The organism is Pseudoalteromonas sp. KAN5, assembly GCF_022846535.1.
Taxonomy (GTDB): Bacteria; Pseudomonadota; Gammaproteobacteria; order Enterobacterales; family Alteromonadaceae; genus Pseudoalteromonas; species Pseudoalteromonas haloplanktis.
Window position 1 is genome coordinate 1095761 of record NZ_AP025589.1, and the last position, 230686, is coordinate 1326446.

Here is a 230686-nt window from a genome sequence, read left to right on the forward strand (position 1 = left end):
AAGCACAAAATTTAACGGCTGCACAAATTAGCGAATTAGCTAATAATGGCGAATGCAGTATTTGTGATGCGACCTTAAACCAATTTTGTGATTGGATAGGAAGCGTAGCAGGGGACCTTGCTGTTGCCTTTGGTGCGCTAGGTGGTGTGTATATTGGGGGCGGTATTTTACCGCGCATGCAAGATCGTTTACTTGCAAGCCGCTTTGTTGAGCGTTTTAACGCAAAAGGGATCATGTCGCAATATGTGAGCCAAATACCCGTAACGCTTGTTATACAAGATAATATTCCACTTATTGGTGCTGCGGCTTGCTTGCACGTTAATGGGCAGTCATAAAACATCGCTGTAGGGGATGTTATTGGGAAGGTTGGATGAAGAAAGTTACTATAAATAGTGTTGCAAGCTATGCTGGGGTGTCTAAAAAAACCGTATCGCGTGTTTTAAATAATGAACCCAATGTAAGTGATGCAACTCGCGAAAAAGTGCTCAAAGTGTTTAAAGAGCTCGATTATACTCCTAACCCTATTGCTCGCGGTTTAGCACAAAATCGTAGTTTTATAATTGGCTGTATTTACGATAACCCGAGTAAAAGTTATATCACTCGGGTGCAAACAGGTGCACTGGCTGCGTGCCAAGAAAACAACTATAACTTGTTGATCCACCCATGTGATCTACGTGGTGATGCGTTGATCAGTAATATAGAACATTTACTGCAATCTTCTCGCCTTGATGGTTTGGTATTAACCCCGCCGTTTTCAGATTTTAAGGTGTTGGTTGATTTTCTAAAAAGCAAAAAAATTCCTTATGCCCGTGTAGCGTCTGCTGTACTTGAAGATGAGTCGATTTCAGTGCGTAGTAATGATGAGCAAGGGGCTTTTGAGATCACCGAGCACTTAATTAACTTAGGTCATAAGGCGATCGCGTTTATTAAAGGTCACCCTGATCACAGTGCTACAGAGCAGCGTTTTAAAGGTTATCGCCGTGCTTTAAGTACCCATGGCATTGAATTTAATGAACGTTTGGTTGAAGAAGGTAACTTTAGTTATCACTCAGGTGTAGACAGTGCACGCAGCATCTTAGATCTAACACCAAGACCTACGGCAGTATTTGCATCAAATGATTACATGGCCGCTGCCGTATTAAAATTGGCAACACAACGGCAGTTAAAAGTACCGGATGATATTTCGATAGCAGGTTTTGATAATGCCCCAATTGCACGCCATATTTGGCCTGGGCTGACAACTATTGCACAACCTGTAGAAGAAATGACTCAGCAAGCGGTTAATAAACTAATTGAGCACATTAGTGAACCGCAAGAGCAGCCCTATCAAGTGACGCTAGAAGCGCGTTTGATCACCCGTGAATCCACCGCACAAATAAAGCCTTAAATATGTAAATGAAGCAATTTTCACAGTTGCCCGAGTTTGAGTGACGCTTACTCGGGCATTTTTTTAGCTGTTTTTAATGTTAAGTTTGCCCCAGCAAAAATTTCTTGGTTAATTCATTATTGAGCCTAGTATGCTCTGCTTAGCGGCATAAATTTTTTGACTAAACAGATATACCAATCGACTTAAATATTTAACCATTCTAGCGAGCTAAATGGTCAGTAACTTAACACGAAGAGTATAACAATTTTATTCACTGCTACTTTGTACTAGAAGAAAGTAAAACCTTTTAATATTAACGAACTAGTTTAATACTAGGTGGGTTGTTAAAGCTTTTTTAAAAAAATAGCGAACAAAAATTGTGCACTGAGTTAAAAAATAGTGGTGGTCATTATTTGGTCATTTAAAATAATTAAACTAAATTTATAAGATAAGGTTGACACCGGTGTCACAGTCGTGCGTTAATACAGTGACACCGGTGTCAGGTTGATTGTGAGAGACAACTTGACAACGTATACCTTTGAACGGGTAAATCAAAGATGCTCAGTGCAAGTTCATTCGTGGAGTATGTGCTTGCTACTGAGCCTTTATCCTCTAACCATAGAGATGAGTCGAATTTTATGTTGCATCCTCGTATTCAAGAAGTCACCGAACGCGTTATCGAACGCAGTAAAGCTACTCGCCAAGCCTATTTAGAACGCATGAATCATGCAAAAAAACAAACAAGAGTTCGTTCTGGTTTAGGTTGCGGTAATATTGCTCACGTAATGGCTGCTTGTAGCAGTGATGATAAAGCACGTTTAAAGGCTGATGAACAGCCTAACCTAGCTATTATCAATTCATACAATGATATGCTTTCTGCGCATGTCCCTTACAAAGATTATCCAGATTTAATTAAAGACCTTGCCACTAAATATGATGCAACAGCACAAGTCGCTGGTGGTGTGCCAGCGATGTGTGATGGTGTTACTCAGGGCCGTGATGGCATGGAATTATCACTTTTTTCTCGTGATGTTATTGCTATGTCCACTGCAATTTCGTTATCACACGATGTATTTGATGGTGTTTTTTGCTTAGGTGTGTGTGACAAAATTGTCCCTGGCCTATTAATTGGCGCTTTATCATTTGGCCATCTACCGGTTGCGTTTTTACCAGCAGGTCCGATGCAATCAGGTATTCCTAACAAAGAAAAAGCCCGTATTCGTCAAAAGTTCGCACAAGGTTTAGTAAGCCGTGATGAATTGTTAGAAGCTGAAAGTGCGTCTTACCACAGTGCTGGTACATGTACTTTTTATGGAACTGCTAACTCAAACCAAATGTTAATGGAAATTATGGGCTTACACCTTCCAGGTAGCTCGTTTATCAATCCATATACAGAATTACGCGATGGTCTAACGGGTAATGCGGTAGAAACCATGCTTAAGCAACTTATTCAAACAAAAGATGCGAATTGTTTAGCTGACGTTGTAACTGAAAAAACCATAATTAATGGTTTGGTCGGTTTATTATCTACAGGCGGCTCTACAAACCATGCTATTCACTTGGTTGCTATCGCTAAAGCGGCGGGTATTGAGCTGACATGGAAAGATATGTCGGATTTATCAGAAGTTGTGCCACTACTGACGCGTATTTATCCAAATGGCTCAGCGGATGTGAATCATTTCCAAGCTGCCGGTGGTATGGGTTTCTTAATGAAGCAACTTGTTGGTGCTGGTTTCTTACACAATGACGTTAAAACTATTGTGGGTGAAGGCCTTGAAGCATACACCCAAGAGCCACGTTTAGACACGGATAATAATTTGATCATGACTGATTCAAATGGTCCAAGCAAAGTGAAATGGGTGCCATGTCCTGAAAAGTCATTAGATGAAGAAGTACTGCGTCCAGTAGATAACCCATTCAGTAAACAAGGTGGTTTACAGCTACTTACAGGTAACTTAGGTAAAGCTGTTATTAAAGTGTCAGCAGTTGCAATTGAGCACCAAGTAGTATCAGCACCGGCAAAAGTATTTAGTTCACAAAGTGCACTACAAGAAGCGTATACACGCGGTGAATTAAACCAAGACTTTATTGCTGTACTTAAAGAGCAAGGCCCGAAAGCGAAGGGCATGCCAGAGCTGCATAAATTAACGCCAGTTATGGCAACCTTGCAAGATCAGGGTTTTAAAGTTGCAATTGTGACTGATGGCCGTATGTCTGGCGCATCAGGTAAAGTACCTGCTGCAATTCACTTAGCGCCAGAGGCCGTTGAAGGTGGCATTATCGCAAAAATTCACGAAGGTGATTTAGTTACACTTGATGCACCAGCGGGAATTTTAAAACTACACGTAAGCGATGAAGAGCTTGCAAAACGTGAATTACAGCTGAGCGTCCCAAGTTTAACCTTTGGTACTGGACGTGAGTTGTTTACAGGATTTAGAAACATTGTTAGTAGCGCAGATTTAGGCGCAAGTGCGTTTGGAATAGAATAATAATTAGCCATTCACAGGGTAATGAGGACATACAATGAGCATAGAAAAAATCTTAGCATCGGCACCTGTGGTGCCAGTAGTGGTGATTGAAAAATTAGAAGATGCAGCACCACTTGCTAGAGCACTTTATAACGGGGGCTTAAAAGCGCTTGAGATCACATTACGTACACCCATTGCTGCAGAAGCGGTCAAGCTGATGAAAGCGGAAGTACCAGAAGCGTATGTGGGCACAGGTACAGTGGTTGATAAAGCAAGCTTTGAAGCATCGGTTGCCGCAGGCGCTGACTTTATGGTCAGCCCGGGCGTAAATGATGAGCTTTTAGCGCTAGCTAAAGACAGTGATATTCCATTTCTACCAGGTGCCGCAACGCCGAGCGAAGTGATGAAGTTAGCAAGCCATGGTTTTAAGTTTTTAAAGTTCTTTCCAGCAGAAGCTGCAGGCGGTACTGCAATGCTTAAATCAATTGGTGGCCCATTACCTCATGTTACGTTTTGCCCAACAGGTGGTATTAGTTTAGCAACTGCACCGAGCTACTTAGCGCTTAGCAATGTGATTTGTGTCGGTGGTACTTGGATGCTTGATAAACAACTTATTGAAAACAAAGACTGGCAAGCCATTGAAGCGCTTGCTCGCCAAGCAAGTGAAATTAAATAATTAAAGGGGAGTTTTTTAAATGATTAATGTAGCAATTAATGGCTATGGCCGTATCGGTCGCAACGTATTACGTGCACTTTATGAGTCAGCGCAAAACAATGAAATTAAAATCGTTGCGATTAATGACTTAGCGCCAGCGAATGTAAATGCACACCTTACTCAATTTGATTCTGTGCATGGTCAATTTTCGCAAAAAGTAACACTTGCTGATAACACTATGCTTATCGGTGATGACGTAATTACTCTTACGCAAGAGCGTGACCCTGCAAACTTGCCATGGAAAGAGTTAAACGTAGATATCGTATTAGAATGTACGGGCTTTTTCACAAAACGTGAAGATGCTGCAAAACACATTACTGCGGGTGCGAAAAAAGTGATTGTATCAGCACCTGGTACCGACTTAGATGCAACCGTAGTTCATGGTGTAAATGATGATGTACTTAATGCCGACAGCAACATTATTTCTAACGCATCATGTACTACAAACTGTTTAGCACCTATTGCAAAAGCAATTAATGATACAGTTGGTATTGAGCAAGGCAGCATGACAACCATTCATGCTTATACAAATGACCAAAACCTGTCAGATGTATACCACCCAGATCTATACCGTGCACGTAGTGCTACGCAGTCTATGATCCCAACTAAAACAGGCGCAGCCAAAGCGGTTGGCTTAGTATTACCTGAGCTTGCGGGTAAGCTTGACGGGATGTCAGTACGCGTTCCAACAATTAACGTATCGTTAGTTGATTTTACGTTTATTACTAAACGTGACACAACAGCCGCTGAAATAAATGAAGTAATGAAAGCCGCAGCTGAAGGTTCAATGAAAGAGATCTTAGAGTACAATGAGCTTCCGCTTGTTTCTATTGATTTTAATCATAACCCAGCGTCGTCAATCTTTGATGCTACGCAAACTAAAGCTGAAGGCAAATTAGTTAAAGTGATGGCTTGGTATGATAACGAATGGGGTTTCTCAAACCGCATGTTAGACCAAGTTAAAACACTCGGTCAGTATTTATAATTGACCCTATAAAAGTTTAGCTTTATCCAACAAAGCCGCGAATATCGCGGCTTTTTTGCGTTTTATAGCTTAACGTTCAAAGTTGCTAAGCGAGGGCGCTCTGACATTACTAAACTCATAGATTGCGCTGCAATTTGCTGTAGTTTATGCGTTTCTGGGGTAGATTCTTTGCATAGGGTAAGTAAATCAGCAATTAAACAACCTATAGCTCTTACTTCTATCAACTCCATTTGTGAACGCTGATAGTCAGTGAGTGCGTTCAAATTTGTTGCTGCGCCAAAGTCACCAAATAAAACAGTGTACTGGGCATCTATCATAGTGTTGTGAGCGTACACATCACCATGACTGACATTATTAGCATGTAAGTGGGCAAGGGTGCTGAGCATCTGCTTTGCAATATGTTTAATGGCCTCTGCGGTGAACTGTGTGTGTTCGGCAAAGGTATCGCGAGTGCAGGTTTCAAGTGACGGCGGTAAGCCAAGATTTTGGTAATCTTGGTTAATAAGCTCCATCACCAGCCCTAGTTGTTCTGGGTTATCGATATACGCAAGCACTTTGATAAGATTTGGGTGCTCACCAGCTTGCAAGCAACAGTTTACTTCATCTAATGGATAACCATCACTGGTAATCGCTCCTTTAAAAAGCTTAACGGCTACTTTATGTTGCTGCCAATCTGCTAAGTGTATTATTCCCGATGCGCCTTCACCAATTTGGCTTATGAGTTCAAACTCATTAAGCGTTGTTTGCTTTATTGCCCCATGTTGCAGTGATTGCGATTTATTAAAGTCGTTTCCGGCAAACGCCAGCCAAGTAAGCGCGGGGAGTTCGAACAGCCAGTCATCAATTTGGGTTAAGTTATTTGCTGATAAGCGAACGAGTTCTAGTTGCTGACACTGCTGCATGCTGTGGGGCAGAGTTGTTAACTGATTTCCTGCTAGAGCGAGTTTACGTAGTTGAGTAAGTTCACCAAAAGACTCAGGCAATTGTTGAAGCTTGTTGTCAGTTAAAATTAACCATTGAGTTGTAAGTGGTAAGCTATGCTCTGCAAATTCGCTGATCTGATTACCTTTAAACGCGATCATGATCAGGGCTGGGCATTTTGCTAGTACAGGGGGAATATGCTGAAACTGGTTGAATGATAAAAATACCCGTTTTAATTTGGTTAAACAGGCAAACTGATCGGGTAAATCAGTGAGTTTATTGTTTGATAAATCGAGTACTTCAAGAGTCTCTGCTAGGGTAAATATTTCGTCGGGGAAAGTCGTTAATTCTGCAACCAGTTGCAAACGTTTAGCGCCAACTAATTGACCACTGCGAAGCTGTTCAAGGGTATTCAAAATACAAATCCATTTATTTAGGTCGTTTAATATTCAGTAAATAAAAAAGGCCAATCTAATGGCCTTGATGATCACTTTATAGTATGGAATTAAAATTGTGCATTGTGGTAGACGTTTTGTACGTCGTCACAATCTTCAAGCATCGCTAAAAAGCGTTCCATTACTTCTACATCTTCACCTTCAAGTGGTGCTTCTACTTGGGGGACGAATGCGATTAAGTCTTCGTGGAATTCACTAATACCCATTTCTTCTAGCGCAGTACGAGCGTTGTTATATTCAGTATGTGGAGCAAAAACGGTCACTTTACCGTCTTCTACTTCTACATCAGTGACATCAACATCCGCCATCATCAGTGCTTCAAGCACGGTTTCGTCGTCATCACCGTCAAAAACAAAAATCGCAAGATGATCAAATAAGTGCGATACCGAATTTTGTGCGCCAATCTTAGCATTTGCTTTGGTAAAACATACACGCACATCAGCAAAGGTGCGTTTGTTGTTATCAGTTAAGCAATCTACGATGATCATGCAGTTACCCGGGCCGTAACCTTCGTAGCGAGTCGCTGAGTAATCTTCGCCACCGCCGCCTTTGGCTTTGTCGATAGCGCGCTCAATAACGTGAGCGGGAACTTGGTCTTTTTTAGCTCTTTCGATTAAACGACGTAGTGCGAGATTGCCATCTGGATCAACACCACCGTTTTTGGCACAAATATAAATTTCTTTACCGTACTTTGAGTAAACTTTAGTTTTAGCACCCGCAGTTTTAGCCATTGAATCTTTTTTGTTTTGGTAAGCTCTTCCCATCTGCGTTTCGCCTTAAATATATTTTAAAAGTGTAAATTTTGTAGGCTCGTATTCTAAAGGTAAATGCGGGGCAGGGCTAGTCTGATTTAAAGTGTGTAAGTAGTAGAGAAGGTTTTGCTGTGCTGGTTGTTTAAATAAAAACAATATAGCCCGCGTGCGCGGGCTAATTAAAGGTTAAGTTGTGCTTACCAAATACGCACACGCTCTTCTTCAGGCAAGTAAAGCTTATCACCTGGTTTTACATCAAATGCTTTATACCATGCATCATGGTTACGAGGGGCTTGTGCTCTAAAGCGACCTGGCGCATGTGTACCACCACGTAGTTGGTTTAACATACTTTGCTCTGTACGTTTTTCTTTCCATACTTGTGCCCACGCTAAAAAGAACCGCTGATCGCCTGTTAGGCCATCAATTACAGGTGCTTCTTTACCATTTAAGCTCAGTTTATAAGCGTGATATGCCATTGCTAGGCCGCCCACATCACCAATGTTTTCACCTAAGCTGTTACGGCCATTGACGAAGTTACCTGGGATTGGCTCGTACTGGCTATACTGGGCTGCGAGCTGATCGGCTTTGGCCTCAAATGCAGCACGATCTGAGTCAGTCCACCAGTTGCGTTGCACACCGTTTGCATCTGATTTAGAGCCCTGATCATCAAAACCATGGCCCATTTCATGACCAATAACAGCACCTATGCCACCATAATTAACAGCTGGATCGGCATTTGGATCGAAAAATGGTGGTTGCAGGATAGCAGCAGGGAACACAATTTCGTTAAATGAGCTATTGTAGTACGCATTCACGCGTTGTGGTGTCATACCCCAACGGTTACGATCCGTTTTTTCAAGCTCTTTGGCAACACTGTCTGCTTGGAAAAACTCACGGGTGTTTTTTATATTGCCCATTAAATCGTTGTCGCTAATTGTTAAGCCGTCAAATGATTGCCATACATCTGGATAGCCGATTTTTGGCACAAATGCGGCCAATTTAGCACGCGCATTTACTTTTGTTTCTGCGCCCATCCAGTCTAGGTTATCAATACGCTCACCGAGTGCTGTACGTAGGTTTTCAACCAATTCGGACATTTGCTGTTTTGATGATTCTGGGAAGTAACGTGCGACATACACTTTACCGATAGCAAAGCCTAACGAGTTGGTACCTGACATTTGGCTAATAGCACGTTTCCAGCGAGGACGTGGCTCTTGTTGTCCGTTAAGTTCTTTACCGTAAAACGCAAAATTAGTATTGAATACTTCTTCAGAAAGTAACTCTGCGTTACCACTGAGTGCGTGATAGGTTAAGTAGTCTTTCCATACTGCTAGGTCTTGTTGATTGATAAGTTCAATCATGGCTTTTATAGGCTCTGGTTGTGACACATTCAACTGCGGCACTTGATAACCTGTTTGCGCAAAGTACAGATCCCAATTAAAGTCTGGGTATGCTTCGCTCAGCTCACTGCGCTTAACTTGGTTTAATGTTAGGTCGCGGTTACGGCGTTTTTCACGTGGCCAATGACCTTCTGCAATTTTAGTTTCAAGGGCTAAGATCGCCTGTGCACGTTCGGTGGTATTATCGACACCGGCTAATTCAAGCATTTGTGCAATGTGTGCAACATATGCGCTACGGGTTTTTTCAAAACGCTCAGAATCTTCTAAGTAGTAAGAGCGATCTGGTAAGCCTAAACCGCCAGCGCCCAGTGACATTTCATATTTATTTGGATCAAGACGGTTAAACCACATGCCACCGCCAATAGGAGAGTTAACACCACTCAGCCACGCTTGACCAAACAGCTTAGTAAGATCATCCGTTGATGATACGTCATTGATTTCAGTCAACAATGGTTTAATAGGTGTGATACCTAATTTATTAAGTGTTTCGGTATCCATATAAGCGTTGTAAAAGTCAGCGATTAGCTGCTCTTCAGCATTTAAATCATCACGTGCCGCTATTTCTTCAATGATTTCTTTAACACGCTCTTCACTGCGCTCTGCTAACCCAGAAAAAGCACCATAGCGTGTTTTGTCCGCAGGCATTACGTAGTTGTCATACCATGTGCCACTGGCATACATAAAAAAATCATCGCCAGGTTTAATTGCTTCGTTACGCGCCGTTAAATCTACACCAAAGCTACCTAATTCTGGTTGTTCAGCGGCTGTAGTTGTTTCAACGGCTGTTTTTGGGGCTGAGGTTTCGGTTGTTTCAGGCTTAGAACAGCCTGCTAAAAATGTGGCAGCGAGTGTGGCTGCAATAAGTGTTTTTTTCATTGGATTACCCTGAATGTTATTTTTATCATAGACTTTTATAACCTAGCTTTTGATTGTTATAGATAACCGAAAGCGAGACAAACTTTTGAGGTGAATAACTTAATCACCCGATAAAGCCGTGTTAATAAATAAACTAACTGAGTCAGCCGTACTTAGCAATTGTTTGACTGCATTTGCTGTAATTGCCACATCCGCGCATATTCACCTTGCAAAGCAAGCAGTTGTTGATGGTTGCCTTGTTCAACGAGTTGACCTGCTTGCATAACCAAGATTTTGTCAGCATCGGTTATTGTTGATAAGCGGTGTGCAATCACTAAACTTGTATGATTTGCGGCTACTTCTCGCATGGCGTTTAATATTGCTTGTTCTGCATGAGAGTCCAGCGCAGAGGTTGCTTCGTCAAAAATTAAGATTGGTGACTTCTTCAAAATGGCACGCGCGATGGCGATACGTTGTTTCTCACCCCCAGAGACTTTTAAGCCACGTTCGCCAACAAGGGTTTGATCGCCTTTCTCAAGGCTATTTATAAATTTAGTTAAGTGAGCCATCTTAATCGCTTTATCGATTTCTTCATCACTGGCACCAGGGCGACCATAAGCGATATTTTCTCGTATGCTAGTATTAAAAAGTACGGTGTCTTGTGGGACGATGGCAATTGCTTGGCGTAAGCTGTGTAGCGTGATGTCGCGCACGTCTTGGCCATCAATACAAATACTGCCACTGTCAATATCATAAAAACGATATAACACGCGGGCAAGGGTACTTTTACCTGCGCCACTGGCACCGACCACCGCGACTTTGCTCCCGGCGTTAATGGTAAAACTCAGTTGCTTGAGAATAGCCCGCGAGCTGTGGTAGCTAAAATTAACGTTGTTAAACTCTATATTCCCTTGCTGTATAGCAAGCGGCTGGGCATTTTCTTTATCTGTGATCCGTGGCTTTGTGGTTAATAGCCCGAGCATGTTTTCAAGATCTGTTAGGGCACGGCGAATTTCTCGATATACAAAGCCTAAAAAATTGAGTGGTAAGAAAAGCTGGATCATGTAGGCATTGATCATAACCAACTCACCGATGCTTAACTCACCTGTTACGACATCTGCTGTGCCTAACCACATTAATGCGGTGATCGCTGCGGCAATGATCAAGGCCTGGCCTGAGTTAAGTGCTAATAAAGATAAGCGGTTTTTCAATCGTGCGTGTTCCCAAGTAGCTAAAAAAGCGTCATAACTGTTGGCTTCGTGGGTTTCATTATTAAAATATTTAACGGTTTCGTAGTTGAGCAAACTGTCGATTGCTCGACTATTGCTGTTGTTATCCGCTTGGTTTGCCTCACGAATGAATCGATTGCGCCATTGAGTAATAGTGACCGTGAAGGCAATATAAATAATCACCGCGATGAGGGTGACAAGCGCAAACCAAGGAGAAAAAAGCGTGGCGAATATAATCGCGACAATTAAGATCTCTAATAGCGTAGGGATAATATTAAACATTAAAAAGCGCATTAAAAAGCTTAGGCCTTGCGTTCCGCGTTCAATATCACGGCTAATCCCGCCAGTTTGTCTATTTAAATGAAAACTCAGCTCAAGTGCATGTAAATGCTTAAATACTTTAAGACCAATATGCCGCATGGCGTGCTCTGTGACACGGCCAAATAAGGCATCGCGTACTTCGCCAAAAAACACCCCAGCAAAGCGTAATCCGCCATAAAGCAGTAAAAGTGTTACGGGGACCATGAGAACGGTTTGTAGATTACCATCAACAGCATCAATGATTTCTTTTAGCGCCCATGGCATCAGCAAGGTTGCGCCTTTTGCAGCAATCAATGCAAGCACAGCTAACAAGACTCGCGCTTTGAACACCATTAAATATGGCCATAACGTTTTAACACTTTGTTTTAAGTTCATGGCATCATGATGTTTTATTGCTTCTTGTTTACCCATACCGCGCATATTTTCTCTAACTCTATTAAGTCTGTATTAAACTTTTTTTAGTAGCCTAGAGTATAAACTTTAACAGTGTGGATCTAGGACTATACTGTAACAGCACATAGTACAGTGTAGACAGCTTAAGACAATTAATTAAACTCAGTTTTTAACACAGAAGGGAAAGCAGATGAAAACTATCGGATACGCGGCACATGAAGCTAACACGCCATTAGCGCCATTTTATTTTGAAAGACGCGATTTACGCAGTGAAGACGTTGCGATTGAAATCTTGTATTGCGGGGTGTGTCATTCAGATCTCCATACTGTAAATAATGACTGGGGCGGTACTCGTTACCCCATTTTACCAGGCCATGAGATCGTAGGCCGTGTGACTGCTATTGGCAGTAAAGTGACTAAATACCAAGTTGGTGACAATGTTGCAGTTGGCTGTATGGTTGATAGCTGTCTTGAATGCGACCAATGCCATAAAGGCGAAGAGCAATTTTGTCGCGAAGGCATGGTTGGTACTTATTCAGGGAAAGATCGTATTACAGGTGAATCAACCAAAGGTGGCTACGCGAAACACATTGTTGTGCGCGAAGAGTTTGTTCTAAACGTACCAAAATCATTGGATCTTGCTAAATGTGCACCAATTTTATGTGCGGGTATTACCACATATTCACCGCTTCGCACCTGGAATGTTGGCCCTGGTAGTCGTGTTGCCGTGATTGGTTTAGGAGGCTTGGGCCATATGGCGATTAAAATTGCTGTGGCGATGGGAGCGCATGTGACGGCTATTAGTCGATCAGATGACAAAAAACAGCAAGCACTTGAATATGGCGCTGAAGGTTTACTTATCTCTAAAGATCAAAAAGCCATGGATGCCCATGCAAATAAATTTGATTTAATCATTAATACCATTCCCGTTAAGCATGACTTTACCCCTTATTTGCCTTTGCTCGATATTGATGGCACACAAGTGTTAGTTGGCCAAGTGGGTGATATGGCTGAATCCAGCTCAGTGCCACTATTATTGGGACGTCGCCGCGTGGCAGGCTCTTTAATTGGTGGTATTGCGCAAACGCAGGAAATTCTCGATTTCTGTGCACTACACAATATTCTTCCAGAAGTTGAAATGATTAAAATGGATGAGATCAATCAAGCATTTGAACGTCTAAAAGAAGGTGATCTATCTCACCGTTATGTGATTGACATGTCATCACTTGAAGTCGTTTAATAGCTCTATAGTGCCGCTTTATACCAATCGTGTTAAGTATTTAAGTCGATTGGTATTAAACGGCGGCATGATTTTTTAAATAGTAAAACGCTATTGAAATAATTAAAATGCACCCAATAATAGTATTAATATTCTAGCTAGATAATAAAATGATTCGTTTTCGCTTAGTCTTCGCTGTGTTACTGATGTTTGCTGCACTTTTTAGTGTGCAGGCAACTGCTGCGAGCAGCACTAAAGTTGAACTGAGTCAGCCTATTGTTACTTTTCAGCCGCTGATACAAGCAGATTTGAGTCAGTTAGCGGTAAAGATATTTGACAATTCAACGTCAGATACCACGCCTTTTACTAAAAAGAGTGCGGCGGATGAGCAACCCTCTGAAGGTGCAGGCTTTGAATCATTGCAACCACGTTTAACCGTTAGCAACTCGTCATTATTTTTATATCATACTCAAGTAGAGCCAAATTATGTGACTATCTTTGAGTTTTTTGTGCCAAGTCTTGCGCGGCAACTTTATTTACAGCCTCTTGAACCGGCAATAACGTTACCTTGGTTTGTGTGTTATGAAGGTAAGAAGTCTCGTTTGAGTGGTTGGAAAGACGCAAATTTACAATACCGAGCTGTTGTTACCTACCACAGTTAATTCTTCTCGTTAATTTTTCGCTGTTTTAGTGATTTCGCTAAAGCAAAAAATAACGACGCCAATTTTGGCGTGAAGCCTATGCTTTTATAGGCTTAAGGAAGAAGTATGTTAAAAAAATCATCAAAAAAACCGCTGTTTCAGCGTTTTAAAATAAGCTATCTAGCTATGCTTGTAGCACTGATATTGCTGGCTATTAGCGCCTTACCAAATTTATACCCTGCAAAGTCCTGGTTGCATGTGACAGCACAACAACAAGTTAACGCTGAGTTATTAGCAATTGACACGCAAAAAAGTGTGGTCGATTTTTTAAATCAACACGGTTTTACTGTTGAACAGTCTATGCAATCGTCTCAACAGCAATCGTCATTAAATGTGTTACTCCACGAGCCGACAAAAAGCGCCGCAGCTCAGCAAACGTTAAAAAGTGAATTTACGCAGTTGAATGTAAAAATAGTGACGCATCAAACAAGTCCAGATTGGTTACAAAGTTTAGGTTTAGCACCTATAAAGTTGGGGCTGGATCTCAATGGTGGGGTGTTGTTTGTATTAGATGTTGATTTAGTCAAAGCGCAACAAGAGCAGCTGGATAGCGCTTATGAGCAAACAAAAACGATAATTCGTGATGAAAAAGCCAGAGGGGTCCGTGTGCAACAAAATGCGCAAGGATTTGAATTACATGCATTACCAGCTGCAAAAGATCAATTGCTTACAGTGCAGACGCAAGTTTTAAAACGTTTTCAGCGTTTAGCTCCAACGGTGCATACGCAAGGTAAGTTAACAACAGTGGCATTTAGTTTTAGTGAGCAAGGCAGTGGTGAGTTTACTAAAGAAGTGATGAGTCAAACGTTGACGACGTTGCGTGGTCGTATTGAAGAGTTAGGCATTACGGAAGCGGTAACCCAGCGCCAAGGTAAACAGCGTATTCGTATTGAACTACCCGGTGTACAAGATCCCGCAGCTGCAAAACGGATCATTGGTGCTACGGCATCCCTTGATTTCCATCAACTTAAAGAATATGGCGGCAAGTCCTTTGCCCTACAAAATGGGGGCACCATCAGCTTAGATCCAATTGCTATCTTTTCAGGCCAACATATTAATAATGCGCATGCTGGGCGCGATGAGTGGGGTAAGCCTCTGGTACAACTGAGCCTTGATAGCCAAGGTGGCGAAGCGATGTCGGCGTTTTCCAAGCGTAATATCGGCAAGCCTATGGCGACAGTGTATTCTGAATATTACAAAAATGACCAAGGAAAAGTGGTTAAAAAAAGTGAAGTTATTAATGTAGCAAATATTGCTCAGCATTTAAGTAGTCAATTTAGTATTACAAATATGCAAAGCCCGCAAGCGGCACAAGATTTAGCATTATTACTGCGTGCTGGTTCACTAACCGCACCAGTAACCATAGTGCAAGAACAAACCATTGGCCCAAGCTTAGGCGCTGATAATATAAATAATGGGTTAGCTGCTTTAATGCTAGGAATGGGTATCACATTGGCATTTATGGCTTTGTGGTATCGGCGCTTAGGGTTAGTGGCGAATATAGCCTTATTATTAAATTTAACGGCTTTGGTTGGTTTAATGTCATTGCTGCCTGGTGTTGTGCTCACTTTACCTGGGATTGCAGGGCTGGTACTAACAATTGGCATGGCGGTTGATACTAATGTCATTATATTTGAGCGTATCAAAGAAGAGCGACGTAAAGGCCGTGCGCCCTATCAAGCTATAGAGCAGGGCTATAAACAAGCATTTAGCACCATTTTTGACGCTAACATTACCACGATGATCACTGCCGTCATTTTATATGGCATTGGCTATGGGCCAGTAAAAGGGTTTGCTATTACGCTTGCGCTTGGGCTTGTAACCAGTGTGTTTACCGGCGTGTATGTTTCAAAGGCATTGAGCCAAACCGTGTATTTAAAATTGGCAAACAAACGTGGAGTAAATGCATGAGTAAAGTAACTGAAAAAAAGAGCACAATAACGCGCTTACGTTTATCTGGTTTATTTTTATCTCTGTTTTTAATCATTTTCTCAGTAATAGGAATAACATCAAAAGGCTTGAATTTTGGCCTTGATTTTACCGGGGGTATTTAACTGAGTTTACGACCTCAGTGCCAATTAACCAAAGTGAACTTACTGAGAAATTGAGTATTTATCATGACGGTGATTTTATTCTCACCGCGCAATCAAGCCAACACTTTCAATTAAGAGAAGCTGAGCAAGTAAAAAACTCAGGCTGGATCACAAGTTTAACTGAAGATGAGTCGTTGGGTGTTGAAGTTGTGTCATCATCTTATTTAGGTTCACAAGTGGGAGATGAATTATTCGATCAAGGGTGTTTAGCATTATTTGCAGCAATGGTTGCTGTAATGATTTACTTAGCACTTAGGTTTGAATGGCGTTTGGCGCTGGGGGCGGTAATAGCTTTACTGCATGACGTGATCATAGTGGTAGGCTTATTTTCGTGGTTGCAGCTTGATTTTAATTTAACGGTATTGGCAAGTTTGCTGGCAATTATTGGTTACTCATTAAATGATTCTATTATTGTCGCAGACCGAGTGCGTGAATTGCTACGCTTGGATACTAATAAACAACTCGCAAGCGTTAACACTGTGATTGATGAATCAATTAAAAGTACTTTAACGCGTACTTTGATCACTTCAGGTACTACATTAGCGACAGTTGCGAGTGTCTGGTTACTCGCTGGTGCGCCATTACAGGGGTTTTCTATCGCTTTGTTTACGGGAATTGTGGTAGGGACCTTGTCATCCATCTGTATTGCGGCAACGCTACCACAGTTACTTGGTTTAAAGCATGAGAACTATCAAGTTAAAGTGGACGAACAAAGCCAAGCGTTAATGGATATGCCGTAACGATCCGCATGATACTAATAAAAATGCCGCAATGAATGCGGCATTTTGCTTAACAAGTAAATTTGTTAACTTAAATTAATAGTCACCACATCAGCAACGTCTTCATTGCTATTGATAGGTTGCTTTGGAATGTCAGGTTTATCCATGGCAATATCACCACCGTCAATCACTTCACCAGTTGTTAAGTTAGCAAAGTCGAATAATTGATTATCGGCTAAATGTGATGGCACTACATTTTGCATCGCGGTGAAAATGCTTTCAATACGACCTGGGTGTTCTTTATTCCACTGCGCAAGCATTGCCTTGGTATGTTTACGCTGTAAATTTTCCTGCGAGCCACATAAGTTACAGGGAATAATAGGGTAAGCTTGATGAATGGCATATTTTTCAATATCGGTTTCTTTACAGTACGCTAATGGGCGAATAACCATATGCTCACCATTATCACTCATTAGTTTAGCAGGCATACTTTTTAGTTTACCGCCATAAAACATGTTTAAAAATAGCGTTTCAATCATATCGTCACGATGATGACCCAATGCAATTTTTGTCGCTCCTAGCTCTTTAGCAGTACGGTATAAAATACCACGGCGTAAGCGAGAGCATAGCGAGCATGTTGTTTTTCCTTCGGGAATAATGTCTGTCACTATACTGTAGGTATCTTCTTCGACAATTTTGTATTCAATACCCAGGGTATCTAAATACTCAGGCAATACATGCTCAGGGAAGCCTGGTTGTTTTTGATCTAAATTAACAGCAAAGAGGGAAAACTTTATAGGTGCAACACGTTGCAAATGCTGCAGCATATCTAATAGAGTGTAACTGTCTTTGCCTCCTGACAAGCACACCATGATACGGTCGCCTTCTTCAATCATGTTGAAGTCCATAACGGCTTGACCAGTTAGACGACGTAAGCGCTTTTGTAACTTATTGAAGTTATATTGAGCTTTGGCTTGAACAGAATGCGACATTACGCCCCCTTGAAATACTATGCGTAAAATAAAGGGGCGTATTATATGCTGAAAGTGGCAATGCTCAAAACTTATTTATTGGCTAATTTATTTTGCCAATGGAGAAACATAACCATCGGGTTTGAGCGCCAATACATCGCAATCTAGGCTGTCAATTACATGCTCTGCGGTATTGCCAACTAAAGCCGCACTTAAGCCTGTGCGACCAACAGTGCCAATAACAACTAGCTCGCTGTTTAGCCGCTTAGCAACATCTGGGATCACATCTTCGGGTAAACCTTCTTCAATAACACAGTGTTGCTGACTAATTTGATGTTTAGCTGCTAATGCTTGGGTTGATTCTATATGGTGTTTCTTAACCGATTCATTGTAGACGCTGGGATTAAATTCTGGAATTTCAATAGCGATATTCACAGGTGTAGCAGGGTAGGCGTTGACGAGATTTAAACTGGCGTTAGCAAGCTCGCATAGAAATTGTGCATCTTTAATAATACGGTGATTTAAATCAAGGTGCTGTTGGTTTTCACTGACGGCATTTACTGCGGCTAAAATATTTCCTTGTGCAGGCCATGCTTGCTCTTTGACGAGTAATACTGGTGCTGGGCATTTACGAATTAAATGCCAGTCAGTTGGCGTAAAAATAACGGACTTTAAAGTGTCGTGCTGGTGGGTGCCTTTAACAACCAAATCAAATTGTTCATTGATAACAGTATCTATGATCGCTTCATATGCGCGGTTATGCCACACAACTCGGCTGCAGATTTTAACCTCTGGATACTGTGTTAAAATTTCATCTAACCATAATTGGCGATCTTTTACGACGGCGTTACGCATTGCTTCGCGTTCATCGGCCGAGAGCATGGTGGTCATTTCATATGAGAAATCATAAATACTCATAAAGGCGGTGATACTGGCACCTGATTTTTTAGCAAGTTCAATAGAACGAGATAAACCATGCTGCGAGTCAGCGGTTGGATCGATAATAGCGAGGATCTGTTTGATAGTGTTCATAAGCTGCTCCTTTAACTACATTCTATGTCTACATAATACTTACAGTGTAACGCATTTCATGAGTAGTTAAAGTAACAGCGAAGCATATGTTACGCTAGATCAATTTATTTGGGGTGAATTGCCGCTGCTGCAGATAAACCTTCACTATCTAAAATAGTTATAAATTTACCTTCTACTTTGATCAGCTCAGCTTTTTGAAAACGGCTTAATAAGCGGCTAATTGTTTCAACCGTTAAGCCAAGGTAATTGCCAATTTCACCACGGGTCATGGTAAAGCGAAATTCCTTACGCGAAAAGCCACGCTCACCAAACCGATTTGATAAATTATGAATGAAGCTTGCTAAACGCTCTTCAGCCGATTTTTTATTGAGTGCTAAAAACATTTCTTGATCATAGTTAATCTCACTGCTCATCAAACGCATTATTTGTTGGCGTAATTTCGGCAATTTACCAGACAGTTCATCTAAGGTATCAAATGGAATTTCACATACCATCGAGGTTTCAAGTGCTTGTGAAAAACTTTGATGAGTCATTTTATTTATTGCATCAAAGCCAATTAAGTCACCCGCTAGGTGAAAGCCGGTGATTTGTTCATCACCTTGCTCAGAGAGAGTATATGATTTAAATGAACCAGAACGAACTGCAAAAATAGCATTTAATGGGGCACCCGACTCAAATAGAAAGTCACCTTTATGAAGCGGTTTTTTACGCTCGATGATTTCATCCAGTTTATCCATTTCTTGACCATTAAGGGTAAAAGGCAAGCATAATTGGCTAATACTGCAGTCATTACAGCTGATAGTACAATTGTTTTTGGTTTTGTTATGAGATAAATCCATTAGTTCAGTCCGTAAAATGTTGTCACATCAATTTGTTAAGATTAATGCACCAGCTTGTCAGTTGCAATGATAAGTAAATAAATACCATACCAGATCAGTATGCTGCCAAGTGCTATTCGTGCCCAAGGGTGATTTAATAGTTTATGGAGCACTTGTGCTCCCATTCCCATACTTAACATGGCAGGAAAAGTGCCTAGAGCAAAAAATAGCATGACTAAAGCGCCATCATAAGCGTTGCTACTGGTCATTGCCCAAGTTAATGCTGAATACACTAAACCACAGGGTAACCACCCCCATAAAGCACCATACGCCATTGCTTTAGGTAATGAGTTAATCGGCATTATAAAGCGGTTAAGTTTAACTAAATGCTGCCATATTAGTGTTTTACCTAATGATTCAAGCCATTGTAAGCTTGCGCCTAAGCGCATGATATATAAGCCAACTAAGATCATAAATAGGCCGCTTAACAAGGCTAACGTTAACGCCAGCAAATGGTTTTGCGTGGCGAAATGGCTGCTGATCCCAGCAACGAGCGCACCTGCAAACATATAGCTGCCAGCGCGGCCAATATTATACGCAATCGAGTATTGTAATGGCCGGCTTTTATCGGTTGCTAATTGTAAAGAGCTGGCAATACCGCCGCACATCGCAATGCAGTGGCCACTGCCAATTAACCCCATAATGAATGCGCTGACGAATAACGGATCAATCATTACTTTTTTTGTGTTGCTCTTTGTCGTCTTCAAACAAAATACTATGACCTTGCTTGTTTAAATCAGAAAACTGTTCTCCACGAACAGCCCAAAAGAATACCCCGATTGCAATCAATACAAACAATATCGCGATGGGGATTAGAATATAAATGATACTCATAACTTTAATAACCTCAGTGAGTTACTGATCACAATAATGGAGCTTGCAGACATGCCGATAACGGCCATCCATGGGGCAACAAGTCCTAACGCTGCAAGCGGTAAGATAGAGCCATTATAGAACAACGACAACGCTAAGTTTTGCTTTATAATGCGGCGCGTTTTTTTCGATACCGTTATTAAATGGTCAATTGCGGCTAAATCACTGTTGAGTAATACCACATCGGCAGTATTTTTGGAAATATCAGCACCTGTCTCCATCGCAATAGATAAATGTGCACTGTTGAAAACCGGGCTATCGTTAACGCCATCACCAACCATGGCAACAATTTCACCTTCACGAGACCAGCGCTGTACTTCGCTTTGTTTATCCTCTGGTAAACAGCTTATTTTATAGCTATCAAGCGCAAGCTTTTTAGCAATTTGTTGCCCTGCGGTTGACGCATCGCCAGTTAACATATGGCAGCTTAAGCCTTGCTGCTGTAAAGAGCGGATCAACTGTGCGGCATTGCTTTTTACTTCATCAACAAAATAAAAGTTAGCAACCGGCTGTTGATCAATATAAAACGTGGCTTGAGCATTACTTTTCTTGCTGTTGAACCAGCCGCTTTTGCCCACCGCATAATGGTGGGTGTCATCACTACCAGTGATGCCAAGGCCCGGGTGGATGGTTATATTCGTTAAATGGCGTTGATTCGGTGTAAACTCAGTGAATGCGCTAGCTATCGGGTGCTCTGAGTAACTCTCCAGTTGCGCAGCTAAGGTTAAAATTTGTTTTTTTGACAAGGTGTCTGCTAATAAATCCACCGCATCAAGGGTAAAACGCCCCTGTGTCAAAGTGCCTGTTTTATCAAAGGCAACGCGGGTTAGTTGTGGCAAAGTCTCAAGTACATGAGATTGCTTAATGAGTATGCCTTTGCGGGTTAAGGTTGCCACCGCGCAGGTTAACGCCGTTGGGATAGCTAAGCTTAATGCGCAAGGGCAGGTTGCTACAAGTACTGCTATGGTGATCCAAAAAGCATGCTCAGGGTCAACTTGATACCAGCCAATTGCAGTAATAGATGCAAATACCAGCAAGCAGGCAACAAACCATTGCGCAACTTTGTCGGTAATCTCTACTAATTTAGGACGGGTAGCCAGTGCACCGTGCTGTAGTTTTATTATTTGATTTAAAAGTGTATTTTGGCCAATCTTGTTGATGCGAATTTCAATCACACCGTCATGGTTCACAGTACCTGCAAACACTTGATGTTCGATGTATTTGTTAACGGGTAAATGCTCGCCAGTCATCATTGATTCGTCTACCGTTGTATTGCCTGAACAGACAATGCCATCAGCTGGAATGGTTTCACCCGCTTTGATCAAGACTCGGTCATCGAGTTTTAACTTTTTAGCCGCAATAATATGCTCTTGGCCATTTTCATCCAGTTTACGTGCTGTAAGCGGTAATAATTTTTGTAAGTTTGCAGTAAATTCGCTGGCTTTAAGCCGTGCACGAAACTCTAAATATTTACCCAGTAGAAGTAAAAAGGTAAACATACAAATTGATTCAAAATAGACTTCGCCTACGGCCATTATTGTGGCATAGCTGCTGGCTGCATATGCCCCAAAGATAGCCAATGACACCGGTAAATCCATGTTGAGCTGTTTAGCTTTGAGTCCATTTATAGCATTTGTTAAGAAAGGCATTGCGCTGTATAAAATAACAGGGGAGGCGAGTATTAGGCTGATCCAGCGAAAATACTGCTCAAAGTTTTCTTCCATGCCAGAAAACATTCCAAAGTACATGGCAAAGGCGAACATCATTACTTGCATGGTCATTAAGCCTGCCACGCCGAGTCTACGTATGTAGGCTTTTGCAACGAGTTGTTTTTGGCTTGCTTCTAGGTCGGCTTGGAAAGGGTATGCTTTATAACCTATTTCTAGCAATGCTTTGATTATATCACTCAGCGGTAAAGCATTTTTATGCCACTGAATCATGGCGCGATTGGTCGAAGTGTTTACGTCTACTCGTTTTACAGCGGCCATATTCAGCAGCTGCTTTTCAATTAGCCACGCACACGCAGCACAGGTGATACCTTCGACGGTCAGTAATACTTCACTGATATCGCCATTTTGACTTATAAATTCATCTTGAATATCTTCATTATCATAACTTTTGATCAGTTCAAGTTGTTCCGGGACTAGTTGTTCAACTTTACCCGCAGTGACTGTTCTAAATTTATAATAATCGGTCATGCCTTGAGCGACAATTGTCTCGGCAACGGTTTGACAGCCAATGCAACACATAGGCTCTGCACTACCGTCTATAACAACCGTAGCGCTAAAACCTGCGGGTACACTTTCAAGGCAGTGAAAGCAGTTATTGGACATGATAGGGTGACTACTTATACTCAGGGCTTACGGCAATACTTTGCTCACTTGGCAAAGTGATGTTCTCTTTTAGTTTCCAGCTACCATCAGTTGGCTCAATAAAAACTGTATAAGTGCCGTTGATATAGGGCTCAACAATAGCGGTAAATTCACCATTGGCATTTGGCGTCAAATGCGTACTAAAGTCATGATCTTCAATTGTACGATGATAAAATGACAGCTTTAATGAGTGGATATTGCTAGTGTCGCCTTTATTAAACTTAAAGCTAATTTTATCCGCTTCTACTTTTAATTCACCGTGTAAATAAAGCGCTTTGGCTTTGTCGAATTTACTTAATTCTAAGTTAATCGCTTTGCCTTTTTTATAGTAATCATCCACGACCATATCAGGGCCATTACCGATTGCTGTAATGAATAGAGAAATACAACCAACGATGGCAACTAGCGGAAAAAAGATTAAAAACCAAGGCCAGAAATTTTTATACCACGGAGTAGGAGTCATAAATACGCTTAATTTGTTTTCGGTGCAGACATTTTATAGGATTTAAATTGAAAAGACTAAAAAAAAGCCTCCAGATGGAGGCTTTTTTGATCTTAATTAATCTATTGAATTAAAAGATTAAACTATAAACATTTAATTAACGTTTTGCTTATTTATCTTGAGATAAACTATACACATACGCTGTTAATAGGTGGACTTTTTCTTCACCTAAAATGTCTTTCCATGCAGGCATTACACCAGCACGGCCGTTTACAATAGTTTCTTCAACAGCACGTTGAGAACCACCATATAGCCAGATGTTATCCGTTAAATCTGGTGCGCCAAACGGTAGGTTATGTGCTACAGAACCTTTACCATCCGCACCATGACACGCTGCACACATTGCAAACTTAGCTGCACCGGCTGCGGCGTCTTTTTGGTTAACAGTACGCCCAGATAAGCTTAATACGTGAGCGGTCATTTCTTTCACACCTTGCTCACCTAATGCAGCACCCCAAGGTGGCATCGCAGCAATACGACCGTGTAATAACGTTTCTTTGATTTTGTCTGGTGTGCCGCCATATAACCAATCTTTATCAGTTAGGTTAGGGAAGCCTTGACCACCACGTGCATCTGAGCCATGGCACTGTGAACAGTTTTGCGCAAATAAACGCTGCCCAATTTCCAGTGCTTTTTCATCAGTTGCAAGTGTTTCGATATCTTGCTCAGCAAAAGCCGAAAAAATTGGACCAAAACGTTCGTCGGCAGCGCGATATTCAGCATCCAGTTTTACAAAGCGACCTTCTGCGTGTGCATCTTCAACAGCTTGTTTAGATTCTGCAAGAGATGTAATACCTTGGTTAGAACTGGTCCACTTACCAAGACCTTCCCAGTTACCTAAACCTGGGTATGCCGCTAAGTAGTAAACTGACCATGCGAATGTTGCAAAGAACATGTAGGTCCACCACTTTGGCAGTGGGTTGTTTAGTTCTTCAATACCATCAAATTCATGCCCACAGCTTTCACCTTCTTCAACGCCTGCGTAGTTTTTTAAGTTCCAAACTAGCAAACCAAACAAAATGATAAGACATGATAGGGTTAATACAATAACCCATATACTCCAAAAGCTAGTCATTTCTCAGACCCCTTTTCCTCGTTAGAGATTGTCTTGTTATGCTTCTCTTCATCTTCAAAGATGGCATTTGCAGCGTCTTTAAAACGTGTTTTACTACGCTTACTGTACGCCCACACAACAATGACAATAAATAGTACTAAAATTACCAGAGTTAAAATGCCTCTGTATGTTCCGTAATCCATAATTATTACTTCAAGTGTGTGCCAAGTTGTTGCAAGTAGGCGATAAGAGCTTGCATTTCTGTTGCTCCTTTACCATCGTTCATTGCGTCAACTTTGGCAACATCAGCGATTAGTTCTTCATCACTACCGTAACCTAATCCCGGATGTGCCGGGTTTTGCGGGTTGATGGCGAATGTATCACGGAAAATTTTAAGTTTTTTCAGAGTCAGGCTAGTATCAACGCGATTCTCTGCTAACCAAGGAAAGCCTGGCATATTTGACTCAGGAACCACTGCACGTGGGTCAACTAAGTGAGCATAATGCCAGTCGTCCGAGTAACGTTTACCAACACGAGCTAGGTCAGGACCAGTACGTTTAGAACCCCATTGGAATGGGTGATCCCATACTGACTCACCAGCGACTGAATAGTGGCCATAACGTTCAACTTCGTCACGGAATGGGCGGATCATCTGTGAGTGACAGTTATAACATCCTTCACGTACATAGATGTCGCGGCCTTCCATTTCAAGTGCATTAAGTGGACGTAAGCCATCTACAGGCTTTGTTGTATCGTCTTGGAACATTAGTGGAGTGATCTCTACTAGGGCACCAAAACTGATAGCAAAAACCGTCAAGATAGCCATTAGGCCGATATTCTTTTCGACTATTTCGTGTTTGTTTTGTGAATTTTTATTGCTCATCATCTCACTCCGTTATGCTAACTGTGCTTGCGCGTCTAACTTCAACGAATCATTTTTCGCAGAAATTGTACGGTACACGTTATAAGCCATAACGAGCATACCAGCGACAATGAATACACCACCTAAGAAGCGCATAACATAGAAAGGATGAGATGCTTGTAGCGACTGTACAAAGCTATACATTAATGTACCGTCAGCGTTCACTGCACGCCACATTAGGCCTTGCATAACACCTGAGATCCACATTGCAACAATATAAAGTACAACACCTACGGTATGTAACCAGAAGTGTGTATTAACAAGTTTCACGCTGTACATACGACCTTGCGAGAATAACGCAGGGATGAGGTGATAAATCGCGCCGATAGAAATCATCGCAACCCAACCTAGTGCACCAGAGTGAACGTGTCCCACTGTCCAATCAGTGTAGTGAGAGAGGGCATTTACAGATTTGATTGCCATCATCGGACCTTCGAAGGTAGACATACCATAGAAAGATAATGACACCACTAAGAAACGCAATACTGGATCAGTACGTAACTTGTGCCATGCGCCTGATAGCGTCATGATACCGTTGATCATACCGCCCCATGAAGGAACAAATAAGATAATAGACATAACCATGCCTAAACTTTGTGTCCAGTCAGGAAGTGCAGTGTAGTGTAAGTGGTGAGGACCGGCCCAAATATAAAGAGAAACCAATGCCCAAAAGTGAACCACTGATAAACGGTATGAATAAACCGGACGGCCTGCTTGTTTTGGTACAAAGTAATACATCATACCTAAGAAGCCTGCTGTTAATAAGAAACCTACAGCGTTATGTCCATACCACCACTGCACCATTGCATCTACCGCACCCGCGTAAATAGAATATGATTTAGTAAGTGAAACTGGAACAGCCATACTATTAACAATGTGTAGTACAGCTACTGTAATAATAAAGCCCGCATAGAACCAATTTGCTACATAAATATGTGATACTTTACGTTTTGCAATTGTACCCATGAATACGACTGCGTAGGTAACCCATACCACCGCAATTAATATATCGATTGGCCACTCAAGTTCTGCGTATTCTTTTGAGCTGGTAATACCTAAAGGCAGTGTGATAACCGCAAGTACGATAACTAATTGCCAGCCCCAAAATGTAAAGGCTGCTAATTTATCTGAGAGAAGGCGCGTTTGGCAGGTACGTTGTACGACGTAATACGACGTAGCAAAAAGTGCACTTGTACCAAATGCGAAAATAACTGCGTTCGTGTGTAACGGACGAAGTCGAGAGTAAGTTAACCATGGTGTATCAAAGTTAAGTGCTGGCCAAGCTAATTGGGCAGCAATCAGAACCCCAATACTCATGCCAACGATGCCCCAAATCACTGTCATAATAGCGAATTGGCGTACAACCTTATAGTTGTACTCAGTTTGTGATGCTACTGTTTGGCTCATTTTCTGGCTTCCGCTGCAATTTATGCGTTTAGAAATGAATTACCCACTTATATAAAAAGTGGGGCCTACTATTATTCACAAGTATGTTATCAAAAACCCTCAAAGCCTTGACTGCTTCAGAAAACAAACTCGAGAAACCCTTATATTTGCAGGGAAATGATAAATTTTTTGACCTAAAAAAGATAGGTCAATTGCATAAAATTATGACATCAATCAATTTTTCTCACGCAGTTGGCTATTTTTGACACACTTTCTTATACATTTGCGTATTAATTCTGCGCAATGGTTGTATTTTAACGGTACGCTGATTAGTATCCGCTGTTATTTTCCTCAAGGAATGCTATGCCAATTAAATTGTTAATTGTGTTTTTAAGTGTACTAAAGTTATTAATAGCATGTGATTCGCAAACAATAAGTATAGAAGAGCAAAGCCAAGCCGCAAGCTGTGAAAGTAACCAATTATGCCATTATAAGGATCAGGTAAAGGTTTGGTTACCAGAACCAAATATAACACCAGAAACACCTTTTGAAATTCACTTGTCAGTACCGAATGGTTTTACAGTGCACAGTGCGAAGCTCGAGGGCGTAACAATGTATATGGGCTTTATTCCCGTTTTATTTGAATCTCGTGAGGATATATTAGTAGCGAATACCATGGTTGGTATATGTGCTGAGCGAAACATGACGTGGAAATTAGTGCTAGTGCTTAAAGATCAACAAGAACACGCTGAGCCTATATTTTATTACTTTGATGTGACTTATTGACCTGAGCCTTAACTGCCATTTTATCGTAACAGGTTGATTATTCTGTAACGCGACCTGCGCCATATCACTGTTAACTAAGCATGCTTATAGACTTTAAGTGCAGAGAACTGTCTGGTGTGCTCCTTAAGCTCTATTCTTCACAGTATCTTACTCGTTTTTACTGTAATAAAAGTAACCTTTCTTTCCTTTATACTCATATCAATCCAAGCATCTTCAAGCCGCTCTCTTCTAGCGCATTAGACAACTTTATTTATATGTGAAGCTGTAATGAATAGCATTAAATCTACATATAAAGATATAAATGAGGCAAGCAATCGCTTAAATACGCAAAGTTTCTGCATAAGTATGGTTAGCATTTCTTACTCAGTTTTGCAGTTATACTAAAATGATGTGATTAAGTTGTGAAATTTTCTGATTTAGGTATTTATTCCCTTTAATTACATATGATTACAAACTCAATCAGTTTGGTTGCATACATGGTTTAAATGTTTTATATTTACTCTATCTTGTTGAATGTAAAAAGTATTAAGTCGTTAACAATGAAACATTCATTAACTTTTGTACCTTGTTAAGGTTTGTTTAAAATAGCTGTGGTATTTATTGTCCACGCATTCAGTTTTCGTTCAGTTAAATCCACCTAAGTTGCCCTCCGTTGACTCGTGATTCTAATAATAACGAGCACTACCTGAGCAAGGTATTTTTCCAACAAGTAGGGTTTCAAATGAAAAAATCTATTCTTAGTTTAGCTGTTTTTGCAGCCATTCCGATGTTCTCAACAAGTGTTATAGCTGCAGATGAAGCAGCACAATCAATCGAAAAAATCCAAGTAACGGGTTCTCGTATTAAACGCACAGACATGGAAACGTCAAGCCCAGTAACTTTGATAGGTGCAGATGATATTAAAGCAATGGGTGCAACCAGCATCGATAGCGTTTTACAAAAAATGACCGCTACTGGCGGCGCAATGACAAACCCAGGTATCAACAATGGTTCTGGTGGTAATGCAAGTGTTGACTTACGTGGTCTTGGTTCACAGCGTACATTAGTACTTGTAAACGGCCGCCGTATGATTGCATCAGGTACTGGTGCAGCATCTACTGTTGACTTAAATACCATTCCAGTATCAATGATCAAACAAGTTGAAGTATTAAAAGACGGCGCCTCAGCTGTATATGGTACTGATGCGGTTGCAGGTGTTGTAAACATTATCTTAAAAGATGATTTCGAAGGTTTAGATATGAACCTTAACTCTGCTATCACAGGTGAAGGTGATGCAGAAGAAACATCATTTGATTTAACTTTAGGTGGTTCTTTTGACCGTGGTAATGTTGTAATCGGTTTACAATATACTGACCGTGGTGAAGCATCTCAAGGTGATCGTGACTTTTCAAAGTGTGCAATCTATGAAACAGATGAAGGCGAAAAATACTGTGGTGGCTCTTCATACACGCCAAATGGCCATGTATGGTCAGGTGATTTAAGCCTTCAAGGTGAAGAAGGTGGTGGTTGGCATAACTACACTGATGAGCAAGATGCATATAACTTTGCTCCAGATAGCTTCTTATTTACACCAATGAAACGTTTAAACCTAACAGGTATTGGTCATTTTGATATAACTGATGAAACACGTTTATATTCAGAGTTTACATACTCTAAGCGTTGGTCAGAGCAGCAAATGGCATCACAACCAATCTGGTTTGATTTCACTTACACAGATAACATGAATAGCTCACTTGTTGATTCAGGTGTGAACTATGGTGATGAAGTTTCATACGGTCGTCGTATGACTGATACAGGTCCTCGTGAGTTCTCTCAAGTTGTTGATACTGTTCGCTCAGTTGTCGGTGTAAACGGTTTCTTAGATAATGGTTGGGAGTGGGATACCTCTGTACTATTTGGTCGTAATGACTCTGTTGACCGTCTTGCAAACCTACACAACATGGGTTCAATCCAAGACGCAATCACAGCAGGTACTTTTGATCCAATTTCACAAGACTCTTGGAAGCCTGATAGCCTTGGTCAATATATATATACTGAAAATAACTCAGGCGGTAGCCAGTTATTCATGATCTCAGCAGCACTAACTGGCGATGTAATGGAATTACCAGCAGGCTATATGGCTTTTGCTGCGGGTGTTGAGCGTCGTGAAGAAAAAGCATGGTACATTCCTGATTCACTAACATCACAAGGTCTTGCAAATGACCCACGTGTAGAGCCTACTGGTGGTCGTTTTGACGTTAATGAAGCGTATTTAGAGCTTGCAGTTCCTTTACTTGCTGATGCTTTCTTAGCAGAAAATGTTGATTTGAGTGTTGCTGTACGTGCGTTTGACTACAGTACATTTGGTTCAGATGAAACATGGAAACTAGGTTTAACTTGGCGTGTAAATGATGAACTAATGCTACGTGGTGTTCGTTCAACTGCATTCCGTGCGCCTTCAGTTTCTGAGTTATATCAAGGTGATTCTCCTTCATATGAGCAGGTTGAATTCCCAAATGCGCAAGACCAAGCTGAAGTAACCGTTGGCGGTAATAGCATGTTAACACCTGAAGAAGCTGATACAGTAACGTTAGGTTTTGTATATGCACCAGAGTGGTTTGATGGCTTCTCAATGACTGTTGATTACTACGACATTGAAATCGAAAATGCGATTGCGAGTGTTAATAATCAATACATAGTGCAAACCTGTCTAAATGAAGACACGGGTGGTTATCAAAACCAAGATTCACCACTTTGTCAGTCATCAAACATTAACTTTAACCAACAAACTGGCCGTATTAGCTTTAATAACCAGTTACAAAACATTGGTAAAGAAAACACTAAAGGTTATGACGTAAACTTTGCATATCGATTTGATGCTGCAGGCTTAGCATGGCGTACAGCTTTAGACGTTACATACTTAGATGAATATAGCGTTGAAGTACTTGATACGACAATTGATTATGCTGGTTTAGTTACTGGTGGTGAAGGTGGCTACTCAGATATCAAGTCAAACCTAACTGTAGGTGTTGCTGGCGATAATTGGGATGCACAGTACCAAATGCGCTATATTGCAGGAATGGACAGCTATGCATGTCTATCTGAGACAAGCGTATGTAGCACTCCATCTACACCAGATGTTGTATACAGCGACATTAGCGGTTCTTACATGATTAATGACACAGTCTCTGTAAACGCTGGCGTAAATAACTTATTTGATAAGCAACCGCCTTATTACACAGGTTATACTGATGCAAATACAGATGCATACTCGTACGATACATTAGGTCGTCGTTTCTTCGCTGGTGTGAATGTTAAATTCTAATCAGTAACTGACTTTGATTCTTTCTAAGGCCTAGTTTTTACTAGGCCTTTTTTATTGAACAAACACAGGTGTAACAGTAAACTAAACGTATCTAAATTTTTTTAGGAGAGTTGATTGTTAAAACAGGATGAAAACTTATCCTTTATTATCGAACCAGAACTGAGTCCGCGCTCTGAACAGCGTATTGACTTGTACTTTTCTATCCCTAATGAAATGGGGATCAACCCACAAACGCTCACTGAAGAAGCGTATTTTAATAATCACTTTAAATCGCATTTAGCCTATAACGCCAATAATATCCATTTACCTTTAGTGCGTAGTCGTTTTGTCAGTAAAAATAAAGGCGAACAGCAAGATTACCGGCAAAATCTTAACCTCTATTGCTATCAAGTGCGCTTAGCAATTGATACAGATATTAAAGATACATTAAAGATTAAAGAGCTTGATGAATTCTATCAGCGGGCCATTGAGTTGTGTGAGTTAAGCCAGGGCTTACTAAAAAAATTAAGACGTTATACCCCTGATGACGAGAAGCTGATTTCGTTTTACACCAATGCTGACAACTATTTAAGCTGGCATATTGAGCAGTCATTTTTAAAGTTACTTGATGAAGGGCCACGCAGTAGTGATTACGCCAAAGAGCGCACTGAGCTGATGAATTTTTGTAAAGCTGAGCAAAACTATCGCCATGAACAACAATATAACTCAGAATCGACGTTGCTTGATGCTAATCGACTTACTAATAAAATGCGCTTATTACAGCGTTTGATTGAGCATGGGGTGGTGTTGAACCGGAGTACTCGTCACCTTAACAGCTATTTAAAACGACTCGTTAAAGGCACTGTTACCGCAATCATAATGGCATTTGTGATGGTGGTTGTACTGAATGCCCGGATCTCGTTTACTGAAGTGACAGCTACCTTAGTGATTATTTTAGGTGCCATTTATGGTATGCGGGAAATTTTTAAAGAAGATATTACCCGAGTAATTTGGCGAGCAATAGTAAAAGGACGGCCCAAATGGCGATTTCAATTTCGTAATAGCGTTACTAAAGACAAAATAGCCACACAATATATATGGCTTGAATATACCCGTTTTAGGCATATTCCTGAGGATGTTAGAAAGATATTTTCAAAGCGGCGCCAGCAAAATAAACAAGCGGCGCAGTGGTTGCATTTTGCCAGTGAGATTCGGGTGAGCGCTAAAGAGTTTTTACCTGGCTATGATAGTTTGCAACAGAATTTACAGTTCAGTTTAGCTGCATTTACGCGTAACTTAAAAAAGGGTGAAGGTAAGCTATATCATATTGATAATAATAAGATATCTAAACAAAGTGTAGAGCGTAGATACCAATTGAATGTGGTGGTTTCTTATCAAAGTGCTCAGGAGATAAAATACCAACGTTATAAGATCACTTTAAACAGAAGTAAAATAGTTAACATTGAGCTTATTTATAGCGAAATGGAATAAATAATTTAGTCTATTTTCAATCGCTATCAGGTATTATCACCCTCTTTATTCTGCCTTAATGGGAGTACAATGCGTCTGCTTATCTCTAGAATGACAGCAACAAGCCAATGCCCGCCACGTAAACCGATGAGTAAAATTCTATGGTCATTACTTGGCTCTTTCTTGGGGATTTACTTAGTGGCTATGATTGGTAAAAGCTTACAGTTTGACCCACTAAGTAACTTATATTTAATTGGCTCTTTAGGGGCTACTGCAGTGCTTATTTATGGTGCGCCATTGGCTGAGTTTTCTCAACCACGCAATTTGATTGGTGGCCATTTTTTTAGTGCTTTGGTGGGAGTAACCGTTGCCAAATTTTTAGGCAGCGATTTAATGTTGGCCAGTGCGCTTGCAGTGTCAGTATCAATAGCAGTGATGCATTTAACCCGTACATTGCACCCACCAGGCGGGGCAACAGCATTGATTGCTGTGATCGGTGGTGAGTCGATACAGAAACTTGGGTATTTCTATGTAATAAGTCCTGTGTTATCAGGGGCTGCAATTATGTTATTGGTGGGGTTATTAGTTAATAATTTATCACGCAATCCTAAACGCCATTACCCAGTATACTGGTGGTAGATTTTATAAAACCAGATGGAGATATGTTCCATCTGGTATGATTTTTACTTCTCTAAACCGTTTTTGCTGTATAAAGATACTTTATCAGACACTAGCGTAATTTCGATGTTTTTACTCTCATTACCCCATGTGCAGTTTGTATGTAGGGTTTTTTCTACACAACTATGTGCACTCCCTAAGATGGCTTCAACTTCGGTTTTATCCATACCTATTTCGATCTTTTCGTAATTTTCTAAACTTACTTTTGAGCAGGCTGCAAGGCTCAATGCTGCCGCGATAATGAAAAACTTTTTCATTGATTATCTTCCTTTATTTAGTGTTTAAATTTTCTAATTTGCACGATCATCCCCATTTTAGGATGATCAAAATAATGTATCTCGCCACTTATTACCCGCTTAAATTGTGAAAATCGAGCATGCTGAATGTCACCATTAGGTAGGCTTTCATTAACATCAAAACTAGCGTTAATAAATAAGTAATGGCGCAGGTAAATATTAAAGATACCATCTAACTCCCATTGATCAGCGGCTTGTTCAATTTCGGGGACAATGGGTTGATTCGAGCTCACTAAACTAATGAAGTCATTATTTGAATATTGTGATGTAGAGGCAACGACTGGGGCGCGTAATAATTTACCAGCAAATAGTTTGATATGCTCAGAGCGAGACTGACTTGCTCCAGCGAAACGCCAACCAGTATGCAGTAAAGGCCTCAGACCTTTGCGTATCAATTCTTGTTGTTGTGACTTAAATTGTAGCTGCTCTGGGGCAAGTAAGTAGGTTTGCTCCATATCGTCTTTAGCTGGCGCTAATGGACTTATTGGTAAGCTTGAGTAACTGTGTAAATAATCAATACTGTCATCACATAAGTTAGAGTGACTGGCACCAATTACTGAGTCGGTTAATGATTGTGAATTAAAACGGCTGTCACCATTTATACAGTCTTGTTTTGCTTGCTCGCTATAAAGTGGTGTCAGTAAATCAAGGCTACGCTTGGCCCTGATTGGATCTTGCTCCAAACTAAAATCTTCTTGCAGATAAGGGGCAGGGCGTTGTTTGAAAATGAGTACTTCAACTTCAAACCAACGCTCAGCAAATGCTGCACTGCTGAATACGCAGCACAGTAGGATCAGAGATTTTTTAAGCAACATTAATGGCTAACCTTTTTTTCGAAATCTGCAATCATTGCAGTGACCATTTTTAAGCGTTCACGGGCATTTGCCTCATTGATCGCAAAGCGCAACTTATTTGCACCATCCATTTTGTACACCTTAGGCGCACTTTGTATCAAACCTATAATGAAGCTAGGGTTAACCTTAGTATGTTGGCTAAACTCGAAATAGCCACCCTTAGGGTTCGCTTCAATTTTCTTAATTCCTAATTCACTGGCTTTGAGTTTGAGCTGCTGCAAACTAAACAAGTTTTTCGTGGCATCGGGCAATAAACCAAAGCGATCGATCAGTTCAACTTGTAATTCATCCATATCATCAATATTAGCGCAGCTGGCAACTCGTTTGTAAATTCCTAATCGCGCATTAACATCATGAATATAGTCATCAGGTAATAAAGCTGCGAGTTTTAAATCGACTTCACTTTGTTGATGGAGTAAGTTTTCAAGGGTTGGCTCTTTACCTTCACGTAGGGCTTTCACCGCTTGCTCTAGCATTTCCATGTATAAACTAAAGCCGATGGTTTGCATTTGTCCGGATTGGTCATCGCCTAATAGTTCACCAGCACCACGAATTTCTAAATCATGGGTCGCAAGCGCAAAACCTGCGCCCAAATCTTCGAGAGACTCTATCGCTTCAAGGCGTTTTACAGCATCTTTGGACAGTGCTTTTGGATTACCCGTTAATAAATAGGCGTAGGCTTGATGGTGGCTACGGCCAACACGACCGCGCAGCTGATGTAATTGCGCTAAACCCAGTTTATCGGCTCTATCCATAATAATGGTATTAGCTGTTGGGATATCAATACCCGTTTCGATGATCGTAGTACACACTAATACATTATATTTTTGGTGATAAAATTCACTCATCAATTGCTCTAAATCTCGTTCGCGCATTTGTCCATGCGCAGAGGCAACGCTTGCTTCTGGCACCCACTCGCTAATTTCTTCAGCAACACGATCAATAGTTTCAACATTGTTATGTAAAAAGTACACTTGGCCGCCGCGTTTAATTTCACGCAGCACCGCTTCTCTTATTAAATCAGCATCGCGTTGGCGAACAAATGTTTTTACTGCCAAACGTTTCGCAGGTGGGGTGGCGATGATTGATAAGTCACGCATACCACTCATGGCCATGTTTAAAGTCCGTGGGATAGGTGTTGCCGTTAGCGTTAAAATATCAACATCGGCACGCAATGATTTGATTTTTTCTTTTTGACGAACCCCAAAACGGTGCTCTTCGTCGACTATTAATAAGCCTAAGTCTTTGAAAATAATATCTTGCTGAATAAGCTTATGGGTACCAATGACAATGTCTAGGGTACCTTTGGCCATTTTTTCTAAGGTGTCTTTTTGCTCTTTTGGCGAATTAAAGCGAGACAGTACACCTACTTCAATGGGTAAATCAGCAAAGCGGTCTTTAAAGTTTTCATAGTGTTGTTGTGCAAGTAATGTGGTTGGAACTAATACCGCAACTTGCTTGTTATCGTTCACTGCAACAAATGCGGCGCGCATGGCAACTTCTGTTTTACCAAAACCAACATCACCACAGACTAGTCGGTCCATAGCGTGTTTACTTTGCATATCGCCTAACACAGCCTCGATGGCATTGCGTTGATCGTCAGTTTCTTCAAACGGAAAACTATCACTAAATACCCGATAAGCTGCGCCATCAAGCTTAAAGGCATTACCTGGTTTTGCTTGTCGCTTAGCATAAATGTCGAGTAATTCAGCTGCCACATCACGGACTTTCTCAGCTGCGCGTTTTTTCGCTTTTTCCCATGCATCTGAGCCCAGTTTATGTAGTGGGGCACTGGCTTCTTCCCCTCCAGAATAACGACTTAACATATGCAGTGCTGATACCGGCACATACAGTTTTGCATCATTAGCATAGGTGATAGTAACAAATTCGGTGATCAAACCTGCTGCATCAATCGTCTGTAGCCCCTGATAGCGGCCTACGCCGTGATCAAGGTGAACAATAGGTTGGCCTACTTTAAGCTCTGCAAGATTACGAATTAACGCATCTTGGCTGGCTTCGTATTTATGTTTACGACGACGGCGCTGCGATACTTTAATTCCGAGTAACTCTTGCTCTGTAATAATTGATAATACAGGTTTAGTGCCTAGCACGACGCTTTGTTCTAATGGGCTGACAATCAGCCCTACATCGCTACTACTATTAACAAACTCGTCGAATGATAAAAACTCTTTAAATTTTAGACCACTGGGTTTAAGTATGGCGAGTAAAGATTCCCTGCGACCGTCTGATTCAACCGACAGTAAAATACGGCCTTTTTGTTTTTTTTGCGCGGCAACATAATTGATAAACGCTTGATACGGTTCATGCAGTTTATGATCAATGCGCACAGCCGGTAATTCACTGGTAGTGAGATTTTTATTTCCCGCCTTAGTAGGCAGCTTTGCTTGCGAAAGGCGAATGCGGGCAAAGTTGCCTAAATTGGCAAACAATTCATTGATCGGTTGATATAAGGCAACCGGTTCAAGTAAAGGTCTGAGGGGATCGACGCGGCGATTTTCATAACGTACATTCACATCATGCCAAAAGTGATCGGCTGCATTTTCTAAATCACCTAACTGCATCACGGTGGTGTGCGCTGGTAGGTAATCAAAGATAGTGGCAAGTTGCTCGAAAAACAGCGGCATGTAATATTCAATGCCCGCCGGCCAATTGCCTTTGGTTACTTGCATATACACGGAATCTTGGGATGAGCTGGCGCCAAACTTTTCGCGATAGTTGATCCTAAAGCGCTCAATGTCCGCTTCATTGGTCGGAAACTCATGGGCAGGCAATAACTCAATTTTTTCGACTTTTTCATCAGAGCGCTGACTTTCAACATCAAATAAGCGAATGGTGTCAAGTTCATCATCAAGAAAATCAAGTCTAAATGGATGCGGGCTGCCCATCGGGTATAAATCAACAATTGAACCGCGAATGGCGTACTCACCATGCTCCATCACTTGTTGTACATGTAAGTAACCGGCTTGCTCTAAGTTATTACGCAGCTGGTGCGTATCCAGAATATCGCCGACTTTAAAATTAATGGTGGAGCCATAAATAAACGAAGCAGGGGCTGTTCGCAACATCAAGGTTGAAACCGGTACAATTAATACACTTTGTTGTTCTTTTTTTAGCGTATTTAAGGTGGCTAAACGTGATGAAATAATATCTTGGTGCGGTGAAAAGTGATCATAGGGCAGTGTTTCCCAGTCGGGAAAAATCATGACCGGATGATCAGGAAGTAAGCATTCTAATTCGGTTTCTAAGCGCAGTGCACTAGGGGTATCAGGGGTGACAATCAGCACTAAGCCATCTTGTTGTTTGACACCTTGGGCAATGGCGATACTTAACCCACTGCCTGTCAGTTGCCCCCATTGAATTTTATCTTTTTGAGATTTTACCCAAGGCAAGGCTGCCCATTGCGCAAACGCCATTTACTACTCCTTTAATGCGCCTCAATTGAGGCGCTAATTTATTCTTAATCGCGATATATTTTGGTTAGATCTTGGTAATGATCAATACGACGGTCGCGTAGGTATGGCCAAATTCGTCTAACATTTTCAGAGCGTTTTTGATCAAGTTCAACCACTAACAGTTGCTCATCGGTGTTATTGGCTTCAGCTAACAGTTCACCTTGAGGACCGGCAATAAATGAATTCCCCCAAAATTGAATACCGTCACTTTGCCCACTTGGATCACTTTCATGACCAACACGGTTACAACTAATCACTGGCACACCATTGGCAACCGCGTGTGCACGTTGCGAAATGACCCAGGCATCTTTTTGACGCGTTTGCTCTGCGTTATCGTCACGGGGATCCCAGCCAATTGCTGTTGGGTAAATTAATAATTCAGCACCGGCCATTGCCATTAGGCGTGCAGCTTCGGGAAACCATTGATCCCAACATACTAGTACACCAAGCTTGCCAACAGAGGTTTGAATCGGCTGAAAGCCTAAATCACCCGGTGTGAAGTAAAATTTTTCATAAAAACCAGGATCGTCAGGAATATGCATTTTGCGGTATTTGCCTGCAATGGTACCGTCTTTTTCAAGCACAACCGCAGTATTGTGATAAAGACCGGTAGCACGTTTTTCAAATAGTGAGGCAACAATCACAATCCCCAGCTCTTTTGCTAACTCAGCGAGTGTATTACTGCTTGGACCTGGGATGGTTTCAGCTAAATCAAAGACATCTACGTCTTCGGTTTGACAAAAGTACAGGCTGCGATGTAATTCTTGTAACACCACCAGTTGTGCACCTTGGTTTGCCGCATCGCGAATACCGGCGATTGATTTAGCCATGTTTTGTTCGGCATTATCACTGTTACTTTGTTGCACTAGGGCAACGGTTAAATTTGCAGGGCTGCTCATATTGATGCTCCAGCTAAAAATCCACGGGGTAATTGCATAGTAATGCAGTGTAAACTACCAAATTGATGAATAATTGGTAAGCAGTTAACGCCTATTATTTGATGATCAGGGTAAGCTGCCTGAATTTGCGCAAGTGCTAAGTTATCATTCTCATCCGCATAGGTAGGAACTAAAACAGCACCGTTAATAATTAAATAATTAGCATAAGTGGCAGGCAATCTATCACCTTCATCGTTAAAAACGGCTTTTGGCCACGGTAAATCGATTAACGTATAAGGCGCACCAACAGTCGTTTTAAAGCCTTGTAGCTGTTTTTCCATTGCAGCAAGGGCTGTAAAATGCTCATCACTTTCATCATCACATTTTACATACACTAAGGTATCATTGGGTGCAAAGCGCACTAAAGTATCGATGTGGCTGTCAGTATCGTCACCGGCTAAATAACCGTGATCAACCCACAAAAAGTCGCTAGCGCCTAGTTGATCACGCAGGCACTGCTCAATGTCTTGCTGGGTTAGAGTCGGATTGCGATTTGGGTTAAGTAAACATTCACTGGTGGTTAACAATACCCCGTGTTGATCAATCTCAACGCCACCGCCTTCCAAAACTAGATCAAGCGCTTGGTATTGATTAGCCGCAGCAGCAAGCTGCTTTACTAGAGTCGCATTTATTTTGTTGTCTAAATCACTGGTAAATTTATTACCCCAGCCATTAAAGGTGCAATCAACAATTTTTAGCTGCTTGCTGTCTTCTAATGCAGCGCAGGTAAGCGGACCGTGATCCCGTGCCCAAGTATCATTACACGGTGTTACGACAAAATGTACACGACTTAAATCAACATTATTGTTGCTTAGCAACTGGCTAATATGTATTTTTAAGGCTTCATCATGCGCGATGATAACTAGCTGCTCAACACGACTGATGTGTTGGCATAGCTGCACGTATACTGGTTCTACAGCGGTTAAATTGTCGCACCAGTCAGTGGCTTGGTGTGGCCACGTGAGCATAACGGCGTCTTGCTCGGCCCATTCGGGTAAAAGTCTAAAGTTCATGAATTTAATAAACAAACAAAGGTGTGGCTAGTTTAGCATTTCAGTCGCATATGTCAGCTTTTTCGTCGCTATTGTTACTCAGTTGGTGGTTTATTATCAAAGTTATTTCTTTCTTGCTGTTGACGCTTTTTAAGTTGTCTGGTTTGTGCATGTAAACTGGCACGGACAACAAGCTCTTGATCGCTATCGCGAATAGCTTTAAACAGAAGTGTGTATTGGTAATGTTCATCGTCAATTTGATTAACAGCGACGACCTCAGTGTAGCAATAGATTGCTGAGGCTTCGTGTTGTAAAAACAGTTTCGTACGAAATGCTTGGCCAATAGAATACGCCTTGGTGTCGGTGAATTTAACGCCACCACCGCCATAACTATCGCAATACATAGCATTATCTTCAGGCTGCTCTGAAGCTAAAATATGACTCATTATTAAGTCAATTTTGCGTGATTGCGCCTGCAAAAATACGGCCAGTTCTTGTGCCACATCCCCTAAATTACGCAGTGGTCTAAGAGAGCTTTGTTCAAGTTCACTGACTTCATTGGCAAGTTTAAATAAGGGGGGAATATCTGCTTCTAGTTGCGCTAATGTAGCAGGAACTTTGTCATCATTAACAGCAAACAAGTTCACACGATTACTTTCATCTATTTGAAAGTACTGCTCAAACTCGGTTAATTTCTCACTGTTCATAATTAAGCTCCTCAACGTAATAACCTAATAGTAGCGCTGACGAGATTAAATTGCTAGTTATCAAATAGCCAAAAGAAAGGGCAAACTACTGTTTGCCCTTATATTTTTGTTAAACGTTACCTTCTTGAGTATCAACATGCTCTCGTTTATGGTGAGCTGCGATTTCATCCGCTAAATCAGTACGTGAGCGCTGCTCTGTTAATTTGCGCTCGGTTAACCAATAGAAGAACAGCGGCACAAAGAACACGGCTAGGAATGTTGCGGCCATCATGCCGCCCATAACCCCAGTACCGACACTGTGACGAGCACCAGCACCGGCGCCAGAACTGATAACCAAAGGAACTACGCCTAAAATAAACGCTAACGAGGTCATAATAATAGGTCTAAAACGTAGACGGGCAGCTTCAAGTGCAGCAGCGCTTGCGCTCCAACCTTGTTGATGTTTCATCAAGGCGTATTCAACAATCAGGATTGCGTTCTTACTGGCTAAGCCAAGTAGGGTAACCAAACCGATTTGGAAGTAGACATCATTGGTCATACCAACTAACCAAATTGAAACCAACGCACCAAAGGTACCAAATGGCAAAGCTAACATGACAGATAATGGTAATGACCAACGCTCATACAGTGCTGCAAGAATTAAAAACACCATGATCACTGCTAGGCCTAAGGCGATACCTGTGGTGCCTGAGCTGCGTTTTTCTTGGTACGCAGAGCCGGTCCAGTCGTAGGTCATATCCGGTGGTAAGACGGCTTTTGCAATACGTTCAACTTCTGCAATTGCTTGACCAGAGCTGTAACCCGGTGCTGCATTACCCAGTAATTTAACCGCGGGTAGATTGTTATAACGGTTTAGGCTTTCAGGGCCGCGGCTGTACTCTATATTAGTAAACGCTGACATGGGCACCATAGTCCCTTGGCTGTTTTTCACATAAATTCGGCCAATGTCATCTGGCTTCATTCTAAACTCTGCCTCTGCCGACATCAGTACTTGCCATGCACGACCAAATTTATTGAAATCATTAACATAATATGTGCCTAGAGTACCTGCTAAGGCGGTGAACGCATCGTCAATTTCAATACCCATAGCACGGGCTTGTTCGCGGTCAACATCAACTTTAAGCTGCGGCGCATTCGGTCGCCATAAGGTTTGTAAACCGCTTAAAACAGGGCTTTTTTGCGCTTCAGCCATCATCAATCCCATGGCTTGCTGTAGCTTTTCAGGGCCGCCAGCACCTTTGTTTTGAATATAAAATTCAAAACCGCCAGTATTGCCTAAACCAAAAATAGCTGGGGGGTTAAACGCTAACACCAACGCTTCATTGATATGCGCTGTTTTCATAAACAGTTCATTGACGAGGCTCTTAGTATCAACTTCGCGTTCATCCCAATGCTTTTGCGTTACGAATAAGGTTGCGGCACTATTTTTATACCCGCCACCGATAAAGTCAAAGCCAGTGAATGCCACGACATTTTCGTTGGCTGGATTTGACTGTACGGCACTAATGACTTCTGCGACTACTTTTTCTGTGCGCTCAAGGGACGAGCCATCAGGTAAGAAAATAGCTGAGATATAAAAACCTTGGTCTTCGTCGGGCACCAGTGAACCTGGGGTATTTTTCCAAAGTCCAATAGTGATTGACACCATACCAATCATCAGCAATAAGCCGAGTGCACCACGGCGAACCATAAATCCTACAGCACCGACATATTTACTGGTTATGCTGGTGAATACACGATTGAACCATAAAAAGAACTTAGCAGTTTGTTTGTGTTCTTGTTTTAAAATCAGTACACATAAAGCAGGGGTCATGGTCAGTGCGACTACGCCGGATAGACTAACGGCAATTGAGATAGTAATTGCAAACTGGCGGAATAATTCACCGGTTAATCCACCTAAAAAGGCTATTGGCACGAACACAGAGCACAGCACCAACACAATAGCCACCACTGGACCTGATACTTCTTTCATGGCTTTAATGGCGGCTTCATGGGCGCTAACATGCTCTTCATGCATGATACGTTCAACATTCTCAAGTACCACGATAGCGTCATCGACCACGATACCAATCGATAGCACCATACCAAATAAGGTTAGCGAGTTAATTGAGTAACCGAGCATATACATACCGGCGAATGTACCAAGTAATGATACTGGAACGGCAAGGGTTGGAATAAGCGTTGCGCGCCAATTTTGTAAAAACAAAAATACCACTAGAAATACCAGAACCATCGCTTCAAGTAGTGTTTTAACTACTTCGCGGATCGACACTTCTACAAAGCGGGTGGTGTCGTACGAATTTAAATGAGCAAGACCTGCAGGGAATTGCTGAGTTACTTCTGCTAGTACGCCATTAACTTCTGCGGCTACATCAAGGGCATTGGCACCAGGTTGTAAGAAAATACCTAATAATACCGCTTCCTTGCCGTTGATGGTGCCTCTAAAGTTGTAATCTTTTGCGCCGAGTTCAACACGGGCTATATCTTTTAAACGTAAACTGCTGCCATCTAGGTTTGAGCGAATAATGATCTCTTCAAACTGTTCAGGCTCTGATAAGCGCCCTTGCGCAGTGACACTGTAAACCAGCTCTTGTGCAGATTGTGATGTTGGGGTAGCACCAATCGAGCCTGCTGCATATTGCGAGTTTTGACTGCGAATAGCGCCGGCAACTTCTTCAACAGTCACACCGAGCTGACTCATTACATCCGGACGCAACCAAATGCGCATAGCGTAATCTTTAGCACCAAAAATCTGCACGCTGGTGGTACCAGGAATGCGTTTGATGCGATCTAAAATATTCAGGGTCACATAATTAGACGTCCACAAACTGTCGCGACTATCATCTGGCGAATAAAACGCATGAACCTGCAAAAAGCTCGATGAACCTTTTTGTACAACGACACCTTGGCGGCGGGTTTCTTCTGGTAAACGTGCTTCAACTTGCTTAACACGGTTATTAACATTGACCGCTGCTTGGTCAATATCGGTGCCGATTTCAAAAGTAATTTCGATAGTCGTTGCACCTGAACTGGTTGAAGTCGATGACATATACATCATGCCTTCTACACCTGTAATGGCATTTTCTATAGGTGCTGCAACGGTTTGCTCAAGTACTTCAGCGGACGCCCCAGGATAGGCGGCCGTTACTTGCACAACAGGCGGAGCAATTTCAGGGTATTGCGCAATGGGTAAACTGCGCATGGCGGCAAGGCCCGCCAAAACAATCACAATAGAGATAACAAACGCAAAAATAGGTCTGTCGATAAAATAACGAGAAAACATAAAACTCCCTGCGCTTAGTCTGCGCTTACGTTGTGTGTTGCATTGTTAACAGCCACTGGCATACCAGGAAAGAAAATCTTTGCCATACCATCAATGATCACTTCATCACCAGCGTTTAGCCCTGACTTAATCAACCAAAAGTTCTTATCACCTTGATTGTCAGGTTTTTGGATCCATTCGCCCACTTCAACTGGTGCGGGGCGGGCAATTGTGCCGCCTTGTTCATTTTTTGCGACTACATAAACAAATTTGCCTGTGCCATTATCAAGCACTGCGCGCTGTGGTATAACGAAAGCGTTTTTACGAACCGCGCCACTTAATCTAACACGCACAAACTGCCCAGGACGTAGTTTAAAATCAGGGTTAGGGATAATAGCCTGTAGTTCACTGGTGCCGGTATTAGGGTTGATACGCACGTCAGAGAAGTTCACTTTGCCTGTTTGCTGATACAAAGAGCCATCTTGTAGTTTAATGCTGGTATGCCATTGACCTTTTTCTGGCAAGGTTAATGAGCCATTTTCGACATCTTGACGCATGTGTAACTGCTCACGCTCAGAAATACCAAAGCGTAAGCGAATAGGATCAAGTTGAGTTATCTGCGTTAATAATAGATCTGGACCTGATACATAAGTGCCTTCAGAGACAAATTCACGACCCATCACTCCCGCAACAGGTGCTTTGACTTGTGCATATTCTAAATTGAGCTGTGCTTCCTTTAGTGCCACTTTAGCGGCTGCTAACGTGGTAGTTGCAATGTCTTTGGTGGAGCTGGCGTTATCGTAATCACGTTGTGAAACTGACTTGTCGGCGCGTAGCTTTGCTAAACGTTTAACTTCACGCTCAGATTGCACCAATGACGCTTTTGCGCCATCTAAGGCGGCTTGTGCACTCTCAACCGCGAGTTGATATGGCGCTAAATCGATAGTGAATAATGACTGTCCTTGGTTGACGGTTTGGCCTTCATCAAAATTACGTGATTCTAATATTCCAGTAACTCTGGCACGGACTTCAACCTCTTTAGACCCTGATAAGGTCGCAGGCAGTTCAATAGTAAAAGGGGCATCTTCATAGCTTGCAATAGTGGTTGCAACAGCCGCAGGGTGCATTGCTGCTTGCTCGGCTTTAGGTGCCTCACTACAACCTTGCAGTAATAATGCGGCTGAGGTCAATAATAATACAGGTAAAGATAATTGTGATGGTGCGAAAGGCAGACGCATGATTACTCCACAGTTCCAATTGTTAAGTATGAAAAATATTAAATGTTTTCTAGGTTAGCAGCATGACACTCTGGTTGATTTTATGATCAACATACATTGAGTAATGCAGAATCCATTTAGCTTAAGTAAACGCAAGTGTATACCTATTCAAGTTTAAGGTATACACTTACGTTTACTTTTTATCGGTTCGTTTATTCATGTATCATGCTTGGATAAATATTGGGGGCAGTATGGAACCAAATAATACAAAGCACAATGATGTATTGTGTGTTGCGATCGAGGAGTTTGCACATCGTGGTTTAGTCGGTACGACCATGGAGGCCATCGCCAGAAAAGCGAATGTTTCAAAGCGGACACTGTATAAGCATTATGCCAATAAACAAGCTTTATTTGATAACGTAGTGCAATTGCTATTATCACGTATTGAGCAGCTACAAAATTATCATTATCGCAGTGATGTGGCTGTGTATGATCAGTTAAAGGAGCTTGCGAGACTATCGCTTGCGTTGGGCAGTGATCAAGATTATTTAACGTTGTCGCGTATTGTGATTATTGAGTCAATGCGAGATCAACAACAAGCAGCGCGCTTAGAGGAAAAGTTTTTAGACTGTGGTAAAGGGTTACAAGGGTGGTTTGCTCAAGCACATGAGGCTGGAATTTTAAACGATATTCCCGCGGATATTGCAGCGGCATTTTTCTACGGTGGGTTAAAAAAAATGGCCTACTGGGAGCAAGTGATCCAATGGAAGCCAGCGCTTGATGAGGAAAAAATTGAACAGCTAATTGACCTAACGTCACGATTTTTTATTAGCGGTATTAAACTACAAAAATAAAAGCGACCACAACTCATCCATGAGTGGATCGCTTGGGTATTGATTTGGGTAAATCAACTTGGAACTACAACCTAGATCAGGCTTATTTGAGTAGAGCGGTTAACTCTGTTAAATCTTTCACGTTGTAGTCAGGTTTTTCTGCAAGTGGATACAGCGCTTTACCAGGGCGAGCAATAAAAGCGGCTTGTAAGCCTGCAGCTTTTGCCCCTGCAATATCCCAACCATGCGCGGCAACCATCAGTGCCTGTTCTGGTTTTACCCCTAATTTATCCAACGCCCACTGATAAGCACGTAAATCTGGTTTGTAAATTTTAATATCTTCGATGCTGTAACGTGCGTCAAAAAATGCGGTTAGGCCAGCATTTTCGAACTGTGTTTTTACACCATGGTTAGATGAATTTGTAAGGCTCACTAATTTATAACCACGATCTTTCAACGTTTGCAACGCAGCTTTTACGTCAGGGTGTGCGGGTAAACTTAATAACGGTGTAACAATGGCTGTTTTCGCTTGCTCAGCATCGAGTTTTATCTTGTTGTTTTGCGCCACCATGAGTAATGAAGCAACACCGATTTTACCAAAGTCTTGATAATCCCCAATCGCTGTACTGACGAGTGAATGATGCAGCATGGTTGAAAACCATAAAGGTAATAAATCTTCACGACCGCCCAATGCAGCACCAATCGATGTGCGCATAGACTCAAGATCAAGTAGTGTTTCGTTTACATCAAAAATAATTACTTTTGGTTTGTTTAGCTGCGATTGATCTGCCATAACGTTTGCTCCAAATAAACTGCAAGTGACTAAAATAGTAACAATCACGGTATGTATTTTTTTAATTAGCATCATTATTTATCCACCTTTAATGAGTTAAGCACATCACTTGGCTCTGCGCGTAATGTATAATCTTCATCAGCAAAAGCGTAGGTGATGATCCCGTGTTGATCTACAACATAAGTTGCAGGTAAAGGTAGTTGAAAACTATCATCGCCATTAGCTTGCGCAATATCTAAACCAAATTGCGCATAGATAGGTTTTAAGCGCTCATCGAGCGTAAACACTAAACCAAACTGTTCGGCGACTTGATTGCCCACATCTGAGAGTACATCATATTCAAGTGCATTTTTTTGTGCAGTGGTTAATGATGCATCAGGCAATTGTGGAGAAATCGCCACAAGTTTTGCTCCCAGTGCTTTAAAGTCAGGCAAGAGTGCATTGAGCGCTTTTAGCTCTAAATTACAATATGGGCACCAACCACCACGATAGAAACTGATGACGACAGGGCCTGAGGCAAGTAAGTCAGCGAATCTTGTTGTGCCACCATGTTGGTTAGTTAAACTGAAATCAGCGACAGCATCACCCACCTTTAAGGCGTTATCTTTAAGGTGGGTTGCTATTAATTGTTCTGTGGTTTGGTCCATCACAGCAAGAATATCACTGGGTACATTGGCTTTTTTTGCTGCTCGTAGGCGGTAATTTGAGCTGTTAAGTTCATGATTGTTTCCTCTTAGGCTTGAATGTTAACCAGTATACTGTTTGGCTTATTTAAATAAACATTGTAAAACTAAAAGCTGTGTTCGAAAATGTTGAACATATTAGGAGGCCTGCATGTACAGTATTAGTGATTTAGAAACATTTATAGCGATTGTTGAAAACAAAGGGGTGTTAGCGGCAGCCAGCGCACAAGGGCTATCACCCGCAACGGTGAGCCATAGGCTGACGAAGCTAGAGCGAGAGTTATCAACTGTACTGGTGTTCAGAGATAGCCGACGAATTCGCTTATCGCCTGCGGGTGAAGTATTTTATCAACGAGTTGGCTCTATTTTAGAAGCATTACATGATGCAGAGCATAATATTGGTGCGCGGGGATCATCGGTGAGTGGTTTACTTAGGGTCACCATGCCGCCTTGGGTGTTTTCAAAGTTTGTGATGCCTAAACTCATTGCATTTGAAGCGCAATACCCTGAGCTGACCTTAGATTTTTTGATTTCAGATAACTTTGTTAATGTTGTAGATGATGCACAAGATGTTGCTATTCGCGTGGGGAAACTTACTGACTCTGGATTGCTTTCTCGTAAAGTGGTGAATAATCATCGTATTTTATGTGTTGCCCCAAGTTATGTAGCAAAATATGGTATGCCAACTGATCTCGCTGAATTAGCACAACATTATTGGGTATGCCTACCTTGGCAGCGACAACTAAAGTTAAGAAGTGACAATCAAACAGTCGTTAATTTTAACGCCAAAACACGTTTTACTATTTCAAACTCAGATAATATGACTCAAGCGGCCATTGCAGGGCACGGAATCGCAATTAAGTCGAAATTAGCAATTTTTGAAGAGTTAGCCAGCGGGCAGTTAATTGAAGTACTTCCAGGTGTGTTAGCTGATAACGATGCACCGGTTTGGTTTTTGAAACCGCAAAACAGTTTAACCACCCGAAAAACAGAAGTGTTTTATGATTTTATGAAATCGTTATTCAGCACACCCTTAGTTTAAAATTAATAAATAGTGTAAGTGTTTTGTGAGGGAAGCGGCGTAAATAACCACAAAATTAACAATCGCGCTTGTAATTGTCGCCAAAACTCGTACTCTTAGCGTAACAATAATAACAAAGGTACAGTCAATAATGACGCGTAAGCTTGCATTATCCACTACATTTCTAGAGTTGTCTTCGCAGCTGCGTCGGTTTGTTTCGCGTATTGTGCAACCAGATGATGTAGAAGATATCGTACAAGAAACCTTTGTTAAAAGCTATCAGGCTGATTTAAAACAAGATATTAAGTATGCTCGTAGTTACATGTTAAAAACAGCCAAGCATTTAGCGCTTAATCATATTGCAAAATGGGATAATCAACAGTGTGATTCACTAGACACGACGGATGATTACCAGCAAGCATTAAAATCAATGCAACTTGAGGATGAAGTGACCTCAAAAGAGCGCTTCTTATTATTTTGTCGCGCTACTGAGCAGCTAAGCCAGCCAGTACGAAAATGTTTTATATTAAAGAAAGTATACGGCATGAGCCAAAAAGAAATCGCAGCGCATATGAAATTAAGCGAAAGTACCGTTGAAAAACATATCGCTAAAGGTTTGTTACAGTCGATGCATTATATGCAGCAGCATGAACAGTTGGGTGAGCAGCATAAACCTACAATTAAACCTGCCAGGAGGGTGGGAGAATGAGTAATATTCATCAGTTTTCGTCTAAAGACGCTATTCAAGCTAAAGCGAGTCGTTGGATCAGTGCCATGGATCGTGGTTTATCTGCGCAAGAACGTCAGCAATTCCAGCGCTGGGTTAAAGAAAATAAAGCCCATCAAGATGCGGTATTCGAATTAGCCCAATTGTGGGACGAATTAAGCGTGCTTAATGAGCTAAGTAGTTTATTCCCTAATAAGCATGGTATTAATAAACCTGCGCGTAAAACCACACATTTTTCGATTGCTGCCAGTATTTTTGCCGCTTTATTGATTGCTAGTTTTATGTTTATTGGTATTGAGCATTGGCCTAGTGCGCCTCATGAACAGGCAAAGTACAGCAAAATTTATCGTACTAAAGTGGGAGAGCAAGCCACGTTTGTATTACCTGACAGCACCATAGTACAACTAAATACCAATAGTTTATTGGAAGTGGCGTATACAAAGAGTCGTCGCCAGTTGATCTTAACTCGAGGCGAAGGACGTTTTAACGTTGCTAAAGATGCTGCCCGTCCTTTTACGGTGATGGCAGGGGATAAGTCATTTACAGCGTTAGGTACGGTGTTTAATGTGCAGCGTAATGCAGCATCAGATCTAGAGTTAGTGGTGACAGAAGGCAAAGTGATGATCACTGACCCTTCAGTCGCTGTTAATGCGGATGATTTCGTACAATTACAAAATGCCAGTAACGATACTGCAAAGGTTAAAAATATCAATGCAAGTATTGTCATCTCTGGTGAAAAAGCGGTCATAAAAGAAAGTATTACAAAGCCAATTACGCGTTTAACACAAGATGATGTACAGCGCGATTTAGCATGGCAACAAGGTATGTTAATTTTTAACGGTGAACCGCTTAGCGATGCATTACAAGAAGTGAGTAGGTATACCGCAACACGCTTTGAATTAGCAGATCCACGTTTAGCTTCACTAAAAGTAGCGGGTGTTTTTAAGGCTGGGGATATTGTCGGGTTGCTCGATAGTTTACGATTAAATTTAGCCATTGAACATGAACGTTTAGGTGAACACATTGTGAGCCTTAAACAGTCCGATCATGGTTAAGCTTTTTGATTAAAAGTGTCAGAAGTTATAATGGTTAAAGCAAAAAGTAATAAAATAATTAATAAAAAGATAAAATTATATAGCGGATTATTCATTCTCAACTGTTTATATAAGTTGCGCAGTAACCAAACGTATTTAATGTGTGGGTTTTTAGCGGCTGCACCGCTTGCATTAAGCTTTAATGTGAGCGCGGCGGCTGAATCACAGATGATACAATTTGACATAAAAGCGCAACGAGCAGACTTAGCACTGATTGAATTTGCTAAACAAACGGAACAAACGGTGGTTTTTTCGTTTGATTTAGCCAAACAATACCAAGCTCAATCAGTGTATGGTTATTACACTCAGTTAGAAGCGCTTAGCAATATGCTAAAACAGACTGAACTCGATGCGATTGTTGATCAAAATGGTTTACTGAGTATAAAACTCAAACAAATCAATAGGAATGATAACAACATGAGAAAGCTTTCAGGGGTCAGTGCCGCTGTTTTACCACTTTTAATGGCAACTAACAGTCAAGTGGCAAACGCACAAGAACAAGCAGCGCAAGAAAACATTGAAAAAATTGCTATTGTTGGTAGCCGTGTAGCAGGGCGTTCAGTTGAAGATTTACCCGTCCCCGTTGATATTTTAAGTGCCGAAGCACTGGAAAATACAGGGCAAACAGAAGTTGGTCGTATGCTGCAAGCAATTGCACCCTCTTTTAACTTTTCAAGTTCATCGATCAGTGATGGCACTGATGCACTTCGTCCTGCTACGTTACGTGGTTTAGGGCCTGATCAAACTTTAGTTCTTATCAATGGTAAGCGCCGTCATCAAGCCAGTATTATCCATATTAATACCTCGGTAGGGCGTGGCACTGCAGGCACTGATATGAATGCAATTCCAGCTGCTGCAATCAAGCGTATCGAAGTGTTACGTGATGGTGCTGCTGCGCAATACGGTTCTGATGCGATTGCAGGTGTTATTAACATTGTTTTAAAAGATGCTGATGAAGGTGGAAAAGCTGCCGTTAACTATGGTCAATATTCTGAAGGAGATGGTGAAACCGTAACCGTTGATTTTAATAAAGGCTTTGCTTTAGGTGATGAGGGTTATTTAAATACGACGATTAATTACCGTGACCGTGCGCCAACTAATCGCGCGGGTTTGCATGGCTCTTGCCAATTTTATGGTTGTACAGAACTTTCTGATGGCACCTTGTTAGCGGGTGATCCTCGTGAGTTAACAGCTCCTCGTGATACCTTTAGAATTGGTGATGCAGACTCTCAACAGTTTGCGTTAACAGTGAATACGGGTTATGAGCTTGCAGGTGGTGAGCTCTACGGTTTCATTACATACTCTACCCGTGATAATGAATCTGCCGCATTTTTCCGTGAAAATGCTAATGGTGCTGGTAACCCGGTATTGCAAGATGGTGATGCGGTGATCCCGATGGGTTTCTTACCAAAAATTAATACCACCATTGATGATGTGTCGTACAACTTTGGCTTTAAAAAAGACTTTGATAATAGCTCAAGTCTTGATTTGTCATACACTTATGGTGAAAACAGCATCGATTACACGACCAGTGATACCATCAATGGCTCATATGCAAATTTACTGCGATACGAGCAAGGTCTAAGTGCCGATGATATTCGTGCCACTATCCCTCGCCAAGCGTATGCGTATGGCATGGAGTTATCACTGCAAACGATTAACCTTGACTTTACGCAAGATTATGATGATTTCTCGCTCGCGATGGGGGCGGAATTACGCACTGATGAATACCGTATTCTCGAAGGTAGCGAATACGCATACCGTGATTACGATACCAATAATGGTGTAAATATTTACGACGGTCTGAGCGCAGGTATTGGCAGCGAAAATGCCGCTGGTGGTACGCAAGGGTTTGGTGGCTCAGCGCCTGCGTCATCAGTGGATGAATCTCGTGATGTTATTTCATTTTATCTTGATGCTGAAACCTACATTATTGATGATGTCATTATTTCAGGTGCGCTGCGCTATGATAACTACAAGGGGTTTGGCGACACGGTAAACTTTAAGTTAGCTGGTAACTGGTCTGTGACTGATGACGTATCGTTACGTGGTGCGGTGAGTACAGGCTTTAGAGCACCTTCTATGCAGCAGTTATATTTTAATAACATAAGCACGCAATTTGTGGTTGGTCCTAATGGTGCTTTAGTGGCTGAAGAAGTTGGTACGTTTAGAAACGACAGTACGCTTGCGCAAAGTATCGGTATTCCAAAGCTTAAAGAAGAGCAATCACAAAATCTAAGTATGGGTATTGTATATAACGTGACTGATAACATTAATGTGACGTTAGATTACTATTCAATTGATATTGATGACCGCATTGTGATCAGTAATCGTTTAGGCAAAGGCTTATCAGACACCTTAGATGCTGCATTAGTAAGTTCTGGGGCAGGGGCTGGACAGTTTTTCTTAAATGGTGCCGACACTGAGACACAAGGCATTGATTTTGTAGCAACCTGGAATACTGAAGGGTTAGGCGGCACGCTAGATTTTACCTTAGCAGCTAATTTTACTGAAACCGATGTCGTGGATTTATTTACTCCACAAGGCAGTGGTCTTGAGACTATTCCTGTTGAAGATGTATTTTCTTCGCAAGAAACCTCAATCATCGAAGAGTGGCAACCACAAGATAGAGTTAACTTAAGTGCTTTATACCGTGTAGAAGATTGGACAGTCAACTTGTCATTTAACCGCTTTGGTGAATATACAGTCGAAGACGGTGGTCGTCAAACCTACGGGGCTGAAATTCTAACAGATGTTAAAGTGAACTATTACGTTACTGATAACCTGTCATTAAATATTGGCGCCAACAACTTATTTGACGTATACCCAGATAAAAACACCATTGGTAACTCACGCGCAGGCACTATAGTGGATGCATCGGGGAATACGATAGTTAGTTCTACAGGGGTGTTTGAGTACTCACGTCGCTCTGCGCCATTTGGCTTTAACGGTGCTTACTACTATGTAGGTGCTGAATACCGATTCTAAATAACTTCTCCTACGTTATTTAACTTTTGAAGGGCCGTAAGGCCCTTTTTTTGTGCCTAATTGAATGTCATAAAAACTTCACTGTTACAACAAGTTAATATGGTGAATAATATCTGGACTAGACCAGATATTATTAGAGATAACTATGAATGATTATTTATTATTAACGCCAGGACCATTAACAACTTCAGCAACGGTGAAAAGTGCCATGCTTAAAGATTGGTGTACGTGGGATGATGACTATAATCGCGATATTGTAGAGTCAATCCGCAAACAATTGCTAAGTTTAGCCACCAAAAATGACCAGTACACTTGTGTGTTAATGCAGGGCAGCGGCACTGCAAGCGTGGAATCAGCACTGGGTAGTTTAGTAGCTAACAATGATAAGTTATTGATTATCAATAATGGTGCGTATGGGCAAAGAATGACAGAAATTGCCGATTATTTAAATATCAATTACCACAGCTTAAATTACCCTGAAACAGAACAGCCAGTATTACAACAGATCAACGATATCCTTGATAACGACCCAAGCATTACCCATGTTGCCATGGTTCACTGTGAGACAACTACAGGCATGTTAAACCCCGTGCAAGATGTTGGTGAGTTAGTAAAAAATCATAATAAAGTGTTTATTCTCGATGCGATGAGTAGCTTTGGCGGCATCGAGTTTGATTTAGCTCAGTTGCATGTTGATGTAATGATAAGCTCTTCTAATAAATGTATTCAAGGCGTGCCTGGTTTTGGTTTTGTGATCTGTAAACAGGCATTAATAGCCGCAGCTAAAGGCGTTGCACGTTCATTGTCATTGGACTTATATGCGCAGTGGCAGTGTATGCAAACTCAAGGGGGTAAATGGCGCTTTACTTCACCGACTCATGTTGTGCGGGCGTTTCATCAAGCTTTATTTGAATTAAACGAAGAGGGGGGGATTGCAGCGCGTGCAACTCGCTATCAAGAAAATCAACAGCTTTTAGTAAAAGGCATGCGAGAGCTGGGTTTTACCACTTTACTGGATGATGAATTACATTCACCCATCATCACTTCTTTCTATTCACCAGCGCATCCAGATTATCAATTTAAGAAATTTTATCATGCGCTTAAGCAGCAAGGTTTTGTGATTTATCCAGGTAAAGTGTCCGAGGCAGACTGCTTTAGAATTGGCAATATTGGTCATGTATTTGCAAAAGATATAGAAGGTTTATTATCAGCCATTGCAGCGTGTTGCTACTGGCAGAAATAAAGCATGTTAAGGCTCAGCTTTACCTGAGCCTTATTTATTGGCCTTCAACAATCATCTCTATTGCATTATGTAACCAATATTCAATGTTGTGATCAACCAGTGTATGGCATTCATCATAGCGCTTTCTTATAACTTTTAAACAAGGTGTGCCGCTGTTTTTTTCAAGCTTGATAGCAACATGATCGGGTAATACGGTGACACTAATAACACTACTTTCTTTGCACACTAGCGTATTGTATTGAGTTGCCATGATATCGGTAATAGAACCATTTAAGCTGTGAGACTCTAATTGTTTAAAACGCTGTGCATCACAATAGATATCTTCATACATTACCGCACGATTATCGAGACTTCGAACACGTTGTAAGTGATATAAATTTGGTGCGCTTAAACCGCTGTCGCTAAAATTTGCTTCAGTGGTTAAATTTATAACGAAGGTATCAGCTTTAAAACCTTGCTGTTTAGCTAATTCATAAAAGTTTACTTTTGTTGCTGGATGCCATTTTAATTTCGCGGGAGTAACAAACCAACCGCGGCGTTTTTGGCTGTAAATTAAGCCTTCGGCCTCTAGGCGCAGTAGCGCTTCTCGTACGGTGATTCTCGTTGAATTAAATTGCTCTTGTAAGGCACGCTCAGATGGTAGCTTATCACCTGCAGCTATGCTCTTATCTGCAAGCAGTTGATGAATATAATTTCGGATCTCTTGAAATAACAACATGGTGTCGCTCTTATAAAGGTAAGCAGTCAGCTTAGCTTATGTGAATGAAAAATATAAGGGAAGTCGTTTTACTCGGTGCTTAAATAGTCACGTAAATAATCAAGCCAATAAGCAAAACTACGGGTTTTTAAACCTTCAACTTTACCTTCATCATCAATGCGGCGTAGCAAAATTGTATTCTTAAAATCAGCATGAGCTGCAAATGTGATTTGCTGAGCTTGGGTGAGTGAACCACCTTGTTGAACAAGTGTCTTGGCACTTGCTGGCGACAGCTTTTGACGATAATGGGGATCTGTTGCCACTAAATAGCGTTTTGCTTGTACGTGATTTTCTATCATATTTGCAACGTGTTGGTTAAAGCCATGAGCACAAAGCCATTGTGCGCCTAACAAAGAGTGCTTGCAGTAACCTTGTTGATCCAATTCTGGTAACTGTTGCTGCGCTGCAATTAAATGACCTATATCATGTAATAATGCAGCAACAACGAGGTCTTTATGGTAACCACGTTGTTCAGCTAGTGCAGCACACTGTAATGCGTGTTCTCGTTGTGTGCGTGCTTCATCATAATGTTGATCTGCAAAATTATCGTATAAACATGTTATTTCATTGAGGGTTTTATTTACTTGCTTAATTGTTTGCATGGCGATTCTTTACTACTTTATATCGACTTTGGCTGCGCTGCCACTGAGTTTGGCTAACATAATATCTAGCTTAAATGGTTGCTGGTTGTTATCTTCAGCGCGCTCTTTACGGCGAATAGCATTACGAATGGTGTACGCTCCGATACTGCGAAATGGTTCACAGGGGAAACTAGCAATTGGCGTATTTACAAGGCCGCAGTTGCGCCATTGTGAATCGCTACCGAGCACTAAACTGGCGAGAATTTTACCGCCCAAATACGATTGCACAATACCATTGCCAGAATAGCCACTCCCATAAAAAACAGGGCTGCCATCATCAAACTGACCAAAAAATGGAAAGCCACTCACACTTCTATCAGACGGGCCTGTCCAAGTACGCTCTATAGGAATATCATCAGTTTTAAAAAAGTGCTTAAAAGAATTATGCAATAAATCGCTATATTGGCTTGGTTTATCAAACTTTGTTGAAACGTTATTGGCATAGCTAAAGTAATTACCCCCTTTACCCAGCATTAAGCGCTGGTCAGATGTAGTGCGATAGTAATTAACAAAAATACGCGAATCTATAATGGGAGCGCCATGGGTTAACTGCGCTTTTTTTAATAACGCGGGTATTGGTGGGGTAATTGCCATATCGCTTGATACAAGCACCACTTTTTTGGCAAATTGTTTTTGTAAACGAGGCAACCATGCATTGACGGCAAAAATCATTGACTGTGCATTTAGCTGACCTTGCGTTGTACTAATACTGATTGGTTTTTGCCCACTGTGTGTTTTATAAGCGCATTGCTCAATAATAGTAACGTGAAGCTTCTTGGCTACTTTTTTTAAGCCACGTACTAGTTTTGCTGGCTGTATGCTGCCCCCATGCGGGCTGTAATAACCACTAAGATTGGTCATAGAGCCCGTTTGCAGTAGCTGCTGTTGATCACATACTTGCCAATTATTAGCGTTATGTAACGTTAAGCTTTGCATACTTGGTTGGAGTAAGTTTTGTTGCGCTAAGTTTGATGCGGTATAAAAGCAGCCGTCAATACGGCAGTCGCAATCAATGGCATGTTTTTGGGTAAAGTGTTTGATACTATGAACAGCTTGCTCTGATTCTTTTACTAAAAATAGTGCATTTTCTAACCCCACCAGTTTAATTAAACTAGGCAGTTTTGTAGACCATGTAAGCATTGCACCTCCATTACGTCCTGATGCTCCTTGGCCGCAAAGATGCTGTTCAATAATGGTGACTTTCTTAGTTGGCTGTTGTTGCTTTATTTGGATTGCGGTCCATAAACCAGTAAAGCCACCACCGATAATACAAATATCCGTGTGATGGTTTTGTGGTAGTTTTGGAAGAAGCCCAGTGGCTTCCTCCTCTTTAAGGGCCTCATCAAACCAAAAGGGTTGGTAGGACATTAAGGACGCTCTCCTCGTGCAAGCCTAGCTTCAATTTGCATTAAAACAGGCTCTATATCGGCTAAAGAATTAATCACGTAATGCGCACCGGCCTGATGTAATTGCTGATATGCTTGACGAGTTAACTGTAACTGCTCATCACTTGAGCGTGCAGCCCACTCTTGTTCGGTTAAACCGACTGCATTACCACTGAGTGCAACCCCCACAGTCCACATCCCTGCATTTAACCCCTCTGCAATACCCGGAGCTGAATCATCCACTTTTACGCAGTGCGCAACGCGTTGAATACCTAGTGCATTAACGTTTTCTAGTGCCATCCATGGGCCTGGGCGTGAGCCTGCAGAGAGTTCATCACTGCCAACACTGTGATCAGGCTTATAGCCATATTCAGCGGCAGCAACCTCAAGTACGTCCATTACTTGGCGAGGGTAGCCTGAGCAACTACCAATTTTAATGCCTTGTTCTTGCAAACGTTTTATTACAGGTAACACGCCAGCGATTGGCATTGCGCGTTCAGCGACTTTGGCTTTTTGTAAGGGCATAAAGGTATTATAAATATGATCTATTTGCTCATCGTTCATTGGTGCCCCAAACTGTGCTTGCCAGCGGCTATCTATCTCGGGCAACTTGCCTAAAGTCGCAATATGGTCCCATTTACCCATTCCCATTGGGATACGCGCTTGAGCGAGTGTAATATCAAAATTAAATGCGCTTTTAAACGCTTCAACAAAAATAGTGGTGGGGGCTACAGAGCCATGGTCAACAACGGTTCCAGCCCAATCTAGAATGAGTGCTTCTAAGTGTTTCATATTTTTTCTCTTATTAAAGAAGGTGATACAGGTAATAACCTGCAAGATTGTTTAAAAGGGGATAAGCGCAGTACAAAGTAGCCAAGTGAGCACAGCACCAGCAATGCAGCAACACAGCCAACCCAATAGCAAGCATTAATAAAAAAGCTGAGCCAGCTGATTTCTGGTGTCACGAAGGTGCGGTAAAGTAAAATACTTACCGAGCCTAAATAGCCAGCAGAGTCTGCTAAATAAATCAAAAAACCTGCATTGGCAGTAGAGCCTACAGCAGAGATCATTCTGTCAAATAAAAAGCAATTGTAAGGGATGTAACTAATATAAAGGCCAGCCCCCAGAAGTACCATCCACGCTTTTGGGTTGAGTAATTGGTTTTCAAAAGCCAGTGTACTGCCAACGAATAAGCAGGCGCCAAATAAAATAAAACCATGATTAACGTAAAAAGCAGTTTTATTATTTTTAACTAATACCATGGCGCCAAGCGCAATTAATACAATTAACGCCATGCGAATACCTGCGTATGCAAAGATGGCTGGTTCTTGTCCGTAGCCCAGCGCTTGCCAGATTTCTGCTGCAAAATTGTCGCGAAAATCTCGAAAGCCAGTGAACAGTAAAAAGCTTAGGATCAAGCAGCTAATACCAAACCAATACTGTTTAAAGAATTGCCATCGAGCCTTACCATTCATAGGTAAACGTTGTTGGCGAGCTTGCTGATCTGCTGTGGTTGGCGCAGGTAGCATGGTTAAGCATTTAACACTGAGTAATAAAAGTGGTAAAAAGAGTGCACCGGTAGCGGCAGGCATCCAAAGCTCTGCAACATTAAGGTTATCTATTAGCCACTTACCAACACTTCGTACTAAACCAGATGCCAAAATAAAGGTCACACTGAGTATTGCACCGAGAATTTCAGATGTTCGTCTACCTTCTAAAAAGCTAAACACAATGCCCCAGATCATGCCAAGGGATAAGCCATTAAAAAACAGCCATACTACATTAAAGCCAACAGGAGTGATGGCAAATAAAATAAGTGATAATTCAGCCGCTACAATCATGCCAATGATGGCTAAACCACGTTGTTGATGGCGCATCTCAGCAATGACTTTAACGCCAATAAATTTGGCGCATAAATAGCCAAATACTTGCGCTAGAATGAGGGCAATTTTAAAACTAACTTGCCAACTAGGATCATCAAACTCTGTATAACTGTTAGCAGTAAACGGTTTACGAAATGCATACATGCAAAAATACGTCATGAACGCGGCACTTGCTGCAAATAAAACAAACCCTATGCCATGTGCGCGTTGTAGCCATTTATGTTGCGAAAACATAGTTTATCCTTTGCGAGGCTAAATGCCTCGCGTATTACTAAAGGGATTAAAATTGATAATTAATGCCAACCATGCCGCGGACGCCATAATATTCGACTTGTAGCGGACGACTTTCGTCGCCTAAGTAATATTTGAGTGGCTCGTTAGTGAGGTTGTTTAATTCAAGATAAACTAGCGCATTATCGTTAAGCTGATATGACGTAGTAAAATCAACACTGGTGTTATCACCATAGTAACTATCTGATTGCGGGTCGCTGCCATGCTCTTCGATGTATTCACCTTTGTAATTTATGGCAATTCGGGCCGTAAAAAAGGTGTCATCATAGTAAAGGGTAAAGTTGTATAGGTTGTCAGCTTGGCGCGGTATAGCAACTTTATCAGCACGATTAGGAATGCTCATTTGAGAATCCATAAATGTTGCATTTGCCATTACACCAAAGTTTTCAAGGGCTGTTGTGACAAAACCTAAATCTCGATTGAATGCCATTTCAATACCCGCCAGCCACGCGCTGTCACCATTCTCTGGGCGAATGATATTTACACCACTGTTACTGGCAAAATCACCAATTGCGCTACTTTGAAAAATAGGGTCGCTAATGTCTTTGTAAAACAACCCCGCCGACACAAGACCAACACGTTCAAAAAAGTGTTCAGCCATAAAATCAATATTGTTTGAATAGGTGGGTTCAAGTTCAGGGTTACCAGTTACCAATTCATTATCGGCTTCTAAATAGGTTGCCCCAGGCGTTAAGGAACCAAAGTCAGGGCGTGAAAACGAGCGAGTTAACGCAAGACGATAATTTGTTTGCTCAGTGCTGTGATACGTAACATGTAGAGCAGGGAGCACTGATAAGTAGTCATTTTTAGCACTACTTGGCACAACACGAACTTCATCAGCAAGGTAAATATAGCCATCTACGTTAGTGTCAGTTTGGGTAAGGCGTAAACCGCCCAGCATTTCCCATTGTGAATTTATAATATAAGTTGCCATACCATAAAGTGAGGTATGCTGCTCATTCACATCAAAGTTGCGACCCAATGCGCCACCATTTTCAATTAAGGCGGATTCACTTTTATCAAGGGTAAACTTGTTTTTATTTGCGTTCCAAAACTGCGCTAAATCATCAGTAGAGGCTACTTGCGAAAATTGGCTTTGATAATCGATCGCAAGCTCATTTAAATAGTCACTACGCCCTGGTTGGTCTGATAAAGCAAAATCATTTAAAGTTGGGGCAGGGCCATAATTAACTTCATCCCATGCATAAAACTCATCACTAAACCGTGCTACACGTTCTTTATCACGGTATTTGGCACCTATTTTTAAAGTAATGTCATTATCTAATAGCCATTCAAAATCAGTACTTGCGACTATTTTATCTTTTTCGTTTACATATACTTTGTATAGCTCTACCCATGAAAGCTGTGTTTTTGCAGGATCAAATGAAAAGTCACTAGGCAGATGGTTACTAATTGCATTCCAAGGATCGTTGCCGCCATCAATTGTATTGTAAGCGTAATTTTTACCGGTGTTTCTATCTTCTAACCCTTGGTAACCCACATTTTTTTGATCAAATCGTACAACAAAATAACTATTATCTTCACCATTGGGTGTATTACCATAGCGAAATTCATTCTCGTAGCTAGAAAGTTTCCAATTAAGAGTTTTGTCATAGCCAAAATAATGTTCCCCAGCAAACTCAAAGCCGGTCATTTCAGTGATTAATTCATTGCGAATGTGTTGTACTTCTGCGCGGTCTTTATCGAAGCGCATGCGGTGCTTATAGTGGGTTTCATCATCAATTAAAGTGCCATACATTGCGGTTGCACTAAGTGTGCCTTGATCAAGTTGATATTCAACAGCACCATTTAGACCGTATGTTTCGCGTGTTCCAGTATAATCGCGCAGTTCAAGGCGATAAATTCCAATACCATCATTACCACGACGAGGCTCAAAGTTATCCGTTGCCCAATCACGTTGCCACGCTGTGGCATTAATTAAAAAACCTAACTTGTCGTCAAGCAAGCGGTCGCCATAAAGCACATTTGCCGAATAGTTAGTACCGCCAGCAAGTTCATTTTGGCCAATAGCAAAATTTGTGTTAAATACAAAATCGTCAGGGGCTTTTTTAGTAATAAAGTTAACATTACCGCCAATGGCATCGCCTTCCATGTCTGGGGTTAATGCTTTAGATACTTCAACAAACTCAATAAGTTCACTAGGGAAAAAATCAAAGGCCGTGGCTCGGCTGGTGGTTTCTTCTTCTGCGGTAGGTAATCGGTCACCATTAATACTTGCTGAACTCCATTGAGCAGGCAAACCACGCACAGCAACAAACCGTCCTTCGCCTTGGTCACGCTCTATCGACACACCTGGAATGCGCTGTACTGCCTCTGCTGCATTTCTATCGGGTAGTTTGCCAATGCCATCTGCAGAGATAATGTTTTTTATACTCTTGGCATTTTTTTGGTTATTTGCCGCAGCCATTTCACCGCGTTGAATTTGCCCTATAGCAACCACTTCTTCAATCGTATTGTCATTTTTTGCAGCGAAGAGGGTAATTGTTTGTAGTTTTTTTATTTCACCCTCGCCAACAGTAAGGTCAATAAAGTAAGGTTGGTAACCTAAATAGGTCACTTTTAGTTGATAGTTTCCTGCATCAAGTTGCGGTAGCTCAAATTGCCCTTGATAATTGGTGACAGTGCTTTTATCTGTACCAACAATGGAAATTAGCGCTCCGGACAGTTGTGATTGGTTATCTTGAACCGTGCCAATAAAAGCGGCATTTTGAGCCACGGCATTTTGGGTAACAAATAACATACTGGAAGAGAGTAAGATGGCTGTTGCTATTGCATTTCGTTTCATCATTAGTTTCACCTTAGGGTTTATTTCTGGTCTAGACCAGATTGGATGAAGCTAATAATAGAGACTAATGTTTACAAATATGTGACGAAATGAATTTTTTGAATGTAAAAGGAAGGATTACTTTTGCATTATTTTGTTAAAAAGTGATTTTACTCCAGTTATAGATGTAAAAAAGCCCAACTTGTGGTTGGGCTTCAGATTGACGATAAACCCTGCTTTTTTTGCGGGGTTTATTATTTTTGAGCAGCCGAAGGCTGCGATCGCGATATTTTTCTGTTGTTATTATTATTCTTTGCGTTTTAGTGCTGATGTGAATTTTCTTGAATTTACCGCCGTATGACGGGGTCTTAGAGGGATTTTGAGATTTATTACGCTCATATTGAGCTAGGCCGCCTTCATTAACGCCATTTTCTTCATATTCTGACAGGCTGCTGCCAATAAGCATTGCGCACTGACATTCTTTATTCCTCTGTATCTACAATAACGGTGCCCGTGATGTTGTTTTGCATCCGCGAAACTTCTTTCGACTGTTTCACCTCGTCGTTTGTATCGTTTTTTACCCCATTCGCTCAGCCGTATTTCATTTGCTGCCTCTACACTTGCTTGCCACACATGCCGTGTAATTACTTTGATATGGTTTTTACTGTTTGTGCATCGCGACCGCACTGGACAGTCTTTACATGTCTGCGGGGTTGAGTGGTATTGCCGATATCCTAGTCGGTTTGTGGTGTTATAAATCAGTATTTCGCCTTGTGGGCATGTGTATGTATCGGTGTCTACGTCGTAGCTGTATTCTCGCTTTGCGAAATAGCCTTTCTTTTTGTTTGGCCGTCGATAACCCAAGACACCAATGAGTTGTCGTTCTTCTAAATTATGGCACACTGCGGCTGTAAAGTACCCTGCATCTAACCCAACCGCGATGGGGTTGAGTTCAAACGTATCAAGTACGCGGTCTAAGCGTTGTATGATGGGTTGACTGTCATGCACATTACCTGCTGTGGCATGTGTATCAACGATAATTCCGTGTTTGCCATCCACAACCCTATGGTCTAAATAGAAAAATCCTTTTGGCTTTTCATCACGCACCATAAACCCACTGTCTGGGTCAGTTCGGCTTACTTTGGTTGGTTTTGTACAAGGCTCCTTTTCCTCATACTTCAGGCGCTTTTTTCCTTCGGCTTTCCTGTCTTTTATCACGGCTTCATTAAGCTGCTCAACATACACTGAGGGGCTGACTTTTAAGTCTTCAATGTCATAACGGCGTTTATTGGCATTGGCTTTTAAATGGGTGCTGTCTGCAAATAAACTATGCCCACCAATGAGCCCTTGCTTCATCGCTTGACGAACTATATTGTCGAAAATCGATTGATAAATACCGCTGTCTTTAAAGCGTTTTACACGGTTTTGGCTCAGTGTCGAATGATGGATAACGTCATCGGTGAGCCCTAAACCTAAGAACCAGCGGTATGCAACATTCACTTGCACTTCTTTAATAAGGCGGCGCTCACTTTGAATACCAAACAAGTAACCTAAGAATAGGTATTTAAAAAAGCGGACAGGGTCTACGGCTGGTCGGCCATTATTTTTGCAATATAAGTGGGCGACTTCATCACGTATGAATTCAAAGTCGATAGCTAAGTCTACGAGTCGTACTAAGTGGTCTTGTGGAACAAGTTGGTCAATTGCGACCATTTCTAATTCATGTTGTTGCGGGGTTTTATCTCTAAGCATAATGAACTCTCCAAATTCACTCTGCTTATTAGATCAAAGGGCTCGATCTGTGTCTAGCCCTTTTTCAACAATCTGAAGCCCAACTTGTGGTTGGGCTTCCAGTTAAGTATTGCTATCACTGCTTTTGCATACGGCTCATTTCAGTATGGCAGCTTTGCATGGTTAATAATACTTTAGCCAGCGCAGCTTCACAGTCATGTGGTTGTGGTTTTTTCATCGCTGTTTTGATTTCTGAGAGTGTTTTATCTTCCACTTCTTCAAGCTCTTTAACATATGTTTCATCGTTATCTGAGCTAAATTTAGTGATCAGCGCAGTGTAGGCTCGGCGAGCTTCAACAGCAAATGATGAGCCATCTTCACGTTCACCTTGCTCATTGATTGCATAGGGCTGTAAGTTTTCAACACTGACTTTACGGGCATCTATCATGCGTTGAAATAATGCACCAATTGCCGGATCTTTTACTTTCTCTTGGGCTTTTTCATAAAAGTCGATGCCGCTGTTCATTACTTGGATAATGTCAGTGATATGATTAACGTCTTGTCCTTGATGGGTATTCATAATTGTGACCTCTTTAAGTTTAATGAAATTCACACTAACTAAAGCAAGCCATGTTCCAGTATGAGAAATAAATATAACATCTTGTTTATTAGTGAGAAAATATTGTTTCTTGAAAGACTTTGCTTACTAGACAAAGCTCAGTAAGCAAATTTTACACAAACTTTGTAAGATGGTTATTTTAATTCTTCGGCTACTTCGGCTACTTTTTGCCGTAACCAAATATGACTTGCATCACGGTGTAATAGTGGACTCCAGATCATATCAAGCTCAAAGGGCGGAATAGGAAAAGGGGGTTCAAGTATTTTTAAACCAGCATCGTCTAAATAAATATTGGCGGCTTTTGAAGGCAGTGTAGCAACGAGATTTTGTTCTTTTGCTAAGTGAATAGCAACATGATAATTACGGGTAAAGGTTGCAATATTGCGGTGTTTGCCAAAATGGGCGAGGGCTTCATCTACCCAGCCAAGTTTTTGCACATCTTTAGGATCCATACCCACGCCGACACCAAAGCCTGTTTTACTCACCCAAATATGGCGGGCTTTTAAATAACTATCTAGGCTAAAGTTCTCGATTATCGGGTTGTCGGCTTTGACTAAGCAACAAAAGCTGTCTTTCCAGATCCGTTTATGATGAAACGATTGTGGTAAGTTTTCAAAACGGTTAATCGCCATGTCAACTTTACCATTTTCTACATCATGGAAGGTAACGTCGCTCGGCGTTAGGATATCTAAGGTGGTATCTGGCGCTTCAGCATGAAGTTTACTTAATAGTTTTGGTGCCAACGTACTGGCAGCATAATCACTGGCCATGATCCGAAACACTCGTTTACTTTGACTAGCTTCAAACTCGCGGTTAGGCGCCAGGGTTTCTTCTAGGGTCATTAATATACCCCGGATCACCGGCTGTAATTCAATTGCCCGTTCGGTAGGCACCATACCATCACTGGTACGTACTAAAATCGGATCATTAAATAAATTACGTAAACGTTTTAAACCATTGCTCATAGCTGGTTGTGTAATGCTCAGTTGATGTGCGGCGCGAGTAACATTGCATTCGCGTAATAGGGTATCGAGATAAACGAGTAAGTTTAAATCTATTTTACTGATATTCATTGTGTGTCCTTTCGTTTACCACTGGTGGATAAATCGCTGTGCTGCCGGATATGGGTATATATGGCTAACAATGCCTTTTTTTACATTTTGTTGTGCTTGCTGCCAAAATATTACATCGAGTAATTCAGGGTGTGCCTGAGTAAAGATTGCTTTATAACGCGGGTTAGGCATTACAAAAGTACATAATTGTTCAGGAAATACGTCCTGTGGTGCTACTGAGTAGCTTTGTTCATTGGTTAAGTAGTCGTCATAACTTTTTGCTTTGGGTAGTGCTCTGAAGTTCATATCAGTTAAATACTGTACTTCATCATAATCGTAAAAAATGATCCGTTTATGCTTACTTACACCAAAATTTTTAAGCAACATATCGCCGGGAAATATATTAACTGCAATCATTTCTTTAAGCGCTTGACCGTACTCTGTAATTGCAACAGTAGCATCTTCCTCATTAGCGTTTTCTAAGTACAAATTAAGCGGTGTCATGCGGCGTTCAATATACATATGTTTGATGATCAGTAAATCACCTTCGATGATCATCGATGACCCAATAGTTGCTTCAAGCTGTGCAAGTAATGTAGCGTCAAAACGTGCTAATGGGAATACGACGTTTGAATACTCTATGGTATCGGCCATGCGGCCAACTCGATCGTGGCTTTTGACTAATTGATATCGTTTAAGGACCGTATCGCGGCCGAATGGTTTGCTCTCGCCAAACTTGTCTTTAATTATTTTAAATACATAGTCAAAAGAAGGCAGCGTAAATACCATCATCACCATGCCGGGTGTACCAGGTGCAATGACAAAGTCATCATTAGATCGTTGTAAATGGGTTAGAAACTCGCGATAGAATTCGGTTTTACCTTGCTTATGAAAGCCAATGGCGTTGTAAAGCTCTGCTAAAGTTTTGTTGGGCATGAGTTGATTCAAAAAGCGAACTAAGGCCGACGGTGCGTGAGTTTCAACCATAAAATAGGCGCGCGCAAAGCCAAAAATAACCCGCATTTGCGATGAGTTAGTCAGTAGCGCATCTAAATAAAGGCCTTCATCTTGGTGATGTAGCACGGCAATAATAAATGGTTGCACACCACTTTGCGACACGACTCGGCCAACTATATACGCGGCTTTATTACGATAAAAAGGGGTTTGCAGAATATCAAAGCGCATTTGCCACGCACGGTGATGGGTATCGGGTGCTTGCTTGTAAAATGCTTTTACGAGCAATCTTACATCACGTTCCAAATTCACAAAATCCGTTTTAAAATCAAATTGATTAATTATTTTTTTGATGGTGGGTTTTAAGCCGTCGACTACAGGAAAATAACTACGGTATTCAGCTTCAACTGGTAGTGCTGGTGCATCAGCTAAAGTCGCTTTTACAAAAATGAAATCGTTATTAAAATAACGTCGATGAAATAATCGACAAAACACCGAGTTGTAAAAAGTTTCTGCCAATTCCGCTTGGGGATGAAATGCTAAAAAATGCTGATACGTTTGTTTTGTTTGTAACCACAGTGATTCATCGAGTTGATTGGCATGTGGCTGCAGCTGTTGGGTGGTTTCGTTTACCCGATCATCATAATAGGTTATTCGTAAGCGGCTGATATCATGCATTTTCGCCCAGTCTCTGTGGGCAAAAGCCAAGGGAGCTTGCGAGGTGATCTGCTGAAATAACTTATAATGTTTTTTAAAGCCATTTAAAATTAGCTCGGCGATATTTTGTGGCAGCATGAATGAGTACTCCAAAATGACAGGTAGAGTATATGCTCTACAGTTGTTAAGAGTATGCTAAATAATGGTAAAACCCAATAGCTTAATCATAACGTTTTAGTTTTTTTTCTAATTCGGAGAGTTGTTTGTTAATTGCTTTAGTATTTTTGGCATAGGTTTTATTAAGTACTTTTATTTGTTTTTTGATATCTTTGCTAACATTTCTTTTCTCATCATCGCTCATTAAACGATTAAGCCGTTGTTGCTGCGAATATTCAGCGCGATCACGGTCACGGCTTAAAATGGCCAGTTTATGTTTAACGCTGCGAATTTCAGCGTTGAGATTACGAATAATTTGCTCGCGTTCAAGCGAGTTAAGAACTTTAACATGGTTGCTATTCGAAGGGGTAACATTAGGTGAGACAGTGAGTTTGTGCTCGGTAGCTTGCTCACTACATGGGAACTGGCTAAATGTAGTGCCTTTGTTTGTCACGCATTTATAATATTGATCAGCGGCGCTTGCCGGATCAGCAAATAATAACAAACTAATAAAAATAGCGAAAAATGTACACGGTTTCATTACGCAAGCCTTCCCTAGTTTGGTCACAATCAAATATAAAACTATAACCTAACTAGGGCAAATCGCCAGTGTCGTTATTGGGTAAATGTTTTTAGTTTTTTAATACTTTGCACTAAAAACGGAATATCCAAACCTTGTTCAATAGAAAAACCTTGCGCAGCAGAAATATTCTTATAATTACCATCAGAATCGATTAACGTGATGCGGTCCTTCTTATAAGCAATAAAGACTCCTTGCGAATAGTTAACCCCCATATCGTCTTTTTTGCCATATAAATTAACGCCTAACATACTTTGGTGTGCGATAGTTTTGCAGCCCAAGTATTGACCAACACTGGTCGCAATTAAATCGCTAGGTTGGATCAAACCTTCAATTCGGGTTACTTTTTTATCTGTACTGTATAAAGGCGAAGCAGTAACAATCCCTTGTTCATTACTCGCTAAACTAAATGCAAATATTTGCTTAACATCTGTGCGAAGTACTGTATTTTCATCTGCTTGAATAATGCGTATTGCAGCATTATTCACTGTTTCACTATTAATATAGCCGTAGTCAACAAAGCCATCGACACTTATACTGCGACGGTTGCTTTGCCAAACAGGGAGCGTTTGCTCTGCCATTAAGGCCGATTTGTAATACGCAGGTAAACCATAAATTAGGCTAAATACGGCATCTTGCGCTGCTGTTGGTTGCAAAAATCGTTCTGTTTTGTATAAATTAGTTTGTTGTTCAGCAAAATTAGTTAATGCTGCGGGGGTATTAAAAACTAAAATATCAATGGTTGTGGCGTTAAAATTATCGCAGCGAGCAAGTGGCGAAGGAGCAAGGTAATTAACGTTTTGCGTATTAAGCTTTACGTTATGCGCTTGCTTATAAATTTCAATATCCAATAAATCGTTCTTCGCCAACAAGCTTTTCGCCGTTGTTGGATAAGACAAAGGTAAAACATTGTCTTGCTTAGTGATATCAAACTTTAAATTAGCATCAGCCCATATATGAATACTGTGGCTCAGAGCAAAACACACTAATAAAAACGAACTGGCATAGCGGGCAAATTTATACTGTTTTAAACGCGCTAAATGATGCCAAGTATAGTTACTTGCAAGTAATTGAAACGCTAAAATTAGCATAACAATGCCACCGGCTAATAAAGTGGTTAAAGCTGGTGAGCTGGTTAAGCGATGCCATAAAAGCGACACAATTTCAGGTAACGCAGAGCTACTTAAATGATAACCTAAGTTAAAATATACATATGCATCTAGGGTTAGTAATGATGCGCCACAAGTGGCGAGTATAGCCGCCATACCGCGAATATGGCGTGGGTATGGAAATATCAAACTCAGCGGAAATACCGTCAGCACAAAAGCAATAAAGGTAATAAAGCTAGTGTGGCTAAGCCATGTCACTAGCATATAAAGAATACCCATAAAGCTGGTTGGTGGTGAATCGGCAAATAGGTAGCTTGAACTTATAAGCAACACTAAACCGATATTGGCAAATGTGAACCAATGGCCCCAACTTAATAATTGACTTGCTTTAGACGAAAATTGATTGTGCTGCGATAAATTCATAAAGTTTATTTAACCGATTGCGCAAGTGCTTTAGCAAAATTGTCAGCAACCGCTTGTCTTTTCCCTGTTGGTACATGCTCTTTTAAGATATGCGTGATAGAATTTCCTAAACACATAAGACTTAAATCAACCGGCGCATTGTGCTTAGTTAACACATCAATGAGCTGATCGACGATTTGTTCTACTTCATCATTAGAATATTTTGATAAGATTGGCATCAGTTGGTTCAATAAAAGAGTTATATTCTCGTATTTTAACACCAGAGGCGTGAAAAACAAAGATGGCAATAGATGTTAAAAAGTTAGTCGTTCATTATGTAGACAAAAAAGACGACGATACGCAAATTCATTTGCGCAATGACGAAATGGCAGTGAATGATAAAGTCGCTGTATTCATCGAGCAACTTCATCACGCATACAATGGCAAACCTGGCAAAGGGTTTTGTGCTTTCAGTGGTGAAAAAAACTCAGTGGTCGCATCAGCTATGCAAAGCTACCGTAACGATGAGCTTGGTTTTTGGCACATGACAGAGCAAGCGACAACGGTTTTAAAAGAAGAGTTAAATAAATATGCATTTAACGAAACCGGGTATTTAGTATTTTGCCACTACCAATATGTTGCCACTGACTACATGTTGATTGCGATGATCAACATTAAAGAGCATTATTCAATCACCTCGGAGCTTGATTTAGCTTCATCGCGGCATTTAGATATTTCGCGTATGCAACTAGCTGCGCGCATAGATTTAACTGGTTGGGATACCCAAGCTGAAGATAATCGTTATATCTCCTTTATCAAAGGTCGAGCAGGGCGCAAAGTTGCTGACTTCTTCTTAGACTTTTTAGGCTGTGAAGAAGGGATTGATCCAAAACAGCAGAGCCAAGTCATGCTTAATGCTGTTGAAGATTATTTATCAGAGCAACAGTTTGATAAATCAGAAAAAGATGAACTGCGTAAACAAGTGTTTGATTACTGTAACGACTGTGTCACTACAGGTGAAGATGCTAACGTTAGCGAGTTATCAGCCACGCTTACCAAAGGTGATGATAATCCGTTTGAAAGCTTTTGCAAAGAGCAAAGCTATGATTTAGAAGAGTCATTTCCAGTTGATAAAAAAACGGTCACCAGCATGGTCAAATTCTCAGGTCTTGGCGGCGGCGTGAGCATCAGCTTTGAGCGTAAACACTTAGGCGAGCGCGTTATGTACAACGAAGCCACGGATACATTAGTTATTAAAGGCATACCGCCGAATCTTAAAGACCAATTACAACGGTTTATGGAAAGTGAAGACTAAACCGCCAGCTTTATGCCATAAGTGGTAAGTTTTAAGCAGATTTGAGTTAGTTGAAAGCGTGGTGTTTACACCGCGCTTTTTTTTTGTATGTGGCAGCATAGTTACAGTCAAAATGATAAGCCTGACAGGGGGTCAGAAAGTTAAACCAATCGACTTAAATATTTAACCATTCTAGCGGGCTAAATAAAGCGCTAACTGCGTTATAAATTTTTCATGTACGACTGCATGGATGCAGGAGGTAGAGCAATGCAGGAGCAATTGCCGAGAACAACCACATGTCAAAATTTATGCCTTGTTATCACTCCATTTATCTGTCGCTATAAATGGTCAGTAACTTAACACGATTGGTATTATTGAATTGTAATCGAGAATTAAAAATTAAAATAACAACTCAGCTATTTATTTAACGAATAGCTTATTACTTTCTGATAGTCCTCTTTCTGAATATATTTGGTTGCCAGCCCCAGCGAAGGGCACCGAGTCGTAAAAATACGGTAATAAATAACGAGCCAAATATACACCATAAGTAAGGAACGCCTAATAAAAATAGTGCTGCGTAAGCAAGGCCACCGCAAAAACAAGCGGTGGAGTAGAGTTCATCACGCATCACCAGCGGGACTTCGCGGCAAATTACGTCGCGCATCAAACCGCCGAATATACCCGTGGTCATGCCCATGGTAATTGCAACTATCATGGTCGTGCCTTCGATTAATGCTTTTTCGATACCAACTACATTAAAAATTGCCATGCCAATGGCATCAACAAGTAACATATAATAGTTCGATACATCAGGCATATAGCGAATAAATATCACAGCAACGAAGATTGCAGCATACGTTGCGTATAAGTAATCGGGCTGGGCAATCCAAAACACTGGCTGATTTAATAATACATCACGTAGTGTGCCGCCGCCTAAGGCTGTAACCGTACCGACGACGACAACACCGAATCCTCCGATATCTTTATCATGGCCAAGCAACGTCCCTGAAATTGCGAAAAAGGCAACCCCAATAATGTTTAAAAAGTGAAAATAGTCAGCGGTCACTTTGATATTTATTCCATTAAAAATAACTGTGGATAAGTGTAACTGACTTTAAATTTATAGCACCTTAATATAACGCTATGTGATTAATTGTCATAATAGGTAGTGATCGCTTTAACGCTTTTAATCGTCATTGGTCCCATAAGTTATTGCTATTAGGGTTTCATGGCGTTATAAGGTTATGGTTGTTTCAGTAATTACTGAAACAAATGGAGGTTTCCGAGTGTTTTGCACTCACATTATCAGGACAAGTCTAAATGCGCGTGCTTTGCGCTTCTTTATTGGAGAAGTAAGTGAAAAATTATGTTATCGCTGCTGCCCTCAGTTCTTTTATGGGCCTTGCTCTATCAGCTTCGGCTGGCGTTCAAAATCCGGTTGATAAAGTATTTCCCGGAACAATTAAAATCAAAGTTGATGCTACCGATCTTGCTCATCGTATTTTTCAAATAAACGAAACCATCCCAGTAAACTCTGGTGATATGACATTACTTTATCCACAGTGGATACCAGGACACCATTCACCGGTTGGACCAATAAGTCAGTTGGCTGGATTGAAAATTTCAGCAAAAGGTAAAGCGATCGCATGGCAACGCGATCCTGCTAACGTATACGCTTTTAACTTTAAGGTTCCTAAGGGTGTACGTGAGTTGCATGTTGAATATCAATTTTTGTCACCACAAAGTTCAGAGCAAGGACGCGTTATGATGACGCCAGAAATGCTCAACTTACAATGGGATACAGTAGCGCTTTATCCCGCAGGGCATTACAGTCGTAAAATTAAATTTCAACCAAGTGTAACGTTGCCGAAAGGCTGGCAATTTGCTACTGCACTTGAAAAGTCTTCGCAAAAAGACAATACAGTTACCTTTGAGGGAATTGATTTTGAAAACCTAGTCGACTCGCCTATGTTTGCTGGTAGCCACTATAAACGTGTTGATTTAAACCCAAATGCTGATACTAAAGTGTTCTTAAATATCTTTGCAGATAAAGAAAAAGATCTTCAGATCAGTGACGAAGGGTTAACAGCACACCGTGAGCTTATTCAGCAAATGTATGCGCTTTATGGTGCACACCACTTTGATCATTATGACTTTTTACTTGCCCTTACAGATAAGTTAGGCGGTATTGGTATGGAGCATCATCGTTCAAGTGAAAATAGCGCGAAAGAAAATTACTTTACCGATTGGGATAAGTCATGGGTGGGTCGCGATTTATTAGCGCACGAATTTAACCATTCTTGGAATGGTAAATATCGTCGACCTGAAGCCTTATGGACACCGACCTATAATCAGGTAAAAGAAGCGAATGGCCTTTGGGTTTATGAAGGGCAAACCCAGTTTTGGGGGCAAGTTATTGCGGCTCGTTCAGGACTTTGGAGCCAAGAAAATACGATGGACATGCTAGCCCGTTTAGGCGCAACCTATGATCAAGGTCGCCCTGGTATGACATGGCGCAATATTTTAGATACTACTAACGATCCAACCATCGCTCAGCGCTCATCTTTGCCTTATCGCAGCTATCAAATGAGTGAAGATTATTACTCAGGGGGCGAGTTAATTTGGTTTGCTGTTGATGCGAAATTACGTGAATTGAGTAACAACGGTCATTCATTAGATGATTTTGCTCACGACTTTTTTAGTGTAAACCCCGGTGATTGGAATGTACTGACCTATAAATTTGACGATGTGATCAATACTCTCAATGGGATTGAAAAGTACCAATGGGATGAGTTTATTAATGCGCGTTTAAAAGGCCATGTAAATTTGTCTAACTCACTTGCAGATCAAGGTTGGCAATTGATTTATAACGATAAAGCCTCTGATGGCATTAAAGCAATTGAAACCCGCTATAAAGCGACGGATCTACTTTATTCTCTGGGCTTTTCAGTAAATAAAGAGGGAAAAATGCGCGATGTATTATGGGATAGCCCTGCATTTAATGCGGGTCTTGCGCCAAGTATGCAAATTATTGCGGTTAATAATACGCAGTTCAGTGGTGATGCACTTAAAGATGCCGTCACTGATGCTAAAGGCACAACAGCGCCAATTAAGCTACTGGTGAAAAACTTTGATCAGTACAGTGAAATTCAGATAGATTACCATGATGGCCTTAAATACCCTCATCTTGAGCGTATCGAAGGAAAACCAGATTACTTATCGCAGTTACTTACTGCGCGCTAAGCCTTAGCTCCATAAATGTTCATATACCCACATCATGTGGGTATATCAGATTGTTGAAAAAGGGCTAGACACAGATCGAGCCCTTTGATCTAATAAGCAGAGTGAATTTGGAGAGTTCATTATGCTTAGAGATAAAACCCCGCAACAACATGAATTAGAAATGGTCGCAATTGACCAACTTGTTCCACAAGACCACTTAGTACGACTCGTAGACTTAGCTATCGACTTTGAATTCATACGTGATGAAGTCGCCCACTTATATTGCAAAAATAATGGCCGACCAGCCGTAGACCCTGTCCGCTTTTTTAAATACCTATTCTTAGGTTACTTGTTTGGTATTCAAAGTGAGCGCCGCCTTATTAAAGAAGTGCAAGTGAATGTTGCATACCGCTGGTTCTTAGGTTTAGGGCTCACCGATGACGTTATCCATCATTCGACACTGAGCCAAAACCGTGTAAAACGCTTTAAAGACAGCGGTATTTATCAATCGATTTTCGACAATATAGTTCGTCAAGCGATGAAGCAAGGGCTCATTGGTGGGCATAGTTTATTTGCAGACAGCACCCATTTAAAAGCCAATGCCAATAAACGCCGTTATGACATTGAAGACTTAAAAGTCAGCCCCTCAGTGTATGTTGAGCAGCTTAATGAAGCCGTGATAAAAGACAGGAAAGCCGAAGGAAAAAAGCGCCTGAAGTATGAGGAAAAGGAGCCTTGTACAAAACCAACCAAAGTAAGCCGAACTGACCCAGACAGTGGGTTTATGGTGCGTGATGAAAAGCCAAAAGGATTTTTCTATTTAGACCATAGGGTTGTGGATGGCAAACACGGAATTATCGTTGATACACATGCCACAGCAGGTAATGTGCATGACAGTCAACCCATCATACAACGCTTAGACCGCGTACTTGATACGTTTGAACTCAACCCCATCGCGGTTGGGTTAGATGCAGGGTACTTTACAGCCGCAGTGTGCCATAATTTAGAAGAACGACAACTCATTGGTGTCTTGGGTTATCGACGGCCAAACAAAAAGAAAGGCTATTTCGCAAAGCGAGAATACAGCTACGACGTAGACACCGATACATACACATGCCCACAAGGCGAAATACTGATTTATAACACCACAAACCGACTAGGATATCGGCAATACCACTCAACCCCGCAGACATGTAAAGACTGTCCAGTGCGGTCGCGATGCACAAACAGTAAAAACCATATCAAAGTAATTACACGGCATGTGTGGCAAGCAAGTGTAGAGGCAGCAAATGAAATACGGCTGAGCGAATGGGGTAAAAAACGATACAAACGACGAGGTGAAACAGTCGAAAGAAGTTTCGCGGATGCAAAACAACATCACGGGCACCGTTATTGTAGATACAGAGGAATAAAGAATGTCAGTGCGCAATGCTTATTGGCAGCAGCCTGTCAGAATATGAAGAAAATGGCGTTAATGAAGGCGGCCTAGCTCAATATGAGCGTAATAAATCTCAAAATCCCTCTAAGACCCCGTCATACGGCGGTAAATTCAAGAAAATTCACATCAGCACTAAAACGCAAAGAATAATAATAACAACAGAAAAATATCGCGATCGCAGCCTTCGGCTGCTCAAAAATAATAAACCCCGCAAAAAAAGCAGGGTTTATCGTCAATCTGATATACCCACATCATGTGGGTATATTTTATTAAGAATTATTTTTCATTAGCAAAAAAATCCACAACCAATTGAGTCATTGAATCAACCCCCAGCTGCAATGCTTTCTCGTCGGCGAAAAACTGTGGCGAGTGATTACTTGCCGCCATTTTGGCATCTTGGCCTTGGGGTGTAACACCTAAGAAAAAAAACAAGCCCGGAGTTTCTAATGCGTAATAGCTGAAGTCTTCAGCACCGGTGATCAAATCAGTGGTAATGATATTCTCAGCCCCAGCCACTTTAGCGAGTGTTGGCGTCATTTTTTGGGTGAGTTTTACATCATTCACAGTAACCGGATAGCCATGATCGATATGTACATCGGCTTTAGCGCCGGCAGATTCTGCTACTAGTTCGGCGGTTTTCGCTAATCGTGTTTTAATATCTGCACGCATTGTTTGGTCAAAGGTGCGAATAGTGCCAATTAACTCAACACTATCAGGAATGATATTTGAGCGGACGCCGCCATTAATAGCCCCAAAGGAGATAACAGAGGGCGCTTTGGTAACATCAACTTGACGAGATGAAATGGTTTGTGTGGCCATAATAATTTGCGAAGCTGCGACGATTGGATCAACCCCATTCCAAGGTCGTGAACCATGGGTTTGGCGACCTTGAACATTAATAGTAAAAGAATCTTCACTGGCCATAAGTGGGCCTTCACGAAAGCCAATTTGGCCTGTATTTAATGAGCTGGTTACATGTAAACCAAATACCGCTACGGGTTTTTCTTTGAATAAACCTTCTTTGAGCATCAGTTCAGCACCGCCTTCCTCGCCGTCTGGTGCACCTTCTTCAGCTGGTTGGAATACGAACAGGACATCACCCGCTAAGTCATCTTGAACTTTAGCTAAAGACTCTGCCACAGCCATCAAAATAGCAACATGATTATCGTGACCACAGGCATGCATAACACCGACTTCATTGCCACGGTAGGTTGAGGTCTGGGTTGATGCAAATGGTAAGTCAACTTGCTCAGTAACTGGGAGGGCGTCCATATCGGCACGCAGCGCCACTAAAGGACCCTTTTTTACCGCCTTTGAGTTTAGCCACCACACCAGTATGAGCTACCCCAGTTTGAACTTCGAGGCCCATTGCTTTTAAATGTTTAGTAATGTATTTAGCAGTTTCAAATTCGCGATTACTCAGCTCAGGGTATTGGTGCAGATGACGTCGCCACGTGATCACTTTTTCACTGACACTGTGATTGGCTTTTTTTAGATTATTGTTGAGCTGCTGATCATAAGCTGCTGCAAAGCTAGGGGAAGATAACGTGCTTATCAATATGCCGTTTAGTAATAAACTGCTGTAAATAATTTTGTTTAACATAGCAATCCCTTTTATTATTAGAGTATTAAACTACTGTAGAGTAAAGCGATATGAATGAACAGGACCGTGCGATAATTAACCAAGGAAACTGGTTTAGTAGCCGCGCTGACGAATTTCAGCAGTCGTTATTGCAACATGCAAAAGTAATTAAACTCGACGCTGGTGAGGCGTTATTTTTGCGTGGTGATGAAAACTCAGGTTTATACGCTGTACTTAATGGGGTAATACGAGTCAGTGGTGCAAATAGCGAAGGAAAAGAGGCGGTTTTGACTTTTATTGACGCTTCGACTTGGTTTGGCGAAGTAGCATTATTCGATGGCGGCCTGCGCACTCATGATGTACATGCACAAATACCGAGCCGATTACTGTTTATCCCCTATTGTGCACTGATACAACTATTGGCCGCTAAGCCGATATATTGGCATGACTTTGGGGTATTATTATCACAAAAAATGCGCTTATTGTTCACTTCATTAGAAGATCACGCTTTATTAACTGCACAGCAAAAAGTGTGTAAGCGATTGTTGATAATGACAGCGACTTCACTTGCTCGAAATACTGCAACAATCATGTTATCACAACAACAACTTGCAGATATGACCTACTTAACTCGGCAAACAATTAATCAAATTCTGCAACTGCTGAGCGAAAAAAACATTGTATCTTTACATTATCAACGGGTAGAAATTATAGATAAAGAAAAGTTGGCGGCATTGGCACAGTAAATTTCTTATCCGTTTTTAGCTAACTGGCTTCATAATTGCTTAGCATGGGGAGTGACCCATCTTTTCAATGGAATTGAGGCAATGAGCATGCTTACCTTTAATAATCAGTATCGTACAGAGCCATATCGTGCGCCTGATCAAACACAAACAGTGATACCTCCTAAGGCGGCAACTGAATTGCCGGATCTGGCAAATACTAGCCAAGTTGATACAACAACTTCTCTTAAAAACCCACGCTATGAAAAAAACTTTCTTGAACAGGCAAAAGAAGCGCTTATTTATCAACGATTAGGTGTCGATAAAGAAAAGATAGCTGAACTTAAGGCGGCGATAGAAGAGCTGGCGAAAAAAATACAAGATCATGACGGTGATACAACAGCATTATCTGAACAAATGGCAAATATGCAAAAAATGCTTGAGCAAGAGTATCAAAAAGGGCGAGAACTGCAACCCAAAGCACCAGAACACGACAAAGGCAAGATTATCAGTGCATTAGTATAGTTTTATTCAAATGTCGGCTAGCAGACATTGTTACTTTATAGTTATTTGCTAAAGTAATTTTATTACATGATAAAACTAGGATATGCGATGAAAACGTTACAACAACAACTTGGTAAGTATGGCTTATATCACCGCTCAAAACGAAATGTTTTAACGCACTTTTTTGGTATACCTTTGATTGTATTTGCGGTCATTTGTTTACTTGCACGTATTCATATTCCACTTGGAGAGTTTGTGATAAATGGTGCACAGCTTGTGGTGTTCGCGTCTGTGGTTTATTACTTAATGCTCAGTGTGTCATTGGGGTTAATGATGGCCGTGTTATTAGTATTATTGTCGATTGCTGCAGCCCCCATAGCGCAGCTTGCTTTTAGTCATTGGTTGCTGATAAGTGTTGGACTTTTTGTACTTGGTTGGGTATTACAGTTTATCGGTCATTATTATGAAGGAAAAAAGCCAGCCTTTGTTGATGATATAGTGGGCCTTGTTATTGGTCCTTTGTTTGTCCTTGCCGAACTACTTTTTATGTTGGGTCTGTATAAAAAACTCGAACATGAAGTGACTGAAATTGCCGGACCAACTAAACCTTAAACACCCAATATCAATAAAGGTAAATAATGAATTTTAATAATAAAACAGTGTGGATCACCGGTGCATCTTCAGGCATTGGTAAAGAGTTGGCAATTCAATTTGCACAGCTGGGGGCGCGGGTTATTTTGTCAGCACGGAATGTTGCTAAGCTTGAACAGTTATGCAGTGAGTTAAACGGTAGCCAGCATCAAGTTATCCCTCTTGATTTAGCACAACCAGAGCAGGTACTTGAATACGTCACTCAGCACATCAACGACATTGGTAAGGTTGATATTCTGATCAATAACGGCGGTGTGTCGCAGCGTAGCTTATTTTTGGAAAATGATTTCTCAGTGTATCGCCAGTTAATGGAAGTGAACTACTTTGGTTTAGTGGCACTTACCAAAGCAGTGTTACCTTCAATGGTGGCACAAGGCGGGGGGCGGTTGTATCAATCAGCAGTGTAGCGGGGAAAGTAGGTTCTCAGTTTAGAACGGGTTATTCAGGCTCTAAATATGCGGTAGTGGGTTTTATGGATTGCCTGCGCGCAGAGGTGTCAAATAAAAACATTCATTGTTTAACAGTATGCCCTGGTTCAATTAAAACGGCTATCGCACATAATTCGTTAAATGAGCATGGTGTGGCGCAAAATAAAGCGGAACCCTCTATTGAAAATGGCATGGACGTTACGGTTGCCGTTAAACAGATGATACACGCCATTGCGAACAGAAAAGATGAAGTTGTAATAGGTGAGGGGATCAGTGGTTGGGCGCCTACTATAAAACGTTTTTTCCCGGGTTTATTTAACCGTTTAACGGCAAGAACCAGCTATCGGTAATATAAATTTGGTCAGTTGTGCATATTGGTTGAATAGCAAACAAACACGCGGGTAACCACACCGTTTTGTCTTTTATTACTTGCACCATCAATTATATGCCCTTAAAGTGTAAAAAATGTTGTAAAAGAGTAACTATTGTAATGGATAAAGAACAAGTGGAATCAAAGCAAGCCAAGCCGCTAACAGCTGAAGAGCAAGCATTGGCTCATCAGCAGAGTGTAATGTGGCAGCGAGAATGCTTTCAAAACGCGCAAAAACATTTAGCAGAAAAAGGCGTAATGCCAAAGAGCTTAATAGAAAAAGAAAGCCGGTTTATTGCCCCACTGTGTGCACTTTGGAAGTTTAAAGGCCAAGACGGAAAAAGCTACTGGGTTATAACAGGTCGTCTGCCAACAGATCATGCGCTAGCGTCAGTGGCAGAAAACGCCCGTGAAGCATTGCGTTATTTTTCTTTGCAATGGCAGTTAAAAGCGGATCAAATCATTCACAGCGGCGGCGCGCGTGATAAAACTCAAGTTGATTTTGCTAATCTTTTAATTAATCGTGCACACGGTCTTTATGAGATGTACGAAAAAGAAGAGTTGTGGCTAAACGAACCTAAATAACATTAGCTCAGCTATACTAGCTCAACTTAAGTTAATAAGTACAAAAGCGAACGTATTATCTGGCTCTTCAAGCTTAATAAGTTCGCTTTTTTATATTTATTTAATGAACCAGCGTGAACGGTTTTGTATTAAATCTATTTATCGGGCATTGCATACGCAGCCGCGGAATTCCTGCTTCCATAAACACATGACCTTGTTGCTCAAAACCATTGCGTTTAAATCGCTCTACTTCGTTTAAAATGCAATTAATACTGACGCAATCACAGCCTTGCTGTTGTGCAAGCTCGACAATATAGGTGAGTAGTGAGCGATATACAGAACGGTTGCGATGCTCGGGTAGCACCGCAATTCGCCCAATTAGCCCATCGTTACATAACCGGCCGGTTGCAATAGGGCTTTGGCTATCATCGGTGACTAAAATATGATGAGCGCACCGATCAAGGTTATCAAACTCAACATGCTTGGGAATATGTAGTTCATATACAAAAACCCGTTCTCTGATCTGTTGCAGTAATTCCTTACCTAACTCCCATTCTACTTTGCTGATATGATAGCCCATAAATACCCACTCCTAGCAAAACCAAATCCCCTCATTAAGAAGTGTAGTAAAGGTTTGTACAAATAATAAACTATTTTTTGAACTATTAAGTTGCTCTGCTGTCACTGTGGTGTGATCTGTGAGTAATTTAACCGCGCTTAAATCACTCTCAGGGAGGGTATAATTTTCGCCATTAATACTTAGAAGTATTTCGTTTTCAAAAACTTGATATAGCGCTCGAGTACCACCTAAACGCTCAAAAATAATCTCATCATCCGCTATTAGCTCGCTCACTTGCTCACTACTAAATAAATCTTCTGGTGGCATTAGATCCATCTCATGCTTAGGTTGACTCAATGTAGTTCCTAACCAAGATTTAAATAAGATGTCGTCCTCTAAGATAGCCTGCATTAATTGCTTTACGTTATCGGCCTCTGTTGATTGGATCTCACCTTTAGACTCACGTAATGTGATTGCTGGATCTTGATAACGTTTATTTCCAGCTTCTTTATCAATGATATGATCGGCAAAGTTTGACAGTAAATCACGCTGATTTGGGGCGCGAAAACCGATAGAGTAATTCAGCGCATTTTCTACAGCGTAACCTTCATGTGGACAGCCAGGCGGAATATATAAAATGTCGCCAGGTTCTAGGATACAATCGATAACAGCAGGAAATTGTTCAACTTGTAATAAGCTTTTATTTTGTGCAAATTGTTTTAAACTCGCATCAGGCATTCCAACCCGCCAATGGCGCTTACCTTCACCTTGAATGATAAATACATCGTATTGATCTAAATGTGGGCCTACACCGCCGCCTGGCGTTGAAAAGCTGATCATTAAATCGTCAATACGCCAATTCGGAATAAATCTAAATGGCTCAAGAAGCTGTGCAGCTGCAGGATGCCAGTGGTCAACGGCTTGTACCAATAGGGTCGAATTTTGCTCTGTTAGTAATTCAAAATTTTCAAATGGACCATGGTGTGCTTGCCAATCGTTGTTCTGGTTTGTGATTATTCGTGATTCAATACTCTCTTCCATAGCAAGGCCAGCAAGCTCATTAGCATCAAGTGGATCTGCAAATTCTACAAAACCTTGTTTGATCAAGAGCGGTTGTTTTTGCCAATATTGGGTTAGAAATTGTTGCTCAGTTAAGCCATTTATAGTTAGTTGATACATGCTGCGCCTATTAAAAATAAAAAAGCGAAAGGCAAGGGCCTTTCGCTTTATAAACGTTTTAGCTAAAAGCCTTTATGCTAAGTTGTCGATGAACTCGACAGCACGGCCAATGTAATTAGCTGGCGTAAGTTTTTTCATTTCAACTTTAGCTTCTTCTGGTAATTCTAAACCATCGATGAAATCAGCCATAATTTCTTGGTTAACACGTTTACCGCGAGTTAAATCTTTAAGCTTTTCATATGGTTTTTCGATGCCATATTTACGCATAACTGTTTGGATTGGCTCTGCGAGCAATTCCCAGTTTTGGTCAAGTTCTTCAAGTAAACGCTCTTCGTTAACTTCTAACTTACTCACGCCTTTAAGCGTTGATTGGTATGCAATTAACGCATAGCCCATACCAACACCTAAGTTACGAAGTACCGTTGAGTCAGTAAGGTCACGCTGCCAGCGAGAGACAGGTAGCTTTTGTGCTAAATGGCCAAAAATAGCATTTGCTAGACCTAAGTTACCTTCTGAGTTTTCAAAATCAATCGGGTTAACTTTGTGTGGCATAGTTGATGAACCAATTTCACCAGCAATGGTTTTTTGCTTAAAGTGGTTAAGCGCAATGTAGCCCCATGCATCACGATCGAAGTCTAATAAAATCGTGTTAAAACGGGCAATGGCATCGAATAATTCAGCAATGTAGTCATGCGGTTCAATTTGTGTTGTAAACGGGTTGAATGTTAAGCCTAGGCTCGTTACAAATTGCTCAGCATGGTTGTGCCAATCGTAATCAGGGTAAGCGCTTAGGTGAGCGTTGTAGTTACCTACCGCGCCATTAATTTTACCGAGCATTTCAACTTGGGCAATTTGGTCACGTTGACGCTTTAAGCGCATATACACGTTGGCAAATTCTTTACCCATCGTCGAAGGTGTTGCTGGTTGACCGTGAGTTCGGGTCATCATTGGAACAGCTTTGTACTCAATGGCTTTTTCTTTAATAGCATTAAGTAATTGATCACAGTAAGGCAGTAATACTTCGTTACGAGCTTCGGTTAGCATCAAACCGTGAGACAAGTTATTGATGTCTTCTGATGTACAAGCAAAGTGAATAAATTCATTGATTGCATGTAGCTCGGCGTTATCTGCTACTTTTTCTTTTAGTAAGTACTCAACCGCTTTTACATCGTGGTTTGTGGTACGTTCGATATCTTTTACACGTTGCGCATCGGCTTCGCTGAAGTTATCAACAATCGCGTTAAGTAAAGCATTGGCTTCGTCGCTAAATGCCGGTACTTCTTGGATAGCATCCGCTGATGCAAGGGCTTGTAACCAACGAACTTCGACTGTTACACGGTATTTAATCAAGCCAAATTCGCTGAAAATACTGCGTAGTTCAGTGGTTTTGCTGCCGTAGCGACCATCCACCGGAGAGATAGCTGTTAACGCTGAAAGCTCCATAATAACTCCTAAATTTTAGTTTTGAACGATAATTAAATATGGTTTTTAGCAATGGCGATAATTTTTCTTTTTGCAAAGAAAAAATGACGGCGCTTACCGCCCATTTGTCGCCATAATACTGCACTGCGAATACCTGCTAATAATAACGCACGTATTTTGTGTTGTACTAATTGCTGTTTTAATAAATCAGGTTTGCCATAAACCTGAATTCGGTGCCCAAGGGGGCTAAGCACCTTTGAATAAATATCGGCAAGGGCAGCGATCACGGTGTCATCGGTGATGGCAAAGTGATTAAGGCGTCGCTTAACATCTTCAATACCTTTGCCAAGTTCTGTTAAGCTGCTTGCTTTGGCGCTTAAAGCGCGTTCAAGTTGCATTAAACCGCCAACGTATTTGACGATTTCTACATCTTTATTTTCACCAGTACTGAGTTGATTAACTAATATTTTATAGCCTTCTCTTAGGTTTTCAGTGCCTTGGTAAACATCGCTGGGTGTTTCTGGTGATGTTTCTACTATGCTGTTTAAGAGCTTTTCTAACTCGTAATCGTTACTACTGCCGTATTGCGCTATTTTTTGTACTTGTTTAGCTGCTTGGCACATTGCGGCCAGCGCCATAACTTGGTTTTCAGTCATTATTTGATCACCGAATCAATGATACCACCGCCCAAACACACTTCATTGGCATAAAATACTGCTGATTGACCTGGAGTGACGGCTTTTTGCGGTTCATCGAATAACACTCTTGCTACACCATCATCACCAACCAGCAGAGTACAGTTGATGTCTTCTTGGCGATAACGTGTTTTTACTGTGCAGCGCGTAGTGCCTTTAGGTCCAATACGGTCAACCCAGTGTAATTGGTTGGCATTTAAACCATTGCTGTAAAGGCGAGGGTGATCTTTACCTTGACCAACCACTAATACATTACGCTCAATATCTTTATCAACCACGTACCAAGGTTCGCCTGAGCCTTCTTTCATGCCGCCAATAAGTAAACCTTTACGTTGGCCTAATGTGTGATACATCAAACCTTCGTGCTCACCTACATTATTGCCGTCTGTATCTTCGATAGTTCCAGGCTGCGCAGGTAAGAATTTTTGTAAAAAGTCTTTAAATTTACGTTCGCCGATAAAGCAAATACCGGTGCTGTCTTTTTTATCGTGGGTAATTAAATCTTGCTCTTCAGCAATGCGCCGTACTTCTGGTTTGGCAATATCACCCACCGGAAACAATGTTTGTGCAATATGTTCATGGCTTAATGTATATAAGAAGTAACTTTGATCTTTATTATCATCAAGGCCACGGCACATTACGTATTTGTCATCGCGCAATTCACGACGTACATAATGGCCTGTTGCAATATAATCAGCGCCAAGTGCACCTGCAGCAAACTCTAAGAAAGCTTTGAACTTGATTTCTTTATTACACATGATGTCAGGGTTCGGTGTACGGCCCGCTTTATACTCAGCAAGGAAATATTCAAACACGTTATCCCAATATTCTGCAGCAAAGTTTACTGTATGTAGCTCAATCCCTAGCTTGTCACAGACTGCTTGGGCATCTTTTAAATCATCTGCCGCAGCGCAATATTCATCATTATCGTCTTCTTCCCAGTTCTTCATAAACAGGCCTTCAACGTGATAGCCTTGTTGTTTTAATAAATAAGCTGATACAGAAGAATCAACACCGCCGGACATGCCAACGATGACTTTAATGTGACTATTTTCGCTCATGGATAATTTCGCTTATACAGGTTACTGTCATTTAAACTACTAGCGTTTATACGCATTACAGGGCTCAAGAAAAGACACTCTGACAAATTACGCAGGCTATGAAAGGCCGCGATTATAGCAGCATACCCAAACCACCTCAAGATGCAGAATTCAGCGTTTCACAGGGGCTTAATATCAAGGCGTTACTTTGCAACAATGGCGGTCCCTTTTAAGAAGTAACAACGCCGAGAGTAACTACCTGTGAAACGCCCAACGGGTTGGTTTAAAAACGACAAAATTTTTTGTAATGGCATGTGGCAGGTTAAGTTTCAAAAAAACAGCGCTTGGATTTTGAAACTTAACCTTGTGTTATGGCTAGGTAAAATTACTCTACGCCAATAAAACCGCCGGTTTGATGTGCCCATAAAGCAGCATAAATACCATTTTGCGCTAATAGTTCATCATGACTGCCTTGCTCTACAATCCCGCCGTCATCAAGCACGATAAGCCTATCCATTTGTGCGATAGTGGATAGGCGGTGAGCAATTGCGATCACGGTTTTGCCGGTCATTAAGTCATCAAGACTTGCTTGAATGGCTGCTTCGACTTCGGAGTCAAGTGCGCTGGTTGCTTCATCTAAAATCAGTATCGGGGCATTTTTCAGCAGCACGCGGGCGATGGCGATACGTTGACGTTGCCCGCCGGAGAGTTTTACACCACGCTCACCTACTTGTGCGGCAAAGCCTTTATTGCCTTTGCTGTCTTCAAGATCGTCAATAAACTCAAGTGCTTTGGCTTGCTTGGCGGCGCGTAGCATCTCTTCATCACTGGCGTCAGGTCGGCCATATAAGATATTTTCTTTTACTGAGCGGTGTAGTAAAGAGGTGTCTTGTGTAACCATTGCAATGTACTGTCGTAAGCTTTCTTGGCTCACTTTTGAGATGTCTTGACCATCAATATTAATACTGCCGCTATCCACATCGTAAAAGCGCAATAATAAATTAACCAGAGTTGATTTACCGGCGCCTGAGCGTCCTACTAAGCCTATTTTTTCACCGGCTTTTATATTTAGATTTAAGTGATTGATCACTGCACCGCGGTTGGTTTCATTTGCTGCTTTGCCATAATTAAAATGCACGTTGCTAAAGTCAATTGCACCGCTGCTGACTTTCAGTGTGCCAGCATTTGGCAGGTCATCAACTTCTATTGGATTAGAAAGGGTTTTCATACCATCGGCGACAGTACCGATATTTTCAAATAATCCGCTAATTTCCCACATGATCCACTGTGCCATGCCGTTTAAACGCAGTGCTAAGCTCACGGCAATCGCAATTGCTCCCGCACTAATAGCGCTCAAGGTCCATAAATATAATGATAGGGCTGCAACGCTAAATACTAAAAAGTAATTTAGGGTTTGAATGGCAAAATTTAAGCTCGTTACTAAACGCATTTGTTTATAAACAGGTTGTAAAAATACATCCATACTGTCTTTTGCATACTGTTCTTCACGTTGTGTGTAGGAAAACAATTTAATAGTGGAAATATTGGTGTAGCTATCAACGATACGGCCTGTCATTTCTGAGCGGGCATCAGCTTGTGAACTGGCTACTTTTTTAAGTTTAGGCACGTAGTACATTTGAATCAAAATATACAAAGCTAACCATACCAAGAGTGGGATCATTAACCGCCAGTCTGCTTCTGCAACTAAAAATACCATAGCACCAAAATAGACAACGATGTACATAAGTACATCGAGTAATTTCATTACCGTTTCACGAACTGCAAGCGAGGTTTGCATGACTTTGGTAGCAATACGTCCTGCAAATTCGTTTTGATAAAAGCTGACGCTTTGACGCAGTAGGTAACGGTGTGCAAGCCAACGAATGGACATGGGGTAATTCCCCAATAAAGCTTGGTGTAGTATCGCAGAATGAAAAAACACCACGGTTGGCAAGACGATAAGTAATACAACCGCCATTTTTATGAGTTCGGACTTTTGCTCAACAAATAATGTTTCAGGCGTATAGATACTCAGCCAATCAACAAGTTGGCCCATGTAACTAAATAAAGACACTTCTAAAATAGCCAATAACGCCGCACTTAATGACATAAAGAATAATGAAACTTCCATGCCCTTTGTATAGTGGCGGCAAAAGGCAAACAAGGTTGTTGGCGGTTGAGTCGGTTGTTGCTCTGGAAACGGCTTGGTCATCCGTTCAAATAATCGATACATTCTAATATCTTGAATAGCTAAAATGACGTTAACTATATCATTGAAAAGCGACAAAAACAGAATTAGATAACGAACTGTTTGTGTTTAATATTAGGCGAGGTAGTCGTGTTGATTTGTAGCCCACGATTTTAACTTCGACTCGCTATCATGGAATTACCACTTTATTTTCCCAACCAACATGTCTTTAAACATTACCCAATCTCCCAACAAGCTATAGAGCGGATGTTTGAATGTCGCAGGGCGGTTTTTTTCAAAGAAAAAATGGCCAACCCACGCAAAACCGTAGCCAATAATAGGTAATAACCACAATAACGAAAATTGCTGGCTAAACAACGCGTATAAAATGACAAGGAGGATTAAAAAACTACCAGCAAAATGCAGACGACGGCAAGTGGCATTTCTATGCTCTTGTAAGTAGAAAGGGTAAAAGCGTTTAAAACTGGTAAATTCTGGGGTACTTTTCATATTACTTATCTTTTTATGTTGTTAATAGTCAACAATACCTGTGAGGCATTTATTTCGGCGAACGTTGAGTATTTATCCAACTCAATAAACTGAATAAAGGTGGTTCATCGATAGTTTAGTAAATTGTACTTACAAACAGGCTTGTAATTTTGTCATCATGGTACTTCCTTATTAATATTTAAAACCAATTGATGTTTGTAGCCTTACGTTATCAGCATCTTCGTTACCAAAACTTTCAACTTTACCGTATTGTAGTTCAACACCAACGCGAGACATTGGGGTTGGGTTCCAGATCAAATTAACGTTTGAGTAAAATGAACTGCTAAGCGCGCGACTTCGCTGTGAATCAATGTTATCAATCTCAACGTAGCCAAAACCGATAGAGCTGGTGTATTTATCACTCCATTGGTGATCTAAATAGGCGTAGCCAACGGTGATTGGGATTGCTTGCAGTTTGCCATTAATATCGACTCCCGCATCACTGCCACCTGTTGCAACGCCATCCGCAGTGCCATCTGCATAATAACTGCAGCAGGCATCATTGATGTAGCGGCCAATGCCTTCGCCATGAGTAAGCTGATATTTTAGGGTGTTTTTGCGGTCTATGGCGTATTTACCCGAGACGTTAATACCCCAGCCAATTACCTTGTCATCGCTGCTACTGGTCTCATAACCAAGTTGGCGCAAAATAATCGATGATTTAATATAGCCTTTTGTAAAGCCATTGATGTAGCTGGCTGTAATATCAGGTAAGTCATTTTGCTCTACGTATAAAAAGTCATTACCCGTGACAAAATTAGGCAAAGCTAAATCGGCATCTGACTTTTCAATGGTGAACATGAATTTATCATCTGTGTTGGTATGAAGGTTATAGCGCAGTTGCGGTTGGCGAGCGAAGACCACTGAATTTGGGCCCCAATAATCCATGATATTTGGAAACGCATCTATGTCCATAAAACCAGAAAACGTTTGCCCAGCCCCCCAATTACCGAGCTCTCCCCACAAATGTGTAAGATTAAATTTTGCATTTCCTTGGGAATCAAATAAGTCAACACCAAAACGGGTGGTCATTGCACCGTATTGAGTGGGGGTGGAGCTATTAATAGTTAGGTTAGATTGTCCAGCACTGAGGGTGGTTTTATCGTGGGTTGCTCCTTCGTCATACGCAATAGAAGAAGGTTGAAAACCCGCTCTATTGGTCATTTCGCCACTGTTGTAAATTGCATCTAACCAAATTTGTCCGCCAATCTGTAAAGTGGTATCAGAGTTAGTGAGTTGAATACTCTTGTCGGGGGCGTCAAATTGATAGCTTGGCCGCTCTAAAAAACGTGTGAATAATGCCGACGAAATGGCCACTTCTGCCGCTTTATCAGCTAGGTGTGCAGTAACCACGGTCTCTCGTTCTAGCTCTTCAATTTTACGATCTTTTTGAGCGACTTGCTGCTCAAGTTCAGCTAAACGTTTTTCCAGTTTATCGAGGCGTTTATCTGTTTCATTAGCAAGCACGGGTTGTAAGCTTAAAATCGTTGCTACAGCAGTTGCACAAACTGAGCGATGAAATATCTTCATCTGTATGTCCTTAAAGTTCTATGCCTAATTGTACGACCATTTTGTAGTCATCATTTTCAGGAATAGTGCCATCAGCATTGGCTACAGGGGATTTTAAGTGATCCCAAACAAATGAAATATCAAAATCGATGTCATCGGTAATATCAAATGATGCTCCCGCTTTTGCTGATTGAGCATTACCGCCTGCTGCGGTTTCAGCAAAGGTAAACTTATAATCAAACGTTAAATCTATATCAGACGTTAGTTCATACTCAGTATTAGATTCAATATAAAAAGAACTCGATGAGTTTGTTTTATCAGTGCCTTCAACTACATCAGAGAATTCTGTATGTTGAAAAGCAGGGCCCATACCAATATCCCACTCGGTCTTATCCGTATCAATTAAATAGTAACCGATACCGGCCCCTATGGTGTATTTATGATCAATGTTTTGAAACGGGTCACGAAAGTAGTCAAAGGAGATTGGTCTGAAATACAGTGATTTAGTATAAAACCAGTCAAATGTGCCGCTAGCACGAATATTGTTTTCGGTAATTTCATCATCATTACTTGTACGATCAGCAAGGGCGTTGATCAGTAAACGGTTTGATGCTGTTCTGCGTTTGATATCAACAGAGGCAGAATATTCCGTTTGTTCAGTATTACCTTTACTGATATTTGCCCCAATCCCCACTTTGATACTCCATGCACTTAGGGCATCGTCAAATGAGGGAGCGACAGAAACTAAATCACTGTACTTGTATTGATCGGGTCGGCTCATACCAACGACTACATAACCACCGGAAATATTGAGTGGGCCTTCAAGTACTGTTCCATCATTAAACCTCACTGCATGACTGCGCCCAGAAATAACCATGAAAATGTCCTCTCTATCAATATAGAGGGTATCGAGTACATCACTCTCAAATTCAAGTTGTTTATCGTAGTAGGCCTTGATATCACCTTTGAGCCACTCGCCCGATGTGAGCCTCACCCAGTCATATTTTTCACTTTCTTTTACAATGGCGCGTTGTTCATCCAAATGGGGATCCGGATTTTTAGTTGCTGCGAAACAGCCAAAAGATGTCATGGAAGCGATAGCGAGCGCTACTGGCAATATTTTCATTGTACAATCCTTGATTATTGCAGTTTCTATAAATCAACGTAATGCTAGTCCAAGCTAAAATAAATGTATAGCTTTGGGGACGCTGAGTGTTTAATTATTACTTGAAAACAAGCGTTGATGCGTTTTAAACGCATATTCATCTGTCATACCACTTAAGTAGTCACAAATTACCCGTTGCGTATTGCCGTTTTGTTGTTGTACGTGGCGAAATATGTTCGCAGTCGTTTCAGGCAAAAGCCGTAAAGGCTCACAAGCAAATGCTTCAAATAACTCAATGATTAACTTTTGTCCTTTAAATTCAATTTGCTGCATATGAGAGGCTCTGATCAACCGTTGATAAATGAAAGACTTTAAAGTATCGAGTAAGTGTTGGTAGCATGGCGCTAAAGTGACAGTGTGATTCAATATCGGGTTTTCAAACCCTATTTCTGTGTTAATGATTGATGATTGGGTGATAAAGAGGTTTACAAGCTCACCGATCACATCTTTTCTATGTGCTTCACTACCTAAAAATAACCGCTCGGTTAACTGGCTGTGCACAAGCCAGTCACACTCTACTTGAGCAAGTGCTGGTAAAGCATGATTTTGCCATTCCTTTAAGGTAATTTGTTCTGTTGCAATGGCGTCTTCAAGATCATGCACTGCATAGGCTATATCATCAGCAAGTTCCATGATCGCTGCGTCAAGGGACTTGAAATTGGTTTTAGATCTAAATTCATCAATCACATTAAACTGGCCTAAGCGCTGTTTATCAGTAGAAGACAGGGGGGCAATAATCCAATCAAAGGTTTCTTGATCATCTTTATATAGGCCTTTTGCAGGTCGCCAGTCATCCGCCTTTATGTAAGCACGCAGTGGATCATGATGAGGAATCGTATGCCATAAATCATTAATAAAAGCTGGGTACTTTATAAACCCGAGTAAAGTGCGTCGCGTTAGGTTCATACCGTGGCCATCACTGTAGGGTTCTAACTTTGATACAATTCTTAGCGTTTGTGCGTTACCTTCAAAACCGCCGTGTTCACGCATCATGTAATTAAGCGCGATTTCACCACCATGACCATAGGGAGGATGACCTATATCATGAGCTAGGCATAATGTTTCGAGTAAGCTCGGATCGGGGAAATGAGTGAAGTCAGGGTGTTGCTTTTCTAAATGACGAAGTAAACCGCTACCAATTTGCGACACCTCTAAAGAATGGGTTAATCGGGTACGATGAAAATCATTAAGCCCTATACCCATTATTTGCGTCTTTGCTTGTAAACGACGAAATGCAGCTGCATGGATTATGCGGGAACGATCAACCTGCCATGGTGAACGGTTATCATTAGGGCGGTGTTTATTTTGATCAATAATACGACTTTGCCAAGCGAATTCCATTAAATGAACATCCAAAACTTCTTTAAGGTTTATATGAACTTAATTGTAGCCGATTTTTTTAGATTATAAATCACCCAAATGGGGATATTCGCCTTTATTTGCGGTGTTAGGTATAATGGCGGGTCACATGCATGTGGATATACCATGCATATATGTTAGTTTTTTTGAGAGAATACATGCTTAAGTTCCTATTTCGTTTAATTGTTAGCCTATTTTTTATTTGGGCATTAATTTACCCATTCATAGAAAAATCGACTTCGTTAATTGACAGTGAAACAATTGCAACTAAACCCCCGATAAAAAAACCAGAAAAGCCACTACACTCTGTAAAACTACCCGATTTTAATGGGTTTGTTGATGTTAAAGAAAAGAAACATGCATTTTTTGACTTTATTCGCCCACACATTGAAGCTGAAAATAAAAAGATTTTACAACAAAGGGCTACCTTAGAAATTGCGCTTATGATGCTGCAATACGATGAGCCATTGAGTGCTAGTCAAACAAAACAAGTTAAAACGATTTTAAACAGCTATAAATTACCCAAAACCATTGATCGATTGGCATTAAAGCAAGCTCTGCGTCGAGTAGATATTATTCCAAAGGAACTCGCATTGATGCAAGCTGCTAACGAGTCAGCATGGGGAACCTCGCGGTTTGCTCGTATTGGTTTGAATTTTTTTGGGCAATGGTGTTATAGCAAAGGCTGCGGTATGGTGCCAAACCGCCGTAATGATGGGGCTGAGCATGAAGTGGCAGCATTTAAATCAGTTCGCGCCGCCGTTAATTCGTATTTTAGAAATATAAATACGCATGCAGCTTATAAGCAATTACGTAGTATTCGCGCCGATTTACGTCAGCAACAACAGCCGATTTCAGCCACTGAATTGAGCTACGGGCTCACGTCATATTCTGAACGTGGTGAAGCGTATATTGAAGAATTAAATCAGATGATCAACCAAAATAGAGCTTACTTTGATGAATAATCCAGTATTTAGTTTTAGTTATGTAATTGCCACAGTAATTGCGCTTCTGGCCACTTTTAATCTACACGCAAAAGAGTTTGTGGTCTCTTATGATGGTTTTTATGACCGTTTAAAAGTGGTTAATAAAGGGGATTTTCAATTTGCTCAAGTTAACTTTTATATAACTGACATAGCGACTAATGACGAATGTTTAATTGAAAGTGGACGTATAATTACTGAGCGTGAAGAATTTGCTCTCAATTATACTGAACATGCCCAGTTATTATTACCCTACGATAAACAGCTTGATACAAACAAAGCTGTGGTTGTAATTGAACCACAAAATAAAAATCATGATTGTCAGTTAAAATTACAGATTGAAGCGCGTGAATTTTCCAACAGTAATTTAAATAAACATCAATTGTATCAGCTTGACCAAGAGTTTGATGACTTGCTTTCTGATTTATCAGGCTTTTTTATCAGTAAACTAATGAGCTTTTTGTTACCTGAACAAAAAGGGGTGGTATTAACATTTAGCTCCCCCGTTACCATTGCTGATCCTGCTTTTAATTGCCAAGATGCAATTTGCCATGTCAGTGTTACTGACGAGTGGGAAGATGATAAATTTGCTTTTGATATTACAACACCATTATTAAAAGTAACTCCTTGGATTGCTAAATAGTAAGTAATACCAATCGACTTAAATATTTAACCATTATAGCGAGCTATAGTTGCTCAGTAACTTAACACGATTGGTATAAAAGATGGCCAAGCACTGTGGTATTCAGTGCTTGGTTTGCGTGGCTTGCTTGTTAAACGCAGCCGATGGCAGGCTTAGATACCTGTATAACTGATTGAAATTAATCTATTAAACTATGAATAAAAACCATGTAATTGAGTGTTTACGTTTTGCTCTAGAGGCCCAACTAGCAACCGCACAGGCTGCGGCTAAAACAGCTTACGATACTGCTATCCATGAAGAAAACATTGCTGAAAATAAGTACGATACACTAGGGCTTGAAGCGGCGTATTTAGCACAAGGGCAAGCCGAACGGGTGAGTGATTGTCACTTAAGCATAATTGAATTTGAAAAAGCATTTAAAACACCGACTTCAAAGCAGGTTACAATCGGGTCATTGGTGTGTATTTGTGATGAAGATGAAAATCTCAAATGGTATTTTATAGGGCCACTGTCAGGCGGTTTAAGCATAAAAATAAAAAACACCTTAGTGTATGTACTGACCCCACAATCACCATTAGGGAAACTACTCATAAACAAGCAACAAAATGATGAGCTTAGTTTTACAGTAGCAAATAACACAACGCTTTTGGAAATAATTTCAATCAGTTAGCTTTATGTCAAGTCGATTCGCTAAGCTGTTAATCGCTGAACTGAGATTGATTAAATTTACTTATCTTAACGCCAAAAATTATTCGTTGGAAAGAGGCTGCAAAACCCTTTATAAATCACCTGTAGATTAAGCAGTAGCTAAATCTAAAGCACCCATCCTGTTAAGTACACGTGCTACGCACAATTATTACTTAGCAGTATGGGTGTTTCTATTTACATTCATTTTTATTTTGACTTATTTTAGGAAAAGTCGTGTTTAAAACCTTGATCGTGGTTGATAACAACGAGCAGTCTCTTGCTCACTCATTCGAAAACGTAATTACCTTCAATACCTACTTACGAGATTACCCAAAACATAATGAGCCAAAAACACGCATAATTAATTTATGCGACTCAAGTCAGTACTTGAGTAAAGGCTATTATTGTTCATTACTTGCTGAAGCACGGAAACATCAAGTTTTACCAAGTGTGAAAACCATTAATGCGTTACGCAGTGGTCAAACATTAATGCTAAGCATAGGCGTGCTGACTGATGCAGTTTACTTTGGTCAGGCTGTCAATGAGCTACAAAACAAAGCAGCTAAATCGGTATTCAAACAATACCCAGCACCGATTTTATTTGTAGATCAACAAGGGCTACTAAAACAAGGTTCTTTAGCGTCTCTTAATGCTGAACAACACCATGAGTTTGTAGCTAAACTAACTGAATTCACGCAAACACAATGGCGGATCAGTAGCACTCAAAAGCGTTACCGTTGGGATATGGCGATTTTGGTTGATCACAATGAGAAAGTACCACCAAGTGATAAAGATGCGATTGCCCGATTTATTAAAGCTGCTGCTAAACACGGTATTCATGCGCAAGCGCTTAGTTTTGATGAGATAGATAATATTGCTCAGTTTGATGCGTTATTTATTCGTCAAACAACGGCGATAGATCATCCAACCTATCGTCTGGCAAGTAAAGCGCAAAGCTTAGGTTTAGTGGTCATCGATGATGCTGACTCTATTTTGCGTTGCTGTAATAAAGTGTATTTACATGATGCGTTTAATTATCAAAAAGTGCCGAGTTTAAAAACATTAGTGGTTGCAGATCAAAATGACGACACCATTACTCAGCTTGAAAATACTTTTACTTACCCATTAGTACTGAAGATGCCTGAAGGCTCGTTCTCTAAAGGGGTGTATAAAGTAGCTGATCGCACTGAGTTGGTTGCAAAATTAAATGAGCTGTTTGAATTTAGCGCCTTAGTATTAGCGCAAGAATACATGTATACCGAGTATGATTGGCGAGTAGGGGTGTTAAATGGCCGTGCTATTTATGCATGTCGTTATTTAATGGCACGTAACCATTGGCAAATCTATAACCACGACGCAAAACGCTTCTTCTCAGGTGGCTTTGAAACATTACCTACTTTTGAGCTACCTAAAGCGGTGCTTGATGCTGCTTTAAAAGCCTGCAAAACAGTGGGGAAAGGTTTATATGGTGTTGATGTTAAAGAGCATCAAGGCCGTGCTTATGTGCTAGAAGTGAACGACAACCCAAGTATTGATCATAAAGTAGAAGATGCCTACTTAGGTGATGAATTATACATGCTTATTATGGATGAATTTAAGCAACGTCTTGAAGCTCGAGGTCGAGGTTAATGTCTGTTCATGATGTGGCAGTGCGAGTTGCCACAGACGCTGATTTAAAGGCATTACTTGCAATAGAGCAACAAAGCTTTAGTCAAGATCGGTTAAGTGCCCGCAGTTTGAAACGTTGGATAACGGCTAAGCATGGAATTTTGCAGGTTGTCGAATCAAACAATCAATTGCTTGGCTATGGTTTAGTATGGTGTCACAAAGGCACTCGTTTAGCTCGTTTATACTCACTTGCAGTAGCACCGCAGGCGCAGGGGAAAGGTCTTGCACAGCAGTTACTAAGTTCACTTGAACGTGCTACTGCAGAGCGCGGTAGGGTGTTTATGCGCCTTGAAGTGGCGGTAAATAATTTAGCCGCCATTGCCTTGTATAAGAAACTGGGGTATCGGGTATTCGGGCAATACAGTGATTATTACGACGACCATAGCGATGCGCTACGAATGCAAAAAAACATTCGTAACACCAATGAACTTGAGTTTACACGAGAAACTCCTTGGTATCAGCAAACCACGGAGTTTACATGTGGCCCTGCTGCGTTATTGATGGCCATGTCATCACTAAAAAAAGCAGTGATCACCCAGGTCAGTGAACTTGCGATATGGCGTGAAGCAACGACTATTTTCATGACTTCAGGACATGGTGGTTGTCATCCATTAGGGCTTGCACTAGCGGCAAATAAACGTGGCTTTAAGGCTGAAGTGGTTATTAATACCCGTGATACTTTATTTGTAGATGGCGTGAGAAACGACAACAAAAAAGCGATTTTGCATACTGTGCATAATCAATTTGTAGTTGAAGCCATTAATCATAAACTCGATGTTAAATATCAGGAATTATCACTGGAACATATCGAGCGCTGGCTGGCTGAAAAAATGGCTGTGGTGTTGTTGATCAGTACATATCGCTTTGATGGTAAAAAATCGCCTCATTGGGTGTGTGTGACCCATCTAGATGAACATTGCTTGTATGTGCATGATCCGTTTTGTGAAAACGATAAACAACTAGCGATTGATTGCCAGCATGTACCCATTGCAAAAAGTGATTTTGTAAAAATGGCGAGTTTTGGCAGCTCTCGTTTGAGTACCGCACTGGCTATAAAAATAAAGTAATTTTAGGATGTTGAGTGAGTTTTTTTGAATTAGTAGATATTACCCCTTATTCGTGGTCAGCAATTGGTAGCGCGGCTTTTTGTGGCGCCTTAATAGGCATGGAGCGGCAATTACGAGGCAAACCCGTTGGGATCCGCACCTCTGTGTTGATCATATTGGGTACGTATTTGTTTTTAGCCACCGCGTTTATGCTCCATGGTGATGTAATTGACCATTCGCGGGTGGTTGGTCAAATCATCACTGGGATTGGCTTTTTAGGCGCTGGAGTCATGCTTGCGAAAGATGGCGCTGTGGTGGGGGTGACATCGGCCGCAACGATTTGGGTATTGGCATCCATAGGAGTTGTGATTGCAACGAATAATTTACTGGCAGCGATTAAATTGTCTATTCTCGTGGTGGGTATTTTATATGGTGTTGATGTGCTTGAAGCGAAATTCAAAAGTTTGAGCAAAGGTGTACATCGCCATGTGAAAATTTACTCAAAACGGTATTACAGAAGTAATAAAAAAGAAGCTGAACGCCACGATTAAGTGGCGTTATTTGTATCATTAATTGCCAAATAACTTTCTTCTGACCACGTTGCGATAATCGCTAGGGGTTTGCGAGAGTAACTTTTTAAACACTCGGGTTAAATGTCCCTGATCGTTATAGCCCACCTCTAATGCGACTTCTTGAATCGACAAGTTTGATGACGCTAAAAGCTCCTTTGCCGTTTGCACTCGTAGTTGTTGCCAGTATTCAATCGGACTTTGATTGGTGGCTACTCTAAAGCGTCGTGTAAACGAGCGATAGCTTAAGCCAAATAATTGGGCCACTTCGGTTAAGCTTTGTTCTGTGGCTAAGTTGTTTTTTAGCCAAAATTGAATTTGAGCGATGAGTTCGTCGGGATGGCGATCCACCGCACCTTCAAGGTAGCGCTGATCTTCATAAGGTTTTCGTATTTCATGAGAAAAGTTACGTTCAACATGTTGAGCGGCAGCTTGTCCATAGTATTGACTAATAATGTGCACAATGACATCCGCTAATGCATTCAAACTTGCCACACTGTATAAACGTTCTGACTGAGTGATGAAAAAGTCAGGTTTGAGTAATACCTGTGGGTAATCGCGTTTAAATTGTTCTGCATAATGCCAGTGAGTTGTTGCTGGATGACCATTTAATAGCGTTGCCTCAGCCACTAAGCAGTTACCAGTGCCGACCCCAATAATCGAGCTACCCTGTTGCCAACTACAAGTTAGCCACTTCACAAGCCCTTGGTTTGCCCTAACAACGGGGCGCGGGTTACGCCAAATACCGGGCACTATGATCAAATCACTGTATGGTGCATTGGCATAGGTGTATTCGGGTATAATCGCCAAACCACTGCGATTTTGGATTGGCTGTCGATCTTCAGCTATCAAATTGATCTGCAATGGTCGAAATTGCGTTGCGGTTGAATGGCCTTTTGCATGACCTTTTGCGTAGGCTTCACCTGCTCTAAGCATTTCGATGGGCAGTGTTAAACTGGTGATCAATAAATGCTGATAGACCAACATACTGATCTGTAATGGGCTATCTTTGAAATTGTTGTCCATTTAATTGCTCCGACCAGTCGCTACTGGCCTATTAAGCTTGTTATTTGGCTATTTAAGCACAATGCTTACAGTAAAATCCATCTAAACTAGTTACTTCTCCTATAACACGTTTTCTCAAGGTAAATTATGACAGCATTACCCGTTATTGTCGGCATGGGCGGAATTAACGCCGCGGGCCGTACCTCATTTCATCAAGGTTATCGTCGTATCGTGTTAGACAATTTAGCAGGCGACGCACGCCAAGAAACGTTTCTAGGCTTAGCGACTTTAATGAATCTTGTTTCATTACAAGAGGGCGAATTAAAAGATCAACACGGTAACTCAATTAAACAAAGCGATATAGAGGCTCAGTTTGGCGAACAGATTATCGCGGGGACTTTGATCCGTAAAATTGAAAAAAATCATTTTGATGTTGATGCGACGCCATGGCAACAAAAAATGACATTAACGCTTAGCGATGAGCAAGCGATTGTATTTGAAGCACGTCGTCGTGACTTACCGCAACCAGTACCGTCAAGTTGGTTAATTGAAGACATTACTGATAAAAAAGTTAAAGTCACTATTGCGGCTGAGCTAGACATAAAGCATGACAGCACCCGTGATAACCCCATTAAAGCCGCAGGTCAGTTACCAACAGGTTTTGATCCGGCCATTATGTACAATAGCCGTTACCAACCGCGTGGTTTACAAGCCACAATTTTCGCTGCTACGGATGCGATACGCTCAACAGGACTTGATTGGCAGCAAATTATGAACAGTGTTGAGCCAGACCAAATTGGTACCTATTCAGCATCTGTGGCAGGGCAGGTCAATGATGAAGGTTTTGGTGGTTTAATTCGTTCGCGCCAACAAGGCGAGCGGGTCAGCACTAAGCAGTTGGCACTGGGTTTAAATACCATGTCTACCGATTTTATCAATGCCTATGTAACTGGTAATGTCGGTACTACGTTTACCACCTCCGGTGCCTGCGCGACGTTTTTATATAATCTGCGTGCCGCTGTTAATGATATTCAAGCTGGGCGTACTCGTGTAGCTGTTGTAGCGTCTTCTGAATGTGCTATTACACCTGAGATCATTGAAGGTTTTGGCAATATGGGCGCACTGGCTAACGAAGAAGGCCTAAAGCGTTTAGATAATACAGAGACGGTTGATCATCGCCGTACAAGCCGTCCATTTGGTGAAAACTGTGGCTTTACAATCGGTGAAGGTGCACAAGTGGCTATCCTGATGGATGATGCGCTCGCATTAGCATTAGGTGCAGATATTATGGGAGCTGTAGCGGATGTATTTGTGAATGCCGATGGTGTGAAAAAGTCGATCACAGCACCAGGACCTGGTAACTACATTACTATGGCTAAATCGGTGGCATTAGCGGCTAATATTTTAGGCACTGAAGCGGTTCAACAACGCAGTTTTATTTTAGCGCATGGATCAAGTACGCCGCAAAACCGTGTGACTGAATCGCTAATTTATCATCGAGTAGCGCAAACCTTTGCAATTGATAACTGGAAAGTTGCTGCGCCTAAAGCGTATGTTGGGCACACTATTGCTCCTGCTAGTGGCGATCAGTTAGCTATGGCATTGGGTGTATTTAGTCACAATATTATGCCGGGTATTACCACTATAGATAAAGTGGCAGATGATGTGTATGACCAACATTTAGATATTCGTACAACACATTACCAATGTACAGATATGGACATTGCTTTTATCAATTCAAAAGGCTTTGGCGGTAATAATGCGACAGCGACAGTGTTATCACCTAAAGTCACCATGGAAATGTTAGCAAAGCGTCATGGCAGTGATGTAATGAACGCATACACAGTGGCCAATAACAGCGTTGCGGCTGCGCAAGCCAGTTATCAGCAACAAGCGGATTTAGGTCAGTATGACCTTATTTATCGCTTTGGTGATGGCATGATTGAAGAGAATGACATTGTTATTTCTGAAACTGATATGCAGATCCCTGGTTTTGACAAAGCAATATCATTTACTAAAACCAATCCTTATCAAGATATGTTTTAAGCACATAATTCTTGAATGGCAAGGCGCTTTTATAGCGCCTTTTTTAATGTATAAATATTAGCCCTATAAAGTTTTCAAATTGTCATTGGCTGCATTTTTTTGTTGAATCACCGCAGTTTACGCGATCTGTCATTTTTCCTTGTTATAATTTCACCCTATTAAAGAGGCCAATGCTTGAGAGTCCTATGATCGCCAGTTTATTATTGTTAAGTGCAACTACTGCCACATTAGATAGCCATTTACCGCCATTACTACCTTGGCAAGGGCAAAGTCTGACACTGATACAACAAAAAGGCCCATTAACCACTGACTTCGAACTGAGCGAAGGGCTAAATTCGCCAAATTACCAACAAACAATGGCGTTTGTTGATCGCCTTGTAGCAGCAAACCCGACTCAATTTCAAGTGCAAACTATTGCCCATAGTGCCAGCGGCCGTGCGATAAAAATGTTGGTCGCCAGTGAAGAGGGGGCTTTTACGCCTTCTCAGCTGATGCAAAATACAAAACCAACACTATTCATTCAAGCGGGTATTCACGCAGGTGAAATTGACGGTAAAGATGCGACGTTTATGTTACTACGTGATATCGCAACCGGTAAGCGTCGTGACATTTTAAGCCAAGTAAATATCTTGTTTATTCCTATTTTGAATGTGGATGGTCACGAGCGTCGCAGTCAATTCAACCGTATCAATCAACGTGGCCCAGTAGAAATGGGTTTTCGCACTAATGCTAATAACCTTAACTTAAATCGTGATTACACGAAGCTAGATACCCCAGAAGTACGCGGCGTATTAAAAGTCATTAAGCAGTTTAAGCCTGACTTATACATTGATGTACATGTAACAGACGGGGCAGATTATCAGTATGATGTTACCTATGGTTACAATCCTGTATTTGCAAGTGAATCACCCAGTGTTTCAGCTGCATTGGATCAGTATTTTAAACCTGTTATTGATAAAAAGTTACAGGCTCAAGGTCATCTTCCTGGACCTTTAGTTTTTGTTATGGATAAGCGCGACTTTAAAAAAGGCCTAGCGGGCTGGGTTGCGACTCCTCGTTATTCTAATGGCTGGGGCGATTTACGCTCACTACCTACAATTCTTGTTGAAAACCATTCGCTTAAACCTTATAAGCAACGAGTGCTTGGTACTTACGTGTTTTTAGATGGCGCGATTTCAGCATTAGCGCAGCATCATCAACAATTAACGGAGGCGGTTAAAAAAGAGTTAGCATTTGTACCAAGCCAACTGATTGTTGAGCGTGGTTATGCTAAAGAGCCAAATACGCTAATATTTGAAGGCATTAAATATACACGTAGTGAAAGTGCTTTGAGTGGCCAGATGGAAGTAAAATACCTTGGTGAAAAGCAACATTATGATGCATTACCTATTTTTTGGCAGAAAGAAGTAAAAACAACAATCAAAGTACCTAATGCATTTTATATTCCTCCAGCGTATCCACAGATTGTCGAAAAGTTAAAGCTACACGGTATAGCAGTACAAACAGTGACTGCAGATGCACTACCAAGCCATTTAAAAATGGCGATTGTAAAACGTCATGAATTTGCTAAAACGCCGTTTGAAGGTCGCTTTAGGGTAAGTGCTGATTTTGACTTTGTTGATGTAACGGAAAAGAATTTGACCGGGTGGTCTAAAGTCGAAACTGCGCAACCGTTAGGTGAATTAGCGACGCATTTACTACACCCAAAGGCACCGGATTCATTTTTTGCTTGGGGTGAGTTTAATACGATTTTTCAACGCACTGAGTATATGGAAAACTACGCGTTAGCGCCTTATGCTCGTCAGATGTTAAAAGACAAACCGGCATTAGCATTAGAGTTTGATAAAAAAATTCGTGAAGATGCTGCTTTTGCAAACGATCCGCAAGCGCGCCTGAACTGGCTTTACGAACATACGCCATTTTATGATCAAGCCTATTTAAAGTATCCGGTACTTATGACATTTTTAGAACACGCCCAAGAAAAGAATTAATTTATGGAAATTATTACTCTACCGGTTACTGCGTTTGCACAAAATTGTCGAATTATTATTTGTAAACAGACTCGCCAAGCAGCTGTGATTGATCCAGGTGGCGATGCTGAAAAAATTATTGCTGAGCTGGCTAAGCATTCAGTGAGTGTGCAATGTATTCTACTGACCCATGGTCATCTTGATCATGTGGGTGCTGCAAAAATACTGGCAGAACATTTTTCAGTTGATATTGTGGGCCCACAGCAAGACGAGTTATTTTGGTTTGATGCATTACCTATGCAAGCGCAAATGTTTGGCTTTGCACCAATAACGCCTTTTTACCCCCATCATTGGCTCAATGATGGGGATATTTTCCCAGTGGGTGAATTGCGCTTTGAAGTTCGCCATTGCCCTGGCCACACGCCGGGTCATATAGTCTTTTATGAAGCCAAGCATCAGTTGGCCATTGTTGGTGATGTGATTTTTAAAGGCTCAGTAGGGCGTACTGACTTCCCTAAAGGAGATGCACAGCAGCTACTTGCGTCAATAAAACAAAAAATCCTAACTCTGCCAGATGAAACCAAAATCCTTTCAGGGCATGGACCTGACACTAAAGTAGTTACAGAGCGCATATCGAATCCATTTATAAGTGGTAAATATGGTTAGTTACGCATAAAAAATGCATAAAAACACAAGACTCAGCTAATAAAGCAATGTATAATTTAATCAATTTAGTAAAATAAAAAAGAAATAAAATGTCTCTAAATCACGTAGATCGCCAAATATTGGCACTGTTACAGCAAGATGCAAGTCTTTCGACCGCAGATATTGCTGATAAAGTAGGCTTATCTCAGTCACCTTGTTGGCGTCGTATTGCAAAACTTGAACAAGATGGTTACATCAAAGGCAAGGTTGCATTATTGGATGAGAAAAAACTTGGTTTTGATATGTTAGTGTACGCCCATGTTCGTTTGTCGAACCATGGCCGTACTAATCTTGCTGAGTTTGAACGATTGATCTTAAGTTACGACGAAGTAACGGAATGCTACAGCATGGCCGGTACTATGGACTTTATGTTGCGGATTATTTCAAAAGGTATTGAAGGCTACGAGCAGTTTGTTCGTGATAATTTATTAAACCTTGAGTTTGTCCAAGAAGTTCATTCAAATGTGACGATGACCTGCGTAAAACGCAGCACTTCACTACCGCTTTAATTATATTCCAACAGGCTAAAACGACTCTCGTGTTTAGCCTGTACCCCTTACTGCAATTGTTAACCTTAGCTTAATTTGTTAGAATTGGGCGCTTTTTTGATCCCACATCCGCAAGAGGAATTCAATGTTTAACTTACTAAGCAAGGCGCCAAGCTCTGCTAAAAACGATATTTTGTCAGGTATTACGGTTGCGCTTGCACTCGTACCTGAAGCTGTTGCATTTGCGTTTGTTGCGAATGTGGAGCCTTTGGTTGGTTTATATGCAGCATTTATTGTTGGCCTGATCACTGCTATCTTTGGTGGTCGCCCTGGCATGATATCTGGTGCGACCGGTGCACTGGCTGTTGTGATGGTAAGTTTAGTGCTTGATCATGGTGTTGAATACTTATTTGCGACCGTGTTGTTAATGGGGATCCTGCAGATATTAGCTGGGGTGTTTAAGCTCGGTAAATTTATTCGGATGGTTCCGCACCCTGTCATGTTGGGATTTGTAAACGGACTCGCGATTGTGATCTTTCTTGCCCAACTCGGCCAGTTTAAAGTCTCTGATGGCGCGGGCGGCGTGCAATGGATGACAGGTACTCCGTTGATGATCATGCTTGCACTGGTAGCATTAACAATGGCTATTATCCATTTTTTACCAAAGTTAACGACGGCAGTGCCCTCAACTTTAGTGGCTATTGTAACTGTGACAGCCATTGTGATGGGCTTGGACCTTGAAGCGCGCACTGTACTTGATTTCTTAAAAGATATGACAGGGGACAGCGCTGCGACTATTGCTGGTGGCTTACCAGAATTTCATATTCCAATGGTGCCGTTTACGTTTGAAACGTTCAAAATTATTTTCCCTTATGCACTTATTTTAGCGGCGATTGGTTTAATTGAGTCGTTGTTAACATTGAGCTTAATTGACGAAATAACAGAGACCCGTGGTCAAAGTAATAAAGAGTGTATCGGCCAAGGTGCTGCAAATGTCACGTGTGGTTTCTTTGGCGCGATGGGGGGCTGCGCAATGATTGGTCAATCTATGATCAATATTAACTCAGGGGGTCGTTCACGTTTATCTGGGATCACGGCAGCTGTTATGTTGCTTGCGTTTATCCTGTTTGCAGCGGGCTTAATTGAAATGATCCCATTGGCTGCACTTGTTGGCGTAATGTTTATGGTGGTACTCGGCACATTTGAGTGGGCGAGTTTCAAAATGATGAAGCGTGTACCTAAGTCAGATGCCTTTGTGATTGTGCTCGTGTCGGGTGTTACAGTAATCACTGATCTAGCGATTGCCGTCTGTGTGGGTGTGATTGTCTCAGCGTTAGTTTTTGCATGGCAACATGCAAAACATATTTTCACAACAAACTATATTGATGAACAAGGCTCTAAAGTTTACGAGTTACACGGCCCATTGTTTTTTGGCTCGGTGAAAAAGTTTGCAGAATTGTTTGATGTGAAAAATGATCCTAAAGACGTGATCATTGAATTTAAATACAGTCGTGTAGCTGATCACAGTGCGATTGAAGCTATCGATGCGTTAGCGGATAAATACACTAAAGCAGGCAAGCAGTTACATCTTCGCCACCTTAGTAAAGATTGTACTCAGCTACTGCATAAAGCCCGTGACTTAGTTGAAGTAAATGTGATTGAAGATCCAACGTATAAAGTTGCCTCAGACAAACTTGCTTAAGCAGTTTATTTGAGTAAAAAGCGAAGGCAGTTGCCTTCGCTTTTTTGTATTGAATGCTTTATTGTGTAAAATCAAAATAGGTCGCTTAAATCGAGATTAAAGTCATATGTCACAGTGGTTAGCATGGGCCAAACAAATACAGGCCATTAGTCAAACAGGTAAAGCCTATACAAAAGATGGTTATGACATTGAACGTTATGAGCAATTAGCTGATATTAGTCACCAAATGTTAGCTTCGCTTGCTGAGCAACCTGTCAGTGTGGTTGAAAATCTATTTATTGATGAGCAAGGCTATCCGACTCCTAAAGTCGATTTGCGTGCAGGTGTAATCGTTGATAATAAAATCTTGCTAGTACGAGAACGAACTGACGATAAATGGTCGTTACCAGGTGGGTGGGCTGATGTTAATGAAGCGCCTCGCGAAGGAATTATTCGTGAAGTATTAGAAGAGTCTGGGTATCAGGTAACGAATCCTCGTTTAATCGCTTTAAAAGATCGGGCACTTCACCCATACTTACCTGTCTCTGCACAGCATATCTATAAATTATTTTTTCTGTGTGAGCTTATTGGCGGCGAACCTACAATTAACTTAGAAGTGTCTGAAATTGGCTTTTTTGCTTTAGATAATTTACCGGAGCTATCTGTTGGCCGGGTGCTCGTTGAGGATATACAGATGCTGTTTCACCACTATTATCAGCCCACCGAAGCATTGTTTATTGATTAACACTCATTACCCAAATAACTAAGACTAAGCTCGACTAGTGCGCAGGCTGCCTGTATAATTCGCGTCCTCTTTATACCGTGTTATTGCCTGTATTAACTTTTCCTTATTTATCGAACAGTTTACTTGCCAGTATTTGCTTAGGAAATTCATCTTGATATCTACCGCTAACATTACCATGCAGTTTGGTGCTGAACCTTTATTCGAAAATATTTCAGCTAAATTTAGTAACGGTAACCGTTATGGCTTAATTGGCGCCAATGGATGCGGTAAGTCAACGTTTATGAAAATATTAAACGGCTCACTAACACCTACTTCAGGCAATGTGTCAATTACACCGGGCTTAAAGGTTGGTAATTTAAGCCAAGACCAATTTGCCTTTGAGCAATACACAGTAGTTGATACGGTGATCATGGGAGATGTTGAATTATGGAAAATAAAACAAGAACGTGAACGCATTTATTCGCTCCCTGAAATGAGTGAAGAAGATGGTATGAAAGTCGCCGAGCTTGAAAGTATTTTTGCTGAAATGGATGGCTACAGTGCAGAAAGCCGCGCTGGTGATATTTTGTTAAAAGCAGGTATCGAGGAAGAATTTCATTTTGGTTTAATGTCACAAGTTGCCCCTGGTTGGAAATTACGTGTACTACTAGCCCAAGCACTCTTTGCCAACCCAGATATTTTATTATTGGATGAGCCAACTAATAACTTGGATATTCATACAATTAGCTGGCTTGAGCAGGAGCTGAACCAACGTAAATGTACCATGATCATTATATCTCATGACCGCTACTTCCTTAATGCTGTGTGTACTCACATGGCAGATATTGATTATGGTGAGCTGCGCATTTACCCTGGTAACTATGAAAAATTCATTGAAGCATCAACGCTTATCCGTGAGCAACTACTAGCTGGTAATGCGAAAAAGCAATCAGAAATTGAAGAACTACAAGACTTCGTAAATCGCTTTGGTGCCAATGCATCAAAAGCGAAGCAAGCGAGCTCACGTGCGAAACGCATGGAGAAAATTAGTTTAGACGAAGTGAAGTCTTCAAGCCGTATGGCGCCGTCATTGTATTTTGATGAAGGTAAAAAAATGCACCGTCAGGCATTGATCTTAGAAAATTTTGGCCATGGGTTTGATGGAGAAGTACTGTTTGAAGGTGGCGAACTGATCCTAGAAGCGGGTTCGAAACTGGCGATTATTGGCGAAAATGGTGTTGGTAAATCAACATTTATTCGTTGCTTAGTAGGGGAGCTTGAAGCGAACCACGGCGTGGTTAAGTGGTCAGAAAATGCTTCTATTGGTTATTGCCCGCAAGATAGCAGCAAAGATTTTGATAACGATTTAACCCTGTTTGATTGGATGTCACAATGGCGTACCGCTAAACATAACGACTTAATGGTACGCGGCATGTTAGGGCGTCTATTGTTTACCGCTGATGACGCGAATAAAAAAGCGCGTAACTGCTCAGGTGGTGAGAAAAACCGCTTACTATTTGGTAAGTTGATGATGCAAGATGTCAATGTGTTGATCATGGATGAACCGACAAACCACATGGATATGGAAGCGATTGAAGCATTAAATAATGCATTAAAAGGTTTTGAAGGCACATTGATTTTTGTCAGTCATGATCGCGAATTTGTGTCGTCTTTGGCTACCCGCATTATTGATATTCGTGACAAGAAAGTCGTCAACTTTCATGGCACGTTCAACGAGTTTATGGCAAGCCAGCAAGAGCAAGCTAAGTTACTCGAAACCAAGTAAGCTTTTTATAGTTTAAACCGGCTTAGGCCGGTTTTTGTATTCAGTCAAATATAGTTATTTTAAGCGTTTCACATAGCGCAGAGTTATAAAGTTGATAATGGCCATCAACACGGCGATTTCGTAGCGACTAAAAGCCACGGCAATACCAATTAAGCCCATGTTCCATATACTTGCGGCGGTGGCAGTACCGTATGTAGAGTTTTTGTTTTTTAAGATTGCACCACCGCCAATAAAACCAATTCCGGTGATGATCCCTTCAAGCACTTTTGCCTCAGCCTCTGAGGTGGTTAAGACTGACATAGCGACTAATGCGTAACCGCATGAAGCAACCGCCACCAGCGGAAAGGTACGTAAACCGGCACCATGGTTTGAGCGTTCACGATCAAACGCCATCGGCAGGGCTAGTAAATAGGCAATTGATAAATGAATTAAATTTTCGATAATTTCATGTAATTGTAAGTTAAGTTCCATCTTAGATCTCATCGGCTATTTTTAAATAAAATTGCAAAGATCAAACCACCTTGTTAGATATAGTTTTTATTTTTTATCAATATGTTATGTTTCTGTAGTCAATAGCTTTACGTATTTTAGGTAACATTTACATATTACTGTGGGAGTTTTACTCAAGTAAATTGCTAATTTGATATCCGTATGAAAGCGCCGTATTCTTAGCATTGCTAATTTTTAAGGTATGAGTGTGACAAGTCGATCTCGTTTTTCCAATTTTACTGCTAGTCTTGAAACGTATGCACTGATACTTTGTATGATCTCAGTTGCGGGGGCATTTTTGTTCCCGGATGCACTGACTGCGACTATCAAACCATTGATCATTAATGTGTTAGCAGTATTAGGCGGGCCATTTTTTCTGCTCGTGAATTTTTTATTGATTGGCGTGATAGTACTGGCGTTCAGCCCTCTTGGGCAACGTAAAATAGGGGGGAACACGCAAAAGTTGAGTTTTCAAACTTTGGTTGGCTTTCTATGTTATTTGCTGCAGGAATGGGATCTGGTCTTGTTTTTTGGGGCGTGGCTGAACCCGCAATGCATGTTTTACAACCCCCTTTAAAGCAAAGTTTATATCCTGATCGCCAAGCAGCCGCGTTAGCTATCACATTAGTGAATTGGGGTGCACATGCGTGGGCTTTGTACGCAGTATTTGGCTTAGTGCTAGGTGGCTTAAGCCATAATAGTGGTAAAGCTGGTGATATTAGTGCCCCGGTGCTGAGTTTGACACGCTCATTTTTTAACAGAGCAGAGCAGTTAAAGTTAAAATTTTTGATTCAGTTATTAGCTATTTTGGCCATATTTTTTGGTGTGGTTGGTACGATTGCCAATTCAACTTTACTACTGAGTAAGGGAATTGAGTTAAAGCTGGATGTTCATACGCCGTGGTTGGTCGGGTTAATTATTATTGTGTTATTGGCTGTACTTTACAGCTTATCTGCACGATTAGGGCTTAAAAAAGGTGTGCAGACACTGAGTCAGTTTAACGTGTTTTTAGCATTTTTTATCCTTGTTTGGTTAATGACTATGGTACCCCTACAACCGATCATTGATGTGGCGATCAGTGGTAGCCAATATTATATCCACTTATTAGTAACGGGAACTTGGCAGTTCTCTAGCCAATTAAATGCGCCTAGTTGGGCGAATAGCTGGACCTATAATTATTATTTTTGGTGGTTAGCATGGGGACCATTTGTTGGTGTATTTTTAGCTAAAATAAGCCAAGGACGTCCAGTATGGCAATACATTGTTGGTGTGGTTATTGTGCCAACCTGTGTCACTATTTTATGGTTTAGTGTTTTTTCTGGATCTGCAATCGCTTGGGACAGTGGTCATAACAGCGGTATTATGGCCGCGATTAAAGTTGATTATACCCAAGGTTTATTTGTATTTTTTAAGCAGCTAGGCTGGCAAGGTGGTGTACTCATTTGGGCAAGTTTATTGCTTTTGTTGATCTTTGTGGCAACTTCTGTCGACTCTGCAATATTAGTGATACGCAACTTAGCTGGGGCAAAAAGCAGTCACCGTTTAAGCCTGTATACTTGGTCTTTTGTTCTTGCGTTGAGCAGCTGGGTATTGTTATTACAAAATAATGAACTACTTAACCGTAGTCTGGCAGTGATTGGTGCTCTGCCATTTTTGTTTATTTTTATTCTGCAGCTGATTGGTTTTGTGAAAGAATTTATGGCTGAGCTACAAGAGTAAGCATAAGATACTTACTCTTGTAATTGCTTTGCTGATTTAGCGTAGGGTATGTAAGAAGTGCATGTGTTTATGGTATTGATCGATTAGATCATTAATTACGGCTTCTTTAGACCATCCCATTACATCATAATCTTGGCCACCTTCACGTAAATGAACCTCGGCACGGTAATAATTTTCATCACTATCGTCATCATCTTCATCATCAATTGTGTACGACGGTTTTTCATAAGAGCGGCGTTTTACTACATAAAGAAAGTCTATTTCTTCGCCAAGTAATACTCTTAAGCTGACTTGACCACGCTCAAGCTTATCAACATCAACGATGACCTCTAAGTTATGAGTACCAAGCTCTTTGGCTACGCTTTGCATCGCGGGTAGAGCAATTGATTTAACAAATCGATTAACGTTGGTTTTATTTGGAAAATCAACAATATTGTTCAGGCGTTCTTGCCAACTTGCACCTTCACTGCCAGGTAAGGTAGGCGCAATTGGTGCTATATTCATTTGCAAGCTTTCCCGTTTGGCAATATCAACTCGCAATGCTTTGATCAAGCCGTATGTTGCTATGAGTAACACCACCGCAAAGGGCAGTGCACTGGCAATGGTCATCGTTTGCAGTGCCCCTAAGCCACCAACCATCAGCAGTACCGCAGCGACAACACCTTCACCACCGGCCCAATAAATACGTTGCCAAACAGGTGTGTTGTCTTTACCGTTAGAGCACAGCATATCTACTACCATTGAGCCTGAATCAGAGGAAGTAACAAAAAATACGATAACCATACAGGTGGCAATAAATGACAGTACACCAGACATAGGGAAGTTTTCTAAAAAGGCGAAAATTGAAATCGCGACATCTTGAGAAACAGCTTCACCTAGGCTTGTAACACCTTGATTCATGATCAAGTCAATGGCCGAATTACCAAAAAAAGTCATCCACATTAATGTAAAACCAGTTGGAATAAATAGCACACCCATTACAAATTCACGAATGGTACGTCCACGGGATACTCGTGCGATAAACAAACCAACAAATGGCGCCCATGACATCCACCAACCCCAATAAAGAATAGTCCAACCACCCATCCAATCCGTTTTTTCATAGGCAAATAAATTGAAGGTGTGGTTGACAATGTCGGATGCGTAAGCGCCTACGTTTTGCACAAACGCTTGTAATAAATAAACGGTAGGGCCAAGAATAAGTACAAATGCTAGCATGATGACCGCAAGGCCCATGTTTAATTCAGATAAAATACGGATCCCTTTATCAAGGCCTGTGGTAACCGAGATTATCGCTAAGCCTGTGACTGCTGCAATTAGGAGCACTTGAGTGATAATACCCACGGGCACATCAAATAAATAATTTAACCCAGAGTTCACTTGCAGGACGCCATACCCTAGAGAGGTGGCGACGCCGAATACAGTTCCAATAACGGCAAATACATCAACAGCATGACCAATTGGGCCGTAAATTTTATCGCCAATTAATGGGTAAAGCGCTGAGCGTAATGTCAATGGTAAGCCATGACGGTAGCTAAAAAAGGCTAAGATCAGTGCAACGATAGCGTAAATGGCCCAAGCATGTAATCCCCAGTGAAAAAAGGTGATTTTCATGGCTTCACGGGCAGCCTGTACGGTTTGTGCATCACCAACGGGAGGGTTCATGTAATGCATAACTGGTTCAGCAACCCCAAAAAACATTAAGCCTATTCCCATACCTGCACTAAACAGCATGGCAAACCAAGTAACATGATTATAATCGGGGGTCGAATGATCAGGCCCAAGCTTGATGTTTCCGTAGCGTGATAAACCTAAGAATGCCACTGTGATCAAAATAATGGCAACGGTTAACACATAAAACCAACTGGCATTTTGAACAATTGCAGCTTGCAAAGTATTAAAGAAGCTATCAGCTGTTGTTGGCGCTAACGCGGTAAACATGACTAATAGGATAATGAGTGCAGACGCCGTGTAAAACACGGGCGGATTGAGTTTTGATTTTTCTTCTGTGGTGGACATTGATATTCCCCGTGCTGAATTAAATGTTCATAGAAATAAAATTTCTAAAAAAGTATAGCATATTCAATTAATTAATTCATTGTCATGAACTTACAGTTTTTTACAGTGTTTTGTACTGTGTTAGTTATAGTATTAATTAACAATACATCAACGTAGTACAAGGATTTAATTTATGTTCAAACATTTTGTTGTAGCTTTAGCTGTTAGCCAATTATTGTCTGCATGTACCGTGGCTGGGGTATTGGTTGATGGCGCTATTTATTCAAAAGCAGATGAAAATTACGATGCTGATTTAGCGCTTTCCCCTGCGCATGTGGCGCCAGAAAAGGATTTTCCCGTTGGTGATCAACAGACGTTTTCTTTTTCTGAGTTGGGTTTGGAAGTGGACCGATTCTTGGTCGGATTAGTGCAACAGCAATCACAGCCGCAAGTGCTCTGCAAGCGAGTGACTAAAACACTTAAAGAATGTGAGGAAGTACCGGCTGACAACCTCACACAGGAGCAGACTAGTGAGCCTGCAAATACGATTGATGAAATAATAGGTGTTCGTCAATAAAGCTACTGATGAAAAAATAACTATGATCATAACCTGCATGCATGTTAATTTCAGCAGGGTAGTCATTCTCATTCACTTGTTGGAATAAGTTTTCAGTTTTTAGTTGTTCCACTAAAAAGTTATCAGCTTCACCTTGATCAATGCGCATTGGTAGGTAATTTTTTTGCCTGGCGTGTTTCATTAGCTCACAGGTGTCGTATTGGGCCCACGCCGATTTATCACTGCCTAAATACTGACTAAATGCTTTTTGCCCCCAAGGACAGTTAATTGGGTTCACAATCGGGCTAAACGCTGAAGCACTGGTGTAATTTTGTGGGTTACGTAGGGCAATCATCAACGCGCCATGCCCCCCCATAGAATGACCACTAATTGCTTTTTTGTCGGTTACTGGAAAGTGCTGCTCAATTAAAGCAGGTAGCTCATTTACCACATACTCATACATATTGTAGTGGGTGTTGTAGGGCGCTTGTGTGGCATTGACATAAAAGCCAGCACCTTGGCCGAAGTCATAGCTGTCTTCATCCGGAACATTGTCACCGCGTGGGCTAGTATCAGGAGCAACAATGGCAATGCCTAATTCAGCTGCTTTTTTAAAAGCACCGGCTTTTTGCATAAAATTTTCATCAGTGCAAGTTAAGCCTGATAACCAATACAGCACGGGAACTTTATTGGTTTGGCTTGCGCCGGGTGGCAAAAAGATAGCAAAACGCATTGTGCAGTGAGTACTGTTTGCAGTATGGCTATATTGCTTGTGCCAGCCACCGCTGACTTTTGTGGCACTTAAATTATCTAACATAGTATCCTCGCTAACAGGCCACCGAGCAAAAGCTGGGTGGCATGTGTACTTTATATTAGTAATGGATGACAGTACGAATACTTTTACCTTCATGCATTAGATCAAATGCGTCATTAATATCTTCAAGCCCCATGGTATGGGTAATAAAGTCATTAAGCGCAAATTCGCCCGCCATATAACGCTCTACAATCTCTGGTAGTTGTGAACGTCCTTTCACACCGCCAAAGGCACTGCCGCGCCATACACGGCCAGTAACGAGTTGAAACGGGCGTGTGGAAATTTCTTGGCCTGCACCCGCAACCCCAATGATCACCGATTCTCCCCAGCCTTTGTGGCAACACTCAAGGGCAGAGCGCATCACATCAACGTTACCAATGCACTCAAATGAGAAATCAACGCCACCATCGGTCATCTCAACAATCACTTCTTGAATCGGTTTGTCGAAATCTTTTGGATTAATTAGATCTGTTGCGCCTAACTTAGTCGCCAGATCAAACTTAGAGCTATTAATGTCGATGCCGATAATGCGTGAAGCGCCAGCCATTTTCGCACCAATAATCGCAGATAGACCAATACCGCCTAGGCCAAAGATAGCAACTGTATCACCGGCTTTTACTTTTGCCGTATTTGTTACTGCACCCATACCCGTTGTGACGCCACAGCCAAGTAAGCAAATTTCTTCTAAAGAGGCTTCTTTATTGACTTTAGCTAGAGAAATTTCTGGCAGTACTGTGTACTCAGAAAATGTTGAGGTGCCCATGTAGTGATAAATTGGCTGACCATCTTTGAAAAAACGAGTTGTACCGTCAGGCATTAAACCTTTACCTTGAGTTTCGCGAACAGCCGAACACAAGTTTGTTTTACCTGAGGTACACATTTTACACTCACCACACTCAGCGGTGTATAACGGGATCACATGATCGCCCACTTCAACACTCGTTACCCCTTCACCAACAGCATAAACAACCCCAGCACCTTCATGGCCTAAGATAGCCGGAAAGATACCTTCAGGATCTGCACCTGATAAAGTGAACGCATCGGTATGACACACACCCGTTGCTGTGATTTTGACCATGACTTCACCTTTTTTCGGCATCATCACATCCACTTCTTCAACAGACAGTGGTTGGTTAGGTCCCCAAGCTATTGCAGCTTTTGATTTAATAAACTCTGACATGGGTTCTCTCTTTTATTAATTACTTTGATGGTTTAAAACAATAGCGCTATTTTATTTGTTTCTCAAACAATGTTAATCTTCATTTTAATAAAACACTTTTACAGTATGGTAATAATGAGTCGTTGGTTAGGCATAGATGAATTTATCGCAGTCGGTGAAGAGGGCAGCTTTACTCGTGCAGCCAGTGTGTTGGGTGTATCGGTAGCGCATATAAGCCGTCATGTTACGCAATTAGAGCAACGTTTAAACACACAATTATTAACCCGTACAACCCGAAAGGTAGTGTTAACCAAAGAAGGGGAAGTATTTTTACACCAGACCAAACACTTGCAGCACGCCTTAGACGACGCCACCGGCTTACTCGCTCAGCAACAAAGTACACCCAAAGGTAAAATTAAACTTACTGCGCCAGTGATGTATGGCGAAAGCTTTGTGATGCCTGCTGTACACACATTTATGCAGCAACACAGTGATGTTGAAGTAGAAATGGCGCTGAGTAACGAGCAAGAAAACCTATTAGAAGGTGGGTTTGATTTGGCTATTCGCTTGGGTCATTTAAAAGACTCTAGCTTAAAAGCACGGCGCTTAAGCGAGCGGCATTTTGTAATTTGCTGCTCAAAAGCCTATTTAGCGCGTTTTGGTGAGCCTCATACCTTAGCAGAATTACAAAATCATCAATGTTTAGTGGGGAACAGTAGTTATTGGCGAGTGTGCGAACAAGGGCGTGATAAGCATATTAAAGTAGCAGGACGATTACGCTGTAACAGTGGCTGGGCATTAGCGGATGCGGCAAAAAAAGGACTAGGTATTATTCAATTGCCTAACTATTACATTGAGCGTGACTTAGCCGCGGGGGATTTAGTACCAATATTGATGAACAGCCAGCCAAAGCCCGAAGGTGTGTGGGGCGTGTATCCCCCGAGACAGTTTGTGGCAACCAATGTACGTGCATTACTTGACCATCTTATAACCTCACTGAATTGAAGATCATTAAAAATAGGCGGGCCAATTGACGGCAGTAGTTGATTTGTCATTAATTTTTACATTTTTGCACATACCCAACAGCCGTTTATCTATGCTAGTATGAGCGCTGAATTGGCATTAAATGTAACCATAAATAATTATGTTTCAACCTGTTAGCCTGTTTATCGGGCTGAGATACAGTCGTTCCTCGAAAGGGAATGCATTTATCTCATTTATTTCGTTTTTCTCCATCGCCGGTATTGCCATAGGTTTAATGGCATTATTTACTGTTAGTTCAGTAATGAATGGTTTTGAAAATAACCTTAAAACTAATATGCTAGGCCTTATTCCCCATGTTGAAATTGCAGCTGATGGACAAACACAGGCCCAAATGACGCAGTTACAAAATGATATTATGGCATCTGAATTTGTAAAACACGCGAGCTTGTATCGTCATGGTGAAGCAATTTTACAAACTAACCATGACCTTCACGGCGTATTGCTGCAAGGCTTATACGATGATAACGCATCTTTGTATAAAATCAGTGATAGAGTGACTCAAGGTAATTGGCAAACTGTTATGGCATCGCGCTATAACATTGCTATCAGTCGTTACTTAACTCGTAAACTCGGTATTGGTTTAGGTGATAAAGTACGGGTGATCATGCCCAATGCGTCAAGTTACACGCCGCTTGGTCGTGTCCCTAGCCAACGTTTATTTACGGTTGCGGCAATTTATGAAACCGGCTCTGAAATAGATATGAGTTTGGCGTTTACTAGTGGCGAATCGCTGCAACGGATTTTAAAGCTACCAACTAATAGCGCACCAAATTTAAGCATTTCACTTTATGACCCTTTTGAGTTAGATACCTTTAGCGCATCAGCCAGCAACATTTTAAATCAATACACAGTCACCGATTGGCGTCAGTCACAAGGGACTTTATTTGCTGCTGTAGCGATGGAAAAACGCATTATGTCTATGCTGCTTGGGCTTATTGTGCTAGTGGCGGTATTTAATATTGTTTCAGCGTTGACCATGATGGTGAGCGAAAAACAAAGTGAAGTTGCTATTTTACAAACTCTAGGGTTAACCCCAGCACAAGTCCAGCACGTTTTTATGATCCAAGGTTTATACAACGGTTTAATTGGTACCAGTATTGGTGCAGGACTCGGCCTGTTACTCAGCGCTTATATTAACGAAGTATTAGCTGGGATTGGTTTAAACCTATTAACGGGGATTGCTTTACCCGTTAAATTTGACGTGATGAGTTTATTAGTGATTGCCATTGGCAGTATTACCATGAGCTTTTTAGCCACATTATATCCGGCACGTAAAGCTGCCAATGTTAGCCCCGCAGAGGTATTGCGTTATGAATGATTTAGTTATCCAATGTGAACAATTAAGCAAAACATATCAAGATGGTGCCAACCAAGTAGAAGTGTTAAAAGGGATCGATTTAAGCTTGCAGCAAGGTGAAATGTTGGCAATTGTAGGCAGTTCTGGTTCAGGCAAAAGTACCTTGCTACATATTTTAGGCACACTTGATTCGCAAAGTGCTGGGACGGCTAAAATCAAAGGTCAGCAGGTCGCTAAGTTATCACGTGCTGAACAAGCTAAATTTCGTAACGACCATTTAGGATTTATTTACCAGTTTCATCATTTACTGATGGAGTTTAATGCTGTTGAAAATGTAGCTATGCCTTTATTAATAAAAGGTTTAAGTGCTAAAGAGGCCAATGTTAAAGCCCTCGCCATGCTTGATAAAGTTGGCTTGTCGCATCGCAGTAACCATAAACCCTCTATGTTATCTGGTGGTGAACGCCAGCGCGTGGCGATTGCTCGTGCATTAGTGACAGAGCCTGATTTAGTTTTAGCCGATGAGCCTACAGGCAACTTAGATAAACAAAATGCGATTAAAATTTATGATTTGATCAAAACACTCAATAGCAGTTTAAACACCAGCTTTGTAGTAGTGACTCATGATTTAGAGCTCGCCGATAAGCTAGGTAAAATTGCATACCTTGATGATGGTAAGTTGGCAATTAAAGAGGCTAATCATGTTGCTTAGTGCCTACTTAAGTAAACGTTTTAGAGCAAGTTCAGGTAGTAAAGACGAAAAAAATGGTTTTGTTAGCTTTATAGCAAAAGCCTCGACCATAGGTATTTTACTCGGTGTTGCTGTGCTCATTGTGGCTTTGTCAGTGATCAATGGTTTTGAACAGCAGCTTGTGCATCGTTTATTAAGTGTTGTACCGCAGGTTGAGTATGTTGCGCCAAATCGTGCAATTGATAATTGGCCTGAAAAAGTGGCAAAACTCACGAAGCAGCCAGGGGTAACGGGTGCTGCTCCTTTTATAAGTGTCAATGGTATGGCGCAATATAAAAGCGAACTAAAAGCGGTTGAAGTGCGTGGTGTTGATCCAGCTTTTGAAACTGAGGTGTCTGCGGTTAATCAGTTTACTTATGGCAAGTTGGTCAGCCAAATTAGCGAAGATGAAATTATTTTGGGCCAGCAAATTGTTAAACAGTTAGGCGTTGAACAAGGGCAGTTAATTACTTTATTGATCCCCCAAGTTAATCAAGCTGGTGCTGAAATACTCGCGCCAAAAAGGGTTACCTTAACATTGGTTGGAGTAATTGAAATGGGGGGCCCCATTGATAGCAGTGCGGCATTTATTCATTTAAACAAAGCACAATCAGTACTTGGCTATGAACAACGACAAGTAACTGGGCTTCGCTTAGCAGTAAACGATGTATTTCAAGCACACCAAATAGCGCTGCGTGTTGGTCAAACAATTGATGATTATGTGTATATCTCTAGCTGGTTTAGAACCCAAGGTAGTTTATATCAAGATATACAAATGGTCAGAACCATCGTTTATATTGTGGTATTTTTAATTATTGCCGTGGCAAGTTTTAATATTGTTTCATCATTGGTGATGGAAGTACGAGAAAAGCAAGCTAACATTGCAATCTTAAAAACCATGGGTGCAAAAGACAGCACTATACTCGCAACGTTCATTTTGCAAGGGCTTAGCCAAGCCTTTATCGGCGTAGTGTTAGGCAGCTTTATTGGTGTGATGCTCGCGTTGAATATTAGTGAGCTATTTACTTTAGTAAGTCAGTTACTCGGGGCCAACCCTCTTGAAGGTGTTTATTTTATTGAATTTTTACCGAGTAAACTAGTATGGCAAGATATTGTGGTTACTGTGATCGTCACATTTATTCTCGCAGTACTGGCAACCCTTTACCCCGCATGGCAAGCAACCCGTGTTGATCCTGCTAAGGTGCTTGGCAATTGATCAAGTTTCATTTAAGAACCTGTGTATAAAAGGATTATTAATCAATTCGCACGTTACCTGCACGCTAATGAGGTTTATAAGGCGCACTTTGTATCAGTGGTGTAATGTCGATATTGGCATCGTGGCGTGGGGGGGCGAAAAATATCAATAGGGGAGCTTCATTAACTCTGTTAAACTGCACGGCTTCTTACTTAGCCAGCAATACTTGCTTGGTTGTCTTATCTTACTCTGGAATTTACTTTGACTAATAATGATATTTTACGTCGTCTGCGTTATACCTTTAATTTAACCGATACTAACATGATTGAAATTTTTTCGGCGGCGGATCATGTTGTCACACCACTACAAGTAACAGGTTGGCTGACGAAAGAAAGTGAAGCAGGGCATGTAGAGCCAAGTGACACTGAATTTGCGACTTTTCTAAATGGTTTTATTAATACAAAACGCGGTAAACGCGATGGCGAGCAGCCACTTCCAGAGCGCACACTAAATAATAATAGTATTTTAATGAAATTGCGTATTGCACTGAATATGAAAGCAGACGATGTGATTGCGGTACTGGCGTTGAGTGGCTTTAACTTAAGCAAGCATGAGTTAAGTGCTTTTTCACGCAAAGTAGATAATAAGCATTACCGTGTTTGCAACGATCAGGTGTTACGTAATTTCTTAACCGGTATTCAGCTACAATTACGTACAACGGTTAGCGGCGAATAGATTGTCTATTATATCGGTATGGCAAACGTTATTGAAACACAATACCTTGTTTATCGTTAGAAAAAGCTAAATGCTAATTGTGCTGCTGTTAAAGCTCTATTTCCCCAAGCTACTCACAGTATGAGTGTGCTTGGGTTTATATGCGGAATTTGTGGATAAAAATTTAATTTGTATTTTCGTTAACTCAAAAATAATTCACGTTACTAGGCGTTAATTTTAAGGCTTCATCATGTTAGAGTGTTAAAAATTCTATTTTTTAAGGGTCTTACTATATGAATCACAAACTTGATCACGTTTATTTTAACATCTGATACAACTACAAATTTTGAACACGGAAGAATAATTATGAATTATATACACAGTACAATTGCGCAATTAAAACAGACGAGTCCGGCACAATGCGAATTTTACCAAGCAGTAGAAGAAGTGCTAGAATCACTCGAACCTATCCTCGAAAACTCCGCTGAATATCAAAAAAATGCGATTATCCAACGATTAGTAGAGCCTGAACGGCAAATTATGTTTAGAGTTCCTTGGGTTGATGATGAAGGCAACATTCACGTTAACAAAGGGTATCGAATTGAATTTAACTCCACCCTAGGCCCCTATAAGGGCGGCTTACGTTTTCACCCAAGTGTGAACGCCAGTATCATAAAATTTTTAGGATTTGAGCAAATATTTAAAAACGCATTAACCGGGCTGCCTATTGGTGGTGGTAAAGGCGGCGCTAACTTTGATCCTAAGGGCCGCTCAGATGGTGAAATCATGCGTTTTTGCCAATCATTTATGAATGAAATGTACCGTCATATTGGCCCAACGACCGATGTTCCTGCGGGTGATATTGGTGTTGGCGCGCGTGAAATCGGCTATATGTTTGGCCAATATAAACGTTTGACTGGCCGTTACGATGGCGCGTTTACAGGGAAAAGTTTGGCCTGGGGCGGCTCATTGGTTCGTAAAGAAGCAACGGGTTATGGTGCTGTGTATTTTGCTAATTACATGCTGCAAGAGGCCAATAACTCTCTGCAAGGTAAACGCTGCTTAGTATCAGGTGCTGGGAATGTGGCTATCTATGCGATGGAAAAGCTCTATCAATTAGGCGCAACCCCTATCACGTGCAGTGATTCAACAGGCACACTTTATCATGAGTCAGGAGTTGATCTTGCGCTTGTTAAACAGCTCAAAGAAGGTGCTCGCGCAAGTTTAGCTGTGTATTTAGATACTCACCCAGATGCGCAATATATTCCAAAAGTTGATTATCCATGTGATGGCCACGCCGTATGGCGATTTGCTGCAGATACCGCATTTCCATGCGCAACGCAAAATGAATTAACACAAGCTGATGCCGAAATGTTAATTGAAAATGGCTGCATTTTAGTCAGTGAAGGTGCAAATATGCCCAGCACCAAAGAAGCAATCGACGTGTTTCTTGCCGCTAAAATAGCGTATGGTCCAGGTAAAGCTGCTAATGCTGGCGGCGTTGCTACGAGTCAATTAGAAATGGCGCAAAATGCCAGTATGCAATCGTGGACATTTGAAGAAGTTGATTCTAAGTTGCAGCAAATAATGAAAAACATCTTTGATACAGCTAGTTGCACAGCAACTGAGTTTGGCCAGCCAGGCAATTTAGTGTTAGGCGCTAATATTGCTGCATTTCGTCGAGTTGCAGATGCAATGATAGAGCAAGGTGTGGTCTAGTCATTAAGTCAAACTAAGCTTATTAAGCCCACTACTTCTAGTGGGCTTTTTAATGGTGATTACACAGTTTATTGCACTAATCGGTGATTAAACGAGTTAATCAGTTGTTAGTCTCAAAATTATTTGCAGCATTTATTCACTCACGTATTGTAGTTTGTGTATTCATTAACAATAAAAGAGCCAACCATGTTTGAGCAAAAAAGCCATTTTATTACATCCTGTAAACCTGCGTTACTCCTCAGCACACTGTTTATTACAACCAACACATTTGCTGTCGAACCCGATTATCAAGATCAAGCCAAACTTCATGACATCGCAGCAGCGGTATCACCTCAACGCATAGAAAAGGATATTCAAGCATTAGTTGATTTTGGCACTCGTCACACGTTGTCCGAGACTAAATCAAATACCCGAGGGATTGGTGCTGCGCGTCGTTGGATAAAAGCAGAATTTGAAAAAATATCTGCCGAGTGTGGCGGCTGTTTAGAGGTTTTAGAAGTAAAAGACACCATATCAGGTGAAAAACGTATTCCTAACCCTGTTGAAGTGGTTAATATTATTGCAATTCAGCGCGGTAGTGATGAACCAAACCGCATGGTGATGATGTCCGGTGATATTGACTCGCGTGTAAGTGATGTAATGGATTTTACCAGTGATGCCCCAGGTGCAAATGATAATGCATCAGGCGTTGCGGGCGTGATTGAATCGGCTCGTGTGCTCTCTAAGTATAAATTTAATGGTTCGATTGTTTATGCGGCGCTTTCAGGTGAAGAGCAAGGATTATTTGGTGGTAAAATCCTCGCCTCGTATGCACAAAAACAAGGCTGGCAAGTACACGGTGTACTCAACAACGACATGATTGGTAATGTTACAGGTATTAACGGCGTAACGGATAACACCACTGCGCGTATCTTCTCTGAAGGTACACGGGTTATTGAAACCAAAGAGCAAGCTCATAAACGCCGCTTTACCGGCGGCGAGGTCGATTCTGCAAGTCGTAACCTAGCGCGTTATATTGATACCATTGCTGATCGTTACATTCCTAACTTAGATACTATGTTGGTTTACAGGCTTGACCGTTTTGGTCGTGGAGGGCATCACCGCCCATTTAACGACATGGGCTATGCCGCTGTGAGGGTGATGGAAACCAACGAAAATTACAATCACCAACACCAAGATCTACGTACAGAAAATGGTATTGTTTATGGTGACACGATCGACGGTGTTGATTTTGATTACACGGCAAAACTCACCTCACTTAATGCGGTAAGCCTGGCCTCTATGGCATGGGCACCAGCGCCACCAAAAGACGTTGAAATCTCAGGTGCTGTGCAGCCAAGCACCACTTTGAAATGGCAAAAAAACAGCGACAAAACAACAGTGGGTTACAGAATTTACTGGCGTTATACCAGCGAGCCACAATGGCAGTTTAGCCGCTATGTCGGTGATGTAAGCGAAGCAACTCTTAAAAATGTGGTGATCGACAACTATTACTTTGGCGTAGCCGCTGTTAATAAAGACGGCATTGAATCACCGGTGGTATTTCCAGGTGATGTAGGTGCATTTGAGCAGGATATAAACTAATTAATTAGGCGTAGCGCAAGGCGCTTTTGCGCTACAGCTTTAATTCATTGAAGGGATATTGCACTAAAATTCTCGGTATATACTTGGTTTAAGTTCTCGCTTTATCTTATTAATAAAATTAAATGATTGACTTTAATAGTGTTTATTTTGATTGTTCTCGTTTAATAAAAATGTTGATTCTCGATTAGGTAAGTTCTTGCTATGAGCGGGGCGAGTTTTTATTGCCATCTTCCTCATAAGTTAGTAAGTTAATAATATTATTATAAATTTTAATGCGTATTGGCACGAATACAGGCACTTTCATAAAGTGTTTATCGGTATTCTTGGTAAAACGCTGTTAGGTATACACATGAGTCTTCTGCCAATGGCTGATACAGTGTCCCATGAAAAGGACGTGAAAGAAGCTAAAAGGCTCATTGCAGAAAAGCAATTAGTTGGTGCTGCAAACAACACAAAATGGAATGAGCTAATATCACAAATGCGTGAAATTTCTAATCCACCTTGCTACCGAACTAAGGTGGTTAATGGCTACATCTCGGGTTGGGATAGCGAATGGTATTATCACTTACCATTTCCATTACTTTGCGTTGAGTGGATTGATATTGATTTGTCTGAAAAGGTTCTAAGTCTTATTAAACGGATCGGCTTTGAATTTGAAGTGACGGAATCATTTGTTAGAGTTTGGGGTTATTTTCCAAAGTGTTACAAAGAATTTACCTAACAAGGCCGTTTACGGCAAGCGTTATGTTTTTATAGGACTATCGATGAAATACTTATGGTTAATTCCACTTTTCTTATTGGCTGGTTGCCAAACTGCTCCAACTTTTTGTGAAAAGGAGCCTGAATCAAATTTATGCAACCAAAAAACTTATCACTACAATACAGATCAGGCACTCAAGGAATTTGAAACGAAAAAATCAAAGAAAGCCTTTGCTTTAGGGAAAACTGAAGATGGATGGGAGTTTTATGGCTATTCAGAAAGTTATAGCTCTAAAAAGAAAGCTAACAAACGTGCGCTTGAAGAATGTCAAAAAAGGTTGAATAAACATGGATCTAAAAGTAAATGTGAGGTTATTCGTTAGCAAAACATAATCGGGTAGCCGGAGGTCTCCTCCAGCCCCCACACCACCCATCATGCGCTTTTTATTAATAGGAAGTACAATGGGCGGTTCATCTCCCGTAATGAATATTGATCCAAATATCTCTTAATGACGCTAACCTTGTGACGCTAGATAGTTATTGCCTAGCGCAATGTTAATTCCTTTTGTTTTTGAGCTTTTGTAATGCTTCCTAAAACGCCAATTAAAGCAACAGCAAATATTTTACGTAAAATCGAAGTAACCGATTGAATCAAAATAGGAACTTGGCTATGGTTAACGCATCAATAAAAATAAATTAAAAACGAGTTATTCTACAGGCTCGTTAGATGTAAGAGACATGCGAAGCACAGTTCTTATAATACTTTTATCAATAATGCTCATATCATGTGGCTCATCATACAGCGTTCCACGTGCCGCGCTGCATATCGATGTTACTGATGCAAATCAATTCAATACACTGCTGGGCAGTATTAGAGACTTTCTTCAGGCTAAAGATTTTGCCGATCTGGGAAAAGATGAAGAAATGCTTGAGCTATTAAAGTGGAGTAGTGGAAAGCATAAGGGTGATTCCATCGCTAATACTAATAACGACCAAATAAGTAGGATCCATCGGACAAGGCGTTTTAAGAGCGAAGAATTAGAAGTGGATGTGGTAATAATTGATTACTCAGACCTTGCGATCAAAAAGCGTTTTGTAAATTACCCGAGCTCAGAATCAGTAATATCCGATTCTCCAGCTTTGGAATTGAATATCTACAACTACAGGCCTGGAGGTTTTTCAATCGAGGGACATAAGTTATATGAAGAGATACTTTCATTTATAGAATCAAATCATAATAAGCCCATAAATATTATATTTTCACCCCCTGAAACGAACCAAAAAGAATTTTACAAGGTCTCTGCTATCAATTTTCTTACTGGTGGGGTGTGGTGGCTAATTGTTTATACGATTTCGATTGGAATTTTTGGGTTTATAATAATAAAAACACTAAACCGTACTAAGTTTACAGTTGTTAACAAGCGAGCAACATTTGCTTTATTTGGAACCATCTTGGCTACACCACTGCCTTTTCCAGCTGCAACAATATTTGTGATAGTACTGCCGAGCGTCATGGCTTTGCCTGCAATTGGGTCAGATTATTTCTCACGAATTCAGACTTTTGCTATACCATCATTTATTGTTAGCGCTGCTTTGTGTGTACTCTTATCCATCTATCTCATAAAAGGCAGCAAAAGTGAAAACACCTAACACATATGAGCCTTAACTCTGTCGATTTGGCAGTTAAGCAGGTCGCTTACGGCAAATACATATAAGGAGCGCTACGCAATAATCCTTACATTATTAGCACAGCATTTGCTTATATTCCTCTAAAGCGCAGCGCCTCTTGACCTCTTTGTGAATAATTCACTAAATTTTTTTGCACAAAGAGCAGAGAAAGAGAATAAATGAGGGTTAACTTGAAGGCTAATATTAGCATGCGTAAAACACATTACATAAATAGGCATATACGTAAAAGCTGATACTCAATGTATCACTTTACTGTCTCTCGACTTAACATAACGAAAATGGTTAATACACCAATGAATAAAGTTCCGCTAAATAGAAATGAATACTCGCAAGAATCAAAGCGCTCTGTCGGCCACGAATTTCTCGCAGCGTATTATGAAGATATTAAATACGTTTGCATCAAATGTGACAGTGAGGCTGTATTTCTTGCTCAAGATCAGAAACAGGCTTATGAAGTAAGAAAAGAGTATATGTGGATTGAGCGTAAACTGTGCTACATCTGCTGGAAACAAATGCGGGTAATCAAGGCTGAGTTATATAGAGTCGAACGTGAATACTGCGAAAACAAACCTAAAGCATTATCAAATAAAGAATTTCTTACTCAATGGTTGGGTATGTTAGAGCTTTATCCAAAGTTTGGAAAAAAGGCGAATTTTGCACGGATAGATTTCGTCAAAAAGCACCTAGCAAATAATGTATGGTGAAGTTATGGAAACAGCGAGATTAATCGTCTTTATTATTAGTTTTAATTGTATGATAAATTAGTTGTTTACTTCATACAAAAACAGTGAAATGATTAAAATACAATGACATCATAAATAAAATAACAATATGAAACATCTATTTATCATTATTTTTAGCCTCATTTTTAGTGCTCACACAATTGCATTTGAAGTTAAGAGCAGTACTTTCGTTGGGCAAAAAACAAAGATAGAGCAACCGATCACGGTAGTCCTGCCGGATAATTATTCGAGCAATAAACGTTACAATGTGATCTATGTATTACATGGTTTTAGCGGTAACCACACTGATTGGACTAAATTAACCGACATAGAACAATTAGCCGATCAGTATGATGTGATAGTTGTAAACCCAGACGGTAATTATGGTGCCTGGTACTTAGATTCGCCGCAGCTTAACGATTCTCAATATGAAACTTACATAGCAGAAGATGTGGTAAATTATATTGATAATACCTATTCGACCAATCGGTCTAAAATGGGGCGGGGGATCACTGGTCTATCAATGGGGGGATATGGCGCATTGAATGTTGCTATAAATAATCAAGATGTTTTTGCAGCTGTTACGTCTATGTCTGGTGGTGTTGATTTACGACCATTTGCTGCTGAATTTGGTATTGCAAAAGTATTAGGTGAGTATAGCCAATATCCACAGCGCTGGGATAATGCATCCATCATCAATAATTTACACAAACTGGCTGCGGGTAATACACGTTGGAAAAAAACCGCTGATAACCTGCCTATTATGCTTGATATTGGTGTTGATGATTTTTTTATTGAGCAAAACCGTGAACTTCATGACGCGTTATTAGCACTTAGGATCCGCCATGATTATGTAGAACGACACGGTGTACATGACTGGCACTATTGGCAAAAAGTTATTCCTTATCAATTTTTGTTTTTAACCAGCCATATGCAAAAAGCAGTAGAATGATTTCAGTATTTAAGGCTGAATATAGTTATTCAGCCTTTTGCTCAACTAGAATTAGAAGGGCTAAGAAAATGCGCTTTCTTTTATTTCAGCTTGCATTTGTTCACGCATTTTAAATTTTTGTAGCTTACCCGTCACCGTCATCGGGTAGTGTTCAACAAACCGTATGTGCTTCGGTACTTTAAAATAGGCGAGTTTATCTTTTAAGAAAGTACGTATTTCTTGCTCTGTTAATATCGCATCTTCTTTGGGTTGCACCCAAGCACAGACTTCTTCACCGTATTTTTCATCACTGATACCAAAAATAGCGGCATCTTGCACGCCCGGATAAGTGTAGAGTACTTCTTCAATTTCTCGCGGGTAGATATTCTCTCCACCGCGAATAATCATATCTTTTATCCTCCCTACAATGGCAACAAAGCCTTGCTCATCCATTACCCCTAAATCACCCGAATGCAGCCAGCCATCTTTATCAATCGTTGCGGCGGTTTTTTCTTCGTCATTCCAATAGCAGCGCATAATACCAGCGCCTCGGCTACATACTTCACCGGGCAGGCCGATTTTTTGAATATCACCCAGTTCATCAATAATTTTTACCTCTGTATGGGCGAGGGCGCGACCCACTGTGGTGACTTGTTTTTCAATAGGGGAATCAATTTCTGTGACATTATTAATAGGGCTGCATTCAGTTTGACCATAGCCAATGACCACTTCCTTCATATGCATAAGTGAGTGCACTTTTCGCATTACCTGCTCTGGGCATGTTGATCCTGCCATTATGCCGGTGCGTAAACTTGATAAATCAAAACGGGAGAAATCTTTTAGTTCAAGCTCTGCGATAAACATAGTAGGCACGCCATGAAGCGCGGTACAGCGCTCTTGCTCAACCACTTCTAAGGTGGTGGTTGGATCAAACGATTCACCAGGGAACACTGCAGTGGCACCTTTGCTGATACACACAAGGTTTCCTAGTACCATACCAAAGCAATGATACAAGGGCACAGGGATACACAGTTTATCTGCGGCAGTTAACCCCATGGCGTTAGCCATTAAAAAACCATTATTCAAAATGTTGCGATGCGATAAAGTCGCCCCTTTGGGATTACCCGTTGTGCCAGAAGTAAACTGGATATTGATATCTTGGTCTGGTTTTAGTGTTGCTGCAATGCTTTTGAGTGCTTGTTGTGTTGCATCGTTGGGCAGTGCCATAACGTGTTTAAAACTAAACATACCCGGTGCGGGTTCATCGCCAATACGAATGATATTCTTTAAATCAGGTAAATTTTTTGCGCAGAGTTGCCCAGGAGTTGCTGCTGCAAGTTCTGGCAGTAACTCATTAAGCATATCAAGGTAATTACTGGCTTTAAAATTAGAGGCGGTAATAAGGGTAGAGCACTGTACCGAGTTAAGTGCATAGTGTAATTCATTAGGGCGATAGGCTGGATTAATACAGACCATAATGGCCCCGATCTTCGCTGTGGCAAATTGAGTTAAGCACCACTCAAGGTTATTAGGTGACCAAATACCGACCCGATCACCAGGCTTTACACCTATCGCCAACAAGCCCATGGCGAGTTGATTGATCTGTTGCTGATACTCACTATAACTTAAGCGAATGTTTTGATGGTGAACGATAATCGCAGGGTGGTTAGGGTTATTGTCGACAATATTATCTAGGTAGTCACCAATGGTTTGATTGATCAATATTGGGTTTTGTGCCCCTTGATAGTAGCTTTGTGTTAATGGAATGGGAGCTTTGCCCTCAGTATCGCTGTCGAACACAGTTTTATTTGTATTTTTTACGTGCATCGCCGTTCTCCGTGTCAATGTTGTGAGAGTTTACTTTGTTAGAAAAACATAGATTGTCGACAAAGGGAAGGGCTATACGACCAATGTAGCAAGAAAAAGGAAATGCGAGGCAATAAAAAACGCTAGTAAGTTTATGCAAACAGGTTTGCAATACTTACTAGCGCTATAGTATGTAGTTGTTAGCGCATTAATTAAAACTAAAGCTCTTCACTGCGGTAGGTTTTCTTCATTAAATAAACGTAGGCGTTAACAAAAGCATTTTCTTGATACTTTTTCAGCCCTGTTTCTGCAAAGTCGATAGGAATTGGGTTGCGCTTTAATTGCTCTTTGATTTCGGTCACTGTAAATAAATGCACATCGAGCTCTTTAATTAATTGAATCGCGGTCTCCATCTTAAATCCGTTTGCACTACCTGCAAATTTACCTTTAGGGGCACGTTGACGAATAGCGACGGAATCGATTTGATAATCTTGCATAAGCTTAGCAAAATCAAACTGGAATTTGCGCATTACTTCTGTGTCATTGCCATTACCTAAGGTAAAGCGAGTTTGGCGAATATCGCGTATATCAAATACGTCTTTATCTTTTGTTAAAATACACAGTAGTACGTCACTACCGGTAATTTCTACACCGCATGTTCTCATTGTCATTCTCTAAATAACTAGTTTGTTACATTATACCCAAGTCAACTCAAGATGCGAGTGCAGTTGGTATTAAAAGCGATTTCAATGGCAACGCCGCTATGATCGCTGATGCAAATATCCTCCTCTGTATGTGCAGGGTTTAAATGCTTGTCGAAGCTTAAATAGCGCATAGAGTGTATACGTGATAACACACACTTAGTATTGAAGTGGCCGGAGACTAAAATATAATCCAGAACATTGCCACGGCCTTGATAATAATGGGTGGCAGGTTTGATTTTACCTTCAATCGCTTCGGTGCTTAATGCAAATGCGTCAGTCAGTCCAACTATGGGTTGTTCAAGCTCTAGACATGGTTCGCATCGAGTCGGGTGAAAACCTTGCGCCATAAACGATAACGCTGGGCTTTGGATATTGTCGTTAAAGTCGCCCATCACTAAGGTGGCACAATTTTTCTCACGCTGCGTTTTAAGTGCGTCGTAGTAAACAATTGATGCTTCCAGTGACCGTGATATATGTGATTGCATCATGCCAACCGTTTGCTGCAGTAAATTAAGTAGTGGATCGTCTTGATTGTGAATGTTTAGCATATGCGCCATGGAATGCACTCGTTGTGATTTAAAGTGCACCACATAACAGGCTAGCTCGCCAAAGCCGGGTATATCAAAATGACATTTAATTGGCGTACGGTTAAATTTAAACTCATTTTGATTATTTAAATATTCCAGTAGCTCAGGGCAAGGAGTTAGTTGCTGGCATTGCTGAAAAGGAATTTTTGCGGCAATCGCGACGACGGGATTAAATAATACTTGCGGGTAGAGATTGTCACTGCGGGGGCAGGCGACGGTTGCAAAATAGTTATAGCCTTGCTCTTTGCACAGTATTTCGAGTTGTTGTGGGCTAAATACTTCTTGAAATGCCACCACCGTGGCTTGGCTTTGTTGCAAGAAGTCAGCAATAAATTGCTGTTTTTGCCGCCATTGTGTTGCATTGTAACGTTCGTGTAATTGATAAAAGGAATAAGGGGGCGCTGCATAATTAAGTAAATTTAAGGTGGCAAAACGAATACTTTTAAGTGTGGTCATTCGATGATCCAACAGCTGAAATTGCATTAAGTATGAAATGCCGCGGTTATTTGTCAATTTGTCTGGCTAAATACTTGTATTTAACCGCCTCAAACGCGACAATAACTGCTTGCGTTTGGTAAGACTCAACAAATGCATTAACCAATATGGTTAAAATTAACAATGCTTATTCGTAAAAGCGTTGTCGAGTTACTCATTTTACTTTAAATAAATACATGTGATGCATTGTAGGCGTCACCACTGTAGTAAGGATTTATAATGCCAGTTATTACCCTTCCTGACGGCAGTCAGCGTAGTTTTGAAAACCCAGTTAGCACCCTTGATGTAGCCAATGATATCGGCCCAGGCCTTGCTAAAGCGACCATTGCAGGTCGTGTTAATGGCGTGCGTGTGGATGCATGTGATTTAATTTCTGAAGATTCACGCTTAGAGATTATCACGGTAAAAGATGATGATGGTTTAGAGATCATTCGTCACTCATGCGCTCACTTAATAGGTCATGCTGTTAAGCAGCTGTTCCCAGAAGCAAAAATGGCAATTGGTCCTACTATCGATAATGGTTTTTACTATGATATCGATATGGAACATTCACTTAGTCAAGAAGACTTAGACGCCATTGAAAAGCGCATGTTACAACTTGCAAAAACAAACTACGACGTTGTTAAACAAACCGTCAGCTGGCAAGAAGCGCGCGATGCATTTGCAGCGCGTGGCGAAACATACAAAATCGAAATTTTAGACGAAAATATCGCTAAAGATGATCGTCCAGGCCTATATCATCACGAAGAGTATGTTGATATGTGTCGTGGTCCGCACGTACCAAATATGAAGTTCTGCCAACACTTTAAAATAATGAAAGTAGCAGGTGCTTACTGGCGTGGTGACTCAGAAAACAAAATGTTGCAACGTATTTATGGCACCGCTTGGGGTGACAAGAAGCAACTAAAAGCATATTTAAAGCGTTTAGAAGAAGCTGAAAAACGTGACCACCGTCGTATTGGTAAAGCCCTTGATTTATGGCATTGGCAAGAAGAAGCACCGGGCATGGTGTTTTGGCATAACGATGGGTGGAGCATTTACCGTGAACTAGAAGACTTTGTGCGCGAAAAACTACGCGAATACCAGTACGAAGAAGTAAAAGGTCCAATGATGATGGACCGCTCGTTATGGGAAAAGTCAGGCCACTGGGATAAATATTCAGATGCAATGTTTACCACTGAATCTGAAAAACGTGAGTACGCTATTAAGCCGATGAACTGTCCAGGTCACGTACAAATCTTTAATCAAGGTTTAAAATCGTACCGTGATTTACCACTGCGTATGGCTGAGTTTGGTTGTTGTCACCGTAATGAGCCATCAGGTGCGTTGCACGGCTTAATGCGTGTTCGTGGTTTTACTCAAGATGATGCGCATGTTTTCTGTACCGAAGACCAAGTGATGGATGAAGTATCATCATGTATCAAAATGGTTTACGACACTTACGAAACGTTTGGCTTTGAAAAAATAGTTGTAAAGCTTTCTACTCGCCCTGAAAAACGTATCGGCGAAGACGAAATTTGGGATAAAGCAGAGCAAGCATTGGCAGATGCGCTTAAAGCAAATAACATTGAATTTGATTATTTACCGGGTGAAGGCGCCTTCTACGGTCCGAAAATTGAATTTACTTTGTACGATTGCTTAGACAGAGCGTGGCAATGTGGTACAGTGCAACTCGATTTTGCTTTACCGGGTCGTTTAGGTGCAACGTATGTTGCTGAAAACAACGAGCGTCGTACACCGGTTATGATCCACCGCGCTATTCTTGGTTCTATCGAGCGTTTTATCGGTATATTGACTGAAGAGTATGCAGGTTTATTCCCAACGTGGCTTGCGCCTAAGCAAGTAGTGATCATGAATATCACTGATAAACAGGCGGATTATGTGCAAGAAATTGTACAAAAATTAAATAAACTTGGAATTAGAGCCGCTGCTGACTTGAGAAATGAGAAGATTGGCTTTAAAATCCGTGAACATACATTAAAACGTATTCCTTATTTACTTGTTGTTGGCGATAAAGAAGTTGAACAACAAGAAGTGGCAGTACGGACTCGCACAGGTGAAGACTTGGGCAAATTTAATGTTGATGACTTCGTCGCTAAAATTTGTGAAGAAATTAAACATCGACAATAAAAATCCAGCGTGTAGGGCATTAACACAACAGCTAACTACACGCTTAATATTTGATATTCTTGGAGGAACGTACCATTAGAGGCGGCAAGAAAGGGCAACAAACAGCTCAAAAAAATCGTATCAACGATGAAATTACAGCTAAAGAAGTTCGTTTAATCGACATCGACGGCGAACAAGCTGGCATTCAAACATTAAGAGATGCGCAAGCTATGGCTGATGAAGCAGGTGTTGATCTAGTAGAGATCAGCCCAAATGCTGAGCCGCCTGTGTGTAAGGTCATGGACTACGGTAAGTTCATCTTTGAAAAAAGCAAAGAACTAAAAGAGCAGAAGAAGAAACAAAAGCAAATCCAGATAAAAGAAATCAAATTCCGTCCAGGTACGGATGAAGGTGATTATCAGGTCAAGCTGCGTAGCTTACGTAAGTTCTTAGAAGCGGGTGATAAAGCTAAAATCACTATTCGTTTCCGTGGTCGTGAAATGGCGCACCAAGAAATTGGTATAGAATTATTAAACCGTGTTAAAGCTGATTTAGAAGATCTTGCGCAAGTAGAGTCTTTCCCAAATCGTGTTGAAGGTCGTCAAATGGTTATGATGATGGCCCCTGTTGCTAAAAAGCAATAAACAAGCTAGAATACGCACCGAATTTAGCTCAGGTCTGCAAGTAATATGCGAATATTCACCTGAGTTAACCGGTTTTAAAGTAAAACTGCAGCATTTATGTTGAGTTTTCACCGGAATATGGCAGTAAGTTAGGCCTAAAAGTGGAGCTGTAGCAATATATCTCACGCCTGCTTACTAATTTTAAAGCAATACATTTGGAGTTATTGCAATGGCTTATAAGCTAAAAAGTCACAGAGGCGCAGCTAAGCGTTTCAAGAAAACTGCTTCTGGCGGTTTCAAGCGTAAACAAGCGCATCTTCGTCACATTCTGACTAAGAAAACTTCTAAGCGTAAGTTACACCTACGTCCTAAGATGATGGTTCATAAAAATGACCATGGTCTAGTTTCACGTATGTTACCATTCGCTTAATAGGGGTTTTTAGAAATGGCAAGAGTTAAACGCGGCGTTGTCGCACGTGCACGTCACAAAAAAGTTTTAAAACAAGCAAAAGGTTACTACGGAGCACGTTCACGTGTTTACCGCGTAGCTTTCCAGGCTGTTACTAAAGCGGGTCAATACGCTTACCGTGACCGTCGTGCTAAGAAACGTACTTTCCGTCAATTATGGATTGCACGTATCAATGCTGCTTCACGTCAAAATGGTCTGTCTTACAGCCGTTTTATCAATGGTCTTAAAAAGACTTCTGTAGAAATCGATCGTAAGATCCTTGCAGATATCGCTGTTTATGACCAAGTTGCATTCGCAGCGCTTGTTGCAAAAGCAAAAGAAGGCCTAGCGGCAGCTTAAGCTTTAAAATAAGTAATGAAAAGGAGCCCATGGCTCCTTTTTTTGTGGCTAAAATAAACTGTGTACTCATTTCTAACTAAAATCTTTGCGGTAAGCCTCGTGAAAAGCGAGATAGTCGGTAGTGATCCCACCCCAATTAACGCTATATAATAATTACAAATAAATGAGGTAATTAACTATTTTGAATTGGCAATCCTTAGTTGATAACCGCCAACGGTTTTTTTGGGTCTTACAGATCGCCGGTTGGATAGGTTATGCACTTGTTAACTACATTGGCTCTAAAGTATTTGAAATGCGCGATATCTATGTATTTGTGATCGTGCTCAATGCTTACGCCGGATGTTTAATGACTGTGCCATTACGGTATATGTATCGTAAGGTCTGGAATGCAGCCCCTTGGATTTTAATGCTGGTGGTGTTCACTGCGTCTTATGTTACCGGTACTTTATGGGCGGTGATCCAAAAATTTAATTTATGGGAAATTTACCGCCATGGCTATCGCCCAACAGAGTGGTTTTACTATTTTCAGCAAGGTTTAGATTCGGTTTATATTATCCTTTGTTGGAGTGGTTTGTATTTTGGTATTAAATATTATCAGCTCTTGCAAAGTGAGCGACAAAAGGCCCTTAAAGCAACGACCATGGCCCATGAAGCGCAATTAAAGATGCTTCGTTATCAGTTAAATCCACACTTTTTATTTAATACTTTGAATGCCATATCGACGTTGATTTTGGTAAAAGAAAATAAAGATGCTAATTTAATGGTGTCAAAGTTAAGTGATTTCTTACGCTATACACTCAATACTGATCCAATAAAAAAAGTACCACTTGAACAAGAGTTACATGCATTGATGCTCTATCTTGAAATAGAGCGAGTGCGCTTTGATGAACGACTTCAAGTGAATGTACAAGTCAGCGATGAAGCAAAAAATGCATTAGTGCCAAGCTTGATTTTGCAACCGATCATTGAAAACGCGATTAAATATGCGATAGCTCATCTCACAGAGGGGGGAGTGATTGATATTAAAGCACAAGTTTTTGCTAATGAACTATTATTGGAAGTAGGCGATAATGGCCCTGGTACAGAATTACTTAATGGCCAATTGGTTAACTCACAAGGGGTTGGGGTGGCAAATACTAAAGACCGTTTAAAAACCTTATATGAGAATAACTATTCGTTTGTGTTGTCACATAATACGCCAAGTGGATTGAAGGTTAATCTGCGCGTTCCGTTTGAAAAGGCTGTGAAAAAATGAGCAAGATTAAGACCCTGATTGTTGATGATGAACCTTTAGCTCGTAGAGGTTTAGCAGTTAGATTAGAAGAATTTGATGATATTGAAGTCATGCAACTTTGTAGCTCTGGACAAGAAGCCATAGATGCATGCCAAGCAGGGAAAATAGATTTAGTTTTTTTAGATATTCAAATGCCTGGAATGAATGGATTTGAGGTAGCTAGAGCACTGAGTGAAAGTGTCAGAGCACTACCTGCGATTGTATTTGTTACAGCATTTGATCAGTTCGCAGTCAAAGCGTTTGAAATTCATGCTTTAGATTATATTCTTAAACCAGTCGATGACAATAGACTTAAACAGGCGGTAGAGAAAGTGCATACCTACTTGAAGACGCAACAAGACAACGCCCATAAAAAGAAATTGGCAAGTTTTGTCGCTGGAATTACTGGCAATAATTGTGAAGAGATTTTGAAAAAACTCGCCACCGGCGATACATTAACAGATCGACGTTACCCAGAGTCTTTAGCTGTGAAAGAACAAGGAGAAATAATCCGTGTTCCTGTCGCAACAATTCAATGGGTTGACGCTGCTGGTGATTATATGTGTTTGCATTGCCAAGATGGACAAACTCATATCCTTCGCAAAACAATGAAAGAGTTAGAGCAGGAACTTGATCCACAATTATTTGTCCGCGTACATCGCAGTGCAATAGTCAATACAAAACAAATTAGTAAGCTAGTTACCCAGGTCAGTGGTGAGTATTTGTTAGTGCTAGACAATGGTCAAGAACTAAAGGTAAGCCGTAGTTATCGTGACAAAGTTAAAGCTGCGTTAGCAAGTTAATATTAGTTAGTACAAGTTGTATTAAAACGCTTTTTTATTAAATAAAAAACGCGAGCTCAGTGCGCTCGCGTTTTTTAGTTTTAACTTCTAGCTGAAGTGGCTGATCAAGCAACTGTCACTATTTTCATGGTGTTGGTTGCGCCGATGGTTTCCATTGCATCACCGTGAGTAAGAATAACAGTGTCACCTGATTGTAAAGAGCCTGATGCAACTAAGGTGTTAAGAGCATCTTTTACCATGTTATCTTTTTCACATTGTGTTGAGTCAAAAAATACGGGGTAAACACCACGATATAATGCTGTTTGACCAAGTGTACTTGCGTGACGAGACAATGAATAAATTGGTAACCCAGAGCTAATACGTGACATTAATTTAGCCGTGCTGCCTGATTCAGTTAACGTTACAATCGCCTTCACAGAATCTAAGTGGTTTGCCGCATACATGGCAGATAAAGCAATTGATTCAGCGTTTGACGAGAAACGGCTATCTAAACGATGCTTAGAAACGTGCGTTTCTTTTTGTGATTCTGCACCTAAACAAACGCGTGCCATAGTTGCAACGGTTTCTTCAGGGTAATCACCAGCAGCTGTTTCAGCTGAAAGCATCACAGCATCAGTACCATCTAGTACAGCATTGGCAACATCCATAACCTCTGCACGCGTTGGCATCGGGTTATCAATCATTGATTCCATCATTTGCGTTGCGGTGATCACAGTACGATTAAGTGAACGAGCGCGACGAATAATAAGCTTTTGCTTACCCATTAATGCGGCATCGCCAATTTCTACACCTAAGTCACCTCGTGCAACCATTACAGCATCCGATGCTAATACGATATCATCAACAGCTTCAACGGTTTCTACTGCTTCAGCACGCTCAATTTTAGCTAGCAATTGTGCGTTTGAACCTGCAGCTTCGGCAAGTGAACGCACATATCGCATATCATCACCACTGCGCGGGAATGAAACTGCAATATAATCAACGCCAATTTCAGCGGCAGTAATTAAATCTTCTTTATCTTTTTCAGTAAACGCAGGTGCAGTTAAACCACCCCCTAAGCGGTTGATCCCTTTGTTATTTGATAACACACCACCCACGGTTACTGTGGTATGAACTAAATGACCTTCAACATTTGCAACGGTCAATTGAATTAAGCCATCGTTTAATAGTAATAAATCACCTGGTGCGACGTCTTGTGGCAATTCTTTGTAATCAATACCAACTGCGTTAATATCGCCTTGGCCTTTTTCCATTTTTGCATCTAAGATAAATTTAGCGCCAACGGCCAGTGATACTTTGCCATCTTTAAAAGTAGATACACGAATTTTAGGGCCTTGTAAGTCAGCTAAAATAGCAATGTGCTTACCTAATTTTTTAGCAATATCACGCACAGCTTGAGCGCGATCTTTGTGATCTTGTGCAACACCGTGTGAAAAGTTCAAACGCACTACGTTTGCACCAGCACGGATTATTTTTTCTAAGTTATTATCTCGATCGGTTGCAGGTCCAAGGGTCGCGACTATTTTTGTGCGTCTAAGCATCAAATTCTCCTGTAGGCTTATTAAATTATAAGCAGGTTGACGGTTTTTCGTTATTTATATATGTCGTTTTACACGCATAATACGGTTTTTATTGGCAGCTAATACATCTATAAAAGCTGTGTAACTTATTATGCTGCCATTATTTTATACAAAATAAATATTACCACATTATGACACCGGTGTCAGATTCCGTCAATGATCGGGCTACATCCAAGCTAGGAAAATTTATCGCCCTCAGTGATTGGTTGTTTGCTATAATCGCGCAGAATGTATGTTCTTATGAACTGTGAATAAGTAATTTATTATCCGCAGTACAGGTTTCATAATATATACGCAGTGGTATCTGTCTCTAGGCTCGCATTTTTAAGTGGCTTGGGTATAATGCGCGCGGTATTATTTTCATTTACTAACCAATAGTTGTTACCGAGGAGGACACTAAATGCAAGTTGCATTAGTCGGGTTAGGCGTTATGGGTAAAAATCTTGCTCTGAACTTGATAGAACAGGGTATGACGCTAGTAGCTTATGATAAAAACCCAGATGCGGGCGAAGAGCTATTAAGCTGTGCTAAATTACAAGGCATGGCAGATCGTCTGCACATTGTGTCTGATTTAGCTGATATGGTAAAACGGTTAACGCCACCTCGCTCAATCTTGTTATTAGTACCAGCAGGTGAGTTAGTTGATAAAGTGTGTAACGAATTAGTTGAAGCGGGTGTTGATTGCGACGACATTATTGTCGATTGCGGAAATAGTAACTATAAAGATGGCATAACGCGTAAACTTAAATATCAAAATAAATTTGAATTTGCCACTATGGGGATTTCTGGCGGTGCAGAAGGTGCTCGTCATGGTCCTGCAATGATGGCAAGTGGTTCAGAAGGTGGCTGGGAGCGTGTCGAGCCATGGTTTGAAAAAGTGGCTGCCAGTTACAAAGGTGAGTCGTGTTTTGCCCGTGTAGGTCAATCTGCCAGTGGTCATTTTGTTAAAATGGTGCACAACGGCATCGAATACGCATTAATGCAATTAATTGCTGAAATGTATCAATTATTGCGTTTAGGCACCAACCGTACACCACATGAAGTTGCTGAAATTTTTAACCAATGGTCTGAAGGCTCACTAAATAGCTACTTACTATCTATTTCAAGCCATATCTTATCGTTAGAAACTGACGAAGCGGAAGCCCTTGTTGATTTAATTGACAATAAAGTAGGCGCCAAAGGCACTGGTTTATGGACTGCGCAAAATGCACTAGAACTAGGTATAGCAGTCCCTTCATTGGTAGCTGCAGTTCAAGCGCGTCATCTAACCAATACCGGCGATACACACGCTGCAAAAGAAATGACTTATGCTGCTAAAGCAACGTCACAAGTTGAGCTTGATTTAGACGAACTTAAAGATGCTTTCTTGTTTGCAAGCTTATTGGCATATCGCCAAGGCCTTGCGCTTATTAAAGGCGCATCGCGGGCGCATCAGTGGAAAGTAGACTTATCTAAAACGCTACAAACATGGCGTGCAGGCTGTATTATTCGTGCTGATTATTTAGATAACATTGCTGAGGGTGTTGAGTTTATTGATACCCTTGAAAAAGAGTCACTCGCACTGCGTAAAGTCACAGGTCAAGCTATGATGACCGGATTAGCATTTCCGGTATTAAGCTCAACGCAAACGTATTTCGCCACACTAACTACGCCAAGTAATGGTCATTTAGTACAGGCTCAGCGAGATTACTTTGGTGAGCATGGTATTAAAACCCACAGTGGTGAAGTATGCCATTTAACTGACTTAGTTGATATTGACGCAAAAGTTCGTTAATTAGACTAAACGGTTTAAATAAAAGGCACGCTAATTAGCGTGCCTTTTAGTTTTAAACAATGTTTTTATTGTCAGCAATCCAGCTTAGCGACTCAACTCACCACGTAAGTTATCTTGCATTAGATGGCGAATGGTTTCAATTTCAAGCTTTTGGCTAAACAAGTAATGTAATTTAGTTAAGCATGCTTCCAGTGTCATATCATAGCCACTGATCACACCAATATTGAGTAATGCATTACCTGTTGCATAACCGCCCATATTGACATGACCTTTTAAGCATTGAGTTAGATTGATGATCACCATGCCGCGTATACTTGCGCTGGCTAGGATCTCTAAAAACTCTGGATCTTGTGGAGCATTACCTACACCAAAGCTCAATAATACCAAGGCTTTGATATTATCGTTTACTAGACTTTTAACCACGGCATGACTGATCCCAGGATACAAGTACAACACCCCAATAGGCTGCGGTGTGATGTTGGTGACTTGTAGTTCATTTTCAACATACGGACTCAACTGCCCCTTGAGTAACTGAATGTTGATACCTGATAAAGCCAGTGGCTCGAGGTTTGGCGAGGCAAAAGCATCAAACCCGTCTGCGTGTGCTTTCGTTGCGCGATTACCACGAAATAGTTGATTATTAAAAAATAAGCTGACTTCTGCGATTGGGTAATTTGCCGCTAAATACATGGCATTGAGTAAATTTGACTTGGCCATCAGAGCGTAGCTGTGAAAGGGGAATTTGTGAGCCAGTGACAATTATTGGCTTGGTCAAGTTCTCAAACATAAATGACAGTGCAGATGCGGTATAGGCCATGGTATCTGTACCATGGAGTACCACAAAACCATCATAGTCTTGGTACTTACTTTTAATGTCATCAGCAATTAATTGCCAATGGGCAGGGGACATGTCTGATGAATCAATTAACGGGCAATACTCGTGAATATCGAATAAAGGCATTTCATCACGATTAAATTCAGCATTGTTTACTACGGTTTGTGTTAAAAAGCCATCCGCAGGAATATAACCTCGGCTTGATTTTTTCATGCCAATTGTACCGCCCGTGTATGCGATATAAATACGTTTACGTTTCATAAAAAAGCCCAGTAAAAAAAACTGGGCTTAGTATAACCTGTGCAGATATAGAGTACAGTCGAGAACGACTGATTTACTGAATAACGTTACACACTAAACAACGTGCATAAATTCCTTGCGGATCATTGTAATCTTGTAAGCTTTCAACCTCAGAGGTTAACTGCTTCACTAAGCCATTGATTGACGCTTTATTTGATAATAGATTTTGTAAGCTACTTTGTGAGCCGATAAATGCCTTAACTGATGCATTACCAAATATATCTTGCATTAATTGCTCTTGCCCAGAAAGACTCTGCTTGATGGTTTTAACTTCATAAAAATCAAGTTTAGCAAGTTCAGCGGCAGCTTTTATTGCATCTTGCTTATTACCAAGCTTATCAATTAAGCCTAGCTCTTGTGCTTGGCTTGCAATCCATACACGGCCTTGGGCAATGTTATCGACTTGCTCTGGGGTCATATTCCGTGCTTGTGCAACGACTTCTAAAAAGCGTTGATAGGCATCTTCAACGCTTAATTGAATAACTTGCGCCATCTTTTCATCAAGCGGGCGAGCGATTGATAGGCCACCCATTTCAGTCGTTGCTACACCATCAGAATACACGCCGAGTTTAGCCATCGTGTTTTCAAAGGTCATAAAATTACCAAATACACCAATTGAGCCGGTAATTGTACTTGGTGCAGCCCAAATTTCATTAGCTGCTGATGCAATCCAATAACCGCCAGACGCTGCTACAGAACTCATAGAAGCAATCACAGGCTTGCCTGCTGCTTTAAGGGCCAGTACTTCAGCGCGAATAACTTCAGACGCAAACATGCTGCCACCGCCTGAATCAATACGTAGCACCACGGCTTTTACTTTTTCATCTAAGCGCGCTTTACGTAATAATGCCGCAGTAGAGTCACCCCCAATTTCACCCGCTTTACGTTCGCCGTCAGAAATAGTACCGCGAGCAACAACAACAGCGACTTTTTCAGTTACTGGGTTATCAAACTCAATAGGCGGTTTAATTAATGATAAATATTCATTAAATGAAACTTGATTAAAGGTTTTACCAGTTTCTTCAGTACCTACTAATGCAATCAATTCTTGGCGAACTTGCTGATTCGTTTTTAATGAATCTACCCATTGATGTTCAAGTGCGTACCGACCTGAATCACCATTCACAGCTTGCATTTTTGCAAGGAAGATATCCATAGTTTCATCAAAGTTTGTTTCATCAAATGGGCGTACTGCGGCTACATCTTGCTTGTATTCTTGCCATAAGGCACCTAGCCAAACTCTGTTAGCTTCTTTGGCTGCATCCGACATATCATTACGAATAAATGGTTCAACTGCAGATTTAAATGTGCCAACGCGGAAGATATGCTGTGTGATACCCAGCTTCTCTAATGCATCTTTAAAATACAGTGGGTACATAGCAAAACCTTGAATTTCAACACCACCGTAAGGGTGCATTGAGACTTCATTTGCATGAGCCGCAAGGTAATATTGCGCTTGAGAGTAATAATAGCCTGATGCAATTACTTTTTTACCTGTCGCTTTAAAACGATCAAGCGCCTGTGTGATTTGCTTTAATTTATTCAAATGCGCATTCGGCATTTTTTGTAAATCGAGCAAAATGACACTAATACGATCATCTTTAGTTGCTTGGTCAATTACTTCAACAATATCATCGAGTAAAATTTCTGCCGGCTCTTCGTTACCCATTGTGGCATCATTGATGGCTGCTTCAATTGGATCTACGTAGGTTTTTTCTTCTACGATTGGTCCATTGAGGTTGAGCCTGAGCACAGAAGTATCGGCAACTTTAATTTCATCGTCATCACTGGCTATTGAGACAATGAAAAGAATCACAATTAGTACAAATAAAAAATTGAGAACTAAACGACGAGAAAAGTTAATTCCTGCCCAGAGTCCTTTAAACAGCTTTGCAATCAAAATAAATCCTTAGTCTGGTACAACTTATATCTAACTCCATCTTAGCCTAGAATAAAAATTTATTTAACTGTTAAATCGTAACTAAGTATTTATGAATGACGTTATTTACAACGTTAACGGTCAATACCATACATAATTTAGTGCTTTTGTTGCTTATTACTTGCCATTCAAGCAAAATTCGCTAATGTATAGAGGTTAGACCAGTTAACGGGGCAGAGGATGTTAGAACAACAACTACAATTAAAACACACACAATTACGCAATCGCTTAGTGATGGGGTCAATGCACACTGGGCTTGAAGAGGGGTGGCATAATAGAAAACGACTTCGTGCTTTTTATGAAGCACGCGCTAAAGGTGGTACCGCTATGCTTATCACGGGTGGTTATAGTCCTAATCTGCGTGGTAAGTTAACCCCTATTTCATCCTCATTTAACAGCTATTATGATGTAGTTAAACATCGTGCCTACACTGACGTTGTACACCAACATGGCGGAAAGATTTGCTTACAATTATTACACGCTGGTCGTTACGCTTATCATCCATTTAATCAAGCCCCGAGTGCAATAAAAGCGCCTATTAACCCTTATACACCAAAGGCGATGTCTGCTGGTGCAATTAAAAAAACCATTAAAGATTTTGCTCAGTCAGCTTATTTAGCGCAAAAGGCAGGTTATGATGGCGTTGAAGTTATGGGCTCTGAAGGTTATCTGATCAATGAGTTTATGGCGCCACATACCAATAAACGCACAGACGAATACGGGGGAAGTTTAGAAAACCGGATGCGTTTAGCGTTAGACATTGTTAAAGCAGTTCGGGCGAAAGTAGCGAAAGAGTTTTTAATCATCTTTCGTTTATCAGTGATGGATCTGATCCCAAATGGATCAACGCCGCAAGAAGTCACAATTCAAGCTAAAGCGTTAGAGCAGGCTGGTGTTGATATATTTAATACCGGTATTGGTTGGCATGAAGCGCGTGTGCCCACCATTGCCAGTATGGTACCCCCTGGTGCATTTAAAGAAGCATCAAAACGCTTAAAAGAAGTGGTGTCAGTGCCTGTCATTGCGGTAAATAGGATTAACACGCCTGCAATTGCCAATGAAATTTTAACAGCAGGGGATGCAGATTTAATTTCGATGGCACGCCCACTGCTTGCCGATCCTGAGTTTTTTAATAAATACCAATCACAACACAGTGAACAAATTAATATTTGTATCGGCTGTAACCAAGGGTGCTTAGATCATGTATTCAAAGGCAAGCGAGCCACTTGTTTAGTAAACCCTCAAGCGGGCTTTGAATTAGATTACCCGCTTGAACACACGCAAAAAGCTAAAAACGTATTGGTCGTTGGTGCTGGCCCTGCGGGGTTATCAGCGAGCTGCTACTTGGCACAAAAAGGCCATACAGTCACACTGATTGATAAAAACACCGATATGGGCGGTCAGTTTAATTTAGCAATGCGAATCCCAGGCAAAGAAGATTTTAATCACACCCTTCGGTATTTTATAAACGAACTTGAGCGTCTTAAGGTTACAGTAACGCTCAACACTGCATATACAGATAGTATGCTTGATCAATACGATGATGTTGTTTTTGCCACCGGCGTTCGTCCGCGAGAAGCAAACTTTACCTGCGCTGATGGCAAACGGGTTTTTTCTTATGATGAAGTGATCCGTGGTGAGGTTGAATTGGGGCAGTCGATTGCGATTTTAGGTGCCGGTGGCATTGGTTTTGATATGGTTGCTTTTTTAAGTGAGCATAAAAATCAAACTATCACTGAGTTTAAAACCCAGTGGGGTATTGAGTGCGAGCCAACACCGCATAAAGATAGTCGCCAGCTATTTATGCTCAAACGCAGTGCTGGGCGCTTTGGCAGTGACCTTGGCAAAACCACGGGTTGGATACATCGCCAAGTTGCAAAGCAACATGGTGTAAAACAAATTGCTGATTGTCAGTACCATCACTTTGATGCCCAAGGCTTGAAAATTACAGTAGCAGCAGAGCAGCAAGTTTTACCTGTTGACACAGTCATTGCGTGTATCGGCCAAGTGTCTAACAATGAGGTTATGTCCCAATTAACTGAGCATCCAAAAGTACATGTGATTGGTGGGGCTAAGTTAGCGTCAGCAATTGATGCAAAACGAGCTATTTATGAAGCGCTTCAAGTTGCGCGTAAAATTTAGTTGAAATAAACTTTCTGTCGTAGCGGTCTTTGTTTAATACATTTCAAAAGACTAGACTGCTACGATGAATACATTGATCACACTCTATAAAACGTCCCTACAAAAAATGGCCTTGTTTGATGGTCTGCCTGCCTTACTATTTAGATTGATACTCGCGCCTGTTATGATCATCGCGGGTTATAACAAGCTCAATATAAGTGGTGGAGACACGGGCTTTTTTGAATTTTTTCTAGCTTCTCCTGATGTTGTTAGTTGGTTTGGCAATGCTGATTGGGGCTTAGGCTTACCTTTTCCTGACTTACTGGCTTTTTTAGCTGGTTGGAGCGAATTTCTAGGCGGTTGGCTGTTGTTGATTGGTTTATTTACACGCCTAGTGAGTATTCCACTGATGTTTACTATGGTCGTTGCTGCAACCTCTGTACATTGGCACAATGGTTGGTTTGCTATTGCGCCGACTGATCCCGATACCAGTGCTGCTCAAGTACTTGATTGGTTAGCTATTCCCGGTGCTAAAGAAAGCCTCGATAATTCTCGTGAGGTTAAAGATCGCATTGAAAAAATTCGCGATTTAGTTGAAGAGCATGGTTTCCCGGATTACCTATATGAAAAGGGCAAACCCTCCATATTAAATAATGGCATTGAATTTTCAGCCATCTATTTTGCTATGTTACTAAGCTTGTTTTTTACTGGTGGTGGACGCTTTGTGAGTGTGGATCACTGGTTACGAAAAAGGCTCGAATAATCGCGATATTTGTTTGTAAGTTTGCAGCACTCGCTGCAAACTTTCTAACTTTCTAACTTTCTAACTTTCTAACTTTCTAACTTTCTAACTTTCTAACTTTCTAACTTTCTAACTTTCTAACTTTCTAACTTTCTAACTTTCTAACTTTCTAACTTTCTAACTTTCTTAGCGTTCGCTAACAATGTTATGCTAGTTTCTTTTTAAAGTAGAGAATTGCTATGGACGCTATTGAGCTGTTATTAACTCGCCAATCTGATCCCAAATTAAGTTTCCCTGGACCCAATCAAGCACAATTAGACAACATTAAAAAGGCTGCATTAAAAGTTCCCGATCATGGTGGTTTGGCCCCTTGGCAATTTTTTATTGTAGAAGAAACAGGGCGCGATCGCTTGGGTGAGATTTATTATCAAAGTGCGATTGCAGAACAACAAGATGAAAAAACCATCAGTCGTGCTAAAGAGTTACCGCAGCGAGCACCCATGATCATCATTGCCGTGGCAAAGTATCAAGCGCACCCAAAAGTTCCTCGAATTGAACAAATACAAAGCGCAGGTTGTGCGGTGTTTGCAATGCAACAGGCAGCGTTTGCACAAGGGTTGGCTGGTATTTGGCGTACCGGCTACTTTGCGCAAAGTGCTGCAGTAAAGAATGCACTTGGCCTTGCTGAGCAAGATGAAATTGTCGGTTACCTTTATTTAGGCACTGCGGTTGTTGATTGCACTAAGCCTGCACGACATCACGTCGACGATTTTTTCAGTACATTATAAAGTGAACTTCTCAGCGCCATCATAGTCATACTGTATTAAGGTTGCTTTTGTTACCTTTGCTTCGTTATACGTTGGCTGTGAGAAGCGCTAGGATGCGAACAATAATTCTTCTACGGTTTGTTTTTTAATCTGTTGTTTTTTGTTAGTGTATGGAATGTCTTATAACAATAACGATAAAAAAGACGAGAACAATGGGAAATTTATTTTTACGTGAAAAAGAAAAATGGCTAACGTGGTCTCTATGGGGCTTTGTTGGCGCTGCTATCACTCTTTACACGGCTTTTAGCACACAGACTCCTCATTTAATTGCAATGTCATCAATAGGTATTGTTGTTATCTTAGCGTGGTGGATGCAGCGTACCAGACGATTTGATTTTGGCAGGGCATTTAAAGTGTGCTGCTATGTGTTAGTGCTTAGTATTCTACCTGCATTTATATTGGTTTTAGTACCAAGTGATGATCTCAATCGCTATGACTTAATTTTCCAAGGGCTAAGTTTTGTTACTTTTAGCTTACTTGTGTGTCTATTATGCTCGTGGATTGCGAAACGTCCAAAACAGTATTATTAACTTAGTTTTGCTGTTAGTAGCGTCATTATTACAATTAATTTCGGTTTTTTTATTTTAGGACTTTACAACAAGGCGAGTAACCACTATTATCCGCGCCGTACGGAGAGATGGCAGAGTGGTCGAATGCACCGGTCTTGAAAACCGGCATGGGTTTGTAGCCCATCTAGGGTTCAAATCCCTATCTCTCCACCATATTTAAAAAGCCGCCTTATGGGCGGCTTTTTGCTATCTGGAGTTTAGCATGTCAAAACAAAATCAATTAAATACAGCTCAAAGAATACTCAAACATGTATTGTTGTGGAGTGTATTTGGCTATTGTTACCACAGTGCAATTAATTTATTGGTTAAGATGGCTATCGATTCACAACCTGAGCAGGTATTAATGACTGCAATGGCGTATTGCTTAGGCTTTAATATTTTATCAGCCCATTTGATCACCAAATATGATAAGCATTGGCCAGAAGTAGCAGCAATTTATATTGGCCTTTTTGGCTTGTTAGTGGTCCCTGTAATACTCATAGGTCCGCAAGCATTACTGAGTCGTCCACTCCTTGCTGGTATTTTGATCAGTTTACCTATATTTACTTTTGCGGCGCGCTTCATTAAGCGAAAACTCCCTAAAAACTAATCTTAAAGAAGCCCAAAAGGGCTTTTTTTTATGATAGCATAGGCGCGTCTTTTAACTGATACCAAGGTTATTACGCTTGGTATAAACAAAACGTGAAACACATTATGTCAGATAATTTTACTACAGATGCTGAAAAAGCAAGTTACGGTATTGGCTTACAAATGGGTGAGCAACTTAAAGCAAACCCATTCGAAGGTTTAAACTTAAATTCAGTATTTGCAGGCATGAAAGATGCTTATACGGGTGGCGATTTCCAAGTTGAGATCCCTGAGATCCAAGCTGCTTTCGAAAAAATCAACACTGAAATTCAAGCTCGTCGTGAAGAAGAAGCTAAAGTACTCGCAGCTGAAGGTATTGCATTCTTAGAAGAAAATGCAAAGCGTGCTGAAATCACTGTAACTGAGTCAGGTCTTCAATACGAAGTACTTGCAACAGGTGAAGGCGAAAAGCCAACAGCAGAGTCTACAGTGCGTGTTGATTATCACGGTACACTTATCAACGGTACTGTTTTTGATAGCTCTTATGAGCGTGGTCAGCCTGCTGAGTTCCCAGTTGGTGGCGTTATCAAAGGTTGGACTGAAGCATTACAAATGATGCCTGTTGGCACGAAATGGCGTATTTATGTTCCTCATGAGCTTGCTTATGGTGAACGTGGCGCAGGTGCAGCGATTGCACCTTTCTCAACGCTTGTATTTGATGTTGAGTTACACGCTATTCTTTAATAGCTTTTTTATGAGCGTTTTATGCTCATAATAAAAAACCACTCTTAATTATTTAAGAGTGGTTTTTTTATAGTCAATTTTTGATTAACCCAGCCATTATAAACACTGAGTTAATCGTGTAATCGGTTAGAAGTAACCACGAACACCGAGTCTAAAGTTTCGCCCTGGTAATGGCGCTTGATCTTTAATAAAGGAGCTGTGTACAAAACCTAATTCATCAGTGATGTTATCAATATTGATATAAAACTGCGTGTCGACAGGGCCGACAGTTAATTGATAATTTGCTTGTGCATCAAATAAGGTATAACCATCAGTCGCTGTTTCATAAGCTGTAATGTCATTTTGTTCAAAGTAATGAGTGCCAGTTAAGCTAAATTGCCAATCACTTATATTATATTGTAATTCTGATCCTAGCTTATTCGCTGGAATTCGAGGTAAATAACCTTCATCATCGGCAAGTTTTGCTGTGGTTGAATCACCAAATACTTTGACCATTGCATTTGAATTTAATTGATAGTGAGCATCAAATTCAATACCGTATAATTTTGCATCTTTACTAACGAATTGATAAACAGCCATACCATCATCGTGGCCTGGCTCTGCAGCCTCAAGGCCGTGTTCTTCATCAAATACTAAGCCTGTGTTTTGCTGATAGTAAAAGTTTTTAATATCGTTATAGAAAAAATTAACGGTATAACCAAAATCACCGCTAAAGCGTCTAAAACCAAAATCAATATTGGTTGATGTTTCTTGTTTGATATTTTCCGGTTCAAAATGAATTTCACCGTCTTCTACCACATAGCCTAAACCTAGCTCATAAGTGCCAGTGGCAATATGTACACCATTAGAAAGCAGCTCTGCAGATAATGGGGCGCGCTCTGAATGTGATACGCTAAGAGACACGTTTTGGCCCGGTGTATATTGCCAAATAGCACCTGCTGAAGCACTTAGGTTAGTAAAACTTTTACTGTAGGCTGTTACTTCATTTTCGTGTTCATCCGTATGCTCATCTTCATGGTCATGGTCATGGTCATGCGCTGAAGCATCAACATTGCTATCAATGGTATAATCTTCTAAACGCGCACCCAGCTCAAGTGTCACATCGCCAAACTGTTGCTCTTCTAAGATAAACAGTGCATGGGTTGTGGTTTTACTCGCTGGTGTAAATGCTTCTTCACCATCAGCGTCGTAGTCAGATTCACTAAAGTGGTAGCCTGCCATACCATGCCAGTTACCTATTTTATGTTCGACATTAAACCGTGCTTCGGTGGTTTCATTACTAAAGATTGTACCAATTGTACCATCTTCAATTTCTGCATGGCGATAGTCAGTATAACCAAGGCGTAAATTAATGGTTTCAATCCAATTATTATGCAATGCATAACTCATAAGACCTTGCCAACGATCTTGTTCTACGCGTGCATAAATAGCTTCTTCTTCACCTTCTTCATGCTCGTGTTCATGTTCATGTTCATGCTCGTGACTATGCGCTGGAATGCCATAATCTGTTTCTATACGCCCATAAGAGAGACCTAACGTTAAATGCTCCCCCACATAGCTAGTACCAAAGTTAACCGTTTGACTGTCAATAAATGTATTTTCAACTGAGGTTGCTGTTTCATGCTCTTCTTCGTCATGCCCCTCATGATCTTCGTGTTCTTCTTCTGGTAAATTGAAGCGCGGAGTTTGGTAGTCATCACCAGTACGTTTGGTACCATCAAAATGGAAGTTAAAATTATTATGACCTGTTTCTAACTTAGCTGCATAAGTATTCGCGTTTGAAACAGTATCGTGGCTGTATTCTACTGCACCGGTTAATTGATCAATGTTATCAGTAGGAATTCGGTTATCAACCACATTAACAACACCGCCAATTGCACCTGAACCATACAATAACGTCGCAGGGCCTCGCAAAACTTCAATCTGTTCAGCAGCTAGGCTGTCGTTTGATGTTGCGTGATCAGGACCAATTCTTGATGCATCACTGCTGTCTAAACCATTTTGGGTGATTTTAACGCGAGGACCATCTAAGCCACGGATTATCGGGCTTGAAGAGACTGGGCCAAAATAACTCGCATTTACGCCAGGAATGCCTTTTAAGGTTTCACCTAAAGTTGGCTGTGCTTTATTGCGTAGTTCATCGCCGCTAAGTACACTCACCGGTGAAATCATCTCTAAACTATTTTTATGCAGGGCAGAAGCGTAAACCACGACTGTTTCAACTGAAGTTGGAACAAGGGTAATCTGTAATGCTGGACTTGTTTCATTGACTGCAATACGGGCATCAACATAATTGTCTTTACTAATATGCAATTGACTATTAGCGTCGATATTAATACTAAACTGGCCATTATTATCAGTTTTGATTGATTGAGCTTTACCGTGTATATGCACGTCGGCTTGGCTGATCGGTTGGTTTTTATCATCTAGAACTTGGCCTGATACAACCGCGGCATGAGCAGAAAAAGAACTTAGTGCAGTGATAATTGCTGTTGATACTAATGAATGTCGGATCATGGTTACTACATCGTGGCTATTATGTTGTGATATAATATAACACCATCATTTCAGCCAATCAATAATGTTATACCATAACTTTAAAATAAACACATTTTCATTAGTAAGGCTATACTCAAGTAGAAATAATCACTAGTTTGGTGAATGTTATGTCTGATAAAGCCCGGATCTTTAAAGCACGATTTAGCATTGCAGACTTGCGTCAGCAGCGAAATCATCAAGAGGTTTTTACCACCGCGTTAACAAGAAATGAAACGCTCGAGCATTTTGTTTTAAAGCTAGTAGGGTATTGCCTTTTGTCTTACGACAATAATGCGGTGCTAAATAAACTCTCAGATAGACTGCAGCCAGATGTTGGTATACAAGCGTTGGATGATCATTATAAAACATGGTTAAGTGTGGCTCAGCCCAATCTTGATCAGCTTTTTAAAATAGCGAAACAAGTCGACGAATTATTAATTTTATCGACAAGCAATAGTCAGTGGTTAACTGAGTCTGAGTCACGCTTGAAGTTATTTGCAAATAGCCATATTATCGAAATTGATCAACAGTTTGTAGATGATATTCAAATGGACTTAACGCGTAGTTTAAATTGGGATGTTATTATCGATGAGAATAGCTTAATGATCAGTGATAAAGTGCATTGCTATGAAACAAAACAATTTGATTGGCACTAATAGCAATCGACTTAAATATTTTTCTCTACTAGCGGGTTTATTTAAAGCTCAGAGTAATGTCACCATCGGGTTTGCAGCAGCACAGTAGCACTTCTCCGTCACGTACAAACGCAAGCGGCTCTTCATTGTAAATAACTTGTCCTTGGCTAAGTGTTGCGCGACAAGCACCGCAATAGCCTTCTCGGCATTGAAAAGGGATATCATATTGCTGTTGTTCAAGGCAGTCTAAAAGGGAATGGCAGCCAGTGCTAAATTCAACGCACTGGCTGTTATCTGCAAAGTAAACCTTTGCAGTTTTGTTGCTGCTCATTAGAGATCAAAGTCACCAAAGTCAGACGCATCAACTTGCGAATCAATTTGACCAACAAGATAAGAGCTGATCTCAGCTTCTTGTGGGGCAACTTGTACATTGTCAGACACGAGCCATGAGTTGATCCATGGAATAGGGTTGCTGCTGGTTTTGAATTGTGTTGGCAAGCCTACCGCACTCATACGTGCGTTGGTGATGTATTCAACGTATTGACATAAAATGTCTTTGTTTAAGCCAATCATTGAACCATCTTTAAATAAGTATTCTGCCCATTCTTTTTCCTGCTCAGCCGCATCCACAAACATCTTGATTGCTTCATCACGACACTGCGCAGCAACGATAGCCATCTCTGGATCGTCTTTACCATCTTGCATTATGTTAAGAATATGCTGAGTACCTGATAGGTGAAGGGCTTCATCGCGAGCGATAAGCTTGATAATTTTTGCATTACCTTCCATCAATTCACGCTCTGCAAAGGCGAATGAGCAGGCAAAACTGACATAAAAGCGAATTGCTTCAAGAATGTTTACAGACATCATGGCAAGGTATAACAGCTTTTTAAGTTCAAATAAGCTGATATGAACAGTCTCACCATTGAGGGTATGTTTGCCTTCACCATATAAGTTGTAAATAGCGACTTTATTGATCAGCTCATCATAATACTTAGTTACGGCATCAGCACGTTCGCTGATCTTATCGTTACTGACGATGTCATCAAAAATAAGTTCAGGTGATTGCGTTACGTTACGAATGATATGGGTGTACGAGCGACTATGGATTGTTTCACTAAACGCCCATGTTTCAATCCAAGTTTCAAGCTCTGGGATTGATACGATAGGCAGTAGTGCCACATTGGGTGAACGCCCCTGTACACTATCAAGTAAAGTTTGGTATTTTAAGTTACTTAGGAATATATGTTTTTCGTGCTCTGGTAGGGCTTGAAAATCTAAGCGGTCTTTACTCACATCGACTTCTTCAGGACGCCAAAAGAACGACAGTTGTTTTTCAATTAACTTTTCGAAGATAGGGTACTTCTGTTGATCATAACGCGATACGTTAACGGTTTGGCCGAAAAACATCGGTTCTTGTAATTGGTTATTATGGTTTCGACTAAAAGTAGTATAAGACATAAGATCACTCAAAAAACGAACAGGGTAAAGCGGGCGTATAGCCCGCTTCCAATTTATAATTAGTATTGATTAAATTTTACACGCGCCGCCTGCACAATCATCATCTTCCAGCTCCGGTGTATCATCTTGTGCATCTGATGCGCCATCACGGGTGTTGTGATAGTAAAGGGTTTTAACGCCAAGTTTGTATGCACCTAATAAGTCTTGCAGCAATACCTTCATAGGTACTTTACCGCCTTCGAACTTACTTGGATCATAGTTAGTATTTGCAGAGATAGTTTGATCAACAAACTTTTGCATGATACCAACAAGTTCTATGTAACCTTTATTTGATGGGATATCCCACAATAGTTCATAGTTGTCTTTTAAACGCTCATATTCTGGAACAACCTGTTTTAAAATACCATCTTTACTGGCTTTAACACTGATATGGCCGCGAGGTGGCTCAATACCATTGGTTGCATTTGAAATTTGCGATGATGTTTCAGACGGCATTAACGCAGATAACGTTGAATTACGCATACCATGTTCTTTAATATTGGCACGTAACGTATCCCAATCTAAATGCAGTGGTTCATCACAAATTTTATCTAAATCACGCTTGTAAGTATCAGTCGGCATGATCCCTTGTGAATAAGTGGTTTCGTTAAACTTAGGGCAGGCACCACGTTCTTTCGCAAGCTCATTTGACGCTTTCATCAAATAATATTGAATCGCTTCGAACGTTTTATGCGTTAGTGCATTCGCACTGCCATCAGAATAACGCTTACCGTTTTTAGCAAGGTAATAGGCATAGTTGATTACACCTATTCCTAAAGTACGACGACCCATAGTGGCATTTCTTGCCGCAGGAACTGGGTAGTCTTGGAAATCAAGTAAGTTATCTAAGGCGCGTACGGCAAGTTCTGCTAATTCTTCAAGTTCATCAAGAGACTCAATCGCACCTAAGTTAAAGGCTGATAGCGTACACAGGGCGATTTCGCCTTCTTCATCATTTACATTGCTAAGCGGTTTAGTTGGTAAGGCAATTTCTAAACATAAGTTAGATTGACGAATTGGCGCAACTTTAGCGATAAATGGGCTGTGTGTATTACAGTGGTCAACATTTTGTAAATAAATACGCCCGGTGCTAGCACGCTCTTGAGCAAACATTGAGAATAACTCAATCGCTTTAATGCGTTTTTTACGTATTGACTCATCTTGCTCATACTGAACATAAAGGCGGTCAAACTCATCTTGGTCTTCAAAAAATGCGTCGTACAGGCCTGGAACGTCTGATGGGCTAAATAATGTAATGTAATCATCTTTGATCAAACGCGCGTACATTAGCTTATTAAACTGCACACCGTAATCTAAATGACGAACACGGTTATCATCAACCCCACGGTTATTTTTAAGCACTAATAAGTTTTCAACTTCTAAATGCCATAGTGGGTAGAAAAGGGTGGCTGCACCGCCGCGTACACCACCTTGTGAACAGCTCTTAACTGCTGTTTGAAAGTGCTTATAAAAAGGAATACAACCTGTGTGATACGCTTCGCCATTGCGAATAGGGCTGCCAAGTGCACGAATACGACCGGCATTAATACCAATCCCTGCGCGTTGTGATACATATTTAACGATCGCTGAAGACGTGGCATTGATAGAATCTAGGCTGTCACCACACTCAATGAGGACACATGAACTAAATTGACGAGTAGGTGTACGTACCCCCGCCATAATTGGCGTAGGTAGTGAAATCTTAAACATTGATACCGCATCATAAAAACGCTTGATGTAATCTAAACGTGTTTCTTTTGGGTAATCAGAGAATAAACTTGCGGCAACCAGAATATATAAAAACTGTGCGCTTTCATAAATTTCGCCTGTTACGCGGTTTTGCACTAAATATTTGCCTTCAAGCTGCTTAACTGCAGCGTAGCTGAAGTTTAAATCGCGTGCATGATCTAGGTATTCATCGAGTTGATCAATTTCTTGCTCGGTGTAATCGGCAAGTAGGTGAGCATCATAACGCTTATCTTCAACAAGTTTCACGATGTGATCGTATAAGCGTGGCGGCTCAAATTGACCATAGGCTTTTTTGCGTAAATGGAATACGGCTAAACGGGCGGCTAAGTATTGATAATCTGGAGACTCTTTTGAGATCTGATCAGCGGCTGCCTTAATAATCGTTTCATGGATGTCTTCAGTACGAATGCCATCATAAAACTGGATGTGTGATTTTAGCTCAACTTGTGAGACAGACACATTATTTAGACCTTCGGCGGCCCAAGCAATAACGCGATGGATTTTATCTAAATCAAGTGACTCTTTACGGCCGTCACGTTTGCTTACAGATAGCTGTTGGTTCATAGTTTTGCCTGTATTCCTTGGGATATAAAATTTTTTAGTGATACATTTTGCTTAGAATAAATATTTTATTGTCATAAGACTATTCTAGTGCGAATTTAATTGAATAACATTTAGCCACAACATCTGGTGTTCATCAAACTCTGGATCACAAGATAGTGTGGTATGCGATCATTTGCAAGGGGCATAAATGCCCCACATTGTGGATAACTTCGGGATAACACGTTTGTGTTAGTAGCCATTAACCTTTGACCATCTGATTAAAATGAAATTTATAAAAATCAACTCATGATCTATTAAATTTAACCATTTTAAAAATAAATTTAAGCTGCTTTTTTTATCGGCAAACAATGTGCAAAAAATAACACGGTCACAATATATAGTGGTTAATTTTTAGTAAACCACTATATATGGTTAAATGCATCAATAGGTGACTGCCAATTAAAATCAGCTTGCCAGCCCAGTGCTTCCTCTTCACTGGGTATATAGCCCCACAAAGCTGTGGCACTGTGCATGTTCGCTGCTTTAGCTGCAATAATGTCGCGCTCGGCATCACCAATGTACAAGCAGCGGCTTGGATCTACATCTAATAGTTGCGCTGTATGCAGTAAAGGTAACGGTGAGGGTTTTGCCACATTTAAAGTGTCGCCACACACGATTGCCTGTGCATCATTTAGCTCAGTGATTGCGGCGACTAAAGGGGTAGTCAAAAATTCAGGCTTATTGGTCATGATCCCCCATTTGATCTGCTGTTGTTCAAGTGCAATCAATAACTGTGCAATACCTGTGAAACACTGACTATGGGTGGCAATATTATCAGCGTATGAATCAAGTAATTGCTGGCGTAAATCCATTTGTTTAGTTTGGTTATGCCAATGCTGCCCGAATCCCGCTTCGAGTAGAGCCATAGCGCCATTAGAAGCCGCAGGGCGATAGATATGTGAATCTACAGCTGGAAAGTTATGATCTATTAATACGTTATTCAGTGCGGCACCTAAATCATCTGCAGTGTCGAGCAGTGTACCGTCAAGATCAAAAATAAAAGCATCGTAATCAATTGCAGGTGCTGCTGTATTAAACCCAGCCATTACGCAAGTTTCTCAAAGTGGAGAATATAATTAACGCTAACATCGGTATTTAAACTGTATTGCTTTGATAGTGGGTTATAGCTTAGACCAGCACTCGCTCGTACTTTAAGTCCCGCTTGTTCTGCCCATGCAATAAGTTGTGCAGGTTTGATAAATTTTTTGTGATCGTGTGTGCCTTCTGGCACCATCTTCAATAACTTTTCTGCACCAATAATGGCATACAGATACGCTTTGGGGGTTTTATTAAGGGTAGAAAAAAATACATCGGCGCCAGGTTTTGCTAAGGTGGCTACTGCTCGAATGATAGAAGCAGGATCAGGAACATGCTCTAACATTTCCATGCAAGTTATAGTATCAAAGCGAGCAGGGTGCTCAGTAGCGAACTGTTCAGCAGGTACTTTAATATAGTTAACTTTCACACCGGTTTCTAAACTATGTAGTTTAGCAACGGTTAATGGCTCTTGGCCCATATCGATGCCGGTAACGTGTGCGCCCATGCGAGCCATACTTTCACTGAGGATGCCACCTCCACAGCCTACATCCAGCGTTTCTTTATCAAATAAGCCATTGGCTTTATCAGCAATAAAGTCTAAGCGTAATGGGTTAATTTCATGAAGAGGTTTAAACTCTCCTTCGCGGTCCCACCATCGCTCAGCGATGGATTCAAACTTTGCAATTTCTGCACTATCTACATTCTGATGTTCGGTCATAAAAAACTTCCTCGTCAATCTGAGGCCATTATATAGGGGGAAATTAATAAATCGCAAAGATTTAGCGCCTGTAAATTTAAATTAATTGTGGTAGCATGACTTGGTAATAATAACTACATACCCGCAAGCGCCCATATATGGCACTTTGTGGGTATATACTGAAGGAATGTGATATCAAATGACTGATTTCGCCAATGAAATTCTGCCAGTCAATATTGAAGACGAGTTAAAAAACTCCTATTTAGATTACGCAATGAGCGTAATCGTAGGACGAGCACTGCCAGACGTACGTGATGGATTAAAACCTGTTCACCGCCGCGTTTTATTTGCTATGAACGAGCTTAATAATGATTGGAATAAGCCTTACAAAAAATCAGCCCGTGTGGTTGGTGACGTAATTGGTAAATACCATCCCCATGGCGATAGCGCAGTGTACGACACCATTGTACGTATGGCTCAGCCTTTCTCTTTACGTTATATGTTAGTTGACGGCCAAGGTAACTTTGGTTCTGTTGATGGTGATTCTGCAGCAGCAATGCGTTATACCGAAGTTCGTATGGCGAAAATGTCTCATGAGCTATTAGCAGATCTTGAAAAAGAGACGGTTGATTTTGTGCCTAACTATGATGGTACAGAGCAAATTCCTGACGTATTACCAACCAAAGTACCTAACTTATTGGTTAATGGTTCTTCGGGTATTGCCGTAGGTATGGCGACCAACATTCCTCCTCATAACTTAACAGAAGTTGTGAACGGGTGTTTAGCACTCATTCAAAACCCTGAATTGACCATTCACGAATTGATGGAATATATCCCGGGTCCAGATTTCCCAACTGCGGCGATTATTAACGGTAAAAAAGGCATTGAACAAGCCTATTTAACGGGTCGTGGTAAAGTGTACATGCGTGCCCGTGCTGAGATTGAAGTGGATGAGAAAAGTGGTCGTGAAACGATCATTGTTCACGAAATTCCTTATCAAGTTAATAAAGCTCGTTTAATAGAAAAAATTGCTGAGCTTGTTAAAGAGAAGAAGATCGAGGGAATTAGCGCATTACGTGATGAATCAGATAAAGACGGTATGCGTATCGTTATTGAGATCAAACGTGGTGACGTAGGTGAAGTAATCTTAAACAATCTTTATGCACAAACGCAGTTACAAACTGTGTTTGGTATGAATATGGTTGCGCTGATCAACAATCAACCTAAGTGTTTCAACTTAAAAGAAATGCTTGAAGAGTTTATTATTCATCGCCGCGAAGTTGTTACCCGCCGTACGGTATTTGATTTACGTAAAGCCCGTGATCGCGCGCACATGCTTGAAGGTTTAGCAATCGCCCTTGCTAACATCGACCCGATTATCGAGCTTATTCGTAACTCACCTACGCCAGCCGAAGCAAAAGTTGCCTTAGCATCACGTCCGTGGGAATTGGGTAATGTTAAAGCCATGCTTGAGAAAGCGGGCGAAGCCAATGTCGCACGTCCTGATTGGTTAGCTGATGACTTGGGTATTCGTGATGGTCAGTATTATATTTCTGAGCAACAAGCCCAAGCTATCCTAGATTTACGTCTACATAAGCTAACCGGCCTTGAGCATGAAAAGATTCTAAGCGAATACCAAACGTTATTAGATTTAATTGCTGAGCTTTTATATATTCTTGCTTCTCCTGAGCGTTTAATGGAAGTTATTCGCGATGAGCTTGTTGAAATTAAAGAGCAATACGGTGATGAGCGTCGTACAGAAATTAACGCCGCGGCTCACGATATTAGCCTTGAAGACTTGATCACAGAAGAAGATGTAGTCGTAACCTTATCACACGAAGGATATGTGAAGTATCAGCCATTGTCTGATTACGAAGCACAACGTCGTGGTGGTAAAGGTAAGTCAGCAACCAAGATGAAAGATGAAGATTTCATCGAGCGTCTACTGGTTGCGAACACTCACGATACTATTTTATGTTTCTCAACGGCAGGGCGCTTATACTGGCTTAAAGTGTATCAATTACCGCTTGCAAGCCGTGCTGCGCGTGGTAAGCCAATTGTTAACTTATTGCCACTTGAAGCAGATGAACGTATTACTGCAATCTTACCAGTACGTGAGTACGAAGAAGATAAATACATCTTTATGGCAACTGCATTCGGTACGGTTAAGAAAACGCCATTAACTGCATACAGTCGCCAGCGTGCAAGTGGTATTATCGCTGTTAATCTGAATGAAGGTGATAGTCTCATCGGTGTTGATATTACCGATGGTAGCAATGAAATCATGCTATTTACCGATGCAGGTAAAGTGGTACGCTTTAAAGAAGCAGAAGAGTCACCGGTATTAGATGAAAACGGTAACCCAGTACTTGACGAAAACGGTAACCCGGAAATTAAGTTCAAGGGTGTGCGCCAGATGGGCCGTACAGCCACCGGTGTTCGTGGTATCAAGATGGCTGAAGGCCAACGTGTTGTCTCGTTAATTGTACCTAAAACTGATGGTGCTATCTTAACTGTGACTGAAAACGGTTATGGTAAACGTACGCTGCTTGAAGATTACCCATCGAAGAGTCGTGCGACTCAAGGTGTGGTATCAATCAAAGTATCAGAGCGTAACGGCGCCGTTGTTGGTGCAGTACAGGTTGATGAAAACGACGAAATCATGATTATCTCTAATCGTGGTACCCTTGTTCGAACACGTGTTAAAGAAGTTTCTACCGTTGGGCGTAATACTCAAGGTGTTATTTTGATAAGAACTATTGACGAAGAGCAAGTAGTTGGTTTACAACGTATCGAAGAAATTGAAATCGATGAGCTTGAAGCTATTAAAGGCGAAAGCGTCGAAGTAGTCGAAACGGTTAATGATGAAACTGGTGATAATCCACCGGCTGAATAAACTGACCAATAAAAAGCGGCTTCGGCCGCTTTTTTTATGGTTAAAAAACTAAAGTAATTACTGGAATGAGGAAAGGTAATGAATAAATATAATTTTTGTGCGGGTCCTGCTATGTTGCCTCCAGCTGTTATGGAGAAGGCACAAAAAGAATTTCGTGATTGGCAAGATTTAGGTGTCTCGGTGATGGAAATTAGTCACCGCAGTAAAGAGTTTTTGGCTCTTACAGAAAAATGTGAAGCAAGCCTTCGCCGACTCATGAATATTAGTGATGAATTTGAAGTGTTATTTATGCACGGTGGTGGCCGCGGTCAGTTTGCTGCAGTACCGCTAAATTTACATGTCGATAATAAAACCGCCGTGTATTGTGAGAACGGTGTTTGGTCTAAAGGGGCTGTTGACGAAGCAGTTAAATTTACCGCAGTTACTGAGCTTGATGTACGTAATGACACTAGCGAGCAATTTTCTATCAAGCCAGTAAGCGAATGGCAGTTTCCTGCTGATCCGTCATACATCCATTATTGTCCAAATGAAACCATAGACGGCATAGAGGTATTTGATGTACCTAGTCACCCAACTGCACCGATCGTTGCAGATATGTCATCTACCATTTTGTCTCGTGAATTTGATGTTGACCAGTTTGATTTAATTTACGCTGGTGCGCAAAAAAATATTGGCCCATCAGGCCTTGCCATTGTGATCATTCGTAAAACTTTGCTTGAGCGTGAAGGGGTGGCAAAACCAGGTATATTCGATTATGCACTGGAAGTAAAACAAGGCAGCATGTACAACACGCCACCTACGTTTGCTTGGTACTTAGCGGCAGAAGTATTTGAATGGCTTGAGCAAAATGGCGGTGTAAAAGCCATGGAGCAGCAAAATATTGCTAAAGCTGAGTTACTTTATGGCTTTATAGACGAGTCGCCATTTTACAATAATAAAGTGGCAAAGCATTGTCGTTCACGTATGAATGTTCCATTTTGGTTAAACGATGAAAGCTTAAATGCAGCGTTTTTAGCTCAAGCGAAAGAAGCAGGCTTATTGGCCCTTGAAGGCCACCGTATTGTTGGTGGTATGCGTGCAAGTATTTACAACGCCATGCCACTTGAAGGCGTACAAGCGTTAGTTGACTTTATGGCACAGTTTGCCAAGGAGAACAGCTAATGGAACAACTTCGTTTAGAGCCAATTAATAAAGTAAACGGCAGTGTAACGCTACCTGGTTCAAAGAGTCTTTCAAACCGTATCTTATTATTGGCAGCCTTAGCTAAAGGCACTACAGTTGTAGAAAACCTACTCGATAGCGATGACATTCGTCATATGCTAGGTGCACTTAAACAATTAGGTGTACAAGTCAGCCTAAATGACGATAAAACCGTAGCCACAGTACAGGGGGTAGGCGGGCAGTTTTTAACTCCATCTGAACCTTTGTTTTTAGGTAATGCGGGTACTGCATATCGTCCACTTACCGCTGTACTTGCCGCTGTTAAAGGTGAATATGAGTTAATTGGCGAACCGCGTATGGAAGAGCGCCCAATTGGTCATTTAGTTGATGCTCTACAAGCGATCGGTGGTGACGTTCGTTATTTAAAGAATAAAGATTATCCGCCACTTAAGATTGTAGGCGGGCAAATAAACGGCGGCTACGTTGAAATTGATGGCAGTATCTCGAGCCAATTTTTAACTGCATTATTAATGGCAGCCCCGTTATTTAATGGCGATACCAATATCACCATTAAAGGCACTTTAGTTTCAAAACCTTATATTGATATCACGCTAGATGTCATGGCGCGCTTTGGCATTTCGGTTACACACGATGACTATAAAACTTTTACCGTGAAAGGCGCGCAGCAATATCAAGCTGTTGAGCGTATTATGGTTGAAGGAGACGCGTCATCGGCGTCTTATTTTGTTGCGGCAGCTGCAATAGCAGGTGGTGAAATTGAAATTAAAGGCGTTGGTGCAAAATCAGTGCAAGGCGATATCGGGTTTGCCAAAGTGATGGAGCAGGTGGGCGCTAAGATTGATTGGTATGACGAGCGTCTAGTTGTGCGCAAAGGCCAATTGAAAGGTGTTGATATCGATGCTAATGCAATTCCAGATGCGGCCATGACACTTGCAACAGTGGCGTTATTTGCTGATGGTCCAACCGCTATTCGCAATATTTATAATTGGCGCGTAAAAGAAACCGATCGCTTACATGCGATGGCTACAGAACTGCGTAAAGTGGGGGCTGAGGTTGTTGAAGGTGAAGATTTCATCGAAATTACACCGCCTAAGCACTTTAATGACGTGGCAATTGATACCTATGATGATCACCGTATCGCTATGTGTTTTGCCATGGTTGCAGTCGGTGGTAAGCCTATTACCATTAACGATCCAAAATGTACATATAAAACATTTCCGACGTTTTTCAATGTGCTAGCATCGGTCAGTCAATAAGCAACAGGCATTGAAATATAAAAAGTTACATACAAAAAGCGGATCTATTGAAATAAGTAACGTATAATGTCGCAGTTTAATTTTGGTGTGCATTGCAGGAGGTTTAAATGCAGGCGTTATTAATGCCCGTGATCACCGTTGATGGCCCAAGTGGTTCAGGTAAAGGAACTGTTTGTCGCTTGTTAGCCGATAAATTAGGGTGGGATGTACTGGATAGTGGCGCGATTTATCGCGTATTAGCACTAGCAGCACTTCATCACCAAATTGCACTCGACAACGAAGAGGCCTTAGTGCCTTTAGCTGCTAACTTAGATGTGCAGTTTTTAGTTGATAGTCACACTAATACTGGAAAAGTGATTCTAGAAGGTGAAGATGTATCAACCACAATTCGTAATGAAAATGTAGGAGCCGCAGCGTCAAAAGTTGCTGCTTTACCACGGGTAAGAGAAGCATTATTACGTCGTCAGCGTGCATTTCGAACAGAAAATGGTTTAATTGCTGATGGCCGTGATATGGGCACTGTGGTATTCCCAGATGCACCATTAAAAATTTATTTGACCGCCAGCGCGCAAGAGCGTGCGCGTAGGCGATTTGTTGAGTTGAATGAACGCGGTCTTGATGTTACACTAAGTGGTCTATTAGAAGATATTCAAGCTCGTGATGACCGCGATATGAATCGTGCCGTTGCGCCGCTTGTGCCAGCTGATGATGCCATTGAACTCGATACTAGTGAGCTCAATGCCCAGCAAGTGTTTGATAAAGTTATGACTTTAGTAGACGCTGCGATTATCAATGGTAAGCTTCCTAAGCGACGATAAACACATTTTTCGCACCAGCAGGATGCCAGTGCTATTTTAACAACCCCATGCAGCATGGTTGCTTATTGGTATTAATATATGAGACGTATATTCGTATGTCAGAAAATTTTGCGCAGTTATTTGAAGAAAGCTTAAAGGGTTTTGAAGCAGAGCAAGGCTCTATCGTTAAAGGTACAGTAATCTCAATCGAGAACAACATTGTACTTGTAGATGCTGGTCTTAAATCAGAAAGTGCTATCCCTGCAGAGCAGTTCAAAAATGCTGCTGGTGAGCTAGAAGTTGCTGTTGGCGACGAAGTAGATGTTGCACTAGATGCAATCGAAGACGGTTTCGGTGAAACTATCCTTTCTCGTGAGAAAGCGAAGCGTCACGAAGCGTGGATCCGTCTTGAGAAAGCATGTGAAGAGCAAGAGACTGTTACTGGTGTTATCAACGGTAAAGTTAAAGGCGGTTTCACAGTTGAAGTTGATTCAATCCGTGCTTTCCTACCTGGTTCACTTGTTGATGTTCGTCCAGTACGTGACACAACTCACCTTGAAGGCAAAGAGCTTGAGTTTAAAGTAATCAAGCTTGATCAAAAACGTAACAACGTTGTTGTTTCACGTCGTGCAGTTATCGAATCAGAGAACTCACAAGAGCGTGAAGAACTTCTTGCTAACCTTGTTGAAGGTCAAGAAGTTAAAGGTATCGTTAAGAACCTTACTGACTACGGTGCATTCGTTGATCTTGGTGGTGTTGATGGTTTACTACACATCACTGACATGGCGTGGAAGCGTGTTAAGCACCCTTCAGAAATCGTTAATGTTGGCGACGAAATCGCAGTTAAAGTTCTTAAATTCGACAAAGATAAAACTCGTGTATCTCTAGGCCTTAAACAGCTTGGCGAAGATCCATGGGCAGCTATCGCTGGTCGTTACCCAGAAGGTTCTAAACTTTCTGGCCGTGTAACTAACCTTACTGATTACGGTTGCTTCGTAGAAATCGAAGAAGGCGTTGAAGGTCTAGTACACGTTTCTGAAATGGATTGGACTAACAAGAACATCCACCCTTCAAAAGTTGTTTCACTAGGTGACACTGTTGAAGTTATGGTTCTTGAAATCGACGAAGAACGTCGTCGTATTTCTCTTGGTCTTAAGCAATGTATTGCTAATCCTTGGCAAGAATTTGCTCGTCTTCAAAACAAAGGCGACCAAGTTACTGGTAAGATCAAATCAATCACTGACTTCGGTATCTTTATCGGCCTTGACGGTGGTATTGACGGTCTTGTACACCTTTCAGACATTTCTTGGAATACACCTGGCGAAGACGCTGTACGTGAATTCAAGAAAGGCGACGAAATCACTGCTATCGTATTGCAAGTTGACCCAGAGCGTGAACGTATCTCTCTAGGTGTTAAGCAAATCGAAGCTGACCCATTCAATAACTACCTTGATGCAAACAAAAAAGGTGCTATTGTTAAAGGTAAAGTGACTGAAGTTGATGCGAAAGGCGCAACTGTTGAACTTATCGAAGGCGTTGAAGGTTACATCCGTGTAGCTGATATCGCTCAAGAGCGCGTTGAAGATGCAACTACTGTTGTTTCTGTAGGCGACGAGATTGAAGTGAAATATGTTGGTGTTGATCGTAAGAACCGCACTTTAAGCCTTTCAGTTAAAGCTCTTTTCGAAGCAGAAGAGAAAGAAGTACTAGAAAAGCTTAAGAAAGAAGAGCCAGTGTTCGAAAACGCAATGGCAGCTGCATTCGCAAATGCACAAAAAGACTAATTAATCAGTCTTAATTGGAAGGGCAGTGTTGCCCTTCCTTTATCTCTTTTTAAGGAAACGTTATGACTAAGTCAGAATTGATAGAACAATTAGCCGAGCAACATGCACATGTCCCTGTGAAAGATGTTGAAAATGCTGTTAAAGAAATTCTTGAACAAATGGCCGGCTCATTATCAAGCTCAGATCGCATCGAGATCCGTGGCTTTGGTAGTTTCTCATTACACTTTCGTTCACCGCGCACTGGTCGTAACCCTAAGACGGGCGACACTGTTGAGCTTGAAGGTAAGCACGTACCACATTTTAAACCAGGCAAAGAATTACGAGATCGCGTAAACGCGAGTATTGCCTAGTTACTTAGTTGGAGTAGTTACTTGTTTAGGGTATTAAAAATTATCCTGGTAGCAATATGCTTAATTTTTGCATTTGTGCTTGGTTCGCAAAATCCGCAGTTAGTGCAAATCAATTATATTATTGCCAGCAATACTTTACCCCTCGCAATGATAATAAGTATCTGCTTTGCTTTAGGTGTCGCAATTGGTTGTTTTATTAGCTTTAAATTGTTTTCGCAATTGAAGTGGCAAAACTATCGTTTGAAAAAAAAGTTAGCGCCTGAAAAAGACAATAATAAGCTTGTTGCTAATAAAGACACCTAACTATGATTGAGCTTTTGTTTTTACTTTTACCTGTTGCGGCTGGTTATGGCTGGATCATGGGTAAAAACAGTGCTAAAAACCAAGCTCATCAACTTAATCGTCAGATCACCTCTGAATACAGTAAAGGCTTAAAGTTTTTACTTGATAGAGAAGAAGACCAAGGTCTTGAACATCTCATCAATTTGCTTGAAGTTGCAGCAGATTCTGTTGAGCATTATTCAACACTGGCTACAATGTTTCGCCGCCGCGGCGAATTAGATCGCGCAATAAAAATCCACGAGTTACTCCTTAAACACCCAAGCCTTAACGAACAGCAAGCTGCGACTAGCCGCCTTGAACTTGCTGAAGACTATATTATGGCCGGGCTACTTGATGGCGCAGAAGAACACCTTGTTTGGTTAGTTAAAGCAAATCACAGTGATGCGTTAGAGCCGATCCTTAATCTATATTCACAAACGCGTGAATGGGAAAAAGGTATCAATATGTTTGAAGCACACAGCGATTTATTTTCTAAACCGCAACACTTTAAGGCCATCGCTAACTTTTATTGTGAAGCTGCCTTAATCGAAAATGACCCACAAATAATGCGCAAAGCAATAAGCCTCAATCAAAAAGCGATTCGCCCATTATACGAATTAGGTAAGTCTGCATTTGCAAAAGAAGATTACGTAAAAGCGATTTACTACTGGCGAGAGCTGATCTGTAATTTCACTTTTTTTGCGCCCTTGTTTATTGATGACTTAGCGCATAGTTACGAGCAATTAAACTTAACTCACCAATTTCATGAATTACTGCTGCAATTGCTTGATAAAGGCGGTGTACTAATAAAAATAAAACACTGTAAAGCATTACTTGAACAAGGTCATACCGAGCAAGCAATTAAGTTTTTAACCGACAGTTTAAAACGTCAGCCGACTATTCGTGGTTTTAGCTTTTTATTACAGCTATTAGCAAAACAAAATAATGATATTAAAGAAGTGTTAGATCAAATAGATAAATTGGTAACCTCTTATATTGCAACAAAGCCAGATTTTCAGTGCCAACACTGCGGTTTTACTAGCCACACCATTTATTGGGTTTGCCCGTCGTGTAAACATTGGGAAACCATAGTCCCAAGCCGTGGCTTAGACGGTTTTTAATTTTACTTATAATTTCAATTCGTTTTAGGAAAGTTATGTCTCTCGAACAATCTAAAAAAGTTCTTATCGCCCTTGATTATGATGATCAGCAAACAGCATTAAATTTTGTTAAACAACTTTCCCCTGACACTTGCCGATTAAAAGTCGGAAAAGAAATGTTCACTTATTTTGGACCTACGTTTGTCAAACAGCTGATTGATTTAGGCTTTGACGTATTCTTAGATCTTAAATTTCATGACATTCCAAACACAGTAGCAAAAGCGGTTACTGCAGCGGCCAAAATGGGTGTTTGGATGGTTAATGTTCACGCCAGTGGCGGTGTCGAAATGATGACTAAAGCCAAACAAGCGCTTGAGCAATTTGGTGATAAAGCGCCACTGTTAATTGCGGTTACTGTTTTAACCAGCATGGATGCTGCAGAGCTTACTCGTTTAGGGGTTGATAAAACCCCAGAAGAGCAGGTTATTTATTTAGCAAAACTTGCAAAAGAATCAGGCCTTGACGGGGTAGTGTGCTCAGCGCAAGAAGCGAAAAAATTAAAAGCAGAACTTGGCGCAGAGTTTAAACTAGTGACCCCAGGTATTCGCCCAGCAGGCAGCGACGCGGGTGACCAAAAACGTATTATGACACCAAAGCAAGCCATTGATGATGGCAGCGATTATTTAGTTATTGGGCGACCAATTACACAAGCGATTGATCCTGTTGCAACACTTAAAGAAATTAATGACTCGATAAAATAAACAAGCGTTATTTTAACTAATACTAATACTAAGAACAAAGAGCGAAGTATTTACTTTGCTCTTTTTGTTTCTGGGTATACAAACTTAATTTATTGGTTGTTTAACTATGCCGATACTAAGCGCTAAGTTTCCTCATTTACTTCTCATTCCCTTCTCTTTTAGTAAATTATTCACAAAGAGGTTAAGAGGCGCTGCGCTTAAGAGTAATACAGGTACTATAAACATAGCGCTAGGCAATGACTATTTAGCGTCAAAAGGTTTAGTGTCACTGAGAGATATTTGGATCAATATTCATTACGGGAGGTGAACCGCCCATTGCACTACCTGCTAATAAAAAGCGCATGATGGGTGGTGTGGGGGCTGGAGGTTAGAGACCTCCGGCTACCCGATTATACCTAAATTGCTTTCAGATCACACCGCATTTGTTCTCTTAACTTTAAAGATTTATCTTTTGTTATTTCACTTAGCTCATTTAACCTGTTTTGATTTTCTATAGCTAAGGCTTGATCGCCTTCAATTGTAACTTTAATTAAATCAGAAACCATTTTTGAAGATGTCTGAAATAGTTGGTCGTATAACTCTTGTAGCTCATCAAGGTATTGCGCAACTTCATCACTTGCAGTCAAACGGAGGGTGTTGGTTTGTGAACGAATAACTTGAACTTCTTCGAAACCATCGTAAGTTAGTTTTCCAATTTTTTCTTGAAAAATAATAGTTGCTTCAGTGGCAGCTTGTGAATCGTTTTTATCACAAGCTCTTTGATAAGCAGCGTTAAATTCATTAATTATGGGAAGAACTATTTCTTGATAATCGTTTTGGTGGCGGTTATGCATTGCGTCCATATTTTTAAAATAGTCTTCATACTGAGCTGTTTTCATTTCAAAAACTTTTTTACGGCGCTCTAAATCTAAATCAAGGGATTGTTTTAAATTAATAAGTTCACGTTGGTGTCGTTTTTTATTGAAGTATAGAAATACTCCCCACAAAACATTAATAACTCCAAAAGCCCAAAGGAAAAATTCAGGATCATTTGAGATTATTTTGAATATGACATCCATACTAGATAGTTTCCTTTAGGTATAACGCCCGCATAAAACGAGCCGAATACGGAAGTTGCTTTGTGTTATGTTGGAGCGAAGCGGAAACACAAAGCAACTGGAGTGTTTGGCGTCGTTTTTAATGCGTTTGTTAGGGCGCTGGTATTTTAAAGAACCCAGATAACTCATTTTCAATATACCCCGAAACCTCTTCATCTTCGAGAAGCGGTTTAAGAGCTTGTGCAATTTCCCATGGAGGATGAACAATTCCTAGATGATCTAATACCGCTTCTTTATCTACAACATTCAAATCCATTAGCGCAACGACAAACTCTTTTGGACAATTTATAAGGCTTTTCTCGTTTACTTCAGCTAGATATTGTTGCTGAGCAACTCCTGAATATTCTCTGGAGATAGATAACTCAAAAAGACCCTGAAACTTAGCAACATTGCTACAAGATGTTTCACTCACAATATAACTGAAAATCACCTCGTAGCCGTCATCTCCATGAGCCAAGCACGGCAAAAGTAAGACAATAACGTAGATTCCGAAATTTCTCATAGAGCCCTAACAATCTTATTGAACACCATTTTGGTGGTTTATAACACACCAAAGCGGCGTATATTACATACCCTGATAATTTCACCAAAAATTACCATTGTAAACAAATAATTAAAATAGCTAGGAATTGATCTTGTTATTTTTCACCAAAACGGCGGTTAATAATGTTATTGGACAAAATTAGGCTTCTACTACAAAGAAGTAGGAATAAATTTAACTTTTTAGTGTCTGCTTCGCGCTCATTGCTGTCATTGGTGCTTATAAAACAAAAAAGAGCAAAGCTTTCACTTTACTCTTTTCTATATCATTTTAAATTGACCGCTGACCGCTGACCGCTGACCGCTGACCGCTGACCGCTTACTTAAGCCTAATAGACTTAGCTTCAATATCAATTAACCCTTGCTTAAACAAACCGCCAATGGCTTTTTTGTAGTTTGCTTTGCTGGTAGAGAACACCTTTTTAATAAGCTCAGGATCGGATTTATCGCCAATGGCGAGCACGCCACCTTCTTGTTTTAACTTATCCATGATCTTTTCGCCAAGCTCGCTTACTTTAGCCATGCCTGGTTTTTCTAGGATAACGTCAATCTTACCGTCTTCACGTACTTTTTGAACATAACCTGTTAAACGTTGGCCTACAAACATGTTTTTAAATACCATGTTATAGAAGATCACCCCAAAGTGAGCTTCTTCAATAATAACCTTGTAACCAATGTCTGTTTTTCCTGCCACAATAAGTTGCACTTCTTGCAGTGGTGCATACTCAGGCTCTGTTTTATTCAGAAAACGATTAAAGTTATTAGATGCACAAATACGGCCGCTGGCATTATCTAAATATAAACGCACTAGGTAAGAATAACCTTCCTGCATTCTTGGTTTTTGTTCGTTGAATGGGGCAAGCACGTCTTTTTCAAGCCCCCAATCTAAGAAAGCACCAATGCTGTTTATTTCTTTAACACGTAGTAGGGCGTATTCACCCACTTGAGCTAACGGCTTTTTCGTTGTCGCAGTGGCGAGATTAGCGTTATCTAAAAAGATAAACACACTAACACTGTCGCCCGCTTCAAGTTCATGTTTAATTTCATGACTAGGTAGAAAAACTTCGCCTAGCTCATGGCCGTCGAGGTACGCGCCTTCGTTACTTACTTCGTTTACAAATAAGGTTTGGGTAGTTCCGAGGTAACTCATTTTTATTCCTGTTCTGGCTTTTTACGGCGGCGCATCGGCGCATCACCATCAATGTTTAACGGCGCTTTTATTGGTGCTTGAGGCTGCTTTGGTTTCACTTTACGTTTAGTAACTGATTTAGCTTTAGGTTTGGCTTTGTGCGCAGTTGCTTTTACTACGTCTGGTTTTGCTTCTCGCAACCCTTTAAATTTGCCTGTTAAACCTGCCACTGTATGAAATTCAAGCTCATCATTTAAAAAGGATTTAATCGCTTTATAGCTTGGCCAATCTTTAGGGCCTACTAAAGAAATAGCCGTTCCTTTAAAGCCTGCGCGACCGGTACGACCGATGCGGTGTACGTATTCCTCGGCATGCTTTGGTAAATCAAAATTAATTACATGGGTGACGCTTAATAAATCAAGGCCACGAGATGCAACATCAGTGGTGATTAAAATTTTAAAGTTTTCGCGGCTAAAGGCGTCCATGATATCAAGGCGTTTACTTTGCGTTAAATCACCTGCTAGCGCTTGAGCTTTTAAACCTTTACTGAGCAATAATTCACTTAAACGTGTGGTATCAGCGCGTGTGGCCGTAAAAATAATACATTGACCAACATTATCCTGTTTTACAAAGTGTTCAAGCAAGGCTTCTTTATGATCTAAGTGATCTGCTAAATATAAGCTTTGCTTGATATCTGAATGCTGCTCGTTCGCGGCGCTGAGCATAATTTGCTTAGGCTTTTTTAATAAATTGCGAGATAGCGCATCAACTTGTGCATGATCCAGCGTTGCTGAAAATAACAGAGTCTGGCGTAAGCGGTGATCGGCCAATTCGTTGATCATTTTCAGCTGTTCGGTAAAACCTAAATCTAAAATACGGTCAGCTTCATCAAAAATTAACAGCTCTAAGCCACTTAATTGCAACGAGCGCTGGGTTAAGTGATCGGCTAATCGCCCTGGTGTGGCAATAACAAAATGTGGGTCATTACGCAGTGCTTTAATTTGATCATTAAAGTTTTCACCGCCAAGAATTTTAACGGCTTTAATATTGGTACCGGCGATAAGCAACCTAAGTTGGGTAAAAACTTGGGTCGCGAGTTCTCGCGTTGGAGCAACAATTAATACACGTGGGTCACGTTTACTGAGGGCCTTTTGTTTCATCACTCGTTGAACAGCGGGTAATAAAAACGCTAACGTTTTACCTGAGCCCGTTTTAGACTGAGCGAAAATATCGTGGCCAGCAAGCGCTGTAGGCACAGCATGAGCTTGAATATCAGTGGGCTGAGTGATGCCTTGATGCGCAAGCTGTGTTTCAAGGCGAGTATCAATCCCAAGATCAGTAAAGTGCAAAGTGTGTTTCTCCAAATTGAGCAAGTCGTTGGCAATTTGCCAAAAATAATGCACCTATTATAGCGTAGTAGGGTGTTGCGCTAACAGTAAAAACCAATGAATCGCGGCTTTTTTTGCATTTAATTTGAAAAAGCGTAAAATACGCGCCCCAATGCGCCGGATTTACGATTCGGTTTTGAAAAAGCAAAATAGGAAAACCCATGACAGCCATTCATAAAGATAATGTCACCAGTGCACACTTTGTTGTGTGTGCTTTGTATAAATTTGTCGCTTTACCTGAGTTTGAAGCGCTGCGCCAACCACTGCTTGATGTAATGGAAGCCAATGAAGTACGTGGTACTTTGCTGATCGCCGCTGAAGGCATCAATGGCACTGTTGCAGCTAAACGTGAAGGCATTGACAACTTATTAGCGTGGCTTGATAAGCAACCAAACTTAGACAATATCGTCTCTAAAGAATCATACGATGATGAATGCCCGTTTTACCGCACTAAAGTAAAATTAAAAAAAGAAATCGTGACTATGGGTGTTGAAGGCGTTGACCCGTTAAAAGTGGTTGGCAGCTATGTAAAACCAAAAGATTGGAATGCGCTTATTTCTGATCCTGAGGTTATTTTAGTTGATACTCGTAACGATTATGAAATTGAAATCGGTACTTTTCAAAACGCGATAGATCCAAATACTAAAACGTTCCGCGAGTTTCCACAATGGGCGAAAGAAAACCTTGATCCAAGCAAGCATAAAAAAGTAGCCATGTTTTGTACTGGCGGGATCCGCTGTGAAAAATCAACAGCTTATATGAAAGAGCAAGGTTTTGAGGATGTATATCATCTTGAAGGCGGCATTTTAAAATACTTAGAAGAAGTGCCAAAAGAAGAAACCATGTGGGAAGGTGAGTGCTTTGTATTTGATAACCGCGTTGCGGTCGATCACGACTTACAAAAAGGCTCATATGATCAGTGCCATGCCTGTCGTATGCCAATCACTGAAGACGAAAAGTTAAAAGCTGAATACATGGAAGGCGTTTCGTGCCATCACTGTATTGATGATGTGACCGACGAGCAAAGAGCACGATTTGCTGAACGTCAAAAGCAAATTGAATTAGCGCAAGCTCGTGGTGAAGGCCATATTGGCAACGAAGCGCAAGCTGTTTTACAAAAACGTAAAGAAGCCAAAAAAGCACAAAAAGACGCACAGCGTAAAAAGTAATTTAGCGTTACCTGCATTAAATGTAAAAGCCTCAGCATTGTCTGGGGCTTTTTGTTTTTAGGCTCAGACGCCTTATACCAATCAACTTAAATAGTTAACCATTCTAGCGGGCTAAATAAAGCGCTAACTGCTTTATAAATTTTTCATGCAGAACAACTACATGTCAAAATTTCTGCCTTGTTATCACTGTATTTACCTGTCGCTATAAATGGTCAGTAACTTAACACGATTGGTATTAATATTTTTAAATTAAATACAAAATTAAGTATTTGAGCGCTATTGTAAATAACTAACACGGCTGGAGTTTTCTAGCCCACAGCCGTGAAGCTTATGTTAAGCTGCTGTTTTTGCTTTCGCCGTTGCGGCAGTTGTTAGCTTATCGATCGAGGCGATATCTGCGGAGTTAATTACTTTTTGAGTTTCTGACCAATGCAGTAACTCAATTCGGCCATTTTCTTGCTCAACTAACGCAGTGCAATTTTCTATCCAATCACCATCATTACAATAAACAATGCCATCAACAACTTTTAATTGTGGATGGTGGATATGGCCGCAGATTATCCCATCAACACCTTGTTTTTTGGCTTCATGGATTGCGGCATTTTCAAATGCTTCTATGGCTTCTCGGGCTTTGTGAACACGCGCTTTGATCCATGATGCTAGTGACCAATAGTTACCACCATATAAACGGCGTATGCGGTTAGTCCAACGATTTAAAAATAACAACAAGTCATAACCCGCATCACCTGCAATACTAATTAATTTGTTATACCGCGTGGCGGAATCAAAATCATCACCATGAACGAGTAGAAAGCGTTTATTGGCTTTGGTGGTGTGAATAAACTGCTGATGAACTTCAATACCAAATAAGCTGTTATTGACGTATTGCCTAAATGTTTCATCATGATTGCCGGGAATATAAATTACGCGCGTTCCTTGCTCGGCCATAGCTTGAATGCAGGCTAATACTTGATAGTGACTGGGGTGCCAAAAGAAGTTTCGCTTCATTGACCACAAATCAACAATATCGCCAACTAAATAGAGGGTTTCACATTCAATACTATTTAAAAAATCGAGCAGGTAATCAGCTCTACAATCTTTATAGCCTAAATGTACATCGGAGATCCAAACGGCGGGATAGTGCTTTTTATCGCTTTTTTCGGTATCGTTCATAGGTATTTACTCACGGTGTAATAACAACAAAGTTAAGCAACTTAAATGACGTTTATACGACTGTTTGACTAAACATCTATGACAATGAATAAATGGACTAGACAATGACCATGATAAAAAATATCGGCTTAACATTATTGGCAGCTACAACAGGACTTGGTTGTCAGCTTGTTACCCCCGTTAAATTACAAGTGAATGGTTTAGAGTTTGAAAATGTCGGCACATCAGCGATGACAAATGTGCAACTGAAAGTTGGCCCAACAGGTAATCAGGTTTCATGTAGCCTCATTGAGCCACAAAATAGTTGCGGTACTGGTTTTCCGTCAAAATGGTACAGTGGTGAGGATTTAACCGTTAATTGGCAGCAAGACGGGCGAAATTATACTCAGCAGCTAGTGCTAGAGTATGCGCAATTTGATGATAGTACCAAACACTATCGTGTGATTGTAAAACTTAGTAGCGCAGGAGAGATAAACGCTGTAATTTTACCGTTTACTCTATAAGGCTCTTGGTATTGAGTGTTATAAAATAAAAAACCGCATTTAAGCGGTCTCAGATTGTTGAAAAAGGGCTAGACACAGATCGAGCCCTTTGATCTAATAAGCAGAGTGAATTTGGAGAGTTCATTATGCTTAGAGATAAAACCCCGCAACAACATGAATTAGAAATGGTCGCAATTGACCAACTTGTTCCACAAGACCACTTAGTACGACTCGTAGACTTAGCTATCGACTTTGAATTCATACGTGATGAAGTCGCCCACTTATATTGCAAAAATAATGGCCGACCAGCCGTAGACCCTGTCCGCTTTTTTAAATACCTATTCTTAGGTTACTTGTTTGGTATTCAAAGTGAGCGCCGCCTTATTAAAGAAGTGCAAGTGAATGTTGCATACCGCTGGTTCTTAGGTTTAGGGCTCACCGATGACGTTATCCATCATTCGACACTGAGCCAAAACCGTGTAAAACGCTTTAAAGACAGCGGTATTTATCAATCGATTTTCGACAATATAGTTCGTCAAGCGATGAAGCAAGGGCTCATTGGTGGGCATAGTTTATTTGCAGACAGCACCCATTTAAAAGCCAATGCCAATAAACGCCGTTATGACATTGAAGACTTAAAAGTCAGCCCCTCAGTGTATGTTGAGCAGCTTAATGAAGCCGTGATAAAAGACAGGAAAGCCGAAGGAAAAAAGCGCCTGAAGTATGAGGAAAAGGAGCCTTGTACAAAACCAACCAAAGTAAGCCGAACTGACCCAGACAGTGGGTTTATGGTGCGTGATGAAAAGCCAAAAGGATTTTTCTATTTAGACCATAGGGTTGTGGATGGCAAACACGGAATTATCGTTGATACACATGCCACAGCAGGTAATGTGCATGACAGTCAACCCATCATACAACGCTTAGACCGCGTACTTGATACGTTTGAACTCAACCCCATCGCGGTTGGGTTAGATGCAGGGTACTTTACAGCCGCAGTGTGCCATAATTTAGAAGAACGACAACTCATTGGTGTCTTGGGTTATCGACGGCCAAACAAAAAGAAAGGCTATTTCGCAAAGCGAGAATACAGCTACGACGTAGACACCGATACATACACATGCCCACAAGGCGAAATACTGATTTATAACACCACAAACCGACTAGGATATCGGCAATACCACTCAACCCCGCAGACATGTAAAGACTGTCCAGTGCGGTCGCGATGCACAAACAGTAAAAACCATATCAAAGTAATTACACGGCATGTGTGGCAAGCAAGTGTAGAGGCAGCAAATGAAATACGGCTGAGCGAATGGGGTAAAAAACGATACAAACGACGAGGTGAAACAGTCGAAAGAAGTTTCGCGGATGCAAAACAACATCACGGGCACCGTTATTGTAGATACAGAGGAATAAAGAATGTCAGTGCGCAATGCTTATTGGCAGCAGCCTGTCAGAATATGAAGAAAATGGCGTTAATGAAGGCGGCCTAGCTCAATATGAGCGTAATAAATCTCAAAATCCCTCTAAGACCCCGTCATACGGCGGTAAATTCAAGAAAATTCACATCAGCACTAAAACGCAAAGAATAATAATAACAACAGAAAAATATCGCGATCGCAGCCTTCGGCTGCTCAAAAATAATAAACCCCGCAAAAAAAGCAGGGTTTATCGTCAATCTGAAACCGCATTTAAGCGGTCTTTTATTAAGCTATTGCTGTCATTATTAAGCGTTGATAGCCGCTTTTATAGCTGCAACTGCTGTATCGATATCAATCATTAGCTTTTCACCGGTACGACGGTTTTTAAGCTCAACTTTGTTTTCGTCAAGGTTGCGCTCGCCAATCACTAAGGTAAATGGCACACCAAGTAGTTCCATGTCGTTAAACATCACACCTGGGCGCTCTTTACGGTCGTCAAATAACACGTCTAAACCTGCCGCTTTCAAACCATCATAAAGGCTGTTTGCGATATCAGGAATACGATGCGATTTATGCATATTCATAGGCACAATGGCAATATCGAATGGTGCGATTGGTTGTGGCCAAATAATTCCGTATTGATCATTATTCTGCTCAATAGCAGCAGCGACAATGCGTGATACACCAATACCATAACAACCCATGGTCATAATTTGGTTTTTGCCTGATTCACTCAACACACCGGCTTTCATCGCTTCTGAGTACTTAGTACCGAGTTGGAATATATGGCCCACTTCAATACCACGTTTAATTTGTAAGTGACCTTGGCCACATGGGCTTGGATCACCTTCAACAATGTTACGTAAATCGGCAACTTCATAGTCTGTTACGTCACGATCCCAGTTAATACCACTGTAGTGTTCGTTATCTTTGTTTGCGCCTGCTACAAAGTCGGCCATCACGTTAGCCGTTCTATCAACAATAATTGGCATAGTTAAACCAACAGGACCTAATGAACCAGGTTTTGCACCAATAGCGGCAACGATGTCTGCTTCGCTGGCCATTTCAAGTGGTGAGTCAACTAATGGGTGTTTCTCAGCTTTTAACTCGTTCAGTTCGTGATCGCCGCGTATAATTAACGCAACTAGACCACGTTTGCCATTTTCGTCTGGCGTGCCGTAAACAATCAGGGTTTTTACGCCGCGATGAGGTTTTACACCATAATGCTTTTTAAGCTCTTCGATGGTTTTAGCGTCAGGCGTTGGGAATGCTTTTAATTCTTTTGTTGCAGCAGGGCGCTCTTCGCTAGGCGCTAATGCTTCAGCTTTTTCAATATTGGCTGCGTAATCGCTACCATCGCTAAAGGCAATGGCATCTTCACCTGATTCTGCTAGAACATGGAACTCATGCGATACGCTACCACCAATTGAACCTGTATCAGCTATAACTGGGCGGTAATCCAAGTTTAAACGCTCAAAAATATTGCAGTATGCTTTATGCATTGCTTGATAGGTAGCGTCTAAACATTCATCAGTCAGGTGGAATGAGTAGGCATCTTTCATGGTAAATTCGCGGGCACGCATTACACCAAAACGAGGGCGGCGTTCATCGCGTACTTTAGTTTGTACTTGGTATAATGTCAGTGGTAGCTGTTTATAAGAGCTGACCTCTTTACGCACAAAGTCGGTGATCACTTCTTCATGGGTTGGACCAAGTGCAAATTCGCGATTGTGACGATCGGTAAAGCGCATTAATTCAGGACCAAATTGCTCCCAACGACCTGATTCTTCCCATAAGTCAGCTGGTTGAATGACAGGCATCAGCATTTCAATTGCACCTGTTTTATCCATTTCTTCGCGAACGATGTTTTCTACTTTTCGTAACACGCGTAAACCAGAGGGCAACCAAGTATAAAGACCTGACGCTACACGACGGATCATACCCGCTCGTAGCATTAATTGATGTGAAACGATTTCAGCATCAGACGGTGTTTCTTTCAGTGTTGCGAGTATATATTGACTGGTACGCATGGTTATTTCCGATAGTTATAAAGTTATTATTTCAATAAGCGCTAAGTTTAGCAGCGGTTGCTTTTACACTAAAGCGCTAAGTGTATTTTTCTAGTTTTTTTCTATACTGCTGACGTAGTTATGGCTGTCATTTACCTGCCAACGAATATTAAAATCATACAATGTCATGCCATAACTTTGTTCGCCATCATACTGCTTTTTGTAAGCTGGGCGCGGATCTTGTTTTAATACATTACTGATAAAGTCTTGCAGCTCGGGATAGCTGTGCTGTTTTGCAATAAAATCCAAGCTTGCTTGGCTAAATTCAACGGTCATATCGGTTTCTGGGCGAGTATCGGCAAAACCTGCTGTAGCTTCAATCATCGCATCTGAATATGGCAAGTAAGGTTTAATGTCTAAAATTGGTGTGCCGTCGAGTAAATCTATGCCAGCCAATAATAAACTTAACTGACCATTTTTATATTCAATGCCCTCTAGTTTGACAGCACTCATACCGATTGCATTTGGTCTAAAAGTCGCGCGAGTAGCAAATACGCCTTTGCGCTCGTTACCACCAAGTCGTGGTGGCCTCACCATTGCTGAATAGCCTTTGTCTGCGGTTTCATGAAAACGAAAAAGTAGCCATATATGGCTGAATTCGTCTAACCCACGCACAAACTCTTCACGGTTAAAATCTGCTGTGAATACCAATTTAGCTTTGGCCTGTGGCACTAAGCGCGGTTGACGGGGGATGGCAAATTTTTGTTTATAAGGAGAGTGTATATGGCCGATGGCCGTCAGTTGATAATCGCTCATGGGACTCAATTACAGTGAAAGATATGTCATTCTAACCGCTAACAACAAAAAAGGCAGCTTGAAGCTGCCTTTACGGTCAAATAACTTGTGATATGAGTGTGAACAGTATCTAGAACATATACTGGAATGATACAGAGGCTACATCCATTTCTGGGTCAAAGTCATCTTCTAGTTCGTAGCGTTCATACTCTAAACGCACTTGCATATTTGTGGTAAATGCGTATTCGATACCGGCACCGTAGAAAACGTCGCCACCACTTTGATCAGCGGAGATCTCGCCAATAGCAGGAAGATCGCTGGTAACTTCAGCATCCCACTCTAGCCAACCACCTTTAGCATATACAGAAAAGCTTTCTGTAATAGGGGCAGCTAAACGAGCGGCTAATGATACGCCATCAACTTCGGCGTAACTGTCGATATCGCTTACTTCATCAAAGTTTTGATAGGCAAGCTCTAAGCTCAGGTACTTATTAAATTGCGTACCGACATAGCCTTTGAGCATTTGTGAATCATCGTCGAAATCGATGTCGTTTTCAGAGTCTTCAAACTGAAATGAATATTGGCCGTAACCAATACCTGTGTACACACGTGGGTAATCCATGTTCGTGGTGTCTGCTTGGGCTACATTGTTGAAACCAAGTAATGCCAGTGAAATTGCAGAAAGTGAAATTGCTTTAATCATTTAATAGCTCCTTTACAAAATAAAAATAACGCAATTTAGCGTTGGTTTAGTTCATTTCATTTTATATATAGCATTGTCCGTGCCAGCCGGTTTTTGTTGAAATAACACGCATAAAGTGCTGTTTTTAGGAGGAAATTCATACAAATGGGTGTTATCTAAGCACCCATTCAGTTTCGTCAGAGAAATGATTTCTCACTGCTATGTAGATTTTACGCAGCGAGCAAAGTTATGGGGTTATGGTTCTGATTTATGCAAGAGTGTTTCGGTTTCAATAGCAATTTCTTTCATTTTAATTGCATAGTTTTCGATTTTCTTATCTTCATCGCTGACGGCTGTGTATGCAGGCACGGCAACGGGGTAACCAGTTTCATCCATGGCAATAAAGCTTATTACGCAGTGATTGGTTTCAACGAGGTTACCGGTTTTTGGGTCGCCACAGCGTACTTGAATAAAAATTTGCATACTGGTTTTTCCGGTATGAGCAATTTTTGCTTCAACCTCAACAATTTGACCAACGAGAATAGGGCGCCTGAACTTAACACCCGCAACAGAGACGGTGACACAGTAACGACCACTCCAACCCGCTGCACAGGCATAACCTGCTTGGTCAATCCATTTCATGACCACGCCCCCATGGACTTTACCACCAAAGTTAACATCAGTGGGCTCAGCTAAAAAACGAAATATAACACTCGACGACGGCATAAACTTACTCATAGTTATGAAACAGTTATTATTGAGCATAGCGCAAAAAAGGGGCCGAAGCCCCCTGCAATTTAGGATTTGTTTAAAATTAAAAGTAATTACATATTCGGGTAATTAGGTCCACCAGCGCCTTCTGGTGTCAGCCAAGTAATATTTTGGCTTGGATCTTTAATATCGCAGGTTTTACAGTGCACACAGTTTTGCGAGTTGATCACAAACTCATCTTTGCCTGCAATTTGCTGAATTTCATACACGCCTGCGGGGCAGTAGCGCTGGGCTGGTTCATCAAACTTAACTAAATTGACGGCAATCGGGATAGCCGGATCCTTAAGTTTTAAATGACACGGTTGTGATTCTTCATGATTAGTATTAGATAAAAACACCGATGACAACTTATCAAAGCTTAATTGGCCATCAGCTTTAGGATAACTAAGTCGTGGTGCTTGGTTTTTATCCACTAAGGTTGCATAGTCAGGAGTGTTATCTTTAAAGGTAAACGGTAAAGCACCGGAGAATAAATTTTGATCTAGTGTATTGTAAGCGCCGCCCAAAAACTTACCGAGCTTATGCATCACGGGGCCAAAATTGCGCGATTGGTGTAGTTCTTTATACGCCCATGATTGTGCAAATGCATCACTGTACTCAACCAAGTCAGTGTGTTGTTGCTCGTTTGCAAGCGCAGTAAAAATAACCTCAGCAGCAACCATGCCTGATTTCATCGCTGTATGATTACCTTTTATTTTGGCAAAGTTTAGTGTGCCCGCATCACAACCTACCAGCAAACCACCCGGGAAGTGCATTTTTGGTAATGAATGTAAGCCACCTTTAGTGATTGCCCGAGCGCCATAAGCAATCCGTTCGCCACCTTCAAGTACGTCTTTAAAGATAGGGTGATGTTTCATTTGTTGAAACTCATCAAACGGGCTCAAATGTGGATTACTGTAATTAAGATCAACAATTAAGCCAACCACAACTTGATTATTCTCGCTGTGGTACATAAAGGAGCCACCGTTAGTATCGCCAGTTAATGGCCAACCCGTGCCATGCACTACGGTGCCTTGTTTGTGTTTTGCAGGATCAATTTGCCAAATTTCTTTAAAACCTAAACCATAGTGTTGAACTGATACATCTTTATCAAGGGCAAACTGGTTGATTAATTGCTTTCCTAAATGACCACGGCAACCTTCAGCAAAAACGGTGTATTTAGCTCGAAGCTCCATACCTGGCATAAAGCCGTCTTTTTCATTGCCGTCGGTATCAAGGCCCATGTCGCCGGTGACTATGCCTTTGACGGTGTCATCTTCAATAATGAGCGAGTGCGCGCTAAAGCCAGGAAAAATTTCAACCCCAAGGTTTTCAGCTTGCTCTGCCAGCCAACGGCACACGTTACCCATCGACACAATATAATTGCCGTCATTATGAAATGTTTTCGGGGTTGCAAAATGAGGGATTGCCGTCGCTTTATTTTTGTTATTAAACCAATAAATTTCATCATTAGTTACTTTAGTTGTAACGGGCGCCCCTAATTCTTGCCAATTAGGCAGTAACTCATCAAGTGCAGTGGTTTCAAATACTGCGCCAGATAAAATATGAGCGCCAACTTCAGAGCCTTTTTCAACCACGCAGATCATGCATTCTTGATCTTGTTGTTGAGCTTGCTGCGCTAATCGGATCGCAGTAGAGAGCCCTGCAGGGCCTGCACCTACGATGACGACATCAAATTCCATGGTTTCGCGTTCGACCATAATAACCTCTTGTGTGTGACGGAGCCGTACCTTTGACTAAGGCCATTTCATACTTGCAAATGAAACGTTACAGGCTGTGAATAGTTTAAGGTTATTTTAGGTTGACGTTTACGTCAACAGGAAGTAGTCTGAATTCATAAAATAAATAGGTTGACGTACACGTTAGCTTGTAGGTTTAAATAATTATGGAGTTCCTATGAAAGTTCTCGTTCCAATAAAAAGAGTCATCGACTACAACGTAAAAGCACGCGTTAAGGCAGATAACAGCGACGTTGATCTAACCAATGTAAAAATGGCACTCAACCCTTTTTGCGAAATAGCCATTGAAGAAGCTATTCGTCTAAAAGAAGCGGGCACTGCAACCGAAGTCGTTGCTGTATCCATTGGCACTAAAGCATCGCAAGAACAATTACGTACTGCGCTGGCACTCGGCGCAGATAAAGCTATTCATATTGAAACGGACGAAAAGCTAGAATCACTTCACGTTGCTAAACTGCTTGCAAAAATTGTTGAGCAAGAAAGTCCTGAGCTGGTGATTTTAGGTAAGCAGTCAATCGATTCTGACAACAACCAAACCGGGCAAATGCTGGCTGCATTGACAGGCCGTGGGCAAGGTACATTTGCTTCAAAAGTAGATGTTAGCAATGGTACTGTAAATGTGACGCGTGAAGTAGATGGCGGCTTACAAACGGTGGCGTTAAAACTGCCAGCCGTTGTGACAACTGATTTACGTTTGAATGAACCACGCTATGCGTCATTACCTAATATTATGAAAGCAAAGCGTAAACCGCTTGAGGTGATTGCAGCAGACAGTCTAGGTGTTGATTTAACACCACGCATCCAACTTGTTGCAGTGAATGAGCCTGCTAAACGCAGTGGCGGTATTATTGTTGACGACGTAGCGCAGTTAGTTGATTTGTTAAAAACTCAAGCGAAGGTGATTTAAATGAAAACATTAGTTATTGCTGATCATGATAATGGCGTTTTAAAGCCTGAAACATCAAAAACGATTAATGCGGCGCTAAAGCTTGGTTTTCCTGTGAATGTGCTCGTCGCTGGTGAAAGTGTTGCACCGATGAGTGAACAGATTGCCAGTATCGAAGGTGTGAATAGTGTACTTATCGCAGATAACAGTGAATATGCCCAGCAATTGGCTGAGAACATTGCAGATTTAGTGGTATCACTGGCTGCTGACTACTCTCATATTGTTGCCAGTGCGACCACAACCGGTAAAAACTTTATGCCGCGAGTGGCTGCTTTACTTGATGTTGCACAAATTTCAGAAATTATTGATGTGGTTGATGCCGATACCTTTAAACGACCTATTTATGCTGGTAATGCCATCGCAACTGTAAAATCACTTGATAGTAAAAAAGTCATCACTGTACGTGCAAGTAGCTTTGATCTGCAAGGTACGCAAGCACCGGCTGAATGTGTCACGATTGATGCGGTATTTAGCAGTGAATTAAGCAGTTTTGTTAGTGTTGAGCAAACTGAATCTGAGCGCCCAGAATTAACCGCTGCACAAGTGGTGATCTCAGGTGGCCGTGGTATGCAAAACGGTGAGAATTTCTCATTATTGCATGGCATTGCCGATAAACTTGGCGCTGCAATTGGTGCATCACGCGCCGCGGTGGATGCGGGCTTTGTACCAAACGATATGCAAGTAGGCCAAACAGGTAAAATTGTTGCCCCTAACTTATATATTGCCGTTGGTATTAGTGGTGCAATTCAGCATTTAGCGGGCATGAAAGATTCAAAAGTGATAGTTGCAATCAATAAAGACCCCGACGCGCCGATTTTCCAAGTAGCAGATTATGGCTTAGTCGCAGATTTATTTGACGTACTACCAGAGCTTGAACAAGCGCTCTAATCTACCTTATTCTGGTTGTTAAAAGCTGTTGTGATTGGTTCGCTGATCACGCAGCTTTTTTTCTTTTTATGGCTTTTTTGCACAAAATATCAGCTCACGCTAAGCTATTGCTGTTAATGACTAGAAATTTACAGCTAAAAAATGAATAATCAGCGGGTTACCTTATAAGCATCTTAAATTTATTCAAATACGTTGAGACCCAGCAGTGAAAAGCAAAGAGATCCGCAATTTTTATATAAATGAAGAGCAGTCGGTCTATTTGCTTTCTCACCACGATGCAAAGAAACATCGTCAATGGCTTAATATCTGTATTAAGCAGCTAACTAATTTAGGCTATCGAGAGGTCGAAATGATCGGCTCTGGTGCGTTTGGTTTTGTGTTTGCTGGGCTTGATCATCAAAAGCTACCTTGGGTGTTTAAGTTCTCTCGTATTACTCTTGCACAAAGTGTGCGTGATCGTCTTGAAGATGAAGCATTTATGCTCTCGCAAGTTGATAATCCATTAGTACCTAAGTTTTATGCTTTTGAGCGAATAAAAAAGCAGGGCATTTTAATGATGGCCCGTGCTATGGGTGAAGACTTAGAAAAAATATCGCTCAAGAAGGGCCGCTTTAGCGCAGCAGCGATCACCGATCTCGCTTTAAAGCTTCGCAATGTACTGATAGATTTACGTAGTCATAAAAATGGTTTAAATCCGCAGCCAATTGTTCACGGCGATATTAAACCTTCAAACTTAGTCTGGGATGAAACAAGCCGTGGATTATCGCTGGTGGATTGGGGCAGCTCTGTTTACGCACAACTAGATAGTGACGCAAATCCAATAGCCAGTAATATTATGGATTTAATGTCGGGAGATATTAGTATCACGAATGCCCGTATGGGCGATGTGTACTTTATTGGTGATGAACAAATGTCGGGCGCCAAATCCTCCCCCCGTTTTGATGAACAAGGCGTTGCATCGACTCTTTATGCACTTGCCTCAGCACAATCATGTCGTTTTGGTGCGCAAGTGATCCCCGCAAGTTCGCTGGGTTTACCTATGGAGCTGGCAAAAGTGATTGACGGCATGTTGTCAAAGGATAAAACTATCCGCGATGGCGCCGGCGATTACTTTATGCGCAATATGCCTAGTATGGCAAAAGCGTATTTACCAGAATTAAATTTAGCGGATGATATGAGGGCGCAGATCCCATTTTGGTTTGGCAACGCTGATGAACTTCCAGATACGGTGGTATATAGCTCGCGAAAACAGTTTTTACGCCAAGCCGATCATAAGCAGCAATTACTTGATGTAAATGATGCGCAACTTGACCGTTATTATAAAGAGTTTTTGTTTGATACCGGCGATACCGAAAAAGCCTTTTTAGCTTCAATTAGTCGTTTGGCAAAATACCCCGTAGTAGGGGGATTGAGTTTCCATTGGAAAGAAGATTCTTTATTTATTGAATCGTCACTGATAATGCATGACGAAAGTTTAGGGTCAGCTTTTACCCAAGCAATTAATAATACGGTAATGTTAGCTCAGGGTATTAGCCAAAAAGGCTTATTTAAATGCTGTTTATTTGATGCTCGAAAAACGATTCAATTAGAGCGCGATGGCACTGGCGCATTTAAATTTGAACAACTTCCAGAGCTTGATTACGAAGTGATGAACTTAGCAAGCTCAGATGTTACGCGTCCGCATTCATACTTTGAAGACGGTAAAGATCCCGATGAACAACTGCAGCTACCTAAAAAAGTCATAAAGTGTGTATTTGAACTAAATCAAATTCATCACACCGGCTGCATTATTTTTGAAGCTCTACCTGATAGAATGAAAATTCACCATTACTACCGCCTGCTTGATGCCAGTAAAGAAGTTGAATTTAAACGCTTGCTCAATAAGCTCATGCAATATGCGGTCAGTATTACCGATGTAGGGGTTGCTGGGTTTATGAAGTTACCTTACAAAAACACCCGTGAATTTGGTTTATGTGATAAACAACCCGAATTATTCTTTCCGAAAGATCCTAAGCGTTATGACGCTTAATAGTTAAAGTATTATTAAACGAGGACAGCGATGGCAAAAAATAAGCCTGAGATCACCTTACAAAGTTATGGTATTTATAGTCATTGGGACTCATCGTCAAAAGAGTTACCTCAAATTCAATCTTTTACTAATAAAGTACCCGCTAAACTCGATATTGAATTTGGTTTAATTGTTAATATAAAAAAAGCCAAAGGCGAAAAACTCCACTATTGCATTTACCACCCAGATATACCTGATACTGATGGGCAGGTGATGCCACCGTTTGATGGTTTTGAATATGTTAAAGATAACGACTGGCACTTTTACCTAGGCGACACCTTGTGGGAGCCAATAGCCAATAAAACTGGTGATTGGCGTATGACGATAGAGCTAAACGGTAAGTTAATAGCCGATAAGACATTTACAGTATTTGAGCAAGAGTCTATGTCTGAAATAGAATTCTGGCAAAAGCGCGGCTATTGATATTTTATAGTAAGCAAGCTTAGGATTTTAGATAATGCGTATTTATATGTGGTACGTTATTATTTTTCTCCTAAATTTAATTAAATGACACTATAAATCGCATTCGCTTACACGGAGGTTTATTTACATGAATATTTTTTTAATCGTTGCGGGCACATTGAGTGCTATTGCTGCAATCCTGCATTTAGGCTGTATTTATTTTGGCGCACCTTGGTATCGATTTTTTGGCGCAGGTGAGCAAATGGCTCAGCTGGCTGCGCAAGGTAATATTCAGCCAACGCTAATAACTTTGGCTATTTTTATTGTGCTTGCAACTTGGTCATTGTATGCCTTTTCTGCGGCAGGGCTTATTTTAAAACTGCCTTTAGTGCGCTTGGTGCTGATACTAATAACAACAATATATTTAGTTAGAGGGATTGCTGGCTTTGTTCTTATTAGCTCACCAATGGGGCGCTCTCCTGAGTTTTGGGGTTGGAGTTCTGTTATTTGTTTATCTTTAGGTGTTATACATTTGATAGGGCTAAAGCAGCAATGGCACAGCCTGTAACGGGTTAATAAAAGCTTCCTGCAAAAAAACGAGGCAGAAATCATGCCTCGTTTAACATACCTCGTCAGTAATCCCCTTAACCGGCTGCTAACTCTTTGCGGATGATCTCTGCGCCTGCTGTTAATGCATTGAGCTTGCCTCTAGCAACTGCGCGAGGAAGCGGTGCCATACCACAGTTAGTGCAAGGATAGAGTTTGTCTGCATCTACATATTGCAGGGCTTTACGGAGCGTGTTGGCGACTTCTTCTGGCGTTTCTATGCTGTTGGTTGCAACATCAATGGCGCCTACCATTACTTTTTTACCACGAATAAGCTCAAGTAATTCCATTGGCACATGCGAGTTATGGCACTCTAATGAAATTATATCGATATTAGATTGCTGCAACTTTGGAAACGCTTCTTCGTACTGGCGCCATTCTGAGCCTAAGGTTTTTTTCCAATCTGTATTGGCTTTGATACCGTAACCGTAACAAATATGCACGGCTGTTTCGCATTTGAGACCTTCAATGGCTCTTTCTAAACAGGCAATTCCCCAGTCATTTACTTCATCAAAAAACACATTAAACGCGGGCTCATCAAATTGGATTATATCAACACCGGCGGCTTCTAACTCTTTGGCTTCTTGATTCAGAATTTTGGCAAATTCCCAAGCAAGTTTTTCTCGGCTTTTATAATGGTCATCATAAAGTGTATCAATCATGGTCATAGGGCCTGGTAGTGCCCATTTTATTGGCTGTTTGGTTTGGCTGCGTAAAAACTTAGCATCATCGACAAAAACCGGTTTTATACGACTAACAGGACCAACTACTGTAGGCACACTAGCATCATAGCGGTTACGAATTCTCACTGTTTTACGGTTTTCAAAGTCTACGCCATTTAGGTGCTCAATAAAGGTGGTGACAAAGTGTTGGCGGGTTTGCTCACCATCACTAACAATATCAATACCTGCATGTTGTTGTTCGTGTAAAGAGATGCGTAGTGCATCGTTCTTACCGTCAGTTAATTCATCACCTTGAAGTTTCCAAGGTGACCAAAGCGTCTCTGGCTCTGCAAGCCATGTTGGTTTTGGCAAACTGCCTGCAGTGGATGTCGGTAATAGAATTTTGTTTGTACTGGTTTTCATAATTAGTCATGCCGTCTTTATAATTTAATTTTAATCGCGATCAAGCTTTATGCTTAGGCGTAGCTTGCTGAGAATTGCTCAAGCACAGTTTGGTATGGTTTTATAAAATGCTGCTCTGCAAATTTGCCTTGTTCACTTGCTAGTTTGCTTCGCTCTTCGCGGTCATACACAATTTGTGTTAATGAGTGATCTAAGTTCTTTAAATTGGGTTGATAGTATTTACCCGCCACTGCATTGGCATTATAAATTTCTGGACGATAGATTTTTTGAAACGTTTCCATCGTACTGATGGTGCTGACTAACTCAAGGTGAGTGTAATCATTCAATAAATCGCCAACAAAATAAAATGCAAGCGGTGCAACGCTGTTTGCAGGCATAAAATAGCGAACCTGTAAGCCCATCTTTTTAAAGTACTGTTCAGTTAAAGAGCTTTCATTTGGCTGATATTCAACGCCTAATGCCGGGTGATGATTCTCAGTGCGATGATAGGTTTTGTTATCTGACACACTTAAACAAATAACCGGTGGTTTTTTAAAGTGCTGCTTATATACATCAGAGTTAATAAAGTATTTAAATAGTTTGCCGTGCAACTCACCAAAGTTATCAGGGATACTAAAGCTTGATTTCCCTTTATTGTGGGCCTGTAGTAGTACGCTAAAATCGTAATCTCTCACGTAGGAGGAAAAGTTATTGCCAACAATACCTTCAATGCGTTTATTTGTTTGATGATCAACGATATTGGTTTTTAATACTTCAATTGATGGGAAGCTGTCACCACTTCCTGCAATATCCATATCCACAGAAATAATTTCAAGCTCAACAGAATAACGGTCGCCTTTAGGGTTATCCCAATGGGCTAGGGCATTAAAGCGGTTATCAATCATTTTTAAAGCGTTGCGCAAGTTAGCTTGACGATAGCTGCCTCTAGCTAGATTAGCAAAGTTAGTGGTGATACGTGTACTTTGTGCTGGCTGATAGTTTTCATCAAGACAAATGCTTTTAATAGTAAATTTAAAATCTGTATTCATCGTGTTCGAGTATCCATATTTAGTTTAAAACGTGAGCCTTGCTCAATGTTCAAATTCTTTAGCTAGTAAGCTAACTATGAGTAACTCGTTAAACAGAACAACTATTTTCCTAGAGGCGTCATAACACTATGTTGCTCTGTGTAACGTGTAAGCGTTGAGGTATTTATACGTTGATCGGTACATGAAGAAAAACGGTTTAATTTCACCTAAAACATGAGCCATATTCATGGGCATTAAAGTGACTTCTATTTGGTTGTAAATTGTGATCGATATTATCTAAAAACATAAATGCTACATTGGCCATCTAAAGCTCTAGATGTTTAACTTGTATTTATTTCATTTAAAACATGAAGATTATTCAGGGCTTATCTAAGTCAAAAATATAATTGGCCAAGGCTTATATTGATATACTGGCATTTATATAGTGAGTTAGCCGCAATGGCCTGACAGCTTGTTATTATTGTTCAGCAGTAGGGTGATAGCTTCTGTGAAAGCTCACTTAGCCGCTTTATAACTGCTTTCATCTAGGATGATTGCCCTGAAAAAAGAGAATAACGGAATGAATGAATTGCTCGTGTTAGTTGTGTGCTGTGCGTTATTAGGCAGCGGAGTGGGGTTTTTAGCTGGTTTACTAGGTATTGGTGGTGGCTTGGTTATTGTGCCTGTATTGAGCATTATTTTACTTCACTTTAATGTGTTACCCCCAGAGCATGTTGTTCTTGTTGCAATTGCTACTTCATTAGCGTCAATACTTTTCACCTCAACGTCATCGGCAATTGCGCATCATAAAAACGGCAATGTACCTTGGGAGCTTGCCCCTTGGGTAATGACAGGAGTCGCGCTTGGTGCACTAATTAGCGGTTTTTTGGCAGCATTATTACCGGAAAAAACTGTTCGAATTGTGTTTGCAGTTACTGTGGTGCTGATTGCGATTAAAATGTTTTTCAGTAGTAAAGGGAATACAACACAAGAGCGTACACTGCCTAATAAAGGCTTATTAACTATTTTAACAACCCTTACGGGTGGTGTATCTGCAATGATAGGTATTGGCGGTGGCGCGTTGCTCGTGCCTTTATTAACCTTCTTCAGCGTAAATATGAAAAAAGCCATTGGCTGCGCTTCTGCTTGCGGTATCGTGATTGCGTTATTTGGTTCAGTAGGTTACATCAGCTCAGGCATCACGACGTACACACTTGCTGATGGTTTCGCTGGCTTTGTCTATCTACCTGCATTGTTTGGAATTATTTGCACATCTTGGTTTACCGCGCCATTAGGGGCCAAAGCCACTCATTACCTACCAGTGTCATTGATAAAAAAAATCTTCGCTACTTTATTGTTAGCAACCGCTGTGAAAATGATCCTGTATTAATAACAAATCTCTATTTATGCTTGTTACCAGTTTTGATGATAAAACTGGTAACGATAGAAGTTTTATCATTTAGTGGTTACCTCAAAGCGTGCAATAAGGCGCTCGAGTTCAGTTGCACTTCTATCTACCGAACTTGTGCCTAAGCGGACATCATCTAAAGAGGTTTGTAATAGAGAACTTATTTGATTAACTTGACGCGCACTTTGCAATTGTTCTGTGCCTTTTTGGTTTATATCACTTAAGGTCGCTAACATATGATTTAAAGTAACATTAAGCTGTTTATCATCATGTACTATATCTTGCGTAGACAACATATCTTGTTCAACACTTTGCATACTGGCTTGCATTATTTCCACTGACTGTTTGGCACTGTCTTGAATTTTACTAATCAATTGGCTAATTTCAGTGGTTGCTTCTGCAGTTCTGCCAGCAAGATTTCGCACTTCATCGGCAACGACAGCAAAACCTCGACCTTGTTCACCTGCTCGGGCTGCTTCAATAGCCGCGTTTAATGCTAATAAATTTGTTTGATCGGCCACTTGGCTTATCATGCCAACCACAGAGCCAACATTATTCACATGACTATGTAAGCCATTAATTGTTTTTGCTGAGCTATCTATTGATGTGTGTATCCCTTGAGTTTGTTGCCTGATGGTTTGAAAACGCTCAACACTTTGCTTTGCAGCGGCCTCTAAATTATCACGAATATCTTCAACTTCATTGGTAGCTCCTTGGATATTTGCAAGTTGGATCTCTAATCGTTTTAGTAGTTTTTGCGTTTCAGCAAGTACGATGTTGGCATTGTTACTAAATTCATCTTGTTTAGTCACAAGCACAGTTTTGGCTTCGCGTACTTCTTGCGAGACCTTGATCACTTTACCGACCGTCCTATCTAAACTGTCTATAAAACTATTTGTCCAACGTCCTAATTCACCGGTTTCATCATTTGGCAAACGGGAAATGTCTAAACGCTGCTTTAAGTTTCCACCACCTTCTGCGATCCCCCTGATCACATCCGTCATTTTTTGCAAGCGTCGCGCTAAGCGGCTAGGTCCTCGTTTTGCGAATAAGACACTGGATGCAATTAAAGATGCTGCAGCAATACTTAATGAGGTAGACCAGCTGAGTCCGAACACTTCATGACATAGGGGGGCGATACTAGCGACAACTGCATTAATAATAGTATGCAGGGTAACAAGGTTAAAACTAATAGACCGCCCTCGGTAAACTTCTTCTAAATCACCTTCACACATCATTCCCCAGTGATCGTGAGAGCCTGGAAGAGTAAAGGTGATGCCTTTGCCAATAACAGGGATATGTCGATAATCAGAGTAGCCAGGATAGTTTACAAATAAGTTTTGCCCTTGGCGGATTGTTTCTCGAACGCCAGGGTGCAATTGTTTAGTTGCAGGATCGGTAAAGCGCAATTCTAATTCTGTGTGTTCCTTTATTTTTATAACACCCCAGTTTGTTTTAACGCCATCTTTTAAATTATCACCAAGCGAAAATGTTCGGTCTTCAAATCGAGAGCGAGAAAGTGCTGTGCCTGGTGTGATCGAATTATCAAAATTTGCTTTGACCATAAACAAATAGTTATCACCAGAGTCTTGATAAATATGGCCTGCCTCACGTTGAATTAAATCCCCGATCACATCGTTTGGAATTCGTGCACATAAACAAACTTTATGGTTATTGGCTAATTCAATCGGCAAGTAAAACATTAAGGTAACAGCATCATGAAATTTAGATGAGCGTGGGCCTAATGTTTTAGTTAATGGGTCGCTGTATGGGCCATGTAAAAAACGTTCTTTAAATCCAGCTGTAATAGCAGCTTTAGATAAGTTATTTTGTCCAACATGTGCACTATGGCTTGATGCGAGTACGTGCCCTTGTTCATCAATAGTAAATAGTTCTGTAATGTCATTAGATTGCTTTAGTTTATTTACTAAACTAGCACTGTCTAAATTATTCTCGGTTAAGTGAACTTCGTTGGCAATAGTGGTTAAAAAATGCCACTGGCTATTTGTCCAATCAAGTAGCAATTCAAGTCGGGTATTTGCGATGCCTTCAAAGGTATTGCGAATAAATGTTGTTCTATGACGATTTAAATAGCAGGCTATACCTAATGCTATTTTTCCATTGCTGCCAAAGTAGGGTAACCACGACAGTTCTTTATTACTTAAAAACATCGATACAGACTTCACCTATTACTCCTTTATAAATCAGTGCAATAGACGTAAAGCAAGAAGTTGACCATGTATATAAATTAAGTAAAAATTACAGGAAATGCTGCTAATACAACAATTACTATCTTATAAACTTGTTATTTATAGATGATTTATAAATTAATTGGTGAAGATGAAAGTACACTCGCACTATTTTGGTGCTTCGCGTGTATTTCTGCACTGTTACAGAGTAAATAGTATGCATGAAGGGGAGTTTAAAGGGGATTGCAGGAAAGCAGAGACAATGTATAACGTAAGCACTGAGTTGTTCATTGTCTCCGTTGTGTGTTAATTACCCCAAGGGTTACTCGCACTTGAGCGCTGTTTGCGGGTTCGAGCACGATCTTTCGCTTCTTTTTTTGCTTGAATGCGCTTGGCATCACTAAAGCTAAGTTCACAAGGCTCGCCAGGTTTATGATCTTCAGGAATAACACGGTCGCGAGGTGGTAACTGATATTGAACATCATCAGGCTTAGGTAAATTTTTTAGGCGATATAAGTAAAAGTTTTCAACTTTATCTTGTGCCCATTGGGTTTTACGTAAAAATTTAACAGCAGATTTAATATCAGGGTTATTTTTAAAACAGTTTAGCTGTAGATAAGCATGTAACAGTTCCCACCCATATTGATCAACTAACTCTGATACAACTTGCTCAAGTTTTACACCTTGCAATGGGTTATTGCTGAATAAATCTTCATTACTCATGATTACACTCTTTTTCTAAAATCTGTTAAAAGAATTATAATTTTTATCACGCTAATTTGATACAACAAAATACCTAAGTAGTTTGTTTATGCAATTTACATTTGTTTTCTTTATCGGTAATATACCTAGGCTTTGTATAAAGCGCTGGCATGATGCCACAACATTGGATGATGAATTTAAGGAATAATATACATGGGTCTTTTTAATAAAATTAAAACGCAAGCGACAACAATTGGTTCAAATATTAGCGAATCAACATCTAAGTTAAGCTCAGATATGAGCACCTCAATGAAAGAAAATTCAAAATTATCAGCGATCCGCTCGGAAATCACCTCAATCGAAGGACAGTTGAATATAAGCTACCAAGATATTGGTAAAAAGTACGTAGAAAACTTACTAGAAAACCAAGGCCAAAACGTCGAAACAGTTTTGCAAGAAGCGCTGAATCGTATTGAACCTTTGCTTGAGAAAAAAATTGAGCTTGAAGATGAAGCAATTGAAATTGAGAAAAAACTCAAAGATCAAATCATCATTCAAGAGAAAGCTATTTTCCAAAAAGAATATGATCAAGAAAAAGAGAAGCTTGAAAAAGCGGTGAAACTTGATGTAATTTCAGAACAAGAAAAAGAGCAAAAATTAGCTAAAGCACGCTTAAAACTAGATAATTTTGACACTATCCGCAAAGTTAAAAAGCAACATGAAATGGGTTTGATTTCAAAAGAAGAAATGAAAGATAAACTAACAAGTCTAGGTGCTTAGTTATATAACAACTAAAGCTTTTTCTATAAGAAGCTTTAGTTGCTCATTTTACAGCTGACAATTAACCACTACACGGCCACGAATATTACCGGCCATTAGTTCATTAGCAGCGTTAACCACATCGTCTAAGTTAATTTCAGTTGATATTTTATCTAAGTAACTTTGTTCAACCAATTCTCCTAAGCGTTGCCACGCTTGAATTCGGTCAATTTTAGGGCGCATTACACTGTCTATGCCTATTAATGAAATACCACGCAGAATAAAAGGGGCAACGGAAGCGGGGAAATCCATACCTTGTGCTAAACCACATGCAGTAACAACACCGCCATATTTTAAAGAGGCACAAACATTGGCAAGCGTGTGGCTACCGACAGAATCGATGGCTGCAGCAAAGCGTTCTTTAGCAAGCGGTCTACCTGGTGCTGATAACTCTGAGCGGTCAATTACTTGTGAAGCACCAAGTTGTTTTAAATGATCAGTTTGATCTACTCTTCCTGTGGCAGCAACAACGGTATAACCTAATAAATTAAGTAAATACACCGAAAAGCTTCCGACACCACCGTTAGCACCCGTTACTAAAATATCTCCTGAGTCAGGTGTGATCCCTTGTTTTTCAAGGGCAATGATACTGAGCATTGCTGTGTAACCAGCAGTGCCAATTTGCATCGCTTGTTTAGGTGTTAAGGTGGCAGGGAGGGGGATCAGCCATTCATCTTTTAATGACGCTTGCTGAGCAAGGCCTCCCCAGTGTTTTTCGCCGACACCAAAACCGTTCAATAGTACGAGTTGGTCTGTGTTGAACTCACTTGAATGACTCGTTGTGACTTTACCTACTAGATCAATGCCTGGCACCATAGGAAATGAACGCACAACAGGTCCTTTCCCGGTGATCGCTAGGCCATCTTTATAATTTAAGGTGCTATATAAAATATCAACCGTTACATTATGCTCGGGTAATTCGCTGTGGTTAAGTGTTTGTAATGATGCAGAATAAGTATCATCACTATTGGTTATTACAAGCGCTTTAAACTGTGTGTTCATTACGGCTCCTTTTAGACCGATCGTCTTTTAATTGATAAATAAAAAACGCATTGCTTAATTATCTTAGTAATGCGCGTAAAAACATTTCTGTATATAAAATCAAGGGTTGAGTGCTTTTAGTCAGCTTAGCTCGCATTACTGCTCCCTCCCAACCGATCCAGAAAAACTCACTCATTTGCTGTGTATTGACGCTGGTGGCTATAACGCCTTCTCGCTGAGCTTGCTCTAAACAGGTTTGGACAAGTTGTTGCCATGCTTGATAGCTGTTTAGTAGCTTATTTTTAAATTCATCGCTGAGGTGATTGAGCTCTTGATTTAAATTACCAATGAGACAACCTCGATTAAAATCATATTTGTCCATTCCTCGAGCGGCACTTTGGGTAAAATTAATAAGTCGCTCTAACTGAGGAACATCATCTTGTTCTAAGTAGCGGCGAAGCTTAGCAATAAAATAATCATTATAGGCATCGATTACGGCTAAGCCATAGGCATCTTTATTATTAAAGTAGTGGTAAAAAGAGCCTTTTGGCACGCCTACTTTTTTTAATATAGTATCAAGCCCAGTTGCACTGAAGCCAAATTCTGTAAGTGTTTCGACCCCAGTTGAGATAATTAATGCTTTAGTGTCTACATTACTGCGAGCAACTTTTGGTGGACGACCACGACGTGGTGGATTTTGATTATTATTTAGCATAAACACATATTAGACCGATCGTATTTATTTATGCAAGGATTAATTTTTAAACAGTTCATAAAAAGTAGTGCATGTTTTGTCCAAAAGACGATGTTGATGCATGCAATCAAATGAAAAAATAGTTCTAAAATTAAACTGCTTTACTATTAATGAGTTGAAATAAAGTTGTCATAATTACATTTTTTATAGGAACTTCACCTATAAATGGTAGTCACAATTAAGGCAGGAAACTGCGTGTTAATGATTAAATAGTCGTAATTTTTTTGTACAGAAATAGGTCGCACAGCAGTTGGTACGACCACTTTACTTTTTTATATGTTAATTCATTTTTGCATCAGTAGCTTAGTTAAAGTCAATTTATTTAATTGCTTTTGTGATTTGAATTTAACAGTTTTATTAACTATTCATTAATTGTAGATGAAATAAACGCTACAAATATATAAATATAAAAGGTGAGGATTTACCTATGAAGAGACAGAAAAGAGATCGGTTAGAAAGAGCTCATTCTCAAGGTTTTAAAGCAGGTTTGGCGGGTCGGTCTAAAGACCTTTGCCCTTATCAACAAGTAGACCCAAAATCAGAGTGGTTAGGTGGTTGGCGCGAAGCGATAGAAAATCGCAATATGTATAAAACCTAATTTTCATGTTTCGAATTTAAGCAAAAACGCCGCTGTATGAAGCGGCGTTTTTGTAACATTACACTTTAATTAAAATGCACTGGTATCTTGGAATAAGCCAACTTTTAAATCTTTTGCTTCATAGATAACACGGCCATCTACTTCAACCGTACCATCAGCCATACCCATGAATAATTTACGTTTTATCACACGTTTCATTGTTAAACGATAGGTCACTTTTTTAGCTGTTGGTAGAATTTGACCGGTAAATTTAACTTCACCCACCCCTAATGCACGACCAAGACCTGGGCCACCTGACCAACCAAGGAAAAAGCCAACTAATTGCCACATTGCATCTAAACCAAGACAGCCAGGCATTACCGGATCACCTTTAAAGTGACAGTCAAAAAACCATAGATCTGGGTTGATATCTAATTCAGCAATGATTTCACCTTTACCATGCTCACCACCGTCATCAGTGATTGAGATGATACGATCCATCATTAACATATTGTCACTTGGTAGACGACAATTGCCTTCACCAAACATTTCACCTTGACCACACAGGATCAAATCTTCTTTTGTATAGCTATTTTTAGGTTCCATAACACTTATCATCGCTTAGAAATTGCCCCGTACTTTAGCGTACACTTGTACGCTAAACAACTCGGAGCAGTTAAAAAAATAATTTTTTTGCATGAAATTACACCGCTTAGGTGAAGAACATGCTAATTACACGATTTAATCGCGCAATTAGGAGCAAAAATCATTATAATTACTGTGATTTTTTAACCAGTATAAAGGAAGTTTATGATCCTTTTTGTTAACGCACTTACCGTAATTGATTTTTCTTATCTTTGTAACAAACGAGGCGCAGTAGGTGAAAGCTGGATTGTTGATTTAACCTTGCATGGCAAGTTAAATGAAGAGTCTATGGTGCTCGATTTTGGCTTAGTTAAAAAGCAAATTAAAGGGATTATTGACCAATGCATAGATCACAAATTGGCTATTGGTAATAAAATTAATGGCTCTATCGAAAACCATGGTGATTATACAACACTAGATTGTACGTTTGGTGATGACCACCATTTAGCAATGAGTGCGCCTAATCAAGCGTATTGTTTAATTGATGCCGAGGTTGTAAATGAGCAATCAGTGATTGAATTTTTAATCGCGACGATTATGCCGCAGTTACCAAGTAACATTGATAAAATTGAGATTGAATTAAAGCCTGAACACAGTAAGAGCTTTTATTATCACTATAGTCATGGTCTTAAAAAACACGATGGGAATTGCCAACGCATCATTCATGGTCATCGTTCGCAAATTGGTATTGCACTTGATGGCATGGCGATGCCGCGCTTACAAAAACAGTGGGCTGATAAGTGGCAAGATATCTATTTAGCAACTGCTGAAGATCAAGTTTCAACAAGCCAGCTGCAACATATTACTGCAACTGAAAATGACTTTTGTTTTGCGTATACTGCGGCGCAAGGTTATTTTGAGATGGCGATAAGTAAAGCCCGTTGTGATATTTTACCGGTTGATACAACGGTAGAATGTATTGCAGGTTATTTAGCAGAGCAGGTTAAAGCTCAGCACCCTGATAGTGATGTCAAAATTACAGCCTATGAAGGGGTTGCAAAAGGATCGATTTGTTATGCGTAAGTTATTAGCACTGTCGTTCTTTGCCACAGTGAGTTTTTTTACTGATGCAGTTGAATTGCAAGGTCATTTAACGCAAGGTGGCTTAGTTACTGGCAAGATTGAAGGTGTTAAATCAATAAGCTTTAATGGCCAAGCATTAAAAACCACAGAGCAAGGCGAATTTGTTTTTGGTTTTGGTCGTGATGCTGAGTTAACACATAAGTTAACGTGGGTAGATGCCTCTGGCACTGAGCACCAGCAAGCGATTGTAATCACAAAACGTGATTATAAAATTGATAAAATTACCGGTGTAGCAAGTAAGTATGTATCGCCCCCTAAAGAGGTCAGTGAGCGAATTAGCCGCGAAGCTGTTGCTGTAAAAAATGCACGAAAAATTGATTCTGACCTTCGATACTTTTTAGACCCTGTCTATAAACCGGCTGAAGGTCGTATCTCTGGCGTATATGGCAGCCAACGCTACTTTAACGGTGAACCACGTCGTCCACACTTCGGCTTAGATATTGCGAACAAAACCGGCAGCCCTGTGTATGCGCCAGTAAGTGGCACAGTAGTATTTGCCGATAGTGATCTTTATTACTCTGGCGGCACACTAATTTTAGACCACGGGCACAGTGTAACGTCTACATATATACATTTAAGTAAACTCGATGTAAAAGTAGGGGATACCATAAAGCGTGGTGATAAAATTGCCGAGATTGGTGCCACAGGCCGTGTAACAGGGCCGCATTTAGATTGGCGTTTTAACTGGAAAGGCGAACGGCTCGATCCTGCACTTATGATGTTAGACACATTAGCGAACAAAAAGTAGAGAACATGACAACACAAGTAAACCGTGAAGAAATAATTGCTCAACGTATTAAAGATTCAACCACCTCGGTGACTAAAACTGTTTTTCCTGGACGTACAAATCATCACAACACCTTATTTGGTGGCGATGCTTTAGCATGGATGGATGAAGTTGCATTCATTGCAGCAACCCGTTTTTGTCGTAAACCATTGGTAACTATTTCATCAGATAGAGTTGATTTTAAAGAAGCCATTCCTGCTGGTACTTTTGCAGAGTTGATTTCAAAAGTTGTTCACGTAGGCAATACCAGCTTAAGAGTAGATGTAGAAATATTTTTAGAAACCATGCACACAGATGATAAGCACTCAGCAATCACAGGCAGTTTTACGTTTGTTGCGGTTGATGATAACCACAGACCAACGCCTGTTGTTTGCGATAAAATGATCTATGGTTTTTAATTAACAATTATAGAAAAGAAAGCACAGCAATGTGCTTTCTTTTGTAATTAATAAGAACACATCATACTATATTTAATCAAACTTAATACTTAGCTAACGTGGAAAACTAATAATTATTCACCAAGTAGTAGGGCGTTTGCTTAGTGAGTTACAGCACCATGGCTGCAATCCAGCCAAATATGAGCAGTGGAATATTAAAATGGATAAAAGTAGGCACTACCGAATCCCAAATGTGGTCATGTTGACCGTCTGCATTTAATCCAGAGGTTGGGCCAAGTGTTGAATCAGACGCAGGAGAGCCAGCATCCCCTAATGCACCAGCAGTGCCAACCAACGCAGCAGTTGCCATAATTGAAAAGTTCAGCTCTAAACACAAGGGGACAAACAAAGTTGCGATAATTGGCACGGTAGAAAAAGAACTACCAATGCCCATAGTGATCATTAAACCCACTAATAGAATAAGTGCAGCGGCTAAAGGTTTATTACCATCAATCACTAATGCAGCGCTGTGTACTAAGCTAGTTACATCGCCTGTTGCTTTCATCACGGCAGCAAAACCTTGGGCTGAGATCATAATAAAACCAATCATCGCCATCATAGCCACGCCTTTACTGAATACGTCGCTATTTTGCTCCCACTTAACTACACCAAATAAACTAAAGATCATAACCCCAACTAAGCCGCCTAAAATCATAGAGCCACTAACATTTTGAGCAACTAAAGAGGCTAGTACTGCAGTGACTCCAACAAGTAGTACTTTTTTGGGTTGTTCAACTGCAATACTTGTAGCCTGTTCATCTAGTTCGTCTTGGTGATACTCCCGACGTTTTCTATAGCTAATAAATACCGCAATAAGTAAGCCAGCTAACATACCAAAAGCAGGGATGACCATCGCTAATGGTACTTGGCTATTAATAATATCAAGGCCATTATCAACAAGGTTTTTATGTAAAATTGAGTATAAATATATCCCACCAAAGCCATAGGGCAATACCATATAAGATGTTGCTAAGCCAAAGGTTAAAATACATGCAATGGCGCGGCGATCTAATTTTAATTTATTAAATACAATTAGTAACGGCGGGATCAAAATAGGAATAAAGGCAATATGCACAGGCACTAAATTTTGGGATGAGATTGCACAAGCTAAAATAATAAACAGGATGAAGTAACTGAGGCTGGTTTCGCTATTTGCACTGTTATTATTAACTTTTGCCAATAATTTTGCCGCGAGTATCCGGGTCAGTCCAGACTTTGAGATTGCAACTGCAAACGCGCCTAACATCGCATAGCTTAGGGCAATTTCTGCCCCACCAGACAGGCCAGCATTAAATGCATCAAGTGTATCAGTTAAACTTAAACCCGCAGTTAAACCAGCGACTAAAGCACTGAGCGTCATGGCTACAATGACATTAACCCGCGCTAAAGTGAGTCCCAGCATTAATAACACACCGATCACAACTGCATTCATAATTATCTCTTCATCTTTGTTTTAATAGATTTTATCAGATCTTTACTGTGTTTTTTACGATAACTATTAAATACTAACTGTCGATAACGCACATCGGAGTATAACTGTGCAAATTGTTCAATATATATTCGTTTCTCTGGCTGTTTTTGTGCCGCATAGTCTAAAAACTGCAATGGTGTTTGGTTTTGCTTAGCAACAATGCCCTGTTTTTCACACCAATTAACTAGTTTAAGATAGTCTTTGGTCAGAGCATGTTTGGGCTCCGAGGATGTCTTTGGCCACGATAAGTACACAAAATAACAAATAAATGTCATGCACACTGTTGCAATCACAATCAGTGAAATCTGCCACAGTTTCTTGTTGCCAAACAACTTGTTTAACAAGGAGGCCTGTTTTTGCTGATCAAACCCTAACACCCAGCTAGTCCATTGGTAATCAAGGTTTTCAAGTTTGAGTCTAAGCCAATTAAAACCAGCTATATTGCTTAACCTCAATAGACCAAAACTTAAGTTGCTGGTAAATTCATTATTCAGTTGTGTATGCTGTGACAACGAACCATTTAATCGTTCGGGTGAAACCACAGCTGTTGCATCAAAAATCTGCCACCCTTTGTTTTTTATGTACACTTCGACCCAAGCATGTGCATCATATTGATAAACACTAAGATAACTATTTTGCTCATTGTATTCACCGCCTAAATAACCAGAAACAACACGCGCTGGAATGCCAACGCTTCTAAACATAAATGCAGCTGTACTGGCATAATGCCCGCAAAAACCACGTTTATTATTAAATAAAAATTGGTCTAAAGTATTGCTACCAGTAATTGGATCGGGTGTTAAGGTGTAACTGAATCCATTGTTGGCAAAGTACTCATATAAGGCTGAATAAAAAGCATCGTCATCCTTGTTTTGTTGCTCATATAAACGTTTAGCAAACGTTTGTGACTGAAGATTAGTCTCTTTTGCTAAATTTAGTTGGGCATTCTGATACTGTACTGAACGTGATAGAAGCGCTGATTCGAGTGGGTAACTTTGTGTGGTATAACTAATACTACTGGCTAAAAAACGTTTACGAAGTAATAATCCATCACTGGTTGTTTTGACGTCTTTATGTGTTGAGCTCGAAAGTTGTAAACCATACAGCCAAGGTTTAGCGGCTGGCTCTGCAAATATTTGGTAACTAAATAAAGGTTCTGCGCCTAGCTTAGTGGTGTTTTGACCAATCACTTGTTTGGCTTTCAAAATGTCCGATATTAACCAGGTTTTACCATCAAATTCGTCATGTATTATGGCACGCCAGTAGTAGGGGGGAGACGGCCTTTGTTCATCAAACTTTGCTCTAAAAACTAGTTCATCTGAGTTAGATAATTGCGCAATGTCGAATGGGTCAACACTTTCTGATAATCCTGTTTTAGCCAGTTTAGGCCCTGGCAGCTGCCAAAATGCAGGTACTTTTGGTAGCAATAACAGTAAAAAAATCGAAATAGGTAACGCCAACAGCAATAATTTTAAACTACCTTTAACGGCTATTTTTAAGTTATGTTTGGACTCAATTAAAGCCAAAACAGCAAAATTTAGAATGTATAAAAGGCTAATAATCAATGTTGCAAATAAACTTTGAGAAAATAGATAAACAGTAGACAGGCTAAAAAAGCTAAGTAAAGTAATTGTTTGATAGTGTGTTTTTTTGTCGTTGCTTGGAGTAATTTAAATAAGCTCGATAAAATCAGCATCGCCACGAACAACGTAACGGTATCGCTAAAGCCAACATCATAAAACAAAACAATCAAACTCAACCCGGCTAATGTATTTGCTAATAATGCATTAGGCTTATTACGCTTTAATAAGGTAACCGCAAGATTCCAAATACATAAACCCACTAACAGTGTATTAAATGCCAACGGGAGTTCAGTAAAGATAAAACTCAATACTAATATATAAACTATTGATAATGATAAATTAATTGCAGTTAAATTATTAACAACTCTCATGTTAATCCTTGGCTATTTTGGAAAAGCGACTGAGTGCTTCTAAGCAATTTTTACAGTGTTCTTTTCCTTCACTCACCTCGAATGAGATACTTTCTAATTGCAAACCATACGTTGTACCTTGCAAGTATGCTTGGCTGATCAAATAGCTCAATTGCTGAAGTCGAGATTCAGTACTTCCTTGTAACTGATTAAAATCAAAAAATACACTTTGCGCTGAGTAATTAACAAAATCCTTAACCATCAATTGCTGAGTTTTAGCATAATGTTTCCATGACACACGTTTCAAATTCATACCAACTTGATGGGGAGTCAAGCCATCAAACTCATCGCTACCGTGCATATTCTTTTGATCGCCATCATCCATACTGTTTTTATTGTGCTGATGATTCTCTTGTTGTACAGGCTTACGTTGTTGCGGGTAAACAAAAACAGTCTGCGTTAATTGCATGTAGCTCCATGCCGATACTAAACCAAACGGATAGTGACTAATGATTTTTAAGCGCTGCAATGGGTAGGCACCGCGTTGATTCATCGGTAAATCTAAATGTATCAATTGCGAAGTAGGGGTTGTTTCATCAAACGTTGCGAGTATTTTTTTTTCGTAAATAAACTGCAGCGATTGGCATATTGTATCAGTCGAAAGCTCTAACTCTAATTGGGCACACTGTGGGGCATAGTTAGCAATATGCCTTTTGTAAGAAAGCGCTAAACCTCTAACATTGTTATAACCGAGCAATAATGAAAAAATCATTACAACTAGCATCAAATATGCCATCACTAAAATCAAATTATTTTGATAGTTAACAGCCAAGATAAAGTTAAGTATTGTTACGAGTAAAAAGCTACTACCTAGCTTGGAAGGTAAAATATAAATGTTGCTATGCGTTAATGTAAGCTGTTCAGTATTGTGTTTATTTTTAAGTAACAAACTGAAAAGCTTAGCTTTTAGCTGAAAAAATAGTGTAGAGCGGGCAAGGTTGTTATTTTTTCGCATTACAAAGGTACAGTAACATCATTTAATAATTGCTTTAGCTGTTGTGCGCTAACATCATGATTTAAACCCAAGCGGTGCTCTGTTACGCTGGCAAATATGGTTTGAACATCATCGGGAGTGACAAAATCACGACCATCAATAAATGCCCATGCTTGTGCTGCTTTACCTAAAGCAATACTGGCGCGTGGAGACAGCGCATTAGCAAATTGGTTATTCTTACGCGTGTATGAAACAAGCGCCAAGATATAATCAACAACCGGCTCACTTAAAGTAATAGTACTTACTTGTTTTTGTATTTCAATTAATTGTTCGGCGTTAATTCGTACGGGTAGGTGATCATAATCACGATTGTTTTGCCCTAAAATCAATTTCCTTTCAGCTTCTTTCGGTGGAAAACCTAAGCTAATGCGCATAAAAAAACGGTCTAATTGAGACTCTGGTAAAGGATAAGTACCTGATTGGTATAATGGATTTTGAGTAGCGATTACAAAGAATGGACTGGGCAGGGCGTATTTATCACCGTCCATAGTCACTTGGTATTCTTCCATCGCTTCTAATAATGCACTTTGTGTTTTTGGACCCGCACGATTAATTTCATCAGCTAGCACGACTTGGCTAAAAACAGGCCCTTTATGAAATGTAAATTTATGTTCATTGGCATTAAAAATACTCGAACCGAGTATATCTGAAGGTAATAAATCACTGGTAAATTGCACGCGTTGATAGCTTAAACCTAATACTGCCGCGAGTGCATGCGATAAGGTGGTTTTTCCCATACCAGGCAAATCCTCAATGAGTAAATGGCCTTGACTGAATAAGCAAGTTAACGCGAGTTTGATTTGCTGTTGTTTGCCATAAATAACCTGAGATAAATCATCAATGATCGCTTGTACAGTGTGTTGCATAATAACCTTATGGTTTTGATGTGGGCTAAATAAGTTCTAGGCGTTTCATAACCGTATCGACTTTTTTGGCATTAAATGGTTTTGCAATAAAGCCTTTAGCGCCAAGTTCCCATGTATTTTGTACATTCTCAAGGCTATTGTGGCCTGAGCACATGACAACATGGGTGTGTGGGTAATTATCGTTTAGGTACTCAAGAATTTCAGTCCCGTCGGTGTCGGGTAATTCAATATCAAGGAAAATTACATTCGGGGATTTTTCATCAATCAGGCTTTTTGCAGATTCAAAATCGTTACTTTCGAGAATATCTTCAAAACCTAACTCAGTTAAGATTTGATTTAAGTAGTCACGTATATCTTGAACATCGTCAATTATTAGGATTGGTTCTAACGGGCGCACAAATTCCATATTGTTTACTTCTTGTGATACAGCTTAAATTGTATTTTTAATACTATGCTAAGCGATAATGAAGCTCAAGAAAGATACTCGAATAAAATCATATAATTCGCATAAACCCTCACTAAGTCCGATACCGTCTAGTATTGGACTTAGTGAGGGTGAATAATGAAAAGAAGTACGCTTTGCAGCGTAGTATAGATAACATCCCATAAATTAGATTATGTTAAATTAAATAATTTACTTAGTATTTGTAAGGGGTTGTTCATTTCTAGAATAATGATGATATGAGGATTTTCGCCCTCGTCTTTTGGAAAAGCCCATTATTACTGGGATTGGCTAACCCTGAGCGCAAAATTAGCTAAATTCGGATTACGCTTGTTTTTAGACGAAACCTGTTCAAACTGACTCATTCCACGATCATTCCTGCTCATTGTACGTTTAGAATTAGATCATTCTTGATCGTTTAACTTTCCTTTAAATACACTTTAAACGCCTTTTAAACGCTGTTTAAATATTTTGAGCTGCCGATGTTTAAACTTTTTCGGCAGCTATAATTGTATTGAACGTTGGCCCTAGCTCAACTGTGATCATAAAACCTTGGTACGATATTTTTACTTGGTTGCCTATATAAGCAAACGTATTTGGATTTTGAACAGCGTTCATTAGTTCGTGTACTTGCTCAATTGCCAGTTTACCAGTTAAGAACTTTTCAATTTGAGCGCTGCTGACTGTAACAGCGCTACTATATATAGGTGCGTTTTTACGTGATAGCTCGTTTAGTAAATTTACAGGCAAGTGCCCTAACGTAAATTGCTGGCTATCTGGTACCGACTTTTTAAGCGCTAACTTTGCTGCTTGTAAGTTTACTTGCTTTATATAGTACTGCTGAGATTTTAAAACTGCTTCGTTAAATTGCGGTACTGCTAATTTTTGAATGTCAGTTGATAAAGTCATAACTGATTTACCTGCTGCAATGTCTGCACCTAGCCATGCTTTACCTGGATTATAATCCCAGCCTAGATCAATGCCTGCTAACTTATTAAGTTCTTCGCCTGTTGATGGGTCTACAACTTTGAATGACTCCATAAACTTATTAACTTTTTCTGGCTTGGTTACTGATAACCCCATGCGTGCAATATCACGCGCATTAAGTGATACCACCTTACATCTGCAGTTATAACCATTTGGCGGATAATGCGTATCCCAAAACGGATGATCCACAGGCAATAAAATGTAATTCCACTTACCGTGTTCAGGTCTTACGCGGCTATCACCAGCTGTTAAGTATAATAAATATGGCCTGCGCTGTTTCAAACGCTCTTGTTGTTGCCAACGGCCAGCTGCACGCGCAGTGTTTTTATTGTTTTGATAAATAACTTTAGTACGCCAGCCCCGTTTGCCATTGTATGACCAACCGTGATCATCAACTACTTTGTCAAAGCGTTTTCTAAAGTCCGATATGGTTTCGCCATCGCTAATCGCCTTATCCACTGCTTTATATAGTTCGTTAATGATCTCGATTTGTGTTGCACCGGCAACGGTAAATGCTTTGGCGTGAACTAAGCCCTGTAAATCTTTATATGACTCACTTGTGAGCTTAATTTTGTCTTTGAAATGAGAAGTGGCTTCCTTGAACTTAACAAGGTCGCCATATTGTGGAGCTGGTAAGGCCATATTATTGCTCTTTTAACGACTGTTGAATGTCTTGAATTTCGTTTCTGCGTGAATTATCACGGCTATTACCAAAGAAAAAATTCAATATTGACGCTACAACGGTGCCTAAAATAAAGCCCAAAATGGTGTCTGCAAAGCGTGTTGCGGTATCTGGAATGGTTAAAAACGTTATACAGCCTATGTATATAACGGTTGCAACCGACCAAAACCACGCATAGTAATAAATGAAGCGTTTAGAAAACTTATCATCTTGATTAAGTGCTTGGATCTGCATATTGCGGGCGCTTTGAGTATTTTTAAACGCTAAATCATCAAGCTCTTTTTCACGGTTTAAAATTGTTTGCCGTAACTCTTGTTGCAATGCGCTAGATTGCTGAACTAGGTTAAATGCTTGCTCAGGCGTGCCGCCATTGGTGATGGTTTGCGCAATATCTACCACTTTAGACGCGACCTTTGATCCATTGTCGCCCCCTATCCAACCGCCTATTTTCTTATCCAGGCCTGTGAGCTTTGCAAGGCCAAGTGCTATCGTAATTGGATCCATAGTTATACCTTTATATAGTCGTCGTAAGATTTTCCGCCAATTTTAATAAGCTCTAAACCTTCGATCTTTTTATACTGACGAACGAGGCTTTTAGCGGTTGTAAAATCGCATGTGTGGTATTCGGTTACTTCGTAAAGCTCTGGGAATTCTTTTTTTGCACGGCGCTTACCCCATACTTTTTCTGCATCCTTGATTGATTTAGCCGTGTATCTGGCGCGGGTTCGTTTACGCCAAACATCAGGAATACATGAAGGGCGTTCGTTGTCTTTAGAGTACCAGCCACCCTTAATTACATCGTCTACATACACAACTAAGCTTGTTTTAGACTCAGATACGCGCCCGCGTATCACTGTTATTTCAAACTCACCGTATTTGAAAATAACCGAGCCAAAAAAGCCTGCTAAGTGCTTTTCTACCTCTATCCACTGCTCTTTTGTGATGGCCATAAGCGCCCCGCTACAATTTTGCTATATCGAGTGAAATTGCTTGCTCAATGCCTTTATCATCTTGCTTGTAAAAGCGGATAAAACGGCAAGAATCAACCACGCCAACGGATTCTGCAATAATGTTCATGGCTTTGGTCCACTTGCCCGAATCGTCTGATATTTCTAGTTTACGCAGGGCTAAAATGCGTTGCGGGTTAAGTGATCCTTGCTTATCGGTATTGAACGTTTTGCTAACAATGGCTTTAATGTTTTGGTTGCCGCCTTCGGTCCATTCGTCCAGGCATTGATCTATTAATTGCTTAGCAAGGGTAAGCTCTGGGCCAAGTTCAATGCGTTCTTGCGTTTGTAGCGTTACTTTTAATTGGCTGTCAAAGGTGCGTAGTGTCACATTGCCTTTTTTGCCGCCTAAGTTAACGCCATGTTCTTGCGCTAATAGCTCTATAAAGTCGTCGGCTTCAGCCATTAAACTTTGTTTAAACTCTGCCAGTGTTTCTTGCATTTCAACGGCTTTATCAATGGCTTTTCTTACAAACTCGTCTTTGATCAAGTCAGTTTGTTTGATGTTGGCAATGGCTACTAAATTGCCTTTACCGTCTTTTAAATACCCGTCAGGAACATTATTCATCGTCTATCTCCACAGTTTTTGAATTAGCCTCGTTCATGCCTGCCATAAATTCATACTCCATTGCTGTTTGGGCAACGTCTGCCAGTGCAGAGTCTGAAATATCAGGAAATTGTGAGGTTATTTTTTGCTTAAGTTCGTCCAGGCTTTTAGAGGCCTGAGCAAATTGATAAATCTGTTTAATGGTGTCGTCACTTGCGTGATCAAACTCATCAAATTCGTTGGTAAGTTCTACGGCATCCGTTTGTTTTTTGGCAAACTCAGTTTTAGCCGCAGTGGCTATGCCGTGGCCTTCGTCGGGTATATCTAGGATAGTTTCGCCGTCTTTTGGCTTTGGTACACCAAGTTCTTGATAGGCCCAGTCTTCACCAACAGGCACAATACGGGCTGTTTCACGCACGCGGGTTACGGTGTCGGTATTGATCTCGCGTTTGTCTTTAAAGATGAATTTAGGTGGTTCGCCGCCGTCAAAATTTACTGTGTGCAATGCGTTTAAAAGCTGGTTACGGTAAGAGGCTACAAGCGCCCTGTCTGATCGTTGATTATCGCCCGCGCGTTTTGCATGGGTTTCGCTGGCTGCGCGTGCGCCACCATTTTTTTGCTCGGTTGCAAGAGTTTGGCTAGTGAGTGCTTTGCTTATTTCGGCATTACAAAAGTTAACTAGGCGCTCTGGTACTGGCTCGCCAGATAGTTTGCTTTCGATGATCTCAATTGTCGTGTCATCGGGTATGGCGGCAATGCCATCTTGCACAAGTCGTACTAAGCCATCTAACAAATTTTCGATATCTTTGTCTTTACTGCCAATTGGATATTTACCCACAGGGAATGGAATACCAAAGCGCTCGCACAGCTGCACAAAAAACTTAAAACCACCGTGTTTAAAGGTCCACGGCCAAAAACAGCTACTTAATAATGCGATGCCATACGGGTTTTCGGCGCTTGGCATGTGGCGAACGCACGACCAACGGCGTTGATCGACTAACTCGCCTTGTGGGTTTTCGCTGGTCTTAACAAGCAGCTCGTGATCACTATTAAATGCAAAGCGACTGTTGCGCCAGGTCTCTACGTATTCAGGTTGCCAATGACCATCGTGTTTAATGTACTTGCCCAAGTGAGTAACGCTAAAGCCATTTAAAATGGCGCTGTAATTGTGCCAATCCATATCGGCCCATTCTGTATGTGGGCATGGTTTACGGGCAAAAAACGCTTTAGCTAACTCATAACTTTTTAAACTGGCTGCGTCGTCACCGCCTGGTACAAGCTCGGTATTAAAGCTAAATAAGCCGCTACGTAGTGAGCGTAATTCACCAATAACGTGGGCGTCGCGGGCTATTTCTTCGTAAATGGCGGTGTTTTTACCTGCACGGCGCAGTATTGGATCAGGGTTTGGTAGCTCAGTAATAAGCGACGTAAGATTTGGATCTATGCGGTTTTGGTCAAACATACGGTTTAGCGCGGTGTATGCTGTAGATTTAATGCGTGGCTTGCTATACACGGTGTATGCTGTAGATTTAATGCGTGGCTTGCTATACATGATATCCCCTGATTTGTTTAGTGACTTTGCGGCTATTAACACGCGGCATGCCGCCTGCACCTGTGCTTGCTACCATCCACAAAATAGCCAGGGCACAGCTTAAATCGTAGTGATGGGCGGTTTGTTTTTCTGGCCAGTTTTCAAGCTCGTCGAGTAGTAAGCGGCAATGTGAATGAAAGGCAATTTGCGCTGGTGTATTGGTTACATAGGTTTCAAGTGATCCTATGCGTTCCTCGGCGCTAATAACCGCAGTAACACCACGTAAAGGCAGTGCAATGCCTTGCTCTAGGCCTGTAGTAATAAACTGGCTGCGCATAAAATCAAAGGCGTTGTTGTTCTCAAAGCCCCACACACGGCAGTTATATTCTTTTTGTGCGCGTATTAAGTCGTTAAGTAAACGGCTCGTACCACGGACTTTGCGGCTTTCGTATTCAACGTGTAGCTTTTGTAAATCATTAGAGTAAAAGCCCACGAGTATAGCGCTGGGGTCGGCTTTTTCAGTTTTGCCCATACTTGGATCACATGCGCCGTAGGGTATCCACTCGTTTAGGCGATCAACCCAAAAATCGAACTGATAAAAAATGGCTTCTTCGTCGCTTTTGGCTATGCCTTGCATTTCGCGGTTAAACTCGCGCTTATTAGCCGCCCACATACACATTAAATCGTAAAGCGAACGCACACTTGGCCAACTGGTAGTAGCGCCTTTAAGCATTTGCTTTTTACGCTTGAGCCAAAACTTAAACGACGGTTTTTGCTCGGTTGAAACAGCCTCACCCTTAGCGGCGGCGCGTTTTTCAAAGCGTTTGTCGTCATGCACCATTAGATCGCGGCATTCTTCCCATAAGTCCATGCGTTCTGGCATTTGTTTAATGGCTTTAAAACGGTGAACAATATGCCCTGGTGCTTCTTCGGCGCGGCTTATTGGGTCGTCGTTATTTAAAACGGTATTTACACCTAAGAATTTTACGGTGCCATCTGGTGGGCCAAGGTATTGCACGGCAGCTTCTAGGAAGCGCCAGCGGTTATCGCGCTCAGTGGGCGATTTTGCCTCGGCATCGGTTATAATGTCATCGGATAGCAGCAACTTAGGGCGGCTTGCACCATGGAACGTACCGCGTACTGATTGCTCAGCACCACGGCTTTCAAAGCGTACGCCTTGGGCTGTTACAAACTCGCCTAACTTCCACACGGGGGACTTTTGGCACACTTCGGGGAAGTCGAGCGCGAGGTTGTTATTGTTAAGCAGTTCGGTTTTAACTACCTCTAGTGTTTTGGTTGGCATTTTGGTTTCAGCGCCAAACAAGATCACAAAATCGATAAATTGTTTTATTTTAGCTAAGCCCAGATCTTGGCAAATATCAGGGTCTTGTAAGAGTGCTAACACCGCTACATAAACAGGCGCAATTTTTACAGCAAGGGTACTTTTACCCTCACCACGCGGGGCTACAAACCAGTTTTTCCAGCCGTTTTTAAGCTTGAGGGCTTCGGGGAACCAGTTCATAAAATAGCTTTGGAACTCAGACGCAGTTTGATCGTCGTCAAGCCACATGTGATGCGGAAAATACGTATACACAAAAAACGCAAAGTCGCCGCCAAGTACGCGTTTACGGCGTTCTTTAATTGCAGCGGGGCTTGGGTCTATGTTGCGTTCTTTGGCTTCAATATCGCGGCGCAGTGAGCCGGTGATCTGCTCTATTTCAGCTAAAAAGTCGCGTGAGTTCATATCGGCCATTAGTCGTCTAACTCCTTGTCGAGCCGTGGACCAAAGGCGGTAAGTATTTCTACAAACTCGGGGGCAAATTCGGGGTATTTGTTTGATACAAACTTAGCGAGTATTTTAAGTACTTCGGTGGCAATGGTGCGCTTTTCAAGGCGTTTATTACCGCCTGATACCTTCATAACTTTGCTCATCATATCGGTGAGCGAGCTAAGTACTTTTATACGTTGTTCAAGGGGCAGCTGTGCGCCGTCTGCTGATCTTAAAAGCTCAAAGGTTTCGTTAACTTGAATGGTAAATTCTTCAATAAAGTCGGTAGTAAACTCCCCTGCTGTGCCTTCACTACGGCGGCTTGCGGCACGGGCTAAGTCCCAATCGTCGCCGTTGTCTTTGGCTTCCATTTTCCAGCGTCGTGCAGTGCCATCGGCCACGCTGTGTTTAATGGCGGCAACACTTAACGCGAGCAGCTCGCTTACATAGCTGTGGCGTACGGCATTTTTCTTTTCTGCAGGGTGCGCCATTATAAGCCACCGTTTTTAAGTAGCTCAGTAATTAGTGCAACCGTTAGACCAGCTGCACCACCGATTCCAGCCATTTTTACCCGATTATTAGTTACATGGGTTTCAACCTTGGTAACGCGGTCTTCAAGTTTGTCTACTCGCTTGTTGATATCGGTTTTTAGAGAACTAATTTGATTCAAAATAGCGGTTTGACTCGCTTGTATTTGACCGATTGACTGGAATAGTTGATTTTCTTGCTCTGGGGTCATGGGTCGTCCTTACGGGTTAAATACTTTAATGCCCGTCCATGTAGGCGTGCGTACATCAAAATGAAACCAACTCACTTGCCCTTCAATGGCGGTGATGTAGGGGAATTCTTGCGGGTGGGCTAATACGTAGTCACGTACTTGCTGGGCTGTGTAGTTTTCAAAGCTGCAATCAAACGCTTTGCCTAGCTTGTGTTGGCTGCGTTTTGCGCCTATTTCACAATCAAGTGGGCGATAGCCACGGTATTGATTAGCGCCGCCCCAGTACCAGTTGTTTACTGTGCATGGGCCAAACTTGTCGCGTAGCTTTTGCAGCATGCGCAATGCACGTTCATCAAATAAATTGAGTAAGAATAATGGGGTGTCTTTAAATAGTTCAAACGTGGCTTTTGGTACCAGCTCCTGAAATATAAAGCTCGGTGCTGTTGGTACGGCCACTCGTTGTTTAAGCGCCATGCTGTTGAGTCCTCTTTTTGGTTAAACGTTGTTTTACTAGGACGTAACAGGCAGGTAAGCGAGTACTGCGCGCCGGCTTTTTGTTCGCTGGGTTTAGCAGCGCTTTAACGCGGGTACGCAATGCGGGCAGGTCTTTTAACGGGCAACGGCGAGATATTGCAATTTGCTCGGCTTTAGAACTGGCCTTAATAATTTGTTGAGCTAAAAACTCAATAAATGGCGCATGCACTGTATTTGTCATGCTGGTAGTAAATCAATTTAGGGGATTGGGTAACACTGTAAAGTTGTTTGCGGCTGGGGTGTAAAGCTGGACTATTAGGTTAGAATGAAAACAAGGTCGAAAGCAATAGATATATTTTTAGAATCTGAAATATATGTTAAAATATATATAAGTGAGCTTAGGGCAACATTTGCGGCCCAGAATCTTTGGAATTCTTTTCAATCTTCAATACAAGGAGGAGCTAATATGATTAAAAGAGTTTTACGGAATGATGTTTTCACACTAGCCTTATGCATCTTAGGATGGTTATCGTTTTTCAGTTCATTTTTTACGGATGATTTAATTATGAGAATGATGTTATTAACGATTTCAAGGGTTCTGCCCTAAGCTCACTTTTATTTAAAGGCTTGCAACTTCAAGACCACAAGCCTATTTTTGCTAAAAATATTAACTCATCGCATCACCACCAACTCGTGCTATACCGACGGATGATAATTCAGGTGTCAATTCCCGACCTAGATAACTAATGTAAGAAGCTGGCTTGCCTATTTCATACGGCTTTTGAATTGTATAAGGTTTAAAGCCGCTAAAATTAGCAATACCTAATTGTATATCTCCCCCTATAGATGAGTATTCAGGACTTTTGTTATTAATTGCATCTTCAATTACATAACGAGGTGCTCTAGATTTTGAGCGACCTGGCTTTCCTTCACCATTCAAAGCTGATTCTATTTTTTCTCTCATTAACTGCGGCTTATCGCCTAAATAAAGAAAGTCAGAAGTGGACTTATTTTCTTTTATTATTAGCTTAACGTTGTACCCATCGGCATCAGTATTCTCAACGAAATAGTGTGCGATTTGTAATTTATTCTCAATATGGCAATATCCAAAAATCGAAGCTTCAAAAAAAGCTTTGTTATTATGCCGAGTTAAGTACGATAAAAATGTCCCACGAAAATAGTTAAGTATATACGTAGCTATTTCAATAAAAGAAGGAATATATTTTTTATGACAAATTAGATTGCTAAGTAATGGCAGAATAGAAATATATGAGTTTTGTCCCATTAACGTACTACCAGCAAAACAAAACCCTAATGAATGTTGGTAGTAAACTTTGTTTAAGTACCCTCTTTCGTCAGGTATAGTGAGTTTTATTGGTAAAGTAAAAACTTTTGAAGCATCCTCAATCAAAGCAGAATTATTATTACTAACTAAACTGTCAGAAACAACCCATAAGGTAGGATTGTAAATATCTTCTTCATTTCTCCAAATAACAATAGCTGTCATAAGTTTACCTATATTGTGTTGAATCAATTAAATTTACCTCAAAAAGATATTAAATCCAATTAATGCCCTAATTTTCTATATGCCTCTCTGTACTCATCCATTAAACCCGTTACATCTAATCCCATAGTTTTACGTTGATTAATGTAACGGGCCAATAGGTTTAAACCGTATTCGTAATGCCACCGCTTTGGCTTTTTGCCGCCGCTAAGTTGCAACGCAGTGAGCAGTACAAAGTTATTGTTTTGCATGTTCGTGCTTGGGGTAAGTTTGGATTCTTACCTCAACACCATCAGTTACACGGATAAACTCAAACCAACAATGAATGCAAATAGTGTGATCGTTATAAACCTCGCCCTCTGGTGGGCGCATGGTTTTTAAGGTGTTATCGCACTCAGGGCATTTGTAATGAATTACTGGTTTGCTGCGTAACGTTGCAGCGTTAAAAAAGGCTAAGCATTCTGCTTTAATGTCTTTTAAAAGCTCCATAAAGCCCCCTACAAACTTAAATTTAATTGTGTTTCGTGCGCCCGTTCGTCTTGGTATGCACTGTAAATACTGCTTACTTGTTGGCGCGTGATCTTAAAACGCTTAACCAGTTGCTGAATGTTGCTGCTTTTAGCGTCCAGGGCTTGGCAAATTTGTTGATTGCGAATTTGCATAAGCACTTTGTGCAGCATGGGTATTTGATAGCTTGACCCTACATTGGCATCTATTAGCTCTTGCACCAGGGCTTTACCAAATACTTTGACTACTTCGTGATCCTCGGTTGGCTTTTCAGGGATATAAAACATTTGCCCTTGTTGCTCGGTGAGTACCGCAATGGTTTGTTCAACGCCTAAGTGTTTAACAATGCGGCGCAGGCCATGGGGCAGTGCCCGTAAATCTATGGTTGATTCGCTCATGATTGCTCCTCAAATAAATAATCTAAGCCGTATTCGCGGTCTAGTTGGCGTTGCTCTTGGTAGGCCTCTACATTGCGGCGAATGCGGCACTTTTCGCGGTCTGCTGCTTTAACTGGGCGATAGCGTTCTTCCTCGGTGTAAGGCGGCTTACGCGGGTTAATGGTAAAGTTTTGGTACTCTTCGTAATTTGCCATTTACGCCCCCTGCTTAGCTTTGTGGCGGATAAGCCATTGCTTAAGTACTTCTATAATATGTGGCCATTGCTGGGCGCTTTGGCTAAGCCTTTTGCCTTGTAGGTGCTTTTCACAAAACGCGTCACACGCCCCTTTTGAATCTATGTTTACCGCGCCTGCGCGGCTTAATTGGCCCCACAGGCTGTAAATCATTTTTAACTGGGCGGGTAACTGCTTTTTGCCGGCATTTGGGTTCATTGCACGGTAACGCGCAAGCAGCTGCTGTTGCTCAAGCTTGGTTAAGTCTGCGCACGTATTGGTGCGGCCATTACAAATGTACGACACATTAAGTTGGTGGATATCTTGCTCGATACCCGCCGCTTTTTGTGCCATTTTGATTTGTTGGATCAAGTTGCTCATGCGCTTTCCTCCATTGGGGTTAGCTCAAATGCCACAGCAGGCTTTAACGTGATCACTTTAATCCCCCAGTCGACCATGCCTTGGGTAAAAATACGCGCTAGGCTTGGGTGTAAGTGATTAAAGCGAATAGCCAATTGCTCAGCCGATTTAACGCCTAAAACATGCTGAATAGTGAATAGCTTTTCGGCTATCAGCATTGAGAACGCGGCTTTTATATTGCCGTTGCAGCTGTCGATAAACTCGCCCGAGCCTTGTTTATCAGCAAGTACTGCCAGCATGTGTTGCGTGCTGATCGTATCGTTTACTGCTAAACGCGCGGTAAAACGTGGAGTGTTTAAATTAATTGAAAATGCCATGATTAAATCCTTATTTAAAATGTGTTTAAACAGCGTTTAAACCGCTGGTTTATTAAGTACTGATGAAAAGATGCCATTGACTAACAGCCTGTCTACGGCGGTGTCTGGGTTTTTGTTGGTGTGGTTAAGCAAGTGCGGGAGCAAGTTTTCAACCAGCTCACGGGCGTTACCTTCAACGCGTTTGTGCAGCCATTGCCACCACTTTGCATCGTTTTGGGCGAGTTTTACGGTGCCCTCGGTTAGCTCTAAAAACAGGGTGCGAATATCTTCAACGGTGATTTGGCCGATAGGTTTTGGCCAAAAACACACGCGGCTTGCTATCAGTTCGTAGCGCTCTTGGGTTTGCAGTTTGTCTACCAGTTGAATGTTGCCAACCAGCGTTACGCCTACTATTGCTTGATCGCTTATGGTGCGCAGTGGGTCAAGCGAGTTTGGTTTGCACTTGTCGGCTTCGTCTAAAATAATTAGGCGGTCTGTATCACGCAATGCGCTAATAATCTTTTGCATGTTTTTATACGCGCTTGGGCAGCGCGATAAGCCCAGGGCTAAGGTGAGTTGCTCAAGTACTTGGGTGCTGCTGGTTTGCTCACTGCCGGCAATTAAAATAGCCTCTTTGTTGTGGAGGCAATATTCTACAATGCCTTTGGTTTTACCTAGGCCCGCTTGCCCTGCAAACACACTAAAACGTTTACGTGCTCGCGCTTGGTCACATGCCATGGCAATGAGTTTTGACGTACTGGTAGGAATAAAGCGCACATCACCGTACACAATTTCAATTTTTTTGCGTTCATTAGATGGTTTGCCTTGGTCAACCTCTGCTGGGCGAATAAGCGCCCAAATGTCGTGCAAGTGCGCCGTTGGCTTTGCGTTATATTTACCGTTAATCAGTTGGCTAATAGACGCAGGGCTTTTACCCATGCTCACAGCAATGCTGGCGCTGGTAATGTTTTGCTCGCGTATTTCGGGTGATTGCAAACGCAGGCATATACGGGCTGCGAGTTCGCGATCAGATTTGTTATATGACTTATTAAAGCCGTTGCGTTTTTCAATTTCAGTAATCGCGGCGTTACCAAACAACTTTTGCCACATCGCCACAATGACTTTTTCAGGGTTAATGGTGCATTTGTTTGCCAGTACTTCTTTAACTGATTGCAGGGCAAAGCCACAATTAAGCTCTTCGGCTGTCATGCCTGTGGTGCTTAGCTCTTGGTTTATTAGCTCAACACGTAGCGTTTGCTCTGGCGTGTATGGGTGTGGTTGGCTATAGCTCATAAGTATGTTCCTTGTGTAAATTAGGTTGATCAAGTAATTCGTTTAGGTCGATTTCGTGCTGTGGCTGCGTTGGCGTTACATCAAAATCAAATATGTTTACCGGTGCTTGTTGTGCTGCAATGGCTTTAATTGGCGCGCCAAACTTAGCCACTGACTCAACGTCAATAATGCGGTCTTGCGTTTCTTGGGCTTCGATTTCGCGGCGTTTGGTGTCTATGCGTTTTAAGCGACCTGTGCGGCGTTTGCTTTCGGCTTGCTCAATGCGCGACGTAGGCACGGCATGCGATTTAGTTTTTAAATTAGCGAACATTAAAAACTCACCGTTGAGCTTATAAAGCTTGGTGTAGCTGTCGTCGTGTAGGTCGTAGGCGGCAACAAGCTCTTGGCCGTTAAACTGGTGTAAAAAGTCGGCACTGTAATCACGTTGGTGCAAGCGGAAGCGGCCACGACGAATGTTGACGGTTTCGCGCGGTAACATTACAAAGTCACCCTCAACCGGTGGTACGCGCTCTATGTTTTCGTCCCATACTTGCTGGCGGGTTTTGCCCTTGATCTCAGGGTGTTCGCTGTTGTGGTAGTCGTTTAAAAATGCTTTAAACTCGGCTATCCATTCGTCTACCGTAGGCAGTTTGCGTTTGCCTTGCTTGGCCTCTTTAAGTACCAGCTGCTTATGGCGATCGTCGTGGTCGCGGCCGCAATACGTGCTAAAGCGTTTACCAACGCGGTCTTCCATGTGTAAAAAGAACCGCTCAATCCACTTAACCCGGGCGTTGCCTGGTATGGCAAATATTACGTCTATTTCAAACTGCGCATAAAAACCGGTGGTGTCGTCGTTCATGAGTTTGTTTTTGTAGCCTGAGCCGTTATCGAGATAGAACATGGCAGGCACGTTGTTATGCACTTTAATAGCGCGGCTTATTGCTGCTAGCGTGTCTAACGTGCTTTCGGCGTAGCCGAGTTCCCAGCCAACAATGCAGCGGCTTGCTACGTCTTGAAACGCGGTTAACTCGGCGCGGTAAGGTTTGCCCGTTTTAGGGTGAGCTAGGTATACGTCGAGCGTGTGGCCATCGCCGTTATACATAACGCCAGGCTTAATATTGTCGGTTGAGCGCAGTAGGTGATCTTTATGTTTTTCACGGTACAGTTTTGCGCCCATGCGGTACGGGCTTTGTGGGCCTAACTCATGCGGCAGTGCATTTATAAAACGGCGCACTTGGTGATGCTCTGCCTTGTAGCCCTCTTTGTTTAACTGATCTGCCACTTGTGCAAAGCTTGGGCTGTTTGGGCTGTGGTAAAGCTCAAGGCAACGGGCAAGCCAGCTGTATTGTGTTTGGGCTTTGCCTTTATGGTTAGGCAATAGGCTGTTAATGCCGTTGTCTTTATACGCATTGCACCAGTTATAAATGGTTGCACGCCCTGGTAACTTACCTAGTGCATCAATCGCGCTTGCTAATGTGCTAAGCGCCGTGTTGGCACGGTAGTTTTTTACTAGTGCCTCAAATGCTTTAGGTATGCCGCATTCTTGGGTAAGTAAATGGCGAACTAGCACTGCCCTACTTTGGGCTTTTTTACGGGCTGTTTCGCTGGCATTTTGCCAACTCAGCTCGTTACCTGTGCTTGGTAACTTATTGTATTTTTGAACTGCAGGATGCATTGCTCTCTCCTACTCGCGGGTTTTAATGCGGTCGTTAAACATGGCGAGCATGTATTCACGGTTTGCTTGGGCGTCTTGCCATTCGTCTTCGGCAAATTGCGGTATGCACTCAGCGCCGGCTAAATGCTCTGGGCCAAACTCACCGCTTAAGCGGTTTAACATGTGGGTTATGCGCTGCTGTATGCCTAGCCATAAATGCCAGGTTGTTTGCGCTGCACCTATGCGGTGGTTTAGGTCAAGGTCACGGGTGTTACATAGCTGCTCTGCCATGGCTATAAACTCTTCGAGCGACTCGTTAACAACGGCACTGTGCGCAAATGCATCACGACGAACCTGTGCAACTAACATAGGTAGCTCGTACATTTGTTTAGGGGCTTTGGTTATGCGCTCGGTTTCAAGGGCGTTTATAAGCGTGGCTGTTTGCTCTTCAAGCTCGGTGTGCTTGTCTTTTAGCTTGCGAATTTCCTTGCGGAACTCACGTACTGATAAATCATTTAGCGTGTCTAGGTCGTCGTCATCAAGCGATTCAACGGTTTCAACTGGCAAACGCGCCATTTCAATCAGCTTGCTTTTGTTCATGTTCAAAAGCGCCGACGTCCGCGCTTTTGCCTCAGGCAGCGCTAAAAACATTTTTGCTACCGCAATGCTGCTTTGAGCGGAGCGTGGTGCAATATTGTGTTCACGTAGCTTGGTTTCAAACTCGCCGTGGCCTAGGTGCATTTTGATCGACATATACAACAGCCCACGCTTAGCGGTCTCTACCAGTGCTTGTTCTTCCATGCGCACAACCAGTTGCCATGCTTGGTCAACAGAATCTGGCATTACAAGTTGTATGTGCCCTGCCATCTTCTCGATTTTTTCACTAAGCTGCTGTTGCTCTTCTGCAGTGAATATTTGATCTGTTAACTCAGTGCTCATAACAGCCTCCAACTGCGTTAATTCGGCTTGTTTTACAAAATGCAGACGGTTTTTGGTCTTTGATTGTCATTGTTTTTAGCCTTATATGGGTTTTATATCGGGTGGTGTAATGGTGCTTTCAGTCTTGGTCGTCGCTGTTCAATAACGACTCTGTTATGTAGCGCTGCATGGCTGTTCGCTCTTCAATCTCCATTTGTAGCTCGGCATGTTGCTGCAGTAGCTGTGAGCGCTGATCGACTGCTTTAAACAAAATTGGTTTGAGTAGTACATTTGCTGGCTCAGTTGAGCGCACGGCATAACACAACGCTGGTAGGTAATGCATTGGCATATAATTGGTTTGACTAGGCGCAAGCCATTTATTTAGTTTTGCTTGGTCAACATCGTTATTTTGAGCGCGTAGTGCATCGTTCATGCGGTCAGCTATTACTGGGCGGCTAAAGCCTGAACGCTTCATGGCTGAACATACACTGTGTATAAACAAGTGATATATATCGCAATCTGGCGCTACATCAGCATCTAGTATGCTTTTAGTGAGTTGTTTTTGCTGTGCCATTGTTAAATTTTCCATGGTAAAAATCTCTTGCAAAATTACATTGATTTAATACGCGTGATTGCCGATGCTATTGCTCACTGGCTAGTAACTCGCGTAACGCTTGTACTTTTTTAGCGCGACAATCTTTGTTTTTAATGTAGGCAGGTACATCGGGGAAGATAACGTCTACCGGTTTACCGATAATCTTGGCAATGGCAGCAGCCACTTTGTATGAGGTGGTATGTTGATAAACAACACTACTAACATGCGATAGGTTTAAACCCAGCGCAGTAGCAACAATTGACAGTGAATAGCCTTTTTCTTCAAGGGCTTGTTTAATTTGCTCAGGTTTCATTGTAAAGTACCTTTTGGTTTACATTCTCTTTTCAGTTCTTTGGCGAGATTTAAAGAGAATGTTTTTGTTAATGTGCGGTGAGTATAGTTTCAATATATTGAAACTGTCAACGGTTAATGTTTCAGTATTTTGCATCTACATATTCAATATATTGTACATTATTGAAGTTTCTAGTAATTTTAATGGTTAAAAGTTTCAATAAATGACAACTTTCTTGCGGGATGAGCGTAACAGATTAGATCTAACACAAGCGGATGCTTCAAAAGCTATTGGTGTAGGTAAAACGACTTTCTTACGTTGGGAAGCTGGATATCCAATTCCTTCTGACAAATTAATTGCCTTATCTGATATTGGCTTTGATATTAATTACGTTTTGAAAGGTATTAAAAGTCAGCCTTTATCTGTAGATAAAGATCAAAGCATTGCATTAAAGACTAGCCATTCGGATTTGATCGCCGTGCTACAGTATGATTTATCAGCCAGTGCTGGTGGTGGTGCATTAGTGGTAGCTGAGCACCCTATTGCACGTTTTGAGCTTTCAAAGCGCTGGTTAGAACAACACAACTTACATAATAAGAAGTTAACCGTTGTACCCGTTCGCGGTGATAGCATGGAACATACACTTCATGATGGTGATTTAACGCTTGTTTCGTTAATTGATGATTTATCAGAAGCGCGTGAAGGTGTTTGTGTTCTGCGCTTTGATGATGAGATTTTCGTAAAACGTATTCAGTATGATTTTAAAACTAAGGGTTATAAAGTCACTAGTGACAATAACGCTTACTCTGGCTTTTTTGTCGAGGCTGAAGATATTGAATCTGGGCGCTTTAGCGTGCTTGGGCGTGTTGAGCGCGTGCTGCAACGAGCTCGTAAAATAGATTAGTTCACTTTAAAAGGGATTTTGTATGATTAAACATGGTTTGGTTTTTACGCTTGTAATGAGCGGTATGCTAGTTGGTTGTGGAAAAAATGACAGCACTGAGAAAACAACACAATTCACCCCACCACCTGCTGATTTTATTAGCCCTTATAGGTTTATTAAGTTTAGGTTGGAAGCTGCTAGCGATATTTTAAAAGCAGCCGCTAATGCCAATGGTTCTATTACCACAACTACTGCGCAATACAAAACTCGTTATGACAGTACCGATGGTGTAATTACTTATTCTGAGGTTTACTTGCTAGAGACTGCACCATGTAGCCAAACAGAACCGTTTGATCCTATTGCGGTGTTAAATGCTGTTGCGATCAATCCAAAAAATTTAGTAGAACGAGACAGAATGACCCATTTAGCCACTTACTATGATCATCAAGAAAAATTAAAAATTAGTGTGACATGCGAGCAAGACGGAACGCCCATTGTGGTTAGGTTTAGTAATAAATATTACGGGTCTTGATGAAAAAGCCCCTAGTTAGGGGCTTTTGTCAGTTTAACATCCGTGAAACTTACTTGGCACTGATAATCATAGATTATGTCACGTTGTTCAATCCGCGTTATTTTGCCTTCAAATATAACTGTGTCATTAATATTGAAGTCTACTAAACCGCTTTGATACTTACTTGGTATGTGTGCAGCAACATATAAACGTTCTTTAACTGTTATTGTTTCGTCAAAGCGCTTAAGCTCCCGATCTAAATACTCTGTTTCAATAAAGGCAATTACAGAATCGTAGTTGTAATCTTTCTCTGAGATATCACTGATCTTACCTGACCATTTAATACTCGTACTTTGCAGCTCTTTTAGTAAGTTATCTATTTGTAGGCGAGTCATGCTTTTACATGCTTTCAATATTTTGTTTTTACTATTTAATCCTAGAGTATGTGCTGAAGGAGATTCAGCTTTAACTAAAGCTGGTGCTGCTTTTTTTAGTGGGTAAACATCTTTGTTATCAGCATAGTAATGATTTAAGTAAGTGTATACATCGTCATGTTTTCGCATTGTTTCATTAAAATTACCTAAGCCTATAAAGTTACTACCATCAAAAACAAAATTACCTTTGTTGGTTCTGTAACAGTAGTAACCTTGTGAGCTTTGCGGTGTTATATTATCGCCAACAGTAAAATTACTTGGATAGCATTTGAAATCACTAGAAGGGGAAACACCTAAAGACAACCCTACATCTTGATCTGATGGCTTTTCTGGATAAGTTAGCAGCGCACTAGCCTTATAGGCATCCTCAGTAGACTTACAGCCCCCAAGAACTGCCACAGCTGCGAGTGTTAAAAGTAGTTTTTTCATGTGTTTCCTTTTTGTTTTAATCCTGTTGGTTAAATTAACCACACCGTTTTTATATGTAAAGGTTTTTCCGACAGTGGTTTTTACTGGGGTTTATTATTGTAAATGCTCGGTAGAATTATTATGCTTTCTAGGAAAAGTCACGACTATTACTACATTGTCCACAGGTTATTATTGAAAATGATTGATTTGTGGATTATATTACTAATATCACTTTAAGTAGTTGTGACTGTCACACAGGAAATTGTGACGATGGGTTGGGTTAAGGGATCACTTCCCTTTTAATGGAGGTGTAACATGTTTAAATTTATTAAGAAATTTTTTACGTATAAAGAAAATACAGACGAAATTAAAGTAAAGGTTTCTGGTGGAAAGTATTTTATAGCTGATTTAGATTCACTCTCAAAGAGTGAAATTGTAAAAGATCAGGTAAGACAGGCTAGATCTTATGTAAGACAAAGCTAGTAAAAGAAAAGCGCCGAAAAGGCGCTTTTTTTATAAGGGAATTATGATAAAACCTACCGTTATATTTATTCTAGTTATCACTATAGCTGGGCATATTTACAGAAAAACAAATTATAAACTTTACCCCAAGTATGAGGCGTCTAAAGGCTATCACACTTTTTTACTTGCCGCCTCTACAGGCTTAATCCTCTTTTTATCTGCTTATATTTTTGTGACTATGATTGCTCAATATAGCTTTGCTCAATCCATTGGAGCATGGTTTAGCTCTCAATTAAGTATATTAAGCCCTACGGTTGGGCAGAGTTCTGAAACCGTGAATTTAATATCTGTACTTTTTTTTTACATTTTTATTTAGCTGGATAATACCAAGGGTTAAGTACACAGTAGCTAAAAAAAGGCAAGAAAACCCTATATTAAATAGCTGGAAAAGAGCGGCAAGAAAAGATTTAACCCCTGAGTTTACTCACCTTGCATTTAACTCTTGGGAATATGGTTTACCTATAGCTTTTACTTTATCCAACAATAAAGTGTATATAGGATATATATCTGAAATAGGCATTGATAGTAACGATATTCACCTTTTGCCTATTTTGAGTGGTTACAGATGTGATGAAAAGAAAGACCTTATTTATCTGATTGATTATAAGCCCGTTATAGAGCACATCTTGAGTGAAGAGTGTGATGCTACTGGTGAGGATATTGAAAATAAAAGTAAAATGGGGGTCTACAAAAAGTTTGCTATTGCAATACCACATCGTGAAGTGATTCATGCAAACCTTCATGACACTAGCTATAAAAAGCACTTTGACAGACACCGTTATGATCGCACAGAAACTAAACCTTCTGATGTGAAATTTACCCTCAGTGATTTATAGAATAACTAAAACTACCTAAGCCCCATCAAGGGGCTTATTTTTTAGCACAGCTTTTGTAAAAGGCTAAAAACCCATTAACGCCTGTAAGCGATTTTAAGCGCTCAATTGATTTTTGTGGCTACATTGCCTTGCGTGAAAGGCGTTTAAACACGCTCAATCGAATTTAAACAGGGTTTAAACACGGTTTAACTTGTATTTAAAGTTATGGTTTTGTGTTTTGGTGGTTAAGCCATGCTTTATGGAATTGTTGTTTGGTGGGTTTGAACTCTAAATCTAAATCGTTTGGCATGCTTAGCTTGTAATTAAGTGTCAGGCGTATGTATTCAGACTCAGTGATGACTTTATCGTCATAAGCCTGGTTAACGGCATCTGAAAAGTCTTTGCTTGGGTTTGCTTCTAATTTATTGGTAAGTGCTGCATATAGTTGCGGCATTGCCTCGTCGGGGTTTGATGATAGGTATTTATCTGGGTTGTTGTAATAAACATAGGTAGCTATACCAATGCAGTACAAAACTAGGGCTACTGTAATAACCCAAAGTAGTTTGTTGAATTTTTTTATAGATGTTTGTTTTATCATAACCATTCCTTGGTAATTTTATATTTATTGAATATAGTTGTTAACAAATAAAGTTCAAGGGACCTGATGTGGAAACGGTTGATAAAGTTGTAAAGTGGTTAATTAAAGATTGGTTTAAAGTTCAAGAGGATATCGCTCTTCATGAAAACAAGCTGTTTTGGTTGGTTGTTCTAGCTCCTTTATTTTTCATCACGTGGCTCTCTTGGAGGTTAACGGAGGAACTAATCACGAAAGGTCTATACAACCCTCATGTTAGTGCTGAGTCGTTAGCTGGGTTTGTGAGTTACTATGCTTTCCCCATTGCGTTATTAACTGTTCCACTCACGCTTGCAGTGATGATTAATCGATTTCATTCATCAAAGCAAAAAGCGAAAAGTAACCGATTGGTTGAACAGAACAACACTGCAAATAATTTTTTTAATCATTACAAATATTTTTGTGATCATTGCGAAGCTATAAGGCAGCGTTACTCAAAAGGGGTTCTTGTTCTGAAGCCTGAGGTTTTATATAAAAAGTTATTTATACATTCGTCGATAAATAACTTAAATGCTGAGTTAAATCTAGATTTTATTCAACATTACTTTAATGAGCTGCTGCCAATAGGACAGTCCTTTCAAAATCACTCAAACCAATTTCATGATATAATATTCCAACAAGTGCGTGATGACCTTGAACCTTTAGAAATACACATTTTTGTAGAGCCTTTCATATATCGATTGGATTTCAGTGGATTATCATATAGAACCTCTATTGAGCAGGAATCACATTTCTCTAGTCAACTTGACCAATATTATGACATATTATATGCACTTATTTGTTTCAATGGTGTATCTAACTATCATGAAGTCTGTGAATACACCAATAAAATGTATGCAATCCTTAGGGCGGATTGTATTGATGATTAGGCTAAACCCTTACTTATCTGTAAAGTCTTTTCCAGCGGTTCAATAATCACTCCCCCCTACACTGGGTGCCACTTAGTTAGTTTATTGGCACTTGGAACATGGCAAACAAAACAACCCCAAACACCCAATTTGATTGGTTTGAAGTATTTAAAGCTGGCACCCAAACAGACGCTAAAGGCGTTACTCATTCGTTTAGCGACGCTGATTTAAACAGCGTTGTAGCCAACTTTAAACCTAAGAGCGCACCGCTGGTTATTGGCCACCCAAAAATGGACGATCCTGCTTGGGGTTGGGCCAGTGAATTAAAAGCCGTTGGTGGCTCGTTGTTTGCTAAAGCTGAAGACGTATGTGCTGAGTTTGCCCAAGCTGTACAAAGCAAGCGCTACCCTAACCGCTCTGTACGTTTAGAAAAAACTGATAACGGCTATAAGCTGGCACACATTGGCTATTTGGGCGGCAAGCCCCCTGCTGTTGAAGGCCTAGCATGGCAGTTTAACCAAGCTGATGACGCCGAAACCCTTACCCTAGAATTTGCTGCCAGTGATATTGACAACATATCGCTGCGCACATCAAACACCCTTACCCGCCTAATGGGCAATTTACGCAGCTTTTTAACTGACCGTTTTGGTAGTGAAGCCGCCGACAAAGTTGTGCCACATTACGAAAGTGAATGGTTAAAAGAAGAAACCATTATTGCTGAGCATGAACGTGCTAAAACCAATACGGGTGAAGGTGCCGAATTTAGTAAAGGCGACGCTATTAACAACAGCAATGCCACCCCACCCACCCATGAGGACAATGCAATGGATGAAAAAGAAAGAAAGGCGCTGCAAGACCAAATTGATGCGGCTAACGCTAAAAATGCACAGCTTGAATACGCGCAGCGTGTTGCAGCGGCTAACACCTTTATTAATACCGAAGTGAACGGCGGCACAGCCCCACGCTTAACCAATACCGACGGTGTGGCTGAGTTTATGGCCAAGCTGGATGACGGCGACACCACCTTTGAGTTTGCTGCCGCAGACGGTACAAGCCAAGAGCTTAAACCCGCTGCCTGGTTCCAGGGCTTTTTAAAAGGCTTGCCTGAGCAAACGGGTTTAACTCACGAGTTTAATAAAGACGATAAAGACGGCGAAGTGACTGACGACAGTGCAGAAGCATTGGCAGCTAAGGCGCTGGAATTTCAACAATCACAATCTAGCAAAGGCATTGAAATTAGTATTACTGCCGCGTTAGACCACATTAAAAAGGCATAAAACCATGGCACAACCAGGATTTATTAGAAACTTTGTGGCAGTAGCTGCTATTGCTGCCAATCGATTAGTTGCGGTGTCTGAGCTTGAAGATTTTCAGGTGATTGGTGCAACAGATGCCAGTGCCGTATTTGCAGGTGTAACAGAGCAAGGCACAGACCAACACTTACGTGTTGATGTGGTAATGACCCAAAGCGCCCCTGTTGAATTTGGCGGTGATATTGCTGCGGGTGATTGGATTGTTGCTGACGCAGACGGTAAAGCCATTGCGCTTAATTTGGCGGACTACGTGGGGGAAACCCAAATACACGTTGCAGGCTGGGCGATGGAAGAAGGCGACGCTGGCACCATTGGCGACATATTTTTAGCTCCGCAGTTAATTGCGACTATTCCGAGCGCTTAACGCGTTTGGGTTAACTTAATTTTATAAAGTGAGGATTTGCCATGAGTAATGGTATGCCATTTACCCCCGACGTTGAGCAAACGGCCATAGCCATTGCTTATACAAATAAAAAGCTAATTGCTGATAATTTAGCGCCGTATTCATATGTTGGTAAACGATCGTTTGAATGGACTGAATACAATAAAGGCGACAAGTTTACGCTGCCAGATACAAAAATTGGCCGTAAGTCTAGCCCGAACCAAGTTGAGTTTGGTGTTACAGAAAAAGAAAGCTCAGTTGTTGATTATGGTTTATCTGACGTTATTCCAAATGATGATCAGAATAATGCACCAGCAAACTACAACCCGCGTACGCATGCCGCTGAAAGCATTACGGACTTAGTTTTACTTGGTCGTGAAGTGCGTGTTGCTGAGCTGTATAACACTGCGGCTAACTTTGGTAAGTCTGAAAGCTTAGCGGCGCAAGGGTTTAAGTTTTTAGATGACCCTACACTTGATATTTTGCCGTTCTTTTTAGAAATGCTAGACGAGCCACTCATGCGCCCTAACGCGATGAATATGTCGCAAACAGTGTCTACCAAGTTACGTACCCACCCTAATATTGTTAAAGCGTATAACGGTACCAGTGGCGATAAGGGCTTAGTACCTTGGAGCTGGATTAAAGAGCAGCTCGAAATCGATCATATTAATGTGGGCCAAGCTCGCTTAAATACGGCGAAGAAAGGCAAAGACGTTGTGCTTAAACGTGCTTTTGCTGACAACTTATCGTTTACGTATCACGACCCGTTGGCGTCATTTCAAAACAAACGCATGACATTTGCGTTAACTGCTCGCTATGGCTCGCGTGTGTCGTCAAACCGTGATGTAGCCGCTGGCTTAAATGGCGGTGTTGAAGTGATGGTAGGTGAAGCAGTTAAAGAAATTGTGTTAGCTAAAGACTGCGGTATTTTGCTGACCAATGTACTGACGCCTGCGGGTTAATTAATCATTGTTGTTCCCTGTGTAAAAGCCCCAGTACCGACTTGCTCGGGGCTTTTTTTTACTAACTGAGGTGTGCATGTTTACTACAGAACAAGCAGTTATAGACAAGATAGGCATTAATACGCTGTTGCAATTTGCGTCGAATAAATTTAACGAGCCAGGCACGCGCGTAACCCGTGACGATGTTGAAGCTGCGCTTTTAAGTGAGACGTACAGCGAGTTGCAAGAGCAAATTAATGCCTGGTATGTACAAGCACAAAAAAATGTAAATGCAGTTATAGCGGGCTATGTATCGCGGTTTGCGTTAAACCAAGATGATATTAATAACTCGGTTTTACCTGGCATTGCTAACGATTTAATGCACTGTGAGCTTGCCCCTAACATTGCTGACGAAAACCTGAAAGCCCTAAAAAGTAACGCGATGGCGATGCTTGATAAGGTTAGTAAAGGTGTGATCCAAATTAAGGAAGATGCGCCTGCAGGCGTAAGAACTGGGATGCGAACTAAACCTGCAGGCTCTCAATTTAACTGGCCAGGTTATTAAATTGGCGGGTGTATTTATAAATATAACGGGTAATGCCCTACCGCGCTTAACCCAAATTGCAAATATAAGCGGTGAACCAGCTGATGTATTGGACGATATTGGTGCATTTTTAGACATGGACGTCACCACCCGATTTTTACGTGAAGTAACACCCGAAGGCCGCAAGTGGGAGCAATCGCAAGCGGCAAAAGACCGTGGCGGTTTAACGTTAACTGATGACCGTAACCTTGCAGGCTCTGTTACGCATAATGTAAATGGCAATACGCTTGAGCATGGCTTAGGCGAAAAGTACGCAGCTATACACCATTTTGGTGGTGAAACTGGCCGCAATAAAAGCGTGACGTTAATAGCTCGGCCAATACTGGGTATAGCGACTGTGCAAGAAGCTGAGATTAACGACATCATCACTGATTGGTTAATTTAAACAGTCCCTTAGTTAAGTTTAAAGAGTATTTAAATGGCATTTAACTTTGATTTAAACAACATAGAAACCCTGCTAAGCAATACTGTTTTTGATGCAACGGTGGGGTTTGCCAGCGATTTTAACCATGTGCGCGAGCATGCTGTACATAGTGCGCAGCTGTTTGTATTGCCATTGGCCGATGACAACACCAACACCAATGAAGTACACGGCCTTGATGAATACCAGGTTAAAGATGTGTTTGCGGTGATGATTGTGATCCCCTGCGCTGCGGGTAACGCCCACAGTGATGCACAAGTAAAGCAATTGCGTAGTGATGTTAAGGCCGCAATTGCAGGATGCCAATACCCTGGGTGGAACCCAATTAAGCTTGATAAGGGCCGCACCATTGAGCTTAACAAAAAAACCAACAACCTAATTTACCAGTGCCAGTTTAGTGTTACTGGCCTACATACCGTAACTGTGAAGGTGATGCCATGAGCAAACAAACCGAGCCGCAATCAAGTAAACCCGCTGAGGAAACTGGCGTTGTGAGCACAACGCCTAAAAAGTCCCGCGCGATGACGATTGCCCAAAACGTTAACCAGGCGCTTGCAAGTGCTAAGGGTAACAGAGATGAAATAGCCGGCGCTTTTAACTTAAAAAGCGGTGAGCTAATTAAAGTGGAGGTTAAATAATGAGCAGTTGGCGATTTAAAGACAAACTTATTTTAGCGGATGCTCTGGGCACAACCTTAACGGGCTTACACGCTATTTATGCCAGTGAGGTTGAGCTGGCCCTTGAAAGTGAAAGCGAAAAAGACGAGCTAGAAACCAGCCACAGCGGTGCAAGCCTCGAAACGTTTTACGGTGAGCATATTAGCCTTAACTTTAAAACCCCGCTTGCGATGAGTGGCACTGTGGGTAATGAGCCTGCGTTTGCCCCGCTGTTATTAGCCTGTGGCATGGTGCAAGTGGCTGATGCCTCAAGCGTTACCTTTACAAAAGGCGCTGCGGTTGCTGTTACCTGCAAAGTACGCTTTGGTAAAAATACCCACAACATTAGCGAAATGAAAGGCAACGTGAGTTTTGCGCTTGAAAAAGGCAAGCCGATGCTGAATTGGCAGTTTAAAGGCTTGTTTAGTGCGCCGGTTGCAAGTACTGCCGCCCCTGCAGTTGATTGGGATCGTTGGGTGCGCCCCGAAGTACTTGGCGTAAGTAACAGCAGTGACTTTAAGCTTAACGACGTTAAACGCACGCTGCACAAACTTACGGTCGACTTAGGTAATAACGTGGTGTTTGACCGTGCCATTAATCATGAAGAAATAATGATAACCGGTCACGAAAGCAGCGCTAACTTTACGCTAACAGCTGAAGAACTGGCAACCTTTAACCCGTTTGCTGATGTGGGCAAAGTGCAAATGTTTGAATTTACCCACGGCACCGCCGCAGGTAAAAAAGTAACCATTATTGGCCGCTACCAAATGCCTTGGCCTAAATACACCAGCCTGGAATCTGAATTAACTGGTTATGAGTTTGACGGCAAGCTAGTGCCAAGCGGCGCAGGCTATGACGAACTGACGATAGTGTTTGAGTAAGTTAGTCAAACATAAATAACAAATTACGACTGATAAATTAGGAAAACAAACAATGAAATTAAAATTATTAAATCAGTTAAAAAGTGCCGTTATAAGCGCCCCGCTCAACTTTGACTTTGGTGGGGTTATTTTTAAATTTACGGCAAAAATTAAACTGGTACCTGAAAGTGAGCTTAAAACACTTACTGAAACACAAGGCAATAGTGATGGCGAAATAGTACGCGAGCTATTAGTGGGTTGGGATGACTTTATAGATGATGGTAAAGACGTA

At 41.0% G+C, this 230686-nt stretch carries 214 protein-coding genes, 1 tRNA gene and 6 pseudogenes (2 of these 221 cut by a window edge); 107 read left to right on the top strand and 114 right to left on the bottom strand.

Annotated elements, in window-relative coordinates; genetic code table 11:
- From glk to gap, 5 genes are all read left to right on the top strand, one after another.
- Positions 1-335: the end of a glucokinase gene (gene glk, locus KAN5_RS04740; protein WP_029216031.1), read on the top strand. It extends 664 nt beyond the left edge of the window; only the last 335 of its 999 coding nucleotides appear in the window; the start codon falls outside the window, past its left edge; the stop codon is at positions 333-335.
- A gap of 35 nt (positions 336-370) precedes the next feature.
- Positions 371-1387 carry a LacI family DNA-binding transcriptional regulator gene (locus KAN5_RS04745; protein WP_016707351.1) on the top strand — a complete coding sequence of 339 codons (1017 nt, stop codon included), beginning with the start codon at positions 371-373 and terminating at the stop codon, positions 1385-1387.
- A 617-nt stretch (positions 1388-2004) separates the two neighbouring features.
- The gene (gene edd, locus KAN5_RS04750; protein WP_029216030.1) at positions 2005-3855 is read left to right on the top strand and encodes a phosphogluconate dehydratase; all 1851 of its coding nucleotides are present in this window, start codon (positions 2005-2007) and stop codon (positions 3853-3855) included.
- Between the two features lie 34 nt (positions 3856-3889).
- Positions 3890-4510, top strand: a complete 621-nt coding sequence (gene eda, locus KAN5_RS04755; protein ID WP_016707349.1) for a bifunctional 4-hydroxy-2-oxoglutarate aldolase/2-dehydro-3-deoxy-phosphogluconate aldolase — start codon at positions 3890-3892, stop codon at positions 4508-4510.
- 19 nt (positions 4511-4529) lie between these two features.
- Positions 4530-5534, top strand: a complete 1005-nt coding sequence (gene gap / locus KAN5_RS04760) for a type I glyceraldehyde-3-phosphate dehydrogenase (protein ID WP_016707348.1) — start codon at positions 4530-4532, stop codon at positions 5532-5534.
- A 62-nt stretch (positions 5535-5596) separates the two neighbouring features.
- Here gap and KAN5_RS04765 read toward each other — a convergent pair whose 3' ends face one another.
- The 4 genes from KAN5_RS04765 to KAN5_RS04780 all read right to left on the bottom strand — a co-directional run bounded on the left by KAN5_RS04765 (position 5597) and on the right by KAN5_RS04780 (position 11887).
- Positions 5597-6871, bottom strand: a complete 1275-nt coding sequence (locus KAN5_RS04765) for a leucine-rich repeat-containing protein kinase family protein (protein WP_244390613.1) — start codon at positions 6869-6871, stop codon at positions 5597-5599.
- A gap of 89 nt (positions 6872-6960) precedes the next feature.
- Positions 6961-7674 (bottom strand): YebC/PmpR family DNA-binding transcriptional regulator, encoded by a 714-nt coding sequence (locus KAN5_RS04770; protein ID WP_138553868.1) that lies wholly within the window; start codon positions 7672-7674, stop codon positions 6961-6963.
- A gap of 185 nt (positions 7675-7859) precedes the next feature.
- Positions 7860-9938 (bottom strand): M13 family metallopeptidase, encoded by a 2079-nt coding sequence (locus KAN5_RS04775; protein ID WP_138553869.1) that lies wholly within the window; start codon positions 9936-9938, stop codon positions 7860-7862.
- A gap of 152 nt (positions 9939-10090) precedes the next feature.
- Positions 10091-11887: an ABC transporter ATP-binding protein/permease gene (locus KAN5_RS04780; RefSeq protein WP_244390614.1), complete on the bottom strand. Its 1797-nt coding sequence runs from the start codon at positions 11885-11887 to the stop codon at positions 10091-10093.
- A 163-nt stretch (positions 11888-12050) separates the two neighbouring features.
- On the opposite strand from KAN5_RS04780, the gene KAN5_RS04785 reads away from it, so the two are divergent.
- The 4 genes and pseudogenes from KAN5_RS04785 (at position 12051) to secF (ending at position 16613) form a co-directional block, all read left to right on the top strand.
- Positions 12051-13100 carry an NAD(P)-dependent alcohol dehydrogenase gene (locus KAN5_RS04785; protein WP_244390615.1) on the top strand — a complete coding sequence of 350 codons (1050 nt, stop codon included), beginning with the start codon at positions 12051-12053 and terminating at the stop codon, positions 13098-13100.
- Between the two features lie 149 nt (positions 13101-13249).
- Complete coding sequence (locus tag KAN5_RS04790) at positions 13250-13741, top strand: hypothetical protein (protein ID WP_244390616.1); 492 nt, start codon at positions 13250-13252, stop codon at positions 13739-13741.
- 105 nt (positions 13742-13846) lie between these two features.
- Complete coding sequence (gene secD / locus KAN5_RS04795) at positions 13847-15691, top strand: protein translocase subunit SecD (RefSeq protein WP_244390617.1); 1845 nt, start codon at positions 13847-13849, stop codon at positions 15689-15691.
- Positions 15688-16613: pseudogene (gene secF, locus KAN5_RS04800) on the top strand (protein translocase subunit SecF). The gene secD and the pseudogene secF overlap by 4 nt, the downstream one beginning before the upstream one ends.
- A gap of 65 nt (positions 16614-16678) precedes the next feature.
- Here secF and ttcA read toward each other — a convergent pair.
- The 11 genes from ttcA to ccoN all read right to left on the bottom strand — a co-directional run bounded on the left by ttcA (position 16679) and on the right by ccoN (position 26603).
- On the bottom strand, positions 16679-17584 hold the full coding sequence (ttcA, locus tag KAN5_RS04805) for a tRNA 2-thiocytidine(32) synthetase TtcA (RefSeq protein ID WP_016707339.1): 906 nt from the start codon (positions 17582-17584) through the stop codon (positions 16679-16681).
- An 87-nt stretch (positions 17585-17671) separates the two neighbouring features.
- Entirely contained in the window at positions 17672-18595 is a 924-nt protein-coding gene (gene uspE, locus KAN5_RS04810) for a universal stress protein UspE (RefSeq protein ID WP_138553873.1), read from the bottom strand.
- Positions 18596-18699: 104 nt separating this feature from the next.
- A complete protein-coding gene (locus tag KAN5_RS04815) occupies positions 18700-19434 on the bottom strand; it encodes an FNR family transcription factor (RefSeq protein WP_016707337.1) in 735 nt (244 codons plus the stop codon).
- A 41-nt stretch (positions 19435-19475) separates the two neighbouring features.
- Positions 19476-20147 (bottom strand): sulfite exporter TauE/SafE family protein, encoded by a 672-nt coding sequence (locus KAN5_RS04820; RefSeq protein ID WP_244390618.1) that lies wholly within the window; start codon positions 20145-20147, stop codon positions 19476-19478.
- On the bottom strand, positions 20140-20307 hold the full coding sequence (gene ccoS, locus KAN5_RS04825) for a cbb3-type cytochrome oxidase assembly protein CcoS (protein WP_016707335.1): 168 nt from the start codon (positions 20305-20307) through the stop codon (positions 20140-20142). The genes KAN5_RS04820 and ccoS overlap by 8 nt, the downstream gene beginning before the upstream one ends.
- On the bottom strand, positions 20304-22679 hold the full coding sequence (locus KAN5_RS04830; RefSeq protein ID WP_244390619.1) for a heavy metal translocating P-type ATPase: 2376 nt from the start codon (positions 22677-22679) through the stop codon (positions 20304-20306). Before KAN5_RS04830 ends, ccoS begins: the two co-directional genes overlap by 4 nt.
- A 10-nt stretch (positions 22680-22689) precedes the next feature.
- Positions 22690-23181 (bottom strand): FixH family protein, encoded by a 492-nt coding sequence (locus KAN5_RS04835; protein WP_016707333.1) that lies wholly within the window; start codon positions 23179-23181, stop codon positions 22690-22692.
- Positions 23182-23329: 148 nt separating this feature from the next.
- Positions 23330-24295 carry a cytochrome-c oxidase, cbb3-type subunit III gene (gene ccoP, locus KAN5_RS04840; RefSeq protein WP_138553877.1) on the bottom strand — a complete coding sequence of 322 codons (966 nt, stop codon included), beginning with the start codon at positions 24293-24295 and terminating at the stop codon, positions 23330-23332.
- Positions 24292-24477, bottom strand: coding sequence for a cbb3-type cytochrome c oxidase subunit 3 (locus tag KAN5_RS04845; RefSeq protein ID WP_016707331.1), 186 nt, complete (start codon positions 24475-24477; stop codon positions 24292-24294). Before KAN5_RS04845 ends, ccoP begins: the two co-directional genes overlap by 4 nt.
- Before the next feature lie 5 nt (positions 24478-24482).
- Positions 24483-25157 carry a cytochrome-c oxidase, cbb3-type subunit II gene (gene ccoO, locus KAN5_RS04850; protein WP_016707330.1) on the bottom strand — a complete coding sequence of 225 codons (675 nt, stop codon included), beginning with the start codon at positions 25155-25157 and terminating at the stop codon, positions 24483-24485.
- Between the two features lie 12 nt (positions 25158-25169).
- Complete coding sequence (gene ccoN, locus KAN5_RS04855) at positions 25170-26603, bottom strand: cytochrome-c oxidase, cbb3-type subunit I (protein WP_016707329.1); 1434 nt, start codon at positions 26601-26603, stop codon at positions 25170-25172.
- Between the two features lie 342 nt (positions 26604-26945).
- On the opposite strand from ccoN, the gene KAN5_RS04860 reads away from it, so the two are divergent.
- The 4 genes from KAN5_RS04860 (at position 26946) to KAN5_RS04875 (ending at position 32760) form a co-directional block, all read left to right on the top strand.
- Positions 26946-27368, top strand: a complete 423-nt coding sequence (locus KAN5_RS04860) for a hypothetical protein (RefSeq protein ID WP_138553878.1) — start codon at positions 26946-26948, stop codon at positions 27366-27368.
- 721 nt (positions 27369-28089) lie between these two features.
- Positions 28090-30672 (top strand): TonB-dependent receptor, encoded by a 2583-nt coding sequence (locus KAN5_RS04865; protein WP_244390620.1) that lies wholly within the window; start codon positions 28090-28092, stop codon positions 30670-30672.
- Between the two features lie 114 nt (positions 30673-30786).
- Positions 30787-32142: a hypothetical protein gene (locus KAN5_RS04870; RefSeq protein WP_138553880.1), complete on the top strand. Its 1356-nt coding sequence runs from the start codon at positions 30787-30789 to the stop codon at positions 32140-32142.
- A gap of 69 nt (positions 32143-32211) precedes the next feature.
- The gene (locus KAN5_RS04875) at positions 32212-32760 is read left to right on the top strand and encodes an HPP family protein (protein ID WP_029216028.1); all 549 of its coding nucleotides are present in this window, start codon (positions 32212-32214) and stop codon (positions 32758-32760) included.
- Between the two features lie 44 nt (positions 32761-32804).
- On the opposite strand, the gene KAN5_RS04880 is transcribed toward KAN5_RS04875, so the two are convergent.
- From KAN5_RS04880 to KAN5_RS04915, 8 genes are all read right to left on the bottom strand, one after another.
- On the bottom strand, positions 32805-33056 hold the full coding sequence (locus tag KAN5_RS04880) for an outer membrane protein assembly factor BamE (protein WP_244390621.1): 252 nt from the start codon (positions 33054-33056) through the stop codon (positions 32805-32807).
- Between the two features lie 17 nt (positions 33057-33073).
- Positions 33074-33910 carry a peptidoglycan binding protein CsiV gene (locus tag KAN5_RS04885; protein WP_016707322.1) on the bottom strand — a complete coding sequence of 279 codons (837 nt, stop codon included), beginning with the start codon at positions 33908-33910 and terminating at the stop codon, positions 33074-33076.
- Positions 33910-37383 carry a transcription-repair coupling factor gene (gene mfd / locus KAN5_RS04890; protein ID WP_016707321.1) on the bottom strand — a complete coding sequence of 1158 codons (3474 nt, stop codon included), beginning with the start codon at positions 37381-37383 and terminating at the stop codon, positions 33910-33912. Before mfd ends, KAN5_RS04885 begins: the two co-directional genes overlap by 1 nt.
- 44 nt (positions 37384-37427) lie before the next feature.
- Positions 37428-38321, bottom strand: coding sequence for a carbon-nitrogen hydrolase (locus KAN5_RS04895; protein ID WP_016707320.1), 894 nt, complete (start codon positions 38319-38321; stop codon positions 37428-37430).
- Positions 38318-39373, bottom strand: a complete 1056-nt coding sequence (locus KAN5_RS04900; RefSeq protein ID WP_016707319.1) for an agmatine deiminase family protein — start codon at positions 39371-39373, stop codon at positions 38318-38320. The genes KAN5_RS04895 and KAN5_RS04900 overlap by 4 nt, the downstream gene beginning before the upstream one ends.
- Before the next feature lie 74 nt (positions 39374-39447).
- Complete coding sequence (locus KAN5_RS04905; RefSeq protein ID WP_244390622.1) at positions 39448-40059, bottom strand: PilZ domain-containing protein; 612 nt, start codon at positions 40057-40059, stop codon at positions 39448-39450.
- Positions 40060-40168: 109 nt separating this feature from the next.
- Positions 40169-43342, bottom strand: coding sequence for a multidrug efflux RND transporter permease subunit (locus KAN5_RS04910; protein WP_016707317.1), 3174 nt, complete (start codon positions 43340-43342; stop codon positions 40169-40171).
- A gap of 14 nt (positions 43343-43356) precedes the next feature.
- Positions 43357-44559: an efflux RND transporter periplasmic adaptor subunit gene (locus tag KAN5_RS04915; RefSeq protein ID WP_138553883.1), complete on the bottom strand. Its 1203-nt coding sequence runs from the start codon at positions 44557-44559 to the stop codon at positions 43357-43359.
- A 230-nt stretch (positions 44560-44789) separates the two neighbouring features.
- On the opposite strand from KAN5_RS04915, the gene KAN5_RS04920 reads away from it, so the two are divergent.
- Positions 44790-45392: a TetR/AcrR family transcriptional regulator gene (locus KAN5_RS04920; RefSeq protein ID WP_016707315.1), complete on the top strand. Its 603-nt coding sequence runs from the start codon at positions 44790-44792 to the stop codon at positions 45390-45392.
- An 82-nt stretch (positions 45393-45474) separates the two neighbouring features.
- On the opposite strand, the gene KAN5_RS04925 is transcribed toward KAN5_RS04920, so the two are convergent.
- Positions 45475-46239 (bottom strand): haloacid dehalogenase type II, encoded by a 765-nt coding sequence (locus KAN5_RS04925; protein ID WP_244390623.1) that lies wholly within the window; start codon positions 46237-46239, stop codon positions 45475-45477.
- Positions 46239-46885 (bottom strand): annotated as a pseudogene (locus KAN5_RS04930) (peroxiredoxin-like family protein). The gene KAN5_RS04925 and the pseudogene KAN5_RS04930 overlap by 1 nt, the downstream one beginning before the upstream one ends.
- Before the next feature lie 113 nt (positions 46886-46998).
- Between KAN5_RS04930 and KAN5_RS04935 the strand changes: the two are divergent.
- The 5 genes from KAN5_RS04935 (at position 46999) to phnW (ending at position 53920) form a co-directional block, all read left to right on the top strand.
- Positions 46999-47889 carry a LysR family transcriptional regulator gene (locus KAN5_RS04935; protein WP_244390624.1) on the top strand — a complete coding sequence of 297 codons (891 nt, stop codon included), beginning with the start codon at positions 46999-47001 and terminating at the stop codon, positions 47887-47889.
- Between the two features lie 130 nt (positions 47890-48019).
- The gene (locus KAN5_RS04940; RefSeq protein ID WP_016707311.1) at positions 48020-48577 is read left to right on the top strand and encodes an RNA polymerase sigma factor; all 558 of its coding nucleotides are present in this window, start codon (positions 48020-48022) and stop codon (positions 48575-48577) included.
- Positions 48574-49650 (top strand): FecR domain-containing protein, encoded by a 1077-nt coding sequence (locus KAN5_RS04945; RefSeq protein WP_016707310.1) that lies wholly within the window; start codon positions 48574-48576, stop codon positions 49648-49650. The genes KAN5_RS04940 and KAN5_RS04945 overlap by 4 nt, the downstream gene beginning before the upstream one ends.
- Before the next feature lie 30 nt (positions 49651-49680).
- The gene (locus tag KAN5_RS04950; protein ID WP_244390625.1) at positions 49681-52677 is read left to right on the top strand and encodes a TonB-dependent receptor; all 2997 of its coding nucleotides are present in this window, start codon (positions 49681-49683) and stop codon (positions 52675-52677) included.
- Between the two features lie 145 nt (positions 52678-52822).
- Positions 52823-53920, top strand: coding sequence for a 2-aminoethylphosphonate--pyruvate transaminase (phnW, locus tag KAN5_RS04955; protein WP_244390626.1), 1098 nt, complete (start codon positions 52823-52825; stop codon positions 53918-53920).
- Positions 53921-53954: 34 nt separating this feature from the next.
- On the opposite strand, the gene KAN5_RS04960 is transcribed toward phnW, so the two are convergent.
- The 14 genes from KAN5_RS04960 to KAN5_RS05025 form a co-directional block, all read right to left on the bottom strand.
- Positions 53955-54638 carry a GntR family transcriptional regulator gene (locus KAN5_RS04960; RefSeq protein WP_244390627.1) on the bottom strand — a complete coding sequence of 228 codons (684 nt, stop codon included), beginning with the start codon at positions 54636-54638 and terminating at the stop codon, positions 53955-53957.
- A gap of 68 nt (positions 54639-54706) precedes the next feature.
- Complete coding sequence (locus KAN5_RS04965; RefSeq protein ID WP_244390628.1) at positions 54707-55279, bottom strand: HDIG domain-containing metalloprotein; 573 nt, start codon at positions 55277-55279, stop codon at positions 54707-54709.
- 12 nt (positions 55280-55291) lie between these two features.
- Positions 55292-56686, bottom strand: a complete 1395-nt coding sequence (locus tag KAN5_RS04970; protein WP_244390629.1) for an FAD-dependent oxidoreductase — start codon at positions 56684-56686, stop codon at positions 55292-55294.
- Positions 56686-57495 (bottom strand): phosphonoacetaldehyde hydrolase, encoded by an 810-nt coding sequence (phnX, locus tag KAN5_RS04975; RefSeq protein ID WP_244390630.1) that lies wholly within the window; start codon positions 57493-57495, stop codon positions 56686-56688. Before phnX ends, KAN5_RS04970 begins: the two co-directional genes overlap by 1 nt.
- The gene (locus KAN5_RS04980) at positions 57492-58820 is read right to left on the bottom strand and encodes a DUF5690 family protein (protein WP_244390631.1); all 1329 of its coding nucleotides are present in this window, start codon (positions 58818-58820) and stop codon (positions 57492-57494) included. The genes phnX and KAN5_RS04980 overlap by 4 nt, the downstream gene beginning before the upstream one ends.
- 46 nt (positions 58821-58866) lie before the next feature.
- Positions 58867-61686, bottom strand: a complete 2820-nt coding sequence (locus tag KAN5_RS04985; RefSeq protein ID WP_244390632.1) for a TonB-dependent receptor — start codon at positions 61684-61686, stop codon at positions 58867-58869.
- Between the two features lie 133 nt (positions 61687-61819).
- Positions 61820-62128, bottom strand: a complete 309-nt coding sequence (locus tag KAN5_RS04990; RefSeq protein WP_244390633.1) for a hypothetical protein — start codon at positions 62126-62128, stop codon at positions 61820-61822.
- The gene (locus KAN5_RS04995; protein WP_244389844.1) at positions 62068-63414 is read right to left on the bottom strand and encodes an IS1182 family transposase; all 1347 of its coding nucleotides are present in this window, start codon (positions 63412-63414) and stop codon (positions 62068-62070) included. Before KAN5_RS04995 ends, KAN5_RS04990 begins: the two co-directional genes overlap by 61 nt.
- A 115-nt stretch (positions 63415-63529) precedes the next feature.
- Positions 63530-63973 carry a PA2169 family four-helix-bundle protein gene (locus KAN5_RS05000; RefSeq protein ID WP_244390634.1) on the bottom strand — a complete coding sequence of 148 codons (444 nt, stop codon included), beginning with the start codon at positions 63971-63973 and terminating at the stop codon, positions 63530-63532.
- Positions 63974-64146: 173 nt separating this feature from the next.
- On the bottom strand, positions 64147-65085 hold the full coding sequence (locus tag KAN5_RS05005; protein WP_016707306.1) for a LysR family transcriptional regulator: 939 nt from the start codon (positions 65083-65085) through the stop codon (positions 64147-64149).
- Positions 65086-65100: 15 nt separating this feature from the next.
- Positions 65101-66813 (bottom strand): bifunctional isocitrate dehydrogenase kinase/phosphatase, encoded by a 1713-nt coding sequence (aceK, locus tag KAN5_RS05010; RefSeq protein WP_244390635.1) that lies wholly within the window; start codon positions 66811-66813, stop codon positions 65101-65103.
- 82 nt (positions 66814-66895) lie between these two features.
- The gene (locus tag KAN5_RS05015; protein ID WP_016707304.1) at positions 66896-67372 is read right to left on the bottom strand and encodes a DUF4124 domain-containing protein; all 477 of its coding nucleotides are present in this window, start codon (positions 67370-67372) and stop codon (positions 66896-66898) included.
- Positions 67373-67446: 74 nt separating this feature from the next.
- Positions 67447-68943: a DUF3413 domain-containing protein gene (locus tag KAN5_RS05020; RefSeq protein WP_016707303.1), complete on the bottom strand. Its 1497-nt coding sequence runs from the start codon at positions 68941-68943 to the stop codon at positions 67447-67449.
- Positions 68944-68948: 5 nt separating this feature from the next.
- Complete coding sequence (locus KAN5_RS05025; RefSeq protein ID WP_016707302.1) at positions 68949-69161, bottom strand: DUF1414 domain-containing protein; 213 nt, start codon at positions 69159-69161, stop codon at positions 68949-68951.
- Positions 69162-69223: 62 nt separating this feature from the next.
- Between KAN5_RS05025 and yejK the strand changes: the two genes are divergently transcribed.
- On the top strand, positions 69224-70237 hold the full coding sequence (gene yejK, locus KAN5_RS05030; protein ID WP_016707301.1) for a nucleoid-associated protein YejK: 1014 nt from the start codon (positions 69224-69226) through the stop codon (positions 70235-70237).
- 418 nt (positions 70238-70655) lie between these two features.
- Here the strand turns inward: yejK and KAN5_RS05035 are convergent, their stop codons facing one another.
- A complete protein-coding gene (locus KAN5_RS05035) occupies positions 70656-71282 on the bottom strand; it encodes a trimeric intracellular cation channel family protein (RefSeq protein ID WP_138554344.1) in 627 nt (208 codons plus the stop codon).
- Between the two features lie 290 nt (positions 71283-71572).
- Here KAN5_RS05035 and KAN5_RS05040 point away from each other — a divergent pair, with 290 nt between their 5' ends.
- Both KAN5_RS05040 and KAN5_RS05045 read left to right on the top strand, forming a co-directional pair.
- Complete coding sequence (locus KAN5_RS05040) at positions 71573-73459, top strand: peptidase M61 (protein WP_244390636.1); 1887 nt, start codon at positions 71573-71575, stop codon at positions 73457-73459.
- Between the two features lie 121 nt (positions 73460-73580).
- Entirely contained in the window at positions 73581-74927 is a 1347-nt protein-coding gene (locus KAN5_RS05045; protein ID WP_244389844.1) for an IS1182 family transposase, read from the top strand.
- Positions 74928-75152: 225 nt separating this feature from the next.
- Here KAN5_RS05045 and KAN5_RS05050 read toward each other — a convergent pair.
- A pseudogene (locus tag KAN5_RS05050) lies at positions 75153-76479 on the bottom strand (amidohydrolase).
- A gap of 50 nt (positions 76480-76529) precedes the next feature.
- Here KAN5_RS05050 and KAN5_RS05055 point away from each other — a divergent pair.
- From KAN5_RS05055 to KAN5_RS05075, 5 genes and pseudogenes are all read left to right on the top strand, one after another.
- Positions 76530-77204, top strand: coding sequence for a Crp/Fnr family transcriptional regulator (locus KAN5_RS05055; RefSeq protein ID WP_138554342.1), 675 nt, complete (start codon positions 76530-76532; stop codon positions 77202-77204).
- Positions 77205-77291: 87 nt separating this feature from the next.
- The gene (locus tag KAN5_RS05060) at positions 77292-77705 is read left to right on the top strand and encodes a hypothetical protein (RefSeq protein WP_244390637.1); all 414 of its coding nucleotides are present in this window, start codon (positions 77292-77294) and stop codon (positions 77703-77705) included.
- 87 nt (positions 77706-77792) lie between these two features.
- Complete coding sequence (locus KAN5_RS05065) at positions 77793-78296, top strand: Mpo1-like protein (RefSeq protein ID WP_244390638.1); 504 nt, start codon at positions 77793-77795, stop codon at positions 78294-78296.
- 26 nt (positions 78297-78322) lie between these two features.
- Positions 78323-79113: pseudogene (locus KAN5_RS05070) on the top strand (SDR family oxidoreductase).
- Between the two features lie 155 nt (positions 79114-79268).
- The gene (locus KAN5_RS05075; protein ID WP_029216026.1) at positions 79269-79718 is read left to right on the top strand and encodes a DUF4826 family protein; all 450 of its coding nucleotides are present in this window, start codon (positions 79269-79271) and stop codon (positions 79716-79718) included.
- Positions 79719-79818: 100 nt separating this feature from the next.
- On the opposite strand, the gene KAN5_RS05080 is transcribed toward KAN5_RS05075, so the two are convergent.
- The 10 genes from KAN5_RS05080 to KAN5_RS05125 form a co-directional block, all read right to left on the bottom strand.
- Positions 79819-80277: a GNAT family N-acetyltransferase gene (locus KAN5_RS05080; RefSeq protein ID WP_016707292.1), complete on the bottom strand. Its 459-nt coding sequence runs from the start codon at positions 80275-80277 to the stop codon at positions 79819-79821.
- Between the two features lie 12 nt (positions 80278-80289).
- Positions 80290-81435, bottom strand: a complete 1146-nt coding sequence (locus KAN5_RS05085) for a cupin domain-containing protein (RefSeq protein ID WP_016707291.1) — start codon at positions 81433-81435, stop codon at positions 80290-80292.
- Between the two features lie 72 nt (positions 81436-81507).
- Positions 81508-82878 (bottom strand): adenylosuccinate lyase, encoded by a 1371-nt coding sequence (purB, locus tag KAN5_RS05090; RefSeq protein ID WP_016707290.1) that lies wholly within the window; start codon positions 82876-82878, stop codon positions 81508-81510.
- Positions 82879-82910: 32 nt separating this feature from the next.
- Positions 82911-83513 carry a high frequency lysogenization protein HflD gene (gene hflD / locus KAN5_RS05095; RefSeq protein ID WP_138554338.1) on the bottom strand — a complete coding sequence of 201 codons (603 nt, stop codon included), beginning with the start codon at positions 83511-83513 and terminating at the stop codon, positions 82911-82913.
- Positions 83513-84613, bottom strand: coding sequence for a tRNA 2-thiouridine(34) synthase MnmA (gene mnmA / locus KAN5_RS05100; protein WP_138554337.1), 1101 nt, complete (start codon positions 84611-84613; stop codon positions 83513-83515). The genes hflD and mnmA overlap by 1 nt, the downstream gene beginning before the upstream one ends.
- Positions 84614-84977: 364 nt before the next feature.
- On the bottom strand, positions 84978-86825 hold the full coding sequence (locus KAN5_RS05105) for an ABC transporter ATP-binding protein (RefSeq protein ID WP_138554336.1): 1848 nt from the start codon (positions 86823-86825) through the stop codon (positions 84978-84980).
- Between the two features lie 153 nt (positions 86826-86978).
- Positions 86979-87290 (bottom strand): DUF962 domain-containing protein, encoded by a 312-nt coding sequence (locus KAN5_RS05110; RefSeq protein ID WP_138554335.1) that lies wholly within the window; start codon positions 87288-87290, stop codon positions 86979-86981.
- 171 nt (positions 87291-87461) lie between these two features.
- Entirely contained in the window at positions 87462-88859 is a 1398-nt protein-coding gene (locus tag KAN5_RS05115) for a DcaP family trimeric outer membrane transporter (RefSeq protein ID WP_016707284.1), read from the bottom strand.
- Between the two features lie 10 nt (positions 88860-88869).
- The gene (locus KAN5_RS05120; protein WP_016707283.1) at positions 88870-89964 is read right to left on the bottom strand and encodes a DUF481 domain-containing protein; all 1095 of its coding nucleotides are present in this window, start codon (positions 89962-89964) and stop codon (positions 88870-88872) included.
- Between the two features lie 90 nt (positions 89965-90054).
- A complete protein-coding gene (locus KAN5_RS05125; RefSeq protein WP_016707282.1) occupies positions 90055-91344 on the bottom strand; it encodes an anti-phage deoxyguanosine triphosphatase in 1290 nt (429 codons plus the stop codon).
- A 176-nt stretch (positions 91345-91520) separates the two neighbouring features.
- Here KAN5_RS05125 and KAN5_RS05130 point away from each other — a divergent pair, with 176 nt between their 5' ends.
- From KAN5_RS05130 to KAN5_RS05155, 6 genes are all read left to right on the top strand, one after another.
- A complete protein-coding gene (locus KAN5_RS05130) occupies positions 91521-92327 on the top strand; it encodes a glucosaminidase domain-containing protein (RefSeq protein WP_016707281.1) in 807 nt (268 codons plus the stop codon).
- Positions 92320-92988, top strand: a complete 669-nt coding sequence (locus KAN5_RS05135) for a DUF2987 domain-containing protein (protein WP_016707280.1) — start codon at positions 92320-92322, stop codon at positions 92986-92988. Before KAN5_RS05130 ends, KAN5_RS05135 begins: the two co-directional genes overlap by 8 nt.
- A 193-nt stretch (positions 92989-93181) precedes the next feature.
- A complete protein-coding gene (locus KAN5_RS05140; RefSeq protein ID WP_244390639.1) occupies positions 93182-93658 on the top strand; it encodes a GreA/GreB family elongation factor in 477 nt (158 codons plus the stop codon).
- A 251-nt stretch (positions 93659-93909) separates the two neighbouring features.
- Entirely contained in the window at positions 93910-95304 is a 1395-nt protein-coding gene (locus KAN5_RS05145) for a RimK family protein (protein WP_016707278.1), read from the top strand.
- On the top strand, positions 95304-96410 hold the full coding sequence (locus KAN5_RS05150) for a peptidase C39 family protein (RefSeq protein ID WP_244390640.1): 1107 nt from the start codon (positions 95304-95306) through the stop codon (positions 96408-96410). Before KAN5_RS05145 ends, KAN5_RS05150 begins: the two co-directional genes overlap by 1 nt.
- Positions 96411-96424: 14 nt before the next feature.
- The gene (locus tag KAN5_RS05155; protein ID WP_016707276.1) at positions 96425-96940 is read left to right on the top strand and encodes an MgtC/SapB family protein; all 516 of its coding nucleotides are present in this window, start codon (positions 96425-96427) and stop codon (positions 96938-96940) included.
- 18 nt (positions 96941-96958) lie between these two features.
- Here KAN5_RS05155 and KAN5_RS05160 read toward each other — a convergent pair whose 3' ends face one another.
- A complete protein-coding gene (locus tag KAN5_RS05160; protein ID WP_016707275.1) occupies positions 96959-97984 on the bottom strand; it encodes a helix-turn-helix domain-containing protein in 1026 nt (341 codons plus the stop codon).
- Positions 97985-98110: 126 nt separating this feature from the next.
- Here KAN5_RS05160 and KAN5_RS05165 point away from each other — a divergent pair, with 126 nt between their 5' ends.
- The 7 genes from KAN5_RS05165 to KAN5_RS05195 all read left to right on the top strand — a co-directional run bounded on the left by KAN5_RS05165 (position 98111) and on the right by KAN5_RS05195 (position 107363).
- Positions 98111-100009 carry a beta-ketoacyl synthase gene (locus KAN5_RS05165; RefSeq protein ID WP_244390641.1) on the top strand — a complete coding sequence of 633 codons (1899 nt, stop codon included), beginning with the start codon at positions 98111-98113 and terminating at the stop codon, positions 100007-100009.
- 185 nt (positions 100010-100194) lie between these two features.
- Positions 100195-102000, top strand: coding sequence for a M14 family metallopeptidase (locus KAN5_RS05170; protein ID WP_244390931.1), 1806 nt, complete (start codon positions 100195-100197; stop codon positions 101998-102000).
- Positions 102001-102003: 3 nt separating this feature from the next.
- A complete protein-coding gene (locus KAN5_RS05175) occupies positions 102004-102645 on the top strand; it encodes an MBL fold metallo-hydrolase (RefSeq protein WP_016707272.1) in 642 nt (213 codons plus the stop codon).
- A gap of 89 nt (positions 102646-102734) precedes the next feature.
- Positions 102735-103193 (top strand): Lrp/AsnC family transcriptional regulator, encoded by a 459-nt coding sequence (locus tag KAN5_RS05180; RefSeq protein WP_016707271.1) that lies wholly within the window; start codon positions 102735-102737, stop codon positions 103191-103193.
- 124 nt (positions 103194-103317) lie between these two features.
- Positions 103318-104874, top strand: a complete 1557-nt coding sequence (locus KAN5_RS05185; RefSeq protein ID WP_016707270.1) for a SulP family inorganic anion transporter — start codon at positions 103318-103320, stop codon at positions 104872-104874.
- A 106-nt stretch (positions 104875-104980) separates the two neighbouring features.
- Entirely contained in the window at positions 104981-105598 is a 618-nt protein-coding gene (locus KAN5_RS05190; protein ID WP_016707269.1) for an NUDIX hydrolase, read from the top strand.
- A 151-nt stretch (positions 105599-105749) separates the two neighbouring features.
- Entirely contained in the window at positions 105750-107363 is a 1614-nt protein-coding gene (locus tag KAN5_RS05195) for an ABC-F family ATPase (protein ID WP_016707268.1), read from the top strand.
- Positions 107364-107417: 54 nt separating this feature from the next.
- Here KAN5_RS05195 and KAN5_RS05200 read toward each other — a convergent pair whose 3' ends face one another.
- Positions 107418-107834, bottom strand: coding sequence for an MgtC/SapB family protein (locus KAN5_RS05200; RefSeq protein WP_016707267.1), 417 nt, complete (start codon positions 107832-107834; stop codon positions 107418-107420).
- A 510-nt stretch (positions 107835-108344) separates the two neighbouring features.
- Here KAN5_RS05200 and KAN5_RS05205 point away from each other — a divergent pair.
- On the top strand, positions 108345-109571 hold the full coding sequence (locus KAN5_RS05205; protein ID WP_347881512.1) for a BCCT family transporter: 1227 nt from the start codon (positions 108345-108347) through the stop codon (positions 109569-109571).
- Between the two features lie 36 nt (positions 109572-109607).
- Here KAN5_RS05205 and betT read toward each other — a convergent pair whose 3' ends face one another.
- Positions 109608-111590 (bottom strand): choline BCCT transporter BetT, encoded by a 1983-nt coding sequence (betT, locus tag KAN5_RS05210; RefSeq protein ID WP_244390642.1) that lies wholly within the window; start codon positions 111588-111590, stop codon positions 109608-109610.
- Between the two features lie 172 nt (positions 111591-111762).
- Between betT and KAN5_RS05215 the strand changes: the two genes are divergently transcribed.
- Positions 111763-112146 (top strand): hypothetical protein, encoded by a 384-nt coding sequence (locus KAN5_RS05215; RefSeq protein WP_244390643.1) that lies wholly within the window; start codon positions 111763-111765, stop codon positions 112144-112146.
- Here KAN5_RS05215 and fghA read toward each other — a convergent pair.
- Together fghA and KAN5_RS05225 are read right to left on the bottom strand one after the other, a co-directional pair.
- Positions 112097-112942 carry an S-formylglutathione hydrolase gene (gene fghA, locus KAN5_RS05220; RefSeq protein WP_244390644.1) on the bottom strand — a complete coding sequence of 282 codons (846 nt, stop codon included), beginning with the start codon at positions 112940-112942 and terminating at the stop codon, positions 112097-112099. The two genes, KAN5_RS05215 and fghA, sit on opposite strands and share 50 nt — an antisense overlap.
- Before the next feature lie 55 nt (positions 112943-112997).
- Complete coding sequence (locus tag KAN5_RS05225) at positions 112998-114119, bottom strand: S-(hydroxymethyl)glutathione dehydrogenase/class III alcohol dehydrogenase (protein WP_244390645.1); 1122 nt, start codon at positions 114117-114119, stop codon at positions 112998-113000.
- 114 nt (positions 114120-114233) lie between these two features.
- Between KAN5_RS05225 and KAN5_RS05230 the strand changes: the two genes are divergently transcribed.
- The 12 genes from KAN5_RS05230 to KAN5_RS05285 all read left to right on the top strand — a co-directional run bounded on the left by KAN5_RS05230 (position 114234) and on the right by KAN5_RS05285 (position 126443).
- Complete coding sequence (locus KAN5_RS05230) at positions 114234-115103, top strand: LysR family transcriptional regulator (protein WP_016707261.1); 870 nt, start codon at positions 114234-114236, stop codon at positions 115101-115103.
- Between the two features lie 139 nt (positions 115104-115242).
- Positions 115243-116460 (top strand): lipoprotein-releasing ABC transporter permease subunit, encoded by a 1218-nt coding sequence (locus KAN5_RS05235; RefSeq protein ID WP_016707260.1) that lies wholly within the window; start codon positions 115243-115245, stop codon positions 116458-116460.
- Positions 116453-117151, top strand: a complete 699-nt coding sequence (gene lolD, locus KAN5_RS05240) for a lipoprotein-releasing ABC transporter ATP-binding protein LolD (protein ID WP_016707259.1) — start codon at positions 116453-116455, stop codon at positions 117149-117151. Before KAN5_RS05235 ends, lolD begins: the two co-directional genes overlap by 8 nt.
- On the top strand, positions 117141-118385 hold the full coding sequence (locus tag KAN5_RS05245; protein ID WP_244390646.1) for a lipoprotein-releasing ABC transporter permease subunit: 1245 nt from the start codon (positions 117141-117143) through the stop codon (positions 118383-118385). Before lolD ends, KAN5_RS05245 begins: the two co-directional genes overlap by 11 nt.
- 240 nt (positions 118386-118625) lie before the next feature.
- Entirely contained in the window at positions 118626-119099 is a 474-nt protein-coding gene (locus KAN5_RS05250) for a DUF1456 family protein (RefSeq protein WP_244390647.1), read from the top strand.
- Positions 119100-119444: 345 nt separating this feature from the next.
- Complete coding sequence (gene gdhA / locus KAN5_RS05255; RefSeq protein WP_244390648.1) at positions 119445-120797, top strand: NADP-specific glutamate dehydrogenase; 1353 nt, start codon at positions 119445-119447, stop codon at positions 120795-120797.
- A gap of 186 nt (positions 120798-120983) precedes the next feature.
- Positions 120984-122381: a M28 family metallopeptidase gene (locus KAN5_RS05260; RefSeq protein WP_244390649.1), complete on the top strand. Its 1398-nt coding sequence runs from the start codon at positions 120984-120986 to the stop codon at positions 122379-122381.
- Between the two features lie 349 nt (positions 122382-122730).
- The gene (locus tag KAN5_RS05265; protein ID WP_016707255.1) at positions 122731-123102 is read left to right on the top strand and encodes a DUF6678 family protein; all 372 of its coding nucleotides are present in this window, start codon (positions 122731-122733) and stop codon (positions 123100-123102) included.
- Positions 123103-123145: 43 nt separating this feature from the next.
- Entirely contained in the window at positions 123146-123463 is a 318-nt protein-coding gene (locus KAN5_RS05270) for a hypothetical protein (RefSeq protein WP_016707254.1), read from the top strand.
- 355 nt (positions 123464-123818) lie between these two features.
- Positions 123819-124730 (top strand): hypothetical protein, encoded by a 912-nt coding sequence (locus tag KAN5_RS05275; protein ID WP_244390650.1) that lies wholly within the window; start codon positions 123819-123821, stop codon positions 124728-124730.
- 332 nt (positions 124731-125062) lie between these two features.
- On the top strand, positions 125063-125473 hold the full coding sequence (locus KAN5_RS05280; protein ID WP_244390651.1) for a zinc-ribbon domain containing protein: 411 nt from the start codon (positions 125063-125065) through the stop codon (positions 125471-125473).
- A 127-nt stretch (positions 125474-125600) separates the two neighbouring features.
- On the top strand, positions 125601-126443 hold the full coding sequence (locus KAN5_RS05285) for an alpha/beta hydrolase family protein (protein ID WP_244390652.1): 843 nt from the start codon (positions 125601-125603) through the stop codon (positions 126441-126443).
- 60 nt (positions 126444-126503) lie between these two features.
- Here KAN5_RS05285 and KAN5_RS05290 read toward each other — a convergent pair whose 3' ends face one another.
- From KAN5_RS05290 to KAN5_RS05300, 3 genes are all read right to left on the bottom strand, one after another.
- Complete coding sequence (locus KAN5_RS05290) at positions 126504-128249, bottom strand: AMP-binding protein (protein WP_244390653.1); 1746 nt, start codon at positions 128247-128249, stop codon at positions 126504-126506.
- A 197-nt stretch (positions 128250-128446) separates the two neighbouring features.
- Positions 128447-128893 (bottom strand): DUF3010 family protein, encoded by a 447-nt coding sequence (locus tag KAN5_RS05295; RefSeq protein ID WP_016707249.1) that lies wholly within the window; start codon positions 128891-128893, stop codon positions 128447-128449.
- Positions 128894-128934: 41 nt separating this feature from the next.
- Complete coding sequence (locus tag KAN5_RS05300) at positions 128935-129975, bottom strand: endonuclease/exonuclease/phosphatase family protein (protein WP_244390654.1); 1041 nt, start codon at positions 129973-129975, stop codon at positions 128935-128937.
- A gap of 258 nt (positions 129976-130233) precedes the next feature.
- Here KAN5_RS05300 and thrS point away from each other — a divergent pair, with 258 nt between their 5' ends.
- From thrS to KAN5_RS05330, 6 genes are all read left to right on the top strand, one after another.
- Positions 130234-132144, top strand: coding sequence for a threonine--tRNA ligase (thrS, locus tag KAN5_RS05305; protein ID WP_016707246.1), 1911 nt, complete (start codon positions 130234-130236; stop codon positions 132142-132144).
- Between the two features lie 59 nt (positions 132145-132203).
- On the top strand, positions 132204-132767 hold the full coding sequence (gene infC, locus KAN5_RS05310; protein WP_016707245.1) for a translation initiation factor IF-3: 564 nt from the start codon (positions 132204-132206) through the stop codon (positions 132765-132767).
- Between the two features lie 208 nt (positions 132768-132975).
- Complete coding sequence (gene rpmI, locus KAN5_RS05315; protein ID WP_004587840.1) at positions 132976-133176, top strand: 50S ribosomal protein L35; 201 nt, start codon at positions 132976-132978, stop codon at positions 133174-133176.
- A 15-nt stretch (positions 133177-133191) separates the two neighbouring features.
- A complete protein-coding gene (gene rplT / locus KAN5_RS05320) occupies positions 133192-133554 on the top strand; it encodes a 50S ribosomal protein L20 (protein WP_008110477.1) in 363 nt (120 codons plus the stop codon).
- Positions 133555-133735: 181 nt separating this feature from the next.
- Positions 133736-134809: a histidine kinase gene (locus KAN5_RS05325; RefSeq protein WP_016707244.1), complete on the top strand. Its 1074-nt coding sequence runs from the start codon at positions 133736-133738 to the stop codon at positions 134807-134809.
- Positions 134806-135630, top strand: a complete 825-nt coding sequence (locus KAN5_RS05330) for a LytTR family DNA-binding domain-containing protein (protein ID WP_016707243.1) — start codon at positions 134806-134808, stop codon at positions 135628-135630. The genes KAN5_RS05325 and KAN5_RS05330 overlap by 4 nt, the downstream gene beginning before the upstream one ends.
- A gap of 104 nt (positions 135631-135734) precedes the next feature.
- Here the strand turns inward: KAN5_RS05330 and pyk are convergent, their stop codons facing one another.
- Positions 135735-137171: a pyruvate kinase gene (pyk, locus tag KAN5_RS05335; RefSeq protein WP_016707241.1), complete on the bottom strand. Its 1437-nt coding sequence runs from the start codon at positions 137169-137171 to the stop codon at positions 135735-135737.
- A 439-nt stretch (positions 137172-137610) separates the two neighbouring features.
- On the opposite strand from pyk, the gene gndA reads away from it, so the two are divergent.
- Positions 137611-138984 carry an NADP-dependent phosphogluconate dehydrogenase gene (gene gndA, locus KAN5_RS05340; protein ID WP_016707240.1) on the top strand — a complete coding sequence of 458 codons (1374 nt, stop codon included), beginning with the start codon at positions 137611-137613 and terminating at the stop codon, positions 138982-138984.
- 84 nt (positions 138985-139068) lie between these two features.
- Here gndA and ansA read toward each other — a convergent pair.
- Positions 139069-140080, bottom strand: a pseudogene (gene ansA, locus KAN5_RS05345) (asparaginase).
- A 73-nt stretch (positions 140081-140153) separates the two neighbouring features.
- Entirely contained in the window at positions 140154-142019 is a 1866-nt protein-coding gene (gene sppA / locus KAN5_RS05350) for a signal peptide peptidase SppA (protein WP_138554318.1), read from the bottom strand.
- 219 nt (positions 142020-142238) lie between these two features.
- Between sppA and KAN5_RS05355 the strand changes: the two genes are divergently transcribed.
- From KAN5_RS05355 to KAN5_RS05385, 7 genes are all read left to right on the top strand, one after another.
- On the top strand, positions 142239-144200 hold the full coding sequence (locus tag KAN5_RS05355; RefSeq protein WP_244390655.1) for an NADPH-dependent 2,4-dienoyl-CoA reductase: 1962 nt from the start codon (positions 142239-142241) through the stop codon (positions 144198-144200).
- Positions 144201-144264: 64 nt separating this feature from the next.
- Positions 144265-144942 carry a DoxX family protein gene (locus KAN5_RS05360; protein ID WP_244390656.1) on the top strand — a complete coding sequence of 226 codons (678 nt, stop codon included), beginning with the start codon at positions 144265-144267 and terminating at the stop codon, positions 144940-144942.
- A 218-nt stretch (positions 144943-145160) separates the two neighbouring features.
- Positions 145161-145709 carry an NAD(P)H nitroreductase gene (locus tag KAN5_RS05365; RefSeq protein ID WP_244390657.1) on the top strand — a complete coding sequence of 183 codons (549 nt, stop codon included), beginning with the start codon at positions 145161-145163 and terminating at the stop codon, positions 145707-145709.
- Positions 145710-145900: 191 nt separating this feature from the next.
- Complete coding sequence (locus KAN5_RS05370; protein WP_016707233.1) at positions 145901-146278, top strand: hypothetical protein; 378 nt, start codon at positions 145901-145903, stop codon at positions 146276-146278.
- Between the two features lie 101 nt (positions 146279-146379).
- Positions 146380-146470: transfer RNA gene (locus tag KAN5_RS05375), tRNA-Ser, on the top strand.
- 49 nt (positions 146471-146519) lie between these two features.
- Positions 146520-146906 (top strand): hypothetical protein, encoded by a 387-nt coding sequence (locus KAN5_RS05380; protein ID WP_016707232.1) that lies wholly within the window; start codon positions 146520-146522, stop codon positions 146904-146906.
- A 104-nt stretch (positions 146907-147010) separates the two neighbouring features.
- Entirely contained in the window at positions 147011-147628 is a 618-nt protein-coding gene (locus KAN5_RS05385) for an FKBP-type peptidyl-prolyl cis-trans isomerase (RefSeq protein WP_064666301.1), read from the top strand.
- A 126-nt stretch (positions 147629-147754) separates the two neighbouring features.
- Here the strand turns inward: KAN5_RS05385 and KAN5_RS05390 are convergent, their stop codons facing one another.
- The gene (locus KAN5_RS05390) at positions 147755-150145 is read right to left on the bottom strand and encodes a TonB-dependent receptor (protein WP_244390658.1); all 2391 of its coding nucleotides are present in this window, start codon (positions 150143-150145) and stop codon (positions 147755-147757) included.
- Between the two features lie 149 nt (positions 150146-150294).
- Here KAN5_RS05390 and KAN5_RS05395 point away from each other — a divergent pair, with 149 nt between their 5' ends.
- A complete protein-coding gene (locus KAN5_RS05395; RefSeq protein ID WP_244390659.1) occupies positions 150295-150822 on the top strand; it encodes a YaeQ family protein in 528 nt (175 codons plus the stop codon).
- A gap of 37 nt (positions 150823-150859) precedes the next feature.
- Here KAN5_RS05395 and yfaE read toward each other — a convergent pair whose 3' ends face one another.
- The 5 genes from yfaE to ubiG all read right to left on the bottom strand — a co-directional run bounded on the left by yfaE (position 150860) and on the right by ubiG (position 156409).
- The gene (gene yfaE / locus KAN5_RS05400; protein ID WP_016707228.1) at positions 150860-151132 is read right to left on the bottom strand and encodes a class I ribonucleotide reductase maintenance protein YfaE; all 273 of its coding nucleotides are present in this window, start codon (positions 151130-151132) and stop codon (positions 150860-150862) included.
- A complete protein-coding gene (gene nrdB / locus KAN5_RS05405; protein WP_029216021.1) occupies positions 151132-152262 on the bottom strand; it encodes a class Ia ribonucleoside-diphosphate reductase subunit beta in 1131 nt (376 codons plus the stop codon). The genes yfaE and nrdB overlap by 1 nt, the downstream gene beginning before the upstream one ends.
- 69 nt (positions 152263-152331) lie before the next feature.
- The gene (gene nrdA, locus KAN5_RS05410) at positions 152332-154614 is read right to left on the bottom strand and encodes a class 1a ribonucleoside-diphosphate reductase subunit alpha (protein WP_016707226.1); all 2283 of its coding nucleotides are present in this window, start codon (positions 154612-154614) and stop codon (positions 152332-152334) included.
- Between the two features lie 401 nt (positions 154615-155015).
- Positions 155016-155699 (bottom strand): HAD-IA family hydrolase, encoded by a 684-nt coding sequence (locus KAN5_RS05415; protein WP_244390660.1) that lies wholly within the window; start codon positions 155697-155699, stop codon positions 155016-155018.
- Positions 155699-156409, bottom strand: a complete 711-nt coding sequence (ubiG, locus tag KAN5_RS05420) for a bifunctional 2-polyprenyl-6-hydroxyphenol methylase/3-demethylubiquinol 3-O-methyltransferase UbiG (RefSeq protein ID WP_244390661.1) — start codon at positions 156407-156409, stop codon at positions 155699-155701. Before ubiG ends, KAN5_RS05415 begins: the two co-directional genes overlap by 1 nt.
- A 178-nt stretch (positions 156410-156587) precedes the next feature.
- Between ubiG and gyrA the strand changes: the two genes are divergently transcribed.
- From gyrA to pyrF, 9 genes are all read left to right on the top strand, one after another.
- On the top strand, positions 156588-159284 hold the full coding sequence (gene gyrA, locus KAN5_RS05425; protein WP_244390662.1) for a DNA topoisomerase (ATP-hydrolyzing) subunit A: 2697 nt from the start codon (positions 156588-156590) through the stop codon (positions 159282-159284).
- A gap of 78 nt (positions 159285-159362) precedes the next feature.
- A complete protein-coding gene (gene serC, locus KAN5_RS05430; RefSeq protein WP_244390663.1) occupies positions 159363-160445 on the top strand; it encodes a 3-phosphoserine/phosphohydroxythreonine transaminase in 1083 nt (360 codons plus the stop codon).
- A complete protein-coding gene (gene aroA / locus KAN5_RS05435) occupies positions 160445-161722 on the top strand; it encodes a 3-phosphoshikimate 1-carboxyvinyltransferase (protein ID WP_244390664.1) in 1278 nt (425 codons plus the stop codon). The genes serC and aroA overlap by 1 nt, the downstream gene beginning before the upstream one ends.
- Before the next feature lie 107 nt (positions 161723-161829).
- Positions 161830-162540 carry a (d)CMP kinase gene (gene cmk, locus KAN5_RS05440; protein WP_016707220.1) on the top strand — a complete coding sequence of 237 codons (711 nt, stop codon included), beginning with the start codon at positions 161830-161832 and terminating at the stop codon, positions 162538-162540.
- Positions 162541-162635: 95 nt separating this feature from the next.
- Positions 162636-164303, top strand: coding sequence for a 30S ribosomal protein S1 (rpsA, locus tag KAN5_RS05445; protein WP_029216020.1), 1668 nt, complete (start codon positions 162636-162638; stop codon positions 164301-164303).
- Between the two features lie 62 nt (positions 164304-164365).
- Positions 164366-164653, top strand: a complete 288-nt coding sequence (gene ihfB, locus KAN5_RS05450; RefSeq protein ID WP_016707218.1) for an integration host factor subunit beta — start codon at positions 164366-164368, stop codon at positions 164651-164653.
- 21 nt (positions 164654-164674) lie between these two features.
- Positions 164675-164956 (top strand): LapA family protein, encoded by a 282-nt coding sequence (locus KAN5_RS05455; protein WP_016707217.1) that lies wholly within the window; start codon positions 164675-164677, stop codon positions 164954-164956.
- A gap of 2 nt (positions 164957-164958) precedes the next feature.
- Positions 164959-166095, top strand: coding sequence for a lipopolysaccharide assembly protein LapB (gene lapB, locus KAN5_RS05460; RefSeq protein ID WP_064666289.1), 1137 nt, complete (start codon positions 164959-164961; stop codon positions 166093-166095).
- Between the two features lie 35 nt (positions 166096-166130).
- The gene (pyrF, locus tag KAN5_RS05465; RefSeq protein WP_244390665.1) at positions 166131-166835 is read left to right on the top strand and encodes an orotidine-5'-phosphate decarboxylase; all 705 of its coding nucleotides are present in this window, start codon (positions 166131-166133) and stop codon (positions 166833-166835) included.
- Between the two features lie 395 nt (positions 166836-167230).
- Here the strand turns inward: pyrF and KAN5_RS05470 are convergent, their stop codons facing one another.
- The 4 genes from KAN5_RS05470 to KAN5_RS05485 all read right to left on the bottom strand — a co-directional run bounded on the left by KAN5_RS05470 (position 167231) and on the right by KAN5_RS05485 (position 170950).
- Complete coding sequence (locus KAN5_RS05470) at positions 167231-167893, bottom strand: hypothetical protein (RefSeq protein ID WP_244390666.1); 663 nt, start codon at positions 167891-167893, stop codon at positions 167231-167233.
- 130 nt (positions 167894-168023) lie between these two features.
- Positions 168024-168434, bottom strand: coding sequence for a hypothetical protein (locus tag KAN5_RS05475; RefSeq protein WP_244390667.1), 411 nt, complete (start codon positions 168432-168434; stop codon positions 168024-168026).
- A gap of 357 nt (positions 168435-168791) precedes the next feature.
- Positions 168792-169622: a S1-like domain-containing RNA-binding protein gene (locus KAN5_RS05480; RefSeq protein WP_138554308.1), complete on the bottom strand. Its 831-nt coding sequence runs from the start codon at positions 169620-169622 to the stop codon at positions 168792-168794.
- A 2-nt stretch (positions 169623-169624) separates the two neighbouring features.
- The gene (locus tag KAN5_RS05485) at positions 169625-170950 is read right to left on the bottom strand and encodes a DEAD/DEAH box helicase (protein WP_244390668.1); all 1326 of its coding nucleotides are present in this window, start codon (positions 170948-170950) and stop codon (positions 169625-169627) included.
- 200 nt (positions 170951-171150) lie between these two features.
- Between KAN5_RS05485 and KAN5_RS05490 the strand changes: the two genes are divergently transcribed.
- Positions 171151-172158, top strand: coding sequence for a rhodanese-related sulfurtransferase (locus KAN5_RS05490; RefSeq protein ID WP_016707209.1), 1008 nt, complete (start codon positions 171151-171153; stop codon positions 172156-172158).
- A gap of 333 nt (positions 172159-172491) precedes the next feature.
- Here KAN5_RS05490 and KAN5_RS05495 read toward each other — a convergent pair whose 3' ends face one another.
- On the bottom strand, positions 172492-173331 hold the full coding sequence (locus KAN5_RS05495; RefSeq protein WP_138555274.1) for a UDP-2,3-diacylglucosamine diphosphatase: 840 nt from the start codon (positions 173329-173331) through the stop codon (positions 172492-172494).
- A gap of 104 nt (positions 173332-173435) precedes the next feature.
- Between KAN5_RS05495 and KAN5_RS05500 the strand changes: the two genes are divergently transcribed.
- Both KAN5_RS05500 and KAN5_RS05505 read left to right on the top strand, forming a co-directional pair.
- Positions 173436-173834 carry a DUF3304 domain-containing protein gene (locus KAN5_RS05500; RefSeq protein WP_244390669.1) on the top strand — a complete coding sequence of 133 codons (399 nt, stop codon included), beginning with the start codon at positions 173436-173438 and terminating at the stop codon, positions 173832-173834.
- Between the two features lie 125 nt (positions 173835-173959).
- Positions 173960-175306, top strand: coding sequence for an IS1182 family transposase (locus tag KAN5_RS05505; protein ID WP_244389844.1), 1347 nt, complete (start codon positions 173960-173962; stop codon positions 175304-175306).
- Positions 175307-175539: 233 nt separating this feature from the next.
- Here KAN5_RS05505 and KAN5_RS05510 read toward each other — a convergent pair whose 3' ends face one another.
- The 5 genes from KAN5_RS05510 to KAN5_RS05530 all read right to left on the bottom strand — a co-directional run bounded on the left by KAN5_RS05510 (position 175540) and on the right by KAN5_RS05530 (position 181191).
- Positions 175540-177264, bottom strand: a complete 1725-nt coding sequence (locus KAN5_RS05510; RefSeq protein ID WP_244390670.1) for a proline--tRNA ligase — start codon at positions 177262-177264, stop codon at positions 175540-175542.
- A 90-nt stretch (positions 177265-177354) separates the two neighbouring features.
- Positions 177355-178059, bottom strand: a complete 705-nt coding sequence (gene tsaA, locus KAN5_RS05515) for a tRNA (N6-threonylcarbamoyladenosine(37)-N6)-methyltransferase TrmO (protein WP_016707205.1) — start codon at positions 178057-178059, stop codon at positions 177355-177357.
- Positions 178060-178168: 109 nt separating this feature from the next.
- On the bottom strand, positions 178169-178741 hold the full coding sequence (locus KAN5_RS05520) for an outer membrane beta-barrel protein (RefSeq protein WP_016707204.1): 573 nt from the start codon (positions 178739-178741) through the stop codon (positions 178169-178171).
- A gap of 234 nt (positions 178742-178975) precedes the next feature.
- Complete coding sequence (locus KAN5_RS05525) at positions 178976-179446, bottom strand: acyl-CoA thioesterase (RefSeq protein WP_029216019.1); 471 nt, start codon at positions 179444-179446, stop codon at positions 178976-178978.
- 98 nt (positions 179447-179544) lie between these two features.
- A complete protein-coding gene (locus tag KAN5_RS05530; protein ID WP_244390671.1) occupies positions 179545-181191 on the bottom strand; it encodes an electron transfer flavoprotein-ubiquinone oxidoreductase in 1647 nt (548 codons plus the stop codon).
- 196 nt (positions 181192-181387) lie between these two features.
- Here KAN5_RS05530 and KAN5_RS05535 point away from each other — a divergent pair, with 196 nt between their 5' ends.
- From KAN5_RS05535 to KAN5_RS05555, 5 genes are all read left to right on the top strand, one after another.
- On the top strand, positions 181388-182137 hold the full coding sequence (locus KAN5_RS05535; RefSeq protein ID WP_244390672.1) for an electron transfer flavoprotein subunit beta/FixA family protein: 750 nt from the start codon (positions 181388-181390) through the stop codon (positions 182135-182137).
- Entirely contained in the window at positions 182138-183064 is a 927-nt protein-coding gene (locus KAN5_RS05540) for an FAD-binding protein (protein ID WP_016707200.1), read from the top strand.
- 205 nt (positions 183065-183269) lie between these two features.
- Complete coding sequence (locus KAN5_RS05545; protein WP_244390673.1) at positions 183270-185093, top strand: serine/threonine protein kinase; 1824 nt, start codon at positions 183270-183272, stop codon at positions 185091-185093.
- Positions 185094-185123: 30 nt separating this feature from the next.
- Complete coding sequence (locus tag KAN5_RS05550) at positions 185124-185555, top strand: DUF3859 domain-containing protein (protein ID WP_016707198.1); 432 nt, start codon at positions 185124-185126, stop codon at positions 185553-185555.
- 127 nt (positions 185556-185682) lie between these two features.
- Complete coding sequence (locus KAN5_RS05555; RefSeq protein WP_244390674.1) at positions 185683-186102, top strand: hypothetical protein; 420 nt, start codon at positions 185683-185685, stop codon at positions 186100-186102.
- A 76-nt stretch (positions 186103-186178) separates the two neighbouring features.
- Here KAN5_RS05555 and KAN5_RS05560 read toward each other — a convergent pair whose 3' ends face one another.
- Positions 186179-187225: a methionine synthase gene (locus tag KAN5_RS05560; protein ID WP_138555267.1), complete on the bottom strand. Its 1047-nt coding sequence runs from the start codon at positions 187223-187225 to the stop codon at positions 186179-186181.
- A 53-nt stretch (positions 187226-187278) separates the two neighbouring features.
- Positions 187279-188253 carry a DUF1852 domain-containing protein gene (locus KAN5_RS05565; protein WP_138555266.1) on the bottom strand — a complete coding sequence of 325 codons (975 nt, stop codon included), beginning with the start codon at positions 188251-188253 and terminating at the stop codon, positions 187279-187281.
- Between the two features lie 559 nt (positions 188254-188812).
- Between KAN5_RS05565 and KAN5_RS05570 the strand changes: the two genes are divergently transcribed.
- Positions 188813-189622 carry a sulfite exporter TauE/SafE family protein gene (locus KAN5_RS05570; RefSeq protein ID WP_016707194.1) on the top strand — a complete coding sequence of 270 codons (810 nt, stop codon included), beginning with the start codon at positions 188813-188815 and terminating at the stop codon, positions 189620-189622.
- 65 nt (positions 189623-189687) lie between these two features.
- Here the strand turns inward: KAN5_RS05570 and KAN5_RS05575 are convergent, their stop codons facing one another.
- The gene (locus KAN5_RS05575; RefSeq protein WP_244390675.1) at positions 189688-191826 is read right to left on the bottom strand and encodes a methyl-accepting chemotaxis protein; all 2139 of its coding nucleotides are present in this window, start codon (positions 191824-191826) and stop codon (positions 189688-189690) included.
- 309 nt (positions 191827-192135) lie between these two features.
- On the bottom strand, positions 192136-192552 hold the full coding sequence (locus KAN5_RS05580; protein WP_016707192.1) for a VF530 family DNA-binding protein: 417 nt from the start codon (positions 192550-192552) through the stop codon (positions 192136-192138).
- A 192-nt stretch (positions 192553-192744) separates the two neighbouring features.
- On the opposite strand from KAN5_RS05580, the gene KAN5_RS05585 reads away from it, so the two are divergent.
- On the top strand, positions 192745-193311 hold the full coding sequence (locus tag KAN5_RS05585; protein WP_016707191.1) for a hypothetical protein: 567 nt from the start codon (positions 192745-192747) through the stop codon (positions 193309-193311).
- 48 nt (positions 193312-193359) lie between these two features.
- On the opposite strand, the gene KAN5_RS05590 is transcribed toward KAN5_RS05585, so the two are convergent.
- Both KAN5_RS05590 and KAN5_RS05595 read right to left on the bottom strand, forming a co-directional pair.
- Complete coding sequence (locus KAN5_RS05590; RefSeq protein ID WP_244390676.1) at positions 193360-194352, bottom strand: MDR family oxidoreductase; 993 nt, start codon at positions 194350-194352, stop codon at positions 193360-193362.
- A 58-nt stretch (positions 194353-194410) separates the two neighbouring features.
- Positions 194411-195046 (bottom strand): TetR/AcrR family transcriptional regulator, encoded by a 636-nt coding sequence (locus KAN5_RS05595; protein ID WP_244390677.1) that lies wholly within the window; start codon positions 195044-195046, stop codon positions 194411-194413.
- Between the two features lie 466 nt (positions 195047-195512).
- On the opposite strand from KAN5_RS05595, the gene rmf reads away from it, so the two are divergent.
- Complete coding sequence (rmf, locus tag KAN5_RS05600) at positions 195513-195683, top strand: ribosome modulation factor (RefSeq protein WP_016707188.1); 171 nt, start codon at positions 195513-195515, stop codon at positions 195681-195683.
- A gap of 69 nt (positions 195684-195752) precedes the next feature.
- Here rmf and fabA read toward each other — a convergent pair whose 3' ends face one another.
- Entirely contained in the window at positions 195753-196268 is a 516-nt protein-coding gene (gene fabA, locus KAN5_RS05605) for a bifunctional 3-hydroxydecanoyl-ACP dehydratase/trans-2-decenoyl-ACP isomerase (RefSeq protein ID WP_016707187.1), read from the bottom strand.
- Positions 196269-196472: 204 nt separating this feature from the next.
- Here fabA and KAN5_RS05610 point away from each other — a divergent pair, with 204 nt between their 5' ends.
- From KAN5_RS05610 to KAN5_RS05620, 3 genes are read left to right on the top strand one after another with little or no spacing between them, the layout of a single operon-like run.
- On the top strand, positions 196473-197330 hold the full coding sequence (locus KAN5_RS05610; protein WP_016707186.1) for a 6-carboxytetrahydropterin synthase: 858 nt from the start codon (positions 196473-196475) through the stop codon (positions 197328-197330).
- Positions 197323-198138: a M23 family metallopeptidase gene (locus KAN5_RS05615; RefSeq protein WP_016707185.1), complete on the top strand. Its 816-nt coding sequence runs from the start codon at positions 197323-197325 to the stop codon at positions 198136-198138. The genes KAN5_RS05610 and KAN5_RS05615 overlap by 8 nt, the downstream gene beginning before the upstream one ends.
- Before the next feature lie 5 nt (positions 198139-198143).
- Entirely contained in the window at positions 198144-198575 is a 432-nt protein-coding gene (locus KAN5_RS05620; protein WP_016707184.1) for an acyl-CoA thioesterase, read from the top strand.
- A 148-nt stretch (positions 198576-198723) separates the two neighbouring features.
- Here the strand turns inward: KAN5_RS05620 and KAN5_RS05625 are convergent, their stop codons facing one another.
- From KAN5_RS05625 to KAN5_RS05755, 27 genes and pseudogenes are all read right to left on the bottom strand, one after another.
- On the bottom strand, positions 198724-200046 hold the full coding sequence (locus tag KAN5_RS05625) for a Na+/H+ antiporter NhaC family protein (RefSeq protein ID WP_138555261.1): 1323 nt from the start codon (positions 200044-200046) through the stop codon (positions 198724-198726).
- Between the two features lie 2 nt (positions 200047-200048).
- Positions 200049-202039: pseudogene (locus tag KAN5_RS05630) on the bottom strand (DUF3488 and transglutaminase-like domain-containing protein).
- Between the two features lies 1 nt (position 202040).
- Positions 202041-203033 (bottom strand): DUF58 domain-containing protein, encoded by a 993-nt coding sequence (locus KAN5_RS05635; RefSeq protein ID WP_244390678.1) that lies wholly within the window; start codon positions 203031-203033, stop codon positions 202041-202043.
- Positions 203033-203938 carry a MoxR family ATPase gene (locus KAN5_RS05640; RefSeq protein ID WP_244390679.1) on the bottom strand — a complete coding sequence of 302 codons (906 nt, stop codon included), beginning with the start codon at positions 203936-203938 and terminating at the stop codon, positions 203033-203035. Before KAN5_RS05640 ends, KAN5_RS05635 begins: the two co-directional genes overlap by 1 nt.
- 25 nt (positions 203939-203963) lie before the next feature.
- Positions 203964-204344 (bottom strand): response regulator, encoded by a 381-nt coding sequence (locus KAN5_RS05645; protein ID WP_016707179.1) that lies wholly within the window; start codon positions 204342-204344, stop codon positions 203964-203966.
- A gap of 522 nt (positions 204345-204866) precedes the next feature.
- The gene (locus KAN5_RS05650) at positions 204867-206009 is read right to left on the bottom strand and encodes a phage minor head protein (RefSeq protein ID WP_244390680.1); all 1143 of its coding nucleotides are present in this window, start codon (positions 206007-206009) and stop codon (positions 204867-204869) included.
- A gap of 1 nt (position 206010) precedes the next feature.
- The gene (locus KAN5_RS05655; RefSeq protein ID WP_244390681.1) at positions 206011-206553 is read right to left on the bottom strand and encodes a hypothetical protein; all 543 of its coding nucleotides are present in this window, start codon (positions 206551-206553) and stop codon (positions 206011-206013) included.
- A gap of 2 nt (positions 206554-206555) precedes the next feature.
- Positions 206556-206999, bottom strand: coding sequence for a hypothetical protein (locus KAN5_RS05660; RefSeq protein ID WP_244390682.1), 444 nt, complete (start codon positions 206997-206999; stop codon positions 206556-206558).
- Positions 207000-207009: 10 nt separating this feature from the next.
- Positions 207010-207624 (bottom strand): DUF3164 family protein, encoded by a 615-nt coding sequence (locus tag KAN5_RS05665; RefSeq protein ID WP_244390683.1) that lies wholly within the window; start codon positions 207622-207624, stop codon positions 207010-207012.
- Positions 207617-209155, bottom strand: coding sequence for a DUF935 family protein (locus KAN5_RS05670; RefSeq protein ID WP_244390684.1), 1539 nt, complete (start codon positions 209153-209155; stop codon positions 207617-207619). Before KAN5_RS05670 ends, KAN5_RS05665 begins: the two co-directional genes overlap by 8 nt.
- On the bottom strand, positions 209148-210887 hold the full coding sequence (locus tag KAN5_RS05675) for a hypothetical protein (RefSeq protein ID WP_244390685.1): 1740 nt from the start codon (positions 210885-210887) through the stop codon (positions 209148-209150). Before KAN5_RS05675 ends, KAN5_RS05670 begins: the two co-directional genes overlap by 8 nt.
- Positions 210887-211393, bottom strand: coding sequence for a DUF1804 family protein (locus tag KAN5_RS05680; RefSeq protein ID WP_244390686.1), 507 nt, complete (start codon positions 211391-211393; stop codon positions 210887-210889). The genes KAN5_RS05675 and KAN5_RS05680 overlap by 1 nt, the downstream gene beginning before the upstream one ends.
- Positions 211393-211641 (bottom strand): hypothetical protein, encoded by a 249-nt coding sequence (locus KAN5_RS05685; protein WP_016707171.1) that lies wholly within the window; start codon positions 211639-211641, stop codon positions 211393-211395. Before KAN5_RS05685 ends, KAN5_RS05680 begins: the two co-directional genes overlap by 1 nt.
- Positions 211642-211650: 9 nt before the next feature.
- The gene (locus KAN5_RS05690) at positions 211651-212094 is read right to left on the bottom strand and encodes a hypothetical protein (protein WP_244390687.1); all 444 of its coding nucleotides are present in this window, start codon (positions 212092-212094) and stop codon (positions 211651-211653) included.
- Positions 212084-212335: a hypothetical protein gene (locus KAN5_RS05695; RefSeq protein ID WP_244390688.1), complete on the bottom strand. Its 252-nt coding sequence runs from the start codon at positions 212333-212335 to the stop codon at positions 212084-212086. Before KAN5_RS05695 ends, KAN5_RS05690 begins: the two co-directional genes overlap by 11 nt.
- 426 nt (positions 212336-212761) lie before the next feature.
- Positions 212762-213601: a hypothetical protein gene (locus KAN5_RS05700; RefSeq protein WP_244390689.1), complete on the bottom strand. Its 840-nt coding sequence runs from the start codon at positions 213599-213601 to the stop codon at positions 212762-212764.
- 59 nt (positions 213602-213660) lie between these two features.
- Entirely contained in the window at positions 213661-213849 is a 189-nt protein-coding gene (locus KAN5_RS05705) for a hypothetical protein (RefSeq protein ID WP_244390690.1), read from the bottom strand.
- Positions 213836-214087 (bottom strand): hypothetical protein, encoded by a 252-nt coding sequence (locus KAN5_RS05710; protein ID WP_244390691.1) that lies wholly within the window; start codon positions 214085-214087, stop codon positions 213836-213838. The genes KAN5_RS05705 and KAN5_RS05710 overlap by 14 nt, the downstream gene beginning before the upstream one ends.
- Positions 214088-214095: 8 nt before the next feature.
- Complete coding sequence (locus KAN5_RS05715; protein ID WP_244390692.1) at positions 214096-214503, bottom strand: Mor transcription activator family protein; 408 nt, start codon at positions 214501-214503, stop codon at positions 214096-214098.
- Entirely contained in the window at positions 214500-214697 is a 198-nt protein-coding gene (locus KAN5_RS05720) for a hypothetical protein (protein WP_244390693.1), read from the bottom strand. The genes KAN5_RS05715 and KAN5_RS05720 overlap by 4 nt, the downstream gene beginning before the upstream one ends.
- Positions 214698-215096: a phage protein GemA/Gp16 family protein gene (locus KAN5_RS05725; protein ID WP_244390694.1), complete on the bottom strand. Its 399-nt coding sequence runs from the start codon at positions 215094-215096 to the stop codon at positions 214698-214700. It abuts the gene before it with no gap.
- Entirely contained in the window at positions 215093-215452 is a 360-nt protein-coding gene (locus tag KAN5_RS05730) for a hypothetical protein (protein WP_016707163.1), read from the bottom strand. Before KAN5_RS05730 ends, KAN5_RS05725 begins: the two co-directional genes overlap by 4 nt.
- A 36-nt stretch (positions 215453-215488) precedes the next feature.
- Complete coding sequence (locus KAN5_RS05735; RefSeq protein ID WP_244390695.1) at positions 215489-216724, bottom strand: AAA family ATPase; 1236 nt, start codon at positions 216722-216724, stop codon at positions 215489-215491.
- Positions 216714-218378 carry a Mu transposase C-terminal domain-containing protein gene (locus KAN5_RS05740; RefSeq protein WP_016707161.1) on the bottom strand — a complete coding sequence of 555 codons (1665 nt, stop codon included), beginning with the start codon at positions 218376-218378 and terminating at the stop codon, positions 216714-216716. The genes KAN5_RS05735 and KAN5_RS05740 overlap by 11 nt, the downstream gene beginning before the upstream one ends.
- 9 nt (positions 218379-218387) lie before the next feature.
- Positions 218388-219296: a hypothetical protein gene (locus KAN5_RS05745; protein ID WP_244390696.1), complete on the bottom strand. Its 909-nt coding sequence runs from the start codon at positions 219294-219296 to the stop codon at positions 218388-218390.
- 118 nt (positions 219297-219414) lie between these two features.
- Positions 219415-219864 carry a hypothetical protein gene (locus KAN5_RS05750; RefSeq protein WP_016707159.1) on the bottom strand — a complete coding sequence of 150 codons (450 nt, stop codon included), beginning with the start codon at positions 219862-219864 and terminating at the stop codon, positions 219415-219417.
- A gap of 52 nt (positions 219865-219916) precedes the next feature.
- Complete coding sequence (locus KAN5_RS05755) at positions 219917-220183, bottom strand: helix-turn-helix domain-containing protein (protein ID WP_016707158.1); 267 nt, start codon at positions 220181-220183, stop codon at positions 219917-219919.
- Between the two features lie 202 nt (positions 220184-220385).
- Between KAN5_RS05755 and KAN5_RS05760 the strand changes: the two genes are divergently transcribed.
- Together KAN5_RS05760 and KAN5_RS05765 are read left to right on the top strand one after the other, a co-directional pair.
- Positions 220386-221066 (top strand): S24 family peptidase, encoded by a 681-nt coding sequence (locus KAN5_RS05760; protein WP_244390697.1) that lies wholly within the window; start codon positions 220386-220388, stop codon positions 221064-221066.
- A 22-nt stretch (positions 221067-221088) separates the two neighbouring features.
- Positions 221089-221577 carry a hypothetical protein gene (locus KAN5_RS05765; RefSeq protein ID WP_244390698.1) on the top strand — a complete coding sequence of 163 codons (489 nt, stop codon included), beginning with the start codon at positions 221089-221091 and terminating at the stop codon, positions 221575-221577.
- A gap of 11 nt (positions 221578-221588) precedes the next feature.
- Here the strand turns inward: KAN5_RS05765 and KAN5_RS05770 are convergent, their stop codons facing one another.
- Positions 221589-222419 carry a hypothetical protein gene (locus KAN5_RS05770; protein WP_244390699.1) on the bottom strand — a complete coding sequence of 277 codons (831 nt, stop codon included), beginning with the start codon at positions 222417-222419 and terminating at the stop codon, positions 221589-221591.
- A gap of 294 nt (positions 222420-222713) precedes the next feature.
- On the opposite strand from KAN5_RS05770, the gene KAN5_RS05775 reads away from it, so the two are divergent.
- The 3 genes from KAN5_RS05775 to KAN5_RS05785 all read left to right on the top strand — a co-directional run bounded on the left by KAN5_RS05775 (position 222714) and on the right by KAN5_RS05785 (position 223756).
- Positions 222714-222881, top strand: coding sequence for a hypothetical protein (locus KAN5_RS05775; RefSeq protein ID WP_244390700.1), 168 nt, complete (start codon positions 222714-222716; stop codon positions 222879-222881).
- Positions 222882-222924: 43 nt separating this feature from the next.
- A complete protein-coding gene (locus KAN5_RS05780) occupies positions 222925-223236 on the top strand; it encodes a hypothetical protein (RefSeq protein ID WP_244390701.1) in 312 nt (103 codons plus the stop codon).
- Positions 223237-223408: 172 nt separating this feature from the next.
- Positions 223409-223756 carry a hypothetical protein gene (locus KAN5_RS05785; protein WP_244390702.1) on the top strand — a complete coding sequence of 116 codons (348 nt, stop codon included), beginning with the start codon at positions 223409-223411 and terminating at the stop codon, positions 223754-223756.
- A gap of 202 nt (positions 223757-223958) precedes the next feature.
- Here KAN5_RS05785 and KAN5_RS05790 read toward each other — a convergent pair whose 3' ends face one another.
- Positions 223959-224333, bottom strand: a complete 375-nt coding sequence (locus tag KAN5_RS05790; protein ID WP_244390703.1) for a hypothetical protein — start codon at positions 224331-224333, stop codon at positions 223959-223961.
- Between the two features lie 68 nt (positions 224334-224401).
- Here KAN5_RS05790 and KAN5_RS05795 point away from each other — a divergent pair, with 68 nt between their 5' ends.
- The 10 genes from KAN5_RS05795 to KAN5_RS05840 all read left to right on the top strand — a co-directional run.
- Complete coding sequence (locus KAN5_RS05795; RefSeq protein ID WP_244390704.1) at positions 224402-225238, top strand: hypothetical protein; 837 nt, start codon at positions 224402-224404, stop codon at positions 225236-225238.
- 98 nt (positions 225239-225336) lie between these two features.
- Entirely contained in the window at positions 225337-226494 is a 1158-nt protein-coding gene (locus KAN5_RS05800) for a hypothetical protein (RefSeq protein ID WP_244390705.1), read from the top strand.
- Positions 226495-226498: 4 nt separating this feature from the next.
- Complete coding sequence (locus tag KAN5_RS05805) at positions 226499-226894, top strand: hypothetical protein (RefSeq protein WP_244390706.1); 396 nt, start codon at positions 226499-226501, stop codon at positions 226892-226894.
- A gap of 41 nt (positions 226895-226935) precedes the next feature.
- A complete protein-coding gene (locus tag KAN5_RS05810) occupies positions 226936-227874 on the top strand; it encodes a capsid protein (RefSeq protein ID WP_244390707.1) in 939 nt (312 codons plus the stop codon).
- A gap of 76 nt (positions 227875-227950) precedes the next feature.
- Positions 227951-228418 carry a hypothetical protein gene (locus KAN5_RS05815; RefSeq protein WP_016709750.1) on the top strand — a complete coding sequence of 156 codons (468 nt, stop codon included), beginning with the start codon at positions 227951-227953 and terminating at the stop codon, positions 228416-228418.
- Position 228419: 1 nt separating this feature from the next.
- Entirely contained in the window at positions 228420-228842 is a 423-nt protein-coding gene (locus KAN5_RS05820) for a phage virion morphogenesis protein (protein WP_244390708.1), read from the top strand.
- Positions 228843-228875: 33 nt separating this feature from the next.
- On the top strand, positions 228876-229319 hold the full coding sequence (locus KAN5_RS05825; RefSeq protein WP_244390709.1) for a hypothetical protein: 444 nt from the start codon (positions 228876-228878) through the stop codon (positions 229317-229319).
- Positions 229316-229516, top strand: coding sequence for a hypothetical protein (locus KAN5_RS05830; RefSeq protein WP_016709747.1), 201 nt, complete (start codon positions 229316-229318; stop codon positions 229514-229516). Before KAN5_RS05825 ends, KAN5_RS05830 begins: the two co-directional genes overlap by 4 nt.
- Entirely contained in the window at positions 229516-230415 is a 900-nt protein-coding gene (locus KAN5_RS05835) for a hypothetical protein (protein ID WP_244390710.1), read from the top strand. Before KAN5_RS05830 ends, KAN5_RS05835 begins: the two co-directional genes overlap by 1 nt.
- A 52-nt stretch (positions 230416-230467) precedes the next feature.
- Positions 230468-230686 carry the 5' portion of a hypothetical protein gene (locus tag KAN5_RS05840; RefSeq protein WP_244390711.1) on the top strand. 108 nt of this gene lie beyond the right edge of the window, so the window shows 219 of its 327 coding nt (coding positions 1-219); it begins with the start codon at positions 230468-230470; the stop codon falls past the right edge of the window.

What these genes read in the sequence shown, in the direction of transcription:
- KAN5_RS05770 (WP_244390699.1), bottom strand. Translation starts at nt 222,419, where the DNA reads ATGAAAAAACTACTTTTAACACTCGCAGCTGTGGCAGTTCTTGGGGGC.
- KAN5_RS05175 (WP_016707272.1), top strand. Translation starts at nt 102,004, where the DNA reads ATGGAAATTATTACTCTACCGGTTACTGCGTTTGCACAAAATTGTCGA.
- KAN5_RS05280 (WP_244390651.1), top strand. Translation starts at nt 125,063, where the DNA reads ATGAATAAAGTTCCGCTAAATAGAAATGAATACTCGCAAGAATCAAAG.
- KAN5_RS05385 (WP_064666301.1), top strand. Translation starts at nt 147,011, where the DNA reads ATGTCAGATAATTTTACTACAGATGCTGAAAAAGCAAGTTACGGTATT.
- KAN5_RS04945 (WP_016707310.1), top strand. Translation starts at nt 48,574, where the DNA reads ATGAGTAATATTCATCAGTTTTCGTCTAAAGACGCTATTCAAGCTAAA.
- KAN5_RS05015 (WP_016707304.1), bottom strand. Translation starts at nt 67,372, where the DNA reads ATGAAACCGTGTACATTTTTCGCTATTTTTATTAGTTTGTTATTATTT.
- KAN5_RS05380 (WP_016707232.1), top strand. Translation starts at nt 146,520, where the DNA reads ATGTCAAAACAAAATCAATTAAATACAGCTCAAAGAATACTCAAACAT.
- KAN5_RS05790 (WP_244390703.1), bottom strand. Translation starts at nt 224,333, where the DNA reads ATGATAAAACAAACATCTATAAAAAAATTCAACAAACTACTTTGGGTT.
- KAN5_RS04920 (WP_016707315.1), top strand. Translation starts at nt 44,790, where the DNA reads ATGGAACCAAATAATACAAAGCACAATGATGTATTGTGTGTTGCGATC.
- KAN5_RS05530 (WP_244390671.1), bottom strand. Translation starts at nt 181,191, where the DNA reads ATGGTCGAACGCGAAACCATGGAATTTGATGTCGTCATCGTAGGTGCA.
- KAN5_RS04990 (WP_244390633.1), bottom strand. Translation starts at nt 62,128, where the DNA reads ATGCTTATTGGCAGCAGCCTGTCAGAATATGAAGAAAATGGCGTTAAT.
- KAN5_RS04770 (WP_138553868.1), bottom strand. Translation starts at nt 7,674, where the DNA reads ATGGGAAGAGCTTACCAAAACAAAAAAGATTCAATGGCTAAAACTGCG.
- KAN5_RS04865 (WP_244390620.1), top strand. Translation starts at nt 28,090, where the DNA reads ATGAAAAAATCTATTCTTAGTTTAGCTGTTTTTGCAGCCATTCCGATG.
- KAN5_RS05275 (WP_244390650.1), top strand. Translation starts at nt 123,819, where the DNA reads ATGCGAAGCACAGTTCTTATAATACTTTTATCAATAATGCTCATATCA.
- KAN5_RS05625 (WP_138555261.1), bottom strand. Translation starts at nt 200,046, where the DNA reads ATGAATGCAGTTGTGATCGGTGTGTTATTAATGCTGGGACTCACTTTA.
- hflD (WP_138554338.1), bottom strand. Translation starts at nt 83,513, where the DNA reads ATGACTGAAAACCAAGTTATGGCGCTGGCCGCAATGTGCCAAGCAGCT.
- KAN5_RS05560 (WP_138555267.1), bottom strand. Translation starts at nt 187,225, where the DNA reads ATGAAAACCAGTACAAACAAAATTCTATTACCGACATCCACTGCAGGC.
- KAN5_RS05125 (WP_016707282.1), bottom strand. Translation starts at nt 91,344, where the DNA reads ATGGAATTCGCTTGGCAAAGTCGTATTATTGATCAAAATAAACACCGC.
- KAN5_RS05295 (WP_016707249.1), bottom strand. Translation starts at nt 128,893, where the DNA reads ATGAGAACATGCGGTGTAGAAATTACCGGTAGTGACGTACTACTGTGT.
- KAN5_RS04775 (WP_138553869.1), bottom strand. Translation starts at nt 9,938, where the DNA reads ATGAAAAAAACACTTATTGCAGCCACACTCGCTGCCACATTTTTAGCA.
- betT (WP_244390642.1), bottom strand. Translation starts at nt 111,590, where the DNA reads ATGTCCACCACAGAAGAAAAATCAAAACTCAATCCGCCCGTGTTTTAC.
- KAN5_RS05670 (WP_244390684.1), bottom strand. Translation starts at nt 209,155, where the DNA reads ATGTATAGCAAGCCACGCATTAAATCTACAGCATACACCGTGTATAGC.
- KAN5_RS05520 (WP_016707204.1), bottom strand. Translation starts at nt 178,741, where the DNA reads ATGATTAAAGCAATTTCACTTTCTGCAATTTCACTGGCATTACTTGGT.
- KAN5_RS05395 (WP_244390659.1), top strand. Translation starts at nt 150,295, where the DNA reads ATGTCTGATAAAGCCCGGATCTTTAAAGCACGATTTAGCATTGCAGAC.
- mnmA (WP_138554337.1), bottom strand. Translation starts at nt 84,613, where the DNA reads ATGAGCGAAAATAGTCACATTAAAGTCATCGTTGGCATGTCCGGCGGT.
- KAN5_RS05060 (WP_244390637.1), top strand. Translation starts at nt 77,292, where the DNA reads ATGCTTACCTTTAATAATCAGTATCGTACAGAGCCATATCGTGCGCCT.
- purB (WP_016707290.1), bottom strand. Translation starts at nt 82,878, where the DNA reads ATGGAGCTTTCAGCGTTAACAGCTATCTCTCCGGTGGATGGTCGCTAC.
- KAN5_RS05835 (WP_244390710.1), top strand. Translation starts at nt 229,516, where the DNA reads ATGAGCAGTTGGCGATTTAAAGACAAACTTATTTTAGCGGATGCTCTG.
- KAN5_RS04950 (WP_244390625.1), top strand. Translation starts at nt 49,681, where the DNA reads ATGGTTAAAGCAAAAAGTAATAAAATAATTAATAAAAAGATAAAATTA.
- KAN5_RS05185 (WP_016707270.1), top strand. Translation starts at nt 103,318, where the DNA reads ATGTTTAACTTACTAAGCAAGGCGCCAAGCTCTGCTAAAAACGATATT.
- KAN5_RS05235 (WP_016707260.1), top strand. Translation starts at nt 115,243, where the DNA reads ATGTTTCAACCTGTTAGCCTGTTTATCGGGCTGAGATACAGTCGTTCC.
- gndA (WP_016707240.1), top strand. Translation starts at nt 137,611, where the DNA reads ATGCAAGTTGCATTAGTCGGGTTAGGCGTTATGGGTAAAAATCTTGCT.
- KAN5_RS04785 (WP_244390615.1), top strand. Translation starts at nt 12,051, where the DNA reads ATGAAAACTATCGGATACGCGGCACATGAAGCTAACACGCCATTAGCG.
- nrdA (WP_016707226.1), bottom strand. Translation starts at nt 154,614, where the DNA reads ATGAACCAACAGCTATCTGTAAGCAAACGTGACGGCCGTAAAGAGTCA.
- KAN5_RS05355 (WP_244390655.1), top strand. Translation starts at nt 142,239, where the DNA reads ATGTTAGAACAACAACTACAATTAAAACACACACAATTACGCAATCGC.
- KAN5_RS05160 (WP_016707275.1), bottom strand. Translation starts at nt 97,984, where the DNA reads ATGGACAACAATTTCAAAGATAGCCCATTACAGATCAGTATGTTGGTC.
- KAN5_RS05730 (WP_016707163.1), bottom strand. Translation starts at nt 215,452, where the DNA reads ATGGCATTTTCAATTAATTTAAACACTCCACGTTTTACCGCGCGTTTA.
- nrdB (WP_029216021.1), bottom strand. Translation starts at nt 152,262, where the DNA reads ATGTCTTATACTACTTTTAGTCGAAACCATAATAACCAATTACAAGAA.
- KAN5_RS05025 (WP_016707302.1), bottom strand. Translation starts at nt 69,161, where the DNA reads ATGCCAATCTTATCAAAATATTCTAATGATGAAGTAGAACAAATCGTC.
- KAN5_RS04745 (WP_016707351.1), top strand. Translation starts at nt 371, where the DNA reads ATGAAGAAAGTTACTATAAATAGTGTTGCAAGCTATGCTGGGGTGTCT.
- rpmI (WP_004587840.1), top strand. Translation starts at nt 132,976, where the DNA reads ATGGCTTATAAGCTAAAAAGTCACAGAGGCGCAGCTAAGCGTTTCAAG.
- KAN5_RS05110 (WP_138554335.1), bottom strand. Translation starts at nt 87,290, where the DNA reads ATGAAAAGTACCCCAGAATTTACCAGTTTTAAACGCTTTTACCCTTTC.
- KAN5_RS04905 (WP_244390622.1), bottom strand. Translation starts at nt 40,059, where the DNA reads ATGAACAGTGAGAAATTAACCGAGTTTGAGCAGTACTTTCAAATAGAT.
- KAN5_RS05525 (WP_029216019.1), bottom strand. Translation starts at nt 179,446, where the DNA reads ATGCCGTCGTCGAGTGTTATATTTCGTTTTTTAGCTGAGCCCACTGAT.
- rmf (WP_016707188.1), top strand. Translation starts at nt 195,513, where the DNA reads ATGAAGAGACAGAAAAGAGATCGGTTAGAAAGAGCTCATTCTCAAGGT.
- KAN5_RS05595 (WP_244390677.1), bottom strand. Translation starts at nt 195,046, where the DNA reads ATGCTAAATAATAATCAAAATCCACCACGTCGTGGTCGTCCACCAAAA.
- KAN5_RS05490 (WP_016707209.1), top strand. Translation starts at nt 171,151, where the DNA reads ATGACAGCCATTCATAAAGATAATGTCACCAGTGCACACTTTGTTGTG.
- KAN5_RS05565 (WP_138555266.1), bottom strand. Translation starts at nt 188,253, where the DNA reads ATGAATACAGATTTTAAATTTACTATTAAAAGCATTTGTCTTGATGAA.
- KAN5_RS04900 (WP_016707319.1), bottom strand. Translation starts at nt 39,373, where the DNA reads ATGAACTTTAGACTTTTACCCGAATGGGCCGAGCAAGACGCCGTTATG.
- KAN5_RS05825 (WP_244390709.1), top strand. Translation starts at nt 228,876, where the DNA reads ATGGCATTTAACTTTGATTTAAACAACATAGAAACCCTGCTAAGCAAT.
- KAN5_RS04835 (WP_016707333.1), bottom strand. Translation starts at nt 23,181, where the DNA reads ATGACTCCTACTCCGTGGTATAAAAATTTCTGGCCTTGGTTTTTAATC.
- KAN5_RS05020 (WP_016707303.1), bottom strand. Translation starts at nt 68,943, where the DNA reads ATGAATTTATCGCAGCACAATCAATTTTCGTCTAAAGCAAGTCAATTA.
- KAN5_RS05830 (WP_016709747.1), top strand. Translation starts at nt 229,316, where the DNA reads ATGAGCAAACAAACCGAGCCGCAATCAAGTAAACCCGCTGAGGAAACT.
- KAN5_RS05675 (WP_244390685.1), bottom strand. Translation starts at nt 210,887, where the DNA reads ATGGCCGATATGAACTCACGCGACTTTTTAGCTGAAATAGAGCAGATC.
- KAN5_RS04885 (WP_016707322.1), bottom strand. Translation starts at nt 33,910, where the DNA reads ATGTTGCTTAAAAAATCTCTGATCCTACTGTGCTGCGTATTCAGCAGT.
- KAN5_RS05290 (WP_244390653.1), bottom strand. Translation starts at nt 128,249, where the DNA reads ATGCACGTAAAAAATACAAATAAAACTGTGTTCGACAGCGATACTGAG.
- KAN5_RS05190 (WP_016707269.1), top strand. Translation starts at nt 104,981, where the DNA reads ATGTCACAGTGGTTAGCATGGGCCAAACAAATACAGGCCATTAGTCAA.
- KAN5_RS05300 (WP_244390654.1), bottom strand. Translation starts at nt 129,975, where the DNA reads ATGACCACACTTAAAAGTATTCGTTTTGCCACCTTAAATTTACTTAAT.
- KAN5_RS05105 (WP_138554336.1), bottom strand. Translation starts at nt 86,825, where the DNA reads ATGTATCGATTATTTGAACGGATGACCAAGCCGTTTCCAGAGCAACAA.
- lolD (WP_016707259.1), top strand. Translation starts at nt 116,453, where the DNA reads ATGAATGATTTAGTTATCCAATGTGAACAATTAAGCAAAACATATCAA.
- aroA (WP_244390664.1), top strand. Translation starts at nt 160,445, where the DNA reads ATGGAACAACTTCGTTTAGAGCCAATTAATAAAGTAAACGGCAGTGTA.
- KAN5_RS05135 (WP_016707280.1), top strand. Translation starts at nt 92,320, where the DNA reads ATGAATAATCCAGTATTTAGTTTTAGTTATGTAATTGCCACAGTAATT.
- KAN5_RS04820 (WP_244390618.1), bottom strand. Translation starts at nt 20,147, where the DNA reads ATGATTGATCCGTTATTCGTCAGCGCATTCATTATGGGGTTAATTGGC.
- KAN5_RS05390 (WP_244390658.1), bottom strand. Translation starts at nt 150,145, where the DNA reads ATGATCCGACATTCATTAGTATCAACAGCAATTATCACTGCACTAAGT.
- KAN5_RS05475 (WP_244390667.1), bottom strand. Translation starts at nt 168,434, where the DNA reads ATGAGAAATTTCGGAATCTACGTTATTGTCTTACTTTTGCCGTGCTTG.
- KAN5_RS05800 (WP_244390705.1), top strand. Translation starts at nt 225,337, where the DNA reads ATGGCAAACAAAACAACCCCAAACACCCAATTTGATTGGTTTGAAGTA.
- KAN5_RS04860 (WP_138553878.1), top strand. Translation starts at nt 26,946, where the DNA reads ATGCCAATTAAATTGTTAATTGTGTTTTTAAGTGTACTAAAGTTATTA.
- KAN5_RS05775 (WP_244390700.1), top strand. Translation starts at nt 222,714, where the DNA reads ATGTTTAAATTTATTAAGAAATTTTTTACGTATAAAGAAAATACAGAC.
- KAN5_RS05755 (WP_016707158.1), bottom strand. Translation starts at nt 220,183, where the DNA reads ATGAAACCTGAGCAAATTAAACAAGCCCTTGAAGAAAAAGGCTATTCA.
- KAN5_RS05165 (WP_244390641.1), top strand. Translation starts at nt 98,111, where the DNA reads ATGACAGCATTACCCGTTATTGTCGGCATGGGCGGAATTAACGCCGCG.
- KAN5_RS05660 (WP_244390682.1), bottom strand. Translation starts at nt 206,999, where the DNA reads ATGGCCATCACAAAAGAGCAGTGGATAGAGGTAGAAAAGCACTTAGCA.
- gap (WP_016707348.1), top strand. Translation starts at nt 4,530, where the DNA reads ATGATTAATGTAGCAATTAATGGCTATGGCCGTATCGGTCGCAACGTA.
- KAN5_RS05170 (WP_244390931.1), top strand. Translation starts at nt 100,195, where the DNA reads ATGATCGCCAGTTTATTATTGTTAAGTGCAACTACTGCCACATTAGAT.
- KAN5_RS04915 (WP_138553883.1), bottom strand. Translation starts at nt 44,559, where the DNA reads ATGCGTCTGCCTTTCGCACCATCACAATTATCTTTACCTGTATTATTA.
- lapB (WP_064666289.1), top strand. Translation starts at nt 164,959, where the DNA reads ATGATTGAGCTTTTGTTTTTACTTTTACCTGTTGCGGCTGGTTATGGC.
- KAN5_RS05745 (WP_244390696.1), bottom strand. Translation starts at nt 219,296, where the DNA reads ATGAGCACTGAGTTAACAGATCAAATATTCACTGCAGAAGAGCAACAG.
- KAN5_RS05610 (WP_016707186.1), top strand. Translation starts at nt 196,473, where the DNA reads ATGATCCTTTTTGTTAACGCACTTACCGTAATTGATTTTTCTTATCTT.
- KAN5_RS05680 (WP_244390686.1), bottom strand. Translation starts at nt 211,393, where the DNA reads ATGGCGCACCCTGCAGAAAAGAAAAATGCCGTACGCCACAGCTATGTA.
- KAN5_RS05580 (WP_016707192.1), bottom strand. Translation starts at nt 192,552, where the DNA reads ATGAGTAATGAAGATTTATTCAGCAATAACCCATTGCAAGGTGTAAAA.
- KAN5_RS04830 (WP_244390619.1), bottom strand. Translation starts at nt 22,679, where the DNA reads ATGTCCAATAACTGCTTTCACTGCCTTGAAAGTGTACCCGCAGGTTTT.
- pyk (WP_016707241.1), bottom strand. Translation starts at nt 137,171, where the DNA reads ATGCTTAGACGCACAAAAATAGTCGCGACCCTTGGACCTGCAACCGAT.
- KAN5_RS05815 (WP_016709750.1), top strand. Translation starts at nt 227,951, where the DNA reads ATGTTTACTACAGAACAAGCAGTTATAGACAAGATAGGCATTAATACG.
- KAN5_RS05115 (WP_016707284.1), bottom strand. Translation starts at nt 88,859, where the DNA reads ATGAAGATATTTCATCGCTCAGTTTGTGCAACTGCTGTAGCAACGATT.
- KAN5_RS05415 (WP_244390660.1), bottom strand. Translation starts at nt 155,699, where the DNA reads ATGGCTGGGTTTAATACAGCAGCACCTGCAATTGATTACGATGCTTTT.
- cmk (WP_016707220.1), top strand. Translation starts at nt 161,830, where the DNA reads ATGCAGGCGTTATTAATGCCCGTGATCACCGTTGATGGCCCAAGTGGT.
- gdhA (WP_244390648.1), top strand. Translation starts at nt 119,445, where the DNA reads ATGAATTATATACACAGTACAATTGCGCAATTAAAACAGACGAGTCCG.
- KAN5_RS05140 (WP_244390639.1), top strand. Translation starts at nt 93,182, where the DNA reads ATGAATAAAAACCATGTAATTGAGTGTTTACGTTTTGCTCTAGAGGCC.
- KAN5_RS04935 (WP_244390624.1), top strand. Translation starts at nt 46,999, where the DNA reads ATGTACAGTATTAGTGATTTAGAAACATTTATAGCGATTGTTGAAAAC.
- uspE (WP_138553873.1), bottom strand. Translation starts at nt 18,595, where the DNA reads ATGAACACTATCAAACAGATCCTCGCTATTATCGATCCAACCGCTGAC.
- KAN5_RS05615 (WP_016707185.1), top strand. Translation starts at nt 197,323, where the DNA reads ATGCGTAAGTTATTAGCACTGTCGTTCTTTGCCACAGTGAGTTTTTTT.
- KAN5_RS05695 (WP_244390688.1), bottom strand. Translation starts at nt 212,335, where the DNA reads ATGACAAATACAGTGCATGCGCCATTTATTGAGTTTTTAGCTCAACAA.
- KAN5_RS04970 (WP_244390629.1), bottom strand. Translation starts at nt 56,686, where the DNA reads ATGTCCTACCAACCCTTTTGGTTTGATGAGGCCCTTAAAGAGGAGGAA.
- KAN5_RS05750 (WP_016707159.1), bottom strand. Translation starts at nt 219,864, where the DNA reads ATGGAAAATTTAACAATGGCACAGCAAAAACAACTCACTAAAAGCATA.
- KAN5_RS05055 (WP_138554342.1), top strand. Translation starts at nt 76,530, where the DNA reads ATGAATGAACAGGACCGTGCGATAATTAACCAAGGAAACTGGTTTAGT.
- KAN5_RS05245 (WP_244390646.1), top strand. Translation starts at nt 117,141, where the DNA reads ATGTTGCTTAGTGCCTACTTAAGTAAACGTTTTAGAGCAAGTTCAGGT.
- ubiG (WP_244390661.1), bottom strand. Translation starts at nt 156,409, where the DNA reads ATGACCGAACATCAGAATGTAGATAGTGCAGAAATTGCAAAGTTTGAA.
- KAN5_RS05555 (WP_244390674.1), top strand. Translation starts at nt 185,683, where the DNA reads ATGAATATTTTTTTAATCGTTGCGGGCACATTGAGTGCTATTGCTGCA.
- ccoP (WP_138553877.1), bottom strand. Translation starts at nt 24,295, where the DNA reads ATGACTAGCTTTTGGAGTATATGGGTTATTGTATTAACCCTATCATGT.
- ihfB (WP_016707218.1), top strand. Translation starts at nt 164,366, where the DNA reads ATGACTAAGTCAGAATTGATAGAACAATTAGCCGAGCAACATGCACAT.
- KAN5_RS05640 (WP_244390679.1), bottom strand. Translation starts at nt 203,938, where the DNA reads ATGCAACACACTGTACAAGCGATCATTGATGATTTATCTCAGGTTATT.
- yejK (WP_016707301.1), top strand. Translation starts at nt 69,224, where the DNA reads ATGGCAATAGATGTTAAAAAGTTAGTCGTTCATTATGTAGACAAAAAA.
- KAN5_RS05265 (WP_016707255.1), top strand. Translation starts at nt 122,731, where the DNA reads ATGAGTCTTCTGCCAATGGCTGATACAGTGTCCCATGAAAAGGACGTG.
- KAN5_RS04780 (WP_244390614.1), bottom strand. Translation starts at nt 11,887, where the DNA reads ATGCGCGGTATGGGTAAACAAGAAGCAATAAAACATCATGATGCCATG.
- KAN5_RS05065 (WP_244390638.1), top strand. Translation starts at nt 77,793, where the DNA reads ATGAAAACGTTACAACAACAACTTGGTAAGTATGGCTTATATCACCGC.
- secD (WP_244390617.1), top strand. Translation starts at nt 13,847, where the DNA reads ATGTTAAAAAAATCATCAAAAAAACCGCTGTTTCAGCGTTTTAAAATA.
- KAN5_RS05570 (WP_016707194.1), top strand. Translation starts at nt 188,813, where the DNA reads ATGAATGAATTGCTCGTGTTAGTTGTGTGCTGTGCGTTATTAGGCAGC.
- aceK (WP_244390635.1), bottom strand. Translation starts at nt 66,813, where the DNA reads ATGCTGCCACAAAATATCGCCGAGCTAATTTTAAATGGCTTTAAAAAA.
- KAN5_RS04985 (WP_244390632.1), bottom strand. Translation starts at nt 61,686, where the DNA reads ATGATGAAACGAAATGCAATAGCAACAGCCATCTTACTCTCTTCCAGT.
- phnX (WP_244390630.1), bottom strand. Translation starts at nt 57,495, where the DNA reads ATGAAACACTTAGAAGCACTCATTCTAGATTGGGCTGGAACCGTTGTT.
- KAN5_RS05080 (WP_016707292.1), bottom strand. Translation starts at nt 80,277, where the DNA reads ATGGGCTATCATATCAGCAAAGTAGAATGGGAGTTAGGTAAGGAATTA.
- KAN5_RS05665 (WP_244390683.1), bottom strand. Translation starts at nt 207,624, where the DNA reads ATGAATAATGTTCCTGACGGGTATTTAAAAGACGGTAAAGGCAATTTA.
- fabA (WP_016707187.1), bottom strand. Translation starts at nt 196,268, where the DNA reads ATGGAACCTAAAAATAGCTATACAAAAGAAGATTTGATCCTGTGTGGT.
- KAN5_RS05585 (WP_016707191.1), top strand. Translation starts at nt 192,745, where the DNA reads ATGGGTCTTTTTAATAAAATTAAAACGCAAGCGACAACAATTGGTTCA.
- KAN5_RS05215 (WP_244390643.1), top strand. Translation starts at nt 111,763, where the DNA reads ATGTTCAAACATTTTGTTGTAGCTTTAGCTGTTAGCCAATTATTGTCT.
- KAN5_RS05495 (WP_138555274.1), bottom strand. Translation starts at nt 173,331, where the DNA reads ATGAACGATACCGAAAAAAGCGATAAAAAGCACTATCCCGCCGTTTGG.
- KAN5_RS05780 (WP_244390701.1), top strand. Translation starts at nt 222,925, where the DNA reads ATGATAAAACCTACCGTTATATTTATTCTAGTTATCACTATAGCTGGG.
- KAN5_RS04965 (WP_244390628.1), bottom strand. Translation starts at nt 55,279, where the DNA reads ATGCAAACAATTAAGCAAGTAAATAAAACCCTCAATGAAATAACATGT.
- mfd (WP_016707321.1), bottom strand. Translation starts at nt 37,383, where the DNA reads ATGGCGTTTGCGCAATGGGCAGCCTTGCCTTGGGTAAAATCTCAAAAA.
- KAN5_RS04880 (WP_244390621.1), bottom strand. Translation starts at nt 33,056, where the DNA reads ATGAAAAAGTTTTTCATTATCGCGGCAGCATTGAGCCTTGCAGCCTGC.
- KAN5_RS04940 (WP_016707311.1), top strand. Translation starts at nt 48,020, where the DNA reads ATGACGCGTAAGCTTGCATTATCCACTACATTTCTAGAGTTGTCTTCG.
- ttcA (WP_016707339.1), bottom strand. Translation starts at nt 17,584, where the DNA reads ATGTCGCATTCTGTTCAAGCCAAAGCTCAATATAACTTCAATAAGTTA.
- KAN5_RS05720 (WP_244390693.1), bottom strand. Translation starts at nt 214,697, where the DNA reads ATGGCAAATTACGAAGAGTACCAAAACTTTACCATTAACCCGCGTAAG.
- eda (WP_016707349.1), top strand. Translation starts at nt 3,890, where the DNA reads ATGAGCATAGAAAAAATCTTAGCATCGGCACCTGTGGTGCCAGTAGTG.
- KAN5_RS05480 (WP_138554308.1), bottom strand. Translation starts at nt 169,622, where the DNA reads ATGAGTTACCTCGGAACTACCCAAACCTTATTTGTAAACGAAGTAAGT.
- KAN5_RS05120 (WP_016707283.1), bottom strand. Translation starts at nt 89,964, where the DNA reads ATGAAAATATTGCCAGTAGCGCTCGCTATCGCTTCCATGACATCTTTT.
- KAN5_RS05230 (WP_016707261.1), top strand. Translation starts at nt 114,234, where the DNA reads ATGAGTCGTTGGTTAGGCATAGATGAATTTATCGCAGTCGGTGAAGAG.
- KAN5_RS05470 (WP_244390666.1), bottom strand. Translation starts at nt 167,893, where the DNA reads ATGGATGTCATATTCAAAATAATCTCAAATGATCCTGAATTTTTCCTT.
- KAN5_RS04845 (WP_016707331.1), bottom strand. Translation starts at nt 24,477, where the DNA reads ATGGATTACGGAACATACAGAGGCATTTTAACTCTGGTAATTTTAGTA.
- KAN5_RS05045 (WP_244389844.1), top strand. Translation starts at nt 73,581, where the DNA reads ATGCTTAGAGATAAAACCCCGCAACAACATGAATTAGAAATGGTCGCA.
- KAN5_RS05540 (WP_016707200.1), top strand. Translation starts at nt 182,138, where the DNA reads ATGAAAACATTAGTTATTGCTGATCATGATAATGGCGTTTTAAAGCCT.
- KAN5_RS05370 (WP_016707233.1), top strand. Translation starts at nt 145,901, where the DNA reads ATGGGAAATTTATTTTTACGTGAAAAAGAAAAATGGCTAACGTGGTCT.
- ccoN (WP_016707329.1), bottom strand. Translation starts at nt 26,603, where the DNA reads ATGAGCCAAACAGTAGCATCACAAACTGAGTACAACTATAAGGTTGTA.
- rpsA (WP_029216020.1), top strand. Translation starts at nt 162,636, where the DNA reads ATGTCAGAAAATTTTGCGCAGTTATTTGAAGAAAGCTTAAAGGGTTTT.
- KAN5_RS05685 (WP_016707171.1), bottom strand. Translation starts at nt 211,641, where the DNA reads ATGACCCCAGAGCAAGAAAATCAACTATTCCAGTCAATCGGTCAAATA.
- KAN5_RS05330 (WP_016707243.1), top strand. Translation starts at nt 134,806, where the DNA reads ATGAGCAAGATTAAGACCCTGATTGTTGATGATGAACCTTTAGCTCGT.
- KAN5_RS05085 (WP_016707291.1), bottom strand. Translation starts at nt 81,435, where the DNA reads ATGTATCAACTAACTATAAATGGCTTAACTGAGCAACAATTTCTAACC.
- edd (WP_029216030.1), top strand. Translation starts at nt 2,005, where the DNA reads ATGTTGCATCCTCGTATTCAAGAAGTCACCGAACGCGTTATCGAACGC.
- KAN5_RS05715 (WP_244390692.1), bottom strand. Translation starts at nt 214,503, where the DNA reads ATGAGCGAATCAACCATAGATTTACGGGCACTGCCCCATGGCCTGCGC.
- serC (WP_244390663.1), top strand. Translation starts at nt 159,363, where the DNA reads ATGAATAAATATAATTTTTGTGCGGGTCCTGCTATGTTGCCTCCAGCT.
- KAN5_RS05620 (WP_016707184.1), top strand. Translation starts at nt 198,144, where the DNA reads ATGACAACACAAGTAAACCGTGAAGAAATAATTGCTCAACGTATTAAA.
- KAN5_RS05810 (WP_244390707.1), top strand. Translation starts at nt 226,936, where the DNA reads ATGAGTAATGGTATGCCATTTACCCCCGACGTTGAGCAAACGGCCATA.
- KAN5_RS04815 (WP_016707337.1), bottom strand. Translation starts at nt 19,434, where the DNA reads ATGGATTTATCTCATAACAAAACCAAAAACAATTGTACTATCAGCTGT.
- KAN5_RS05650 (WP_244390680.1), bottom strand. Translation starts at nt 206,009, where the DNA reads ATGGCCTTACCAGCTCCACAATATGGCGACCTTGTTAAGTTCAAGGAA.
- KAN5_RS04790 (WP_244390616.1), top strand. Translation starts at nt 13,250, where the DNA reads ATGATTCGTTTTCGCTTAGTCTTCGCTGTGTTACTGATGTTTGCTGCA.
- ccoS (WP_016707335.1), bottom strand. Translation starts at nt 20,307, where the DNA reads ATGAGTATCATTTATATTCTAATCCCCATCGCGATATTGTTTGTATTG.
- pyrF (WP_244390665.1), top strand. Translation starts at nt 166,131, where the DNA reads ATGTCTCTCGAACAATCTAAAAAAGTTCTTATCGCCCTTGATTATGAT.
- KAN5_RS05760 (WP_244390697.1), top strand. Translation starts at nt 220,386, where the DNA reads ATGACAACTTTCTTGCGGGATGAGCGTAACAGATTAGATCTAACACAA.
- gyrA (WP_244390662.1), top strand. Translation starts at nt 156,588, where the DNA reads ATGACTGATTTCGCCAATGAAATTCTGCCAGTCAATATTGAAGACGAG.
- KAN5_RS05635 (WP_244390678.1), bottom strand. Translation starts at nt 203,033, where the DNA reads ATGCGAAAAAATAACAACCTTGCCCGCTCTACACTATTTTTTCAGCTA.
- thrS (WP_016707246.1), top strand. Translation starts at nt 130,234, where the DNA reads ATGCCAGTTATTACCCTTCCTGACGGCAGTCAGCGTAGTTTTGAAAAC.
- KAN5_RS05765 (WP_244390698.1), top strand. Translation starts at nt 221,089, where the DNA reads ATGATTAAACATGGTTTGGTTTTTACGCTTGTAATGAGCGGTATGCTA.
- KAN5_RS05500 (WP_244390669.1), top strand. Translation starts at nt 173,436, where the DNA reads ATGACCATGATAAAAAATATCGGCTTAACATTATTGGCAGCTACAACA.
- ccoO (WP_016707330.1), bottom strand. Translation starts at nt 25,157, where the DNA reads ATGAGCAATAAAAATTCACAAAACAAACACGAAATAGTCGAAAAGAAT.
- KAN5_RS05225 (WP_244390645.1), bottom strand. Translation starts at nt 114,119, where the DNA reads ATGTCAGAGTTTATTAAATCAAAAGCTGCAATAGCTTGGGGACCTAAC.
- KAN5_RS04995 (WP_244389844.1), bottom strand. Translation starts at nt 63,414, where the DNA reads ATGCTTAGAGATAAAACCCCGCAACAACATGAATTAGAAATGGTCGCA.
- KAN5_RS05590 (WP_244390676.1), bottom strand. Translation starts at nt 194,352, where the DNA reads ATGAACACACAGTTTAAAGCGCTTGTAATAACCAATAGTGATGATACT.
- KAN5_RS04960 (WP_244390627.1), bottom strand. Translation starts at nt 54,638, where the DNA reads ATGTTGTTATTTCAAGAGATCCGAAATTATATTCATCAACTGCTTGCA.
- KAN5_RS05200 (WP_016707267.1), bottom strand. Translation starts at nt 107,834, where the DNA reads ATGGAACTTAACTTACAATTACATGAAATTATCGAAAATTTAATTCAT.
- KAN5_RS05690 (WP_244390687.1), bottom strand. Translation starts at nt 212,094, where the DNA reads ATGGCGCTTAAACAACGAGTGGCCGTACCAACAGCACCGAGCTTTATA.
- KAN5_RS05735 (WP_244390695.1), bottom strand. Translation starts at nt 216,724, where the DNA reads ATGAGCTATAGCCAACCACACCCATACACGCCAGAGCAAACGCTACGT.
- KAN5_RS05700 (WP_244390689.1), bottom strand. Translation starts at nt 213,601, where the DNA reads ATGACAGCTATTGTTATTTGGAGAAATGAAGAAGATATTTACAATCCT.
- KAN5_RS05005 (WP_016707306.1), bottom strand. Translation starts at nt 65,085, where the DNA reads ATGAATATCAGTAAAATAGATTTAAACTTACTCGTTTATCTCGATACC.
- KAN5_RS05645 (WP_016707179.1), bottom strand. Translation starts at nt 204,344, where the DNA reads ATGGAATTTGTGCGCCCGTTAGAACCAATCCTAATAATTGACGATGTT.
- KAN5_RS05710 (WP_244390691.1), bottom strand. Translation starts at nt 214,087, where the DNA reads ATGGAGCTTTTAAAAGACATTAAAGCAGAATGCTTAGCCTTTTTTAAC.
- tsaA (WP_016707205.1), bottom strand. Translation starts at nt 178,059, where the DNA reads ATGAGCGATTATCAACTGACGGCCATCGGCCATATACACTCTCCTTAT.
- KAN5_RS04895 (WP_016707320.1), bottom strand. Translation starts at nt 38,321, where the DNA reads ATGAGCAGCCCTGCAAATTTAACCGTTGCCCTAGTGCAACAAAGTAAC.
- KAN5_RS05130 (WP_016707281.1), top strand. Translation starts at nt 91,521, where the DNA reads ATGCTTAAGTTCCTATTTCGTTTAATTGTTAGCCTATTTTTTATTTGG.
- rplT (WP_008110477.1), top strand. Translation starts at nt 133,192, where the DNA reads ATGGCAAGAGTTAAACGCGGCGTTGTCGCACGTGCACGTCACAAAAAA.
- KAN5_RS05510 (WP_244390670.1), bottom strand. Translation starts at nt 177,264, where the DNA reads ATGCGTACCAGTCAATATATACTCGCAACACTGAAAGAAACACCGTCT.
- KAN5_RS05205 (WP_347881512.1), top strand. Translation starts at nt 108,345, where the DNA reads ATGTTATTTGCTGCAGGAATGGGATCTGGTCTTGTTTTTTGGGGCGTG.
- KAN5_RS04910 (WP_016707317.1), bottom strand. Translation starts at nt 43,342, where the DNA reads ATGTTTTCTCGTTATTTTATCGACAGACCTATTTTTGCGTTTGTTATC.
- KAN5_RS05550 (WP_016707198.1), top strand. Translation starts at nt 185,124, where the DNA reads ATGGCAAAAAATAAGCCTGAGATCACCTTACAAAGTTATGGTATTTAT.
- KAN5_RS05150 (WP_244390640.1), top strand. Translation starts at nt 95,304, where the DNA reads ATGTCTGTTCATGATGTGGCAGTGCGAGTTGCCACAGACGCTGATTTA.
- KAN5_RS05505 (WP_244389844.1), top strand. Translation starts at nt 173,960, where the DNA reads ATGCTTAGAGATAAAACCCCGCAACAACATGAATTAGAAATGGTCGCA.
- KAN5_RS05365 (WP_244390657.1), top strand. Translation starts at nt 145,161, where the DNA reads ATGGACGCTATTGAGCTGTTATTAACTCGCCAATCTGATCCCAAATTA.
- KAN5_RS05535 (WP_244390672.1), top strand. Translation starts at nt 181,388, where the DNA reads ATGAAAGTTCTCGTTCCAATAAAAAGAGTCATCGACTACAACGTAAAA.
- yfaE (WP_016707228.1), bottom strand. Translation starts at nt 151,132, where the DNA reads ATGAGCAGCAACAAAACTGCAAAGGTTTACTTTGCAGATAACAGCCAG.
- KAN5_RS05260 (WP_244390649.1), top strand. Translation starts at nt 120,984, where the DNA reads ATGTTTGAGCAAAAAAGCCATTTTATTACATCCTGTAAACCTGCGTTA.
- KAN5_RS05705 (WP_244390690.1), bottom strand. Translation starts at nt 213,849, where the DNA reads ATGCAAAACAATAACTTTGTACTGCTCACTGCGTTGCAACTTAGCGGC.
- KAN5_RS05725 (WP_244390694.1), bottom strand. Translation starts at nt 215,096, where the DNA reads ATGAGCAACTTGATCCAACAAATCAAAATGGCACAAAAAGCGGCGGGT.
- KAN5_RS05270 (WP_016707254.1), top strand. Translation starts at nt 123,146, where the DNA reads ATGAAATACTTATGGTTAATTCCACTTTTCTTATTGGCTGGTTGCCAA.
- KAN5_RS04875 (WP_029216028.1), top strand. Translation starts at nt 32,212, where the DNA reads ATGCGTCTGCTTATCTCTAGAATGACAGCAACAAGCCAATGCCCGCCA.
- phnW (WP_244390626.1), top strand. Translation starts at nt 52,823, where the DNA reads ATGAATGATTATTTATTATTAACGCCAGGACCATTAACAACTTCAGCA.
- KAN5_RS05180 (WP_016707271.1), top strand. Translation starts at nt 102,735, where the DNA reads ATGTCTCTAAATCACGTAGATCGCCAAATATTGGCACTGTTACAGCAA.
- KAN5_RS05740 (WP_016707161.1), bottom strand. Translation starts at nt 218,378, where the DNA reads ATGCATCCTGCAGTTCAAAAATACAATAAGTTACCAAGCACAGGTAAC.
- KAN5_RS05000 (WP_244390634.1), bottom strand. Translation starts at nt 63,973, where the DNA reads ATGAATACCCATCAAGGACAAGACGTTAATCATATCACTGACATTATC.
- KAN5_RS05805 (WP_244390706.1), top strand. Translation starts at nt 226,499, where the DNA reads ATGGCACAACCAGGATTTATTAGAAACTTTGTGGCAGTAGCTGCTATT.
- KAN5_RS05655 (WP_244390681.1), bottom strand. Translation starts at nt 206,553, where the DNA reads ATGGATCCAATTACGATAGCACTTGGCCTTGCAAAGCTCACAGGCCTG.
- KAN5_RS04980 (WP_244390631.1), bottom strand. Translation starts at nt 58,820, where the DNA reads ATGTTTTCGCAACATAAATGGCTACAACGCGCACATGGCATAGGGTTT.
- KAN5_RS05360 (WP_244390656.1), top strand. Translation starts at nt 144,265, where the DNA reads ATGAATACATTGATCACACTCTATAAAACGTCCCTACAAAAAATGGCC.
- KAN5_RS04925 (WP_244390623.1), bottom strand. Translation starts at nt 46,239, where the DNA reads ATGATGCTAATTAAAAAAATACATACCGTGATTGTTACTATTTTAGTC.
- KAN5_RS05285 (WP_244390652.1), top strand. Translation starts at nt 125,601, where the DNA reads ATGAAACATCTATTTATCATTATTTTTAGCCTCATTTTTAGTGCTCAC.
- fghA (WP_244390644.1), bottom strand. Translation starts at nt 112,942, where the DNA reads ATGTTAGATAATTTAAGTGCCACAAAAGTCAGCGGTGGCTGGCACAAG.